The sequence below is a fragment of the Stutzerimonas sp. 21-1 genome (assembly GCF_056336065.1).
Genome location: NZ_CM150500.1, coordinates 280410 through 507309, shown reverse-complemented (window position 1 = coordinate 507309; position 226900 = coordinate 280410). Strand labels below are relative to the sequence as shown.

The 226900-nt window shown below is 65.3% G+C and carries 207 protein-coding genes, 1 pseudogene and 2 riboswitches (2 of these 210 only partly in view); of the genes and pseudogenes, 91 read left to right on the top strand and 117 right to left on the bottom strand.

What is annotated here, in order from left to right:
* A protein-coding gene (locus AC0ZJQ_RS02320) for a hypothetical protein (protein WP_008568297.1) crosses the window boundary here: on the top strand, positions 1-274 show its 3' portion. The gene continues 152 nt to the left of window position 1, outside the view; 274 of the gene's 426 nt are visible here — the last part of the coding sequence; the start codon falls outside the window, past its left edge; its stop codon occupies positions 272-274.
* A 48-nt stretch (positions 275-322) separates the two neighbouring features.
* Here the strand turns inward: AC0ZJQ_RS02320 and AC0ZJQ_RS02315 are convergent, their stop codons facing one another.
* Positions 323-1222 carry a LysR family transcriptional regulator gene (locus AC0ZJQ_RS02315; protein WP_476477280.1) on the bottom strand — a complete coding sequence of 300 codons (900 nt, stop codon included), beginning with the start codon at positions 1220-1222 and terminating at the stop codon, positions 323-325.
* A gap of 147 nt (positions 1223-1369) precedes the next feature.
* On the opposite strand from AC0ZJQ_RS02315, the gene AC0ZJQ_RS02310 reads away from it, so the two are divergent.
* The gene (locus AC0ZJQ_RS02310) at positions 1370-2650 is read left to right on the top strand and encodes an MFS transporter (RefSeq protein ID WP_165594782.1); all 1281 of its coding nucleotides are present in this window, start codon (positions 1370-1372) and stop codon (positions 2648-2650) included.
* Between the two features lie 44 nt (positions 2651-2694).
* Here the strand turns inward: AC0ZJQ_RS02310 and hemE are convergent, their stop codons facing one another.
* The 11 genes from hemE to AC0ZJQ_RS02255 form a co-directional block, all read right to left on the bottom strand.
* Positions 2695-3759 (bottom strand): uroporphyrinogen decarboxylase, encoded by a 1065-nt coding sequence (hemE, locus tag AC0ZJQ_RS02305; protein WP_165594783.1) that lies wholly within the window; start codon positions 3757-3759, stop codon positions 2695-2697.
* Positions 3760-3880: 121 nt separating this feature from the next.
* Positions 3881-5299: an FAD-dependent oxidoreductase gene (locus tag AC0ZJQ_RS02300; RefSeq protein ID WP_008568301.1), complete on the bottom strand. Its 1419-nt coding sequence runs from the start codon at positions 5297-5299 to the stop codon at positions 3881-3883.
* A gap of 111 nt (positions 5300-5410) precedes the next feature.
* Positions 5411-9856 (bottom strand): glutamate synthase large subunit, encoded by a 4446-nt coding sequence (gene gltB / locus AC0ZJQ_RS02295; RefSeq protein WP_476477279.1) that lies wholly within the window; start codon positions 9854-9856, stop codon positions 5411-5413.
* Between the two features lie 179 nt (positions 9857-10035).
* A complete protein-coding gene (locus tag AC0ZJQ_RS02290; RefSeq protein ID WP_476477278.1) occupies positions 10036-11649 on the bottom strand; it encodes an AAA family ATPase in 1614 nt (537 codons plus the stop codon).
* A gap of 9 nt (positions 11650-11658) precedes the next feature.
* The gene (aroB, locus tag AC0ZJQ_RS02285; protein ID WP_476477277.1) at positions 11659-12762 is read right to left on the bottom strand and encodes a 3-dehydroquinate synthase; all 1104 of its coding nucleotides are present in this window, start codon (positions 12760-12762) and stop codon (positions 11659-11661) included.
* A 20-nt stretch (positions 12763-12782) separates the two neighbouring features.
* On the bottom strand, positions 12783-13328 hold the full coding sequence (gene aroK / locus AC0ZJQ_RS02280; RefSeq protein ID WP_054094450.1) for a shikimate kinase AroK: 546 nt from the start codon (positions 13326-13328) through the stop codon (positions 12783-12785).
* A gap of 7 nt (positions 13329-13335) precedes the next feature.
* Positions 13336-15480 (bottom strand): type IV pilus secretin PilQ, encoded by a 2145-nt coding sequence (locus AC0ZJQ_RS02275; RefSeq protein WP_237263927.1) that lies wholly within the window; start codon positions 15478-15480, stop codon positions 13336-13338.
* A gap of 55 nt (positions 15481-15535) precedes the next feature.
* Positions 15536-16063, bottom strand: coding sequence for a type 4a pilus biogenesis lipoprotein PilP (pilP, locus tag AC0ZJQ_RS02270; protein ID WP_008568310.1), 528 nt, complete (start codon positions 16061-16063; stop codon positions 15536-15538).
* A complete protein-coding gene (gene pilO / locus AC0ZJQ_RS02265; protein WP_213662533.1) occupies positions 16060-16683 on the bottom strand; it encodes a type 4a pilus biogenesis protein PilO in 624 nt (207 codons plus the stop codon). Before pilO ends, pilP begins: the two co-directional genes overlap by 4 nt.
* The gene (gene pilN, locus AC0ZJQ_RS02260; protein ID WP_043297920.1) at positions 16680-17252 is read right to left on the bottom strand and encodes a type 4a pilus biogenesis protein PilN; all 573 of its coding nucleotides are present in this window, start codon (positions 17250-17252) and stop codon (positions 16680-16682) included. The genes pilO and pilN overlap by 4 nt, the downstream gene beginning before the upstream one ends.
* On the bottom strand, positions 17252-18316 hold the full coding sequence (locus tag AC0ZJQ_RS02255; protein ID WP_237263925.1) for a pilus assembly protein PilM: 1065 nt from the start codon (positions 18314-18316) through the stop codon (positions 17252-17254). The genes pilN and AC0ZJQ_RS02255 overlap by 1 nt, the downstream gene beginning before the upstream one ends.
* Before the next feature lie 178 nt (positions 18317-18494).
* Between AC0ZJQ_RS02255 and AC0ZJQ_RS02250 the strand changes: the two genes are divergently transcribed.
* Positions 18495-20894, top strand: coding sequence for a penicillin-binding protein 1A (locus AC0ZJQ_RS02250; RefSeq protein ID WP_314020065.1), 2400 nt, complete (start codon positions 18495-18497; stop codon positions 20892-20894).
* Between the two features lie 65 nt (positions 20895-20959).
* On the opposite strand, the gene AC0ZJQ_RS02245 is transcribed toward AC0ZJQ_RS02250, so the two are convergent.
* The 3 genes from AC0ZJQ_RS02245 to rpmE form a co-directional block, all read right to left on the bottom strand.
* Positions 20960-22228 (bottom strand): malic enzyme-like NAD(P)-binding protein, encoded by a 1269-nt coding sequence (locus AC0ZJQ_RS02245; protein WP_008568316.1) that lies wholly within the window; start codon positions 22226-22228, stop codon positions 20960-20962.
* A gap of 157 nt (positions 22229-22385) precedes the next feature.
* Positions 22386-23177, bottom strand: a complete 792-nt coding sequence (locus tag AC0ZJQ_RS02240; protein WP_314020064.1) for a thermonuclease family protein — start codon at positions 23175-23177, stop codon at positions 22386-22388.
* A gap of 19 nt (positions 23178-23196) precedes the next feature.
* Positions 23197-23409, bottom strand: coding sequence for a 50S ribosomal protein L31 (rpmE, locus tag AC0ZJQ_RS02235; protein ID WP_008568318.1), 213 nt, complete (start codon positions 23407-23409; stop codon positions 23197-23199).
* Positions 23410-23583: 174 nt separating this feature from the next.
* On the opposite strand from rpmE, the gene AC0ZJQ_RS02230 reads away from it, so the two are divergent.
* From AC0ZJQ_RS02230 to AC0ZJQ_RS02220, 3 genes are all read left to right on the top strand, one after another.
* Positions 23584-25806 carry a primosomal protein N' gene (locus tag AC0ZJQ_RS02230; protein WP_476477276.1) on the top strand — a complete coding sequence of 741 codons (2223 nt, stop codon included), beginning with the start codon at positions 23584-23586 and terminating at the stop codon, positions 25804-25806.
* Between the two features lie 102 nt (positions 25807-25908).
* The gene (gene argS, locus AC0ZJQ_RS02225) at positions 25909-27648 is read left to right on the top strand and encodes an arginine--tRNA ligase (RefSeq protein ID WP_165594791.1); all 1740 of its coding nucleotides are present in this window, start codon (positions 25909-25911) and stop codon (positions 27646-27648) included.
* On the top strand, positions 27649-28320 hold the full coding sequence (locus AC0ZJQ_RS02220; protein ID WP_237263917.1) for an SPOR domain-containing protein: 672 nt from the start codon (positions 27649-27651) through the stop codon (positions 28318-28320).
* Between the two features lie 57 nt (positions 28321-28377).
* On the opposite strand, the gene AC0ZJQ_RS02215 is transcribed toward AC0ZJQ_RS02220, so the two are convergent.
* From AC0ZJQ_RS02215 to trxA, 4 genes are all read right to left on the bottom strand, one after another.
* Positions 28378-29349: a CDP-6-deoxy-delta-3,4-glucoseen reductase gene (locus AC0ZJQ_RS02215; protein ID WP_237263915.1), complete on the bottom strand. Its 972-nt coding sequence runs from the start codon at positions 29347-29349 to the stop codon at positions 28378-28380.
* Positions 29350-29424: 75 nt separating this feature from the next.
* Positions 29425-30891, bottom strand: coding sequence for a 4-hydroxy-3-polyprenylbenzoate decarboxylase (gene ubiD / locus AC0ZJQ_RS02210; protein ID WP_213662528.1), 1467 nt, complete (start codon positions 30889-30891; stop codon positions 29425-29427).
* 122 nt (positions 30892-31013) lie between these two features.
* On the bottom strand, positions 31014-32273 hold the full coding sequence (gene rho / locus AC0ZJQ_RS02205; protein WP_008568325.1) for a transcription termination factor Rho: 1260 nt from the start codon (positions 32271-32273) through the stop codon (positions 31014-31016).
* 228 nt (positions 32274-32501) lie between these two features.
* Entirely contained in the window at positions 32502-32828 is a 327-nt protein-coding gene (gene trxA, locus AC0ZJQ_RS02200; RefSeq protein ID WP_003283463.1) for a thioredoxin TrxA, read from the bottom strand.
* A 177-nt stretch (positions 32829-33005) separates the two neighbouring features.
* On the opposite strand from trxA, the gene ppx reads away from it, so the two are divergent.
* Positions 33006-34511 (top strand): exopolyphosphatase, encoded by a 1506-nt coding sequence (ppx, locus tag AC0ZJQ_RS02195; protein WP_476477275.1) that lies wholly within the window; start codon positions 33006-33008, stop codon positions 34509-34511.
* A gap of 48 nt (positions 34512-34559) precedes the next feature.
* On the opposite strand, the gene ppk1 is transcribed toward ppx, so the two are convergent.
* Entirely contained in the window at positions 34560-36767 is a 2208-nt protein-coding gene (ppk1, locus tag AC0ZJQ_RS02190; protein WP_476477274.1) for a polyphosphate kinase 1, read from the bottom strand.
* 16 nt (positions 36768-36783) lie between these two features.
* The gene (gene hemB / locus AC0ZJQ_RS02185; protein ID WP_008568330.1) at positions 36784-37797 is read right to left on the bottom strand and encodes a porphobilinogen synthase; all 1014 of its coding nucleotides are present in this window, start codon (positions 37795-37797) and stop codon (positions 36784-36786) included.
* Positions 37798-38090: 293 nt separating this feature from the next.
* Here hemB and elbB point away from each other — a divergent pair, with 293 nt between their 5' ends.
* Positions 38091-38756 carry an isoprenoid biosynthesis glyoxalase ElbB gene (gene elbB, locus AC0ZJQ_RS02180; protein ID WP_008568332.1) on the top strand — a complete coding sequence of 222 codons (666 nt, stop codon included), beginning with the start codon at positions 38091-38093 and terminating at the stop codon, positions 38754-38756.
* Between the two features lie 143 nt (positions 38757-38899).
* Positions 38900-39364, top strand: coding sequence for a thioesterase family protein (locus AC0ZJQ_RS02175; protein WP_008568333.1), 465 nt, complete (start codon positions 38900-38902; stop codon positions 39362-39364).
* Between the two features lie 24 nt (positions 39365-39388).
* Here the strand turns inward: AC0ZJQ_RS02175 and AC0ZJQ_RS02170 are convergent, their stop codons facing one another.
* The 5 genes from AC0ZJQ_RS02170 to AC0ZJQ_RS02150 are packed head-to-tail and all read right to left on the bottom strand — an operon-like array spanning position 39389 to position 43797.
* Positions 39389-39844 carry a YaiI/YqxD family protein gene (locus tag AC0ZJQ_RS02170; protein WP_008568334.1) on the bottom strand — a complete coding sequence of 152 codons (456 nt, stop codon included), beginning with the start codon at positions 39842-39844 and terminating at the stop codon, positions 39389-39391.
* 11 nt (positions 39845-39855) lie between these two features.
* Positions 39856-40488 (bottom strand): LysE family transporter, encoded by a 633-nt coding sequence (locus AC0ZJQ_RS02165; RefSeq protein WP_008568335.1) that lies wholly within the window; start codon positions 40486-40488, stop codon positions 39856-39858.
* Between the two features lie 49 nt (positions 40489-40537).
* Entirely contained in the window at positions 40538-41299 is a 762-nt protein-coding gene (locus AC0ZJQ_RS02160; RefSeq protein WP_043297906.1) for a TerC family protein, read from the bottom strand.
* Between the two features lie 6 nt (positions 41300-41305).
* The gene (locus tag AC0ZJQ_RS02155) at positions 41306-41890 is read right to left on the bottom strand and encodes a mechanosensitive ion channel family protein (protein ID WP_008568337.1); all 585 of its coding nucleotides are present in this window, start codon (positions 41888-41890) and stop codon (positions 41306-41308) included.
* Entirely contained in the window at positions 41887-43797 is a 1911-nt protein-coding gene (locus AC0ZJQ_RS02150; protein ID WP_237263911.1) for an ATP-binding cassette domain-containing protein, read from the bottom strand. Before AC0ZJQ_RS02150 ends, AC0ZJQ_RS02155 begins: the two co-directional genes overlap by 4 nt.
* Before the next feature lie 65 nt (positions 43798-43862).
* Between AC0ZJQ_RS02150 and AC0ZJQ_RS02145 the strand changes: the two genes are divergently transcribed.
* Positions 43863-44342, top strand: coding sequence for a TIGR02444 family protein (locus AC0ZJQ_RS02145; protein ID WP_237263908.1), 480 nt, complete (start codon positions 43863-43865; stop codon positions 44340-44342).
* Here AC0ZJQ_RS02145 and AC0ZJQ_RS02140 read toward each other — a convergent pair.
* The 10 genes from AC0ZJQ_RS02140 to AC0ZJQ_RS02095 form a co-directional block, all read right to left on the bottom strand.
* Positions 44318-45040 carry an AlgP family protein gene (locus tag AC0ZJQ_RS02140; RefSeq protein ID WP_314020062.1) on the bottom strand — a complete coding sequence of 241 codons (723 nt, stop codon included), beginning with the start codon at positions 45038-45040 and terminating at the stop codon, positions 44318-44320. The two genes, AC0ZJQ_RS02145 and AC0ZJQ_RS02140, sit on opposite strands and share 25 nt — an antisense overlap.
* 109 nt (positions 45041-45149) lie before the next feature.
* On the bottom strand, positions 45150-45614 hold the full coding sequence (locus tag AC0ZJQ_RS02135; protein ID WP_008568343.1) for an Rsd/AlgQ family anti-sigma factor: 465 nt from the start codon (positions 45612-45614) through the stop codon (positions 45150-45152).
* A gap of 290 nt (positions 45615-45904) precedes the next feature.
* A complete protein-coding gene (locus tag AC0ZJQ_RS02130; RefSeq protein WP_003286054.1) occupies positions 45905-46396 on the bottom strand; it encodes a disulfide bond formation protein B in 492 nt (163 codons plus the stop codon).
* 117 nt (positions 46397-46513) lie between these two features.
* Positions 46514-47734: a heme biosynthesis HemY N-terminal domain-containing protein gene (locus AC0ZJQ_RS02125; protein ID WP_167136848.1), complete on the bottom strand. Its 1221-nt coding sequence runs from the start codon at positions 47732-47734 to the stop codon at positions 46514-46516.
* Positions 47731-48888, bottom strand: a complete 1158-nt coding sequence (locus tag AC0ZJQ_RS02120; protein ID WP_167136845.1) for a uroporphyrinogen-III C-methyltransferase — start codon at positions 48886-48888, stop codon at positions 47731-47733. The genes AC0ZJQ_RS02125 and AC0ZJQ_RS02120 overlap by 4 nt, the downstream gene beginning before the upstream one ends.
* Positions 48889-48904: 16 nt before the next feature.
* Positions 48905-49675, bottom strand: a complete 771-nt coding sequence (locus tag AC0ZJQ_RS02115) for a uroporphyrinogen-III synthase (RefSeq protein WP_167136842.1) — start codon at positions 49673-49675, stop codon at positions 48905-48907.
* Positions 49672-50610 (bottom strand): hydroxymethylbilane synthase, encoded by a 939-nt coding sequence (gene hemC, locus AC0ZJQ_RS02110; protein ID WP_167136839.1) that lies wholly within the window; start codon positions 50608-50610, stop codon positions 49672-49674. The genes AC0ZJQ_RS02115 and hemC overlap by 4 nt, the downstream gene beginning before the upstream one ends.
* Before the next feature lie 179 nt (positions 50611-50789).
* Positions 50790-51536, bottom strand: a complete 747-nt coding sequence (locus AC0ZJQ_RS02105; protein ID WP_008568350.1) for a LytR/AlgR family response regulator transcription factor — start codon at positions 51534-51536, stop codon at positions 50790-50792.
* A 5-nt stretch (positions 51537-51541) separates the two neighbouring features.
* Complete coding sequence (locus AC0ZJQ_RS02100) at positions 51542-52591, bottom strand: sensor histidine kinase (RefSeq protein WP_476477273.1); 1050 nt, start codon at positions 52589-52591, stop codon at positions 51542-51544.
* Entirely contained in the window at positions 52588-52794 is a 207-nt protein-coding gene (locus AC0ZJQ_RS02095; RefSeq protein ID WP_301620592.1) for a hypothetical protein, read from the bottom strand. Before AC0ZJQ_RS02095 ends, AC0ZJQ_RS02100 begins: the two co-directional genes overlap by 4 nt.
* Here AC0ZJQ_RS02095 and argH point away from each other — a divergent pair.
* The 6 genes from argH to AC0ZJQ_RS02065 all read left to right on the top strand — a co-directional run bounded on the left by argH (position 52787) and on the right by AC0ZJQ_RS02065 (position 59818).
* Positions 52787-54181, top strand: coding sequence for an argininosuccinate lyase (gene argH, locus AC0ZJQ_RS02090; protein ID WP_155551131.1), 1395 nt, complete (start codon positions 52787-52789; stop codon positions 54179-54181). The genes AC0ZJQ_RS02095 and argH overlap by 8 nt on opposite strands.
* Positions 54182-54228: 47 nt before the next feature.
* On the top strand, positions 54229-55380 hold the full coding sequence (locus AC0ZJQ_RS02085) for an NnrS family protein (protein WP_155551132.1): 1152 nt from the start codon (positions 54229-54231) through the stop codon (positions 55378-55380).
* Between the two features lie 83 nt (positions 55381-55463).
* Positions 55464-55991 (top strand): hypothetical protein, encoded by a 528-nt coding sequence (locus tag AC0ZJQ_RS02080; RefSeq protein WP_008568355.1) that lies wholly within the window; start codon positions 55464-55466, stop codon positions 55989-55991.
* Between the two features lie 60 nt (positions 55992-56051).
* Entirely contained in the window at positions 56052-56486 is a 435-nt protein-coding gene (locus AC0ZJQ_RS02075) for a hypothetical protein (RefSeq protein WP_178091666.1), read from the top strand.
* A 113-nt stretch (positions 56487-56599) separates the two neighbouring features.
* Positions 56600-56845, top strand: coding sequence for a TIGR02647 family protein (locus AC0ZJQ_RS02070; protein WP_155551133.1), 246 nt, complete (start codon positions 56600-56602; stop codon positions 56843-56845).
* 129 nt (positions 56846-56974) lie between these two features.
* The gene (locus tag AC0ZJQ_RS02065) at positions 56975-59818 is read left to right on the top strand and encodes a class I adenylate cyclase (RefSeq protein WP_476477272.1); all 2844 of its coding nucleotides are present in this window, start codon (positions 56975-56977) and stop codon (positions 59816-59818) included.
* A gap of 22 nt (positions 59819-59840) precedes the next feature.
* On the opposite strand, the gene rnk is transcribed toward AC0ZJQ_RS02065, so the two are convergent.
* Positions 59841-60248 carry a nucleoside diphosphate kinase regulator gene (gene rnk / locus AC0ZJQ_RS02060; RefSeq protein WP_008568359.1) on the bottom strand — a complete coding sequence of 136 codons (408 nt, stop codon included), beginning with the start codon at positions 60246-60248 and terminating at the stop codon, positions 59841-59843.
* 130 nt (positions 60249-60378) lie between these two features.
* Positions 60379-60711 (bottom strand): iron donor protein CyaY, encoded by a 333-nt coding sequence (gene cyaY / locus AC0ZJQ_RS02055; protein WP_167136825.1) that lies wholly within the window; start codon positions 60709-60711, stop codon positions 60379-60381.
* Positions 60712-60878: 167 nt separating this feature from the next.
* Here cyaY and lptM point away from each other — a divergent pair, with 167 nt between their 5' ends.
* The 6 genes from lptM to AC0ZJQ_RS02025 all read left to right on the top strand — a co-directional run bounded on the left by lptM (position 60879) and on the right by AC0ZJQ_RS02025 (position 65470).
* Positions 60879-61019 carry an LPS translocon maturation chaperone LptM gene (gene lptM, locus AC0ZJQ_RS02050; protein ID WP_037020009.1) on the top strand — a complete coding sequence of 47 codons (141 nt, stop codon included), beginning with the start codon at positions 60879-60881 and terminating at the stop codon, positions 61017-61019.
* A 12-nt stretch (positions 61020-61031) separates the two neighbouring features.
* Positions 61032-62279, top strand: a complete 1248-nt coding sequence (gene lysA, locus AC0ZJQ_RS02045; protein WP_314020057.1) for a diaminopimelate decarboxylase — start codon at positions 61032-61034, stop codon at positions 62277-62279.
* 10 nt (positions 62280-62289) lie between these two features.
* Positions 62290-63120, top strand: coding sequence for a diaminopimelate epimerase (dapF, locus tag AC0ZJQ_RS02040; RefSeq protein WP_314020056.1), 831 nt, complete (start codon positions 62290-62292; stop codon positions 63118-63120).
* Positions 63117-63812, top strand: a complete 696-nt coding sequence (locus AC0ZJQ_RS02035; protein ID WP_314020055.1) for a DUF484 family protein — start codon at positions 63117-63119, stop codon at positions 63810-63812. The genes dapF and AC0ZJQ_RS02035 overlap by 4 nt, the downstream gene beginning before the upstream one ends.
* A gap of 63 nt (positions 63813-63875) precedes the next feature.
* Positions 63876-64775, top strand: coding sequence for a tyrosine recombinase XerC (gene xerC, locus AC0ZJQ_RS02030; RefSeq protein ID WP_314020054.1), 900 nt, complete (start codon positions 63876-63878; stop codon positions 64773-64775).
* Positions 64772-65470, top strand: coding sequence for an HAD family hydrolase (locus AC0ZJQ_RS02025; RefSeq protein WP_314020053.1), 699 nt, complete (start codon positions 64772-64774; stop codon positions 65468-65470). The genes xerC and AC0ZJQ_RS02025 overlap by 4 nt, the downstream gene beginning before the upstream one ends.
* A 64-nt stretch (positions 65471-65534) precedes the next feature.
* Here the strand turns inward: AC0ZJQ_RS02025 and sutA are convergent, their stop codons facing one another.
* The 4 genes from sutA to glnK all read right to left on the bottom strand — a co-directional run bounded on the left by sutA (position 65535) and on the right by glnK (position 68190).
* A complete protein-coding gene (gene sutA, locus AC0ZJQ_RS02020) occupies positions 65535-65870 on the bottom strand; it encodes a transcriptional regulator SutA (protein WP_008568368.1) in 336 nt (111 codons plus the stop codon).
* A gap of 73 nt (positions 65871-65943) precedes the next feature.
* On the bottom strand, positions 65944-66369 hold the full coding sequence (locus AC0ZJQ_RS02015) for a secondary thiamine-phosphate synthase enzyme YjbQ (RefSeq protein ID WP_165594813.1): 426 nt from the start codon (positions 66367-66369) through the stop codon (positions 65944-65946).
* A gap of 126 nt (positions 66370-66495) precedes the next feature.
* The gene (locus AC0ZJQ_RS02010; RefSeq protein ID WP_008568370.1) at positions 66496-67812 is read right to left on the bottom strand and encodes an ammonium transporter; all 1317 of its coding nucleotides are present in this window, start codon (positions 67810-67812) and stop codon (positions 66496-66498) included.
* Between the two features lie 39 nt (positions 67813-67851).
* Positions 67852-68190 (bottom strand): P-II family nitrogen regulator, encoded by a 339-nt coding sequence (gene glnK, locus AC0ZJQ_RS02005; protein WP_003096476.1) that lies wholly within the window; start codon positions 68188-68190, stop codon positions 67852-67854.
* 384 nt (positions 68191-68574) lie between these two features.
* Between glnK and AC0ZJQ_RS02000 the strand changes: the two genes are divergently transcribed.
* The 3 genes from AC0ZJQ_RS02000 to AC0ZJQ_RS01990 all read left to right on the top strand — a co-directional run bounded on the left by AC0ZJQ_RS02000 (position 68575) and on the right by AC0ZJQ_RS01990 (position 72458).
* Positions 68575-68835 (top strand): accessory factor UbiK family protein, encoded by a 261-nt coding sequence (locus tag AC0ZJQ_RS02000; protein WP_008568387.1) that lies wholly within the window; start codon positions 68575-68577, stop codon positions 68833-68835.
* 35 nt (positions 68836-68870) lie between these two features.
* Positions 68871-70367 carry a YifB family Mg chelatase-like AAA ATPase gene (locus tag AC0ZJQ_RS01995; protein ID WP_165594814.1) on the top strand — a complete coding sequence of 499 codons (1497 nt, stop codon included), beginning with the start codon at positions 68871-68873 and terminating at the stop codon, positions 70365-70367.
* Between the two features lie 117 nt (positions 70368-70484).
* Positions 70485-72458 (top strand): BCCT family transporter, encoded by a 1974-nt coding sequence (locus AC0ZJQ_RS01990; protein ID WP_476477271.1) that lies wholly within the window; start codon positions 70485-70487, stop codon positions 72456-72458.
* A gap of 19 nt (positions 72459-72477) precedes the next feature.
* Here the strand turns inward: AC0ZJQ_RS01990 and AC0ZJQ_RS01985 are convergent, their stop codons facing one another.
* Positions 72478-74130 (bottom strand): putative bifunctional diguanylate cyclase/phosphodiesterase, encoded by a 1653-nt coding sequence (locus AC0ZJQ_RS01985; RefSeq protein ID WP_476477270.1) that lies wholly within the window; start codon positions 74128-74130, stop codon positions 72478-72480.
* Between the two features lie 205 nt (positions 74131-74335).
* Here AC0ZJQ_RS01985 and rep point away from each other — a divergent pair, with 205 nt between their 5' ends.
* Positions 74336-76345, top strand: a complete 2010-nt coding sequence (gene rep, locus AC0ZJQ_RS01980) for a DNA helicase Rep (RefSeq protein ID WP_008568391.1) — start codon at positions 74336-74338, stop codon at positions 76343-76345.
* A 175-nt stretch (positions 76346-76520) separates the two neighbouring features.
* Positions 76521-77138, top strand: a complete 618-nt coding sequence (gene trhA / locus AC0ZJQ_RS01975; RefSeq protein ID WP_476477269.1) for a PAQR family membrane homeostasis protein TrhA — start codon at positions 76521-76523, stop codon at positions 77136-77138.
* Between the two features lie 39 nt (positions 77139-77177).
* Here trhA and AC0ZJQ_RS01970 read toward each other — a convergent pair whose 3' ends face one another.
* Both AC0ZJQ_RS01970 and gap read right to left on the bottom strand, forming a co-directional pair.
* On the bottom strand, positions 77178-78344 hold the full coding sequence (locus AC0ZJQ_RS01970; RefSeq protein WP_165594818.1) for an iron-containing alcohol dehydrogenase: 1167 nt from the start codon (positions 78342-78344) through the stop codon (positions 77178-77180).
* A 101-nt stretch (positions 78345-78445) separates the two neighbouring features.
* Positions 78446-79456, bottom strand: a complete 1011-nt coding sequence (gap, locus tag AC0ZJQ_RS01965; RefSeq protein ID WP_102829037.1) for a type I glyceraldehyde-3-phosphate dehydrogenase — start codon at positions 79454-79456, stop codon at positions 78446-78448.
* Between the two features lie 196 nt (positions 79457-79652).
* On the opposite strand from gap, the gene AC0ZJQ_RS01960 reads away from it, so the two are divergent.
* Positions 79653-80225 carry a xanthine phosphoribosyltransferase gene (locus AC0ZJQ_RS01960; protein ID WP_213662504.1) on the top strand — a complete coding sequence of 191 codons (573 nt, stop codon included), beginning with the start codon at positions 79653-79655 and terminating at the stop codon, positions 80223-80225.
* Between the two features lie 63 nt (positions 80226-80288).
* Here the strand turns inward: AC0ZJQ_RS01960 and AC0ZJQ_RS01955 are convergent, their stop codons facing one another.
* From AC0ZJQ_RS01955 to dadA, 5 genes are all read right to left on the bottom strand, one after another.
* Positions 80289-80714, bottom strand: a complete 426-nt coding sequence (locus AC0ZJQ_RS01955; RefSeq protein ID WP_301619663.1) for a c-type cytochrome — start codon at positions 80712-80714, stop codon at positions 80289-80291.
* A gap of 130 nt (positions 80715-80844) precedes the next feature.
* Positions 80845-81393, bottom strand: a complete 549-nt coding sequence (locus AC0ZJQ_RS01950) for a cupin domain-containing protein (RefSeq protein ID WP_008568399.1) — start codon at positions 81391-81393, stop codon at positions 80845-80847.
* Between the two features lie 98 nt (positions 81394-81491).
* Complete coding sequence (locus AC0ZJQ_RS01945) at positions 81492-81863, bottom strand: RidA family protein (RefSeq protein ID WP_043297873.1); 372 nt, start codon at positions 81861-81863, stop codon at positions 81492-81494.
* A gap of 55 nt (positions 81864-81918) precedes the next feature.
* Entirely contained in the window at positions 81919-83013 is a 1095-nt protein-coding gene (locus tag AC0ZJQ_RS01940; protein ID WP_213662502.1) for a YkvI family membrane protein, read from the bottom strand.
* Positions 83014-83198: 185 nt separating this feature from the next.
* A complete protein-coding gene (gene dadA, locus AC0ZJQ_RS01935) occupies positions 83199-84497 on the bottom strand; it encodes a D-amino acid dehydrogenase (RefSeq protein ID WP_476477268.1) in 1299 nt (432 codons plus the stop codon).
* Between the two features lie 148 nt (positions 84498-84645).
* Between dadA and AC0ZJQ_RS01930 the strand changes: the two genes are divergently transcribed.
* The 4 genes from AC0ZJQ_RS01930 to AC0ZJQ_RS01915 all read left to right on the top strand — a co-directional run bounded on the left by AC0ZJQ_RS01930 (position 84646) and on the right by AC0ZJQ_RS01915 (position 89050).
* Complete coding sequence (locus tag AC0ZJQ_RS01930; protein WP_008568403.1) at positions 84646-85134, top strand: Lrp/AsnC ligand binding domain-containing protein; 489 nt, start codon at positions 84646-84648, stop codon at positions 85132-85134.
* Between the two features lie 132 nt (positions 85135-85266).
* The gene (locus AC0ZJQ_RS01925; RefSeq protein ID WP_008568404.1) at positions 85267-86571 is read left to right on the top strand and encodes an NAD(P)/FAD-dependent oxidoreductase; all 1305 of its coding nucleotides are present in this window, start codon (positions 85267-85269) and stop codon (positions 86569-86571) included.
* Between the two features lie 46 nt (positions 86572-86617).
* A complete protein-coding gene (locus AC0ZJQ_RS01920) occupies positions 86618-88159 on the top strand; it encodes a phospholipase D family protein (protein ID WP_476477267.1) in 1542 nt (513 codons plus the stop codon).
* A gap of 153 nt (positions 88160-88312) precedes the next feature.
* Positions 88313-89050 carry a hypothetical protein gene (locus AC0ZJQ_RS01915; protein ID WP_165594823.1) on the top strand — a complete coding sequence of 246 codons (738 nt, stop codon included), beginning with the start codon at positions 88313-88315 and terminating at the stop codon, positions 89048-89050.
* A 7-nt stretch (positions 89051-89057) separates the two neighbouring features.
* On the opposite strand, the gene AC0ZJQ_RS01910 is transcribed toward AC0ZJQ_RS01915, so the two are convergent.
* Entirely contained in the window at positions 89058-90632 is a 1575-nt protein-coding gene (locus AC0ZJQ_RS01910) for a methyl-accepting chemotaxis protein (protein WP_476477266.1), read from the bottom strand.
* 390 nt (positions 90633-91022) lie between these two features.
* Here AC0ZJQ_RS01910 and AC0ZJQ_RS01905 point away from each other — a divergent pair, with 390 nt between their 5' ends.
* Positions 91023-92357 carry a hypothetical protein gene (locus AC0ZJQ_RS01905; protein ID WP_476477265.1) on the top strand — a complete coding sequence of 445 codons (1335 nt, stop codon included), beginning with the start codon at positions 91023-91025 and terminating at the stop codon, positions 92355-92357.
* 6 nt (positions 92358-92363) lie between these two features.
* Here AC0ZJQ_RS01905 and radC read toward each other — a convergent pair whose 3' ends face one another.
* Entirely contained in the window at positions 92364-93038 is a 675-nt protein-coding gene (gene radC, locus AC0ZJQ_RS01900) for a RadC family protein (protein WP_314020043.1), read from the bottom strand.
* 137 nt (positions 93039-93175) lie between these two features.
* Between radC and coaBC the strand changes: the two genes are divergently transcribed.
* Genes coaBC through argB form a run of 4 tightly spaced genes read left to right on the top strand, consistent with a single transcriptional unit; the run spans position 93176 to position 98355 of the window.
* Positions 93176-94384: a bifunctional phosphopantothenoylcysteine decarboxylase/phosphopantothenate--cysteine ligase CoaBC gene (coaBC, locus tag AC0ZJQ_RS01895; protein ID WP_102829044.1), complete on the top strand. Its 1209-nt coding sequence runs from the start codon at positions 93176-93178 to the stop codon at positions 94382-94384.
* Position 94385: 1 nt separating this feature from the next.
* Positions 94386-94841 (top strand): dUTP diphosphatase, encoded by a 456-nt coding sequence (gene dut, locus AC0ZJQ_RS01890; RefSeq protein WP_476477264.1) that lies wholly within the window; start codon positions 94386-94388, stop codon positions 94839-94841.
* A gap of 36 nt (positions 94842-94877) precedes the next feature.
* On the top strand, positions 94878-97436 hold the full coding sequence (locus AC0ZJQ_RS01885) for a phosphomannomutase/phosphoglucomutase (RefSeq protein WP_476477263.1): 2559 nt from the start codon (positions 94878-94880) through the stop codon (positions 97434-97436).
* Between the two features lie 16 nt (positions 97437-97452).
* Entirely contained in the window at positions 97453-98355 is a 903-nt protein-coding gene (argB, locus tag AC0ZJQ_RS01880) for an acetylglutamate kinase (protein WP_043297861.1), read from the top strand.
* Between the two features lie 61 nt (positions 98356-98416).
* On the opposite strand, the gene AC0ZJQ_RS01875 is transcribed toward argB, so the two are convergent.
* The 3 genes from AC0ZJQ_RS01875 to pyrE form a co-directional block, all read right to left on the bottom strand.
* Positions 98417-99892 carry a DUF3360 family protein gene (locus tag AC0ZJQ_RS01875; RefSeq protein WP_081002774.1) on the bottom strand — a complete coding sequence of 492 codons (1476 nt, stop codon included), beginning with the start codon at positions 99890-99892 and terminating at the stop codon, positions 98417-98419.
* Between the two features lie 163 nt (positions 99893-100055).
* Entirely contained in the window at positions 100056-100643 is a 588-nt protein-coding gene (locus tag AC0ZJQ_RS01870; protein WP_008568417.1) for a DUF4124 domain-containing protein, read from the bottom strand.
* Between the two features lie 20 nt (positions 100644-100663).
* Positions 100664-101305 carry an orotate phosphoribosyltransferase gene (gene pyrE, locus AC0ZJQ_RS01865; protein WP_008568418.1) on the bottom strand — a complete coding sequence of 214 codons (642 nt, stop codon included), beginning with the start codon at positions 101303-101305 and terminating at the stop codon, positions 100664-100666.
* An 84-nt stretch (positions 101306-101389) separates the two neighbouring features.
* On the opposite strand from pyrE, the gene AC0ZJQ_RS01860 reads away from it, so the two are divergent.
* Positions 101390-102169: an exodeoxyribonuclease III gene (locus AC0ZJQ_RS01860; RefSeq protein WP_476477262.1), complete on the top strand. Its 780-nt coding sequence runs from the start codon at positions 101390-101392 to the stop codon at positions 102167-102169.
* A gap of 63 nt (positions 102170-102232) precedes the next feature.
* On the opposite strand, the gene AC0ZJQ_RS01855 is transcribed toward AC0ZJQ_RS01860, so the two are convergent.
* Positions 102233-102601 carry a DUF4870 domain-containing protein gene (locus AC0ZJQ_RS01855; protein ID WP_237263857.1) on the bottom strand — a complete coding sequence of 123 codons (369 nt, stop codon included), beginning with the start codon at positions 102599-102601 and terminating at the stop codon, positions 102233-102235.
* A gap of 11 nt (positions 102602-102612) precedes the next feature.
* Positions 102613-103335: a ribonuclease PH gene (gene rph / locus AC0ZJQ_RS01850; RefSeq protein WP_165594829.1), complete on the bottom strand. Its 723-nt coding sequence runs from the start codon at positions 103333-103335 to the stop codon at positions 102613-102615.
* Positions 103336-103479: 144 nt separating this feature from the next.
* Here rph and AC0ZJQ_RS01845 point away from each other — a divergent pair, with 144 nt between their 5' ends.
* Together AC0ZJQ_RS01845 and gmk are read left to right on the top strand one after the other, a co-directional pair.
* Positions 103480-104343: a YicC/YloC family endoribonuclease gene (locus AC0ZJQ_RS01845; RefSeq protein ID WP_476477261.1), complete on the top strand. Its 864-nt coding sequence runs from the start codon at positions 103480-103482 to the stop codon at positions 104341-104343.
* A 68-nt stretch (positions 104344-104411) separates the two neighbouring features.
* Positions 104412-105032 carry a guanylate kinase gene (gene gmk / locus AC0ZJQ_RS01840; RefSeq protein ID WP_476477260.1) on the top strand — a complete coding sequence of 207 codons (621 nt, stop codon included), beginning with the start codon at positions 104412-104414 and terminating at the stop codon, positions 105030-105032.
* A 56-nt stretch (positions 105033-105088) separates the two neighbouring features.
* On the opposite strand, the gene thiC is transcribed toward gmk, so the two are convergent.
* Positions 105089-106972, bottom strand: coding sequence for a phosphomethylpyrimidine synthase ThiC (gene thiC / locus AC0ZJQ_RS01835; protein ID WP_155551153.1), 1884 nt, complete (start codon positions 106970-106972; stop codon positions 105089-105091).
* A gap of 99 nt (positions 106973-107071) precedes the next feature.
* Positions 107072-107178, bottom strand: a riboswitch (TPP riboswitch).
* A 162-nt stretch (positions 107179-107340) separates the two neighbouring features.
* Between thiC and AC0ZJQ_RS01830 the strand changes: the two genes are divergently transcribed.
* A complete protein-coding gene (locus AC0ZJQ_RS01830) occupies positions 107341-108789 on the top strand; it encodes a TolC family outer membrane protein (RefSeq protein ID WP_476477259.1) in 1449 nt (482 codons plus the stop codon).
* 45 nt (positions 108790-108834) lie between these two features.
* Here the strand turns inward: AC0ZJQ_RS01830 and waaA are convergent, their stop codons facing one another.
* On the bottom strand, positions 108835-110127 hold the full coding sequence (waaA, locus tag AC0ZJQ_RS01825; protein ID WP_237263851.1) for a lipid IV(A) 3-deoxy-D-manno-octulosonic acid transferase: 1293 nt from the start codon (positions 110125-110127) through the stop codon (positions 108835-108837).
* Between the two features lie 203 nt (positions 110128-110330).
* Between waaA and AC0ZJQ_RS01820 the strand changes: the two genes are divergently transcribed.
* Positions 110331-111086, top strand: a complete 756-nt coding sequence (locus AC0ZJQ_RS01820; protein ID WP_102829052.1) for an NRDE family protein — start codon at positions 110331-110333, stop codon at positions 111084-111086.
* A 13-nt stretch (positions 111087-111099) separates the two neighbouring features.
* On the opposite strand, the gene ptsP is transcribed toward AC0ZJQ_RS01820, so the two are convergent.
* Both ptsP and AC0ZJQ_RS01810 read right to left on the bottom strand, forming a co-directional pair.
* Positions 111100-113373 (bottom strand): phosphoenolpyruvate--protein phosphotransferase, encoded by a 2274-nt coding sequence (gene ptsP, locus AC0ZJQ_RS01815; protein ID WP_476477258.1) that lies wholly within the window; start codon positions 113371-113373, stop codon positions 111100-111102.
* 25 nt (positions 113374-113398) lie between these two features.
* Positions 113399-113878, bottom strand: a complete 480-nt coding sequence (locus tag AC0ZJQ_RS01810) for an RNA pyrophosphohydrolase (protein WP_003286151.1) — start codon at positions 113876-113878, stop codon at positions 113399-113401.
* A 178-nt stretch (positions 113879-114056) separates the two neighbouring features.
* On the opposite strand from AC0ZJQ_RS01810, the gene AC0ZJQ_RS01805 reads away from it, so the two are divergent.
* Positions 114057-114710 (top strand): histidinol-phosphatase, encoded by a 654-nt coding sequence (locus tag AC0ZJQ_RS01805; RefSeq protein WP_008568430.1) that lies wholly within the window; start codon positions 114057-114059, stop codon positions 114708-114710.
* A 10-nt stretch (positions 114711-114720) separates the two neighbouring features.
* Here the strand turns inward: AC0ZJQ_RS01805 and AC0ZJQ_RS01800 are convergent, their stop codons facing one another.
* Positions 114721-115161 (bottom strand): DUF2269 family protein, encoded by a 441-nt coding sequence (locus tag AC0ZJQ_RS01800; RefSeq protein WP_102829053.1) that lies wholly within the window; start codon positions 115159-115161, stop codon positions 114721-114723.
* 21 nt (positions 115162-115182) lie between these two features.
* Positions 115183-116697 (bottom strand): threonine ammonia-lyase, biosynthetic, encoded by a 1515-nt coding sequence (gene ilvA, locus AC0ZJQ_RS01795; protein ID WP_237263847.1) that lies wholly within the window; start codon positions 116695-116697, stop codon positions 115183-115185.
* Positions 116698-116863: 166 nt separating this feature from the next.
* On the opposite strand from ilvA, the gene rpiA reads away from it, so the two are divergent.
* Positions 116864-117535 (top strand): ribose-5-phosphate isomerase RpiA, encoded by a 672-nt coding sequence (gene rpiA, locus AC0ZJQ_RS01790; protein WP_008568433.1) that lies wholly within the window; start codon positions 116864-116866, stop codon positions 117533-117535.
* Between the two features lie 85 nt (positions 117536-117620).
* Positions 117621-117968: a YegP family protein gene (locus tag AC0ZJQ_RS01785; protein ID WP_008568435.1), complete on the top strand. Its 348-nt coding sequence runs from the start codon at positions 117621-117623 to the stop codon at positions 117966-117968.
* Positions 117969-117978: 10 nt separating this feature from the next.
* Here the strand turns inward: AC0ZJQ_RS01785 and AC0ZJQ_RS01780 are convergent, their stop codons facing one another.
* From AC0ZJQ_RS01780 to AC0ZJQ_RS01765, 4 genes are all read right to left on the bottom strand, one after another.
* Positions 117979-118887, bottom strand: coding sequence for an SdiA-regulated domain-containing protein (locus AC0ZJQ_RS01780; protein ID WP_167136759.1), 909 nt, complete (start codon positions 118885-118887; stop codon positions 117979-117981).
* 71 nt (positions 118888-118958) lie between these two features.
* Positions 118959-119873, bottom strand: coding sequence for an SdiA-regulated domain-containing protein (locus AC0ZJQ_RS01775; RefSeq protein ID WP_314020039.1), 915 nt, complete (start codon positions 119871-119873; stop codon positions 118959-118961).
* Between the two features lie 94 nt (positions 119874-119967).
* Complete coding sequence (locus tag AC0ZJQ_RS01770; protein WP_102829057.1) at positions 119968-120633, bottom strand: fumarylacetoacetate hydrolase family protein; 666 nt, start codon at positions 120631-120633, stop codon at positions 119968-119970.
* Between the two features lie 98 nt (positions 120634-120731).
* Positions 120732-122126: an FAD-binding oxidoreductase gene (locus tag AC0ZJQ_RS01765; protein ID WP_314020037.1), complete on the bottom strand. Its 1395-nt coding sequence runs from the start codon at positions 122124-122126 to the stop codon at positions 120732-120734.
* A 196-nt stretch (positions 122127-122322) separates the two neighbouring features.
* Here AC0ZJQ_RS01765 and serA point away from each other — a divergent pair, with 196 nt between their 5' ends.
* The 3 genes from serA (at position 122323) to AC0ZJQ_RS01750 (ending at position 126431) form a co-directional block, all read left to right on the top strand.
* Positions 122323-123552 (top strand): phosphoglycerate dehydrogenase, encoded by a 1230-nt coding sequence (gene serA / locus AC0ZJQ_RS01760; protein ID WP_008568441.1) that lies wholly within the window; start codon positions 122323-122325, stop codon positions 123550-123552.
* A gap of 229 nt (positions 123553-123781) precedes the next feature.
* On the top strand, positions 123782-125716 hold the full coding sequence (locus tag AC0ZJQ_RS01755) for a putative nucleotidyltransferase substrate binding domain-containing protein (RefSeq protein WP_008568442.1): 1935 nt from the start codon (positions 123782-123784) through the stop codon (positions 125714-125716).
* A 7-nt stretch (positions 125717-125723) separates the two neighbouring features.
* Complete coding sequence (locus AC0ZJQ_RS01750; RefSeq protein WP_301619646.1) at positions 125724-126431, top strand: 3'-5' exonuclease; 708 nt, start codon at positions 125724-125726, stop codon at positions 126429-126431.
* Positions 126432-126545: 114 nt separating this feature from the next.
* Here the strand turns inward: AC0ZJQ_RS01750 and AC0ZJQ_RS01745 are convergent, their stop codons facing one another.
* The 4 genes from AC0ZJQ_RS01745 to rloA2 form a co-directional block, all read right to left on the bottom strand.
* Positions 126546-127061, bottom strand: a complete 516-nt coding sequence (locus AC0ZJQ_RS01745) for a hypothetical protein (RefSeq protein ID WP_301619645.1) — start codon at positions 127059-127061, stop codon at positions 126546-126548.
* A 95-nt stretch (positions 127062-127156) separates the two neighbouring features.
* Positions 127157-128926: a sodium:solute symporter family protein gene (locus AC0ZJQ_RS01740; RefSeq protein WP_476477257.1), complete on the bottom strand. Its 1770-nt coding sequence runs from the start codon at positions 128924-128926 to the stop codon at positions 127157-127159.
* A 3-nt stretch (positions 128927-128929) separates the two neighbouring features.
* On the bottom strand, positions 128930-129193 hold the full coding sequence (locus AC0ZJQ_RS01735) for a DUF4212 domain-containing protein (protein WP_054094398.1): 264 nt from the start codon (positions 129191-129193) through the stop codon (positions 128930-128932).
* 643 nt (positions 129194-129836) lie between these two features.
* The gene (gene rloA2, locus AC0ZJQ_RS01730) at positions 129837-130346 is read right to left on the bottom strand and encodes a retropepsin-like aspartic peptidase RloA2 (RefSeq protein ID WP_476477256.1); all 510 of its coding nucleotides are present in this window, start codon (positions 130344-130346) and stop codon (positions 129837-129839) included.
* Positions 130347-130523: 177 nt separating this feature from the next.
* Here rloA2 and dbpA point away from each other — a divergent pair, with 177 nt between their 5' ends.
* The 3 genes from dbpA to AC0ZJQ_RS01715 all read left to right on the top strand — a co-directional run bounded on the left by dbpA (position 130524) and on the right by AC0ZJQ_RS01715 (position 135495).
* On the top strand, positions 130524-131903 hold the full coding sequence (gene dbpA, locus AC0ZJQ_RS01725; protein WP_476477255.1) for an ATP-dependent RNA helicase DbpA: 1380 nt from the start codon (positions 130524-130526) through the stop codon (positions 131901-131903).
* Positions 131904-132068: 165 nt separating this feature from the next.
* Positions 132069-134264: a YccS family putative transporter gene (gene yccS / locus AC0ZJQ_RS01720; RefSeq protein WP_476477254.1), complete on the top strand. Its 2196-nt coding sequence runs from the start codon at positions 132069-132071 to the stop codon at positions 134262-134264.
* A gap of 49 nt (positions 134265-134313) precedes the next feature.
* On the top strand, positions 134314-135495 hold the full coding sequence (locus tag AC0ZJQ_RS01715; protein WP_178091671.1) for a BaiN/RdsA family NAD(P)/FAD-dependent oxidoreductase: 1182 nt from the start codon (positions 134314-134316) through the stop codon (positions 135493-135495).
* A 10-nt stretch (positions 135496-135505) separates the two neighbouring features.
* Here AC0ZJQ_RS01715 and AC0ZJQ_RS01710 read toward each other — a convergent pair whose 3' ends face one another.
* From AC0ZJQ_RS01710 to AC0ZJQ_RS01690, 5 genes and pseudogenes are all read right to left on the bottom strand, one after another.
* The gene (locus AC0ZJQ_RS01710) at positions 135506-135688 is read right to left on the bottom strand and encodes a hypothetical protein (RefSeq protein ID WP_155551162.1); all 183 of its coding nucleotides are present in this window, start codon (positions 135686-135688) and stop codon (positions 135506-135508) included.
* A gap of 87 nt (positions 135689-135775) precedes the next feature.
* Positions 135776-135997: pseudogene (locus tag AC0ZJQ_RS01705) on the bottom strand (hypothetical protein); the annotation flags it as partial.
* Between the two features lie 213 nt (positions 135998-136210).
* The gene (locus AC0ZJQ_RS01700) at positions 136211-136684 is read right to left on the bottom strand and encodes a hemerythrin domain-containing protein (RefSeq protein ID WP_043297832.1); all 474 of its coding nucleotides are present in this window, start codon (positions 136682-136684) and stop codon (positions 136211-136213) included.
* 93 nt (positions 136685-136777) lie between these two features.
* Complete coding sequence (locus tag AC0ZJQ_RS01695) at positions 136778-137056, bottom strand: DUF3509 domain-containing protein (RefSeq protein ID WP_054094394.1); 279 nt, start codon at positions 137054-137056, stop codon at positions 136778-136780.
* 168 nt (positions 137057-137224) lie between these two features.
* Positions 137225-137860: a class I SAM-dependent methyltransferase gene (locus AC0ZJQ_RS01690; RefSeq protein WP_155551163.1), complete on the bottom strand. Its 636-nt coding sequence runs from the start codon at positions 137858-137860 to the stop codon at positions 137225-137227.
* 208 nt (positions 137861-138068) lie between these two features.
* Here AC0ZJQ_RS01690 and AC0ZJQ_RS01685 point away from each other — a divergent pair, with 208 nt between their 5' ends.
* The gene (locus AC0ZJQ_RS01685) at positions 138069-138449 is read left to right on the top strand and encodes a response regulator (protein ID WP_138300905.1); all 381 of its coding nucleotides are present in this window, start codon (positions 138069-138071) and stop codon (positions 138447-138449) included.
* An 82-nt stretch (positions 138450-138531) separates the two neighbouring features.
* On the opposite strand, the gene fba is transcribed toward AC0ZJQ_RS01685, so the two are convergent.
* From fba to AC0ZJQ_RS01650, 7 genes are all read right to left on the bottom strand, one after another.
* Positions 138532-139596 carry a class II fructose-bisphosphate aldolase gene (fba, locus tag AC0ZJQ_RS01680; protein WP_155551164.1) on the bottom strand — a complete coding sequence of 355 codons (1065 nt, stop codon included), beginning with the start codon at positions 139594-139596 and terminating at the stop codon, positions 138532-138534.
* 156 nt (positions 139597-139752) lie between these two features.
* A complete protein-coding gene (locus AC0ZJQ_RS01675; RefSeq protein ID WP_155551165.1) occupies positions 139753-140085 on the bottom strand; it encodes an MliC family protein in 333 nt (110 codons plus the stop codon).
* Positions 140086-140106: 21 nt separating this feature from the next.
* Positions 140107-140301, bottom strand: coding sequence for a hypothetical protein (locus AC0ZJQ_RS01670; RefSeq protein WP_008568462.1), 195 nt, complete (start codon positions 140299-140301; stop codon positions 140107-140109).
* Positions 140302-140412: 111 nt separating this feature from the next.
* Positions 140413-141576 (bottom strand): phosphoglycerate kinase, encoded by a 1164-nt coding sequence (locus tag AC0ZJQ_RS01665; RefSeq protein ID WP_476477253.1) that lies wholly within the window; start codon positions 141574-141576, stop codon positions 140413-140415.
* 49 nt (positions 141577-141625) lie between these two features.
* A complete protein-coding gene (gene epd, locus AC0ZJQ_RS01660; protein WP_155551167.1) occupies positions 141626-142672 on the bottom strand; it encodes an erythrose-4-phosphate dehydrogenase in 1047 nt (348 codons plus the stop codon).
* A 106-nt stretch (positions 142673-142778) separates the two neighbouring features.
* Positions 142779-144776, bottom strand: a complete 1998-nt coding sequence (tkt, locus tag AC0ZJQ_RS01655; RefSeq protein WP_155551168.1) for a transketolase — start codon at positions 144774-144776, stop codon at positions 142779-142781.
* Positions 144777-144863: 87 nt separating this feature from the next.
* Complete coding sequence (locus AC0ZJQ_RS01650; protein WP_476477252.1) at positions 144864-145784, bottom strand: LysR substrate-binding domain-containing protein; 921 nt, start codon at positions 145782-145784, stop codon at positions 144864-144866.
* Positions 145785-145946: 162 nt separating this feature from the next.
* Between AC0ZJQ_RS01650 and AC0ZJQ_RS01645 the strand changes: the two genes are divergently transcribed.
* From AC0ZJQ_RS01645 to AC0ZJQ_RS01615, 7 genes are all read left to right on the top strand, one after another.
* The gene (locus AC0ZJQ_RS01645) at positions 145947-146843 is read left to right on the top strand and encodes a TauD/TfdA family dioxygenase (protein ID WP_476477251.1); all 897 of its coding nucleotides are present in this window, start codon (positions 145947-145949) and stop codon (positions 146841-146843) included.
* On the top strand, positions 146840-147442 hold the full coding sequence (locus AC0ZJQ_RS01640; RefSeq protein WP_155551171.1) for a LysE family translocator: 603 nt from the start codon (positions 146840-146842) through the stop codon (positions 147440-147442). Before AC0ZJQ_RS01645 ends, AC0ZJQ_RS01640 begins: the two co-directional genes overlap by 4 nt.
* A gap of 82 nt (positions 147443-147524) precedes the next feature.
* Positions 147525-148538 (top strand): ArsR/SmtB family transcription factor, encoded by a 1014-nt coding sequence (locus AC0ZJQ_RS01635; RefSeq protein WP_155551172.1) that lies wholly within the window; start codon positions 147525-147527, stop codon positions 148536-148538.
* Positions 148539-149729, top strand: a complete 1191-nt coding sequence (gene metK, locus AC0ZJQ_RS01630; protein ID WP_102829074.1) for a methionine adenosyltransferase — start codon at positions 148539-148541, stop codon at positions 149727-149729.
* Between the two features lie 286 nt (positions 149730-150015).
* The gene (locus tag AC0ZJQ_RS01625; RefSeq protein WP_054094382.1) at positions 150016-150522 is read left to right on the top strand and encodes a hypothetical protein; all 507 of its coding nucleotides are present in this window, start codon (positions 150016-150018) and stop codon (positions 150520-150522) included.
* Positions 150523-150527: 5 nt separating this feature from the next.
* Entirely contained in the window at positions 150528-151055 is a 528-nt protein-coding gene (locus AC0ZJQ_RS01620) for a DUF5384 family protein (protein WP_155551173.1), read from the top strand.
* A 47-nt stretch (positions 151056-151102) separates the two neighbouring features.
* Positions 151103-151429, top strand: coding sequence for a hypothetical protein (locus AC0ZJQ_RS01615; RefSeq protein WP_155551174.1), 327 nt, complete (start codon positions 151103-151105; stop codon positions 151427-151429).
* Between the two features lie 136 nt (positions 151430-151565).
* Here the strand turns inward: AC0ZJQ_RS01615 and AC0ZJQ_RS01610 are convergent, their stop codons facing one another.
* Both AC0ZJQ_RS01610 and AC0ZJQ_RS01605 read right to left on the bottom strand, forming a co-directional pair.
* The gene (locus tag AC0ZJQ_RS01610) at positions 151566-152327 is read right to left on the bottom strand and encodes an ABC transporter permease (protein ID WP_008568472.1); all 762 of its coding nucleotides are present in this window, start codon (positions 152325-152327) and stop codon (positions 151566-151568) included.
* A gap of 12 nt (positions 152328-152339) precedes the next feature.
* Complete coding sequence (locus AC0ZJQ_RS01605) at positions 152340-153263, bottom strand: ABC transporter ATP-binding protein (protein WP_167136710.1); 924 nt, start codon at positions 153261-153263, stop codon at positions 152340-152342.
* Between the two features lie 157 nt (positions 153264-153420).
* On the opposite strand from AC0ZJQ_RS01605, the gene AC0ZJQ_RS01600 reads away from it, so the two are divergent.
* The 3 genes from AC0ZJQ_RS01600 (at position 153421) to AC0ZJQ_RS01590 (ending at position 156947) form a co-directional block, all read left to right on the top strand.
* Positions 153421-154746, top strand: a complete 1326-nt coding sequence (locus AC0ZJQ_RS01600) for a ferredoxin reductase family protein (RefSeq protein WP_314020029.1) — start codon at positions 153421-153423, stop codon at positions 154744-154746.
* 65 nt (positions 154747-154811) lie between these two features.
* Complete coding sequence (ligB, locus tag AC0ZJQ_RS01595) at positions 154812-156479, top strand: NAD-dependent DNA ligase LigB (protein ID WP_167136704.1); 1668 nt, start codon at positions 154812-154814, stop codon at positions 156477-156479.
* Between the two features lie 69 nt (positions 156480-156548).
* Positions 156549-156947 carry a DUF1090 family protein gene (locus AC0ZJQ_RS01590; RefSeq protein ID WP_155551177.1) on the top strand — a complete coding sequence of 133 codons (399 nt, stop codon included), beginning with the start codon at positions 156549-156551 and terminating at the stop codon, positions 156945-156947.
* Here AC0ZJQ_RS01590 and AC0ZJQ_RS01585 read toward each other — a convergent pair.
* Both AC0ZJQ_RS01585 and AC0ZJQ_RS01580 read right to left on the bottom strand, forming a co-directional pair.
* Positions 156941-157387: a c-type cytochrome gene (locus AC0ZJQ_RS01585; protein ID WP_155551178.1), complete on the bottom strand. Its 447-nt coding sequence runs from the start codon at positions 157385-157387 to the stop codon at positions 156941-156943. The two genes, AC0ZJQ_RS01590 and AC0ZJQ_RS01585, sit on opposite strands and share 7 nt — an antisense overlap.
* 72 nt (positions 157388-157459) lie before the next feature.
* Positions 157460-157900, bottom strand: a complete 441-nt coding sequence (locus AC0ZJQ_RS01580; RefSeq protein WP_102829080.1) for a hypothetical protein — start codon at positions 157898-157900, stop codon at positions 157460-157462.
* A 167-nt stretch (positions 157901-158067) separates the two neighbouring features.
* Positions 158068-158220, top strand: a riboswitch (S-adenosyl-L-homocysteine riboswitch).
* Positions 158221-158244: 24 nt separating this feature from the next.
* On the opposite strand from AC0ZJQ_RS01580, the gene ahcY reads away from it, so the two are divergent.
* The 3 genes from ahcY (at position 158245) to AC0ZJQ_RS01565 (ending at position 162622) form a co-directional block, all read left to right on the top strand.
* Positions 158245-159651 (top strand): adenosylhomocysteinase, encoded by a 1407-nt coding sequence (gene ahcY, locus AC0ZJQ_RS01575; protein WP_237263804.1) that lies wholly within the window; start codon positions 158245-158247, stop codon positions 159649-159651.
* A gap of 106 nt (positions 159652-159757) precedes the next feature.
* A complete protein-coding gene (metF, locus tag AC0ZJQ_RS01570) occupies positions 159758-160609 on the top strand; it encodes a methylenetetrahydrofolate reductase [NAD(P)H] (protein ID WP_314020028.1) in 852 nt (283 codons plus the stop codon).
* Between the two features lie 231 nt (positions 160610-160840).
* Positions 160841-162622: an RNA helicase RhlE2 gene (locus AC0ZJQ_RS01565; RefSeq protein ID WP_165594855.1), complete on the top strand. Its 1782-nt coding sequence runs from the start codon at positions 160841-160843 to the stop codon at positions 162620-162622.
* A gap of 69 nt (positions 162623-162691) precedes the next feature.
* Here AC0ZJQ_RS01565 and AC0ZJQ_RS01560 read toward each other — a convergent pair whose 3' ends face one another.
* From AC0ZJQ_RS01560 to AC0ZJQ_RS01540, 5 genes are all read right to left on the bottom strand, one after another.
* A complete protein-coding gene (locus AC0ZJQ_RS01560; protein ID WP_102829084.1) occupies positions 162692-164113 on the bottom strand; it encodes an AdeC/AdeK/OprM family multidrug efflux complex outer membrane factor in 1422 nt (473 codons plus the stop codon).
* Positions 164110-167247, bottom strand: coding sequence for an efflux RND transporter permease subunit (locus AC0ZJQ_RS01555; protein WP_102829085.1), 3138 nt, complete (start codon positions 167245-167247; stop codon positions 164110-164112). Before AC0ZJQ_RS01555 ends, AC0ZJQ_RS01560 begins: the two co-directional genes overlap by 4 nt.
* Positions 167248-167271: 24 nt before the next feature.
* A complete protein-coding gene (locus tag AC0ZJQ_RS01550) occupies positions 167272-168399 on the bottom strand; it encodes an efflux RND transporter periplasmic adaptor subunit (protein ID WP_102829086.1) in 1128 nt (375 codons plus the stop codon).
* Positions 168400-168684: 285 nt separating this feature from the next.
* Complete coding sequence (locus AC0ZJQ_RS01545) at positions 168685-169260, bottom strand: YceI family protein (protein WP_102829087.1); 576 nt, start codon at positions 169258-169260, stop codon at positions 168685-168687.
* 24 nt (positions 169261-169284) lie between these two features.
* The gene (locus AC0ZJQ_RS01540) at positions 169285-169839 is read right to left on the bottom strand and encodes a cytochrome b (RefSeq protein WP_054094375.1); all 555 of its coding nucleotides are present in this window, start codon (positions 169837-169839) and stop codon (positions 169285-169287) included.
* Between the two features lie 164 nt (positions 169840-170003).
* On the opposite strand from AC0ZJQ_RS01540, the gene AC0ZJQ_RS01535 reads away from it, so the two are divergent.
* Together AC0ZJQ_RS01535 and AC0ZJQ_RS01530 are read left to right on the top strand one after the other, a co-directional pair.
* Complete coding sequence (locus AC0ZJQ_RS01535; RefSeq protein WP_102829088.1) at positions 170004-171410, top strand: adenosylmethionine--8-amino-7-oxononanoate transaminase; 1407 nt, start codon at positions 170004-170006, stop codon at positions 171408-171410.
* 99 nt (positions 171411-171509) lie between these two features.
* The gene (locus tag AC0ZJQ_RS01530) at positions 171510-172226 is read left to right on the top strand and encodes a 16S rRNA (uracil(1498)-N(3))-methyltransferase (RefSeq protein ID WP_054094373.1); all 717 of its coding nucleotides are present in this window, start codon (positions 171510-171512) and stop codon (positions 172224-172226) included.
* 31 nt (positions 172227-172257) lie between these two features.
* Here AC0ZJQ_RS01530 and AC0ZJQ_RS01525 read toward each other — a convergent pair whose 3' ends face one another.
* From AC0ZJQ_RS01525 to pilG, 8 genes are all read right to left on the bottom strand, one after another.
* On the bottom strand, positions 172258-172728 hold the full coding sequence (locus AC0ZJQ_RS01525) for a chemotaxis protein CheW (RefSeq protein WP_008568487.1): 471 nt from the start codon (positions 172726-172728) through the stop codon (positions 172258-172260).
* Positions 172725-173774 carry a chemotaxis protein CheB gene (locus AC0ZJQ_RS01520; RefSeq protein WP_237263794.1) on the bottom strand — a complete coding sequence of 350 codons (1050 nt, stop codon included), beginning with the start codon at positions 173772-173774 and terminating at the stop codon, positions 172725-172727. Before AC0ZJQ_RS01520 ends, AC0ZJQ_RS01525 begins: the two co-directional genes overlap by 4 nt.
* Positions 173767-180852, bottom strand: coding sequence for a hybrid sensor histidine kinase/response regulator (locus tag AC0ZJQ_RS01515; RefSeq protein WP_476477794.1), 7086 nt, complete (start codon positions 180850-180852; stop codon positions 173767-173769). Before AC0ZJQ_RS01515 ends, AC0ZJQ_RS01520 begins: the two co-directional genes overlap by 8 nt.
* Positions 180853-180863: 11 nt before the next feature.
* Positions 180864-181730 carry a CheR family methyltransferase gene (locus AC0ZJQ_RS01510; RefSeq protein ID WP_008568492.1) on the bottom strand — a complete coding sequence of 289 codons (867 nt, stop codon included), beginning with the start codon at positions 181728-181730 and terminating at the stop codon, positions 180864-180866.
* 63 nt (positions 181731-181793) lie between these two features.
* A complete protein-coding gene (locus AC0ZJQ_RS01505; RefSeq protein ID WP_314020105.1) occupies positions 181794-183842 on the bottom strand; it encodes a methyl-accepting chemotaxis protein in 2049 nt (682 codons plus the stop codon).
* A gap of 75 nt (positions 183843-183917) precedes the next feature.
* On the bottom strand, positions 183918-184454 hold the full coding sequence (locus AC0ZJQ_RS01500; protein ID WP_155551185.1) for a chemotaxis protein CheW: 537 nt from the start codon (positions 184452-184454) through the stop codon (positions 183918-183920).
* 63 nt (positions 184455-184517) lie between these two features.
* Positions 184518-184883, bottom strand: coding sequence for a twitching motility response regulator PilH (gene pilH, locus AC0ZJQ_RS01495; protein ID WP_008568495.1), 366 nt, complete (start codon positions 184881-184883; stop codon positions 184518-184520).
* Between the two features lie 41 nt (positions 184884-184924).
* Positions 184925-185332: a twitching motility response regulator PilG gene (gene pilG / locus AC0ZJQ_RS01490; protein ID WP_003286242.1), complete on the bottom strand. Its 408-nt coding sequence runs from the start codon at positions 185330-185332 to the stop codon at positions 184925-184927.
* A 234-nt stretch (positions 185333-185566) separates the two neighbouring features.
* Between pilG and gshB the strand changes: the two genes are divergently transcribed.
* The 7 genes from gshB to AC0ZJQ_RS01455 all read left to right on the top strand — a co-directional run bounded on the left by gshB (position 185567) and on the right by AC0ZJQ_RS01455 (position 191397).
* Positions 185567-186517, top strand: a complete 951-nt coding sequence (gene gshB / locus AC0ZJQ_RS01485) for a glutathione synthase (RefSeq protein ID WP_476477250.1) — start codon at positions 185567-185569, stop codon at positions 186515-186517.
* 86 nt (positions 186518-186603) lie between these two features.
* Positions 186604-187497 (top strand): energy transducer TonB, encoded by an 894-nt coding sequence (locus tag AC0ZJQ_RS01480; RefSeq protein ID WP_476477249.1) that lies wholly within the window; start codon positions 186604-186606, stop codon positions 187495-187497.
* A gap of 73 nt (positions 187498-187570) precedes the next feature.
* Positions 187571-188140, top strand: a complete 570-nt coding sequence (locus tag AC0ZJQ_RS01475) for a YqgE/AlgH family protein (protein ID WP_476477248.1) — start codon at positions 187571-187573, stop codon at positions 188138-188140.
* Complete coding sequence (ruvX, locus tag AC0ZJQ_RS01470) at positions 188137-188565, top strand: Holliday junction resolvase RuvX (RefSeq protein ID WP_476477247.1); 429 nt, start codon at positions 188137-188139, stop codon at positions 188563-188565. Before AC0ZJQ_RS01475 ends, ruvX begins: the two co-directional genes overlap by 4 nt.
* 22 nt (positions 188566-188587) lie before the next feature.
* The gene (gene pyrR, locus AC0ZJQ_RS01465) at positions 188588-189100 is read left to right on the top strand and encodes a bifunctional pyr operon transcriptional regulator/uracil phosphoribosyltransferase PyrR (RefSeq protein WP_008568500.1); all 513 of its coding nucleotides are present in this window, start codon (positions 188588-188590) and stop codon (positions 189098-189100) included.
* Positions 189101-189109: 9 nt separating this feature from the next.
* Complete coding sequence (locus tag AC0ZJQ_RS01460) at positions 189110-190126, top strand: aspartate carbamoyltransferase catalytic subunit (RefSeq protein WP_165594859.1); 1017 nt, start codon at positions 189110-189112, stop codon at positions 190124-190126.
* Entirely contained in the window at positions 190126-191397 is a 1272-nt protein-coding gene (locus tag AC0ZJQ_RS01455) for a dihydroorotase (RefSeq protein WP_165594860.1), read from the top strand. The genes AC0ZJQ_RS01460 and AC0ZJQ_RS01455 overlap by 1 nt, the downstream gene beginning before the upstream one ends.
* 84 nt (positions 191398-191481) lie before the next feature.
* Here AC0ZJQ_RS01455 and AC0ZJQ_RS01450 read toward each other — a convergent pair whose 3' ends face one another.
* The 3 genes from AC0ZJQ_RS01450 to AC0ZJQ_RS01440 form a co-directional block, all read right to left on the bottom strand.
* Positions 191482-191877, bottom strand: a complete 396-nt coding sequence (locus AC0ZJQ_RS01450) for an NINE protein (RefSeq protein WP_165594861.1) — start codon at positions 191875-191877, stop codon at positions 191482-191484.
* 116 nt (positions 191878-191993) lie between these two features.
* The gene (locus AC0ZJQ_RS01445; RefSeq protein WP_008568506.1) at positions 191994-193139 is read right to left on the bottom strand and encodes a PilT/PilU family type 4a pilus ATPase; all 1146 of its coding nucleotides are present in this window, start codon (positions 193137-193139) and stop codon (positions 191994-191996) included.
* Between the two features lie 55 nt (positions 193140-193194).
* The gene (locus AC0ZJQ_RS01440) at positions 193195-194229 is read right to left on the bottom strand and encodes a type IV pilus twitching motility protein PilT (protein WP_008568507.1); all 1035 of its coding nucleotides are present in this window, start codon (positions 194227-194229) and stop codon (positions 193195-193197) included.
* A 66-nt stretch (positions 194230-194295) separates the two neighbouring features.
* Between AC0ZJQ_RS01440 and AC0ZJQ_RS01435 the strand changes: the two genes are divergently transcribed.
* The 10 genes from AC0ZJQ_RS01435 (at position 194296) to AC0ZJQ_RS01390 (ending at position 202904) form a co-directional block, all read left to right on the top strand.
* Complete coding sequence (locus tag AC0ZJQ_RS01435; RefSeq protein WP_165594862.1) at positions 194296-194985, top strand: YggS family pyridoxal phosphate-dependent enzyme; 690 nt, start codon at positions 194296-194298, stop codon at positions 194983-194985.
* Positions 194986-194995: 10 nt separating this feature from the next.
* Complete coding sequence (gene proC, locus AC0ZJQ_RS01430) at positions 194996-195820, top strand: pyrroline-5-carboxylate reductase (protein ID WP_165594863.1); 825 nt, start codon at positions 194996-194998, stop codon at positions 195818-195820.
* A gap of 9 nt (positions 195821-195829) precedes the next feature.
* Positions 195830-196420: a YggT family protein gene (locus tag AC0ZJQ_RS01425; RefSeq protein ID WP_008568510.1), complete on the top strand. Its 591-nt coding sequence runs from the start codon at positions 195830-195832 to the stop codon at positions 196418-196420.
* Between the two features lie 116 nt (positions 196421-196536).
* Positions 196537-198504, top strand: a complete 1968-nt coding sequence (locus tag AC0ZJQ_RS01420; protein ID WP_476477246.1) for a dynamin family protein — start codon at positions 196537-196539, stop codon at positions 198502-198504.
* Between the two features lie 80 nt (positions 198505-198584).
* A complete protein-coding gene (gene metX, locus AC0ZJQ_RS01415) occupies positions 198585-199724 on the top strand; it encodes a homoserine O-succinyltransferase MetX (protein ID WP_008568515.1) in 1140 nt (379 codons plus the stop codon).
* 9 nt (positions 199725-199733) lie between these two features.
* Positions 199734-200333 (top strand): methionine biosynthesis protein MetW, encoded by a 600-nt coding sequence (metW, locus tag AC0ZJQ_RS01410; RefSeq protein WP_008568516.1) that lies wholly within the window; start codon positions 199734-199736, stop codon positions 200331-200333.
* Between the two features lie 26 nt (positions 200334-200359).
* Entirely contained in the window at positions 200360-200782 is a 423-nt protein-coding gene (locus AC0ZJQ_RS01405; protein WP_043299501.1) for a DUF4426 domain-containing protein, read from the top strand.
* On the top strand, positions 200779-201375 hold the full coding sequence (gene rdgB, locus AC0ZJQ_RS01400; RefSeq protein ID WP_155551192.1) for an RdgB/HAM1 family non-canonical purine NTP pyrophosphatase: 597 nt from the start codon (positions 200779-200781) through the stop codon (positions 201373-201375). The genes AC0ZJQ_RS01405 and rdgB overlap by 4 nt, the downstream gene beginning before the upstream one ends.
* Positions 201376-201479: 104 nt before the next feature.
* Positions 201480-202571, top strand: coding sequence for a radical SAM family heme chaperone HemW (hemW, locus tag AC0ZJQ_RS01395; protein ID WP_476477793.1), 1092 nt, complete (start codon positions 201480-201482; stop codon positions 202569-202571).
* Positions 202572-202580: 9 nt separating this feature from the next.
* Positions 202581-202904 carry a DUF3392 domain-containing protein gene (locus tag AC0ZJQ_RS01390; protein ID WP_008568520.1) on the top strand — a complete coding sequence of 108 codons (324 nt, stop codon included), beginning with the start codon at positions 202581-202583 and terminating at the stop codon, positions 202902-202904.
* 62 nt (positions 202905-202966) lie between these two features.
* Here AC0ZJQ_RS01390 and AC0ZJQ_RS01385 read toward each other — a convergent pair whose 3' ends face one another.
* The 5 genes from AC0ZJQ_RS01385 to AC0ZJQ_RS01365 form a co-directional block, all read right to left on the bottom strand.
* Positions 202967-204304: a DUF1329 domain-containing protein gene (locus AC0ZJQ_RS01385; RefSeq protein ID WP_476477245.1), complete on the bottom strand. Its 1338-nt coding sequence runs from the start codon at positions 204302-204304 to the stop codon at positions 202967-202969.
* A 158-nt stretch (positions 204305-204462) separates the two neighbouring features.
* A complete protein-coding gene (gene trmB / locus AC0ZJQ_RS01380; RefSeq protein ID WP_213662441.1) occupies positions 204463-205176 on the bottom strand; it encodes a tRNA (guanosine(46)-N7)-methyltransferase TrmB in 714 nt (237 codons plus the stop codon).
* A gap of 63 nt (positions 205177-205239) precedes the next feature.
* Positions 205240-206034, bottom strand: coding sequence for a thiazole synthase (locus AC0ZJQ_RS01375; RefSeq protein WP_237263775.1), 795 nt, complete (start codon positions 206032-206034; stop codon positions 205240-205242).
* An 82-nt stretch (positions 206035-206116) separates the two neighbouring features.
* The gene (gene thiS / locus AC0ZJQ_RS01370; protein WP_218576499.1) at positions 206117-206332 is read right to left on the bottom strand and encodes a sulfur carrier protein ThiS; all 216 of its coding nucleotides are present in this window, start codon (positions 206330-206332) and stop codon (positions 206117-206119) included.
* A 64-nt stretch (positions 206333-206396) separates the two neighbouring features.
* Positions 206397-206780, bottom strand: coding sequence for a DUF423 domain-containing protein (locus AC0ZJQ_RS01365; RefSeq protein WP_314020019.1), 384 nt, complete (start codon positions 206778-206780; stop codon positions 206397-206399).
* Positions 206781-206850: 70 nt separating this feature from the next.
* On the opposite strand from AC0ZJQ_RS01365, the gene mtgA reads away from it, so the two are divergent.
* From mtgA to AC0ZJQ_RS01350, 3 genes are all read left to right on the top strand, one after another.
* On the top strand, positions 206851-207555 hold the full coding sequence (gene mtgA / locus AC0ZJQ_RS01360) for a monofunctional biosynthetic peptidoglycan transglycosylase (RefSeq protein WP_008568528.1): 705 nt from the start codon (positions 206851-206853) through the stop codon (positions 207553-207555).
* 148 nt (positions 207556-207703) lie between these two features.
* On the top strand, positions 207704-209644 hold the full coding sequence (gene dibA, locus AC0ZJQ_RS01355; protein WP_476477244.1) for a phosphodiesterase DibA: 1941 nt from the start codon (positions 207704-207706) through the stop codon (positions 209642-209644).
* A gap of 137 nt (positions 209645-209781) precedes the next feature.
* Positions 209782-212337: a hybrid sensor histidine kinase/response regulator gene (locus AC0ZJQ_RS01350; RefSeq protein WP_476477243.1), complete on the top strand. Its 2556-nt coding sequence runs from the start codon at positions 209782-209784 to the stop codon at positions 212335-212337.
* Between the two features lie 85 nt (positions 212338-212422).
* On the opposite strand, the gene rpoH is transcribed toward AC0ZJQ_RS01350, so the two are convergent.
* The 4 genes from rpoH to ftsY all read right to left on the bottom strand — a co-directional run bounded on the left by rpoH (position 212423) and on the right by ftsY (position 216368).
* Complete coding sequence (gene rpoH, locus AC0ZJQ_RS01345) at positions 212423-213277, bottom strand: RNA polymerase sigma factor RpoH (protein WP_008568531.1); 855 nt, start codon at positions 213275-213277, stop codon at positions 212423-212425.
* 111 nt (positions 213278-213388) lie between these two features.
* Positions 213389-214405, bottom strand: coding sequence for a permease-like cell division protein FtsX (ftsX, locus tag AC0ZJQ_RS01340; RefSeq protein ID WP_237263765.1), 1017 nt, complete (start codon positions 214403-214405; stop codon positions 213389-213391).
* A complete protein-coding gene (gene ftsE / locus AC0ZJQ_RS01335; RefSeq protein WP_008568533.1) occupies positions 214405-215073 on the bottom strand; it encodes a cell division ATP-binding protein FtsE in 669 nt (222 codons plus the stop codon). The genes ftsX and ftsE overlap by 1 nt, the downstream gene beginning before the upstream one ends.
* Complete coding sequence (gene ftsY, locus AC0ZJQ_RS01330; RefSeq protein WP_008568534.1) at positions 215070-216368, bottom strand: signal recognition particle-docking protein FtsY; 1299 nt, start codon at positions 216366-216368, stop codon at positions 215070-215072. Before ftsY ends, ftsE begins: the two co-directional genes overlap by 4 nt.
* A 211-nt stretch (positions 216369-216579) precedes the next feature.
* Between ftsY and AC0ZJQ_RS01325 the strand changes: the two genes are divergently transcribed.
* From AC0ZJQ_RS01325 to rsmD, 3 genes are read left to right on the top strand one after another with little or no spacing between them, the layout of a single operon-like run.
* The gene (locus tag AC0ZJQ_RS01325; RefSeq protein WP_476477242.1) at positions 216580-217932 is read left to right on the top strand and encodes a M16 family metallopeptidase; all 1353 of its coding nucleotides are present in this window, start codon (positions 216580-216582) and stop codon (positions 217930-217932) included.
* Positions 217925-219436 carry a M16 family metallopeptidase gene (locus AC0ZJQ_RS01320; RefSeq protein ID WP_476477241.1) on the top strand — a complete coding sequence of 504 codons (1512 nt, stop codon included), beginning with the start codon at positions 217925-217927 and terminating at the stop codon, positions 219434-219436. The genes AC0ZJQ_RS01325 and AC0ZJQ_RS01320 overlap by 8 nt, the downstream gene beginning before the upstream one ends.
* Positions 219436-220029 carry a 16S rRNA (guanine(966)-N(2))-methyltransferase RsmD gene (rsmD, locus tag AC0ZJQ_RS01315; RefSeq protein WP_476477240.1) on the top strand — a complete coding sequence of 198 codons (594 nt, stop codon included), beginning with the start codon at positions 219436-219438 and terminating at the stop codon, positions 220027-220029. Before AC0ZJQ_RS01320 ends, rsmD begins: the two co-directional genes overlap by 1 nt.
* Positions 220030-220069: 40 nt before the next feature.
* Here rsmD and AC0ZJQ_RS01310 read toward each other — a convergent pair whose 3' ends face one another.
* Positions 220070-220474: a ribonucleotide reductase subunit alpha gene (locus tag AC0ZJQ_RS01310; protein WP_156716048.1), complete on the bottom strand. Its 405-nt coding sequence runs from the start codon at positions 220472-220474 to the stop codon at positions 220070-220072.
* Between the two features lie 176 nt (positions 220475-220650).
* Between AC0ZJQ_RS01310 and AC0ZJQ_RS01305 the strand changes: the two genes are divergently transcribed.
* Positions 220651-221631: a hydrolase gene (locus tag AC0ZJQ_RS01305; protein WP_156716046.1), complete on the top strand. Its 981-nt coding sequence runs from the start codon at positions 220651-220653 to the stop codon at positions 221629-221631.
* A gap of 6 nt (positions 221632-221637) precedes the next feature.
* On the opposite strand, the gene AC0ZJQ_RS01300 is transcribed toward AC0ZJQ_RS01305, so the two are convergent.
* The 4 genes in view from AC0ZJQ_RS01300 to AC0ZJQ_RS01285 are tightly spaced (at most 9 nt apart) and all read right to left on the bottom strand, a layout consistent with a single transcriptional unit that may run on beyond the window.
* Positions 221638-222654, bottom strand: a complete 1017-nt coding sequence (locus tag AC0ZJQ_RS01300) for an HlyD family secretion protein (protein WP_476477239.1) — start codon at positions 222652-222654, stop codon at positions 221638-221640.
* A 9-nt stretch (positions 222655-222663) separates the two neighbouring features.
* Positions 222664-224748, bottom strand: coding sequence for a TolC family protein (locus tag AC0ZJQ_RS01295; RefSeq protein WP_476477238.1), 2085 nt, complete (start codon positions 224746-224748; stop codon positions 222664-222666).
* A complete protein-coding gene (locus AC0ZJQ_RS01290; RefSeq protein WP_095460275.1) occupies positions 224748-226076 on the bottom strand; it encodes a glycosyltransferase family 2 protein in 1329 nt (442 codons plus the stop codon). The genes AC0ZJQ_RS01295 and AC0ZJQ_RS01290 overlap by 1 nt, the downstream gene beginning before the upstream one ends.
* A 1-nt stretch (position 226077) precedes the next feature.
* Positions 226078-226900: the 3' portion of a TackOD1 domain-containing metal-binding protein gene (locus tag AC0ZJQ_RS01285; RefSeq protein ID WP_476477792.1), read on the bottom strand. 560 nt of this gene lie beyond the right edge of the window; only the last 823 of its 1383 coding nucleotides appear in the window; its start codon lies off the right edge, out of view; its stop codon occupies positions 226078-226080.

The following is a 226900-nucleotide window of genomic DNA, read 5'->3' as shown; positions in this document are numbered from 1 at the left end:
GGGTCTGCTTCCCGGCGGTGGTTCGTTCTACGGTCGTGAGTACGGCCTTGGCGTGGTCAATCTGCTGTTCTGGCCGCTTTCCATTCTGTGGGATCCGGTCAGTGGCCACAGCGCCGCGGAAACCATCAACTACCACGCTACCAAGCATCACGTCAGCAAGTTGGAAAATGGCGAGCTGGACAAGCTGGAAGACCAGCTGGCACAGAACCAGATCGACATGACCCAGTTCACCCTGCAGAAGCGCAAGATCGAAGCGAAGTACCGCTACAACTGACCGAGCGCTCCGTGCCGGCTCTCAGCCGGCACGGACTCTCACCGCACGCTAGCGGGCGGCAAGGGCCTCGCGCGTGACCAGCTCGATGAAGGCGCGCGTCAGCGGTGACTGCTCCTGGCGGCGCTTGACCAGCCAGACGGCGGTGGTCGCGTCCTTGTCCAGCAGGGTACGAAATGCCACGCCGTCGATGCGGATGCGCTGGAACGACGCCGGCAGCACCGAAACCCCCAGTCCTGCAGCGACCAGGCCGATGATGGTCAGCGCCTCGTTCGCCTCCTGGGCAATGCGCGGGTTGAAGCCGGCCTGGCGCGCCAGGTTGAGCAACTGGTCGTAGAGCCCGGTGCCGTAGCTGCGCGGAAAGAACACGAATGGCTCGGCGGTCAACTCGGCCAGGCAGATGCCCTCCTCGCTACCGCTCGCCAACGGATGGCCGGTGTGCATCAGCGCCACCAGCGGCTCGCTGAACAGCTCCGTGGTCTGTAGGCCGGCCGGCAGCGCGAACGGGCGGATCATGCCGACCTGCAGCGTCTCATCCTGCACCGCCTCCACCACCTGCTTGCTGGTCATCTCCTGCAGCGCCAGATGCACGGCCGGAAAGGCTTCGCGGAAAGCCAGAATCGCCCGCGGCAGAATCGAGGTGAACGGCGCCGAGGAGGTGAAACCGATCTGCAGCTCGCCGATCTCGCCCTGATTGGCGCGGCGCACCACATCCACCGACTTGTCGACCTGCGCCAGCGTGCGGCGGGTTTCCTCGAGAAACAGCCGACCGGCATCGGTCAGCGAAACCCTACGGTTGGTGCGATCGAACAGGCGCACCCCCAGCTCGGCTTCCAACGCCTGGATCTGCTGGCTCAGCGGCGGCTGGGAAATGCGCAGCAGCTCGGCGGCACGACCGAAGTGCAGCTCCTCGGCCACAGCGACGAAATACCGCAAATGGCGTAGCTCCATGACGACCTCTTTGATTCGCCGATCATATTGATTGGGTCGAATAATATATTGGATACATTAAACAAAGCTCCCTATCGTTCTCCCTATCAGCCTGCGATCCCGACGCTCAACGAACGTCGTGCGGGTGAACGACAGCGAGAATCGGCGATGAACAGTTTCCAGTGCGCGACCGGCGAGCCAGCTCAACCCGACGCGCAGCCCTCCCCCGACGCCGTGGACCGCGCCGCCTTCACCGAAAAGGGCACACCACGCTTCACCCGCACCGTGCTGGCGCTGTTCGCTGGCGGCTTCGCGACCTTCGCCCTGCTCTACTGCGTGCAACCACTGATGCCCATGCTGTCGCAGGCGTTCGCCATCAACGCGGCGCAAAGCAGCCTGGTGCTGTCGTCCTCGACCATCACCCTGGCAATCGGCCTGCTGATCACCGGGCCAATCTCCGATGCCGTCGGCCGCAAGCCGGTGATGGTCACCGCGTTGCTGGCCGCCGCGCTGTTCACCCTGCTCAGCGCGGTGATGCCCGGCTGGCATGGCGTGCTATTGATGCGTGCCCTCGTCGGGTTGGCGCTGAGCGGGCTGGCGGCGGTGGCGATGACCTACCTGAGCGAGGAGATCGATCCACGGCACCTCGGCCTGGCGATGGGCCTGTACATCGGCGGCAATGCGATCGGCGGCATGAGCGGCCGGCTGATCAGCGGCGTGCTGGTCGATTTCCTGCCGTGGCAGAGCGTACTGGCGGTGATGGGCGGGCTGGCGCTGCTAGCCGCACTGCTGTTCTGGCGCTTTCTGCCCGAATCGCGGCACTTCCGTCCGCGCCCGTTGCGTCCGCGCGGGCTGGTGCAGGGCTACGCCATGCACTTTAGCGATGCCGGGCTGCCGTGGCTGTTCCTGCAGGCATTCCTGCTGATGGGCAGCTTCGTCACGCTGTTCAACTACATCGGCTACCGGTTGATTGCCGCGCCGTTCGAGCTCAGCCAGACGCTGGTCGGTCTGCTGGCGGTGGTCTATCTGTCGGGCATCTACAGCTCGGCGCAGGCCGGTGCGCTGGCCGACCGGATCGGCCGGCGCAAGGTGCTCTGGGCGATGATCGTGCTGATGCTGGGCGGACTGGGGCTGACGCTGTTCGATGTACTGGCTGCCATCCTGCCGGGCATGCTGCTGTTCACCTTCGGCTTCTTCGGTGCGCATTCGGTAGCCAGCAGTTGGATCGGCCGCCGCGCCACCCAGGCGCGGGGCCAGGCGTCGTCGCTGTACCTGTTCGGCTATTACCTGGGCTCCAGCATCGCCGGAACGCTGGGTGGGCTGTTCTGGCATGCCGGCGGCTGGATTGGCGTAGGCCTGTTCATCGCTGCCCTGCTGCTGGTCTCGCTGCTGGTGGCGCTGCATCTGGCACGCTTGCCGGCCACGCCGGAAAACCACGCACGCGGATAGCAAAACGCCCCGCATGAGCGGGGCGTTCGTCGTGCGCTAGGTGCTTAGCGGTGGTACTGCGCCGACAGCTCGTGCACGGCCTCGATGAACGCGCCGGCATGCGCCGGATCGACTTCCGGGGTGATGCCGTGACCGAGGTTGAACACGTGGCCATCACCGTGGCCGAAGCTGGCGAGGATGCGGCCGACTTCGGCACGAATCGCCTCCGGCTTGGCGTACAGCACGCTGGGGTCCATGTTGCCCTGCAACGCGACCTTGTCACCGACCCGCGCACGGGCGCTGCCGATATCGCAGGTCCAGTCCAGCCCGAGCGCCTCGGCACCGGCATCCGCCATCGACTCCAGCCACAACCCGCCGCCCTTGGTGAAGAGGATCACCGGCACGCGGCGGCCATCATGCTCGCGGATCAGCCCGTCGACGATCTTCTGCATGTAAGCCAGGGAGAATTCCTGGTAAGCCGCCGCCGACAGGCTGCCGCCCCAGGAGTCGAAGATCTGCACGGCCTGCGCGCCGGCACGAATCTGGCCGTTGAGGTAGGCGGTGACCGATTGCGCCAGCTTGTCGAGCAGCGCGTGCATCGCCGCCGGATCGCTGTAGAGCATCGCCTTGGATTTGCGGAAATCCTTCGACGAGCCGCCTTCGACCATGTAGGTCGCCAGGGTCCAGGGGCTGCCGGAGAAGCCGATCAGCGGCACGCGGCCGTTGAGTTCGCGGCGGATGGTGCGCACGGCGTCCATCACGTAACCCAGATCCTTTTCCGGATCGGGGATCGGCAGCGCGTCGATGTCGGCGGCGCTGCTGACCACCTTCTTGAAGCGCGGCCCTTCGCCGGTCTCGAAGTACAGCCCAAGGCCCATCGCATCCGGCACGGTGAGGATGTCGGAGAACAGGATCGCGGCATCCAGCGGATAGCGCTCCAGCGGCTGCAGGGTCACCTCGCAGGCCAGCTCCGGATTCATGCACAGGCTCATGAAGTCGCCGGCCTTGGCGCGGCTGGCGCGGTACTCCGGCAGGTAGCGGCCGGCCTGGCGCATCATCCACACCGGGGTGACGTCGACAGGCTGCTTGAGCAGGGCACGAAGGAAGCGATCGTTCTTCAAGGTGGTCATGGCGGGGTCCCGGCAAAAAAGTGCCGTGCATTGTCGCAAAGCGGAAAACAAAAGGCACGGCGAGTGCCGTGCCTTTTCCGCGAGCTTGATTCATGTCAGGCGCGAGGCGTCCGGCGCAGGCTCAGACGCCGAGGTAATCCATGATCCCTTCGGCGGCCTGCCGGCCTTCGTAGATCGCCGTCACCACCAGGTCGGAGCCGCGCACCATATCGCCACCGGCGAAAATCTTCGGGTTGGCGGTCTGGTGCTTGAATTCACCCTGCGCCGGCGCCACGACGCGCCCCTGGTTGTCGAGCTGCACACCCTGGGCCTCGAACCACGGTGCCGGACTCGGGCGGAAGCCGAAGGCGATGACCACCGCATCGGCCGGCAGCACCTGCTCGGAACCGGGGATCGGCTCCGGGCTGCGACGACCGCGGGCATCCGGCGCGCCGAGACGGGTCTCGACCACCTTGACGCCTTCGACCCGGTCCTCGCCGACGATGGCGATGGGCTGGCGGTTGAAGAGGAACTTTACGCCCTCCTCCTTGGCATTCTTCACTTCGCGACGCGAACCCGGCATGTTCGCCGCGTCGCGGCGGTAGGCACAGGTCACGCTCTTGGCGCCCTGGCGGATGGAGGTGCGGTTGCAGTCCATCGCGGTGTCGCCACCGCCGAGCACCACCACCTTCTTGCCCTTCATGTCGATAAAGTCATCGGCGGACTTCTCGAAACCGAGGTTGCGGTTGACGTTGGCGATGAGGAAATCCAGCGCGTCGTGCACGCCGGGCAGGTCCTCGCCGGGGAAGCCACCCTTCATGTACGTGTAGGTGCCCATGCCCATGAACACCGCATCGTATTCGTCGAGCAGCTGCTCGATGCTGACGTCCTTGCCTACCTCGGTATTCAGGCGGAACTCGACGCCCATGCCGCTGAAGATCTCGCGGCGGCGACTGAGCACGGTCTTCTCCAGCTTGAACTCGGGGATGCCGAACGTCAGCAGGCCACCGATTTCCGGATTGCGGTCGAACACCACCGGCGCCACGCCGTTGCGTACCAGCACGTCGGCGCAGCCCAGACCGGCCGGCCCGGCACCGATGATGGCGACGCGCTTGCCGGTCGGCTTGACCTTGGACAGGTCTGGCCGCCAGCCCATCGCGAAGGCGGTATCGGCGATGTACTTCTCCACCGAGCCGATGGTTACCGCACCGAAACCGTCGTTCAGGGTGCAGGCGCCTTCACACAGGCGGTCCTGCGGGCACACGCGGCCGCAGACTTCCGGCAGGGTGTTGGTCTGATGCGCCAGCTCGGCGGCGGCGAGGATGTTGCCCTCGGACACCAGCTTCAGCCAGTTGGGAATGTAGTTGTGGACCGGGCACTTCCACTCGCAATAGGGATTGCCACAGCCCAGGCAGCGATGCGCCTGCTCGCAGGCCTGCTGCGGCTTGAAGGGTTCGTAGATCTCGACGAACTCCTTCTTGCGCTGGCGCAGCAGCTTCTTCTTCGGATCCTTGCGCCCGACCTCGATGAACTGGAAGTCGTTATTCAGACGTTCAGTCATTTCAAAACCTCTCAACAGCAGCGGCCAGCCTCAGGCTGCAAACCGCATGACGATCACGGAGCCGTGCCTCACGCCGCTCGGGTCGTGAGGCTCGCGGCTTTAAGCTGCTTGTTATTGCGGGTTGGCCCGAGTGCTCGACAGCAGCGAGGCCAGGTTGGCCGCCTTCGGCTTCACCAGCCAGAAGCGCCGCAGATAGTCGTCGAGATTTTCCAGCAGCTCAGCACCCCACTCGCTCGCGGTTTCGGCGACATACTCGCGCAGCACGCCGTGCAGGTGGCTGCGATAGGCCTCCATCGCTTCGCCGGTGATGCGCTGCAGGTTCACCAGCTCGTTGTTGACCCGGTCGATGAAGCTGTTGTCCATATCCAGCACGTAGGCGAAGCCGCCGGTCATGCCGGAACCGAAGTTGTGCCCGGTCTTGCCCAGCACGCAGACGAAGCCGCCGGTCATGTACTCGCAGCAATGATCGCCGGTGCCTTCCACCACGGCATGCGCGCCGGAGTTGCGCACCGCGAAGCGTTCACCGGCGGTACCCGCCGCCAGCAGCTTGCCACCGGTGGCGCCATACAGACAGGTATTGCCGATAATGGCGGTGTCCTGCGAGGCATAGGCGCTGTTCTTGGGCGGGGTGACGATCAGCTTGCCGCCGGTCATGCCCTTGCCAACGTAGTCGTTGGCATCGCCTTCGAGATAGAGGTTCAGGCCGCCGGCGTTCCACACGCCGAAGCTCTGCCCCGCCGTGCCCTTGAAACGGAAGGTGATCGGCGCCGTGGCCATGCCCTGGTTGCCGTGCAGACGGGCAATTTCACCGGATACCCGTGCGCCGATGGAGCGATCGCAGTTGCAGATTTCCAGTTCGAATTCACCGCCGCTCTTGGCTTCGATCGCACCCTTGGCGAGTCGCACCATTTCCTCGGCCAGCAGGCCCTGATCGAACGGTGGGTTCTTTTCCACCTCGCAGAACTGTGGTTTATCGGCCGGAATGTTGCTGCTGCCGAGCAACGGCGTCAGGTCGATGTTGCCCTGCTTGGCGGTCTCGCCGGGCAGGATTTCCAGCAGATCGGTGCGCCCGATCAGCTCGCCGAGACTGCGCACGCCGAGCTTGGCCAGCCACTCGCGAGTTTCCTCGGCAACGAACTGGAAGAAGTTGACCACCATTTCCACGGTGCCGATGAAGTGATCCTTGCGCAGCTGCTCGTTCTGCGTGGCGATGCCGGTGGCGCAGTTGTTCAGGTGGCAGATGCGCAGGTACTTGCAGCCCAGCGCGATCATCGGCGCGGTGCCGAAGCCGAAGCTCTCGGCGCCGAGGATCGCCGCCTTGACCACGTCGAGGCCGGTTTTCAGTCCGCCGTCGGTCTGCACCCGCACCTTGCCGCGCAGGTCGTTGCCGCGCAGGGTCTGGTGGGTTTCAGCCAGACCCAGTTCCCACGGCGAGCCGGCGTAGCGGATCGAGGTCAGCGGCGAGGCGCCGGTACCGCCGTCATAACCCGAGATGGTGATCAGATCGGCGTAGGCCTTGGCGACGCCGGCGGCGATGGTGCCGACGCCGGGTTCGGCCACCAGCTTGACCGACACCAGCGCGCGCGGATTGACCTGCTTGAGGTCGAAGATCAGCTGCGCCAGGTCCTCGATGGAATAAATGTCGTGGTGCGGCGGCGGCGAGATCAGCGTCACGCCTGGCACCGCGTAGCGCAGCCGCGCGATCAGGCCGTTGACCTTACCGCCGGGTAGCTGCCCACCTTCTCCAGGCTTGGCGCCCTGAGCCACTTTGATCTGCAGCACCTCGGCGTTGATCAGGTATTCCGGCGTGACGCCGAAGCGGCCGGTGGCGACCTGCTTGATCTTCGAGCTGCGCTCGGTGCCGTAACGGGCCGGATCCTCGCCACCCTCGCCGGAGTTGGAGCGCGCACCGATGCGGTTCATCGCCGCGGCGATCGCCTCGTGCGCCTCGGGCGACAGAGCGCCCAAGGAGATACCGGCGGAATCGAAACGCTTGAGGATCGAATCCAGCGGCTCGACCTCTTCCAGCGCCAGCGGCTGCTCCGCCAGTTTGACGCCCAGCAGGTCTCGCAGCATCGATACCGGACGCTTGTCGACCAGCGCGCTGTATTCCTTGAAACGGGCGTAGTCGCCCGACTGCACGGCCGCCTGCAGGGCGCCGACCACGTCGGGGTTGTAGGCGTGGTACTCGCCACCGTGGACGAACTTCAGCAGACCACCCTGCTGGATAGCCTTGCGGTTGTTCCAGGCCTCGTCGGCCAGCGCCTTCTGTTCTGCCTCGAGATCGACGAAACGCGCGCCCTGGATGCGACTGGCGACGCCGCGGAAGCTGAGCTCAACCACTTCTTCAGCCAGTCCGATCGCCTCGAACAGCTGCGCGCCGCGATAGGACGCGACGGTCGAGATGCCCATCTTCGAAATGATCTTCAGCAGGCCCTTGGAGATGCCCTTGCGGTAGTGCTTGAACACCTCGTACAGATCGCCGAGCACTTCGCCGGTGCGGATCAGGTCGCTGAGCACCTCGTAGGCGAGGAACGGATAGACCGCGGTGGCGCCGAAGCCGATCAGCACCGCGAAATGGTGCGGATCGCGTGCGGTGGCGGTTTCCACGAGGATGTTGCAATCGCAGCGCAGGCCGGTTTCCACCAAACGATGGTGCACCGCGCCAACCGCCAGCGAAGCGTGCATCGGCAACTTGCCCGGTGCGATGTGGCGGTCGCTGAGCACCAGCAGAACCTTGCCCGCGCGCACCGCTTCCTCGGCCTGCTCGGCCAGGTTGCGCACCGCAGCCTCCAGGCCCAGGCTCTCGTCGTAGTTCAGATCGAGGAAATGGCGCTCGAAGCCGGGACGGTCGAGTTCCATGATGGTCCGCCACTTGGCCGGCGAGATCACCGGCGTGGTCAGGATCGCGCGGTTGGCGTGATCGGCGGTTTCCTCGAAGACGTTGCGCTCGGCCCCCAGGCAGGTTTCCAGCGACATGACGATGGCTTCGCGCAGCGGGTCGATCGGCGGGTTGGTGACCTGCGCGAACTGCTGGCGGAAGTAATCGTAGGGCGAACGCACGCGGCGCGACAGCACGGCCATCGGCGTATCGTCGCCCATCGAGCCGACCGCCTCCTGACCTTGCTCGGCCAGCGGGCGCAGCACCTGATCACGCTCCTCGAAGGTGACCTGGAACATCTTCATGTACTGCTTGAGCTGGTCGACGTCGTAAACCGCCGAGCCGTGGTCGTTGTCGTCCAGGGTCGACTGGATACGCAGCGCCGTGCCACGCAGCCACTTCTTGTAGGGATGCTGGGCTTTCAGGCGGTTGTCGATGTCGCTGGTATGCAGGATCTGGCCGGTTTGGGTATCGACGGCGAGAATCTGACCCGGACCGACGCGGCCCTTGGCGATGACATCCTCAGGCTGGTAGTCCCATACACCCACCTCAGACGCCAGGGTGATATAGCCGTTCTTCGTCGTCACCCAGCGAGCCGGGCGCAAGCCGTTACGGTCCAGCAGGCATACCGCGTGGCGACCATCGGTCAGCACCACACCGGCCGGGCCGTCCCAGGGCTCCATGTGCATGGAGTTGTATTCGTAGAATGCGCGCAGATCGGCATCCATCGTTTCGACGTTCTGCCACGCCGGCGGAATGATCATGCGCAGGCTGCGGAACAGGTCCATGCCGCCAGTGACTAGCAACTCGAGCATGTTGTCCATGCTTGAGGAATCCGAGCCGGTGCGGTTGATCAGCGGCGCCAGGCTTTCCAGATCCGGCAACAGTTCGTTGGCGAACTTGAGCCGCCGCGCCTGCGCCCAGTTGCGGTTGCCGGTGATGGTGTTGATTTCACCGTTGTGCGCGAGATAGCGGAACGGTTGGGCCAACGGCCAGCGCGGCAGGGTGTTGGTGGAGAAACGCTGGTGGAACACGCAGATCGCGGTCGCCAGACGCTCATCACCGAGATCCGGATAGAACTGCGCCAGATCGGCCGGCATCATCAGGCCTTTATAGATGATGTCCTTGTCCGACAGACTGCAGACATAGAACTCTCGGTCGGCCAGAGCGACCTCAGCCCGACGGCGGGCGAAGAACAGCTTGATGCCGAAGTCACGCTCGGACAGGCCGGCGCCCGACACGTAGATCTGCTCGATGCGCGGCAGGCGCTCGAGGGCGAGGCGGCCAAGTACGCTGGTGTCCACCGGCACTTCACGCCAGCCGACCAGCGTCAGCCCTTGCGCCGCAACCTCTTCGTTGAGGCGCGCACGCGAGATGTCCGCTTCGCTGGGATCCTGGCTAAGGAAGATCATGCCGACCGCATACTGATCCGGTAGCTCAGTGGCAAAGTGCTCACGGGCCATGGCGCGCAGGAAAGCGTCCGGCTTCTGCATCAGCAAGCCACAGCCGTCACCGGTCTTACCATCGGCATTAATGCCGCCGCGGTGAGTCATGCAAGTGAGCGACGCAATTGCGGTTTTGAGCAGGTGATGGCTTGCCTCGCCCTGCATGTGGGCAATCAGACCGAAGCCGCAGTTATCCTTGAACTCTTCAGGACGAAACAGACCTGCTCTCATAGGCACTCCACCAGCTAAATGCGTTGTAAATCAACCCCTTACTGACGGAGCACAGGAGAGCCCCGTCATTCACGCGGGCGAAAGGGGGAGCAGTTTACAAAGCAACCGTGGAACGACACAATTTTTTTTTGCAAGCCCCAATTCGGTGCATTGCGCACTTTTTTGGGGCATTTTTTCGCTTATTTACGCATCTCCTGCTGAACGCTTCCCAGACTCCGCACCCATGGCTTACCCGCCTGCAGTTCCGCCGGTAATGCCTTGATCGCCGCAGTGGCTGCGGTGCGGCTGGCGAAGCTGCCATAAGTCACTACGTAGAGCGGCTTGCCCTGGTGCTGCTTGATGAAATAACGGTAGCCAGCACCATGCTTGGCTATCACCGCCTGCGCACTCTTCTCGCTGCGCGTTCCGAGAATTTGCAGCAGATAGTTGCCGCCAGGTTGGCTGGCGTACCAATTTCCTCCAGCCGCGTTCGTTGCCGGCTTCGCCGAAGCCGGTTTAGGAGCCGGGGTGGGTGCGGATGCTCTAACTGGAGGAATCACCGTTGGTGCCGGCGCGAGTGCTGGTGCTGGTGCTGGTGCTGGTGCCGGTGCCGGTGCCGGTGCCGGTGCCGGTGCCGGTGCCGGTGCCGGTGCCGGTGCCGGTGCCGGTGCCGAAACAGGCTCGCGCGCCGACTCGGCCGGAGGCAGTGCCGCTGGCTCCATCAGCCCGGGTGAATCGACATCACTCTGCATGCCGCTCGGCCCATCGTCTTGCTCGCCTCCGGCCGCCGCGGCCAACGGCTCACGAATTACCGGCTGGGCATCCGCCGTCAGCGGCAGCGCCGCCGGCCGATCAGCACCATCGAACTCGATTGCGGCCTCACCGGTCGCTGGCGATTCGGCCGAGGCGCCGCCACCCAGCGGAAGCGCCGTGCTGCTCGGTGCCGCCGCATCCTGCTCGCCCGCGCCACGAAACAGCAGCGCCAGCCCAACGACGACCAGCACGGCGAGCACTGCCAGCAGGTGTTTTCTCGGAACAGGCAGGGAAAAACCGCCAGCGCGAGAGCGCTTCCTTTTCACCTGCATACCTTCGATCAGTTCCTCTCGCGCAACCTCGTTGATTGCACCAGGCCATCCACCAGCCAGCTCATGAATGCGCGCGATCTGCTCCCCGCTCAGGCACTCCAGACCAGCGCCCGCACCCTCCAGGCGCTGAGCAAGGTATTCGCGCGTTTCGTCCTCTTCGTAAGGCTGCAGAGCGATGACGTGATAGCGCTCACCGGGTCCGTCGCTGAGCGCCTCCAGCCGCCCAACCAGCGCCGACTCGCCAAACAAAAACACGTGCGGTCGTGCCTCCGGGCTGCCTGCGGCGAAGCGCAACAGCGTCTCGATTGCCGCACCGGTCAGACGCTCGGCATCATCGACCAGCAGGTACACCTCCTGACCAGTGAGCGCCAACTGGACGATCTGCGCCATCACCGCGTCGAAATCGCTCCGCTGCACGTTCAGCGCCTGAGCCACCTGCTGCAGTATGGCGGCAGCATCTGCGGTTTCCTGCGGCGTAATCACTACGCTTTGCACGGACTGCTTGTTGCTGCTGGCGACCAGCGCCTGACGCAGCAGCGTCTTGCCGCTCCCCTGCGGGCCGGTTACCACCAATAGCAGCTGGCTGTATCGTGCAAGATGATGTAGCTGCCCCAGCACCGGCTTGCGCTGAGCGGGAAAGAATTTGAAACCCGGGACACGGGCGGCAAAAGGATCATGACTGAACCCGTAATGGTTCAGAAACGAGTCGTCCGCAGACAAACTAGTCATGGAAATTTCTTACGCTCCTAAATGTTGCGTCAGCGCCCCATAGTCGACGCGCAATGTATCTTCCAGCGCCTCACGGGGAAAATCGCCGGTCACGACGGCCTCACCGAGCTTCTTGAGCAGCACCAGCCGCAGCTTGCCGTCGAGGACCTTCTTGTCGACCGCCATGTGCTGCAGAAAATCCGACGCCGCCATATCCTGCGGCGGCACGACCGGCAAACCTGCGCGCACCAGCAGGCGGATCGCCCGGTCACGCTCGGCGGTTTCGATCCAGCCCAGCTGGCGCGACATCTCCAGCGCCATTACCGTGCCCGCCGAAACCGCCTCACCATGCAGCCAGGCACCATAGCCCTGATGTGTCTCGATGGCGTGCCCGAAGGTATGTCCCAGATTCAAGGTGGCGCGGACCCCCGATTCCCTCTCATCCGCTCCCACCACCCGAGCCTTGGCAGCACAGGAGCGGTAGATGGCCTCGCTCAATGTCTTCGGCTCCAGCGCACGCAGGCTTTCGATATGAGCTTCCAACCATCCGAGGAAAGGCGCATCGCAGATCAGGCCGTACTTGATCACTTCCGCGAGTCCGGCCGAAAGCTCACGAGCCGGCAAAGTACCTAGCGTAGTCGTATCGATGATCACGGCGCGTGGTTGGTAGAACGCACCGATCATGTTCTTACCCAGCGGATGATTGATCCCGGTCTTGCCGCCGACCGAAGAGTCGACCTGCGATAACAAGGTCGTCGGCACTTGGATGAAATCGACGCCCCGCTGGTAGCTGGCCGCGGCATAGCCGGCCATATCACCTATCACACCGCCGCCCAGCGCGATGATCGTGGTGCTGCGATCAAGCCGCGCGCCGAGCAGACCATCGAAGATCAGCTGCAGCGTCTGCCAGTTCTTATGGGCTTCGCCATCGGGAAGGATGATCGGCGTGACCGAGAAAGCGCTCAACGAACGCGTCAGTTGATCCAGATACAACGGCGCAACGGTCTCGTTGGTGACGATCGCCACCTGCCTGCCGCGGATTCGAGCGGATATCAAATCGGCATGATCCAGGAGGTGCTCGCCAATTTGTATCGGATAACTGCGCTCGCCGAGATCGACCTGAAGTGTCTGCATGAGGCCTCCAAAAAAGGAGGCTAGGATAGCGCAGTTCCGTCACGGCTTTCACGGTGCCGGAGCGCCTGGAGCCGCTCGAGAATTTCCATCACCACAAGTCGTGGCGGACGCTCATCGGTTTCCACCACGATGTCGGCGATCTCTCGATAAAGCGGATCGCGAACGGCCATGAGTGTCTCCAACACAGCCCGTGGATCTGCGGCCTGCAGGAGCGGACGATTACGATCCCTGGAGGTTCGCTCCAGCTGCTGCTCCACGGAGGTGCACAAATAAACGACCTGCCCGCCGGAGCGCAATGCGCGACGATTGTCCTCCCGCAACACAGCGCCCCCGCCCGTCGCCAGCACTACCCCGTTCAACAGGCAAAGGTCAGCGATCGCCGCGTGCTCGCGCTCACGGAAGCCGCCCTCACCCTCTACATCGAAGATCAGGGGGATACTGGCGCCAGTGCGCTGCTCGATCTCCTTGTCCGAGTCTTTGAACGGCAAGCGCAACTCTTTGGCAAGCAAACGCCCGATGGTGCTCTTGCCAGCTCCCATCGGGCCTACGAGGATCAGATTCTGCATTCACTGGTTAGCGACTGGCCTGGATCGCCTGATTATTCATGATCCGCGGCGTGATGAACACCAGCAGTTCGGACTTCCGATCTTGAACCAGATCGCGGCGGAACACTCGACCAATAAACGGTAAATCACCGAGGAACGGAACCTTGTCTACCGACTTGCTCTGCGTGTTGGAGAAAACGCCACCAATTACGATGGTTTCACCGTCGCTGACCAGCACCTTGGCGTTCACTTCATTCTTGCGAATTGCTGGGATACCGCCAGTACTCGCCGCTTGCGAGAAGTCCGGCTCATCCTTGGTTACCTTGACTTCCATGATGATGCGATTATCCGGTGTGATCTGCGGAGTGACCTCCAGTGAAAGCGCTGCTTCCTTGAAGGACGTGCTGGTCGCGCCGCTGGAACTGGCTTCCTGATAGGGAACTTCGGAACCTTTCAGGATCTTGGCCGTTTCCTTGTCCGCGGTAACAACCTTCGGCTGCGAGACAACCTCGCCGTTACCAGTCTTTTCCATAGCGGACAACTGGAGATCAAGAATTGCGTTGTCCGTAATGAACCCCAAACCGATACCCGAGGTCGCGCCAATAGCCCCCATATCAACAAACGGGCTATTCATCGGCACTTCCGGGATACCCGGGAAACGTCCGACCTGCCGGGACGGCACATAACCATCATCGCCAGGCTTGCCGCTCGCATCCGGATCATCAGCTACGCCCAGCTGCCCGTTCTTGCCCCAGGCATTCCACTTGTCGCCCGCCCAGAGGTTGCCCCCCCAACGCACACCCAGGCTCTTGTCATAGTCGACGTTGGCTTCGACGATACGCGCCTCGATCATCACCTGGCGTACCGGAATATCCAGTTGCGCGACGATGCGACGCAGCTCGTCTAGTCGCTCCTGCGTCTGGTACGCAATGATGTTGTTGGTGCGGTCATCGACTGCGATCGACCCGCGATCTTCGCTCGCGCCGTCCTTGTCGGTCACGGACTGGAACAGTCGGGCGATATCGGCAGCCTTGGCATAATTAACTTGGACCACCTCACGGCGCAGCGGCGCAAGATCCGCGATCTGCCGCTGCGATTCGAGTTCCTGGCGTTCGCGCGCAGCAATCTCGTCAGCAGGCGCGACCAACAGCACATTACCAACCTGACGCTTGTCCAACCCTTTGGTCTTGAGGACAAGATCAAGAGCCTGGTCCCACGGCACATTCTGCAGGCGCAGGGTGATATTTCCCTGCACCGTATCGCTGGCGACCAGATTGAGATCGGTGAAGTCTGCAATCAATTGCAGTACGGAGCGAACATCGATGTCCTGGAAGTTGAGGGACAACTTCTCGCCCGAATAGGCAAATCGCTCCGCCTTACGTTTCTGCGCCTCATCTTCGGTCAGCGGTTTGATGCTGATCGTCAGCTTGTCGTCGGTCTGATAGGCCAGATAGTCGTAGCGACCTGTAGGCTCAATGGCGATAGCTGCACCACCACCCTGTGCGGTGGCATCAACAAACTTCACTGGAGTAGCGAAATCCTGCACATCCAGACGAACCCGCAGAGACTCGGGCAACTGAGTCTTGGCAAACGAAACGCGGATCTTCCCGCTCTGCTCTTCGATATTCGAACTGATCGAAGGGTCGGAAAGCGTGATGATCACATTCCCAGCGCCATCCTCACCGCGCCGAAAATCGATGTTGTTGATCGCCTTGCTCGTTAGCAGCGGCTTAGAAGGCGCCGGCGTAGCTACAGGAGCGGCGACGGTGGAATTGGATACGGCAACCGGGGCCGAGGATTCGCCGAGCACAACGAAAAGGTTGCTACCCTCGATGCGAGTCGAGTAGGGCACCAGAGTGGTCAGATTGACGATCAGACGGGTACGTCCTTGCGCCTCGACAACCGTGACGCTGCGAGCGTTACCTACCCCCAACTCACGATTCTTCACACCCAGTTTGTTGGACACGCCGGGCAAATCCAGCGCAATGCGCGCCGGCTGCTCAAGCGTATAGCCATGCGGCTTATTCACTGGCTCGTCGAACGCCAGCTTGAGCTCGACACGATCACCGGGAAGCGCCGCAACATCCAAGGCGTTGAGGTTGGCAGCCAGCAGAGCCGGGGCGGCCAGGAATGCCAGCAATGCGACACCAAGACGCGAGACGGTGCTATTCATAGAGTTCTTCCGTTGTGCAGACCGGTATAGGTTTTCCATTCTTATTGCCCCGCGCTCAGGTGCGCTCTTTCAAATTCAAACTGCGCGGGCGCTCTAGCCACCCACCCTCACCATCCGGAACTATCTCCAGCACCTCGACCTCGGCATCGGTGATATCGACGATGCGACCGTGGTTTCGTCCCAAATAATCGCCGACCTTGACGCGATGAACACCGTCCCCTCCCTTAACCAAGGCGAAGCGGCCGTCACCGTTAGCCAATGTTCCAACCATGACGAAATTTTCGATATTGAAACCTTCGAGGAACTGCTTGATCCGGGTTTCGTCTGGACGAATATCCTTGGATCCCTTTTCCCGCTGCGCCAGGTCTATTTTCACCGGCGGCTGGAATGGATGACGCAAGGCGGCTGCGCTATAGGTGAAGGCCTCGTATGGAACAAAGGCTGGAAGAGGCTCGATCGAGCCCTTCGGCCGGGCCCGCACCTCGTCGAGATACTGCTGCAAATCGGAAAAATCGGATCCGCCGCCACAACCTGCCAGCGCCATCAGACCCAAGCCCAATACGGCGAAACGGGCTTTTTTCATTTTTGCAGCCCCTTGTCGTTATAGCGATAAGTCTTGGCCAAAATACTCATGCGCAACTTGTTGGAGGTATCCGCTTTTTCGGTCTTGATCTCAAAGTCATGCAGCGTGACGATACGTGGCAAACTTGCAACACCGCTCACAAACGTCGCCAAATCGTGATAGCCGCCCACTACTTTTATCTGTATGGGGAGTTCTATATAGAACTGCTGAACGACTTCCGGCTGAAGCTTTATCTCCTCGAACTCCAGCCCACTTCCCAATCCGGTGCGAGTGATATCTTCGAGTAAACCGGGAACTTCCGTATCGCTAGGCAGTTGACGCAACAGTGCACCAAAGGAAGTTTCCATTTCAGCCATTTGTTCTCGGTAGGCTTCTAGGTTCGCCGCCTGGAACGCCTTCGTCGAGAACTGCTGCTTCAGCGTTTCCTCTTGAGCCTGCTGCTGTTCAAGATTCGTCTGCAGGTCTTTCAAATGAAAGTAGTAACCCAGCGCAAGTACGACGGACAGCAGGAGTACCGAAGCAATGACCTTAACTGGCCCGGGCCAGGAACCGAGGTTGTTGAGATCCAGCTCTGCCAGATCGACCTTGCGCAGACTTTCCAGCGAATCGGCCAGACTCATGGCTTGCCTCCTTCCATGGCGACGCCAGGTTGCGTCTGTTGCACCGTAAGCTGGAACACGTTTTCCTGATCCACCGCTCCCGCCGTGACCGCCTTGACCTCAGTGAGATTCGGCGCATCGAGCCAATCTGATCCATCGAGGTTGCGCATCAGGTTGGAAACCCGATTATTCGATTCTGCGGCGCCGACGATGGCGATGTTCTTACCGGTCATCTTCAAGCCGGTGAAATAGACGCCATCGGGCAAGGTGCGCACCAACTGGTCGAACACACGGCCGATAACCGGTCGATTGCCTTGTAGATCCTGAATGATCTTCATACGCTCCAGAAGCTGCTGGCGCCGCTCCTTCAGCTCTCTGATCTCCTTGATACGCGCATCGAGCACAGCAATCTCCTTACGCACGAAGTCGTTACGCGCGTTCTGGTACTCGATAGCACCTTGAAAGTAACGATCGCCAAGGAAGACAAGTCCGCCCGCGAGCAGAAGCACACCAGCCAGCGTCGCCAGAAAGCGCTGCTTACGCTCCTCGCGCAGCTGCTCGCGCCAAGGAAGCAGGTTGATCCGTGCCATCAGTCGAAACTCCTCATCGCCAAGCCACACGCAATCATCAGCGCCGGTGCATCACTGGCCAGCGCACCAGCGTTGACCTTGTTACTCAGCGACATATCGGCAAAGGGATTGGCGACTAGAGTCTGCGTACCGATCTTCTGCTGGATCAGACGATCGAGTCCCGGCAGCGACGCCGTACCACCGGCCAGCAAAATGTAATCCACATCATGGAATTGCCCGGCGGCAAAGAAGAATTGCAGCGAACGCGAGACCTGCTGCACCACCGCCTCTTTGAACGGCTGCAACACCTCGCTGTCATAGTCATCTGGAAGACCGCCCTGTTTCTTGGCCAAACCAGCTTCCTCTACGGACAAACCATAACGCCGCTGAATCTCTTCGGTCAGCTGGCGGCCGCCGAATAGCTGTTCGCGCGTATAGATGGTGCGTCCGTTGTGCAACACGCTTAGCGTCGTCATGGTGGCGCCGATATCAACGACAGCCACCGTCAGCTCGCCCTGCGCACCAGCCAGCATCGAAGCAAGCAGGCTATAGGAACGCTCCAGCGCATAGGCCTCGACATCCACGACCTTGGCAGTGAGGCCCGCCAGTGCAAGGGCGGCCTCACGAATTTCGACGTTTTCTTTGCGACAGGCTGCCAGCAGTACCTCTACACGTCCGGGCGTACGCGCGGCAGGCCCCTGTACTTCGAAGTCGATGGCGACCTCTTCAAGGGGGTAAGGGATGTACTGATCCGCCTCGATCTTGAGCTGATTCTCCAACTCATCGTCCGAGAGGCCGGACTCCATCTCGATGCTCTTGGTGATGACTGCCGAGCCAGACACGGCAACCGCCGCCTGCTTGCCATTCACCTTGGCCCTGGCGACAACACGCTGCAGCGCCTGACCGACACCTTCGAGCTCGACGATATTCTTCTCGACGACGGCATTCGGCGGTAACGGCTCAACGGCGTAAGCCTCCACCCGATAGCGATTACCCGAGCGGCTCAATTCGAGGAGCTTGACGGATGTCGAACTAATATCGATCCCAAGTAGCGTGTTCGCTTTCTTCGTGAAGAGCCCTAGCACGACCAATTTCCTATTTTATCCGCGACTTACGGATTAATTATGGTTATCCACATTAGATTACAGCCTTGACAGAAGCGCAAATGGCTAGCCGACAAAAAAACCGCTTATAATGTGACCGGTTTTTCCCTTTCAGCATCGCCTGCGGCGCCCTCCTATATTCCGGATTTCAAGAACCCCGATGCGCTTTCTGAAGTTTCTCTTCTGGTCTTGCTTTGCACTTTTTTGCGCATTTGCGCTCAGCCTCAGCGGTGCCTTTCTCTATCTGAGTCCGAACCTGCCGTCCGTGGATTCGCTACGCAGCATTCAGCTGCAGATCCCGCTGCGGGTCTACAGCGCCGATAACAAGCTCATCGCGGAGTTCGGCGAAATGCGTCGTTCTCCTGTCCGCTTCGAGGAGATTCCCGGCGACTTCATCCAGGCCCTACTGGCCGCCGAAGACGACAATTTCGCAAATCATTATGGCGTCGACGTCACCGGCCTGCTGCGCGCTGCCGCGCAATTATTGAAAAGCGGGCACATTCAGACCGGCGGCAGCACCATCACCATGCAGGTCGCCAAGAACTTTTTCCTGACCAGCGAGCGCAGCTTTTCCCGCAAGATCAATGAAATCCTGCTGGCCCTGCAGATCGAGCGCGAGCTGACCAAGAACGAAATTCTCGAACTCTACGTGAACAAGATCTACCTGGGCCATCGCGCCTACGGTATCGAGGCGGCGGCGCAGGTCTATTACGGCAAGTCGATCGGCGAGCTGACGCTGGCCCAGAAGGCGATGATTGCCGGCCTACCCAAAGCCCCCTCGGCGTTCAATCCACTGGTCAACCCCGCGCGCAGCAAGGAGCGTCGCGACTGGATTCTGGGCCGCATGTATCGATTGGGCTCGATCGATGAGGCCAGCTACCAGCAAGCCATCGCCGAGCCCGAAACCGCACGCTACCACGGCGCTGCGCCGGAGCTGGATGCAGCCTACATCGCCGAAATGGCACGCGCAGAGATGGTCGGCCGCTTCGGCAGCGCAGCCTATACCGATGGCTTTCGTGTCTACACCACCGTCAGCAGCGAACGGCAGCAGGCCGCCAATCTGGCACTGTTCGAAGGTCTGATCGAATACGACCAACGCCACGGCTACCGCGGGCCCGAGGCTCGCCTGGGTGAAAAGTCGCGTGATGCCTGGCTCGAAGAACTGACACAGCATCGCGCACTTTCCGGTCTGCTCCCGGCCATCGTCAGCCAGGTCGACGCTGACGGGATCAAGGTACTGCTGCGCGACGGCAGCGAACACGCGGTGAGCTGGGAAAGCATGAAATGGGCCCGCCCGTTCCTCGCCACCAACAGCCTTGGTCCTCGCCCGCAGCGACCTGCTGAAGTCGTGGCGCGTGGCGACCTGATTCGCATCCGCCTCGATGGCGAGAGCGCCCGCTTCAGTCAGGTTCCGGTCGCGCAGGCAGCACTGGTATCGCTGGATCCCATCGACGGCTCCATCGAAGCACTGGCCGGCGGTTTTTCGTTCGGCCAAAGCAAATACAACCGTGCGATCCAGGCCAAACGCCAACCGGGATCGAGCTTCAAACCCTTCGTCTACAGCGCCGCGCTCGATGCCGGCTACACCGCCGCCACGCTCGTTAACGACTCACCAATCGTCTTCGTCGAAGAAGGAATGGATCGCATCTGGCGACCGAAGAACGACAACAACACCTTCCTCGGCCCTATCCGCATGCGCGAGGCGCTATACAAGTCGCGCAACCTCGTTTCGATCCGCTTGCTGCAGAGCATTGGCATCGATTACACCATCGACTATATCAGCCGTTTCGGCTTCCGCCCGCAGGATCTGCCACGCAACCTTTCGCTGGCGCTCGGCACCGCGACACTCACGCCGATGGAGATCGCCACCGGCTGGACCGTGTTCGCCAATGGCGGCTACAAGATCGAGCCCTATCTCATCGAGCGCGTCGAGGATCGCGAAGGCCAGCAGATTTTCGCCGCCAACCCCACCCGCGTTCCTGATGCGCCGAACGCAGCTACCGTCAGCACCAGCGAAGTCGAACCCGCGGAGGCAGACACGGCCCCGCGCATTGCCGAGCAGATCATCGACGAACGCACCGCCTACATCATGACCAGCATGTTGCAGGACGTAATCACCCGTGGTACCGGCCGGCGTGCGCTGGCGCTCGGCCGCCACGACCTCGCCGGCAAGACCGGCACCACCAACGACTCGATCGACAGCTGGTTCTCCGGCTACAACGCGGATCTGGTGACAACAGTCTGGGCCGGCTTCGATCAGCCACAGAGCCTCGGCCGGCACGAGTACGGCGGCACCGTGGCACTGCCCATCTGGATGAAGTACATGGGAAGCGTGCTCAAGGACCTTCCAGAACATATGCCAGCCGAGCCAGCCGGGCTGCTGACTCTGCGGGTCGATCCGCAGAGCGGCCGCGCAGCGACACCTTCGACACCGAATGCCTATTTCGAGCTATTCAAGAGCGAAGACTCGCCTCCCTCGATGAGCGAACTCGAACCCGGCGCTCCAGTGCCTGGCAGCCCACTGCCAGCCAGCGAAGCGGCGCCGATCGACCTGTTCTAGAATCTCTTCGACCCCAAACAAAAAAGCCCCGCAGAATCTGCGGGGCTTTTTCATTCAGACCGGGATCAGCCGTTGAATACGTCGTTGACCGACTTGAGCGGGTAGTTCGACGGATAAGGCAGCGTCGCCACGCCGCTGTCGATTGCCGCCTTGGCAACCGCATCCGATACCAGCGTGATCAGGCGCGGGTCCATCGGCTTGGGAATGATGTACTCGCGGCCGAACTGCAGGTCGGACACGCCATAGGCAGCCGCCACTTCCGCCGGCACCGGCAGCTTCGCCAGATCACGCAGCGCGAGCGCCGCCGCGATCTTCATTTCCTCGTTGATGCGGGTCGCCCGTACGTCCAGCGCGCCGCGGAAGATGAACGGGAAGCCAAGCACGTTGTTGACCTGGTTCGGATAGTCCGAACGACCGGTGGCCATGATCACGTCGGAACGGGTGGCGTGCGCCAGCTCCGGACTGATCTCCGGATCCGGATTGGAGCAGGCGAAAACGATCGGATCGGCCGCCATGCGCTTGAGGCCCTCGGCGCTCAGCAGATTGGCCCCGGACAGGCCGACGAACACATCGGCGCCGTCCAGCGCGTCGTCCAGCGTGCGCTTGTCGGTTTCGTGGGCGAAGATCGCCTTGTACTGGTTGAGATCGTCGCGGCCGGCGTGAATCACGCCCTTGCGGTCGACCATGAAGATGTTCTCGATCTTCGCGCCGATGCTGACCAGCAGCTTCATGCAGGAAGTCGCGGCAGCGCCGGCGCCGAGGCAGACAATCTTTGCCTCTTCGATGGTCTTGCCAGCGATTTCCAGCGCGTTGAGCATGCCGGCGGCGGTCACGATGGCCGTGCCGTGCTGATCGTCATGGAAGACCGGAATATCGCACTGCTCGATGAGCGCACGCTCGATCTCGAAGCACTCGGGCGCCTTGATGTCTTCCAGGTTGATGCCACCGAAGGTGATCGAGATGCGCTTGACGGTGTCGATGAAGGCCTGCGGGCTTTCGGCGTCCACTTCGATGTCGAACACATCGACGCCAGCGAAGCGCTTGAACAGCACACCCTTGCCTTCCATCACCGGTTTGGAGGCCAGCGGGCCGAGGTTGCCCAGACCGAGAATCGCGGTACCGTCGGAGATCACAGCGACCAGATTGCCCTTGCCGGTATAACGGTAGGCCAACTCCGGATCACGGGCGATTTCTCGTACGGGAGCGGCAACACCTGGACTGTAGGCCAGCGAGAGATCGCGGGCGGTGGCGGTAGGCTTGGTCAGCTCGACACTCAGCTTTCCCGGACGCGGCTGGGAATGGTAGTCGAGAGCGGCGGTTTTCAGGTCAGTCATTGGCATTTCCGCTTGTTTTTACTGGGACAGACAGGCGGTCGAGCATACGCCAAGAGCGCGCGCCGTCACAAGCGAGCCAAGAGGAAAGTGTCAAGCGCTGACGCCTGCGACTTTTAGGGAATAAATGCCACGCAAAACGGCGTTTTGCCCAAGCTAGTTACAGACGAACATCGAGCGCCGCCGGATGCGACAACCGCATCAGCCAGCGCGCCTGATCGCGTCGCGTCCGCGAACCACGATCGACCACCCAGCCGCGCGCCTCAATTCGGGCACCTCGCAGCGACGCCTGCAGCGCAGCGAAGGCTGCGACATCTCGTAGCGGCACGTGCAGCACCAGCGGCCCGTCAAGCTCGATCCACAGACCGCCCCGGTTGCGCTCGACGCGCTCGACGCGCCCCTCGACCAGAGCGAAGCCGCCGGCGCGAATCTCCCGCGCCTGCCGCAGCGGAGGCCGCTTCCAGAGCCCGCGATGCTGTTGGCGCGCCTGCGCCTCGGCGGCGCGATGGCAGTCGACCAGTTCGGTATTGGGCGCTACCGCGACGAAGAAGCCGAGCCCCTGCGCCAGCAATGCTGCCTCCAGATTGTTTCCCCGGACATCGTAGGCATGCGCCAGCACGCGACCGTAGCGATCGCGCGCCTCGCGCCCCATGCGCAGGCCGAGCCGACCGTCACTGGCCTTCACCAATTGCTGCAGATGGTTGCGCGCCGCATCTGCCAGCGGCTCGGCGACACGGCCTTTGCGTCCCAGCTCCGGCGTGTTAAGGCCAATCAGTCGGACGCTGCGGCCATCGGTCAGGCGCAGGGTATCGCCATCGATGACCTGCGCTACCGCGACCTGTGGCAGGCGTTCCGGCGCAGGGCAGAATGCCTGCACCGACAAGCTGCAAACGACGGAAACGAAAAAGGCGCCCACCAGGGACGCCTTTTTCATGTACTCGGAGAACTGCATAAGTTCTCGATACGCCAGCTTACTTCGCGCCGAACACACCGAAACGCTGCTTGAAGCGATCGATACGGCCGCCGGTATCCAGTACCTTCTGCTTGCCGGTGTAGAACGGGTGGCATTCGGAGCACACGTCGATGTTCAGGTTCTTGCCCAGCGTGGAGCGAGTCTTGATGACGTTGCCGCAGCTGCAGGTGGCGTCGATTTCGACGTAATTCGGATGGATATCGGCTTTCATGATGAATCCTCTGGAATTATGTGCCGCCACCCGACCCTATGCCGAGTACCGCACGAATTAGGGCGCGAATGATACCAGAGCGTCCGGGTGATGCAAGCGCGAGCCATCGCCACCAGAGCAGCGGCGCGCGCGGCGATCGTTTACCATCGGCGCCCGCCCCCCAGGGATTGCCGCGTGCCCACGACCATCCTTCGCCTGGCCCTGCCCTCGCCGCTGCGCCGCCTGTTCGATTATCTGCCGCCGGCAGGCTGCGCGACCGCCGCGCTGCAACCGGGCGTGCGTCTGCGCGTGCCCTTCGGCCGGCGCGAGGTGGTGGGCGTGCTGGTCGAACTGGCCGACCACAGCGAAGTACCGGAAGCGAAGCTCAAGCCCGCACTCGAACTGCTCGACCGCCAGCCGCTGCTGCCGGCCGCACTGTTCCGGCTCTGCCTGTGGGCCGCCCAGTATTACCAGCACAGCCTCGGCGACACCTTCAGCTGGGCACTGCCGGTGCTGCTACGCCAGGGCGAACCGGCGGAAGCGCGGCAGGAGCGCTTCTGGCTGTTGGCCGAAGGCGCACGCGCCGACGATCCACGCCTGGCACGCGCGCCACGCCAGCGCGAAGCACTCAAGACCATCGCCCAGCACCCGCACGGCGTACCGCATAGTCTGCTCGGCAAGCTGCAGCTGAACCGCGATAGCCTCGAACTGCTGCTGGAAAAACGCCTGCTGCGCATCGAGAACCGGCGCCTCAGCCAGCCACGCAGCCACAGCGGCAGCTGGCTGCTGCAATCGGAGCTGGCGCTCAACAGTGAACAACGCGCGGCCTTCGAGGCCATACGCGCCGGACTTGGCGGCTTCCAGGCATTTCTACTCGCCGGCGTGACCGGCAGCGGCAAGACCGAGGTCTACCTGCAGCTGATCCATCAGGTGCTTGCCGCCGGTAAACAGGCGCTGGTGCTGATTCCGGAAATCAACCTCGGACCACAGACGCTGGCGCGCTTCGAGCAGCGCTTCAACGCCCGCATCGCCCTGCTGCATTCCAGCGTGAACGACCGCGAGCGCCTGGACGCCTGGCTCGCGGCCCGCGACGGCGAAGCGGATATCGTCATCGGCACACGCTCGGCGCTGTTCACGCCACTGAAGAATCCCGGCCTGATCATCATCGATGAAGAACACGACGCCTCCTATAAACAGCAGGAAGGCCTGCGCTACCACGCCCGCGACCTCGCCCTGCTGCGCGCCCGCCAGGAGAATCTGCCGATCGTGCTCGGCTCAGCCACGCCGTCGCTGGAGAGCCTGCACAACGCCCACGCCGGCCGCTACGCGCTGCTCAAGCTGACCCGTCGCGCCGGTGGCGCCCAGCCACCGCGCTTCCTGCGACTGGACGTCAAGAGCCGCCCGCTCGATTCGGGCATCTCCGGCCCGCTGCAGCAGGCCATTGCGCAGACCCTGGCGGCCGGACAGCAGGTGCTGGTGTTCCTCAACCGCCGCGGCTTCGCCCCGACGCTGCTGTGCCACGACTGCGGCTGGCTCAGCCAGTGCCCGCGCTGCGATGCGCGCATGACCCTGCACCAGCGCCACCACGAATTGCGCTGCCACCACTGCGGGCACGTCGAACGTCCGCCGAGCAACTGCCCACAGTGCGCCAAGGTCGATCTGCGCCCGGTGGGCGCTGGCACCGAACGCGCCGAGGAGCGGCTCGGCATCCTCTTCCCCGATTACCCGGTGCTGCGCATCGATCGCGACAGCACCGCCCGCAAGGGCGCGATGGAGCAGCTGTTCGGCACCATCAACCGCGGCGAGCCGTGCCTGCTGGTCGGCACGCAGATGCTCGCCAAGGGTCACCATTTTCCGCGCGTGACGCTGGTGGCGATCCTGGACGCCGATGGCGGGCTGTTCTCCGCCGACTTCCGCGCCAGCGAACGCATGGCGCAGCTGATCGTCCAGGTCGCCGGACGCGCCGGACGCGCCGAGGAGCCCGGGCGCGTGATCATCCAGACTCATCTGGCCGATCATCCGCTGCTGGTGCAGCTCACCGAACAAGGCTATTTCGCTTTCGCCGAGCAGGCGCTCTCCGAGCGGCGCGCGGCCGGCCTGCCGCCGTTCAGCCATCTCGCACTGCTGCGCGCCGAGGCGCACCGTCCGGGCCAGGCAGAAGAATTTCTCGATCAGGCCTGCGGTCTGGCCGAGCGCCTGCTGGACGAACTGCAGCTCGGCGGCATCGAGCTGCTCGGCCCGGTGCCCGCACCGATGGAACGCCGCGCCGGACGCTACCGCGCCCAGCTGTTGCTGCAAGGTAACAGCCGCGCGCCACTGCACCGACTGATGAGCGCCTGGCTGGTGCAGCTCGAGCAATTACCGGGCGGACGGGCGGTGCGCTGGTCGCTGGATGTCGATTCGATCGATCTTTTCTAGCGGCAGGCGAACGCCGGCGGTGGCTTGCCACCGGTGGCTTGAAGCTTGTCGCTGCTTCTATAATGCCGGGTTTTCGCGCAAGCCCGCCCGACCGAGCCGATCATGAAAGACAGCATTCGCCACCTGATCCAGCAAGCCCTCGACCGCCTGACCGCCGACGGCGTGCTGCCTGCTGGCCTGAGCCCGACGATCCAGGTGGAAAACACCAAGGACAAGAGCCACGGCGATTTCGCCAGCAACATCGCGATGATGCTGGCCAAGCCCGCCGGCCTGAAGCCGCGTGAACTGGCCGAGAAGCTGATCGCCGCACTGCCGCAGGATGCCCAGGTCAGCAAGGTGGAGATCGCCGGCCCGGGCTTTCTCAACTTCTTCCAGAACACCGCTGCCCTTGCCGAACGCCTCGAGGCAGCCCTGGCCGATCCGCAGCTGGCGGTGCGCAAAGTTGGCGCCGCGCAGCGCGTGGTGATCGATCTGTCATCGCCGAACCTGGCCAAGGAAATGCACGTTGGCCACCTGCGCTCGACCATCATCGGCGACGCCGTCGCGCGCGTATTGGCCTTCCTCGGCGACGACGTGATCCGGCAGAACCATGTCGGCGACTGGGGCACCCAGTTCGGCATGCTGCTGGCCTACCTGGAGGAGCAGCCGGCGGCCGCCGAAAGCGAGCTGGCCGATCTCGAGCAGTTCTACCGTGCGGCAAAGAAACGCTTCGACGAATCCGCCGAGTTCGCCGACCGCGCCCGCGAGCTGGTGGTTCGCCTGCAAGCCGGCGATGCCGAGTGCCTGCGCCTGTGGCAGCGTTTCAACGACGTCTCACTGAGCCACTGCCAGGCTGTCTACGACCGCCTCGGCGTCAGCCTGAGTCCGGCCGACGTCAAGGGTGAGAGCGCCTATAACGCCGAGCTGCCGGGCATCGTCGAGGCCCTGCGCGCAAAAGGCCTGCTGACCGAGGACGACGGCGCCCAGTGCGTGTTCCTCGACGAGTTCAAGAACGCCGAGGGCAATCCGCTGCCGGTGATCGTGCAGAAGGCCGGTGGTGGCTACCTCTACGCCACCACCGACCTCGCCGCCATGCGTTATCGCAGCCAGGTGCTACACGCCGATCGCGTGCTGTACTTCGTCGACCAGCGCCAGGCGCTGCATTTCCAGATGGCCTTCGAAGTGGCGCGCCGCGCCGGCTTCGTGCATGACGGCATGCAGCTCGAACACATGGGCTTCGGCACCATGAACGGCGCCGATGGCCGGCCGTTCAAGACCCGCGACGGCGGCACGGTGAAGCTGATCGACCTGCTGGATGAAGCCGAGCAACGCGCCTATAGCCTGGTGAAGGAGAAGAACCCGGAGCTCGACGAAAGTGAGCTGCGCCAGATCGCCCGCGCCGTGGGCATCAGCGCGGTGAAATACGCCGACCTGTCCAAGCACCGCACCAGCGACTACCGCTTCAACTTCGAGCTGATGCTCAGCTTCGAAGGCAACACCGCGCCGTACCTGCTGTATGCCTACACCCGCGTGGCCAGCGTGTTCCGCAAGCTGGGCAAGGGCAGCGACGAAATCACCGGCCACATCCGGCTGGAAGCCGAGCAGGAGCTGGCGCTGGCCGCCCGCCTCGCGCAGTTCGGCGAAGTGCTGAACAACGTTGCCGCCAAGGGCGAACCGCACCAACTGTGCAGCTACCTCTATGATCTGGCCGGGCTGTTCTCCAGTTTCTACGAGCATTGCCCGATCCTCGGCGCCGACCAACCAGAGCAGAAAGACAGCCGCCTGCGCCTGGCGGCTCTGACCGGCAAAACCCTCAAGCAGGGCCTGGAGCTGCTCGGCCTGGAACCGCTGGAGCGGATGTAAGTGGCTGCGCGCAAGAAGGCCGCCCCCAAGCGCGGCGCCAGTCGCTACCAGGCGCCGACGAAGAAAGCCGTCCCCGGCTGGATCTGGCTCGCCTGTGGCTTGGTGATCGGCGGTTTCATCGTCTTCCTGGCCAGCCTGGAACCGGGTGGCGACGAAGTGAAACGCAACAAGGAAGCCCCCAGAGCCGCGATCAAGGAGCAGCCCAAGCGCAGCACGGCGGCAAGCGAGCAGCCGAGCAAGCCCAAGTACGACTTCTACACACTGCTGCCGGAATCGGAAGTGATCCTGCCGCCGGAAACCAAGCAGCCGGAGCCGCCGCCGAGCAAGGCGGTGACGCCGGCCGAAGCGGCCAAGCTCGACGAAGCGCGCGCCCTGGCCGCCCTCAGCGGCCAGGTTCCGCCGCCGCCACCGACCGTGGCCAAGGCGCCGGTAACGCAGTATTTCCTCCAGGCCGGCTCGTTCCGTCAGCAGGCCGAGGCGGAGAAGGTGCGCGCCCAGATCATCCTGCTCGGCCAGGATGTGCGCGTGGAGAACGTCAAGGTGCGTGACGAGCCCTGGTATCGTGTGCTGGTCGGGCCGTACAGCAGCCGTGAACAGCTGGGCGCGGCGCAGAAGACCCTGGCCGCCAGCGGCTACAAGAACCTGCTGCTGCAACAACGCCAGGTTCGCTGAAACGAAAAACGCCGGGCTCGACCCGGCGTTTTTCTGCTTGCGTTGCTTTGCGGCCGCTCAGGTCTCGCGCGGTGCGTAGGCGAAAACGTCGGCGCGCATCTGATGCGGGTCCATGCCAGCCGCTACCAGCGCGTCCAGCGTGCCGTAGACCATCGAGGGCGAGCCGCTGGCGTAGACGTGCAGCTTGCCAAGGTCGCTGAAATCCTCGCGAATCGCCTCGTGCAGCAGCCCGCAGCGCCCCTCCCAGCCACAGACATCGCTGACCACCCGGTGCAGGTGCAGGTTGGCCATGCCCTGCCACTCTTCCCAGTGCGGCAGACGATAGAAGTCTTCCGGTCGCCGCACGCCCCAGTACAGATGCACCGGATGCGCGAAGCCGGCGGCGCGGCAGTATTCGATCAGACTGTGCATCTGTGCCATACCGGTACCGGCGGCGACCAGCACCAGCGGGCCGTCCGGCAACTCGGCCAGATGCGTATCGCCGAACGGCAGCTGTACGCGGGCGAAACCCTGGCAGCGTACATGCGCCAGCAGCTCGATCGCCGAATCCTCGCGCGCCAGCACGTGCAGCTCCAGCTCCCGGCCGCGCCCCGGCGCCGAGGCTAGGGAAAACGCCGACCACTCGCCATCGGCGCGCTGCAGCAGGAGGTACTGCCCGGCGTAGTAACGCGGTTGCTTGCCAGCCGGCAGACGTAGCAGCAGACGCACCACATCGCCACCGACTTCCTCGTAACCGCTCAGCTGGCAACTCAGCTCGCGCACCGGCAGCTCGCCGGGCGCCAGTACGCCGTCCCAGTGCAGCACGCAGTCTTCCAATGGTTCGGCCAGGCAGGCGAGCAGCTCGCCGTGGTCGCGTTCTTCGCCACTCTGGCGCACGCGCCCCTCGACCAGCAGCGAAGCGCAGATATGGCAGTTGCCGTTGCGACAGCTCTGCGGGCACTCGTAGCCCAGACGCCGCGCGGCATCGAGAATGCGTTCGCCGGGGACTACGTCGAGAACGGCCCCGGATGGCTGCAAGGTCACTTTCATGTGCACGTCGTTTCTTCAATGAGCGGGTTGCCCCGCCAAGGCTGCGGGCGGGCTCGAGCCCGCCTCTGTGTTATTTCAATCGATGCCCAGCTGCGACCAGAGTTCGTCGACCCGGCGTTTCACCGCCTCGTCCTGCACGATGGCGCGACCCCATTCGCGACTGGTTTCGCCTGGCCACTTGTGAGTGGCATCCAGGCCCATCTTCGAGCCCAGACCGGAAACCGGCGAGGCGAAGTCCAGGTAGTCGATTGGCGTGTTGTCGATCAGCACCGTGTCGCGCTTGGGGTCCATACGCGTGGTGATCGCCCAGATCACGTCGTTCCAGTCGCGCGCATTGATGTCGTCGTCGGTGACGATGACGAACTTGGTGTACATGAACTGGCGCAGGAAGCTCCACACGCCGAGCATCACCCGCTTGGCATGACCGGGATACTGCTTTTTCATGGTCACCACCGCCATGCGGTAGGAGCAACCTTCCGGCGGCAGGTAGAAGTCGACAATTTCCGGGAACTGCTTCTGCAGGATCGGCACGAACACTTCATTCAGCGCCACGCCGAGGACGGCTGGCTCATCCGGCGGACGGCCGGTATAGGTGCTGTGATAGATCGGGTCGAGGCGATGGGTGATGCGCTCGACGGTGAACACCGGGAAGCGATCGACCTCGTTGTAATAGCCGGTGTGGTCGCCGTACGGCCCTTCGTCGGCCATTTCGCCGGGATAGATGTGCCCCTCGAGGACGATCTCTGCATAGGCCGGCACCTGCAGGTCCGAGCCGATCGCCTTGACCAGTTCGGTGCGCGAGCCGCGCAGCAGGCCGGCGAAGGCGTATTCGGAGAGGGTATCGGGCACCGGGGTCACCGCGCCGAGGATGGTCGCCGGGTCCGCGCCCAGCGCCACGGCCACCGGATACGGGCGGTCCGGGTACTTCTCGCACCACTCACGGAAATCCAGCGCGCCGCCACGATGACTGAGCCAGCGCATGATCACCTTGTTGCGGCCGATGACCTGCTGGCGGTAGATGCCGAGGTTCTGCCGCTCCTTGTTCGGGCCTTTGGTGATGGTCAGCCCCCAGGTGATCAGCGGCGCGGCATCGCCCGGCCAGCAGTGCTGCACCGGAATCTTCGCCAGATCGACGTCGTCGCCTTCGAGCACCACTTCCTGGCAGGGCGCATCCTTCAGCACCTTGGGCGCCATGCTGATGACCTTCTTGAAGATCGGCAGCTTGCTCCAGGCGTCCTTCAGCCCCTTCGGCGGCTCCGGCTCCTTGAGGTAGGCCAGCAGCTTGCCGATCTCGCGCAGCTCACTCACCGCCTCGGCGCCCATGCCCAGCGCAACGCGCTGCGGGGTGCCGAACAGGTTGCCGAGTACCGGCATGTCGAAACCGGTCGGGTTCTCGAACAGCAGCGCCGGGCCCTGTTTGCGTAGGGTACGGTCGCAGATCTCGGTCATTTCCAGAACGGGAGACACGGCCGTCGTGACGCGCTTGAGTTCACCGCGTTGTTCCAGGCCGCTGATAAAGTCGCGCAGATCGCGATACTGCATGCTTGAGCCTCGCATGGGCCGGCAGGTCGGGGCGCAAAGTTTAGCGCTCGCGTCGGATTTTCCAAAACCTGCAGATAGACGAAGGCCGGGTTTCCCCGGCCTTGTTGGCAACGACGTGATGCTTACTTGCGCTTCATGGACATGAAGAATTCGTCGTTGGTCTTGGTGTCCTTGAGCTTGTCGAGCAGGAACTCGATGGCGGCGATCTCGTCCATCGGATGCAGCAGCTTGCGCAGGATCCACATGCGCTGCAGCTCGTCCTCGCTGGTCAGCAGCTCTTCGCGACGGGTACCGGACTTGTTGATGTTGATCGCCGGGAACACGCGCTTCTCGGCGATGCGGCGATCCAGCTGCAGCTCCAGGTTACCGGTGCCCTTGAATTCCTCGTAAATCACTTCGTCCATCTTCGAGCCGGTTTCCACCAGCGCGGTGGCGAGGATGGTCAGGCTGCCGCCCTCCTCGATGTTGCGCGCCGCGCCGAAGAAGCGCTTGGGCTTTTCCAGCGCGTGGGCATCGACACCACCAGTCAGTACCTTGCCGGAGCTCGGGATCACGGTGTTGTAGGCGCGTGCCAGACGGGTGATGGAGTCGAGCAGGATGACCACGTCCTTCTTGTGCTCGACCAGGCGCTTGGCCTTCTCGATCACCATTTCGGCGACCTGCACGTGGCGGGTCGGCGGCTCGTCGAAGGTCGAAGCAACCACTTCGCCGCGCACGGTGCGCTGCATCTCGGTGACTTCTTCCGGACGCTCGTCGATCAGCAGGACGATCAGATGGCAGTCGGGGTTGTTGCGGGTGATGTTGCTGGCAATGTTCTGCAGCATGATGGTCTTGCCCGCTTTCGGCGGGGCGACGATCAGGCCGCGCTGGCCCTTGCCGATAGGTGCGGTCAGATCAATGACGCGACCGGTGAGGTCTTCGGTGGAGCCGTTGCCAGCCTCCATCTTCAGCCGCTCGTTGGGGAACAGCGGTGTGAGGTTCTCGAAGAGGATCTTGTTCTTCGCGTTTTCCGGCCGGTCGTAGTTGATCGAGTCGACCTTGAGCAGGGCGAAATAGCGCTCGCCTTCTTTCGGCGGACGAATCTTGCCGACGATGGTGTCGCCGGTACGCAGATTGAACCGGCGGATCTGGCTGGGCGAGACGTAGATGTCGTCCGGGCCGGCCAGGTACGAAGAATCCGCGGAGCGCAGGAAGCCGAAGCCGTCCTGGAGAATCTCCAGCACGCCGTCACCGGAGATTTCCTCGCCGCCTTTGGCGTGCTTCTTGAGCAGGGAGAAAATCACGTCCTGCTTGCGCGAACGGGCCATGTTTTCGATGCCCATCTGTTCGGCCATTTCCAGCAGTTCGGTGATGGGCTTTTGCTTGAGTTCAGTCAGATTCATAGAAAGAGATCAGGAAGGATGTAGACAGCGATTAGCTTGAGAAGCCGCGCAGCAGGAGACGAACAGGTTCGTGGTGCTTTGAGAGGCTGATGTGCGTCGGCGACGGCATGCAGAGGGCGACCGAAGGAATGATCGCGTGGCCGAATTTAGCACCGCATCAACGTAGCGTCCACCCTGGAATGCAAAAAGCCCCCGCGGATGCGAGGGCTTTGCGTGTGGCGCGAAGGCTCAGATATTGCTATCGAGGAACGCCGCCAGCTGCGATTTCGACAGGGCGCCGACCTTGGTGGCTTCGACGTTGCCGTTCTTGAACAGCATCAGCGTCGGGATACCGCGCACGCCGTACTTGGGCGGGGTTTCCTGGTTTTCATCGATGTTCAGCTTGCAAACCTTGAGGCGGCCTTCGTAATCCTTGGCGATCTCGTCGAGCACCGGGGCAATCATCTTGCACGGCCCGCACCACTCGGCCCAGTAATCGACCAGCACGGGACCATCCGCCTGGAGAACGTCCTGCTCGAAGCTGCTGTCGCTGACATTGTTGATGTATTCGCTCATGGATAGTCTCCAGGGTCTGAACGTAAAGTGGCCGACATGATAGCCCGCCTTCCGGCTGACCGAAAGCCGCAGTCGGCCGCCGGGCACGCCCGGCGTCTGCGGCTGCGTCAGCGCCTCACGTTGGCGGATGAATGTCGATCGTGTCACGATGGCGGAGTTCTGCATCGAGACCAGCCCATGCGCAAGACCGCTCCCGAATCCTATCCCCTGATCGCCGCCCTCGATCTGGGCTCGAACAGTTTCCACATGGTGCTGGCACGTACCAACAATGGTGAGATGCGTATCCTCGAACGCCTCGGCGAGAAGGTGCAGCTAGCTGCGGGCATCGATGAGAAAAGCCGTCTGCTCGACGAAGCCGCCATGCAACGCGGCCTCGACTGCCTGCGGCGCTTTGCGCAACTGGTCAACCACCTGCCGCAAGGCGCCGTGCGTGTGGTCGGTACGAACGCGCTGCGCGAGGCACGCAATCGCGCCGAGTTCATTCGCCGCGCCGAGGAAATCGTCAACCACCAAGTCGAGGTTGTCTCCGGCCGGGAGGAGGCGCGCCTGATCTACCTCGGCGTCTCACATACCTTCCCCGGTCGCGCCGGCCGGCGTCTGGTGGCCGATATCGGCGGCGGCAGCACGGAATTCATCATCGGCGAGCATTTCGAATCGCAGCTGCGCGAAAGCCTGCAGATGGGCTGTGTCAGCTATACCCAGCGTTTCTTCCGCGACGGCAAGATCACCCCGGCGCGCTATGCGCAGGCCTATACCGCCGCGCGCGTGGAGCTGATGGGGATCGAGCACGCGCTGCGCCGGCTGGGCTGGCAGGAATCGATAGGCGCGTCGGGCACGATTCGCGCGGTCGGACAGGCCATCAAGGGTGGCGGTTACAGCAATGGAGAGGTCACGGCCGAAGGCATCGGCTGGCTGAAGCGCCGCCTGTTCAAGCTCGGCGACGTCGAGCGCATCGACATGGACGGCATCAAGCCGGATCGCCGTGGCGTGTTCCCGGCCGGGCTGGCGATCCTCGAAGCGATCTTCGATGCGCTCGAACTGGACAGCATGACCCACTCCGAAGGCGCGTTGCGCGAGGGCGTGCTCTATGACCTGCTCGGCCGCCATCATCGCGAGGACGTGCGCGACCGGACCCTGAGCTTTCTCATGGAGCGCTATCACGTCGACACCGAACATGCCGCGCGCGTGGAAGCCAAGGCGCTGGAGGCCTTCGACCAGGTGGCCGAGAGCTGGGGGCTGGACGACGAATGGCTGCGCGAACTGCTGGGCTGGGCGGCGCGCATCCATGAGGTCGGACTGGACATCGCGCACTATCACTACCACAAGCACGGCGCCTATCTGATCGAGCACTCCGACCTGCCCGGGTTCTCGCGCCAGGACCAGCAGATGCTCGCCCTGCTGGTGCGCGGCCATCGCCGCAACATTCCCAAGCAGAAGTTCGAGGAGTTGTCCGAGGAAGGCGTCAAGCTGACGCGCCTGTGCGTGCTGCTGCGCTTCGCCATCCTCTTCCACCACATCCGCGGCGCGCAGCAGGCGCCGGCCTATCGGTTGAGCGTCGATGGCGACAGCCTGGACGTGGTATTCGCCGATGGCTGGCTGCAGGACAACCCGCTCACCGAGGCCGATTTCGCCCTCGAAGCCGAATGGCTCAAGCGCATCGGCTTCACCCTCAGCGTCCGCTGAGCGGTCACGGCGCCAGCGCAAGCCGGCTGGCGCCGCGCATCCCTCGCACTAGCGTGAGTTAGGGTTGCTCAGCCGCTCGAGCATCGCGTACTGCGCGTTGCGCGGGTTCTGGTTGCCGCTCGGACTGTTGCGCACGTAGCTGCCGTCGGGCTGCAGAATCCAGCTCTGGGTGTTGTCGGTGAGGAAGGCTTCAAGCTCCTTCTTCACCCGCGTGACCAGCTTCTTGCCTTCGACCGGGAAGCAGGTTTCCACCCGCCGATCCAGGTTGCGCTCCATCCAGTCGGCACTGGAGAGATAGAGCTTCTCGTCGCCGTCGTTGTGGAAATAGAACACCCGGCTGTGCTCGAGGAAGCGGCCGATGATCGAGCGCACCTGAATGTTGTGCGAAACCCCGGCGATACCCGGCCGCAGACAGCACATGCCACGCACCACCAGATCGATGCGCACGCCGGTCTGACTGGCTTTGTACAACGCCTTGATCATCCGCGGATCGGTCAGCGAGTTGACCTTGAGGATGATGTGCGCCGGCTTGCCTTCGCTGGCGTGCTGGGTTTCCTGCGCGATGAGGTCGAGCAGCGCCTTCTTCAGGGTGAACGGTGCGTGCAGCAGTTTCTTCATGCGCATGGTCTTGCCCATGCCAATCAGCTGACTGAACAGCTTGGAGACGTCCTCGCAAAGCGCATCGTCCGAGGTCAGCAGGCTGTAATCGGTATACAGACGGGCGTTGCCGGCGTGGTAGTTGCCAGTTCCCAGGTGCGCGTAGCGGCACAGCTCGCCGTTTTCGCGGCGCAGGATCAGCATCATCTTGGCGTGGGTCTTGTAGCCCACCACACCGTAGATCACTACCGCTCCAGCCTGCTGCAGGCGACTGGCGAGCTGCAGGTTGGACTCCTCATCGAAGCGCGCGCGCAGCTCGATCACCGCGGTGACCTCCTTGCCGTTGCGCGCCGCTTCGACCAGGGCGTCGACGATCTCGGAGTTGGCGCCCGAGCGATACAGCGTCTGCTTCACGGCCAGCACCGACGGATCCTTGGCCGCTTCGCGCAGCAGATCGATCACCGGCGTGAACGACTCGAACGGGTGCATCAGCAGAATGTCCTGCTTGCGCACCACGTTGAAAATGTTGCCGCTGTTCTGCAGCAACTTGGGAATCGTCGGGGTGAACGGCGAGTATTGCAGCTCCGGGTGGCTGTCCAGACCGGTGATGCTGAATAGCCGGGTCAGGTTCACCGGGCCGTTGACCCGGTACAACTCGCTCTCGCCGAGGCTGAACTGCTTGAGCAGGAAGTCGGCCAGGTGCTGCGGGCAGGTATCAGCCACCTCCAACCGCACCGCATCGCCGTAGCGACGCGACATCAGCTCGCCGCGCAGCGCCCGAGCGAGATCCTCGACGTCTTCGGTATCCACCGACAGATCGGCGTTGCGGGTCAGGCGGAACTGGTAGCAGCCCTTGACTCGCATGCCGTGGAACAGGTCGTCGGCATGCGCGTGAATCATCGAGGAGAGGAACACGAAGTTGTCACCCGTACCGCCGACGTCTTCCGGCACGCGGATCACCCGCGGCAGCAGACGCGGCGCCGGGATGATCGCCAGGCCCGAATCGCGGCCGAACGCATCGATGCCTTCGAGCTCGACGATGAAGTTCAGACTCTTGTTCACCAGCAGCGGGAACGGGTGCGTCGGATCGAGGCCGATCGGCGTGACGATCGGCGCGATTTCGTCGCGGAAGTAGCGACGCACCCAGGTCTTGATCTTGGTGGTCCAGTGACGGCGGCGAATGAAGCGGATGCCATGCTCGGCCAGCGCCGGCAGCAGCACCTCGTTGAGAATCGCGTACTGCCGATCCACCTGAACGTGCACCAGCTCGGAGATGCGCGCCAGCGCCTGATGGGGCTGCAGGCCGTCAGCACCGGCCTGCTCGCGGGCGAAGGCAACCTGCTTCTTCAGGCCGGCGACGCGGATCTCGAAGAATTCATCCAGATTGCTGGAGAAAATCAGCAGGAACTTCAGCCGCTCCAGCAACGGATTGGACTCGTCCAGCGCCTGTTCCAGCACGCGGATGTTGAACTGCAGCTGCGACAGCTCGCGATGGATATACAGACTGCTGTCGTCGAGGTTCGGCACCGGCACCGTGACCGGCACCGGCAATGGCAGCGGCGCCTCGACCACGGGGACCTCAGCCACCGCCTCGGCCAGCGGCTGAACCTCTTCGGTGGCGGTGTGCAATTCCGTTTCGCTGAGTCCTTGATTGGTCATGCAATGCCTCGCGGGCCTACTGGCCCCGTTTCAATTGTTGTGCGGCCTGTTTGGCGAAGTAGGTGAGAATGCCATCGGCCCCGGCACGCTTGAAGCCGACCAAAGACTCAAGAATGACCGCCTCGCTCAGCCAACCGTTCTGGATCGCTGCCATGTGCATCGCGTACTCGCCACTGACCTGATAGACGAAGGTCGGCGCCTTGAACGCCTCCTTGACCCGCCAGACGATATCCAGATACGGCTGCCCCGGTTTGACCATCACCATGTCGGCGCCTTCGGCCAGATCCGCGCCCACTTCGTGCAACGCCTCGTCGCCGTTGGCCGGGTCCATCTGGTAGGTGTTCTTGCTGCCCTTGCCGAGGTTCGCCGCCGAGCCCACCGCATCGCGGAACGGGCCGTAGTAGGCACTGGCGTACTTCGCCGAGTAGGCCATGATGCGCACGTTGTGATGCTCGGCGACTTCCAGCGCCTCGCGGATCGCCTGGATGCGGCCATCCATCATGTCCGACGGCGCGACGACCTGGGCCCCCGCCTCGGCATGCGACAGCGCCTGCTTGACCAGCGCATCGACGGTCACGTCGTTCTGCACGTAGCCGTCGGCATCCAGGATGCCGTCCTGGCCGTGGGTGGTGAACGGATCGAGCGCCACGTCGGTGATGATCCCCAGCTCCGGGAAGCGCTCACGCAGCGCGCGGGTGGCGCGTTGGGCAATGCCGTCCGGGTTCCAGGCTTCGGCGGCGTCGAGCGACTTCTTCTCCAGCGGCGTCACCGGAAACAGCGCCAACGCCGGGATGCCCAGGGCCACCAGCTCCTCGGCTTCCTTGAGCAGCAGGTCGATGGACAGGCGCTCCACGCCGGGCATCGACGGCACCGCCTCGCGACGGTTCTCGCCATCAAGGACGAACACCGGCAGGATCAGGTCGTCCACCGTCAGCACGTTCTCGCGTACCAGGCGACGGGAAAAGTCGTCGCGACGATTGCGCCGCAGGCGAGTGGCAGGAAACAAGCGATTGGCCGGAACGAGACTCACGGACGAACTCCTGGCCCGCAGAACGGGCGAATATGACGGTTATAGGCCAACCCGATGACAGCTTGATGACAGGCGGACCAAAAAATATCCGGGCCATTGTCGCCAGCCTCGGCGCCGACTGCCAGTGCTTTGCACCGTCGTAAATCGCCGCGCAGGCGCAACGTAGAGCGTACTGAACACTAGGACGGCGCACGCATCAAAGCTGACAGGAGGGCTTACCTGCGATCCGCTCGCGTTTTAGCATCAGCGCATGCGCAGGCCCGCTCGGCCGTGTCTAGACCAGGAGTATCGCTATGAACAAGAAAGTCGCCGTGATCCTTTCCGGCTGTGGCGTCTACGACGGCTCGGAAATCTACGAAAGCGTTATCACCCTGCTGCGCCTCGACCAGCGCGGCGCGCAGGTGCAGTGCTTCGCACCGAACGTGCCGCAGCTCCACGTGATCAACCACCTCACCGGCGAAGAGATGCCCGAGTCGCGCAACGTGCTCACCGAATCGGCGCGACTGGCGCGTGGCCAGATCAAGGACCTGCGCGAGGCCCGCGCCGAAGATTTCGACGCCCTGATCATGCCCGGCGGCTTCGGCGCGGCGAAGAACCTGTCGACCTTTGCTACCGAAGGCGCAGCGGCGAAGGTGCTACCGGAGGTGCTGGCGCTGGCCCAGGCTTTCGCCCAGGCCGGCAAGCCGGTCGGCCTGATGTGTATCGCACCGACGATGGCGGCGCAGATCTTCGGCGCCGGCGTGGTCTGCACGCTGGGCAGCGATGACGCCGACGCCGCCCGTGCGGTGGTCACGATGGGCGCCGAGCACCAGGCATGCGAAGTCGGCGACATCGTCGAAGACCCGCAACACAAGCTCGTCACCACTCCGGCCTACATGCTTGCCGAATCGATCAGCGAGGCCGCCGCCGGCATCTACAAACTGGTCGACCGCGTGCTCGAACTGGCCAGCGAGGACTGACAGGCATCGCCAGAAGAATCCCCGGGGCAACCCGGGATTTTTTTGCGTGAAACTCGCCAAACCCGCGGGTACTCGCGCCGTCGCTCTGTTCAGCCGGGCGTCCGTGAGGCAGCGTTGATACTCGTCCACGCAGGAAACCGATCATGAACGACGACACGCTGCTTGCCGAACAGGCTCAGGCGGTACGCGAGATGTTCGAGCGCATCCCCTTCAACCAGGCACTGGGCATTGAACTGGACGAAATCTCGACCTCACGCGTGGTCATGCACCTGTCGATGAAGCCCGAGCTGGTCGGCAACTTCGTCCACGGCATCCTGCATGGCGGCGTCATTGCCTCGCTGCTAGATGTCGCCGGCGGCGCCACGGCGATGCTCGGCGTATTCGACCGGCACCGGCATCTCACCGAGCATGAACGTGCGACGCGCCTGGCGCGGCTCGGCACCATCGACCTGCGCATCGACTACCTGCGCCCCGGACGTGGAAAGCGCTTCAGCGCCAGCGCGGTGCCGTTGCGCGCAGGCAACAAGGTGGCGGTCGTACGCTCGGAACTGCACAACGAGGAGGGCTTGCTGGTCGCGGTAGGAACCGGAACCTATCTGTGCGGCTGAGGCGCAGGGCGGATGCCGCCCGCCCTACTGGCGCCGCATCAGCTGCGTCAGCAGCCGATCCAGGGCATTGGCGAACGCCTGGCGCTCGCGCTCGCCATAGGCGGCCTGACCGCCGCCGACCTGGCCCTGCTCGCGCAGATCGGTGAACAGGTTGCGCACCGCCAGGCGCTCGCCCATGTTGCGCTCATCGAACTCGCGCCCGCGCGGATCGAGCGCGACCACGCCCTTCTTCACCAGACGATCGGCCAGCGGCACGTCGCTGCAGATCACCAGATCGCCCGGAACGGCATGCTCGACCAGATAGTCGTCAGCCGCATCCGGACCGCTCGGCACCACGACCAGCCGAACACAGGCGAACGCCGGTTTCACCTGGCTCTGCCCAGCCACCAGCCACACCTCGAAGCCGCGCTTCAGGGCGAACTTGACCACCTGATCCTTGGCGGCACGCGGGCAGGCGTCGGCGTCGATCCAGACGCGCATTCGCTGCGTGCTCACGCGGCGGCGCGCCTGACGGTCGCCAGCAACGCGGCCGCACCGGCAAACATGACGGCAAAGCTGCGATTGACCAGCCGCTGCTGGCGCGGCGTGCGCAGCAGGCGCAGCACCCGGGCTGCCAAGCCGGTATAACCGGCCATGACAACGAGATCGACCGCCACCATCGTCGCGGCCATTTCCGTGTACTGCAGCACCAGCGGTCGCTGCGGATCGAGGAACTGCGGCAGCACGGCGAGAATGAACACGATTGCCTTGGGATTACTGGCATTCACCAGAAAGCCGCGCAGCACCAGGCTCAGCGGCCGCCCGATCGGGCGCGGCGCAGCGGAATCGTCCAGCGCTTCGGGTTGCGCCTGCCATTGCTTGAGCGCCAGCCACAGCAGGTAGCCGACGCCAAACCACTTGATCAGGCCGAACGCCAGTTCCGAGGTCGCCAGCACCGCGCCGACACCGGCGGCGACGATGGCGATCTGCAGGACCAGCGCCAGCTGCAGGCCGATAGCGTTCCAGTAGCCGCGCCAGAAGCCGTACTGCAGCCCGCAGGACATCGAGGCGATGGCGCCGGCGCCAGGCGACAGGCTGATCACCCAGCAGGCGACGAAGAAGGCAAGCCAGGTTTCAAGCGTCATGTTCCATCTCCTGGTTGAACGAGGGTCGGGCGCTGCACGAGGCCGGCGATCAGTCCGGCACGTCCTTGCCCAGTTTCACCGGCTCCTTGAGCTTGCGTCCCATCGCCTTGCGCATGCGGATGTTCAGCGCTTCGACGCCCAGCGAGAAGGCCATCGCGAAGTAGACATAGCCCTTGGGCACATGCACGCCGAAGGCCTCGGCAATCAGCAGGGTGCCGACCACGATGAGGAACGACAGCGCGAGGATCTTCAGGGTCGGGTGCTTCTCGATGAAATCGCTGATGGTTCCCGCCGACATCATCATGACCAGCACCGCGATGACGATGGCCGCGACCATCACCGGCACGTTCTGCACCAGCCCCACGGCGGTGATCACCGAGTCCAGCGAGAAGACGATATCGATCACCGCAATCTGCAGGATGATGCCAAGGAAGCCGGCCTTCACCGCGCCACCGGCGCCGTGCTGCTCTTCTTCCTCACCTTCGACGCTGTGCCAGATTTCCATAGTGCTCTTGAACAGCAGGAACAGGCCGCCGAAGAACAGGATCAGATCGCGCCCGGAGACGCCCTGCTCCCAGACGGTGAAGAGGTCGTCGGTCAGGCGCATGACCCACGCAATCGACAACAGCAGCAGGATCCGCGTACCCATCGCCAGCGCCAGACCGAAGAAGCGCGCCTTCGGTTGCTGCGCCTTGGGCAGCCGGCTGACGAGGATCGAGATGAAGATGATGTTGTCGATGCCAAGGACTATTTCCAGGGCGGTCAGGGTTAGAAATGCGACCCAGATTTCCGGGTTGCTCAGCCATTCCATAGGGATTTACTTCTCGTTGGGGGGTTGTGGGGTCAACTGCATGTCGCTGCCGCGCCAGCGGCGCACGGCTTTCTGGAAAAACAAGCTGTTGGGCACCTGAACGATGGCGCCGGTTCCGCTCTCGGCGCTCTCCTCGAGGGTGGTGTAGAGCAGATTGATGTCGATCACGCGGCCTTTGACGATGGGCTTGTCGAACGCCTCGACGATCTCCACCACATCACCGAGCCGAAACGGCCCGACGGTGAGGATCAGCACGGCGCAAAGCAGGTTGGACAGCACGCTCCAGATTGCGAAGAAGGCCACGGCCGCCACCGCGACGAAGCCGGAAATCGCCGTCCACAACACGGTGGCGGATACGCCGAGGCGCTCCAGCACCATGATCAGCGCACCACCCATGATGAACCAGCGGATGCCGCCACGCACCGGCAGCAGCAACTCCGGCGGCAGCGGATAGCGACTGCCCAGACGGGTCAGACCACGCGCCACCAGACGCTGCAGCACGTAGGCCACCAGCAGGATCAACAGCACCTGCAGGCCAAGCAGCAGCGGTTCGCGCCACGGGCCGAAGACGGTCAGCAGGCGCTCGTTCATGCGCTGGCCTCCAGTTGCGCCTGCAGGCTTTCGAGGGTTTCCAGCGCTTCCAGCCAGGCCTCCTCCAGCTCGCCTTCGCGCACCTTCAGTTCGGCCTGACGCGCCAGCAGCTCGCGCAACTCGTCCTTGCGCGCCGCCTCGTAGAGCGCCGTGTCGCTGAGTCGGTCTTCCAGCTCGGCGAGCTTTTCGTGCACGCCACCAAGGTCCTTCTCCAGCTTGTCGGCCTGCCGCTTGTGCGGTGCCAGTTGCTGGCGCAGCGCCGCGGCGGCCTGGCGCTGGGCGCGGCGGTCGGTCTTGTCCGGCGCGCCCTCGTTGACCGTTGCAGGCTGCTGGCGCGCGCGGTAATCCACCAGCCAGCGTGCGTAGTCCTCCAGATCACCATCGAACGACTGCACCTGACCGTCGGCCACCAGCAGAAACTCGTCGGTGGTGCTCTTGAGCAGATGGCGGTCGTGGGAAACCACCAGCACCGCGCCTTCGAAATCCTGCAGAGCCAGGGTCAGCGCCAGACGCATTTCCAGATCGAGATGGTTGGTCGGTTCGTCGAGCAGCAGCAGGTTCGGCTTGCCCCAGGCGATCAGCGCCAGCGCCAGGCGCGCCTTCTCGCCGCCGGAAAAATTCAGCACCGGCTCATCGCAGCGCTCGCCACGAAAATCGAAACCGCCGAGGAAGTCGCGCAGCGTTTGCTCGCGCTCGCCGGAAGCGATGCGTTGCAGATGCAGCAGCGGACTGGCCTTGGGATCGAGCGCATCCAGCTGATGCTGAGCGAAATAGCCGATCACCAGATTCTCGCCACGCTGCAGACGCCCGGCGATAGGACTGAGCTCGTTGGCCAGGGTCTTGATCAGCGTCGACTTGCCCGCACCATTCGGCCCCAGCAGGCCGATCCGTGCGCCGGGCACCAGTTGTAGCTTGACCTTGTCCAGCACGATCTTGTCGCCGTAGCCGAGCCGGCCTTCAGCCAGATCGAGCAGCGGGCTGGAAACCTTGTCGGCCTCGCGAAAGCTGAAGTCGAACGGCGAATCGACATGGGCCGGCGCCAGCTCCTCGAGGCGCTCCAGCGCCTTGATCCGGCTCTGCGCCTGGCGCGCCTTGGTCGCCTTGGCCTTGAAGCGGCGGATGAAGCTCTCCATGTGCGCGCGCTGCGCCTGCTGCTTCTCGTAGGCCTGCTGCTGTTGCGCCAGGCGCTCGGCGCGGGTGCGCTCGAAGGCCGAGTAGCCGCCGCGATAGAGCGTCAGCGTGCGCTGCTCGAGATGAATGACGTGATCGACCACCGCATCGAGGAAGTCGCGGTCGTGGGAAATCAGCAGCAGGGTGCCCGGATAGCTCTTCAGCCAATCCTCCAGCCAGAGGATCGCATCGAGATCGAGGTGGTTGGTCGGCTCGTCCAGCAGCAGCAGCTCGGACGGGCACATCAGCGCCTGCGCCAGGTTGAGGCGCATGCGCCAGCCGCCGGAGAAGCTGCCGACCGGCAGGGCCATCTGCTCGTGGGAAAAGCCCAGCCCGGCGAGCAGCTTGCGCGCGCGCGCATCGGCGCTGTAGCCGTCGGCGTTGTCCAGCTCGGTATGCAGGCGCGCCAGCACGTTGCCGTCGTGCGCCTGCTCTGCCGCGACCAGATCACGCTGGATGCGCCGCAGCTCGACGTCGCCATCGAGCACGTAATCCACCGCCAGCCGATCGAGCGTCTCGATTTCCTGACGCATATGGGCGATGCGCCAGTCTGGCGGCAGCTGGCAGTCGCCGCCATCGGGCACCAGCTCGCCGCGCAACAGCGCGAACAGGGTGGATTTGCCGGCGCCGTTGGCGCCTACCAGACCGGCCTTCTGGCCAGGATGCAGGGTCAGCTCGGCGCCTTCCAGCAGACACTGGGGGCCGCGCTGTAGAGTGAGGTTCTGAAGTCGGATCATAATGGCGGCGGAGTTTATCAGCTCGCCCGAAATGCGGTCGGGCGCCGACAAAAAAAACCGAGCCCATGCCCACCACCGATCTCTGGACCTTCGCTCTCGCCTGCTATGCCCGTCCCGGCGTGGAGTCCGCCTGCCTGGACCTGCAAGCGCAAGGCGCCGACGTCTGCCTGCTGTTGTGTGGCGCCTGGCTGGAAGTGCGCGGCAGCGCATCCGATCCGGTGCGCCTGGGGCAACTCACGGCAATCGCCACACCCTGGCAACAGCATCTCCAACCGCTGCGCCAGCTGCGGCAGCAATGGCGTGCCGCAGCGCAGCAGGATGCCGCGCTGCATCGGCTGCGCGAACAGCTCAAATCGCTGGAGTTACAAGGAGAACGCGTCTTGCTGGAGCGCCTGGAGCGCTGCAGTGAAACCTGGCCGGCGAGCGCACAGCAGGCGCACTGGCTGGAGGCGCTGCTGCCCGTGGACAGCGAAAGCAGTCGCGCAGCCCTGGCGGTGCTGCGCGACGCGGCGCGGCGGACTCAGCTGGAGCTGCGCGGCGCCTGAGTGGTTGCACCGCTGGACTTGGCCGGCTTGCGCGCCGCGGGTTTCTTGGTAGCCGGCTTCGGCGTGGCCGCCGGCGTCGACGTTACCGCCGGCTTGCTCGCGACCGGCCTGCTACGCGCGGGTTTGGCCGCCGGCGCAGCCGCTTCCGGCTCGACCTTGGCGGCAGGTTTGCTCGCCGGCGCCTTCGCCGGGCGCGCCCGGGTGGTGGCCGGCTTGGCGGCGGCAGCCGGCGCACGGCTGCTTCGTGCTGCCGGCTTGCGCGCGCTGGCGCTCGTCGCCGCCGTTTCCGCAGACGAATTGCGCGTCTGCAACGCCTGCGCGGCGGAATCACCCACCTGACGCACGCCCTGCGCCAGATGCAGGCTCTGAGCGATGTCACGCTTGAGTTCGGCAATGTAACCGAGCATCTCGCCCTGGCGCGCCTGCAGCAACGCCATCAGCTCCTCCAGCTCGGCAATGCGCGTGCGCGCCTTGCCCTGAGCCTTGGCGCGACCAGCACGACCGGCTTCATCCAGTCGTGTACGGGCCTTCGCCAGTCGCTCCTGGGCCTTACCGCGCTGCTTCTCCAGCTTGCCCAGCGTACCTTCGGCATCCTGCAGTGCCAGCTGGCAGGCCTTGTCCAGATGGTCGACGAGGGTGTTCGCCAATTGCTCTAGCAGATGCAGCGGGGTGTTAACCGACTTCTTCTTCGCGGGCATGAAGGTGCCTCCTGGCGGGTTCGATGGAGCCATACTAGACGCGCGCCAGGCCGCCCGCCAGAGGGCCTGTGAGGCCCGCGGCGCGGCGAACGGAACGCGATCCAGAGGCTCAGGCCGTGACGGCGACCTGCTTGTGCGCGGTGTGCAGCACTTCGATCAGGCAGTCTTCCAGTTCGAAGCGCTCGTGCAACAGCTGGCCTAGCTGCCGAAGCTCGTCACCCAAGCCAGGGCTACCGAGGCAGTCACCTTTCTCGCAGCGATCGTTGAAGGCGAGCGACACCTGGGTGATGACCTCGATGCGCGGGTAGATCTGCTTGGCCAGTTCGATGCCACGCGCATCGCCGAAGGCCTTGGCCTCGGCAAGCAGCTGTTCGTAAATCTCGAAGTGGCCGGCGGACACGTAGTCGACCAGCAATTGGCAGAATCTCTGCAGGGCTTGGCGCGTTGCGGAATCGCTTTCCACATGCAGCCCGTCGAATGCGTTGACGAGCGCATGACGTTCCTGCAGCCAGCGGTCAATCAGCAGATGCACACCACCCCAGCGTTCCTGGGCGTTCCGACAGCTCTCGAGCATGATGACCTCACTTCCCTAATCGAAATACTTTTTCGCCTTTCCGAGACGTTTTTTGTCTTTCGGCATCGGCCTTGGGTGAGTGGCGGTGCAATCGGCGAATTTCCGTCACCGCACGAGCAGACTATGCTGCCGCGCATCAGGCTTCAAGCAATGCCAGCGTTTTTTCCGCCCGCCTGTCCCCCTGCATTCCGGCTCCCGGATGAGCACCGGAATTACAGTGCCCGAGCCATCATCTGCGCTTTCTCACTGACCCTCGAACGGGAAGCAGGTTCGCTGACGAAGCGCGACGATCAGCCGCGACGCAGCATCTGCCAGATGCAGAATGCTGCCATGCCGATGAACGCCAGCAACGTCCACTCCGGAATGCTCATGCCCAGCAGGGTCCAGCTGACCTCCGCGCACTCGGCGGTGCCGTGCAGCACCAGACGGGCAATTTCCTGGAAGGGCAGCGCTTCCATCATGTATTCCAGGCTCGGCAGGCAGCTCGGCAGCTCTTCAGCCGGCACGCTCTGCAGCCAGATCTGGCGGATCGCCGTGGCGCCTCCGGCAACGGCAAACAGCAACGCGAACGCGGCATACAGGCGCCGACCGGTCAGTGCCGGGTCATGCAGCGCAGCGATCAGACAGACCACGCCGAAGCCGATCACACAGATCCGCTGCACGATGCACAGTGGGCAAGGCGCCAGACCGACCACATGTTCCAGATACAGCGCAGCGCCCATCATCGCGACGCAGGCAAGGAAGGCGAGAAGGAAAAGCGAACGTGGGCTGGCCAGGTTCATGGGAGCTCCGCAGGCAGGAAAAGCCCGCTACGGTAGAGGAAAGCGACGACCGCTTACAAGCTGCGGCGCCTGGCTTGCGAACGGCGACACCCGCGCAACGGCGGGTGTCGCCCACCGTCAGAGCGGTGCCGGCAGATTGCGATCCAGCAGCCCGAGCCCTTCGTGGAACAGCTGGTTGCTGCGCTGCGCATCACCCAGCTGGGCGAGCAGGCGCGCCAGTTCGGCGCAGGTTTGCGGGCGGTGTTCGATGCGCAGACTCGCCTCGAAGTAATCGCGCGCCTTGCCCCACAGCTCGTTACGCAGACTCAGCCGCGCGAGCGCCAATAGCAGCGCAGCATTGTCCGGGTGCGCCTTGAGCCAGCCTTCGGCATGTGCCAGCTGACGAGCCGAATCGCGCCCCTGAACGCAGCCGTAGCGCTCGACCAGGCGATCATCGAACTGACGCTTGAGCGCGGCGTACAGCACTTCCTCGGCCTTCGCCTCGGCGCCGAGCCGGCTAAGGCCGTCGGCGTAGGCGCGCACCAGCAGCGGTTCGTGACGCAACGCAGCGGGTACCGACTGCCAGCGCTGTTCGAGCGCCTGGCGCGCCTCTTCCGCCGTGCCAGCCTCGGTCTGTGCGGCCTGCTCGACAGCGGCGGTCCAGGCCAGCCGCTCCAGTTCGTCCAGACGCGCCGCCGGTAGCACGCGCTGCTTGCGCAGATCCGGCAGCAGCCGGCACAGCGCGGGCCAGTCTTCCAGCTGCACATAGAGCTGCTGCAACTGCACCAGCAGATAGGGATGGCGCGGATGTTCGTCGTGCAGCGCGCTCAGCGTCGCCCGTGCTTCGGCGTACTGGCCGCGCGCGATCTGCAGCTGTGCCTGCGCCAGGCCGATGGCCAGCGCGGCCTGCGGTTCACGTTCCCGCGCCTGACGCAGCAATTCGTCGCTCTGCTCATGTTCGCCCAGTTCGTTGGCAGCGCGGGCCGCGCCCAGGTAATGCACCAGTGGCTGGCGGTCGTGTTCGGCGGCGGTACGCAGATGCCCGAGCGCCGGCTGCCATTGCCCTTCGGCCAGCTCGCGCATGCCGCGCCGCGAAGCGTTCTCGACCCGCCGCGCGCGATGCCGCCGTGACCACGGGTTGACCAGTGCGCCGGACAGCTGCAGCAGCCCCAGCAGGCGATGCAGCAACACCGCAAGCAGCCAAAAGGCGGCGATCAGCCCGAGGAAAACCCAGAAACTGGATTCGTAGCGGAAGCGATCGTAGGTGATCAGCACGTAGCCGGCGCTCTGGCTGATGGCCCAGCCGAGGAAGCCGGCGATCGCCAGGATCAGGATGAGAACGAGAGCCAGGCGTTTCATGTGCGCTGCGCCTCCTGCTCCGTCTCGGCCGCCGGCTGCTCCGGCTCTGGCTCGCTGCTGTCAGGGGTTTCACGCTTCTGCACGTAGACCTGCAACGCCTTGAGCGCCGGCGCCAGGTCGGGCAGCGCCACCGCGACCTGCCGTCCGGCGAGCGCCTCGATGCGCTGGCGCAGCCCGCGGGCGTCGCCGTTATCCTCACTGAAGTGGTCCTGCAGCATGCTGCGCGCCTGCTCCAGCGACTGCTGGTAGACCTCGGTATTGCCGTTGAGCACCGCCCACTGCGCCTGCTCGATGGCCAGCGACAGCGCCAGCTGCACTTGCGCCAGGCTCTGGCCTGCGAGCAGCGGCTTGACGTTGGCGCCGGCGTCGAAGTCGATGCGCACGTAGCGCATCAGCTCGTCGAGCCAGCGCTGCCAGCGGCTTTGCACCGCATCGCCCGGCAGCGCCTCACCGTTGACGAATTCCGGCGCCAGCGCGCTGAGCCGGCTGGTCTGCCCGCGCAGCGCACCGAGCTGCAGGAACAGCCCGGTGCGGTCGAGATCCGGCAGGCTGCGCAGGCCTTCGAGTCCTTCGAGCAGTTTCTGCCGGGTAGCGTAGGCGGCCGGATCGTCCTGCTTCTGCAGGATCAGGTCGGCCTCGTGCACCAGCATCTCGGCGCTCTTCACGTCCTGCATGGCCGACAGGCGCAGCATCGCCATGCGTAGCAGATGTTCGGCTTCGGCCAGCCGCCACTCCTCACGGCTGGCGCCAAGCACCTGCTCGACGCGCCCGGAGAGGCGCTGCTGGTCGCTCTGCAGCGCGGCGAGCAGGCGCCGCTGCTCGTCCAGCTCCGCCGGCGATGGCAGTTGTTCCAGGGGCGTCAGGCGGCTGGCTAGCTGCCGATCGGCCTCGACCAGGCGCTGCGCCTGCGCGTCAGCGGTCTGCAGCGCCTGCGCCTGCCGTGCATCGCGAGCGGCGAACTGCTGCACCTGCCAGACGCTGTAGCCGGCCACGGCAATACCGGCGACGCCGCACAGCAGCGCCAGCAGAGACAGCGCCTTGCCGCCGCCCTGGCGGGCAGGCTTGGCCGGGGCGCTTTTGCGGGCGTCGTTGGCGATGGGATCCGGCGTGCTGGCCGGAGATTGCAGCGGCTCGTTCTTGTCTGTTTCGCTCACATTTCCGTCCTTTGCTTCAGAAGGCAGGCCGCGGTGTGCTGCGTACGGCCGCCAGCAAGGCCGTGGCGGCAGCGCCACGGCAATCCACGATTCGTCTGGCGCCCAGCTGTCGGGCCATCTCGGCGACCCTGGGGCTGGGTACGAACAAGGGTAATTCAAGCAGATCAGGCCAGGCGGCGCCGGCCAGCGCATGCAGCGACTGCAGCCCCTGGCCGCTGCTGACCACCAGCCCGTTGAGCCGCTGCGCCTCTACCAGATCCATCAGCGCATGCGGCGGATACTCAGGCAAGCAACGGCGATAAAGCTCCAGCGTGTCGACCTGCATGCCGCGCGCGCGCAGGGTCTCGGCAAAAAACTCGCGTCCGCCCTCGCCACGCACGATAAGCACCTTCGGCGCCGGTACCGCCAACGCCTCGGCCAGCTGCGGCAGCGCCAGCAGGGCCTCGCTGTCGTCGCCGGTCTGCGGCCAGCTGACATCCAGGCCGTAGTCCGCGAGGATCGCCCCGGTCGCCGCGCCGACGCTGAACCAGCGCTGGCCGAACGGCGGCTGCGGCCAGTAACGATCGAGCAGCTCCAGCGCCAAGCGCGCGGCCGGCTTGCTGACCACGACCACGGCGCAGTAGCGGTCCAGTTCGAGAATGGTCGCGCGCTGCTCGGCGGTTTCCGGCAGCGGCTCGATCACCAGCAGCGGCAGGCTGGCGCTGTCGATTCCGGCCTCGGCCAGCGTCGCCGCCAGCGCGGCGCATTCGTCGGCCGGCCGGGTCAGCAGCAGGCGCCAGCCGCTCACGCGTGACCGGCCTCGCCGTAGACCGCCTGGAGAATCCGCTCGGCGCCCTGTGCCAGCAGGTCTTCGGCGACGCGCACGCCCAGCGCCTCGGCCTCGGCGGCCGGCGCACGACCCTCGGCGCGCAGCAACAGGCTGCCGTCGGGCTGGCCAACCAGGCCGCGCAGCCACAGCTGCTCACCCTCGAGCACCGCGTAGCAGGCGATCGGCACCTGGCAGCCGCCATTCAGCCGCTTGTTCAGCGCACGTTCTGCGGTGACGCGCGTAGCGGTCGCGGAGTCATTCAGGCAGGCGAGCAGCTGGTGCACTTCGCTGTCGGCGCTGCGGCATTCGATGCCGACCGCACCCTGCCCGCCGGCCGGCAGGCTCTCGTCGACGCCGATGCTGGAGCGGATGCGCTCGCCGAAGCCAAGGCGAATCAGCCCGGCGGCGGCGAGGATGATGGCGTCGTACTCGCCGGCATCCAGCTTGGCCAGACGGGTGTTGACGTTGCCGCGCAGGAACTGGATTTTCAGGTCGGGGCGATGCGCCAGCAGCTGGGCCTGGCGACGCAGGCTGGAGGTACCGACCACCGCGCCGGCTGGCAGCGCGTCGAGGCTGTCGTAGGTGTTGGAAACGAAGGCGTCGCGCGGGTCTTCGCGCTCGCAGATGCAGTACAGGCCGAGCCCGGCAGGAAACTCCATCGGCACGTCCTTCATCGAGTGCACGGCGATGTCCGCCTCGTTCTCCAGCAGCGCGGTTTCCAGCTCTTTGACGAACAGCCCCTTGCCGCCGATCTTCGCCAGCGGCGCGTCGAGCAGCTTGTCGCCGCGACTGACCATCGGCACCAGGCTGACGGTCAGGTCGGGGTGCGCCGCCTCCAGGCGGGCCTTGACGTATTCGGCCTGCCACAGGGCCAGGGCACTCTTGCGGGTGGCGATGCGAATTTCGCGAGACATGGGCTAATCCAGAACCAGTGAATTGCCGGCGATGATAACAGGGCCGGCGGCGTCGCTGGGTTGGCAGGAATCAAGGAACACCGCCGCATCGACGACCCGGTAAGGCGCGGCGGCAAACCGGCAACGGGCTGCCACCCGCACCGTGCCGCGCGCAATCAGCGCGGACGACCTTCCTGCGCCTAGAGGTTCTGCATCAGCTTGCGCACGCCGGCGACATGTCGGCGACTGACCGTCAGCGCCTCGCCCTCGAGGCCCTTGAGGTACAGCTGGAAATGCCCCAGCGGCGTGCGCTGCAGGCGCTCGATGCGATCGCGGAACACCAGCGCGTTGCGGTGGATGCGCACGAAGCGCTCTCCGAACTCGTCCTCCAGCGACTTCAACGGCTCGTCCAGCAGCACCTCTCCGCCAGCGTGACGCAGCGTCACGTACTTGTGGTCGGCGATGAAATAGATCACCTCGTCCAGCGGAATCAGCTCGATGCCCTTGCGCGTGCGGGCGCTGATGTGGCTGCGCGGCCCGCCACCGGAAACCGCCGCCGGACGGGTCAGTGCAGCGAGCTGCACGCGGTTGGGACGCTCGGCCTTCTTCAACGCTTCGGCCAGATGCTCGGGGCGCACCGGCTTGACCAGATAGCCAACCGCGCTGACCTGGAAGGCCTCGAGGGCGAATTCGTCATGGGCAGTACAGAAGATCACCGCCGGCGGCGCATCCATCTCGCACAGCCGGGCGGCGACCTGCAGGCCGTCGAGGCCGGGCATGCGGATATCGAGCAGCACGATATCCGGGCGCAGTTCTTCGATCAGCGACAGGGCTTGCTCGCCGTTGCTCGCGGTCGGCTCGAGGACACGATAACCGTCGAGGTCACCTACCAGTCGGCTTAGGCGCTCGCGGGCCAGAGGTTCGTCATCGACAATCAGGACATTCATAGAGGTCAGGCTTCCTGCTTTTGTCTCGCACATGGATAGCGTAGACAGGTGTAGTGGCGGCCATCACGGCGCTCCACGCTGAGACTCGCCTGCGGCCCGAAAAGTGCCGCTAATCGTGCGTCGATATTCAGCAAACCCTGGCGAGTACCGCGCGAAACCTGCGTTTGCGCCGCTTCGTCGAACGGGTTGCTGACCTCCAGGCTGAACACGCCGCCGGCGTATTTCGCCGTCACGCTGACCAGGCCGCCCTCGATGCGCGGCTGGATGCCGTACACCAGCGCATTCTCCAGCAGCGGCTGCAGCGTGAGCTGCGGTATCGGCAGGTCCGCCGGCACCTCGTCGATCTGCCACTGCAGCTGCAGGCGCTCGCCAAGGCGGTACTGCTCGATCGACAGATAGCGGCGCGCCAGTTCCAGCTCATCCTGCCAGGCCACCAGCGTGCCGGGGCGCGCCAGGCTGGCGCGGAACAGGTCGGACAGGTCCAGCACCGCCTGCTCGGCCTTGGCCGGATCGAGCGCCACCAGACTGGCGATGCTGTTCAGGCTGTTGAACAGGAAGTGCGGGCGGATCCGCGCCTGCAACGATTCGATTCGCGCGCGCAGCTCGGCTTGTTCCTGGCGTCGCCACTGGCTCTGCAGGTAGAAGTAGCGTAGCAGCAGCCCGGACATGATCAGGCTGATCAGCGCGTGGCGCAGGTACAGGTTGACCTCGCCGTCGCGCTGCAGCGGCCCTGCGAGCTGGTAGATATCGGCCACCGCGGTGCAGGCCAGGGTCAGGCCGAGCACCAGCACGCAGCACACCAGCCCCGCAAGCGCCGCGCGCAGCTGCGCCAGCAGAGGGCGCAGCAGGCACAGCGTGCCGGCCGAGAGCAGCACGATCCATTGCACGAACAACGAGGTCAGCGCCAGGCGCATCCAGTCGAAGCCCGGCTGCATCGGTTCGGCCAGCACCAGTACCAGCACCAGCAGCTCGGCCAGCAGCACCAGACCGAGCAGCGCCTCCGCGCGGCACAGTTCGGGAATGAAGAAATCGTCGGTTACGCCAGTGGACTTCACTTGATCAGCCTGTTGGTTTGCCCGCCCGGCAGTTTCCGTGCGCCCTCCGGCATCGGCAAGCCGGCCACCGATCGCAAGCGCCGGAAAAGCGTGGATTTGCCAGCCAGCTCACCCTTCCGGCCGTGCCCGATCGCGGCGTCATCCCTGCTATCATCGCGGCCTTTCCTCAGCCTTCGGATTTCAGCGAGCGCATTCATGAGCACCGACAAGACCAACCAGTCCTGGGGCGGCCGTTTCAGCGAGCCCGTCGACGCCTTCGTCGCCCGATTCACCGCCTCCGTCGAGTTCGACAAGCGCCTCTACCGCCACGACATCATGGGCTCCATCGCCCACGCCACCATGCTGGAAAAGGCCGGCGTGCTGAGCGCCGATGAGCGCGACCAGATCATCGCCAATCTGAAAGACATCCAGAGCGAGATCGAGGCCGGCACCTTCGACTGGCGCGTGGACCTGGAAGACGTGCACATGAACATCGAGGCGCGCCTGACCGACCGCATCGGCGTCACTGGCAAGAAGCTGCACACCGGCCGCTCGCGCAACGACCAGGTCGCCACCGACATCCGCCTGTGGCTGCGCGACGAGATCGACACCATCCTCGGCGAGATCACCCGCCTGCAGCAGGGCCTGCTGGCGCTGGCCGAGGCCGAAGCCGACACCATCATGCCGGGCTTCACCCACCTGCAGACCGCGCAGCCGGTGACCTTCGGCCATCACCTCTTGGCCTGGTTCGAGATGCTCTCGCGCGACCACGAGCGCCTGGTCGACTGCCGCAAGCGCACCAACCGCATGCCGCTCGGCTCGGCCGCGCTGGCCGGCACCACCTACCCGATCCAGCGCGAAATCACCTGCGAACTGCTAGGTTTCGAAGCGATCTCCGGCAACTCGCTGGATGGCGTCTCCGATCGCGACTTCGCCATCGAATTCTGCGCCGCCGCCTCGCTGGCGATGATGCACCTGTCGCGCTTCTCCGAAGAGCTGGTGCTGTGGACCAGCGCGCAGTTCCAGTTCATCGACCTGCCGGACCGCTTCTGCACCGGCTCCTCGATCATGCCGCAGAAGAAGAACCCGGACGTGCCCGAGCTGGTGCGCGGCAAGACCGGCCGCGTGTTCGGCGCGCTGGCAGGCCTGCTGGTGCTGATGAAGGGCCAGCCGCTGGCCTACAACAAGGACAACCAGGAGGACAAGGAACCGCTGTTCGACGCCGCCGACACCCTGCGCGATTCGCTGCGCGCCTTCGCCGACATGGTTCCGGCGATCAAGCCCAAGCGCGAAATCATGCGCGAAGCGGCGCTGCGCGGCTTCTCCACCGCGACGGATCTCGCCGACTACCTGGTGCGCAAGGGCCTGCCGTTCCGCGACTGCCACGAGATCGTCGGCCATGCGGTGAAGTATGGTGTGCAGACCGGCAAGGACCTGGCCGAGATGAGCCTCGACGAGCTGCGCCAGTTCAGCGACCAGATCACTGACGACGTGTTCGCCGTGCTGACCCTGGAAGGCTCGGTGAACGCCCGCAACCACATCGGCGGCACCGCGCCGCAGCAAGTGCGGGCCGCCGTGCAGCGTGGCCGCGACCTGCTCGCCAGCCGCTGATACCACCCTCGGAGCGGGCGCCGGCCCGCTCCGACCCGGAGGCGCCCATGCACCCGCGCAAGCCGCGTCTTCCCTTCGCCAACGCCTGGTTCTTTCCCGCCGCCGCGCTGTATGCGGCCGTGCTGCTACCGATCTCGGTACTCGGCCTGCTGGGCCTGCTGCCCGCGCTGCCGGGGCTGGTCACGCCTGCCGGTCATGCGCGGGAAATGCTGTTCGGCTTCGCCCTGGCGGTGGTCGCCGGTTACCTGCTCGGCCCGCAACCGTTGCGGCTGATCCTGTCACTGCTCGGCTTCTGGTTGCTGGCGCGCGTCGGCGCGCTGTTCTGGCCCGGTTCCTGGCTGACGATGGGGGCCACGTTGCTGTTCGCCGCCGGGTTGGCGTGGAAGGTGCTGCCGCGCTTCGTCGGTGCGGCGAAGAAGTGGCGCAACCAGTCCGTCGCGCCGGTGGTCGGCGGACTGGCGCTGCTCAGCGCGGTCACCGCCACCGGTCTCGATTACGGCGTGCTGCGCCTGCTGCAGCACGAGGCGCTACTGCTACTCGCCGCTCTGCTGTTCTTCATGGGCGGACGCGTCATCGCCCCGGCGCTGGCCGGCCATGCGCAGAATGAAGGGCGCCGGCTGGACGCCCGCGTGCAGCCGCAACTGGAAGGCGCGGTGCTGATCCTGCTGGCGCTCGCCCTGCTGCTGGCGCCGCTGCCCTGGCTGCTGCTGCAGCGCCTGGCGGCCGCCATGCTGGTCGCCGCCAGCGTGCTCAGCGGGATTCGCCTGCTGCGCTGGCAGCCCTGGCACTGCCGCACACGTCCGGACCTGCTGGTGCTGCTGCTCGGCTACGCCTGGCTCGTGCTCGGCCTGCTGCTGCTCGGCCTGAGCGCACTGATTCCGACGCTGCCGGCAACCGCCACGCTGCATGCGCTGAGCGTCGGTGCCCTGGGCAGCCTGACCTTCGGCGTGATGGGACGTACGCGGCTGGTGCAACGCTTCCGCGATCCCGAGGCGCGGCGCTGGATTCACCCCTTCGCGCTGCTGCTCAGCCTGGCCGCGCTGGCACGCATCGTTCCGCCCATGCTGGGCCTGCAACCAATGCCCTGGTTGCTGTTGGCGGCGGGCTGCTGGTCGCTGGCCTATCTGGCGCTGGCGGTGCTGCTGTGGCAATGCCGTGATGTCCCTGTCGACCGTCCGCGGGCAACGGCTGACCAGTAATCGTCGAGGAACTCTCACGCAGCGCGCTTGACGTACAAGCAGTCGACGGCGAATCCGTCGTCATCCATTCGCGGAGACATCGCATGGCCAACCTGCGCACGCTGCTGTTGAATCAGGACACCCAGGGCGGCGAGCTCTTCGAGTCGCCGCGCGAACGCCTGCTCTTCTACCGCGCCGAAATCCATTTCGAATCCTCGCTGCTGGCCGAGCGCACCAGCGCCTATCTGGCCTCGCAATCGTTTCTGATGATCGCCTTCGCCTCGGCGATGGCCAACAGCAACCCGGACTGGGGCAACCTGTTCCGCCTGGTGGTGCCGGCGGTGCTGGCGTTGCTCGGGCTGCTGACGTCGCTGCATGCGATGCCAGGCATCCGCTCGAACTTCGAAGTCATCGAGCGCTGGCACCAGAAGCAGGCCGAGTTGCTGCAGCTGGAGGGGCGCGTCGGCATCCTGCCGAACAACGAATCGGCGCTGTTCGGCGAAGGCGACAGTCCCGCGGGCGGCACACGCTACAAGCGCACGTTGCTGTTCTCGCTGCGCACGCCGATCATCTTCTCGCTGGTCTGGGGCCTGTTCGGAGTACTCTGCCTGACGCTCAGCCTGCTGGACTGAAGACGGCCGCTGGCGTCTGGCCCGCTCAAGCGGCGAGCCGCACAATCGAGGAGAAACCGCATGTCCGAGTCCGACCGCCCGCGCTATCGCATCAGCGCAGATCGCCAGGCCGCTCATCGGCGGGTACGCTACATCGAAACCAATCAACCGGACGACGGTAGCTGCACGCTGTGCCAGCTGGACACCGCCAACCCGTCGCCAGCCGAAGAGAATCGCGCAATGTCCAACGAGATCGAGCAAGACGACGAGGCGTTCGCCGAGGCCACGCTGATCCAGGCCATCGAGAACCAGCTGGAGGCCGGCGAGCCGGCCGCCGCCCAGGCAACCCTGAACAAGCTGACGCTGGTCGGCTACGAGCGCGAGGAAAGCGTGCAGATGATGGCGCTGGCGCTGGCCCATGAAATCCGCAGCATGCTCGCCGAGGATCGCCCCTTCGACGGCGCTGCCTACGAAGCCCTGTTGCGCAACCTGCCGGAACTGCCCGAGCAGGCGTAGCGCTCGGCCAGCCAGCAATCGTGCCGAACCCGAACCTGGATCAAGGCAGGGGCGCGGCCAGCAACTACACTCAGCAAGCAAGGGCCGAATGGCCCACCATTCGAGGAGCGAGCATGTCGTACACCCCTGAGTTGGTCGCCGAACTGGAAGTCCTTCGACAGTTCAATCTGGAAAACCTGCAGGAAGGCCTCAAGGTCCATCACGAAGCCAGCCCATCCACCATCGCCGCGTTCGCCCGGCTGCATGCCAAGGGCCTGATCACTCAAGTCGACGGCGGCTACCTCACCAGCCTCGGACGCGATGCCGCCGAACAGGCGCAAAGCTTGCTGACCATTCTCTGCGAACCCGTGAGCGCCTGAACCGCACCATCTACAGCGATCCGGGCGGCAACGCCCGCACTGATGCCCGCTTGAGGCCTGGCCATGTGCCAGCCTCAAGCCTCGCAGCGAGCGGCCGATGAACAGAGGTCGTCCCACCTGCACAATGCAATGACCCGCAGCCTACCCATTCAGCCGATTCTCGAGGAAGGCATCGACCGCAAGGTGCTCGCCACCCTGCGCGCGCGTTTTCTGGCGCTGAGCGCGGCACGCCTGGAGCGCGCGATGCAGGGGCTGTCGACGCGCCAGCAGCAGGCGGTCCAGCTGCTGCCCCTGCTGTTTCACGTCAACCATCCGCTGTTGCCCGGCTATGTCTCGGCGAGCACGCCGGCGGGGCTGTCGGGCTTCGAGCCGGATACCGAACTGCTCGCCGAAGCACAGCGCCTGACCCGCTCGTTCACCTACAAGCCATTGCGCGGCCGCCCGGCCCAGCCGATCTGGGGGCTGTACCTGATGGGCAGCCTCGGTACCGTGGCGCAGGAGGAGCACAGCGATCTCGACGTATGGGTCTGCCACGATTCGGCACTCGACGCCCGCCAGCTCGACGAACTGCGCCGCAAATGCGATCTGCTGACGGCCTGGGCCGCCAGCCTGGGCAGCGAAGCGCATTTCTTCCTGGTCGACCCGCAGCGTTTCGTTCAGGGCCAGCGCGAGACGCAGCTCACCTCCGACGACTGCGGCACCACTCAGCACTACCTGTTGCTCGATGAGTTCTATCGCACGGCGATCTGGCTCGGCGGTCGCACGCCGGTCTGGTGGCTGGTGCCGGCCTACGAGGAACACCGCTACCACAGCTATGTGGATACGCTGCTGGAGCGGCGTTTCGTCCGCGCCGAGGACGTGCTCGATCTCGGCCATCTGCAGCAGATACCGCCCGGCGAGTTCGTCGGCGCCGGGCTCTGGCAGCTATACAAGGCCATCGAGGCACCCTACAAATCGTTATTCAAGCTCCTGCTGGTGGAGGTCTACGCCAGCCAACATCCGCAGGTGCATTGCCTGGCGCTGGCGTTCAAGCAGGCGGTGTACGCCGGCCAACTGAAGATCGAAGAACTCGACCCCTACATCTGCGCCTATCGCGCCATCGAGCAATACCTGCGCGACCGCGACGCACCCGAACGCCTCGAACTGGCCCGGCGCTGCCTGTACCTGAAGGTCAACCGCCCGCTCAGCCGCCCGCCGCGCAACCGCAACAAGAGCTGGCAACGCGTGCTGCTCGAGCAGCTGGTACGCGACTGGCAGTGGGACGAGCGCCTGCTCGCCCGGCTCGACGACCGCAGTCGGTGGAAGGTGCGTCAGGTCATACAGGAGCGCCAGGCGCTGGCCAACGAACTGGCGCTCGGCTACCGCTTCCTCAGCGATTTCACCCGTCTGCAGCAGGTCGCCAGCTCGGTCAGCCGCCGCGATCTGAGTGTGCTCGGCCGTCGCCTGTTCGCCACCATCGAGCGCAAGGTCGGCAAGGTCGAGGTGCTCAATATCGGTATCTCGCCGAACATGGCCGAAGACAGCCTGACGCTGGTGCACGGCGAGGACGCCGCCGGTGATCTGTGCTGGTCGCTGTTCACCGGCAGCCTGAACGCTCAGGAATGGGCGAACTTCGCCCCGCTCAAGCGCACGCGCGAACTGATCCCGCTGCTCGCCTGGTGTCATCGTAACGGCGTGATCGACGCCGGCACCCGCGTCTCGCTGTTCGCCGGCGACAGCGGCGTGAGCGAGCTGGAGCTGTTCAACCTGCTCAGCGAGCTACGCCAGGCACTGCCGCTGCCCCTGCCGCCGGTTGATGCACAGACGCTGCTCGCCACCGCGCAGCCGCGCACGGTGCTGCTGCTGGTCAACGTCGGCCTCGATCCGCTCGATCAGCGCTCCCTGTTGCAGATGCCCGAGGATGGCGCGCACAGCGACCCGCTGGGCTATGCCGCAGCGCGGGAGAATCTGGTGCTGAGCATCGATCAGGTGCAGCTGAGCAGCTGGAACGAGCTGATCGTCAGCCGCTACGAAGGCCCGCATGCACTGCCCGACTGCCTGCGCGACCACCTGCAGAGCCTGCCGGCCGATGCCGTCGACGGACTGCCGCAGCTGCAGGTGCGCTGCTTCTCGCGCAATCGCGGGCAGGCCATCACCCGGCGTGTCGAAGAGCTGCTGCTGGAGGCCCGCCTGCAGCTCGCCAGCGTGCACAGTCGCTACCTGCTGCAGGTGCGCCAGCAGTTCCATCTGCTCGAACGCCGGCCCGACAGCGTCCGCGCCACCAGCCTGAACGACCGCACCGCGCTGCTCGCCCACCTGGGCGAGGCGCATCACGTCTATCGTCCGCTGCGGCTCGATCGGCATGCGCTCAAGGGCGACGACCTGCGCCTGATCCTGCCACTGGCGCGCCCCGATTGCCTGCAGCTGTTCTACCGCGTGCGCGGCGAGACGGCCGAGCTGAGCATTCTCGACGAGTGCAACGCACTGTGGTGCCAGCGCCTGCCGTTTCGCGACGAACAGCAATTGCTGATGCCGCTGCTGCGCTTTCTGAGGTCGGTGGAATATCGGCGCAACGCTCGCGTGTCGCTGCACGGGGATGACGGCGAGGCGGCTTTCGACATTCAGCTCTACCGTCTGCACGGCGACCCGGGCGAACCCTCGGCCAGCGTGGAGCGGCGCCCGTTACCGCAGGGCGGGACGAGCGATGCCTGCTACGAAGTGCAGGCCATTGTCGAACCGGGCGAAACGCGCTCGCAGGTGACGCTGTACTGCAACCACCGGGAGTTTTCCGAACTGGAGTACGGCGCCCGGCTGTGTATCGCGGTCGCCGAACACATTCTGTCGCAGCGCCGCGATGGCGAGCGCTACCCCTGCTACATCACCGATCTGGATCTCTCGGGTATGCATGGCAGCGGCCGCAGCCAGACGGTGCAGCTGCTGCGCTACAAAGCGCGGCTCGAAGCCGCGCTGAACGCCGCGCTGGCGCACCTCTAAGCGCGCCGCGCGGCCGCCGGCATCACAGGCCGGTGTCGCCCGCCGCTTCCGGCTGGTATTCCACTTCCAGCAGCGTGAGCTTGATGACCTTGCCGCCCGGGGTCGGCCAGTCGATGTGCTGGCCGACGCTCATGCCCAGCAGCGCGGTGCCCACCGGTGCCAGTACCGACACGGTGCCCGGCTTGCCGGCATCCTGCGGATAGACCAGGGTCAGGTGGTAGTCCTTGCCGCTGCCTTCCTCGCGGCAATGTACGCGCGAATTCATGGTCACGACGCCAGCGGGCATCTCGCTGCGCGAGACGACCTTCGCCCGCGACAACTCCTGCTCCAGCGCCTCGGCAGCCGGGCCGTACTCGTCCAGGCTGTCGAGCAGCCGTTCGAGCCGCTGCAGATCGAGTTGGGTAAGGATGATCGACGGTGCACTGGTCATGGGTTCTGGCTCGCTCCTGTGAAATCCAAACGCAAAAAAAGCAAAACCCCGCCCGAAGGCGGGGTTTTGTGACCTGCGGCGACCGTATCACAGCCGCTCGAATTAGCAAAGAGAGCCGCGCGGGGCCCGCTCAGAGGTCCTCGAAGGCCAGCGCTTCGCCGCCCTGCTCCTGGGTGACGCGCGCCAGCAGTTCACCCAGGCGCTCCTCGCTGCTGTCGCAGATCCACAGCTCGGCGTCCTCGTCGTAATCGAAGTGGAAACCGCCGGAGCGCGCCGCGACCCACAGCTGGCGCAGCGCCGGCTGGCGGCTGAGGATCAGCTGGCTGCCGTTGGCGAACCGCACGGTCAGCACGCCGCCGGAATTCTCCAGATCGACATCCAGGGCGCTGTCGTCGAACACATCCTCCACCTCTTCCTGGGCGGCGTCGACGAGATCGTGGTAGCGGGCTTCGCTCAGGCTCATGCGGGGGTCCTCAAGGTGACGCGCGACCGGCGGTCGCATCGAGGACGCGAGCTTAGCAGGCCCGTCGCAACCCAGGCGAGCCGGCCCCGCCGCCGCGGCTGCTCGATAGGCAATCCGCCGGGTGCTGGGTATACTCCGGCCATTCGATTTTTCAAGGATTGTCCCCCATGAAGCGTCTGCTGCTTCCCCTTGTCGCGCTCGCCGTTCTCGCCTCCGTTCTCGGCGGCTGCGGCCAGAAAGGCCCGTTGTATCTGCCGGACGACGAGGCCACCGCCAAAGAACGTTCCAAAGACCGTTTCGAACTCTAAAGGAGGCTGATCATGGAGGCCTTCTCGTACCGCGACGGTCAACTCTTCGCGGAGGGCGTGGCGCTGTCCGCGCTCGCGCAGCGCTTCGGCACACCGACCTACGTCTATTCCCGCGAGCACATCGAAGCCCAGTACCGGGCCTATGCCGATGCGCTGGATGGCATGCCGCATCTGGTCTGCTTCGCCGTCAAAGCCAATTCGAATCTGGGCGTGCTGAACGTACTGGCGCGTCTGGGCGCGGGCTTCGACATCGTTTCGCGCGGTGAACTGGAGCGCGTGCTGGCCGCTGGCGGCCAGCCGGACCGTATCGTCTTCTCCGGCGTCGGCAAGACCCGCGACGACATGCGCCGCGCGCTGGAAGTCGGCGTGCACTGCTTCAACGTCGAATCCACCGACGAGCTGGAGCGCCTGCAGCAGGTCGCCGCCGAGCTGGGCGTCAAGGCGCCGGTGTCGCTGCGGGTCAACCCGGACGTCGACGCCGGCACCCATCCGTACATTTCCACCGGCCTCAAGGAAAACAAGTTCGGCATCGCCATCGCCGATGCCGAAGCGGTCTACACCCGCGCCGCCGAGCTGGCGAATCTGCAAGTGGTCGGCGTCGATTGCCATATCGGCTCGCAGCTGACCAGCCTGCCGCCGTTCCTCGATGCGCTGGACCGCCTGCTCGGGCTGATCGACCGCCTGGCCGCACGCGGCATCCACATCCGTCACCTGGACCTGGGCGGCGGTCTCGGCGTGCGCTACCGCGACGAGCAACCACCGCTGGCCGGCGACTACATCCAGGCCGTGCGCCAGCGCATCGAAGGCCGCGGACTGGCGCTGGTATTCGAACCGGGTCGCTCGATCGTCGCCAACGCCGGCGTACTGCTGACCCGCGTGGAATACCTCAAGCACACCGCGCACAAGGATTTCGCCATCGTCGACGCGGCGATGAACGACCTGATCCGCCCGGCGCTGTATCAGGCCTGGATGAACGTCGTCGCGGTGCAGCCGCGCGAGGGCGAAGGCCGCCGCTACGACATCGTCGGGCCGATCTGCGAGACCGGTGACTTCCTCGCCAAGGACCGCACCCTGGAGTTAGCCGAGGGCGACCTGCTGGCTGTCTGCTCGGCCGGCGCCTACGGTTTCGTCATGAGTTCCAACTACAACACCCGCGGCCGCGCCGCCGAGGTGCTGGTGGATGGCGACGAGGCCTTCGAAGTACGCCGTCGCGAAAGCGTGCAGGAACTCTACGCCGGCGAAAGCCTGCTGCCCCGTTGAGGCCAACCCGATGCTTTTGCGCTTTACCAAGATGCACGGGCTGGGCAACGACTTCATGGTCATCGACCTGATCAGCCAGCACGCGCACATCCAGCCCAAGCACGCCAAGCAGTGGGGCGACCGCCACACCGGCATCGGCTTCGATCAGCTGCTGATCGTCGAGCCGCCGCAGAATCCGGACGTCGACTTCCGCTACCGCATCTTCAATGCCGACGGCTCGGAAGTGGAGCAGTGCGGTAACGGCGCGCGCTGCTTCGCCCGCTTCGTGGTCGACAAGCGCCTGACCGTCAAACGCAAGATCAAGGTCGAAACCAAGGGCGGCATCATCGAGCTGGACATCCGCCCCGACGGGCAGATTCGCGTCGACATGGGGCCGCCCCGCCTGAAGCCGACGGACATCCCCTTCCAGGCCGACGCCGAGGCACTGAGCTATCCATTGGATGTCGCCGGCCGCCGCGTCGAGCTCGCCGCCGTGTCGATGGGCAATCCCCATGCAGTGCTGCGCGTCGACAGCGTCGACACTGCGCCCGTGCACGAACTGGGACCGCAGATCGAACACCACCCGCGCTTCCCGCAGCGGGTCAACGTCGGCTTCCTGCAGGTGGTCGACCGTGGCCATGCGCGCCTGCGCGTGTGGGAACGCGGAGCCGGCGAGACCCAGGCCTGCGGCACCGGCGCCTGTGCCGCAGCAGTCGCGGCGATCCGCCAGGGCTGGATGGATTCGCCGGTGCAGATCGACCTGCCCGGCGGCCGTCTGTCCATTGAATGGGCAGGTCCCGGCCAGCCAGTTATGATGACCGGCCCCGCCGTTCGCGTTTTCGAAGGACAGGTTCGCCTATGACCGAGCAGACCCCGGCCACCGCGCCGCTGCCCGACGCCGAAGCCGTCGCCGCCTACCTGCGTGCTCATCCGGAATTCTTCGTCGATCACGACGAGTTGCTCACCGAACTGCGCCTGCCACACCAGCCCGGCGCGGCCGTGTCGCTGGTCGAGCGCCAGGTCAAGCTGCTGCGCGAGCGCAACATCGAGATGCGCCACCGGCTGTCGCAATTGATGGATGTCGCCCGCGACAACGACCGGCTGTTCGACAAGACCCGCCGGCTGGTGCTCGACCTGCTCGACGCCAGCAGCCTGGAAGAGATGGTCAGTGCGGTCGAGGACAGCCTGCGCCACGAATTCCAGGTGCCCTATGTCAGCCTGATCCTGTTCAGCGATGCCGTGCTGCCGGTGGGGCGCAGCGTCAGCCCGGCCGAAGCCCAGCAGAGCATTGGCGGCTTGCTCGCCGGCGGCAAGACCATCTGCGGTGCGCTGCGCGCCCACGAACTGGCCTTCCTGTTCGGCGAGGAGCACAGCGCCAGTGTCGGCTCGGCGGCGGTAGTCATGCTCGATCAGCAACTCGGCGCGCTGGCGATCGGTAGTCCCGATCCGCAGCACTACAAGAGTTCGCTCGGCACGCTGTTCCTCGGTTACATCGCCGAGGTGCTGGCGCGGGTGTTGCCGCGCTTCGCCGTGCCGCTGCGTTCGGTGCGCTGAGCCTCCGGCATTTCGCGGCAGGCGGTCCGGTCGGCGCAGTGTCCGCCATCGTTGGGAGGCCCCGTGCAAACCGATCTCGATCGCTATTTGCAGCATCTGCACAGCGAGCGACAGATGTCGCCGCATACCCTGGACGGCTACCGCCGCGATCTGGCCCGGGTGCTCGCCTTCTGCGAGCGCCAGTCGGTGCAGCAGTGGGCGGCGCTGCGCACCCAGCAGGTGCGCCAGCTGATTGCCGAACTGCATCGCCAGGGCCTTTCCAGCCGCAGCCTGGCGCGCCTGCTGTCGTCGCTGCGCGGACTGTATCGCTACCTCAATCAGGAAGGGATCTGCGCGCATGATCCGGCCAGCGGCGTCAGCGCGCCCAAGGGCGAGAAGCGCCTGCCGCGCCTGCTCGACACCGACCGCGCGATGCAGCTGCTCGACGGCGCCGTCGAGGACGACTTCATCGCCCGTCGCGACCAGGCCATGCTCGAGCTGTTCTATTCCTCCGGGCTGCGCCTGTCCGAGCTGGTCGGTCTGAATCTCGACCAGCTCGACCTGGCCGCCGGGCTGGTGCGAGTCATCGGCAAAGGCAACAAGGAGCGCGAGCTGCCGGTCGGACGTCAGGCGCGCGAGGCGTTGCGCGCCTGGCTGCCGCTGCGCGCGCTGGCCAATCCGGCCGACGGCGCGGTGTTCATCGGCCAGCAGGGCCGCCGCCTCGGCCAGCGCGCGGTGCACAAGCGGGTGCAGGCCGCCGGCGCCCGCGAGCTGGGCCAGCACCTGCATCCGCACATGCTCCGTCACAGCTTCGCCAGCCATCTGCTGGAGTCGTCGCAGGACCTGCGCTCGGTGCAGGAACTGCTCGGCCACGCCGATATCGGCACCACGCAGATCTACACCCACCTGGACTTCCAGCACCTGGCCAAGGTCTACGATCAGGCGCATCCACGGGCCAGACGCAAGCAGGACAGTGAATCTTGAACCTTCGCCTGATCACCTTCGACCTCGACGACACCCTCTGGCAGGCCAAGCCGATCATCCAGGGCGCGGAGCGGGCGCTGCGCGACTGGCTGACGGCCAACGCGCCGCTGCTCGGCGATTTCCCCATCGAGGCGCTGGGCGCGATCCGCCGCATGCTGATCGAGCGCGAACCCGCGCTGCGCCACCGCATCAGCGAGCTGCGCCGGCGGATTCTGTTCCATGCGCTGACAGATGCCGGCTATGAGCAGACGCAGGCGCAGCAGCTCACCGACGCGGGCTTCCGGGTGTTTCTCGACGCCCGCCATGCGATCAAACTGGCGCCGGAGGTTCTGCCAACGCTGGAATGGCTGGCCAATCACTACATCCTCGGCGTGCTCACCAACGGCAATGCCGACGTGCGACGACTGGGGCTGGCCGACTACTTCCAGTTCGCCCTGTGCGCCGAGGACCTGGGCATCGGCAAGCCCGACCCGCGGCCGTTCCGCGAGGCGTTACGGCTGGCCGGTGTGAGTGCGGCGCAAGCCGTGCACATCGGCGACCACCACGAGGACGACATCTTCGGTGCCCAGCAGGCCGGTTTCCGCGCCATCTGGTACAACCCGCAGCGCCTGCCGTGGCAACAGGCACGCCGCCCCGAGGCCGAAATCCACAGCCTCACGGAGCTGCCCGGCGTGCTGCGGCACTGGTCGCGGTGACTCGCCGAGGCCGCTGAAACGAAAGAGCCCGCACGATGGCGGGCTCTTCGCTTGGCGCGCGGACTCAGATGGGCCGGCTGCCGTACTTGCTGTCGGGCTTCTTGGGCGGATCGGCCACCACGTTCGGCTCGACTTCCTGCACCTTGCCGCCACGCGCGAGGAATTCTTCCATCGCCCGGGCCAGTGCATCGCGCTCCTTCTGCTTGGCTTCCAGGCTGGGCAGCTCATCCGGCTCGGCGGCCTTGGCCTTAGCCTTCTTCGGCGTCGGCGTGGCGCGCTCGCTGTCGGTGCCCTCGTCGTCCAGAGCCTCGTCGCCGTCGTCGGCCGCGCTCAGCTCTTCCTCCCCGTCTTCCTCGTCAGTCACGTCCAGATCGTCTTGTTCGAGTTCTTCGTCGCTCATGTTCAACCTCATGGCTCGCCAAAGCGGTAGTTATAGCCCAGCGATGCACAACCTCTGGCATCGCCAAAAAAATTCAACTCTGCATGCCATGCAGGGTCGCCAGCAGTTGCCTGGCGCCTCCCTGCTCGCGGTGCTCGCCGAGATAGATGCCCTGCCAGGTGCCGAGCGCCAGGCGCCCGGCGGTAACCGGAACGCTCAACTGGCAGCCCAGCAGGCTGGCCTTGAAGTGCGCCGGCAGATCGTCCGGCCCCTCGTAATCGTGTTCGTAGCCCGGCTCGCCCTGCGGTGCCAGGCGATCGAAGAAACGCTCGAAATCGCGTCGGACCGCGCCATCGGCGTTCTCATTGACGGTCAGCGACGCCGAGGTATGCCGCAGCCACAGGTGTAACAGACCGACCTCGCAGCGCCGCAGTTCCGGCAACGCGGCCTGCAGCTCGTCGGTGATCAGATGAAAACCGCGCGGACGCGGGCGCAGCGTGATCAGGGTCTGTTGCCACATGCTGGAAACCCGGCTCGGAGGCGAATCGGGCGCATTCTAGCGCGGTCGCGGAAAAAGCAAAGGGCGCCAAAAGGCGCCCTTGCCAACCGCTGCGTGATGGTTGCGCGATCGCCGCGCGGGATGTCGCTAGAGGTTGTAGCCGCGTTCGTTGTGCAGGCTGAGGTCCAGGCCCACGGTTTCCTCTTCGTCGTTCACCCGCAGGCCCATCACCGCATCGATCACCTTGAGGATCACGAAGGTGACGATGGCGGTGTAGACCACGGTGAACAGCACGCCCTTGAACTGGATCCACACCTGCAGCGCGATGTTCTCCACCTCGCCGAAGCCACCAAGCGCCGGCGCCGCAAACACGCCGGTGAGCAGCGCGCCGACGATGCCGCCGACACCGTGCACGCCGAAGGCGTCCAGCGAGTCGTCGTAGCCGAGCTTGCGCTTGAGGCTGGTGGCGCAGAAGAAGCAGATCACGCCCGAGGCCAGACCGATGATCAATGCGCCCATCGGACCGACGGTGCCCGCCGCCGGGGTGATGGCGACCAGACCGGCCACCACGCCCGAGGCGATGCCCAGTGCGCTCGGTTTACCGTGGGTGATCCACTCGGCGAACATCCAGCTCAGCGCCGCCGCGGCCGTGGCGATCTGCGTCACCAGCATGGCCATGCCGGCGGTACCGTTGGCAGCGGCCGCCGAGCCGGCATTGAAGCCGAACCAGCCGATCCACAGCATGGCCGCACCCATCAGCGTCAGACCGAGGTTATGCGGGGCCATCGGCGTGACCGGGAAGCCCTTGCGCTTGCCCAGCACCAGGCAGGCCACCAGACCGGCGATACCGGCGTTGATGTGCACCACGGTGCCGCCGGCGAAGTCCAGCACGCCCCAGTCCCACATCAGGCCGCCGTCGCCGCCCCAGACCATGTGCGCGATCGGCGCGTAGACCAGGGTGAACCAGACGGTCATGAAGATCAGCATCGCCGAGAACTTCATGCGCTCGGCAAAGGCACCGACGATCAGCGCCGGGGTGATGATGGCGAAGGTCATCTGGAAGGTGATGAACACGCTTTCGGGGAAGGCGCCGACCAAACTGTCGACCGTCAGGCCGCTGAGGAAGGCGCGCTCCAGGCCGCCGACGAAGGAGCTGAAGTTGATCACTCCCGCCTCCATGCCGGTGGTGTCGAAGGCCAGGCTATAGCCGTAGACCATCCACAGGACGCTCATCAGGCCGGTGATGGCGAAGCACTGCATCATCACCGAGAGGATGTTCTTCGAGCGGACCATGCCGCCGTAGAACAGTGCCAGGCCAGGGATCGTCATGAACAGCACCAGCGCGGTGGCGGTGAGCATCCATGCCGTATCGCCTGAATCCAGCGTCGCGTCCTGCGCCAGCGCGAGGCCGGGGCTTAGCAGGGACAATAGGGCTCCTAGCCCTGCGAATTTGCGCAGAGTCATGGTGTTACTCCTGGGGCGTGGGGGTTCGTTGGGGGTGCGTTAGATCGCGTCGGTATCGGTTTCGCCGGTACGGATGCGAATGGCCTGTTCCAGGTTGACGACGAAGATCTTGCCGTCGCCGATCTTGCCGGTGTTGGCCGCCTTGGTGATGGCCTCGATTACGCGATCGAGCTGATCGTCGGCGATGGCCACGTCGATCTTCACCTTCGGCAGGAAGTCGACGACGTATTCGGCACCGCGATACAGCTCGGTGTGCCCCTTCTGACGACCGAAGCCCTTGACCTCGGTGACGGTGATGCCCTGGACGCCGATTTCGGACAGCGACTCGCGCACGTCGTCCAGCTTGAACGGCTTGATGATGGCAGTGACTAGTTTCATGAAACTTCTCCCGTTTAGGTGGACTTGCCCCAGAAGTACGAACCCGCAGCAAGTCTAAGCTGGTGTCCGGCTCTTGTAACGCCCGGACTGCTTGCCAGGCGCAGGTCCGACTGCGTGCCCGTCCGTTGTGCGATCCAACCGGGCGCCGCACTGGTGCATGCGTCGAGAGGGTCAAAGCAGAATCGATGCCAGTTTGCCGAAACGCCCGCCCGGCAAGGCGCCAGGCGCTAAGGGCAAGCGCCAGCGAGGAAAAGCCAGCGCAGCGATGCACCACAATGGCGCACGCGAGCCTGTATATCTGCGCAAATCCTGTGCAACCACGGGCACGGTCTGCACAAAAAAGCGCGTGCTACACTGCCGGCCGTTCAAATGCAGGTACCTGTCATGCTGCCACCCAAAGCCTTCCTCGATGCCCTCGGTTCCCAGGCGTCACGCCTGTTCAACGGCGACACCCCGCTGCCGCGCCCCGAGTTCGAAGCCCAGCTCAAAGCCGTGGTGCAGGGCGCGCTGAACAAGCTCGACGTGGTCAGCCGCGACGAATTCGACAGCCAGATGGTGGTACTCGCCCGCACCCGCGCGCGCCTGGAGGCGCTGGAAGCCAAGGTCGCCGAACTGGAAGAAAAGCTCACGCCGCCCGTGTCCTGATCGACCGGGCCGCGACACGATCAAGGAGTGATCGAATGTCCCTGGCCATCGTCCACAGCCGCGCACAGAGCGGCGTTGAAGCGCCACCGGTGACCGTCGAGGCGCATCTGGCCAACGGCCTGCCCTCGCTGGCGCTGGTCGGCCTACCGGAAACCGCGGTGAAGGAAAGCAAGGATCGCGTGCGCAGCGCCATCCTCACCTCCGGTTTCGACTTCCCCGCCCGCCGCATCACCCTCAACCTCGCCCCCGCCGACCTGCCCAAGGACGGCGGCCGCTTCGACCTGGCCATCGCCCTGGGCATCCTAGCGGCCAGCGGTCAGCTGCCAGCCGAGCGCCTGGACGGGCTCGAATGCCTGGGCGAGCTGGCGCTTTCCGGGGCGCTGCGGCCGGTGCAGGGCGTGCTGCCCGCCGCGCTTGCCGCTCGCGCCGCCGGCCGCGCGCTGCTGGTGCCGCGGGCCAATGCCGAGGAAGCCAGCCTGGCGTCCGGCCTGACCGTGTATGCCGCCGAGCACCTGCTGGAAGTCGCCGCGCATTTCAGCGGCACCACGCCGCTGACGCCCTATGTCGCCGAAGGCCTGCTGCGCCAGGTGCTGCCCTACCCCGACCTGGCCGACGTGCAAGGCCAGCTCGCCGCCAAGCGCGGCCTGCTGGTCGCCGCGGCGGGTGCGCACAACCTGTTGTTCTCCGGCCCGCCCGGCACTGGCAAGACACTGCTGGCCAGCCGTCTGCCCGGCCTGCTGCCGCCGCTGGACGAGCAGGAAGCGCTGGAAGTCGCGGCGATCCAGTCGGTAGCCAGCCACGGCCCTCTGGCGCACTGGCCGCAGCGGCCGTTTCGCCAGCCGCACCACAGCGCGTCAGGTCCGGCGCTGGTCGGTGGGGGCAGCCGGCCGCAGCCGGGCGAGATCACCCTGGCGCACCAGGGCGTGCTGTTTCTCGACGAGCTGCCGGAGTTCGATCGCAAGGTGCTGGAGGTGCTGCGCGAGCCGCTGGAATCGGGGCAGATCGTCATTGCCCGGGCACGCGACAAGGTGCGCTTCCCAGCGCGCTTCCAGCTGGTGGCGGCGATGAACCCCTGCCCTTGCGGCTATCTCGGCGATCCCGGCGGACGCTGCCGCTGCACCCCGGAGCAGATCCAGCGCTACCGCGGCAAACTCTCCGGCCCGCTGCTCGATCGCATCGACCTGCACCTGACGGTCGCGCGCGAAACCACCTCGCTGAATGCACCCGCGCAGCATGGCCAGAGCAGCGCGGAAGTGGCCGCTCAGGTGGCGGCCGCACGCCAGCTGCAGCTGCGTCGTCAGGGCTGCGCCAATGCCTTTCTCGACCTCGCCGGCCTGCGCCAGCACTGTCGGCTGGACGGCGTCGACCAGCAATGGCTGGAGCACGCCTGCGAACGCCTCGGCCTGTCGCTGCGCGCCGCGCACCGCCTGCTCAAGGTAGCGCGCACGCTGGCCGACCTGGACGCGACGGCGGAAATCTCCCGTCAGCACCTCGCCGAAGCGCTGCAATACCGCCCCGCCGCCCAGGCCTGACACGCTGCGCGGCGCTGGCAAGCGCGCCGTAGACACCAGGGCCGTTTCGTTGTCTATGTTAGATTGGTGCGCTTTCGCCACAGGCGGCCACTCCCCAGACCCACGAAGGAGCGCAGCATGGAGGCAAGAAAGTCTTCCGCTACAACCATCAATCCGCCGGTCTTCTACAGCTCGGCATTCATCATCCTGGCGCTGGTGATCTACAGCGTCGCCCTGCCGCAACACGCGCAGTCGCTGTTCAGCACGACCCAGGCGTGGATCGTCGCCCACCTCAGCTGGCTGTACATCCTTGCCGTCGCACTGATCCTGCTGATGGTGGTGCTGCTGGCGCTCAGCCGCTACGGCGACATCAAGCTCGGCCCCGACCATAGCGAGCCTGACTATTCGCGTACCACCTGGTTCGCCATGCTGTTTTCCGCCGGCATGGGCATCGGCCTGATGTTCTTCGGCGTTGCCGAGCCGGTGATGCACTTCCTCTCGCCACCGATCGGCGAAGGCGGCAGCGTGCTCGCCGCGCGCGAGGCGATGAAGATCACGTTCTTCCACTGGGGCCTGCATGCCTGGTCGATCTACGCCATCGTGGCGATGATTCTGGCCTACTTCGCCTATCGCCACGGCCTGCCGCTGGCGCTGCGCTCGGCGCTGTATCCGCTGATCGGCGAGCGTATCCACGGGCCCATCGGGCATGCGGTGGATACCTTCGCGATCATCAGCACCGTGCTTGGCGTGGCTACCTCGCTGGGCCTGGGCGTCACCCAGATCAACACCGGCCTGAACCACCTCTACGGCCTGCCGATCTCGCTGCCGGTGCAGATCGGCCTTATCCTGGCGACGAGCGCCTTGGCCACGCTCTCGGTGGTCAGCGGGCTGGACAAGGGCGTACGCCGGCTGTCCGAGCTGAACCTGTCGCTGGCGGTGCTGCTGATGGTGCTGGTGATGATCGTCGGGCCGACGGTGTTCATCCTGCAGACGTTCGTGCAGAACACCGGCAGCTACCTGGCGGACATCGTCAACAAGACCTTCAACCTGTACGCCTACGAGCCGAACGACTGGATCGGCGGCTGGACGCTGTTCTACTGGGGCTGGTGGCTGGCCTGGTCACCCTTCGTCGGCCTGTTCATCGCGCGCATCTCGCGCGGGCGGACGATCCGCGAGTTCGTGGCCGGCGTGCTGCTGGTGCCAACCGCCTTCACCCTGCTGTGGATGACAGTGTTCGGCGACACGGCGATTCACATGATCCTCTGGGAAAACGTCAGCAGCCTCGGCGAAGCCATCGAGCGCGACAGCTCGCTGGCGCTGTTCGCCTTCCTCGAGCACTTTCCCTTCTCCGCGCTGCTGTCGCTGCTGGCGATCGTCATGGTGGTGGTGTTCTTCGTCACCTCGGCGGATTCCGGCGCCATGGTGGTCGACATGCTGGCCTCCGGTGGCAATGACAACACCCCGGCGCGCCAGCGCATCTTCTGGGCCATGCTGATGGCCGGCGTGGCCATTGCGCTGCTGCTGGCCGACGGCCTCACCGCGCTGCAGACGGCCACCATCGCCAGCGCCCTACCCTTCACCCTCGCGCTGCTCTGCTCGATGTGGGGCCTGCTCAAGGCGCTGCGTATCGATGCGACCAAGCAGGGCCTGCGCTACCAGGCGATCACCACCTCGCCAGCCACGCCGCGCGCCTACAGCGACTGGCAGCGCCGCCTGCGCAATCTGACGATGTTTCCGCGGCGCCGCCATGTGGTGCGCTTCATTGCCGAAGTGGTGCGTCCGGCCTGTGAGGCGGTTGCCGAGGAAATTCGCAAGCAGGGCTACGGCGCCACGGTCAGCGAGGGCGAGGACCAGCGCATCCGCATCGAAATCGTCCACGAGGGCGAGCCCGACTTCCTCTACGAGGTGCGGCCACGCGCCTACGTGATGCCCAGCTTCGTGCCGCGCAGCGAGGACGACGAGCCCGGCGAGCGCAAGTACTTCCGCGCCGAGGTGCACCTCAAGGAAGGCGGCCAGGACTACGACGTGATGGGCTGGAGCCGCGAGGGCGTGATCGGCGACATCCTCGACCAGTACGAGAAACACATGCACTTCCTGCACATGGTGCGCTGACGCAAGGCGTCGGGTTGGCTCAGTGCGCCAGCCCGGCGCGGCGCTCGCCGCGCATGAAGACCGCCAGCTCGGCCAGCGGCAGCGGCCGGCTGACCAGATAGCCCTGGATCTGGTGCGCACCGAAGCGCTTGAGCTGCTCCAGCTGCGCGGCGGTTTCCACCCCTTCGGCGACGATTTCCAGCTGCAGGTCGCGGGCGAGGTTGACCATCGCATGCACCAGCCGACGGTTGCCCTCCATGCCGGCGACAAAGCTCTTGTCGATCTTCAACAGCGCGATCGGCAGGCTGGACAGGTGCACGAACGACGAGAAGCCGGTGCCGAAATCGTCCAGGGAAAACCGCACGCCGAGCTTGCGCAAGGTTTCCATGGTGCGCCGGACCTGCTCGCTGCGGCGCATCACCGCCGTTTCGGTCAGCTCGAATTCCAGCCAGTGCGGATCGATGCCGCATTCCTCGATCAGCCGGCTGAGCGTCGCCAGCAGCTGGCTGTCCTGGAACTGGCGGAACGACAGGTTGATCGCCATGTGCAGCGCATCGCCACCCTGCGCACGCAACGCCTGCAGGTCATGCAGGGCGCGGGCGATGACCCAGTAGCCAAGCGGCACGATCAGCCCGCTCTCCTCGGCCAGCGGAATGAACGCTTCGGGCGTCAGCAGGCCGCGCTCCGGGTGTGCCCAGCGCACCAGCGCCTCCAGCCCGAGAATCCGCCCGCTGCTCAGGCACAGGCGCGGCTGGTAGTGCAGCTCCAGCTCGCCACGACGCAGGGCCTTGCGCAGCTCGCTCTCCAGCTCGGCGAGGCTGCGCGCGCCGCGACTGGCCTGCTCGTCGTACAGTTGCCAGGTGCACCCCTGGCGGGACTTGGCCTGGCGCATGGCGCTCTGCGCATGCCACATCAGCGGGTCGGCGCCAATGCCCGGACGCGCCGACGCCAGCCCCAGGCTGCAGCCGAGCATCAGGCTCTCGCCGTCGACCCAGTAGGGTTCGGCGAGCGCTTCGACCAGACGATCGGCCATCTCGGCGGCGCGGCGTGGCCGTTCGCGCACGTCCAGCAGCAGGGCGAACTCGTCGCCGCCCAGCCGTCCCAGGGCATCACCCTCCTCCAGCTGCGCCTGCAGGCGCGCGACGATCTGCAGCATCAGCCGATCCCCGGCCTGGTGGCCGAGCGAATCGTTGACGTGGCGAAAGTCGTCCAGATCCAGATAGCCGAGCACCAGCCCGCGCCCCTGGTGCTCGGCCAGCGCCGCCATCAGCAGGGCCTGGAAGCCCTGGCGATTGACCACGCCGGTGTACGGGTCGTATTCGCTCAGGTGCTGCAGCGAGCCCTGCAGCCGGCAGCGCTCGCGCGCATAGCGCAGGCAGCGGCGCAGCACGTCAGCACTGAACTGGTCGCGCACCAGCCAGTCGAGCACGCCTTCCGGCGCTTCGGCCGGCTCGGCGTCGAGCAGCAGGATCACCGGCCAGGGGCATTCGTGCGCGGGCGGCCGACAGGCTGGCGTCGTCAGCAGCAGGCCGCGGGCGCTATCGTCCAGCGTAGCCCGTGCCGTCGCCCAGTCCGGGGCAACCAGCAGCGCCGGCGCATCCGCCAGCTGCTCCAGGCAGCCACGCAGCTGTGTCGCCCACTCGGGGCGCTCGGCCAGCAGCAACAATGACAGGGGTGCGATGGGCGCGGACAAGCAGCCTCCCGGGGCGTGGTGAGATGGACGCAGGAAACGTCCGCTGTCGAAGCAGCCTGCGCGAGCGGGCTGGCTCGACAAGATAAAGGAATAATCCCATTTACCAAGGCCCGCCAGCCGATTGGGCGCCGACCGGTCGTCAGCGAACCGCTTCCCGGCGCTAGCCTGTTAAACTCGCGCCCCGCCTTCCACAACCCGAACGTCCATGTCCCGACTCAATCCCCGGCAGCAGGAAGCCGTGAACTACGTCGGCGGCCCCATGCTGGTGCTCGCCGGCGCCGGCTCCGGCAAGACCAGCGTGATCACCCGCAAGATCGCCTACCTGATCCAGCAATGCGGTATCCGCGCGCAGTACATCGTCGCCGTGACCTTCACCAACAAGGCCGCCCGCGAGATGAAGGAGCGCGTCAGCAGCCTGCTGCGCGGCGGCGAAGGCAAGGGTCTGACGGTATCGACCTTCCACAACCTGGGCCTGAACATCATCCGCAAGGAATATGTCCATCTGGGGTACAAGCCGGGCTTTTCGATCTTCGACGAGGGCGACATCAAGGCGCTGCTGAGCGACATCATGCAGAAGGAATACGCCGGCGATGACGGCGTGGACGAGATCAAGAACTACATCGGCAGCTGGAAGAACGACCTGGTCACCCCCGAGGAAGCGCTGGCCAGTGCGCGCAATCCCAAGGAGCAGACCGCCGCCGTCGTCTACACCCACTATCAGCGCACGCTCAAGGCGTACAACGCGGTGGACTTCGACGACCTGATCATGCAACCGGTGAAGCTGTTCCAGGACCACCCCGAGGTGCTGGAGAAGTGGCGCAACAAGGTGCGCTACATGCTGGTCGACGAATACCAGGACACCAACGCCAGCCAGTACCTGCTGGTCAAACTGCTGGTGCAGCAGCGCGCGCACTTCACCGTGGTCGGCGACGACGACCAGTCGATCTACGCCTGGCGCGGCGCGCGGCCGGAAAACCTGATGCAGCTGAAGGAAGACTTTCCCTCGCTGAAGGTGGTGATGCTGGAACAGAACTACCGCTCCACCAGCCGCATCCTCAAATGCGCCAACGTGCTGATCTCCAACAACCCGCACGCCTTCGAGAAGCAGCTGTGGTCGGAAATGGGCCATGGCGACCCGATCCGCGTGATTCGCTGCCGCAACGAAGAAGCCGAGGCCGAGCGCGTGGCGATGGAAATCCTCACGCTGCATCTGCGCACTCAGCGGCCCTACAGCGATTTCGCCATCCTCTACCGCGGCAACTACCAGGCCAAGCTGATCGAGCTGAAGCTGCAGCACCACCAGATACCCTATCGGCTGTCCGGCGGCACCAGCTTTTTCAGCCGCCAGGAGGTGAAGGACCTGATGAGCTACTTCCGCCTGCTGGTCAACCCGGACGACGACAACGCCTTCCTGCGGGTGATCAACGTGCCGCGCCGCGAGATCGGTTCGACCACTTTGGAAAAGCTCGGCAACTACGCCACTGCGCGCAAGATTTCCATGTACGCCGCCTGCGACGAAATCGGCCTCGGCGAGCTGATGGACAGCCGTTTCACCGACCGCCTGGCGCGCTTCAAGCGCTACATGGACAACCTGCGCCAGCAGTGCGCGCAGAACGACCCCATCGCCGCCCTGCGCAGCATGGTCATGGACATCGACTACGAGACCTGGGTACGCAGCCAGACCTCCAGCGACAAGGCCGCGGACTTCCGCATGGGCAACGTCTGGTTCCTCATCGACGCGCTGAAGAACACTCTGGAGCGCGACGAGGAAGGCGAGATGACCATCGAGGAGGCGATCGCCAAGCTGGTGCTGCGCGACATGCTCGAACGCCAGCAGGAAGAGGAAGAAGGCGCCGAGGGCGTGCAGATGATGACCCTGCATGCTTCCAAGGGCCTGGAATTCCCCTACGTGTTCATTCTCGGCATGGAAGAGGAAATCCTCCCGCACCGCTCCAGCATCGAAGCCGACACCATCGAGGAAGAACGCCGCCTGGCCTACGTCGGCATCACCCGTGCGCGGCAGAACCTGGCGATGACCTTCGCCGCCAAGCGCAAGCAGTATGGCGAAATCATCGAATGCATGCCCAGTCGCTTCCTCGACGAACTGCCGCCCGAAGACCTGGAATGGGAAGGCCAGGAAGACGCGCCGGTGGAAGTGAAGGCCGCGCGTGGCAACGACGCACTGGCAGCGATGCGGGCGATGCTCAAGCGCTGACGACAGGCGGCGCGGGGTCGGCGCAGCCCCGGGTCGACGGAGCAACGAAGCCCTCGCGCGGGCACAACGCGGCGCCGCGACCACCTTCATTTCGCTGATCGTTCATCGATTTGACTGTATCCGGTCATGCGGACGCGGCATGCTGGGCCTGTCGCATCTGTGCGGAGAGCCCCCGATGTACCACGGCGAACGCTTCAACGCCTGGACGCACCTGGTCGGTGCCTTACTCGCCTGCCTGGGCGCCATCTGGCTGCAGGTGCTGGCCGCGCTCGGCGGATCGCTCGCCGAGATGGTCAGCGTGGCGATCTACGGCATAAGCCTGGTGCTGCTCTACAGCATCTCCACCCTCTACCACAGCCTGCGCGGACGGGCGAAGGTGATCATGCGCAAGCTCGATCACCTGTCGATCTACCTGCTGATCGCCGGCAGCTATACGCCGTTCTGCCTGGTGACACTGGCCGGGCTCTGGGGCTGGACGCTGTTCGGCGTGGTCTGGAGCCTGGCGCTAATCGGCATGCTGCAGGAGATCAAGCCACGCTCGGAAGCACGGATTCTCTCGCTGGTGATCTACGCGGTGATGGGCTGGATCGTGCTGGTGGCGGTCAAGCCGCTGCTCGCCGCGCTTGGCAGCGCGGGCTTCGCCTGGCTGCTGGCCGGCGGCATCTGCTACACGGTGGGCATCGTGTTCTTCGTCTTCGACGAACGTTTCCGCCACTGGCACGGCATCTGGCACCTGTTCGTCATGGGCGGCAGCCTGCTGCACTTCATCGCGGTGCTGTTCTACGTGCTGTGAACGGCGCCGGCGGCCGCGATTGCCGCGCGGCGCCGGCGCTCATGCCTGGTTCCAGACCGTCTCGTACAGCTCGACGATCTCCGCCTGCGTCGGCACGCGCGGGTTGTTGCCCGGCGAACCGGACGCCAGCGCCTGCTGCGCCATCGTCTCGCGCAATTCGAAGAAGCGCTCGCGGGCGATGCCGTACTGGCCGGGGCTCGGCACCTGCAGTTCGCGGTTCAATGCCTGCAACTCGACGAGCAGCCGCTGATTGGCGGTCTCGACGCTGTCGGTCTGTGCCGCAACGCCCATCGCGCGGGCGCAGTCGGCGTAGCGCTCGGGCGCGGCGGGAATCGAGAAGGCGGTGACCGCCGGCAGCAGCATGGCGTTGGACAGCCCGTGCGGCACGTGGAAGAACGCACCGATTGGCCGGCTCATGCCGTGCACCAGCGCCACCGAGGCATTGGAGAAGGCGATACCGGCCAGTGTCGCGCCAAGCATCATCGCCTCGCGCGCGGCACGGTTGCCCGAATCGTGGAAGGCAGTGCGCAGGTTGGGCGCCAGCAGGCGCATGGCCTGCAGCGCCTGGGCATCGCTGTAGCCGCTGGCCTTGCGACTGACATACGCCTCGATGGCATGGGTCAGCGCGTCCAGGCCGGTATCGGCGGTGACCCGCGGCGGCAGCGAAAGGGTCAATTCGTAGTCGATCAGCGCGGCGACCGGCATGAAACCGAGGCCGGCGCAGAGCATTTTCTCGTCGCTAGTCTCATCAGTGATGATGGTGAAGCGCGTCGCTTCCGAGCCGGTGCCGGCGGTGGTGGGGATGGCGATCAGCGGCAGGCCGGGCTCGCACACATCACGCGGGAAACGATAGTCGCGCATCTCGCCGCCGTAGCGGCCGAGGATGCCGATGGCCTTGGCCGAGTCGATCGGGCTGCCGCCGCCGAGGGCGACGATGGAATCGAAGTCACCGTCGCGGACCATTTGCACGCCGGCACGGATCGACGCCGCGGTGGGCTCCGGCAGCGTGTCGGCGAAGCGCTGGCTGGCGATTCCCGCCGCCTGCAGCTGTTCTTCGAGGCGATCGACATAGCCCAGTTCGACCATCATGCGGTCGGTGACGATCAGCGGACGACTGCAGCCCAGGCTGCGCAGCACGACGGCGAGCTGCTGGCTGGCGCCGGCGCCGATTTCCATCAGGCGCGGCAGGACGATGCGATGACTCATGGACTCTCTCCGGCAGTTAATGGCGCTGGGGGTCCAGCGAGTATAGACAGCACCCCCAGCCGCCCGGCGCGATGCCGCGACCGGACGGCGAGCACACCCGCTCAGGCAACCGGTTGCGGGTTCCAGTGCAACAGCACGTCGAGCATGCGGTTGGAGAAGCCCCACTCGTTGTCGTACCAGGCCAGTACCTTGACCAGCTCGCCCTGCACGCGGGTGTGGCTGAGGTCGGCCACGCAGGACGCCGGATAGCCGTTGAAGTCGCAAGACACCAGCGCCTCCTCGGTGCATTCCATGACACCCGCCGGCAGCCGCTGCGCACCCTCGCGCAGGATGCGGTTGATGGCCTCGACGCCCTGCGGCGCACGCTCGGCGACGAAGGTCAGGTCCACCAGCGAGACGTTCGGCGTCGGCACCCGCACCGACAGCCCGTCCAGCCGCCCGGCCAGTTCCGGCAGTACCAGGCCGATGGCCTTGGCCGCGCCGGTGGTCGACGGAATCATCGACAGCGCCGCGGCGCGCGCGCGGTAGAGGTCCTTGTGGGCCTTGTCCAGCAGGTTCTGGTCGTTGGTGTAGGAGTGCACGGTGTTCAGCAGTCCCTGGCGAATACCCACTGCCTCGTGCAGCACCTTGGCCAGCGGCGCTAGGCAGTTGGTGGTGCAGGACGCGTTGGAGATCACCTGCTGGTCGCCCAGCAGCTGGTGGTTGACGCCATAGACAACGGTCAGGTCGGCGCCATCCAGCGGATGCGAGGCGAACACTCGGCGCGCACCGGCCTGCAGGTGCTGCTCGACAAGGGCGCGCTGCTTGAACTTGCCGGTGCATTCGAGCACCACGTCGACGCCCAGCTCGCCCCACGGCAGCCGGCTCGCCTCGCGCTCGGCGAGCAGGCGGATGCTCTGGCCGCCGACGACCATCGCCTCGCCCTGCAGCTCCACCGGCTGCGGAAAGCGACCGAACGTCGAGTCGAAGCGCGTCAGGTGCACCAGCGTGCCGTGCTCGCTGAGATCGTTGATGGCGACGATCTGCACCTGCTCCTGCAGGCCACGCTCGAACAAGGCCCGCACGACCGCGCGACCGATTCGTCCATACCCGTTGATAGCAATACGCAACATGCGTGATTCCCCGCTGGTTGAAATGGCCTTCCAGCTTAGGCGGCTTATCCTTACAGGTGTTCAGTCATTTAGGCGCATGTCGGATTTTTGCACTGCCCGCCAGGATTGCGCGAAAATGCGCGGCTTTCCAGGCTGCGCCGCCCCGCTCGGGAACCCGGCCAGGCCTGCCCGAAGCCCCTTTCGAGGTAGCACGTACGTGGAACTACTGAAACAGAAAATCCGCAGCGAAGGCATCGTTCTGTCCGAGCGCGTGCTCAAGGTCGACGCCTTTCTCAATCACCAGATCGATCCGCGACTGATGCAGCAGATCGGCCAGGAATTCGCCCGCCGCTTTCGCGATGCCGGCGTCACCAAGATCGTCACCCTCGAGGCGTCCGGCATCGCGCCGGCGGTGATGACCGGGCTGGAACTGGGCGTGCCGGTGATCTTCGCGCGCAAGCACCAGTCGCTGACGATGACCGACAACCTGCTGACTGCCTCGGTGTACTCCTTCACCAAGCAGGTGGAGAGCACCATCGCCATCGCCGCCAACCACCTGTCGCCGACCGACCGGGTGCTGGTGATCGATGATTTCCTGGCCAACGGCAAGGCCGCCAAGGGCCTGCTGTCGATCATCGCGCAGGCTGGCGCGACGGTCGTCGGCCTGGGGATCGTCATCGAGAAGTCGTTCCAGAGCGGTCGACGCGAGCTGGAAGAAACCGGCCTGCGCATCGAGTCGCTGGCGCGCATCGCCTCGCTGGAGAACGGCCAGGTGCAGTTCGTCGAGTGACGTGCAGATACGACAAAGCCGCCCGTAGGCGGCTTTGTCGGTGCAGCGGTCAGCGTCTGTCGATCAGAGACCGGACATGTGCTTGATGGCGCCCTTGAGCTCGTCGTCCGAGCAGTCGCCACAGGTGCCTTTCGGCGGCATGGCGTTGAGGCCACTGATGGCGCTCTTGAGCAGACCATCAAGCCCGCCCTTGGCGTCGGCACGTGCGCTCCAGGCCGCGGAGTCACCGCTCTTCGGCGCGTTGAGCAGGCCGGAGCCGTGGCAAGCGGTGCAGAACTTGCCGTAGATTTCTTCGCCGCTGCGTGCCGCACTACCGGCCGCCGCCGCAGCGCCGCCACCGGCCGCCGCACACTCTTGGCCTTGTACGCATACTTCGCCCACCGGCTTCAGACGCTCGGCGATAGCTTCGTCAGTCGCAGCCTGAGCGCTCATTGCCCACAGGGCCACTACGGCAGTCTGTGCTACCAGGATCTTCTTAATCAGGTTCACCTTTCACCCTCATTGTGGCTAGACACGCCCGCGGCCACGGTTCGCGAGCGGGCGGTAGTATAGCGGCAAGCCCCGTAAGCCGAAACAATTGCCATCGCCAGCGACTCTTTGTCGCATTGCGCGGCGTCGCTCAGAAGTTTGCCGGCGTTGTTGCGCTGATCAGCCGAGCCGGCGCGTCGAACGGATTGCGAAAACGATGGGGTTTGCTGCTCTCGAAGTAGTAGCTGTCGCCGGTTTCAAGCACATAGGTCTGCCCGTTGACCGTCAGTTCCAACCGGCCCTCGACCAGCATGCCGGTCTCCTCACCCTGGTGGGCGAGCATGTCCAGGCCGGTGTCCGCACCGGGTGGATAGGTCTCGTCGAGAAAGGCGATGGCCCTGCTCGGATGCGCCTTGCCCACCAGCTTCATGCTCACCGCACCGTCGGAGATGTCGATCAGCTCGCTCGCCTTATAGACCACCTGGGTGTCGCTGTCCTGCTCGAAATCCGGCGAGAAGAACTCCACCAGCGACATCGGAATGCCGCCGAGAACCTTTTTCAACGAACTGATCGAGGGGCTGACGCTGTTCTTCTCGATCATGGAAATGGTGCTGTTGGTGACGCCCGCACGCTTGGCGAGTTCACGCTGAGACAGCCCCTTGAGCTTGCGGATGGTTTGCAGCCGAACGCCGACGTCCAATACGAGCTCTCCTATCAAGAGCGAAACGACAGGCTGTCATGATGGCAACGGCGTTCGGAATTTACAACACGCTGGCGCGCTATCCAATGCACCTGCTGTCAGAGGTTCGGCCCGGACAGGTCCGGCAGCGCGGCCACCACGGTGATTTCCACCCGCACCTGCGGCGAATACATCAGCGCCTGCACCGTGGTACGCGCCGGTGCGGAACCTTTGGGCAGCCACTCATCCCAGACTTCGTTCATGCCGTCGTAGTCGGCCATGTCGCGCAGATGAATCAGCGCCGAAAGCAGGCGCGAGCGGTCGCTGCCGGCCTCGGCCAGCATGCGGTCGATGCTCAGCAGGGTTTCGCGGGTCTGCTGGCGAATGTCGCCCGACAGATCGTCGGCCAGTTGCCCGGACAGGTAGACCGTGCCGCGGTGGATGACTGCCTCGCTGTAGCGGGCGGTAGTGTGCAGACGCTGGATGGGCATTAAATTCTCCTCGAACGAGTGGCGCCGGCCTGCAGTGGGCCGGCGCCGGGCAGTGTCAGGATAGCGGGCTTAGCTCGCGTTTTTGCACTTCGAGGTTCGCGCGGGAGCGGCCGCGCACCCAGCTGAAGACGATGGCGAGGATCAGCGCAAAGCCGACGTAGCCGAGCAGCGGGTACACGGTGCCGACCAGCTTGCTGAAACCGCCCAGGCTCAGCGCCAGGCCGATGCACACCGAAATCGCGCTGAAGCCCTTGAAACGTGCCGACTCGGGCTTGGCGAAACGTGCGCTGAAGGCGAAGAACATGCCGACAGCGGTGCTATAGACCATGCAGATCAGCGCTACCGACATGACCACCGAGAGCAGCGGGGAAATCCGCGATGCCAGCGCCAGGGTCGGCATCTCGAAGCCCTGCAGCTGGTTGATGTTGGCGAACAGACCGACGTTCAGCAGCAGGATCAGCACACCCAGGCCGAGCCCGCCGAGCACGCCACCCAGCCCTGCAGCCTTGGATTGCTTGGTCATCCCGCCGATCACCGCCAGCATCGGGAAACCTACGGCGATGTTGAACGAGGCGTAGAGCAGCGCGCCGACGAACCAGTTGGAGCTGACCGTCTCGTTGTTCTCGCGGGCAATCGCATCGAGGGTCTCGACCGGTGCGTTGTAGTTGAAGATCGAGTAGGTGGTGATGATCAGCACCATCGCCAGCAGGAACGGCATCACCGCGCTGATCAGATCGATGATGCGCTTGACGTTCAGGCACAGCGTGGCGATCACCAGCACGGTCATCAGCACACCGCCGAACAGCGGATGCATGCCGTACTGCTGGGCGAAGATCGATCCGCAGCCGGCCAGCATGACCACGCCGACGCCATAGAGGAAGAATGACAGCACCACGTCGACGGCCAGGCCGACACGCGCGCCGAACAGGCTGTAGAGGACTTCTTTGTGCGAGTTGGCCTGCATCTTCGAACTCATGCGGGCGATCTGCATGCCGAGGAAGGCGAACAGCAGGCCACTGACCAGCGTACCGGCGACGCCGACCAGCCCGTAGCCGGTGAAGAATTGGAGGACTTCCTGGCCGGAGGCGAAGCCGCCACCGATGACCACGGACATATAAGCCAGCGCAATCTGGATCGACTGTTTGTTCATTACATTCATCTCGTTCTTAGATTTGTAGGTACGAGGAACGACTGCAGATGTCAGCTCATTCCGGTAAAACGCTGTCCCAGGCGGGGAACAGATGAGCGGCTCCGGCTCGCTGATAGATCCATGTCACTCGACCGGGCGTCCGCATGGCGGACACCCGGTCGACGGTTATTGCAAAGGGTTGAGGGTCAGTGGGCGGAAGCCGGCCGACCGTGGCCAGATACCTCGCTGCGGCTGCTATAGCGGGAAATATCCAGACCCTGCGCGCTGATCTGCGGACGCTTCTTCGCGATCAGATCGGCAAGCAGGCTACCGGACCCACAGGCCATGGTCCAACCGAGGGTGCCGTGGCCAGTGTTGAGGAACAGGTTGCGATAGCGCGTCGCACCGATGATCGGCGTGCCGTCCGGGGTCGCCGGGCGCAGGCCGGTCCAGAACTCGGCGCGGCTCAGGTCGCCGCCCTGCGGATAGAGGTCGGCGGTGATCATCTCCAGCGTCTCGCGACGACGCGGGTTGAGCGACAGATCGAAGCCGGCGATCTCGGCCATGCCGCCGACGCGGATACGGTCGTCGAAGCGGGTGATGGCGACCTTGTAGGTCTCGTCGAGAATGGTCGAGGTCGGCGCCATCGCTGCATCGGTGATCGGCACGGTCAGCGAATAGCCCTTGAGCGGGTAGATCGGCGCGCGGATACCGAGCGGCTTGAGCAACTGCGGCGAGTAGCTGCCCAGCGCCAGCACGTAATGGTCGGCACGCTCCAGTTGGCCATCGATCCAGACGCCGGCGATGCGTTCGCCATCGCTTTCCAGGCGCTCGATGTTCTGCCCGAAGCGAAACTCCACGCCCAGCTCGCGGGCCATCTCGGCCAAGCGCGAGGTGAGCAGATAGCAGTCGCCGGTCTGGTCATTGGGCAGACGCAGAGCGCCGGCAAGCTTGTCGGAAACCTTGGCCAGCGCCGGTTCGACGCGCGCGATGCCAGCACGGTCGAGCAATTCGTAAGGAACGCCGGCCTGTTCGAGCACGGCGATGTCCTTGGCGGCGGCGTCGACCTGCGCCTGGGTGCGGAACAGCTGGGTGGTGCCGAGCTGACGACCCTCATAGGCGATGCCGGTCTCGGCACGCAGCTCGTCGAGGCAATCGCGGCTGTATTCGGCCAGCCGCACCATGCGTTCCTTGTTCACTGCGTAGCGCGCAGCAGTACAGTTACGCAGCATCTGCGCCATCCACAGGTACTGGTCGAGGCTGCCGGTGAGCTTGATGGCCAGCGGCGCATGGCGCTGCAGCAGCCACTTCATGGCCTTGAGCGGAATGCCCGGAGCGGCCCACGGCGAGGCGTAGCCAGGCGAGACCTGGCCGGCGTTAGCGAAGCTGGTTTCCAGAGCGACGCCGTCCTGGCGATCGACCACTACCACCTCGAACCCGGCACGGGCCAGGTAGTACGCGCTGGCGGTGCCGACCACACCGCTGCCCAGGATCAGAACTCGCATGACTGTCGCCCTCCATCCGGCACGCCCGGATGTTTCCGTTGTTGTTGGGCGGAGTGTAGGACGGCTGACTCAGTGGTATTCACTGTTTATCATGCGATTCTTGACGAAAATTCTCGCCAATATGGCTTTTACTAGAGGGGCATCCCCCATGAATAATCCCAACAAGGCCCGTCGGGAATTGGACCGGATCGACCGTTCCATCCTGCGTATCCTGCAGCAGGAGGGACGGATTTCGTTCACCGAACTGGGCGAGCGGGTCAACCTCTCGACCACCCCGTGCACCGAACGGGTGCGCCGTCTGGAACGCGACGGCGTGATCCTCGGTTACCACGCACGGCTCAATCCGCAGCTGCTGCGCGCCAACCTGCTGGTGTTCGTCGAGATCAGCCTGGACTACAAGTCCGGCGACACCTTCGAGGAGTTCCGCCGCGCCGTGCTGCGGCTGCCGCACGTGCTGGAGTGCCATCTGGTGTCGGGCGACTTCGACTATCTGGTCAAGGCGCGCATTTCGGAGATGGCCTCCTACCGCAAGCTGCTCGGCGACATCCTGCTGAAACTACCGCACGTGCGCGAATCCAAGAGTTACATCGTCATGGAAGAAGTGAAGGAATCGCTCGAGCTGCCGGTGCCGGACTAGAGCGCCGCGTACCCGTTCCGCTCCAGCGAGCCCGCCGCGGCCGCTGGCCGAACGGCGCCGGGCGTGCTTTGCTCGCTGCAGTGCCGAACCGTGACCTCCCCCTGAACCCCGCAGAGAATCCATTCCGAACCGATGACTCAGAACACCACTCGCCAAGACGCTCACGCACCCTCCTACTACGCCGCCAGCGCGAACCGTGCGCTGCGCTTCGCCGCGCTCGCCGGTGAGGCCCGCGCCGACGTCTGCATCGTCGGCGGCGGCTTTACCGGGCTGAATACCGCCATCGAACTCGCCGAGCGAGGACTGTCGGTCATCCTCCTCGAAGCCCGGCGTATCGGCTGGGGGGCCAGCGGTCGCAACGGCGGCCAGCTGATCCGCGGTGTCGGCCACGATGTCGAGCAGTTCCGGCCGATCCTCGGCGAAGAGGGCGTCGACGAGCTCAAGCGCATGGGCTTCGAAGCCGTCGACATCGTCCGCCAGCGCATCGAGCGGCACGCCATCGATTGCGACCTGACCTGGGGCTATTGCGACCTGGCGACCAAACCACGGCATCTGGAAGGCTTCGAGCAGGACTACGCCGACCTGCTGCGTCTGGGCTATGCGCATCCGCTGCAGCGCATCTCGCGCGCCAACCTGCCGACGGTGATCGGCTCGCAGCGCTACATCGGCGGGCTGGTCGACATGGGCTCCGGGCACCTGCATCCACTCAACCTGGCGCTCGGTGAGGCGGCCGTGGCGCAGACCCTGGGCGTGCGCCTGCACGAAGACTCCGCCGTCGAACGCATCGAGTACGGCACGCAGGTCGCGGTCCACACCGCCCACGGCGTGGTGCGCGCCAACCAGCTGGTGCTGGCCTGCAATGCCTACCTCGACGGCCTGCAACCCAAGCTGACGGGCAAGGTGTTACCGGCCGGCAGCTACATCATCGCCACCGAACGTTTGCCGACGGCGCTGTGCCAGGAACTGCTGCCGCAGAACATGGCGGTCTGCGATCAGCGCGTGGCGCTCGACTATTTCCGCCTCTCGGCCGACGGGCGACTGCTGTTCGGCGGTGCCTGCCATTATTCCGGGCGCGATCCCAAAGACATCGTCGCCTACATGCAGCCGAAGATGCTCGCGGTGTTTCCGCAACTGGTTGGCATCGGCATCGAGTACCAGTGGGGCGGCATGATCGGCATCGGCGCCAACCGCCTGCCGCAGATCGGCCGGCTGCCGGAGCAGCCGAACGTCTACTACGCCCAGGCCTACTCCGGCCACGGTCTGAACGCCACTCATCTGGCCGGCCGGCTGCTCGCCGAAGCCATCGCCGAGCGCGAGAGCCGCGGCTTCGATCTGTTCGCCCGCGTGCCGCACCCGACCTTCCCCGGCGGTCCGGCATTGCGCTCGCCGCTGCTGGCGCTGGGCATGCTCTGGTATCGGTTGAAGGATCGCTTCTGACGCCGCGGCGTCTAAGCTGCACGTGACCGGACCGGAAGGGAACACCGTGCGAGCGCTCCTGCTGCTGATCCTACTGCTGTCGCTTGCCGGCTGTGCCAGCCAGCCTGCGCCGACGCCCTCCCACGCCATCGCGCCGGCGGACTCCTCGCTCGGCCGGCAGGTACAGCGGCTGGCGGCCGCGCAGCCGGAAGGTCATTCCGGCCTGCGCCTGCTGCCCGAAAGCAGCGAGGCCTTCGCCGCCCGCGCCGAGTTGTTCCGTGCCGCGCGGCGCAGCCTCGATATCCAGTACTACATCGTGCATGACGGCCTCTCCACGCGCCTGCTGGTCGACGAGCTGCTGCGCGCCGCCGACCGTGGCGTGCGCGTCCGGCTGCTGCTCGACGACACCACCAGCGACGGCCAGGACTACCGCATCGCCACGCTGGCAGCGCATTCGAACGTGCAGATCCGCGTGTTCAACCCGCTGCGCGCCGGCCGCAGCAACCCGGTCACGCGCACGCTCGGGCGACTGCTGCATCTGCCGCAGCAGCACCGGCGCATGCACAACAAGCTGCTGCTGGTCGACAGCAGCCTGGCGATCGTCGGCGGACGCAATCTGGGCGACGAATATTTCGATGCCGATCGCAGCCTGAACTTTACCGACATCGACCTGATCGCCGCCGGTCCGGTGGCGCGGCAGCTCGCCGACAGCTTCGACCAGTACTGGAATCACCAGCTGAGCGTGCCGATCCAGCACTTCTTCTGGCGACCGCCGGCACAGCGCAAGCTGAGCGAGGCACGCGAACAGCTCCAGCAATATCTGCAACAGGCGCGCCGCGACGATGGCCCGCTGTACCGCCGACTGATCCGCTACCAGCGCGAGCCGCAGCTGCAGCGCTGGCTGGACGAGCTGATCTGGGCGCCCGCCGCGGCGCTCTGGGACGATCCCGACAAACTCCTGGCCGATGGCCCGCCCACGCGACTGCTGACCACCCAGCTGGCGCCGGCGCTGACCGCGGTGCAGGACGAGCTGATGCTGGTGTCGGCGTACTTCGTACCCACCGACAGCGGCGTCGACTACCTGGTCGAACGTCGCCGCGACGGCGTGACCATCCGCATCCTCACCAATTCGCTGGAGGCCACCGACGTGCCGGCCGTGCATGGCGGTTATGCGCCGTACCGCCAGCGCATGCTGGAACAGGGCGTGCAGCTGTTCGAACTGCGCCGCCAGCCCGACCAGAAGTCCTCCTACAGCTTCTTCGGCGAGTCGGAATCCAGCCTGCACAGCAAGGCAGCGGTGTTCGACCGGCAGCGGGTGTTCATCGGCTCGCTCAACTTCGACCCGCGCTCGGTGCTGTGGAACAGCGAGGTCGGCATCCTCGCGCAGAGCCCGGCGCTGGCCGGCGAGGTGCACCGGCTAACGCTCGAGGGCATGGCGCCGGCAACCAGCTACGAGGTGAAACTGGCCCGGCGCGGTGATACCCGGCAGCTGGTATGGATCGCCGAGGAGCAGGGTCAGCGCATCATCCTCGAACGCGAACCGGGCGGATTCTGGCGCCGCCTGAACGCCTGGCTGGCGGACGTCGTTGGCCTCGAACGGATGCTCTGAGCGCAGCCCAAGCGGCGCGGCCGACCATCCGGCACCTGCAGCGGCGAATCACACTTTGGGGTGATACCACTTGGCCACTGGTCCGCTAGGCTCTGGAAGCCAACTGCAACAAGCAGGCATCCGCTTCGATAAAAACAACAAAGGAGCACAACAATGCGCCATCGCACATGGATATGGCTGCTCGTCCTGGTCGTCGCCTGGCTGCCCGGCCAGTCCCACAGCCAGACGCTGTCCGCGCTGGAAAAACTGCAGATCCACGCCAGTCGCGCCACCAGCAGCCTGCTGCTGTATCGCGGCGAAGGCTTCCAGAAAGCCCACCTGGCGCGGATGGAAGCCGACATCCTGGCACTCAACGAGGCCCTGCAGGGTGTCGCGAATCCCACCAGCGCGCTACGCGACAGCCACCGCCAGTTACAGGCCAGACTGCGTGAAGGGGCCGGTTTCGGTCGTGGCGAAGACGACATGCCCTGGGGCTGGCCGCTGGAAATGAGCAAGGCACTGCGCGAGTTCCTCACCGCCGTGCGCGGCCAGCAGGGCGTCGAGGCTCACGCCGAGCTGCCGGCAAAAGTCGAATACCTCGCCGTGCAATACCTCAGCCGCGCCTACATCGGCAGTTTCGAGACGGCCCGTGAGCAGCCCGACACCTACCTCGGTCAGGACGAACGGCAGCTGGTGCCGGCCATCGACGCGCAACTGGCACAGCTCAGCGAGCGCGGCGACCCGGCGCTAGCCCAGGTCAAGACGCGCTGGAGCTTTCTCAAGGTGGCGCTGCAGGACATGAACAGCGGCAGCAACAACTTCTCCACCGCCTCGGGCCGGCCGTTCGCGCCGATCATGGTCGACCGCCACACCCGCAGCCTGAGCGATCAGTGGATGGCGCTGGCGCCCTGAGCCGCCGTCAGGCCTGCGCCTCCGGTCGATAGCCCAGGCGCAGCCCGCCCCAGTGACGCCCCTTGACCATGATCGGCACCGAGAGGTCGTGCATCAGCTCGCCGGTGTCGCGGCTGTAGGTCTGCAGCAGCACGTTGCGCTGGTGGCTGCCGCAGCGTCCGCCGGTACGGTCGTTGAACAGCCGCTTGCTGCGACTGCGGCTGCGGTCGATCTCGGGATTGCCCACCGGCGGATGATTGAAGGCGTTGTTGTGGGTCGGCACGTAGCCTTCCGGCGTGGTGGCGATGCCGTAGACGATCGCGTCGTGGCGTGCCAGCAACGGCTCCTGAATCGCCGGCAGCACGCCATCGGCGTACTTATCGAAGCGGGTGTGGTACTTCAACGGATCGGTACCCGGCTGCGCCTGGTAGTTGCGGTCGAACAGGTCGTTGACGGCGATGCGCCCGGCGTCGATATCCGCCTCGAAGCGCGCCGCGATATCCGCGGCCCCTTGGCGCGCGAGGTCGTAGATCGCCTGGTGATAGTCGTCGAGCTGTACCTCGGCGAGGCGCTCGCTGGCACTCTCGGCCTGCGCCACCAGGCGTTCGGCGGCCTGCTCGAGCTGGCGGGTCTGCTGTTCGCTGTCCAGCGCATCGGCACGCAGCTGGTCGAGCGCGACGAACAACGCGGTCAGCCGTTCATGGTTGCTGGCGGTGCCGGAGGTGATTTCGGCGACCTGGGCCTCCACGCCGCCGGCCAGTTCGGTGATGCCGGTCAGCTGCTGGCCAGTACCGGCAATCTGCGCGGCGGCTTCGTCCAGTTCGCTGGCCTGCTGCTGGATATGGCTGACCACGGCGCCGCTCTGCTCGCGAATATCGGCGACCATGCGCCCGACTTCCTCGGTTGCGCTGGAGGTCCGCGCGGCGAGGTTGCGCACCTCGTCGGCCACCACGGCGAAGCCGCGCCCCGCCTCGCCGGCCCGGGCCGCTTCGATGGCGGCATTGAGCGCGAGCAGATTGGTCTGGCTGGCGATGGACTGGATCACGTCGGTGATCTGGCGGATTTCCTCGGTACGCGCCGACAGGCCGTCGATCAGCTCGCGGCTCGACTGGGTCTGCGCACTGAGCTGCTGCATGCGGGCGATAGCCTGCAGCAGTTCGGTCTGCCCGGCATCGCTGCTGCGCCGCACCGCCTGCGCTGCTTCCAGGGTATGGCGGGCGCGCTCGGCGCTGTCCTGGCCAGTGGCGGCCATCGCCTCGGCGCCATTGGCAATCTCGCTGACCGCCTGCAGCTGCGACTGCAGCCGGCCGGCCAGCTGCTCGGCACTGAAGGCCACCTGGGCGGCCGACAGCGCGTTGTGGCAGGTGTGCCGGGAGAGACTCTTGCTCAGTTCGGTAAAGGCCTGCGGTTCGGCCCCAGCCACACTGCTCGTCTCGCCGCCCGCACGCCAGACACCGAACCAGGGCGCCAGCGCCGCCCCCAGGATGAGCGCGGCAAGCAGCGGAAACGGCAGGGTGATTGCGTAGTGGAGCAGCAGCACGGCACAAATGGCCAAGCCGTGCAGCAGGCAGGCGCGCGCGTTAAGGCGAGGGGTAGATCGCATGGACGGCCTCTATTTGTTCTTGTCGATCGGCCAAGCGTTTTACCCATATTTCGCGACGAATGTCAGTAGTGCCTTAGTAGCAAAGTGCCAACAGTCCGTTATGCCCTCGCATACCACGAGGCGTGGCGCACGGGCCAACCGCCTATGGCGCTGCGGTCATGCCGTACCGCAGCCCTCGCACCGTCAATCGGAAAATCGAGGGCGGCGTCGAGTGGCTCTGGTGATGCAAAGGTATTTCGCCGTGCGGAACAACGTTCTGCGCAATTGACCGCGCGTTCGGAGACTGACAGCCTGCCTTCTATTACGCCTCCTGTTCGCACGCCCGTTTCGCCCGCTCTCCGTGCACGCTTCGCCGGGCGAGTTTTACCGATTATCGAGACGCACCGGACCATGACCGCGCTGCTGCCGCTGGCACTGTTCTGCGAACTGCTCGCACTGGCGACTCAGACGCGCCCGCTGAGTGTCGCCAGCGGGGTGCTGCTGAGCCTGTTCTTCATCTGGCACTGGCGTTCACTGATGCCTTACCCGCGCCGACTCGCCCTGGTCACGCTGGGCCTGCTCGGCTACTGGCTGCTGAGCGGCGCAGCCAGCTGGGAACAGGGCCAGCGTCTGCTTGCGGCGGCCGCGTACTACGGCGCCTTCGTCGGCGCGCTGGGTTTGATGCATTGCCTGGCCGAGCGCCTGCGCCCGCTTGGCGAGCTGCATCGGCGGCTGCTGACCGGACCGCCCGCGCTGCTGTATCCGAGCTATCTGCTGAGCACCCTGACGATCAGCTCGATCCTCAGTTTCGGCATGCTCACGCTGGTCTGCGGCTCACTCGAGCGCCACCTGCAACACGGCGGCTACAGCGAGACGCAGCGCCGCGAAGGCCGACGCGGGGTAATGGTTACCGCGCTGCGCGGCTTCGCCCTGGTTCCGCTGCTGGCACCGACCAGTGTCGCGGTGGCCATTCTCACGCGTGAACTGCCGGGACTGAGCTGGCAGGCGCTGCTGCCGTTCGGCCTGCTCGCCGCCATGCTCTTACTGCTGATCGGCTGGCCGCTGGAGAACCGTCGACTGCGGCAGCTGCGTCGCACCGAGTCCGGTGACACACCGGCACCACCACCGCAATCACTGCGCAGCCTGCTGCTCGGCAGCCTGCTGGGTATTGTGCTGATCGCCCTGCTGGCGGCTTTTACGCCGCTGTCCGCCACTCAGGCGGCGATGCTGCTGGTACCGCTGGCGGTGGTCGGCCTGCTACGCGCGCAGGGGGAAGGGTTCGGCGCGACTCATACCCAGGTGCGCGACACCCTGGCCGGCATGCGCAACGAGACCTTCATCTTCGCCTGTTCGGCCGTGCTCGGAGGGCTCGTCGCCGCGCTGGTTCCGGTCGACGCCCTGGTCTTACACGTCGGCACCTCGCCACTGGCGCTGTTCGGCCTCGGCAGTGCCGGCATGCTTGCGGTCATCGCGCTGGCCTTGCTTGGCGTCGCACCGATCATTTCACTGAACCTGTGTGCCGCGCTGCTGGCGCAACTGGCCGCACAGGGCGTGACCGTCATGCAGCCGGCGGTAGCGCTGCTCGCCGGCTTCTCGCTGGCGATGCTGCTGTCGCCCTACGGCCCCTCGGCGCTGATGCTGGCGCGACATGCCGGGCTGTCGCCGTGGCGCATCGCCTTCGGTTGGAACGGCCGCTTCGTGCTGCTGGCGCTCGGGCCGCTGCTGCTGGTGCCGCTGCTGGCGTAACGACGCTCACATCCAGCCCGCTTCGGCCATCGACAGCGGCTCGCCCTCGCCGACGATGAAGTGGTCGAGCACGCGCACGTCGATCAGTGCCAGCGCTTCCTTTAAACGCTGGGTCAGCTGGCGATCGGCCTGACTCGGCTCAGCAACGCCGGAGGGATGATTGTGGGTAAGGATCACCGCCGCCGCATTCTGCGCCAGCGCGCGCTTGACCACCTGCCGCGGGTAAACACTGGCGCCGTCGATGGTGCCATGGAACAGCACTTCGAACGCCAGCACCCGGTGCTTGGAATCGAGAAACAGGCAGGCGAACAGCTCGTGCGGCTCGTGGCGCAGGCGCGCCTTGAGGTAGTCGCGCACCGCTTGCGGCGACTCCAGCGCCGAATCCCGGCGCAGCCGCTCGGCCAGATGCCGGCGCGCCATCTCCAGCACGGCCTGCAACTGCGCGTACTTGGCGGGGCCGAGCCCCAGATGCGTGGTGAACTGATCGAGTTCGGCTTCGAGCAGCGCGCGCAGGCCGCCGAACTCGCCGAGCAGGTGGCGCGCCAGGTCTACCGCGCTTCGGCCGGCAACGCCGGTACGCAGGAAAATCGCCAGCAATTCGGCATCGGAAAGCGCCGCCGCACCCTGTTCCAGAAGCTTTTCCCGCGGCCGCTCCGCCGTCGGCCAGTCACGTATGCTCATGTCTCCTCCCTGTCGAGCAGGCCCGCTTCTCCGTCGCGGGCGCTGTGCTATCTTAGCCCGTCATTTTTCCGGGGTGCCCGCGCGGCTCCGACGCAGTTCTCACTCCGGCAATCCTCTACAAGAAACAAGGCAGGCCTATGCAGCGGCTGTATCGTAAACGCATCGTCCTGGGCGTCGGCGGCGGCATCGCCGCTTACAAAAGTGCCGAGCTGGTGCGTCGTCTGCGCGACCACGGCGCCGAAGTACGAGTGGTGATGACCCAGGGCGGCCGCGAGTTCATCACGCCGCTGACCCTGCAGGCGCTCTCCGGCCACCCGGTGCATCTGGATCTGCTCGACCCCGCAGCCGAAGCGGCGATGGGCCATATCGAACTGGCGCGCTGGGCCGACCTGGTGCTGATCGCACCAGCGACTGCCGACCTCATGGCGCGCCTCGCCCAGGGCATCGCCAACGACCTGCTGACCACCCTGGTGCTGGCGACCAACGCCCCGGTCGCCCTGGCGCCGGCGATGAATCAGGCGATGTGGGCCGACCCGGCGACCCAGGCCAACCGCCAACTGCTCGAACAGCGCGGCATTCGCCTGTTCGGCCCTGGCTCCGGCAGCCAGGCCTGCGGCGATGTCGGCATGGGCCGCATGCTCGAGGCCGAAGAGCTGGCCCAGGCTGCCGCCGATTGTTTCGAGAACGGCCGTCTGAGCGGCCTGCGTCTGCTGATCACCGCCGGACCGACCCAGGAAAACATCGACCCGGTGCGATACATCACCAATCACAGCTCGGGCAAGATGGGTTTTGCCCTCGCCGAGGCGGCCGCCGAAGCTGGCGCGCAGGTCACGCTGGTCACCGGCCCGGTGTTCCTGCCGACGCCTGATCGCGTGCAGCGCATCGACGTGGTCAGCGCGCGCGACATGCTCGCCGCCTGCGAAGCGGCGATGCCCTGCGACCTGCTGATCGCCGCTGCCGCGGTGGCTGACTACCGCCCCGAGGTGGTGGCGCCGCACAAGCTAAAGAAAGACCCCACCACCGGCGACGGCCTGTTGCTGCAGATGGTGCGCAATCCGGACATCCTCGCCACCCTGGCGGCTCGCCCGGATCGCCCGTTCTGCGTCGGCTTCGCCGCCGAAACCGAGAACCTGCTCGACTACGCCATGCGCAAGCTGCGCGACAAGAATCTCGACCTCATCGTCGCCAACGACGTGGCCAACCCGAGCATCGGCTTCAACAGCGAAGAAAACGCGGTCAGCGTGATCGATCGCCAGCAGCACGTAACCCGCTTCGGCCAGGCCAGCAAGGGGCACATCGCCCGCGCGCTGGTGGCCTTCATCGCCGATCGCTACAGGCAGGCCTGACATGCACCAGCTACAAGCCAATATTCTCGACCCCCGCCTGGGCCGGGACTTCCCGCTGCCCGACTACGCCACCTCCGGCTCGGCCGGCCTCGACCTGCGCGCGATGCTGCAGAGCGATACTGTGCTGCAGCCGGGCCAGACGCTGCTGATCCCGACCGGGCTGTCGATCCACATCGCCGACCCGGGACTCGCGGCGCTGGTTCTGCCGCGCTCGGGCCTGGGCCATAAGCACGGCATCGTGCTCGGCAACCTGGTCGGCCTGATCGACTCGGACTACCAGGGCGAGCTGATGGTCTCCTGCTGGAACCGCGGCCTTAGCGACTTCACCATTGCCGTCGGCGAGCGCATCGCACAGCTGGTGCTGGTGCCGGTGGTGCAGGCGCGCTTCGAGCTGGTCGAGCAGTTCGACAGCAGCGACCGCGGTGCCGGCGGCTTCGGACACTCCGGCAGCCATTGATCCAACGCCCCCTTTCAGGATGAATCGAGGAGCCTCATGGCACTCTTCAAGCGTACCGCCAAGGAACCGGACCTGTTAACGCCGGCCAACGCCGACAACAAACGCCCCACCCGCGCTGCTCCCAACCTGCTGCTGAGCGGGCTGCTCCCCGGCCTGCTCGGCCTGGGTGCGGCGGCCGCGCTGCTCTGGTTCGGTTTGCAGGACGCCCAGCGCCAGCAACAGGCCGAGCTTGGCGCAGCCTGGGGCCAGAGCCAGTCGAGCGCACTGCAACAGGCCGTGCGCCAACTCCAGGCCGATACCCAGGCCATCGCCGCCGACCCGCGCCTGCTCGAGGCGCTGCGCAGCGAGCAGCCCGAACAGATCGCCGCGCTCGAGCAGGCTCTGCGCCAGCAGCCGGGCGTCATCGATGCACATCTCAACGCACGCGGCCGCGGCCGCCCGACGCCTGAACGCGCAGGGCCGATGAATTTCGCCGCACTGGACCTGCTGCAGCGCGCCGAGAGCGGCGATGCCCCGCCCGTCGAGGCCTTTCAGGTCGGCAAGCGCTGGCTGCTCTACAGCGCGGCGCCGCTGCGCGCCTCCGCCGAACAGGCCGCGCAGGGTACGCTGCTGCGTGTCATCGAGTTCGACCGTCTGCTCGCCACATTGCCACGTCTGCCGGCCGATGCCGGCCAGCTGCGTCTGACGCAGCAGTTCGATAACTCGCCCGAGAAGGTCCTGCTCCAGCAGGGCAGTGGCAACGGACCGCTGCTGCCGCTGGCCAGCGGCAACCCGCACTGGAAGCTGAGTTTCCAGCCCGCCACGACCGCGACCGGCGCCTCGCCGCTGATATTGCTGGGGGCTGCGCTGCTGGCGCTCATCGGCCTGTTGCTCGGTCTGCAGTTCCTCGCCAGCGCCCAGCAGCGGCGCCTGCGTGACGACGTGCTGCAGATCAACCGCCTCGTGCAGGAACTCTCCAGCGGCCGGGCCATCCAACAACCGTCCCTGAGCCTGCCGGCGCTCGACGCGCTGGCACGGAACATGGCCCGCCTGCCGCTTCGCCCCGTCGGGCCGGCAGTCACGCAAGCCGCGGCGGCGCCTGCCGCCCGCCCGACCAAGGAGTATGTCGATCCGCGCGTGCCGGATACCGACATTCTCGACATCGATATTCTCGACGAGGACCTGGACCTGTTCGGCCTCGATACCAAGGAGCGAGAAACCGCAATGAGCAGCGCCAAAGCCCCGAAACTGCCCGCCAGCATCTTTCGCGCCTACGACATCCGCGGCATTGTCGGCGACAGCCTGACCAACGAGACCGCCTACTGGATCGGCCGCGCCGTAGGCTCGCAGAGCCTCGCCCAGGGCGAGCCGAACGTCTCGGTCGGCCGCGACGGCCGTCTTTCCGGCCCGGAGCTGGTCCAGCATCTGATCCAGGGACTGGTCGACAGCGGCTGCACGGTCAGCGACATCGGCATGGTGCCGACGCCGGTGCTCTACTACGCGGCCAACATCCTCGCCGGCAAATCCGGCGTGATGCTCACCGGCAGCCACAATCCGCCGGATTACAACGGCTTCAAGATCGTCATCGCCGGCGACACTCTGGCCAACGAGCAGATCCAGGCACTGCGCCAGCGCATCGAAACCGGTGACCTGAGTGAAGGCGTCGGCCGCGTCGAGCCGGTCGACGTGCTGGAGCGCTACTTCGAGCAGATCCGCACCGATATCGCCATGGCCAAACCGATGAAGGTGGTGGTCGACTGCGGCAATGGTGTCGCCGGGGTCATCGCCCCGCAGCTGATCGAGGCGCTGGGCTGCAAGGTGATCCCGCTGTACTGCGAGGTCGACGGCAACTTCCCCAACCACCACCCGGACCCGGGCAAGCCGGAGAATCTGGTCGACCTGATCGCCAAGGTCAAAGCCGAGAAGGCCGACCTTGGTCTCGCCTTCGATGGCGACGGCGACCGCGTCGGGGTGGTGACCAATGCTGGCACCATGATCTACCCCGACCGCCTGCTGATGCTCTTCGCCAAGGACGTGGTGGCGCGCAACCCCGGCGCCGACATCATCTTCGACGTCAAGTGCACGCGCCGCCTGACCCCGCTGATCAGCGGCTACGGTGGTCGCCCGGTGATGTGGAAAACCGGCCATTCGCTGATCAAGAAAAAGATGAAGGAATCCGGCGCGCTGCTGGCCGGCGAGATGAGCGGCCACATCTTCTTCAAGGAGCGCTGGTTCGGCTTCGACGACGGCATCTACAGCGCCGCGCGCCTGCTGGAAATCCTCAGTCAGGACAAGCGCGATGCCGAGCAGGTGTTCGCCGCTTTCCCGAGCGATATTTCCACGCCGGAAATTAACATCACGGTGACAGAAGAAAGCAAATTCACCATCATTGACGCCCTGCAACGGGATGCCCAGTGGGGCGAAGCCAACCTGATCACGCTCGACGGCGTGCGGGTCGACTATCCCAAGGGCTGGGGCCTGATCCGCGCCTCCAACACCACGCCGGTGCTGGTGCTGCGTTTCGAGGCCGACAGCGCGCAAGAGCTCGGCCGCATCCAGGACGTCTTCCGCGCGCAGCTGCACAACGTTGCACCCGACCTCAAACTGCCGTTCTGATTTTGCGGAGCCCTGCATGACCCTCAGCCGTGAAGCTGCCACCCAATTCGCCCAGGTCCTCTCCGAGGCGTTGCCGTACATTCGCCGCTTCGTCGGCAAGACGCTGGTGATCAAGTACGGCGGCAACGCGATGGAGAGCGAGGAGCTGAAGACCGGCTTCGCGCGCGACATCGTGCTGATGAAGGCGGTGGGCATCAATCCGGTGGTGGTACACGGCGGCGGCCCGCAGATCGGCGATCTGCTCAAGCGCCTGAACATCGAGAGCCACTTCATCGACGGCATGCGGGTGACCGACAGCCAGACCATGGACGTGGTGGAGATGGTCCTCGGCGGCCAGGTCAACAAGAGCATCGTCAGCCTGATCAACCAGCATGGCGGCAGCGCCATCGGCCTGACCGGCAAAGACGCCGGACTGATCCGCGCGAAGAAACTCAAGGCCACCCGCCAGACGCCGGAGATGACCAAGCCGGAAATCATCGACATCGGCCATGTCGGCGAGGTCACCGGGGTCAACAGCGAGCTGCTGGAGATGCTGGTCAAGGGCAACTTCATCCCGGTGATCGCGCCGATCGGCGTGGGCGACAATGGCGAGTCGTACAACATCAACGCCGACCTGGTCGCCGGCAAAGTGGCCGAAGCGCTGAAGGCCGAGAAGCTGATGCTTCTGACCAACATCGCCGGCCTGATGGACAAGCAAGGCAACGTGCTCACCGGCCTCTCGACCGCCCAGGTCGATGCGCTGATCGCCGACGGCACCATCTATGGCGGCATGCTGCCGAAGATCCGCTGCGCCCTCGAAGCGGTGCAGGGCGGTGTAACCAGCGCGCACATCATCGACGGCCGGGTACCCAACGCGGTGCTGCTGGAAATCTTCACCGACGTCGGTGTCGGTACGCTGATCACCAACAATCAGCGCTGAACAGCGGCGGTCGGACACAAAAAAGGGGAGCCATCGGCTCCCCTTTTTCATGCCCGCGCCGTCAGTGGTCGACGCGGAAGGACTCGAACATGGCCGGGATCCCCGGGAACATACCGACGCCCAGCATCACCGCGCAAAGCAGGATGAACACGATCGTCGGGATCACCCAGCGGTGCATATGGCTCAGGCTCTGGCCGCGTTCCTTGTCACCGATCAGCCCGAGATTGTCGAGCAGCACGGTCAGCGACCACCCGAACACCGGGTTGACCAGTGCCGAGGAGAACACCACGATCGCCGCCGACTGCGAAGTCTTGCCCTCGCGGGTCATCTGCATACCAGCCTCGAGCAGCGGCAGGTACACCCCGACCAGCAGGGCCACGGAAAGCACCGGCGGCCAGATCGCCAGATCCATTGGGTAGCCGAGGATCGCCGCCAGCACGCAGAGCAGACCGGTCAGTACCGCACCCGCCGGAATCGGCCGCTTGGCGATCGCCGCCGGCACCATGTAAGTGCCCCAGGACGAGGCCAGGTTCCCGCCACCTAGGGCCGTGCCCACCGCCTGGCGCGCAGCCGCGATGCACATGGTGTCGTCGATATCCATCAGCACCTTGTCCGTGCGCGGCGGGTAGTTCAGCTGCTGGAACACGCGGTGGCCGAGGAAGTCCGGCGACCACATCGCCACGGCCAGCACCGCGAACGGAGCAACGGCGACGAAGTGGTGCAGCTCCGGCAGGCCGAGCTGCCAGCCGCTGTTTTCACCCCACCAATACGCCGGGTTGAGGTTGGGAATACCCGGCTCGGTGGAAAACTCGAACGGCGCGCCGAGCGCAAAGGCGATCACCGCCGCCAGCACCGAGCCCAGCGGAATCGCCAGCCAGCGCATGCGGATGTGCTCGAGGTAGGCGTACATGACGATGGTCGACAGCACCACCACGAAGGCGATGTAGCCCATGTCGAAGCCGTTGGCCCAGGCGAACAGCTTCTCGATCTGCGACGACACGCCGATGAAGCCCAGGTACAGCAGCAGGCCGCCGCACACCCCGTCGCTGGTCAGCCGCGCCAGCAGACTGCCGCCACGTGCGACGCCGAGGGCGAAGCCGAGCACGCCGACCATCAGGCCGAGCGCCATGGGATGGCCGCCCGAGGCCACGATCAGCGGGATCAGCGGGATCAGTGGGCCATGGGTGCCGGCCAGGTTGGCGGTGGGATTGAGGAAACCGGAGAACAGCACGACGAAGAGGATCGCCGCGATCAGCATCTCGAAGCGCACGTTCTCGATGACGAACTCGTTGGACAGCCCCAGCGGCCCGGCGAACGCCGCCACCACCGCAGCGACCATCACGATCTTACCGATCGTGGCGGCCATGGCCGGCACCCAATCCTCGATCTCGAAGCGGTAATCGCGGAATGGAAGGTTAGGACGCCAGCGCCGCGGCGCCATGATCTGCAACTCATGTTCCAGATAGTTGCTGCGCGAGGCAAACGCGGACCGCGGTCTGTGACGCTCCCGATAACTGCTTAGGTCGCTATCTTTCATGCGATCATCTCACCGTCGAAAATTCGCGGCGAAAGGTACAGGCCCAGAGGCGATTACTCATCCATACCTTAAAAGCATTGATCCAGAGCGGCTTGTTTGTTAGCGCCCGGGGAATAGCTGCACGTGATCAAGATTTCGGCTGTGCCGCAAGTGGACAGACGGCTCAGCGATCGCCGAGCAGTTCGGCGACACGCTCGCGGTCACGCGCGAAGCTCGCGTCCGCCTCGACCTTGGCGCGCTGGTAACGCACTTGGTCACGCTGCAGGCCCGCCTGCTCCTTTTCGAGATTGGCGATCTGCGTCAGCAGATTCTGCGGGACCTCACGACCGGCGCGCTCGTGCTGGGCTGCCTGCGCCCGCAGAGTTTCCTGCTGCGTGCGCAGCGATTGCAGATTGCTCTGGGTAATGCCGATGATGCTGTCGAGTTCCGCCAGCTTGCGCTTGCGGGCGCGATCCACATCGTCCGGGCTGGCATACAGACGCAGCAGCTGCACGTCGGCCGCCGCACGAGCCTTTGCCTGCTGCTGGCGCTGCATCTCCTCGGCCGTCGGCGCCGGCGGCACCACCCGGACGACCCGCCCCTGCTCGTTCAGCACCTCGTAACCACGGCCGATGTGCTGCGGCGGTACGCCATGTCGGTCAAGCACCACCACGCCGCGCTCATCGGTGTAGCGATAAAGCTCGGCGGCGTCAGCCAGCGTCGCGGTCAGCAGTCCCAGCGCAACGAGCGAGCGAATTAGCGGCTGGAGCATGGCGAGATACCTATCCCTGATCAGATTCCGTACTGCGCGCGATAGGCCTGCACCGCGGGCAGATGCTGTTTGAGCTGATTATCTTCTTCCAGATACTCGAGCACCTGCGACAGCGACACAATACTGATCACCGGCATCGCGTAATCGCGCTCGACTTCCTGAATCGCCGACAGCTCACCCTGCCCACGCTCCTGACGGTTGAGCGCAATTAGCACGCCCGCAGCCTGGGCCTGCTGACCCTGGATGATCTGCATGACCTCGCGAATCGCCGTGCCGGCGGTGATCACGTCATCGACGATCAGCACACGCCCGGCCAGCGGTGCGCCAACCAGGGTACCGCCTTCGCCGTGGTCCTTGGCTTCCTTGCGGTTGAAGCACCACGGCAGATCGCGCTCGTGCTGCTCGGCCAGCGCGATCGCCGTCGCGGCGGCAAGCGGAATGCCCTTGTAGGCCGGGCCGAAGATCACGTCGAAATCGATGCCGCTTTCCATCACCGCCGCCGCATAGAAACGGCCCAACTGAGCCAGCGCGCTGCCACTGTTGAACAACCCGGCGTTGAAGAAGTACGGACTGGTACGGCCGGATTTGAGGGTGAATTCACCGAAGCGCAGAACACCACGCTCGATGGCAAAACGAATGAACTCGCGCTGGTACGCCTGCATGAAGAAAATTCCCGGAAGCCACGGATTTAGCCAATTACAGAGAGCTTGGGTTATCATACACGGACGTGTTTTTAGGGGCCATTTATGCGGATCATCAGCGTCAACGTGAATGGCATTCAAGCGGCAGCACAGCGAGGTTTGCTCAGCTGGCTGCAAGCGCAGAATGCCGATGTCATCTGCCTGCAGGATACCCGCGCCTCTGTATTGGAACTCGATGATCCGGCCTACCAGCTGGACGGCTATTTCCTCTATGCCTGCGACGCCGAAATCCCCGAACAGGGCGGTGTGGCGCTGTATTCGCGACTGCAGCCCAAGGCGGTGATCATGGGGCTCGGCTTCGAGACGGCGGATCGCTACGGGCGCTACCTGCAGGCGGACTTCGACAAGGTCAGCATCGCCAGCCTGCTGCTGCCGACCGGCCAGGATGGCGACGCCAGCCTGAACCAGAAATTCAAGTTCATGGACGATTTCGCCCATTACCTGGACAAGCAGCGTCGCAAGCGTCGCGAATACCTGTATTGCGGCTCGCTGTACGTCGCGCACCAGAAGATCGACGTGAAGAACTGGCGCGACTGCCAGCAGAGCCCGGGCTTCCTCGCCCCCGAACGTGCCTGGCTGGACGAGATCTTCGGCAACATGGGTTACGTCGATGCGCTGCGCGAGGTCAATCGCGAGGGCGATCTGTTCAGCTGGTGGCCGGATACCGAGCAGGCAGAGATGCTCAACCTGGGGTGGCGTTTCGACTACCAGATTCTCACCTCGGGCCTGCGTCGCTTCGTGCGTGGTGCCCGCCTGCCACGCCAGCCGCGCTTCTCGCAGCACGCGCCGCTGATCGTCGACTATGACTGGACGCTGAGCGTTTAAAGTCCAGATCAGGAGAGCCTGGCGCTCAGCGCGCCAGGTTCGATCGACTCCTGCGGTTCGCGCCTACTTGATCAATCGCCAGCAGAACGGATAACGGTAGGACTTGCCTTCGTTGGCGCGGATGCCGGCGATGATCACCAGCACCAGCGCCACCACGCTGATCAGCGCCATCAGCGGAAAGCCGATGAGAATCCAGGCGAGCAGCGCACAGACCATCATCACGATGCTGAAGGTGATCTGGAAGTTCAGCGCCTCCTTGCCCTGCTGATCGACGAACGGATCCAGATCCTTCTTCAGCTGCCAGACGATCAGGGGACCGATGACGTTGCCGATCATTGGCGCGAGGAACCAGAAGAACGCCGAATAATGACAGAACATCGCCCATTGGCGCGCTTCGCGGCTGGGCAACGGCATCAGCTCCTGATCGCTCATGGCTGCACCACTCAGTCAGCCAGCGCCGCGCGCTGCAGGTCGAACAGTTCGCGCATGCCGCTCTGGGCCAGCTCGAGCATGGCGGTCAGCTCGTGCGGCTGGAACGGCGCGCCCTCGGCGGTGCCCTGCACCTCGATGAAGCCACCGGCCTCGGTCATCACCACGTTGAGGTCGGTTTCGGCAGCCGAATCCTCGAGGTAATCGAGGTCCAGCACCGGCTGTCCCTGGTACATGCCGACGGAGACCGCGGCCACCATCTGCTTGACCGGATCGCCGCCCTTCAGGCCGCCCCGCTGCTTCAGCACCTTCAGCGCATCGACCAGTGCGACCATGGCACCAGTGATGGAGGCGGTACGAGTGCCGCCATCGGCCTGGATCACATCACAATCGATGAACAGCGTGTTCTCGCCCAGCTTGCTCATGTCCAGCGCCGCACGCAGCGAACGGCCGATCAACCGCTGGATCTCCAGGGTGCGCCCGCCCTGCTTGCCACGCGCGGCCTCACGCTGATTACGCTCGCCGGTGGCGCGCGGCAGCATGCCGTACTCAGCCGTCAGCCAGCCCTGCCCCTGCCCCTTGAGGAAACGCGGTACGCCCGACTCGATACTTGCAGTGCAGATGACCCGGGTGTCGCCGAACTCGACCAGCACCGAACCTTCGGCATGCTTGGTGTAATTGCGCGTGATACGGATCGAGCGCAGCTGATCGGCGGCACGGCCACTGGGACGCTTCATGTAGGTACATCCTGCTTCGGGGTAAGAGTGCCGGGCATTATAGAAGGCTTGTCCGCAAAAGGGGCCGATTGCCGCCGCAACCCCGCTGACGGTTTTTCCTTTACAATCCTCCGCCTTTCGCCATCCGCATCGAGAGGTTTCCCGATGGTCCACAGCATGACGGCCTTCGCCCGCAGCGAGCTGGCCGGCCCCCACGGCACCCTCAGCTGGGAAATCCGCTCGGTCAATCATCGCTACCTGGAACCGCATCTGCGCTTGCCGGAGGCCTTTCGCGACCTTGAGGGCGCGGTGCGCGAAGCCCTGCGCAAAGGGCTGTCGCGCGGCAAGGTCGAATGCACCCTGCGCTTCGCCGAGGATGCCGGCCGCGGCGAGCTGCAGCTCGACCGCGAACGCGCCGGCTGGCTGATCGCCGCGGCCGAAAGCGTAGCCGCGCTGATCAGCCAGCCGGCGCCGATCGACCCTCTGCAGGTGCTCGGCTGGCCCGGCGTTCTGGTTGGCGATGCGATCGACCCGCAGGCGTTGAACAAGAGTGCCCTGCAACTGTTCCACGACGCCCTGGCGCAGCTCCGGGAAGGCCGCCAGCGCGAGGGCGAGGAACTGGCCAAACTGCTCAATGAACGCCTGGACGGCATGCTCGTGGAAGTCGCCACGCTACGCGAGCAGGTGCCGCAAATGCTCGCCGCCCAGCGGCAGAAAGTGCTCGACCGCTGCGCGGAAATGCAGGTCGCACTCGATCCGCAGCGCCTGGAACAGGAAATGGTCCTGCTGGCGCAGAAGAGCGATGTCGCCGAAGAACTCGACCGCCTCGCCACCCATGTCGGTGAAGTGCGCCGGGTACTCAAGGCCGGGGGCGCCGCCGGGCGGCGCCTGGACTTCCTGATGCAGGAACTCAACCGCGAAGCCAACACCCTCGGCTCCAAGGCGTTCGATCCGCGCAGCACCCAGGCGGCGGTCAACCTCAAGGTGCTGATCGAGCAGATGCGCGAGCAGGTGCAGAACATCGAATAGCCGGCGGGCACGCACAACCGCCGGGCTATTGTCACAGTCAGATATTCATCGAGTTCCAGGAAACCGTCATGTCCGCCACAACCGGCACGCTCTATATCGTTTCCGCGCCTTCCGGGGCCGGCAAGACCAGTCTGGTCAAGGCACTGATCGATGCCCAGCCGCAGGTCCGGGTGTCGGTATCGCATACCACCCGCGCCATGCGCCCGGGCGAGGTCGACGGGGTCAACTACCACTTCGTCAGCCGCGAGGACTTTCTCGAACGTCTCGAACGCGACGAATTCCTCGAGCATGCCGAAGTGTTCGGCAACCTCTACGGCACCTCGCAACGCTGGCTGGGACAGACCCTCGCCGAAGGCTACGACCTGATTCTGGAGATCGACTGGCAAGGCGCCCAGCAGGTGCGCCGGCTGATGCCGCAGGCCAAATCGATCTTCATCCTGCCGCCGACCCAGGAGGCCCTGCGCCAGCGCCTGAACAACCGCGGCCAGGACAGCGACGAGATCATCGAGCGGCGCATGCGCGAAGCGGTCAGCGAGATGAGCCATTACGTCGAATACGACTACCTGGTAATCAACGACGATTTCGCCCACGCGCTGATCGACCTGCAGGCGATCTTCCGCGCCAATCAGCTCCGCCAGCCGGCTCAGCAGCAGCGTCATATGCGCCTGCTGAGCGATCTGCTCGCCTAGAAACGCAGAACCCCGGCGCCGTTGCCGACGCCGGGGTTCATTTCGTCACTGCCGGATCACACCTGGCGGTAGATCACCGAGCCTTCGTCCTTGAAGCGCTCGGCCTGCTCGGCGAATCCCGCCTCGATGGCCTTCTGCTCGTCGGTCAGACCGTTCTCGGCAGCGTATTCGCGCACTTCCTGAGTGATCTTCATCGAGCAGAACTTCGGCCCGCACATGGAGCAGAAGTGCGCGACCTTGGCCGAATCCTTGGGCAGCGTCTCGTCGTGGTAGCTGCGCGCGGTGTCCGGGTCCAGGCCCAGGTTGAACTGGTCTTCCCAGCGGAACTCGAAGCGCGCCTTGCTCAAGGCGTTGTCGCGGATCTGCGCGCCCGGGTGCCCCTTGGCAAGGTCGGCGGCATGCGCGGCGATCTTGTAGGTGATGATGCCGGTCTTCACGTCATCCTTGTTCGGCAGGCCGAGGTGCTCCTTGGGCGTGACGTAGCAGAGCATGGCGCAGCCGAACCAGCCGATCATCGCGGCGCCGATGCCGCTGGTGATGTGGTCGTAGCCCGGCGCGATGTCGGTGGTCAGCGGCCCGAGGGTGTAGAACGGCGCCTCGTCACAGCACTCCAGCTGCTTGTCCATGTTCTCCTTGATCATGTGCATCGGCACGTGGCCGGGGCCTTCGATCATGCACTGCACGTCGTGCTTCCAGGCGATCTTGGTCAGTTCGCCGAGGGTTTCCAGCTCGCCAAACTGCGCGGCGTCGTTGGCATCGGCAATCGAGCCCGGACGCAGGCCGTCGCCCAGCGAGAAGCTGACGTCGTAGGCCTTCATGATTTCGCAGATATCGTCGAAGTGGGTGTAGAGGAAGTTTTCCTTGTGATGCGCCAGGCACCACTTGGCCATGATCGAGCCGCCGCGGCTGACGATCCCAGTGACGCGCTTGGCGGTCAGTGGCACGTAGCGCAGCAACACGCCGGCGTGGATGGTGAAGTAGTCCACGCCCTGCTCGGCCTGCTCGATCAGTGTGTCGCGGAACAGCTCCCAGGTCAGGTCCTCGGCGATGCCGTTGACCTTCTCCAGCGCCTGGTAGATCGGCACGGTGCCGATCGGCACCGGCGAGTTGCGGATGATCCACTCGCGGGTCTCGTGGATGTGCTTGCCGGTGGACAGGTCCATGACGGTGTCCGAGCCCCAGCGGATGCCCCAGGTCAGCTTGGCGACTTCTTCCTCGATGGAGGAGCCCAGCGCCGAGTTGCCGATGTTGCCGTTGATCTTCACCAGGAAGTTGCGGCCGATGATCATCGGCTCCAGCTCGGTGTGGTTGATGTTGGCGGGGATGATCGCGCGGCCGCGGGCGACTTCACTGCGGACGAATTCGGCGGTGATTTCCTTCGGAATGCTGGCGCCGAAGCTCTGGCCGGCGTGCTGCTCCTTGAGCAGGCCCGCCTCGCGCGCCTCGGCCAACTTCATGTTCTCGCGGATGGCGACGTATTCCATCTCGGGCGTGATGATGCCCTGCTTGGCGTAGTGCATCTGGGTGACGTTGCGCCCGGCCTTGGCGCGGCGCGGGTTACGCACGTGGGCGAAGCGCATGGCAGTCAGTTCGGCGTCGTCCAGGCGACGCTGGCCGAACTCGGAGGACAGCCCCGGCAGCTTCTCGGTGTCGCCGCGCTCCTCGATCCAGGCGCTACGCACGTCGGCCAGGCCCTTGCGCACGTCGATGGTCACGTTCGGATCGGTGTAGGGGCCGGAGGTGTCGTAGACGGTGACCGGTGCGTTGATCTCGCCACCGAAGGCAGTCGGAGTGACGTCCAGGCTGATCTCGCGCATGGGCACACGAATATCCGGGCGCGAACCCTGCACGTAGACCTTCTGCGAACGCGGGAATGGCTGGATGGATTGCTGATCGACCTGGGCGCTTTCGCTCAGATTCTTGTTGCTTTGCACGCTCATGGGCTTCTCCACGGGAAATGTCGGAGCGAACCTGAGCAACACGGCGGGTCAAGGGCATTGGGGTGCGCCGGAACTGGCGCCGAGAGCCTCGCCGGCAACTGGCGAGTACATCTTGTTCCCTACGCAGGCCTTAACCTGATCAGGTTCAACGGGATCCGGAACTTTCCGATCTCAGCCTTCGCATCAAGGCACCCCGACAAGAACGCCGTCGAGTCTAATCAAGAGCCGCGGGAAAAACCACGCCGGCGCCGCCACAAGCCGACCGTTCGGTCATTTTTCCCCGCCGCACCCCGGACAATCGCTGCGCCTTGACCCTCCCTGGCCCGCCGCTTAGCCTTGCCCATCACTTCAATTCAGGATGAGCCGAGATGCTGCAAAGACTTCCCCTGGCCATCGCCGTGGCAGCCATCTTCGCCGGGACGGCCTGGGCCGAAACCCCGCTCGCCAGCCGCACCGATCTGGTCAGCGTCTACCAGCATGCGGTCGACAACAACGCCGACCTCGCAGCCGCCCGTGCACAGTTCCGTGCGCGCCAGGAGGTGGTGCCGCAGGCACGCGCCGGGCTGCTGCCCAATCTCAGCGCCGGTGCCGAGCTGAGCGACAACGAAACGGATGTCGACACCCATCTGGGCTCGCGCTCGCTGTCGCGCAGCGGCACCGCCTACCAGGCAACGCTGAGCCAGCCGCTGTTCCGAGCCGACCGCTGGTTCCAGCTCAAGGCCGCCGAAGCCATCAGCGAGCAGGCGGCACTGGAATACTCCATCGCCGAACAGGATCTGATCCTGCAGAGCGCGCAAGCCTACTTCGCCGTGCTGCGTGCGCAGGACAACCTCGCCGCATTGAAGGCCGAGGAAGCGGCGTTCAAGCGGCAGCTGGACCAGGCCAACGAACGCTTCGAAGTCGGCCTGTCCGACCGCACCGACGTTCTCGAGGCCCAGGCTGGCTTCGATACCGCACGCGCCAATCGCCTGATTGCCCAGCGGCAGGTCGACGATGCGTTCCAGGCACTGTTCACCCTGACCAACCGCGAGTACCTCGCACTGGAAGGCATCCGCCACAGCCTGCCGGTGCTGGCGCCGACACCGAACGACGCCGGCGCCTGGGTCGAGACCGCCAGCCGGCAGAACCTCAATCTGCTGGCGGTGAACTATGCCGTGACCGCGGCCGAAGAAACCCTGCGCCAGCGCCGCGCCGGCCACGCGCCGACGCTCGATGCGGTGGCGTCATACCGCAAGGGCGACAACGATGCGCTGGGTTTCTCCAACAGCGGCATGAGCGATGCGCTGCCGAACTACCCGCGCTACACCGGCGATGCCGAGCAGCGCAGCATCGGCCTGCAACTGAACATTCCGCTGTACAGCGGCGGCCTGACCCGTTCGCAGAGCCGCGAAGCCTTCCACCTGCTCAGCCAGAGTGAACAGCAGCGTGAGAGCCTGCGCCGCCAGGTCGTCGAAGCCACACGCAACCTGCATCGTGCGGTGAACACCGACATCGAGCAGGTGCAGGCGCGCCGGCAGTCAATCATCTCCAACCAGAGCGCGCTGGAGGCCACGGAAATCGGCTATCAGGTGGGTACGCGCAATATCGTCGACGTGCTCGACACCCAGCGTCGGCTGTACGCCGCGGTGCGCGACTACAACAACGCCCGCTACGACTACATCCTCGACAATCTGCGCCTGAAACAGGCCGCCGGTACGCTGAACCCGGACGACCTGCAGCAGCTGGCCGCCTACCTCAAACCCGACTACGACCCGGACAGCGACTTTCTGCCGACGGACTTGCCGCAGACCATCGGCCAGCCCGTGCGCATCGACTGACAGCACGGTGGCCGCACTCCGCGGACGGCGAGTCGGACACGCCGGTTACCTCGGCGGACGCTCCGCGCGGCCAGCGAGCAGCCCCGCCAAGGCGGCCAGCAAACGCTGCAGCGCGCCCTGATTGGCTTTGAGCACCGTCAGCCCGGCCGCACGCATGCGTTCGGCGCTGACCGGCTCGCGCCACAGCCGGTCGACGCTATCGGTCAGCTCGACGACGTCGGCCACTTCCAGCAGCGCACCGGCCGCACGCAACTGCGCCGATATCTCGAGGAAATTGAACAGATGCGGGCCAGTGAGCACGGGTTTGCCCAGCGCCGCCGGTTCCAGCAGGTTGTGTCCGCCGTTGGGCACCAGGCTGCCGCCGACGAAGGCAATGTCCGCCAGTGCATAAAGAAACAGCAGCTCGCCCATGGTATCGCCGAGCAGCACCTGCGTATGTGCGGTGACGGCCTCACCCTGCGAGCGCCGGACCGTGGCGAAACCCTGCTGACGGCACAGCTCGGCCATCGCCGCAAAGCGTTCCGGATGGCGCGGCACCAGGATAAGCAGCGCCTGCGGATGCCGCTCCAGCAGGCGCCGATGCGCCGCCAGGACGATCTCGTCTTCGCCAGCATGGGTGCTCGCCGCGATCCACACCGGCCGCTGTAGCGCGCCCCACTGCTTGCGCAGTTCGCCCGCGCGCGCCAGTAGCGCCGGGTCGATGGTCAGATCGAACTTGATCGAGCCGGTGACCTCGACACACTCGCTGCGCGCGCCCAACGCGAGAAAACGCTCCGCCTCGGCGGCCGTCTGCACGGCGATCAGGCTCAGTTCGCTCAGCATCGGCGCCGTCAGGCGAGCAAAGCGGGCGTAACCGCGCGCCGAGCGTTCGGATAGCCGCGCATTGGCCAATGCCACCGGAATGCCGCGCTGCGCGCATTGATGGATGTGGTTGGGCCACAGCTCGGTTTCCATCACCACCGCCAGCCGCGGCCGCGTACGCTCGAGAAAGCGTGCCGCTGCCCAGGGTAGGTCGTAGGGTAGGTAGCAGTGCTGCACGCGGTCACCGAATAACGCGCGGATTCGCTCGGAGCCGGTCGGCGTCATGCAGGTGACGGTGATCGGCAAGTCGGGATGGCGCGCCATCAGCTCGCGGATCAGTGGTGCCGCTGCAATGCTCTCGCCTACCGACACTGCGTGCAGCCAGATGCCGCCGGGTTCGAGCGGCGGCAGACCGATGGCGAAGCGCTCGCCGATGCGCCGCGCATAGGCCGGCGCCCGCCACGCGCGCCAGAGCAGGCGCAGGATCACCAGCGGCAGGCCGAGGTGGAACAGCAGGGTATAGAGGGTGCGATTCATGGGGGCGCAGTTTACTCGAAAGCAGCGCTGCCGCCGCGCCCCGGTTGCTCACCAGCGAAGGCCGGCGCCGCCCCGCGAACAGCCGCAAGCATGGCCCCTCAATCGCTCGGATGGCGCGGTACTGGACCGTCTGGACGACCGGCCTTGAGGCTGCCTCGCCTTTTCGTCTAGCCTGCCCATCCACCCGTTCTTTCCGGTGCCTCATGTGCCTGATCGTTTTCGCCTGGCGCCCCGGGCACGCGCTGCCGCTGCTGCTGGCCGCAAACCGTGACGAGTTCCACGCCCGCCCTAGCCTGCCGCTGGCCGCCTGGGAGGATGCTCCTTCCATCATCGGCGGGCGCGATCTGCTGGCAGGCGGCACCTGGTTGGGCGTGCGTCCCGATGGCCGCTTCGCCGCGCTGACCAACATCCGCATCGGCGGTCAGCCAGCCGGCCGACGCAGCCGCGGCGAGCTGGTGGAGCGTTACCTGCGCGGCGAGCTGGCGCCGGCCGATTATCTTGCCGGGCTGAGCGCAGGCATCGAGGACTATGCCGGCTTCAACCTGCTGGTTGGTACCGCGCGAGAGCTCTGGCATTTCAATTCCCAGTCCGCGACGCCGCGACGACTCGAGGCTGGCGTCTATGGCCTGTGCAACGCCGATCTGGATACGCCCTGGCCGAAGTTGCGCCGAGCGCGCACCGCATTGGCCACCCGGCTGGAGCTGGCCGACACCGAGTCGCTGCTGCAACTGCTGGACGACCATGAGCGGGCGCCCGATGCGGAGCTGCCGAGCACCGGCGTGCCGCTGGAATGGGAGCGTCTGTTATCGAGCGTCTTCATCGCCAGCAGCGAATACGGCACGCGCGCCAGTACCGCGCTGCTGCGCTGGCAGAACGGTGCACTGGATATCCATGAACGGCGTTTCGGTCCGGACGGGTTGCTCGGCGATACGCACTATCGCCTGCCGGCGCGCGACTGAGCCAACCGCCGCGTCACACCGCGGCGGAAGGGTTGATCAGGCGATTCAGACCAAGATTGCGCAGCGTCAGCTGCACCGTGGCGTGGATCACCTGCGGGCTGTCGAGCACCATCACCCGCGCCAGCAGTTCGCGGGCGGTCTGCAGGCTGACCTGGCGCAGCAGCCACTTGACCTTGGGCAGGTTGGTGGCGTTCATCGACAGGCTGTCGAAACCCATCGCCAGCAGCAGCATGGCGGCGGCCGGATCGCCGGCCATCTCGCCGCAGATACTCACCGGGCGTCCCTCGGCATGCGCCTCGTGAACCACGCGCTGCAGGGCCTCGAGCACGGCCGGATGCAGATAGTCGTAGAGATCGGCCACGCGCGGATTGTTGCGGTCGACCGCGAGCAGGTACTGGGTCAGATCGTTGGAGCCGACCGAGATGAAGTCCACCAGACGCGCCAGCTCGCGCGTCAGGTAGACCGCCGCGGGCACCTCGATCATCACGCCCACCGGCGGCATCTGCACGTCCAGGCCTTCGTCGCGCACCTCGCCCCAGGCGCGGTGAATCAGGTGCAGCGCCTCTTCCAACTCGCGCAGCCCGGAAATCATCGGCAGCAGGATACGCAGGTTATTCAGCCCGACACTGGCCTTGAGCATCGCACGGGTCTGCAGCAGGAAGATTTCCGGGTGATCCAGCGTGACGCGGATGCCGCGCCAGCCGAGGAACGGATTCTCTTCCTTGATCGGGAAATACGGCAGCGACTTGTCGCCACCAATGTCCAGGCTGCGCATGGTGACAGGCAGCGGATGGAACGCCTCCAGCTGCTCGCGATAGATCGCCATCTGTTCCTTTTCGCTGGGGAAGCGCTCCTTGATCATGAAGGGCACTTCGGTGCGATACAGGCCGACGCCCTCGGCGCCACGCTCCTGCGCGCGCACCACATCGGCGAGCAGGCCGGTGTTGACCCACAGCGGGATACGCCGGCCATCGGTGGTCTCGCAAGGCAGCTCGCGCAGCACGTCGAGCCCTTCGGAGAGCTGGCGTTCCTGCTCGGCGAGCACTGCGTACTGTTCGCGCAGCACCTTGCCGGGGTTGGTGATGATCTCGCCGCGATAGCCGTCGATGATCAGCTCGATGCCGTCGACCTTCGAATACGGCAGATCGACCGCGCCCATCACCGTGGGAATGCCCATCGCCCGCGCCAGAATCGCCACGTGCGAGTTACTCGAGCCGAGCACCGACACCATGCCGCCGAGCTTGCCTTCGGGCACCTCGCCGAGCATCGCCGGTGATAGCTCCTCGCTGACCAGGATGGTCTTGTCCGGGTAGGTAAGCGTCTGCTGGCGGGCCTCCTGCAGGTAGGAGAGCAGGCGGCGGCCGATGTCCTTGACGTCCGAGGCGCGCTCGCGCAGGTAGGCGTCGTCCATCAGTTCGAAACGCCGCACGTGCTCGGTCACCACCTGACGCAGCGCACCCTGCGCCCACTGCCCGGTACGGATGACCTTGGTCACCTCGCCGGCCAGCGCCGAGTCGTCGAGCATCATCAGGTAGACATCGAACAGTGCGCGCTCTTCCTTGCGCATCTGGTTGGCGAGCTTCTCGGACAGCGCGCGCATGTCCGCGCGTACCGCCTCGAGTGCCGTCTCGAACAGCGCCAGCTCGGCACCGATGTCATCGACGGTCTTGTCCGGCACCACGTCCAGATCGGCCGGCGGCAACACCACCACCGCTGTGCCGACACAGGCGCCCGGCGCGCCGGGGATGCCGACGAAACGCGTTTCCTGGATACCCTTGCCCTGGCGGCCGAGGCCGCGGATCGAGCCGGTCGCCTCGGCATGGGCGATGACACCGGCGAGCTGCGCGCTCATGGTGACGAGAAATGCCTCCTCCCCTTCATCGAACTGCCGGCGCTCCCTCTGCTGGATGACCAGCACGCCCATTACCCGTCGATGGTGGATGATCGGTGCACCGAGGAAGGACGCGTAACGCTCCTCGCCGGTTTCGGCGAAGTAGCGATAGCGCGGGTGTTCGGAGGCGTGCTCGAGATTGAGCGGCTCCTCGCGGGTGCCGACCAGGCCGACCAGACCTTCGTTGGGCGCCATGCTGACCTTGCCGATGGCGCGCTTGTTCAGGCCTTCAGTGGCCATCAGCACGAAGCGTTCGGTTTCCGGATCGAGCAGATAGACCGAGCAGACATGGCTGCCCATGGCCTCCTTGACTCTCAGCACGATGATGCCCAATGCCGCCTTGAGGTCCTTGGCGGCGTTCACTTCCTGGACAATCTTGCGCAGCGTGCCGAGCATGCTCAGAGGCTTTCTCCCCGATTTTTCAGTCCCGCACGGGTAGGCGCGGTGCGAGTTCTTTGAGTGCGCGACGGTAGACCTCGCGCTTGAAGGTGACGACCTGGCCCAGCGGATACCAGTAACTGACCCAGCGCCAACCATCGAATTCGGGTTTGCCGGTCAGATCCATACGCACCCGTTCTTCGGCGCCGGTCAGGCGCAGCAGAAACCACTTCTGCTTCTGGCCAATGCACAGCGGCTGGCTGTGCGTACGCACCAGACGCTGCGGCAGACGATAGCGCAACCAGCCACGGGTGCAGGCGAGGATGTTCACATCCCGCTCTTCCAGCCCGACTTCCTCGTTCAGTTCGCGGTACAGCGCTTCTTCGGGCGTCTCGCGCGGGTTGATGCCACCCTGCGGAAACTGCCAGGCGTCCTGGTTGATCCGCCGCGCCCACAGCACCTGTCCGACATCATTGGTGAGGATGATGCCGACATTCGGGCGAAAACCATCGGAATCGATCACGGCTAGCAACCTCGCAAACGCATGTCGCCGCATTGTTCCACAAAACGGCGATCAGCCGAAAGCGCGGCACGCCGCCAGTTTCCGCATCATCGGGCGCCGCCAAGCGCGAGCAGGTCTGGCGCCGCCGCCACATTTGGTTATGCTGGCGCCGCCATTCATCTTGCGAAGGAATCCATCCGTGCGCCTGGCTCTATTCGATCTCGACAATACCCTGCTGGCCGGTGACAGCGATCATGCCTGGGGGGAGTTTCTCTGCCAGCGCGGCCTGGTAGACGTCGACACCTATCGTGCGCGCAATGACGCCTTCTATCAGGACTACCTCGACGGCAAGCTCGACGTGCACGCCTATCAGAATTTCTGCCAGGAAATTCTCGGCCGCACCGACATGCCGCAGCTGGCGCAATGGCACGCGGACTTCATGCGCGAGCATATCGAGCCGATCGTGCTGGCCAAGGGCGAGGCGCTGGTGCGTCAACATCTGGAAGCCGGCGACCGCGTCGCCATCATCACCGCCACCAACCGTTTCATCACCGGCCCGATCGCCGCACGGCTGGGTGTGCAGACCCTCCTGGCCACCGAGTGCGAAATGCAGGACGGCCGCTACACGGGGCGTCTGATCGACATCCCCTGCTTCCAGGAAGGCAAGGTCGAGCGCATCGAGCGCTGGCTCGACGAAAGCGGGCAATCGCTCGAGGGCAGCTACTTCTACAGCGATTCGCGCAACGATCTGCCACTGCTGGAGCGCGTCAGCCATCCGGTCGCGGTCGACCCGGACCCGACCCTGCGCAGCATCGCCGAACAGCGTGGCTGGCAGATCATCTCGCTGCGCTGATGCCGCCGGTTCAGGCCGGCTTAGCGCCCATCAGCGCGCTGATCGCCAGCAGCACCAGCAGGATCAGGCCCGCATAGGACAGGCTGAATCCCAGCAGCCGCGCGGGTGCCGGCGCCTCGCCGAGCGCGACCCAGGCCCGTAGGCGCCCAGCCAGCAGCAGCCCGAGCGGCAGCAGCAGCACGAACAGCAGCGAGCTGACCAGCAGCCACAGCTGGCCCAGCGGCCAGCCGGCCAGATGCACCAGCCACCAGCCGCTCACCGGCAGTGATAGACCGAGCAACGCCAGCAACGGCAGCGACAACCGGCGCGTGCGCCGCAGCTTGCCTTGCAGCACAGCCGCATCGCCGCGACGCCAGCTACGCCAGAGCAACACCAAGTGCGCGGCGATCCCGAGAATCAGCAATACCGCCGAGGCACCGTGGACGATTCGCAGCAGCAGATAGTGGTCCATGCGCTCTCCTTAGACGCCCGCTCAGCCGAGGAATAGCCGATAGGCCGGGTTGTCGCTTTCATCCCAGTAGCGGTAGCCGATCTTTTCCAGCGCCGCCGGCACCAGATGGCGCTCCTCGGCCGGCACCTGCAGGCCGGCGACGACACGGCCATCGGCGGCGCCGTGGTTGCGGTAATGGAACATCGAGATGTTCCAGCGCCCGCCCAGCTTGTTGAGGAAGTTGAACAGCGCGCCGGGGCGCTCGGGGAACTCGAAACGCAGCACCATCTCGTCGCTCACCCCCGCCGCATGGCCGCCGACCATATGGCGGATATGCAGCTTGGCCAGCTCGTTATCGGTCAGATCGAGCACCGGAAAGCCCTTGTCACGCAGCCCTTCGACCAGCGCCGCGCGCGGGTCGTTCTCCGGGTGGGTCTGCACACCGACGAAAATGTGCGCCTCGCCATTGGTGTGATAGCGATAGTTGAATTCGGTGATCTGCCGCTTGCCGATCGCCTCGCAGAAGGCCTTGAAACTGCCCGGCTGCTCGGGAATGGTCACAGCGATGATCGCCTCGCGCTTCTCGCCCAGCTCGGCGCGCTCGGCGACGTGGCGCAGGCGGTCGAAGTTGACGTTGGCGCCCGAATCGATGCCTACCAACACCTGACCGCTGACGCCGTCGCGCTCGACGTACTTCTTGATCCCGGCCACGGCCAGAGCACCGGCCGGCTCGGTGATCGAGCGGGTATCGTCGTAGATATCCTTGATCGCCGCACAGATCTCGTCGGTGCTGACGGTGATCACCTCGTCGACGTAATGCCTGCAGACATCGAAGGTGTGCTGGCCGATCTGCGCTACCGCCACGCCATCGGCAAACAGCCCGACCTGCTCCAGCGTGACGCGCTCCCCGGCCGCCAGCGCCGCCTGCAGGCAGTTGGAGTCGTCCGGCTCGACGCCAATCACCTTGGTCTGCGGATACAGGTATTTCACGTACGCCGCGATGCCTGCCACCAGCCCGCCGCCGCCCACCGGCACGAAGATCGCGTCGATCGGCCCCTGGTGCTGACGCAGAATTTCCATCGCCACGGTGCCCTGGCCGGCGATCACGTCGGGATCGTCGTAGGGGTGGATGTAGACCAGCCCTTTCTCCTCGACCAGCTTCAGCGAATAGGCCAACGCCTCGGGGAACGCATCGCCATGCAGCACCACCTTGCCGCCGCGGGCGCGCACGCCCTGCACTTTCAGCTCCGGCGTGGTCCGCGGCATGACGATGGTGGCCTTGATCCCCAGCTGCTTGGCCGCCAGCGCAACGCCCTGGGCGTGGTTGCCAGCCGATGCAGTGACCACGCCGCGCGCCAGCTCCTCCGGCGACAGCTGCGCCAGTTTGTTATAGGCGCCGCGCACCTTGAAGGAGAACACCGGCTGCAGGTCCTCGCGCTTGAGCAGAATCTGGTTGCCGATACGCTCGGATAGCTGACGGGCGGGTTGCAGCGGAGTTTCGACGGCAACGTCGTAGACGCGCGAGGTGAGGATCTTCTTGACGTAGTGTTCGAGCATTCTGGCTATCTTGGCGGGCATTACGGAGGGATCGGGCGAGTCTACTCCGCGACACCCGCGGCGACCACCGGCAATCGGCCATCCCGGCGCCGGCGCATCCGCTGGGCCAGCCGCCGCCGACTACGGGCTATAATCGACGCCTCGTCAATCCAGCCCCGGACCCTCCATGACCCAGGATCAGCTCAAGCAGGCCGTCGCCCAGGCCGCTGTCGACTACATCGTGCCCAAGCTCAACGACCGCAGCATCGTCGGCGTCGGCACCGGCTCGACCGCCAACTTCTTCATCGACCTGCTGGCCAAGCACAAGGGCTTCTTCGATGGCGCGGTGGCCAGCTCCGAGGCCACCGCCGAGCGCCTGAAGCAGCACGGCATTCCGGTCTACGACCTAAACTCAGTCAGCGAACTGGAGTTCTACGTCGACGGCGCCGACGAGGCCAACAAGCACCTCGAGCTGATCAAGGGCGGCGGCGCCGCGCTGACCCGCGAGAAGATCGTCGCGGCCGTGGCCAAGACCTTCATCTGCATCGCCGATGGCAGCAAGCTGGTCGAACAGCTCGGCACCTTCCCGCTACCGGTAGAGGTCATTCCGATGGCACGCAGTCATGTCGCCCGCGAGCTGGTGAAGCTTGGCGGCGACCCGGTCTATCGCGACGGCGTGGTGACCGATAACGGCAACGTGATCCTCGACGTGCACAACCTGATGATCGGCTTTGCGCCGGAGCTCGAAGGCAAGATCAACGACATCGTCGGCGTGGTCTGCAACGGACTGTTTGCGATGCGCCCGGCCGATCTGCTGCTGCTCGGCACCGCCGGCGGCGTACAGACGCTGACGCGCTGAAGCGAAGCGGCAGTTTCGCTCGACTGCGGCTACGCTTGTGGATACTGCGCCGGCACCGGCGCAGCTCGCCACAGGAGGTGTCGCCATGCCCGGCAAGTTCCAGCTGAAGAAAACCGCCAACGGTCAGTTCCATTTCAACCTGCTGGCCAGCAACGGCCAGGTCATTCTCACCAGCGAGCAATACAAAGCTCACGCTTCGGCCGTCAACGGCATCGATTCGGTACGCAAGAACGCCACACGCGAAGGCGCGTTCGAGATCAAGGAGTCGAGCAGCGGCAAACATTACTTCGTGCTCAAGGCCACCAACGGGCAGATCATCGGCCAGAGCCAGATGTATGCCAGCCTGAGCAGCGCCGAACACGGCTGCGAATCGGTGCGCAATCACGCGCCGGACGCGGCGCTGCAAGATGAAAGTGCCGCACCGGTCGCGTGATCCGCAAAGGCTACTTGCGAAACACGTAGAACAGGTTCGGTTCGCTGACCAAGTACAACGTGCCGTCGGCCGACATGGCGATGCCTTCGGCCTGCGGCACGTCTGCTTCGAGCCCATGCTGACCCGCCGTCAGCCGCAGACTGCTGAGCGGCCGCCCAACCAAATCCAGCTCGACCACCAGCCGCGACTCGTCCGACAGGGCCAGCAGATGACCGCTCGCCTCGTCGTACTGCAGGCTGGAAAGGTCACGCACGAACAGGCCGGCATCGCGCCGGGGATCATCCTGCACGTGCACGGCATAGGGCTCGTTCGGGTCCGAATGCGGGAACCCCTGAATCTCATAGATCCGCAGCGGGTCACGTTCCTTGGCCACAAAAAGTCGTCGACCAAGCGCATCGTAAGCCAACCCTTCGAAACCCTTGTTGCCGTTGCGACCGATCCCAAGCGACAGCTGCCGGGCACCGCGCGAATCAATCACCGACGTTTGCTCGTCGACTTCCACCTGCAGCAGGCGCTGCTCGCGCTCGTCACTTATCACGTAGACGCCACGACTCACATACTCGATGGCCTCGGGATCACCAAATCCCTCCAGGCGGACCGAGCGCAGCAGCCGCCCATCCAGACTCAACTCCAGCAACCGCGGATCGCCATTGGTCACCGCAATCAGACTGTTGCGATCCGGATCGTAGGTGAGCGCGGAAAGGTCATCCTCGACCCCCTCTATCACCTGCGCCTGCACGACCGCTCGGTAATCCGGCAGCCATAACGAACGCTCCCGACGCTGATCTGCATAGTGCCATTGCTGAAATTCGAACCAGGCGCGCTCGGGAAGCTGAAAATGCCAGGCCGTGAGGGCCGAGATGGAGACCAGCAGAGCGGCCAGGATAGAAAACGCAAGAGATCGCGAGGCTACGTGCATAAGCGGCTTGCTTCCAGACTGAAGTCGTCCAGCGTGCCACGCTCAGGCTTACGCCAAGCTGAACGGCATGCTCAGCGAGGGCGCCGGCTGAAGACGTAGAAGCGATTTGGCTCGCCGACCACATAGATATTGCCTTCACCGTCCATCGCCACCCCCTCGGCCTGCTCGATGCCGTGCACCAGCCCGTTGAGCCCGCCGAACAGGCTGATGAAGCTGCGCGGCCGCCCTCGCAGGTCCAGCTCCACCAGCAACCGCGATTCGTCCGAGAGCAGCAGCGTATGGCCGCTGCGCGGATCGATGGTCACCGAGGAAATATCGCGCACCAGCAGCGGTTGACGCGGCAGCGCCTCGAGCACTCCGACACCGCCGTCTTCCCCGGGGAACGGCAGCTCGAACAGGCCCTGCGGGTCGCGCTCCTTGGCCAGCAGCAGGCGTTGCGTACGCGGGTTCCAGGCCAGCCCCTCGAAGCCCTTGTTGCCGGCTTCGGCAAAGCCGAGGTCATGCACCGCCAGATCGTCCAGGTCGACGCTTTCGATACCCGGCTCCGGGCGAACCACCGCCACCAGCCGGCGGCGCTCGTCAACGATCGCCAGCCGCCCGTCGCCCAGCGCTTCGACAGCCTCCGGATCGGAGAAGCCGATCAGGCGTATACGGCGTAGCACCACGCCGCCAGGGGTGAATTCGACCAGCTGAGGATTCTGCCCGGTCACGGTCCACAACGTGCCCGACAGCGGATTCCAGGTCAGACCGGAGATCTCATCCTCTTCCAGTCCTGGCAGGGTCGTTTCCAATGCCAGCTCGTAGTCAGGCAACCATATACTGGCAGCGCGCTGCTCGACGCCGACCGACTGTTCGCGCCAGTAGAGTCGTAACTGGTCATCCCAGTGCAACAGGTGGCCGACAGCCAGCACGGCGATCAACACCAGCAACAGGACGACCTTAATGGTCAGACGCCAGCCAGATGAGCGAGAGGAAGCGGCGGGCATGGAGAGGACTCCAGCGAAAGGGCCCGCATTACAACATGGCGGACATTCGCTGGAAAACGTGGATTACGTTGCAATTGCTCACGGATATGGTCGGTCAGAGCACGCGACTCTCGAAGCGTGACAGCCCAACCAGCTCCAGTACCAGCTGATCACCGGATCGCAGCGGGCCGACGCCGGCGGGCGTGCCGGTCAGCACCACGTCTCCGGGCTGCAGGCTGAAGTGCCCGGCAATGTGCTGCAGCAAAGGCAGGATGGCGTTGAGCATCTGACTGCTGTTGCCGTCCTGCCGTACTTCACCGTTGATGCTCAGGCGGATGCCGATGTCACCTAGATCGCCGACCGCACTGGCGGGGACGAAGGGCGCGAGCACGCAGGCGCCATCGAAGCTCTTGGCGATCTCCCACGGGTGGCCCTTTTCCTTGAGCTTCGCCTGCACGTCACGCAGAGTCAGGTCCAGCGCCGGGGCGAAGCCGGAAATCGCATCGCGTAGCTCCTCCTCACCCGGCTTGCGCGACAGCGGCTTGCCGATCAGTACGGCAATCTCCGCTTCGTAATGCACCGCGCCGCGATCGACCGGGATGCTGAAGCCACCCGCAAGCGGCACCGCGCAGCTGCCCGGCTTGATGAACAGCAGCGGCTCGCTGGGCACCGGGTTGTTCAGCTCCTTGGCATGCTCGGCGTAGTTGCGGCCGATGCAGACAACCTTGCCCAGGGGATAGTGAATCGGCGTACCGTCGGTGTACTGGTGCTGGTAATTCATGGCTGTCCTCGGACTCGGGGTGGAAACCGCGCAACGCTTCCACCAGGGGTGGCGGTCGAGGGTGGGCAAGGACCGATAGTCACTCGCCACCCGGCGGGTCAGAGCGGGAAGATCTTCCCGGGGTTCATGATTCCGTTCGGATCGAACACCGCCTTGACCGCCTTCATGTATTCGATTTCCGCCGGCGAGCGGCTGTATTGCAGGTAGTCGCGCTTGGTCATGCCGACACCGTGCTCGGCGGAAATCGAGCCGTTGTATTTCTCGACGGTCTCGAACACCCACTTGTTCACCGCTGCGCACTTGGCGAAGAACTCCTCCTTCGTCAGCGCCTCGGGCTTGAGAATGTTCAGGTGCAGGTTGCCGTCGCCGATGTGACCGTACCAGAGCACCTCGAAATCCGGGTAGTTCTGGCTGACGATGGCGTCGATGTCAGCCAGGAAGGCCGGCACCTTGCTGACGGTTACCGAAATGTCGTTCTTGTACGGCGTCCAGTGGGAGATGGTTTCGGAGATGTACTCGCGCAACTTCCACAGATTCTGCAACTGTTGCTCGCTCTGGCTCATCACCCCATCGATCACCCAGCCTTCGCTGACGCAGCGCTCGAAGGTCGCCAGCGCCTGCTCGGCGCGCTCCTCGGTGGTGGCCTCGAATTCCAGCAGCGCGTAGAACGGCGCGCGGGTCTCGAACGGCGCCGGCACGTCGCCGCGGGCGAGGATCTTGTCCAGGCACTTGTCGGAGAAGAACTCGAAGGCGGTCAGGTCGAGCTTGTCCTGAAAGGCATGTAGCACCGGCATGATCGAGTCGAAGTCCGGGGTGCCCAGTACCAGCGCGGTGAGGTTGGTCGGCTGGCGCTCCAGGCGCATGGTCGCCTCGACCACGAAACCCAGCGTGCCCTCGGCGCCGATGAACAGTTGGCGCAGGTCGTAGCCGGTGGCGTTCTTGACCAGGTCCTTGTTCAGCTCCAGCAGATCGCCCTTGCCGGTCACGACCTTGAGCCCGGCGACCCAGTTGCGCGTCATGCCATAGCGAATCACCTTGATTCCGCCGGCATTGGTGCCGATGTTGCCGCCGATCTGGCTGGAACCGGCCGACGCGAAGTCCACCGGGTAGTACAGGCCCTTGTCCTCGGCGAATTGCTGCAACTGGGCGGTGATCACGCCAGGCTGGCAGACGACCGTGCGGTCCATCTCGTTGAACGCGACGATCTGGTTCATGTAGTCGAACGCCACCACCACCTCGCCGTGGGCGGCTACCGCCGCGGCCGAAAGCCCGGTACGCCCGCCAGAAGGCACCAGCGCCACCTTGCGCGCATTGGCCCAGCGCACGACTGCCTGCACCTGTTCGACGCTTCTGGGGAACACGATGGCCGACGGCGCCGGCGCGAAATGCTTGGTCCAGTCCTTGCCATAGGCACTCAGCGAGTCAGCATCGGTCAGCACCTTGCCGGGCTCGACCAGGGTTTGCAGTTCAGCAATCAGGGCGGAGTCGGTCATCGCGGGAACACTCATATGATTCATGGTCACCCTGAGTACGCTTCAGCTCGGAAATGGGTGATTCAGAGGGTGCGTATGCTAGCATAAGCACCCCTTCGAAACGTGCCTCGGCAGACTTCCCACACCGCGTGCGCCGGTGCGGCCAGCCTTCGCTGGACACTTGTCTTCACCTCCGGCCTTAAAGGTTTTAATGCAGATGAGCCAGACTTCACTCGACAAGAGCAAGATCAAGTTCCTTCTTCTCGAAGGCGTCCATCAGAACGCCCTCGATACCTTGAAGGCCGCCGGTTACTCGAACATCGAATACCTCAAGACCGCGCTGACCGGCGAGGAGCTGAAGGCAAAGATCGCCGACGCACACTTCATCGGCATTCGCTCGCGCACCCAGCTGACCGAGGAAATCTTCGAGGCCGCCAAGAAGCTGATCGCCGTCGGCTGCTTCTGCATCGGCACCAACCAGGTCGACCTCAATGCCGCCCGCGAGCGTGGCATCGCGGTCTTCAATGCGCCCTACTCCAACACCCGCTCGGTAGCCGAGCTGGTGCTCGCCGAAGCCATCCTGCTACTGCGCGGCATCCCGGAGAAGAACGCCGCGTGCCAGCGTGGGGGCTGGATCAAGTCCGCCGCCAACTCCTTCGAGATCCGCGGCAAGAAGCTCGGCATCATCGGCTACGGTTCCATCGGGACCCAGCTGTCGGTCCTGGCCGAAGCGCTGGGCATGCAGGTGTTCTTCTATGACGTGGTCGCCAAGCTGCCGCTGGGCAATGCCACGCAGATCGGTTCGCTGTACGACCTGCTGGGCATGTGCGACATCGTCTCGCTGCACGTGCCGGAGCTGCCGTCCACTCAGTGGATGATCGGCGAGAAAGAAATCCGCGCCATGAAGAAGGGCAGCATCCTGATCAACGCCGCCCGTGGCACCGTGGTCGAGCTGGATCACCTGGCCGCCGCGATCAAGGACGAACACCTGATCGGCGCCGCCATCGATGTATTCCCGGTCGAGCCCAAGTCCAACGATGAAGAGTTCGTCAGCCCGCTGCGCGGCCTGGATCGCGTGATCCTCACCCCGCACATCGGCGGCTCCACCGCCGAGGCGCAGGCCAATATCGGCCTGGAAGTTGCCGAGAAGCTGGTGCGCTACAGCGACAACGGCACCTCCGTCTCCTCGGTCAACTTCCCCGAAGTGGCGCTGCCGTCGCATCCGGGCAAGCACCGCCTGCTGCACATCCACCAGAACATCCCGGGCGTGATGAGCGAGATCAACAAGGTCTTCGCCGACAACGGCATCAACATCGCCGGCCAGTTCCTGCAGACCAACGAGAAGGTCGGCTACGTGGTGATCGACGTCGACAAGGAATACTCCGACCTCGCGCTGGAGAAACTGCAACAGGTCAACGGCACCATCCGCAGCCGCGTGCTGTTCTGATCCACCGCGGCGGAGAATAAGCTCGCCGCCGACCGATCCAATGCCAGTCAGCCCCGCTGACTGGCATTTTTTTTGCGCCAGCGGACGCGATGCACCGCTGCAGCCGAGGCGGAGTCCCCGCCCCTACGCTGATCCCGATCAGTCCGCCCACACCGTCGGCTGACTAGACTTACGTCCAATGTGCCCGAGTCCGGCCGCAGCCGAACATGAACAAAAACGGAATCCCGCCATGAGCACAGCTGACGCCCTCGCCGCCGCCGGCAAGACCGCCGTCTTGCAGAACATCCACGGCACCATGGAGTTCCTGCGCAAGTTCCCACCGTTCAACCTGATGGAAAAGGCCCACCTCGCCTACTTGGTGGAGAACTGCGAGCTGCGCTTCTACGCCGCCGGCGAGCACATCATCTCGCCCGACGACGGCGTGGTGCAGCACTTCTACATCGTCAAGCAGGGCCGCGTGCACGGACAGCGCCCGCACGGCGCCAAGCGTGGCAGCGAAACCACCTTCGAAGTGATCGTCGGCGAGTGCTTCCCGATGGCCGCCTTGATGGGCGAGCGCGCCACGCGCACCGCGCACCTGGCCGCCGAGGACACCTTCTGTCTTCTGCTGAACAAGCCGGCCTTCGTGCAGCTGATCTCGATCTCCAGTCCCTTCCGCGATTTCGCTATCCGCGGCGTCAGTAGCCTGCTCGACCTGGTCAACCAGCAGGCGCAGATGCGCGCCGTCGAGACCCTGGGCGAGAACTACTCGCTGGAAACCAGCATCGGCGAGCTTGCCGTGCACCATCCGGTCGCCTGCCTGCCGGACCTGCCACTGCGCGAGGCCGTGGCACTGATGCAGCAGAACAACGTCGGCAGCATCGTCATCGTCGACGAACAGCAACGTCCGCTGGGCATCTTCACGCTGCGCGACCTGCGTCGCGTGATCGGCGCCGAGGCCGGCGAGCTGAGCGCGGCGATCTCCTGCTACATGACCCACGAACCGTTCCACCTGCCACCGGAAGCGACCGCTTTCGACGCCGCCATCGCCATGACCGAGCGCCACATCGCCCATGTCTGCGTGGTTGACAACGGCCAGCTAGTGGGCGTGATTTCCGAACGCGACCTGTTCTCCCTGCAGCGCGTCGATCTGGTGCACCTGGCGCAGACCATCGGTCACGCCGACCGGGTCGAAGCGCTGGTGGCGATCCGCGGCCGCATCAAGCAGCTGGTCGACAACATGCTCGCGCATGGCGCTTCCTCGACGCAGATCACCCACATCATCACGCTGCTCAACGACCACACCGTGCGCCGGGTGATCGAGCTGGCCATCCGCGATATGGGCGACCCGGGCGTGCCATTCACCTGGCTGTGCTTCGGCAGCGAAGGTCGCCGCGAGCAGACCCTGCACACTGACCAGGACAACGGCATCCTCTTCGAAGCGACCGACGCCGCCGAGGCCGCTCTTCGGCGCGGACGGCTGCTGCCGCTGGCCGAACGCATCAACCGTGACCTGGACACCTGCGGTTTCACCCTGTGCCGCGGCAACATCATGGCCGGCAACCCTGAGCTGTGCCTGTCACGCCAGGAGTGGGGGCGGCGCTTCAGCGCATTCGTGCGCGAAGCGACGCCGGAAAATCTGCTCAGCAGCACCATCTTCTTCGACCTGCGTGCGGTCTGGGGTCCGCAGGAAGGCTGCGAACAACTGCGTCAGGATCTGCTTGCCGAAGTGGCGGACAATCGCATCTTCCAGCGCATGATGGCCGACAACGCCCTGCGTCACCGCCCGCCGGTGGGCCGCTTCCGCGATTTCGTGCTGGCGCGCAAAGGCGATGGCAAAGACACACTCGACCTCAAGGTCCAGGGATTGACTCCCTTCGTCGACGGCGCCCGGCTTCTGGCGCTGGCCAACGGAATCGGCGAGTGCAACACGCTCGAGCGCCTGCGCCGCCTGGTCGAGAAAGGCATCATCGACGCCAAGGATGGCGCCGCCTACGAAGAGGCCTACCACTTCATCCAGCAGACCCGCATGCAGCATCACCAGCAACAGGCGCGCGACGAGGCGCCCTATTCCAACCGGCTCGACCCGGATACGCTCAACGCACTCGACCGCCGTATCCTGCGCGAATCGTTCCGCCAGGCCCAGCGTCTGCAGACGAGCCTGGCCGTGCGCTATCAGTTGTAGATCCGAGATGAAAATGACCTGGTTCCACCCGCGCGGGCCGAAGCTCACGCTCGATCAGCAGCAACGCCTGGCCAAACTGAAGCGCCCCGCCGCGCCGGACGGAACCCCGCTGCGCGAACAGCGCATGGTGGTGCTCGACCTCGAAACCACCGGTCTGCACCTCAAGCGCGATCTGGTCATTTCCATCGGCGCCGTGACCATCGAAAACGCGGCGATCGATTTCTCCCAGCAGTTCGAGTGCACACTCAACCGGCAGATCAAGTTCAGCGAAAGCGTGCTGATTCACGGCATCGCGCCCAGCGAGCTGGCCAGTGGTCTGCCGCCAGCCGATGCGCTGCTCAGTTTCATGGAGTTCGCCGGTGACAGCGTGATCCTTGCATTTCACGCGCCCTTCGATGAGCGCATGCTGGGTCGTGCGCTAAAAAAAGATCTGGGCTACACCCTGCAAAATACCTTTCTCGACGTGGCCGACCTGGCGCCGATGCTGTTCCCGCACGCGATGATTCACCGTGGCGGACTCGATCACTGGCTGCAGTATTTCCATATCGATATTCCGCAGCGCCACCATGCCTCCGCCGATGCACTGGCCACGGCGCAGATCGCCTTGATCCTGATGAGCCGCGCCCGTCGCCTGGGTATCGAACGCATCGATGAGCTGGCTCGGCGCGTCCGCTGCTGGAAGCGCTCGCAGCAGGTCGCGCGGCACTCTCTCTGATCTCACCTGCGTCCGGGCGACCACGCCGGCTCGCTCGCCAGCCCCCTGCGCCACGCCGATGTACGCACCTCGCCGCAAGCGGCACGGCTGCCGCTCGTGCGAGGACAGGGAAATCTATGGCCGGGTGCAGATGGCCTGGTAAAGCGGGGCGTCCGTTTCCAGTTCGGTCAGGGTTTCCATCTTGGCCTCGCCGGCATCGTTGAGCCGGAACATCGCCTTCTCGTTGCAGAGTAATTGGTATTTGCCGCTTTTCACCGTGGAGATCAGGTGCTGCTTCTCGAAGCGATACAGAACGAACCGGGCCAGGCGTCCCTGCGCGACGTCCTGGATCTGCACGTTGGTACTGTCGAGCACTGTGTAGGCCAGCGGCATAGGGAACAGCAGCGTCCAGGGGCGCCACAGCATGTGGCCCTCCTCGCTGGATATCACCACAGAACCCTGCGGCAGGCGGGCCTGCGACGTCTCGAACCAGGTGTACTCGTAGTAGATCGTGTAGCCGAACATGCCCAGCCCGGCGAACACCGGGATGATCCACATAGGCAACCGCTTGCCGGACAGGGAGCGCAGTACTAACGCAATCCCTGCACCCGCCAGGGCGGCAGCCGCTGCTGCGATGAGATGCCAGAACATAGATCACTTCCTCAAAAAAATCGGGCTTCCAGATGGAAGCCCGATTCTTACTTCAACCTCGCGTCAGCCGCGCTGACGTCCGGCCGCATTATCGTTTAGTGGCCAATCGCTGCGCCAGCACCCTTCGGTGTGCGAACGCTTTCGACCAGATCCTGGATCTCCCGCGGCGGAGCCTCGGTAGCCATCGATACGGCGTAGGCAACGGCGAAGTTCAGGATCGCACCGACGGCACCGAAGGCCTGCGGGGAAATACCGAACATCCACTCAGCCGGCACGTTGGCGAAGGTGTTGGTGCCTGGGATAAAGAACCAGCCCAGATACAGGAAGATGTACACGGCGGTGCTCACCACACCGACCAGCATCCCCGCAACCGCACCTTTGCTGTTCACGCGCTTGGAGAAGATCCCCATCATCAGCGCCGGGAACAGGCTGGATGCCGCTAGACCGAACGCCAGCGCCACCACCTGTGCCGCGAAGCCCGGCGGGTTCAGACCCAGCCAAGTAGCCAGGATGATCGCACCGGTCATCGAGAGGCGAGCGGCAATCATCTCGTTCTTCTCGCTGATTTTCGGATTGATCAACGTCTTGATCAGGTCATGACTGAACGCCGAGGAGATCGCCAGCAGCAGCCCCGCCGCTGTGGACAGCGCAGCAGCGATAGCACCCGCAGCGATCAGACCGACGACCCAGCCCGGCAGGTTGGCGATTTCCGGGTTGGCCAGCACGATGATGTCGTTGTTGACGGTCAGCTCGTTGCCGTTCCAGCCGCGCTCCTGCGCAGTCGGAGCGAAGGCAGCGTTGGCGTCGTTGTACATCTGGATCCGACCATCGCTGTTCTTGTCTTCCCACTTGATCAGACCGGTATCTTCCCAGGTGTTGATCCAGTTCGGGCGCTCTTCATAGAGGATCGCCTGTCCTTTCGGACCATCCGGATAAACGGTATCTACCAGGTTCAGACGAGCCATCGAGGCCACCGCCGGAGCCGTGAGGTACAGCAGGGCGATGAAGATCAGCGTCCAGCCAGCCGACCAGCGCGCATCAGCCACCTTCGGTACGGTGAAGAAGCGGATGATCACGTGCGGCAGACCTGCAGTACCGATCATCAGCGACAGGGTGAACAGGATCATGTTCAGCCGGTTGTCGGTGTCGGCGGTGTAGGCCGCAAAGCCCAGGTCCGTTACCACGGCATCCAGTTTCTGCAGCAGCGGCAGGCCGGTCTCGACGTCATTGCCGATCATGCCCAGCGACGGAATCGGGTTGCCGGTCAGCTGGAAGGCGATGAACACCGCCGGGATGGTATAGGCAATGATCAGCACGACGTACTGCGCCACCTGGGTGTAGGTGATGCCCTTCATGCCGCCGAATACCGCGTAGACGAACACGACCGCTGCAGCGATCCAGATACCGGCTTCGTTGCTCAACTCCAGGAAGCGCGAGAAGGCAATACCAGCACCAGCCATCTGGCCGATTACGTAGGTCAGAGAGATCAGCAGCAGGCAGAGTACCGCTACCAGGCGCGCACCACGGCTGTAGAACCGGTCACCGATGAAATCCGGTACCGTGAACTTGCCGAACTTGCGCAGGTAGGGCGCCAGCAGCATCGCCAGCAGCACATAACCACCGGTCCAGCCCATCAGGTAGACGGAGGTGTTGTAGCCACCGAAGGCGATGATACCCGCCATGGAAATGAAGGATGCCGCGGACATCCAGTCCGCCGCGGTCGCCATACCGTTGGTTACGGGATGGACGCCACCACCGGCGACATAGAACTCCTTGGCGGAACCGGCACGGGCCCAAGCCGCGATACCGAAATAGAGGGCGAATGACGCGCCCACGAACAGCATGTTTATCCAGTACTGGCTCATGGGTTACTCCTCAACGCCGAATTCTTTGTCCAGTTTGTTCATCCGCCACGCGTAGTGAAAGATGATCAAAAGGAACGTGATAATCGAGCCTTGTTGAGCAAACCAGAAGCCTATATCCGCACCCCCGATGTGAATGCCCATTAACATCGGACGCAGGACGATGCCCAGCCCATAGGCCGCGAAAGCCCATGCCACCAAGCTCCATACTATAAGGCGAACATTCGCCTTCCAGTACGCAGCAGCGTTTTCGTTATTGTTGTCAGCCATTGACGCGTTCTCCATCTTATTATTATTGCAAGGGAATGGAATCCACATTGCTGAATCTAACAAAGGAGGCTTCGCCAATGAAAGCCCCGACTTTAGTAGGACGAGCGAAACAGCGCAGACGTAGCGAAGCTCCTTCGCACAGGCAAAAGCAGCAGCCAGGCACACCTGACGTCGCACCTCCCCCCGGAGCCTGACCCCCGGGTTAAAGCCGATGCACACCCCACCGAAACATCTTGAAACATGAACCCACCAGTCACGAAACTGACTCGCCAGTCGCGAAAATCAGGCGTCCAGAGCGTGCAAATTTCAACTCAATAATTTGAAGCTAATAATGGCAAAATACTTTGCCTAATAATCAACGGTTTAACTTGACACCCAGCCATAGATTAATAAAGCCGACATATACTTTTCACAAAACGCAAGCATTCTTCCCTTTTGCTTAAACTCTTTGCAGATAATAAATAGACACCTGTGATTGGCAGCACACGTCGCGCGGGAAAAGAACTTTGCTTGGGCGGGCCATGCCCAACACCGCCCACTGCCGAAAAAAGCAGCGTGAAGCGGTACGTGCACCAGCCAGAGTCGCGCGGACCCGTCCAGCTCCGGCGCGGCGTCCAGCGGTGCGCAAGCTCCGCGTGCCGGATCAGCAGGTTGGGCGACCTGCCGTGTACCGGTCTGCCGGATTGATCGCGGCGCGCAGGTCGCGAATGAGGTCGGTACCGATCAGCAAGGGATAGCTGAAGTGGGTGCGGTCCGTCAGGTTCACCTCGGCCTCGCGCAGCTGATCGCCGATACACAGCTGCATGCCAATGATCGGCCGCTCGGCACGGGGCGGTTCGCGCTCGGGATCGACCGCACTCCCCTCCTCCGCGCGCGTCTTGATCCGGCTGATACCCAACATGCGCTGCTCGTAAAGGGTGTCATCGGCACCATCGACCGCCAGGCGGAAACGTACCCAGTCCTCGCCATCACGCTGAAACTGCTCGATGTCGCGGGCCGACAGGGACGCCGTCATGGCGCCCGTATCCATCTTGGCCGGCAGGGTCTTGCCGAGTTCTTCGATCCTGATGTGCTCATAGCGGCCATACAGGGCTGGCTCGTCTGCCAGGGCTGGCAGTGCAAACAATCCGAGAAAGAACAAAGCGCGGGACAAAACGACCTCCTCAATGTGGAAATGAGCAATTTTCGATCAACAGCACCCTGTGGGGTTCCGCTCGTATAGCTTTCAGAACGTTTCGCCAGCCATATGCGTAACCCGGCCGGCGCGGTGCGGCGCCCGTACCGGCTGCCTGATAGACTGGCGTCCGCCTCCCTTGCGAAGACTCCCGCCGTGCCCAGTACCGACTTTTCCTCACTGCCCCTTTCCGCCGCCACTCTGGCCAACCTCGCCGCGCTCGGCTACACCGAGATGACGCCGATTCAGGCGCAGAGTCTGCCGGACATGCTCAAGGGCCGCGACCTGATCGCCCAGGCCAAGACCGGCAGCGGCAAGACCGCTGCCTTCGGCATCGCCCTGCTGGAGCCGCTCAACCCGCGCTACTTCGGCTGTCAGGCGCTGGTGCTGTGCCCGACCCGCGAGCTGGCCGACCAGGTCGCCAAGGAACTGCGCCGGCTCGCCCGGGCCGCGGACAACATCAAGATCCTCACGCTCTGCGGCGGCGTATCCATCGGCCCGCAGATCGCTTCGCTGGAGCATGGCGCGCACGTCATCGTCGGCACCCCTGGGCGGGTGCAGGAGCATCTGAAGAAGGGCACGCTGAGCCTCGACGGACTCAACACGCTGGTACTCGACGAAGCCGACCGCATGCTCGACATGGGCTTCTACGACGCCATCGCCGAGGTCATCGCGCAGACGCCCGCGCGACGGCAGACCCTGCTGTTCTCGGCCACCTACCCGGCCGGCATCCAGCAGCTGGCGACAACCTTCATGCGCGATCCGCAGTCGGTGAAGGTCGCCGCGCTGCATGACGATGTGCAGATCGAGCAGCGCTTCTACGAGATCGACGCCGAGCAGCGCCTGGAGGCCGTGCTGCGCGTGCTCGCCAGTTTCCGCCCGCAGAGCTGCGTGGCGTTCTGCTTCACCAAGCAGCAGTGCCAGGACGTGGTGGACTACCTCGGCGCGCGCGGCATCTCGGCGATGGCACTGCACGGCGATCTGGAGCAGCGCGACCGCGATCAGGTCCTGGCCATGTTCGCCAACCGCAGCCTGTCGGTGCTGGTCGCCACCGACGTGGCGGCACGCGGGCTGGACATCGACGCGCTGGACATGGTGATCAACGTCGAACTGGCGCGCGATGCGGAGATTCACGTGCATCGCATCGGCCGTACCGGGCGTGCCGGCAATCGCGGCCTGGCGGTCAGTCTGGTGGCGCCGGCCGAAGCGCATCGCGCCCAGGCCATCGAGAAGCTGCAGCAGGCGCCGTTGAACTGGCAGCCGTTCGATAGCCTGAAGGCCAAGGCCGGCGAGCCGCTGCAGCCACCGATGGTGACGCTGTGCATCGCCGCCGGCCGCAAGGACAAGCTGCGCCCAGGTGACATCCTCGGCGCGCTGACCGGCGAAGCGGGCATCGCCGGCAGCCAGGTCGGCAAGATCGCGCTGTTCGACTTCCAGGCCTTCGTCGCGGTCGAGCGCGGGGTGGCCAGGCAGGCACTCAAGCGTCTGAACGAAGGACGCATCAAGGGACGTTCGCTGAAGGTCAGGCTGCTCTAGAACCGGTTACCGATCCCGGCGGTAGATCGCTCGGTGCGACGGTAAACAGAAAGATGCCTGCGCGGTGGTACGTGACCGGCGCGGCGGTATAACTTTGCGTTGCGAACGGCCGCCCGCACCGGGCGGCGATTCGATGCCCAATCTTCCATCAAGGCCGACCTTTACATGCCGACCGCCTCGCTCCGTCATTCGCTGCGTCGCCTCTGGGCGCTGGAGAAGTTCGGCTACAGCCTGCGGGTGCTGATCGCGCTGGCCGGGAGCATGGGCCTGAGCAGCTGGCTCGGGCAGCCGGCGCTGGTGATCCCGCTGTTCCTCGGCATCATCGCCAGCGCCTTGGCGGAAACCGACGACAGCTGGCGCGGACGCCTGGGCGCGCTGCTGGCCACCCTGTTGTGCTTCAGCGTGGCATCGGTCTCGGTGGAACTGCTGTTTCCCTACCCCTGGCTGTTCGCGCTCGGGCTGGCGGTCTCGACGTTCGTGCTGGTGATGCTCGGCGCGCTCGGCGAACGCTACGCAACCATCGCCCAGGCCACGCTGATCCTGTCGATCTACAGCATGATCGCCGCCGACCAGCGTGACGGTGCCAGCCTCAACTTCTGGCGCGATCCGCTGCTGCTGCTCGCCGGCGCCGCCTGGTACGGTCTGCTCTCGGTGCTCTGGGATGCGCTGTTCACCCACCAGCCGGTACAGCAGAGCCTGGCGCGGCTGTATCGCGAGCTGGGACAGTACTTCAAGCTCAAGGCCGCGCTGTTCGAGCCAATTCGCTCGCTCGACGTGGAAGAGCGGCGGCTGCAGCTGGCACAGCAGAACGGCCGGGTGGTCAGCGCGCTCAACGCCGCCAAGGAAACCCTGCTGCACCGCCTGGGCGGCGGCCGCCCGGGCACGCGGATCAGCCACTACCTGAAGCTGTATTTCCTCGCCCAGGACCTGCACGAGCGCGTCAGCTCCTCGCACTATCCCTATCAGGCGCTCGCCGAGGCGTTCTTCCACAGTGACGTGCTGTTCCGCTGCCAGCGCCTGCTGCGCCTGCAGGCCAGCGCCTGCGCCGAACTCGGCACCGCTATCCAGCTGCGTCAGGCGTTCCACTACAGTGAAGCCAACGCCCAGGCGCTCGACGACCTGCAGGCGTCGCTGGATCATCTGCGCGCGCAGCAGAACCCAGCCTGGCGCGGGCTGCTGCGCTCGCTGCGCGCGCTGTCCGGCAACCTCTCGACCATGCAGCGCCAGCTCGCCAGCGCCAGCAATCCCGACTCCCTGGCCGGCGAGCAGGACAGCAGCCTGCTCGACCGCCAGCCGCAGACACTGGGCGAAGCACTCAGCCGCGTGCGCCTGCAGCTGACGCCCACCTCGCTGCTGTTCCGCCATGCGCTGCGCATGAGCATCGCGCTGGTCTGCGGCTATGCGGTACTGCACGCGATTCACCCCGAGCAGGGCTACTGGGTGTTGCTGACCACCGTGTTCGTCTGCCAGCCCAACTACGGCGCGACGCGCATCAAGCTAGTACAGCGGGTCAGCGGCACGGTGCTCGGCCTGCTGGCGGGCTGGGCGCTGTTCGATCTGTTTCCCGGCACCCAGATGCAGGCACTGTTTGCGGTCATCGCCGGCGTGGTGTTCTTCGCCACCCGTAGCACGCGCTACACCCTGGCGACCGCGGCGATCACCCTCCTGGTGCTGTTCTGCTTCAACCAGATCGGCGACGGCTACGGCCTGATCTGGCCGCGGCTGTTCGACACCCTGCTGGGCAGCGCCATCGCGGCGGCGGCGGTGTTCCTGATCCTGCCGGACTGGCAGGGCCGTCGGCTGAACCAGATGGTGGCCAACACGCTGAGCTGCAACGCCGACTACCTACGGCAGATCATGCGCCAGTACGAAAGCGGCAAGCGCGACGACCTGGCCTACCGGCTGGCGCGGCGTAACGCGCACAACGCCGACGCGGCGCTATCCACCACCCTGTCGAACATGCTGCTGGAGCCGGGGCACTTTCGCCGCGACGCCGAGAGCGGCTTCCGCTTCCTGGTGCTCTCGCACACCCTGCTCAGCTACCTGTCCGGCCTCGGCGCGCATCGCGAAACGCTGCCGGACGACGCCAGCGACGCGCTGCTCGAAGACGCCGCCGAGCGTCTGGCACAGAGCCTCGACGAGCTGGCCGCGGCGCTGCGCGACGGCCGCGCACCGACCATCCACAGCGACGCGGAAGAAGCGCTGGCGCAGCAACTCGAACAGCTACCGGAAGATATCGACGACGGCCATCGTCTGGTGCAGACCCAGCTCGGCCTGATCAGCCGGCAGCTGGCGCCGCTGCGCAGCATGGCGGTGCACCTGCTCAAGCTGGGCAGCGCCCCGCCCGCCGGGCAGCCGTAACGCCGCCGGCACGGTAAGATGCGCGCCTTTTCGCGAACGAGGGCAAGCCGTGCGAACTACTGAGGTCATCATCATCGGCGCCGGCGCCGCCGGCCTGATGTGCGCATTCAGCGCCGCGCGGCGCGGCCGCCAGGTGCTGCTGCTCGATCACGCCAACAAGGCCGGCAAGAAGATCCTCATGTCCGGCGGCGGACGTTGCAACTTCACCAACCTGTACACCGAGCCGGCGAACTTCCTCTCCAACAATCCGCACTTCTGCAAATCGGCGCTGGCGCGCTACACACAGTGGGATTTTCTCGAGCTGGTCGCACGCCACGGCGTGCCATACCACGAGAAGAAACTCGGCCAGCTGTTCTGCGATAACAAGTCCAGCGACATTCTCGAGATGCTGCTCGCCGAGTGCAGCGATGCCGGTGTCGAGCTGCACCTGAACACGGCGGTGCAGGCGATCGAGAAAACCGCACAGGGCTATGCGCTGGAAACCGGCCTCGGCGCGCTGCACTGCCAGTCGCTGGTGATCGCCACCGGTGGCCTGTCGATCCCGACGCTGGGCGCCAGCGGGTTCGGCTATCAGGTTGCCCGCCAGTTCGGCCACACCGTGCTGCCGACGCGTGCCGGCCTGGTGCCTTTCACCATCACCGAGCCGGCGCTCAAGGCGCTGTGCGGCGAGCTGTCGGGGACGTCGGTCGATTGCCGGGTAAGCTGCAATGGGCAGAGCTTTCACGAGAACCTGCTGTTCACCCACCGCGGCCTGAGCGGCCCGGCGATGCTGCAGATCTCTTCCTACTGGCAGGCCGGCGAGGCGCTGGCGATCGACCTGCTACCCGAGCGCGATGCCGAGCAGTGGTTGCTCGACGAGCAGACGGCACGACCGAATATCGAGTTGAAGACGCTGCTGGGCGAGGTGTTCACCCGCAAGATGGCGACGCTGCTCTGCGAGCTGTGGTTCGCTTCCAAACCGCTCAAGCAGTACACACCTGCCGAACTGAAAAGCGTGGCGGCGCGGCTGGGCGACTGGCAACTGGTGCCGGCGGGCACCGAGGGCTATCGCACCGCCGAAGTCACGCTGGGTGGCGTCGACACGCGCGAGGTGTCATCCAAGACGATGGAATCGCAGAAGTCGGCGGGGTTGTATTTCGTCGGCGAAGTGCTGGACGTAACCGGCCACCTCGGTGGCTTCAACTTCCAGTGGGCCTGGGCCTCCGGCCACGCAGCCGGACAGTGCGTCTGAGGCGAGGCGTTTATTCGGCTGGCGGCGTCGATGGCGGCGACACCTCGCCGGGGCCGGCGGGATCGGTCGCGGTGTTGTGATACTCCTGCGCGTTTTCCTCGACGTTATCCAGCGCGGAGTCCTGCTCGTCTTCCGGCGAACAACCGAGCAGCAGACCGAGGGCACAGCACAGCAGTAGCGTTGTTGGCTTCATCGTGATCTCCGTGGCATCGCATCGCATTGGTTGCGGGAGCCTGCGCTCCCGCAACCAATCGGCTCACTGCGAGCTGGTGCTGCCACCGGCCGGCGGCGTAGTGGTGTCGCCAGTGGTGCCGGTGCCCGTCCCGGTTTCCGGAGCAGGGGTCGGAGCCGGAGTCGGCTCTGGAGTCGGAGCCGGCGCAGTCGAAGGCGCGGCAGGCTGCTCGGTGGTCGCCGGCGGCGGAGTGGGTTCGGACTGCTTGTCTTCGCCACAGCCAACCAGCAGCAGACCGAGCAGCGGGGGCAATAGATAGGTGAGACGCATGGATAACCTCCTTCGGGTGAACCGGCGGCGGGCCGGCAAGTTCTGGAATCGTCAGATTCACGGGAGATAGACCGCCGTTGCGGCCAAGAGTGCCGCTGCCATGGCAGTTTCCACAGCGGCAACCGCGCGCGCCGATTGCCAGCGCGCCAGCAGTACGGACAGCGTGCTCCGTCAGCCTCATGAGCGGGCGGAGCACGGCGCTCTGACGAGACCTCAGGCCGCCTGCTTGGCGGCGAACTCCTTCTTCATGCGCGAACGCAGCGCCTCCATTTGCTTGCCCATGTCTTCCAGCTGGGCCGCGTCGAACATTTCACGCGCCTGCGGGAACATCTCCGATTCCTCTTCCTCGAGGTGATGTTCGAGCAGCTCCTTGCACACCTTGGCGCGCCCGGAGAACTCCACGCTTGCCGGATCGGTGGCCTTGAGGTCAGGCAGCACCAGCGAATCCACCGCGCGATGCTCCTCCTTGGCCTCGTAATACATCTTCAACTCTTCCTTCGCGCCGGCATCCTTGTAGGCGGGGTAGAGAATCTGTTCTTCCAGCTGGGTATGGATGGTGACTTCCATTTCCAGCTTGTGCAGCAGCTCGGTACGGGTCTTGACCGCACGCTCGGTGGATTCGGTCAGGCGCGTCAGGATGTCCTTCACGCGCTCGTGATCCTGGATCAGCAGGTCGATGGCATTCATCAGGCTTTCCTCTCGTGACGGTGATACGACGCCCGGCTCTGCGGCGCGGTCGGTGCCGGGCGGCGCCGCTTGCGGAACCGGCCCGGCGCGTCCTCAGGCGTATTCGTAGGTCGGCAGCGCCGTGCGGCTCTGGCTCTGCAGATGGGCGATGGCCGGAGACATTCCCGCTTCCAGTGCGAGATCACGGCGGATCGAGCTGACCACCCACTGCAACTGGATATCCGCCTGGGTCTGTCCCTTGGAAAGGGCGCGCTTGATGATGGTCCGATCGTCGTTGCGTAGGGTCAGCAGCAAGCCACCATCCGGGCGGGGAGCGGTGAGCACTTCGAATTCGGGAAACGCGGCAGTAAGAAAACGTTGGGCTGCATTCATTGTTCTGCTCCGGTAAAAAGTTCCAGCACCCGAAACACGAGCAGTGTTCATGCCAACCCACAAACAGCGATTTATTTTTTTAAAATCAGATACTTATATAAATACACCGAATACAGTGATCTTGCATTACGCATGATCGCCTGGCTTGCAGCTTGCATTCTGCGTGACTCATCGGTCGGCCGCAGGCTTGCGCCAGACGCTCGCCAGCCACGGCTGCTGCGCACGCGGCAAGCCGCTGGGGCGGTAGAAATGCTCCAGTTCCTCGAAGCCCGCCGCGCACAGCTGCGCACGCCAGGTCGGCCAGTCGTACCAGCAACCGTAACGGCCGCCGCTCCAGCCCTCCTCGTTGTTCCCCCGTGGATTGGAGCAGAACAACACCCCGCCCGGCTTAAGCGTCGCGTACAGCTGGCGCAGCACCCGCGGTAGTTCGCGACTGGGCAGGTGGAACAGCACGGCATTGGCGAAGATGCCGTCGAATGCCGCATCCGGCAGCTCCAGGCGCAGCAGATCCTGATGCCAGACTTCACAACCGCTGTCGGCCCGCGCCATCGCGACGAAGGGCTCGGCACCGTCCAGCCCCACGGCGACATGCCCAAGCGCGGCGAAGGTCTTCAGATCGCGCCCGGGGCCGCAGCCGAGATCGAGGATGCGCAGCGGCGACGGCGCATGGATATGTTTCAGCAAGGCGGCGATGTTCTGGCTGACATCATGGTCGCGCGTGCCGGCGCGGAACGCCTCGGCGCTCTGCCGGTAGTGATCGAGGGTGCGCTCGGCAATGGTTTGCAGCGGTTCGGGTTCGCTCATCGCAGCTCTCCGCAAAAGCCTGAGCCTAGCCGCGTCGGCACCTCGCGGCCAGACCTCGCACCGGCAGGGGGCACCAAGGTAGCGGTTGACGACCGTACGCTGATCGCTGAACTTGCCAGGGCGGTCCTGCTCCAAGCTCATGGCGCTGCGTTAGCCAGACACCGCGCCGATATCGCAACTGTCATGAAAAACTCCGAGAATTGCGCCGATGCAACCTGTCCCCAGCAACGTCGTCCTGCTCGTCGAAGACGAGCCGCACATTCTCTTTCTGTTGTCCGAGTACCTGGCCGGCGAGGGCTATCAGGTGCTGCAGGCCGATAGCGCCGCCCGCGCCTTCGAGATTCTGGCGACCAAGCCGCGCCTCGACCTGCTGATCAGCGATTACCGGCTGCCGGACGGCGTGTCCGGAGTGATGATCGCTGAGCCCGCGCTGAAGCTGCGCCCGGACCTGAAAGTGATCTTCATCAGCGGCTATCCGATCGAGATCTATGAGTCCGGTAGCGACCTGGCGCGCGCCGCGCCGGTGCTGGCCAAACCGTTTTCGCTGGATTCGCTGCGCAGCCAGATCCAGCAGTTGCTGGCCAGCTGAGCGCGCCCGCAGCGCGTAACCCGCCGAACACCAGACATGAAAAAGCCCGCACTTGTGCGGGCTTTTTTCTTGGCCGAATCGATCAGATGATCTTCGGGTCCAGCTCACCGCTGGCGTAGCGCTGGAACATGCCTTCCAGCGAGATCGGCTTGATCTTGCTGGCGTTGCCGGCAGTGCCGAAGGCTTCGTAACGGGCGATGCAGATGTCGCGCATGGCCGCCACGGTCTTGGCAAAGTACTTGCGCGGGTCGAATTCGGCCGGATTCTTCGCCATGAATTCGCGGATCGCGCCGGTGGACGCCAGGCGCAGGTCGGTGTCGATATTGACCTTGCGCACGCCGTACTTGATGCCCTGGACGATTTCCTCAACCGGCACGCCGTAGGTTTCGCCGATCTCGCCACCGTACTGGTTGATGATCTTCAGCCACTCCTGCGGCACCGAGGAGGAACCGTGCATCACCAGATGGGTGTCGGGAATACGCGCGTGGATTTCCTTGATGCGCTGGATCGACAGGGTGTCGCCGGTCGGCGGCTTGGTGAACTTGTAGGCGCCGTGGCTGGTGCCGATGGCGATGGCCAGCGCGTCGACCTTGGTGGCTTTGACGAACTGCGCAGCTTCTTCCGGATCGGTCAGCAGCTGGCTGTGATCGAGCACGCCCTCGGCGCCGACGCCGTCTTCCTCGCCGGCCATGCCGGTTTCCAAGCTGCCCAGGCAACCCAGCTCGCCTTCCACGGAGACGCCGCAGGCATGCGCGAAGGCCACGGTCTGCTGGGTCACGCGCACGTTGTAGTCATAGTCGGCGGGGGTCTTGCCGTCTTCCTTCAGCGAGCCGTCCATCATCACCGAGGAGAAACCGAGCTGGATCGAGCGCTGGCAGACGTCCGGGCTGGTGCCATGGTCCTGGTGCATGCACACCGGGATGTGCGGGAATTCTTCGATGGCGGCGAGGATCAGATGACGCAGGAACGGGGCACCCGCGTATTTGCGCGCACCGGCGGAAGCCTGGACGATCACCGGGGAATCGGTCTTGTCGGCCGCTTCCATGATGGCGCGCATCTGCTCGAGGTTGTTGACGTTGAAGGCCGGCACGCCGTAGCCGAACTCGGCGGCGTGGTCGAGCATCTGGCGCATGCTGATGAGTGCCATGTTTTCCTTTCTCCCGGTCAGGGTCGTTTAATCGTGTAAGCCTGCCGCAGTGGCCGGCGCTGTTCAAGCACGGCACGCTGGGCGCGGCATTGTAGTGGCGGGCACGCCAATTACCAGCGCCGGTCGCGGCTTTCGCATCGAAGGCGCCGCGCTCGGCTAGAGGTTGATCAGCGAGGCGCTGCAGCCGTGGGCCAGCAGCTCGTCATCGGCCACGCGGTAGACCAGCGCCTCGTTGCCCTTGTCGTGGAACGCAATCACGCCGTCGCTATAGAAACTGCCGTAGGTGGCAGGTTCCCGCTTGAGCGTATGAATGCGTTCGTTGTTGCCGATCTTCAGGTCGATGGCGGTCTTCCCGCTGTCGGCGTAGCGCCAGCCGATGTGCTGCTGGCCTTTGCACTTCCAGCGCACGAATGGCGCGTCCGGGCCGGACTGCCAGTGGCTACAACCGGCCAGCAGCAGCGCCAGGGCGAGAATCGACAGGCCTTTCATTTCGGCTCCTTGGCAATGAAATCAGGGGCAATCCTGCAGATCGGTGCGGGTGGTCACCGTCGGGTCACCGGTGGCCTGCATCTCAACACGCTGGTCGCGTTCGGCCGTGGGACCGCTCGCTGCCGGCGGCTCGAACACTTCACAGGCGGTATCCGGTGGGTCGCCGGCGCAACCGGCCAGCCCCAGACAGCAAACAGCCAGAACGGCATAGCGCATGGTGCATCCCCTTTCCTTGTGTCTGACACAACACAGACCACAGGCGCCGGCCGGGGTTGCCACGCCGTTGCCTGCCGGGCAAGCCGCAGCCCGCCCGACAGATCGCCGAGATTACTCGGCGCCGCGCTGTTCCAGCACTTCCACGGCCGGCAGCACCTTGCCCTCGACGAACTCGAGGAAGGCGCCACCGCCGGTGGAGATATAGGAGATCTGCTCGGCCACGCCGTACTTGTCGATCGCCGCCAGGGTGTCGCCGCCGCCAGCGATGGAGAACGCCGGGCTCTGGGCGATGGCCTGGGCCAAGACCTTGGTGCCGTTGCCGAACTGGTCGAATTCGAACACGCCGACCGGGCCGTTCCAGAGGATGGTCTGCGAAGCCTTGAGCATTTCGCCGAACATCGCCGCGGTCTTCGGCCCGATGTCGAGGATCATGTCGTCGTCGGCGACGTCGGCAATGGCCTTGACCGTGGCCTCGGCGCTTTCGGCGAACTCCTTGGCGACCACCACGTCCACCGGCAGCGGCACGGCGACCTTGGCGGCGATGGCCTTGGCGGTGTCGAGCAGATCGGCTTCATGCAGCGACTTGCCAACCTTGTAGCCGGCCGCGGCGAGGAAGGTGTTGGCGATGCCGCCGCCGACGATCAGCTGGTCGCAGATGTCGGCCAGCGATGTCAGCACGTCGAGCTTGGTCGACACCTTGGAACCGGCGACGATGGCGACCATCGGCCGCGCCGGCTTGTCCAGCGCCTTGCCCAGCGCGTCCAGCTCGGCGGCCAGCAGCGGGCCAGCGCAGGCGACCTTGGCGAACTTGGCCACGCCATGGGTCGAACCCTGGGCGCGGTGCGCGGTGCCGAAGGCGTCCATGACGAAGACGTCGCACAGCGCGGCGTATTTCTGTGCCAGCTCGTCGGTGTTCTTCTTCTCGCCCTTGTTGAAGCGTACGTTCTCCAGCAGCACCAGCTCGCCCGGCTTGACCTCGACGCCGTCGAGGTAGTCCTTGACCAGCGGAACCTCACGGCCGAGCGCCTTGCTCAGGTAGTCGGCGACCGGCTTGAGGCTGTCTTCCTCGCTGTAGACACCCTCTTCCGGGCGGCCCAGGTGCGAGCAGACCAGCACCGCGGCGCCCTTCTCCAGCGCCAGCTTGATGGTCGGCAGCGACGCCAGGATGCGTGCGTCGCTCTTCACCGCGCCATCCTTCACCGGCACGTTGAGGTCTTCGCGGATCAGCACGCGCTTACCGGCGAGGTCGAGGTCGGTCATCTTCAAAACGGTCATGTTGATCTTCCTTAAGGTCGATAGGCAGCGATGTTGCAGGCGCGGCTCGCTAGGCGCGATGAGCCACGCGCAAATAATGTTCGGTGACGTCCAGCATGCGATTGGCGAAGCCCCATTCGTTGTCGAACCAGGCCAGCAGGTTCACCAGCCGCGGCCCGGATACCCGCGTCAGGCTGCCGTCGACGATCGCCGAGTGCGGGTCGTGATTGAAATCGCAACTGGCATGCGGCAGTTCGGTGTAGGCCAGCAACCCCTTGAGCGGGCCGGCTTCGGCCGCCTGGCGCAGCACCCGGTTGATCGTCTGCGCATCGGTATCGCTTGCGGTCTGCAGGGTGATATCCAGGCAGGAGACGTTCACCGTCGGCACTCGCACCGCTTTGGCCTGAATCCGCCCAGAGAGTTCCGGCAGCAGGCGCTCGATCCCGCGCGCCAGGCCGGTGGACACCGGAATCACCGACTGGAAGGCCGAGCGCGTGCGGCGCAGGTCCTCGTGGTGGTAAGCGTCGATCACCGGCTGGTCGTTCATCGCCGAATGGATGGTGGTGATCGAGGCGAACTCGATCCCGATTGCATCGTTGAGCAGCTTGAGCAGCGGCACCCCGCAGTTGGTGGTGCACGAGGCGTTGGATACCAGCCGTTCGGCGCCACTCAGCTGCTGCTGATTGATGCCCATCACCACGGTGGCATCGATGTCGGCGGCACTGGCCATCGGCTGCGAGAACAGCACCCGCGGCACGCCGGCGGCGAGAAAGCGCTCGCCATCGGTGCGTGTGGTGTAGGCGCCGGAGCACTCCAGTACCAGATCGACATCCAGCGCCCGCCAGTCGATGGCCTCCGGCGTCGACTCGCGCAGCACCTTCACGCAGTGGCCGTTGAGATGCAGGCAATCGCCAACCACGCTTACCTCGCCGGGAAAGCGACCGTGGGTGGAGTCGAAACGGGTGAGGTATTCCAGGCTGGCCATGTCGGCCAGGTCGTTGAGCGCAACGAACTGGAAGTCGAAGGCCGCGCCGCGCTCATAGAAGGCACGCAGCACGCAACGGCCGATGCGGCCGTAGCCGTTGAGGGCGACGCGATAGGGACGGGCGTTGGCCATCGGATTCGTCGATCCTGTCGGTGGAAAACCGCTGCGCGGGTTTTGCACCCGACACAAGGTGATTTACGTAGGGTGGATGGCCGAAGCCATCCACCACCGCGCGATATCAGTCTTCCAGCAGTTCTTCGGCCACCGCGAGGATGTTGTCGACGGTGAAGCCGAACTCCTCGAACAGCTGGCCGGCCGGGGCCGACTCGCCGTAAGTGGTCATGCCGATGATGCGGCCATCCAGACCGGCGTACTTGTACCAGTAGTCCGCATGCGCCGCCTCGATGGCGATGCGCGCACCAACTTCCACCGGCAGTACCTGCTGCTTGTAGGCCGCGTCCTGGGCGTCGAACACGCTGGTGCAGGGCATCGACACGACGCGCACCTTGCGGCCCTGTTCGCTCAGCTTATCGGCAGCCTGAACCGCCAGGCTGACTTCCGAACCGGTGGCGATAAGGATCAGCTCCGGCTCGCCGACGCAGTTCTTCAGGATGTAGCCGCCGCGGGCGATAGCCGCTTCGGTCTCGTTGTCACGCACGTGGAACGGCAGGTTCTGCCGCGAGAAGATCAGCGCGCTCGGGCCGTCCTTGCGCTCGAGCGCGTACTTCCAGGCCACCGCCGATTCGACGGTATCGGCCGGGCGCCAGGTGTCCAGGTTCGGCGTGGTACGCAGGCTGATCAGCTGCTCGATCGGCTGGTGGGTCGGGCCGTCTTCGCCGAGGCCGATGGAGTCGTGGGTGAACACGTAGAGCACACGCTGCTTCATCAGCGCCGACATGCGCACCGCGTTGCGCGCGTATTCCATGAACATCAGGAAGGTCGCGCCGTAGGGAATCAGGCCACCGTGCAGGGCGACGCCGTTCATGATCGCGCTCATACCGAACTCGCGCACGCCGTAATACATGTAGTTGCCCGAGGCATCCTCGGCCACCACCGGCTTGCAGCCCTTCCACAGGGTCAGGTTGGAGCCGGCGAGGTCGGCCGAGCCACCGAGCAGTTCCGGCAGCAGCGGGCCGAAGGCGTTCAGGCAGTTCTGGCTGGCCTTGCGGCTGGCGATGGTTTCGCCCTTGTCGGCGACCTCGCGGATGAAGGCCGACGCCTTCTCGGCGAAATCGGCCGGCAGCTCACCGGCCATGCGCCGCTTGAACTCGGCAGCCAGTTCCGGGAACTCGGCGGCGTAGGCGGCAAAGCGCTGGTTCCACTCGTTCTCGGCGTCGGCGCCCTTCTGCTTGGCGTCCCACTCGGCGTAGATGTCGGCGGGAATCTCGAACGGCGGGTGGTTCCAGCCCAGCGCCTCACGGGTCAGGGCGATCTCGGCGTCACCCAGCGCAGCGCCGTGGGATTCCTCCTTGCCCTGCTTGTTCGGCGAGCCGAAGCCGATGATGGTCTTGCAGCAGATCAGCGTCGGTCGGTCGCTCTTGCGTGCGGTTTCGATGGCGATCTGGATCTCGTCGGCGTCGTGGCCGTTGACGTTGCGGATCACCTGCCAGCCGTAAGCCTCGAAGCGGCGCGGGGTGTCGTCGGTGAACCAGCCGTGCACCTCGCCGTCGATGGAGATGCCGTTGTCATCGTAGAACGCGGTGAGCTTGTTCAGCCCGAGCGTACCGGCCAGCGAGCAGACCTCGTGGCTGATGCCTTCCATCATGCAGCCATCGCCGAGGAACACGTAGGTGTTGTGATCGACGATCTCGTGGCCCGGACGGTTGAACTGCGCGGCCATGATCTTCTCGGCCAGGGCGAAGCCCACGGCGTTGGCGATGCCCTGGCCCAGCGGGCCGGTGGTGGTCTCGACGCCGGCGGTGTAGCCGAACTCGGGGTGGCCCGGGGTCTTGCTGTGCAGCTGGCGAAAGTTCTTCAGGTCGTCGATGGACAAGTCGTAACCGGTCAGGTGCAGCAGCGAGTAGATCAGCATCGAGCCGTGGCCGTTGGACAGCACGAAGCGGTCGCGGTCGGCCCACTGCGGGTTGGTCGGGCTGTGCTTGAGGTGGTCGCGCCAGAGCACTTCGGCGATGTCCGCCATGCCCATCGGGGCACCTGGGTGGCCGCTGTTGGCTTTCTGCACGGCATCCATGCTGAGTGCGCGGATGGCATTGGCTCGCTCACGACGGCTGGGCATCGCTGATCTCCTGCGGGGTGTACGTAGAAAAAGGCGGCCATTTTCCCCTTTCGCGGGAGAGGGGGCAATGACTGAATGGCCGCGGCTTCAGTCGAGCAGGCGCACACCCTGGGCCTGCACATCGGGCAGATGGGCGAGCAGGTAATCCTTCATCTGCGCCAGCACCGGATGCGCCGCACCGTGGGCAGGCCAGACCAGGTAGTAGCTGTCGCCGGAGCGCACCGCGGCGTCGAACGGCAGCGCCAGCGTGCCGCGCGCCAGCTCGGCACCAACCAGCGCCAGATCGCCGATCGACACGCCGTGGCCCTGCGCCGCCGCGGAAATACCCAACTCCAGGGTGTCGAACAGCTTGCCCTGCTGCCAGGGCACGGCGTCGGCCAGGCCGACCCGCGCCAGCCAGCGCCGCCAGTCGCGGCGGTCACGCGAGGGGTGGATCAGCTCCGCCGCCGCCAGGCGCGCGGCGTCCCACGGCTGATCGCCGAGCAACGTCGGTGCGCAAACCGGCACCAGCCACTCATCGAACAGCTTCAGGCAGTGGCCATCGGCGGCCAGCGCGGCGTCGCCGAGGAGGATCGCGCAATCGAACGGCTCGCTGCTGAAGTCCACCGCATCGAGGTCCATCCAGGCGCTGGTCAGCTGCACGCGCTGCTGCGGATAGGCCAGCTGGAAGGCCTCCAGCGTGTTCAGCAGCCAGCGCATGGTCAGCGTCGAGGGAGCCTTCAGGCGCAACGCGCCACGCTGGCGGGTCACCGCGACACAGGCGTTCTCGATGGTGCCGAACCCGACTTTCAGCTCCTGCGCCAGCCGGCGCCCGGTGTCGGTCAGCGCCAGTCGCGAGCCGCGCCGCTCGAACAGCTGGCAGCCGAGCTGCTGTTCCAGCGTCTTCACGTGCCGGCTGATGGCGCTCTGGGTGATGCACAGGCTCTGCGCCGCCTCGGTGAAGGAGCCGAAGCGCGCCGCCACCTCGAAGGCGCGCAAGGCATACAGCGGTGGCAGCCGGATCGTCACCGGGCACCTCCGCAGCATGAGTAAAAGTCATCCCAGCAGGTCGTTTTTTCCATTTTTCACCGCCTCGCTCCGTTCCGATACTGCGACGCCACGGGCCTTCTCGGAACGGCATCGTCCGAGCGAGTGCACCGCCCGATCAAGAAAAACTCAGGGAAGGATGACATGTCCGCGAATAATTTCGACCACCTCCTGGCTGCCAGCATCGAGCGCGGCGGACTGGACCGGCAGCAGATCGCGCAGATCCTCAACTTCAAGCTGTTCGGCAACCCGACCGGCTTCCTGCACCTGAGGCACCTGCCGATCGGCGAGATTCCGCCGACCCCGGCCAGCCGCGAGGCGCTGCACAAGCACGACGACAGCAGCGAACGGCTGCTGCTGCAGGCGACCGTGCTGCTCGGCGAGCCGGTCGGCTACCTGCAGGAATCCGGCGGCGCGATCGTCAACAACTTCTTCCCGCAGCGCGGACAGTCGCGCGCGGCGACCTCCGACAGTTTCGACACCGAACTGGACCTGCACACCGAGAACGCCTTCCACGCCATCCAGCCGGACTACCTGCTGCTGCTCTGCCTGCGCCAGGACCCGGAGGCGGAAGCGATCACCTATGTCGCCTCGGCGGAACGCATCCTCGCCAGACTGAGCTACGAGGAGCAGCTGTTCTTCCTCAACGAGCCGTACAACTTCCTTTCCGACTACGGCCCGAGCGAAAAGAACCAGCGCATCGACATCGACAAGCACCAGACGGTGCTCTACGGCGACCCCGACGCGCCGTTCCTGCGCTTCGACCCGCAGTTCATGCTCGCCTTCAGCAATCGCGCCCAGACCCTGCTGGAACGTTTGCGCGCCATCGCCTGGTCGGTGGTCGAGCCGATCCGGCTGTGCCCGGGCGATCTGCTGATCATCGACAATCGCCGCACGGTGCACGCGCGCAGTCGCTTCGATGCGCGGTTCGACGGCAGCGACCGCTGGATCCAGCGCGCCTTCGCCATCTGCAACCCGCGCTTCTATGCCGAGCGACTGGGCAAGCAGCAGCGGGTGTTCGGCCTGGTGACCGAGCTATGAACGCCACCTATCTCGCCTTCGCCTCGGCGGTCGCCCTGCTGATCGCCTCCCCCGGGCCGGTGGTCGCACTGGTGGTCGCCGATGCGCGGCGCGTCTGGCCGCTGTGGACGATTCTCGGCGGCGTGTTGTCGGCGCAGGTGCTGATGATCGGCGCGCTGCTGGCGATCTACCTGGCGCTGGATTTCGAGCCAGTGGTGCTCGAGTGGGGTCAGGTACTCGGCGGGCTGTACCTGATCTGGCTCGGCGCCGACAGCCTGTGCGGCGGCGGCAGCGACCACCGGCAATCCGCCAGGAGCCAGACGCATCACTTCTGGCGGGCAATGGCGGTCGGCCTGTCGAACCCCAAGGACATCCTGTTCTTCCTCGCCTTCCTGCCCGGTTTCATCCTGCCCACGCAGCCGTTCGCACCGCAGGCGCTGACGCTGATCGCGATCTGGGCGGTCATCGATCTGTGCGTGCTGCTCGCCTACAGCCTGCTTTCGCGTCGACTGGCCGGCACGGGGCTGGTGCAACGGCTGCTGGATATCCTGCCGGGCTACTTCCTGGTCGCCCTCGGTCTGGTGTCCTGCTCGCTCGGCGTGCTGCGCATGCTCGAGTGACCCTACGCCGCGCAGGGCAATATCAAAACTTTTTGATATTGCCCTTGCTGTACGAAAAATGACCGACTAGACTGCGCGACCTATGAGCCTGCGCATACCCCAGATCCGTTTCGACGCCAGCGATTCGCTCGCCGCCCTGTGCAAGGCCGGCGGCGATCCGCTGCGCCTGAACGTGCTGCGGGCGCTGGCCAGCGACTCGTTCGGCGTACTGGAACTGGCGCAGATCTTCGCCATCGGCCAGTCCGGCATGAGTCACCATCTGAAGGTGCTGACCCAGGCCGGATTGCTGGCCACCCGCCGCGAAGGCAACGCGATCTTCTACCGGCGCAACCTGCCGCAGGGCGACAGCCTCGGCGGCAAACTGCACGCGGCGCTGCTCGAAGAAGTCGATCAGCTGGAGCTGACCACCGAGGTGCAGGCCCGCATCGCCGCCGTCCACGCGCAGCGCAGCGCCGCCAGCGAGGACTTCTTCGCGCGCATGGCCGGCAGCTTCCAGGCCCGCCAGGACCTGCTCGCCGGCCTGCCGCAGTACCGCGACAGCGTGCTGACGCTGCTCGATGCGCTGAACTTCGAACCCACCGCCACCGCGCTGGAAGTCGGCCCCGGCGACGGCAGCTTCCTGCCGGAACTGGCCAGTCGTTTCCGTCACGTGGTGGCGCTGGACAACAGCGCGGCGATGCTCGAACTGGCGCGCGCCCGCTGCGAACAGGCCGGTCTGGACAACGTCGAGCTGAAGCTGGCCGACGCGCTGCACGACGAATGCCCGGCAGCCGACTGCGTGGTGCTGAACATGGTGCTGCATCACCTGGCGGCGCCCGGCGAGGCACTCAAACAACTGGCACGGCTGGTGAAAGCGGGCGGCAGCCTGCTGATCACCGAGTTGTGCAGCCACAACCAGAGCTGGGCCAGGGAGGCCTGCGGCGATCTCTGGCTGGGCTTCGAACAGGACGATCTGGCCCGTTGGGCCGATGCCGCGGGGCTCACGCCCGGCGAGAGTCTCTACATTGGCTTGAAGAACGGTTTTCAGATCCAGGCCCGGCACTTTTCCCGGCCCGCCGCTGACGACCGACTCACACCCGGTAATAGGAACCGATAGATGAGCGAATACTCGATTTTCACCTCCGAGTCCGTGTCCGAAGGGCACCCGGACAAGATCGCCGACCAGATCTCCGATGCAGTGCTGGACGCCATCATCGCCGAGGACAAGCACGCCCGCGTGGCCTGCGAAACCCTGGTCAAGACCGGTGTGGCGATCGTCGCCGGCGAAGTGACCACCTCGGCCTGGGTCGACCTGGAACAGCTGGTGCGCGACGTCATCGTCGACATCGGCTACAACAGCTCGGAAGTCGGTTTCGACGGTGCCACCTGCGGCATCATCAACATCATCGGCAAGCAGTCGGTGGACATCGCCCAGGGCGTCGACCGCTCCAAGCCGGAAGACCAGGGTGCCGGCGATCAGGGCCTGATGTTCGGCTACGCCAGCAACGAGACCGACGTGCTGATGCCGGCACCGATCCGCTTCTCCCACGCGCTGGTCGAGCGCCAGGCCGAGGCGCGCAAGAACGGCCTGCTGCCGTGGCTGCGCCCGGATGCCAAGAGCCAGGTCACCTGCCGCTACGAGAACGGCAAGGTGGTCGGTATCGATGCCGTGGTGCTGTCGACCCAGCACAACCCGGAGGTCAAGCAGAGCGACCTGCGCGAAGCGGTGATGGAGCTGATCATCAAGCACAGCCTGCCGGCCGAACTGCTGCACAAGGACACCCAGTACCACATCAACCCGACCGGCCAGTTCGTCATCGGTGGCCCGGTGGGCGACTGCGGTCTGACCGGCCGCAAGATCATCGTCGACACCTACGGCGGCATGGCCCGTCACGGCGGCGGCGCCTTCTCCGGCAAGGACCCGTCCAAGGTCGACCGCTCGGCCGCCTACGCTGGCCGCTACGTGGCGAAGAACATCGTCGCCGCCGGTCTGGCCGAGCGCTGCGAGATCCAGGTGTCGTACGCCATCGGCGTGGCCCAGCCGACGTCGATCTCGCTGAACACCTTCGGCACCGGCAAGCTCGGCGACGACAAGATCATCGCCCTGGTGCGCGAGCACTTCGACCTGCGTCCGTACGCGATCACCCGCATGCTCGACCTGCTGCACCCGATGTACCAGGCCACTGCGGCCTACGGCCACTTCGGCCGTAACCCCTACGAGATGACGGTGGGCAACGACACCTTCACCGCCTTCACCTGGGAGCGTACCGACAAGGCCGACGCCCTGCGCGCCGCTGCCGGACTGTAAGGCGTCACCCGCTGTATGCGAGCCCCGCCGGCGCAAGCCGCGCGGGGCTTTTTTCTTTGCGCAATCGATAGACCCGCAATCATGCCGCCAGCAGTGCGGCAACCCGTCGCAGCAAAGCGACGACCGCCAGCAATACCGCCGTCTGAGCCGCCGCAGGGAAGCGCATTGCGGCCGGTCGGCGGGTTTACCCCGATTTCCGCTCCCGCCTAGAATGATGGCAAAGCGCCATGCATGTATCGCCGCGCTAAGGATTTCACCAAAACGATCAGGGATAAGGAAAACGATCATGATCAAACGCTGCTGCCTATCGCTCGCCATCGCCACACTGATCACCGGTTGCCAGAGCACCGGCGAGCAATATCAGGCCGATGTCTTCGATGCCACGCAGGTCAATACGCAGCAGGAGGCCAAGACGGTGCAGATCGTCACCGTCTCCCCCACCAAGATCAAGGTCAGCAACGAGAAGAACAAGAAGGCAGCGATGATGGTCGGCGGTCTGCTCGGTGCCATCGGTGGTGCGGCACTCGGCAACCAGAACAACACCGATACCGCCATCGTCGGCGGTGTCGCCGGTGGTGCGGCCGGTGCCATGGCTGGCTCGCTGGTCAGCGACACCACGCTGGTACCCGGTGTCCTCATCGGCTATTCGGAGAATGGCAAGATCTTCACCTCGGCGCAGGTCGGTCGTCCGTGCGAATTCAAGGCCGGCGAAATCTCGCTGATGGTGATGACCATGAACAACGAAACGCGCATCCAGCCGAACGCCACCTGCCCCGAACCGCAGAAAGGGTGATGCCGATGAAACTCGCCCTGATTGCCGCCAGCGCCCTGCTCATCGCCCTTCCTGCTGCGGCCAACCAGTTCGATCAGTTGCACCAGATCGAACAGCAGACCAAGCAGGCCGAAGCCGCTGCGCAGGCCAAGCGCATGCGCGAAGCCGCCGCTGCGCAAGCGCGCGCCGACGCCCGCGAGGAAGCGGCGCGACGCGAGCGTGCGGCGGCGCAACAGGTCGCCCAGCAACGCGCCAACGAAAAAAGAGCGGTGCAGGAAGCCGAGCAGAAGCGCCTTCGCAACCGCGAGGAATCCTTCGAGGACGAGCTGCGCGCGCTGGAACTCGAAGAACGCCGTCTGGCGCTGCAGGCGAAGCGGGCCCGTGCCGCGCGCGCCAATGACTACATCGACGCCGAGCTGCGCCAGCAGGCGGCGCAGACCGACGTCATTCAGTCCGAGGCCGACTCGGCGCGCAACGTGACCTCCGGCGCCAAGGCATTGCTGGAAGATGCCGGCGAGGCCGAAGTCAACCGTTCCAAGCGCCTGTTCGACTGACCTCCATAGCCCCGGCCGTCGGCTGGGGCCTGCCAAGGAATCTGCATATGTTTCGTATCGCACTGCTGACTGCGGCCGGCCTGTTGCTGGCTGCCTGCTCGAAAGAGGAACCGGTGGCCAGCGTGCCCGCTGTCGACCTGCACGGACGCCTGGAGGTGGACGAGCAGAAGACCGCCGAACGCCAGGCCCAAGGTATCGAAGGGCAATACTACCGTCGCGTACTCACCGTCGAAGGCACCGACCTAAGCCTGGACGACTTCCTCAAGCGCTACTGCCCGGCCGAAACCCGCGACGAAACCTGCCACAAAGCCGCGCGGATCAAGAAACTCGACGACGTCGCCGGCGCCACGCGCTTCCTTCCCAACGGGCTCTAAGGCAGCACGCCAGTGCTCCCGGGCGTGCGGCGGGAATGTCGACCACCGCCATCATCGGTAAGCCGGACCAGGCGCACCGATGATGGAACGCAGCCTGCCATGGCTGGGGCCGGCCGGTGCAATCGCGCTGATTTGACTAGTTCTTCAGCCGATAGCCGGTCTTGAAGATCCACCACACCGCTACGAGGCACAGCGCGAGAAAGCCGAGGATCATCGCCAGGCTGATGCCGACGCTGATGTCCGAGACGCCGTAGAAGCTCCAGCGGAAGCCGCTGATCAGGTACACCACCGGGTTGAACAGGGTGATCTTCTGCCACAGCGGCGGCAGCATCTCGATCGAATAGAAGCTGCCGCCGAGGAAGGCCAGCGGCGTGACGATCAGCGCCGGGACGATCTGCAGCTTCTCCCAGCCATCGGCCCAAATGCCGATGATGAAGCCGAACAGGCAGAAGGTCACCGCCGTCAGCACCAGGAACAGCGCCATCATCAGCGGATGCTGGATCTCGTAGTCGACGAACAGCCGCGCGGTGATGAGGATGATCACGCCGAGGATCAGCGACTTGGTCGCCGCCGCGCCGACGTAGCCGATGACGATCTCGACATAGGACACCGGCGCCGACAGCACCTCGTAGATGGTCCCCGAGTAGCGCGGCATGTAGATGCCGAACGAGGCGTTGGAGATGCTTTCGGAAAGCAGCGCCATCATGATCAGGCCCGGGATGATGAACGCGCCGTAGGGGATGCCGTGCATCGCCTCCATGCGCGCGCCGATGGCCGAGCCGAACACCACGAAGTACAGCGAGGTGGAGATCACTGGCGTGGCGATGCTCTGCAGCAGCGTGCGCCAGGTGCGCGCCAGTTCGAACAGGTAGATCGCGCGGATCGCGTAGACGTTCATGCGGTTTATTCCTCAGCGACCGTGGACCAGATTGACGAAGATTTCCTCCAGCGAACTCTGGCTCGATTGCAGGTCCTTGAAGTCGATGCCGTGCTCGCCCAGGCGCTTGAGCAGCTCGGCGATGCCGGTGTGCTCGTGCTGGGCGTCGAAGGTGTAGACCAGCTGATTGCCCTCGTCGGCCAGCGCCAGCGGATAGTCGGCGAACTCGCGCGGGATCGCCGTCAGCGGGCGCTGCAGCTGCAGGGTCAGCTGCTTCTTGCCGAGCTTGTGCATCAGCACCGCCTTGTCCTCGACCAGAATGATCTCGCCCTTGCTGATCACGCCGATGCGGTCGGCCATTTCCTCGGCCTCTTCGATGTAGTGCGTGGTGAGGATGATGGTCACGCCGCGCTCGCGCAGGCCGCGCACCATCGCCCACATGTCGCGGCGCAGCTCAACGTCGACGCCGGCGGTGGGCTCGTCGAGGAACAGGATCGATGGCTCGTGGGACAGCGCCTTGGCGATCATCACGCGGCGCTTCATGCCGCCGGAGAGTTCAAGAATCCGGGCATTGCGCTTGTCCCACAGCGACAAATCGCGCAACAGTTTTTCCAGGAACGAATCGTCGGGCGCCTTGCCAAACAGCCCGCGCGAAAAACGCACCGTCGCCCAGACACTCTCAAAACCTTCGTTGTACAGCTCCTGCGGCACCAGCCCGATCTTCGAACGTGCGGCGCGGTAGTCCTGGACGATGTCGTGCCCGTCGACCAGCACTCGCCCGCTGCCAGGGTTGACGATGCCGCAGATGATGCTGATCAGGGTGGTCTTGCCGGCTCCGTTGGGGCCGAGCAGGGCGAAGATCTCGCCCTTGCGGATGTGCAGGTCGATGTGTTTGAGCGCGGGATGACCCGAGGCGTAGGTCTTGCTGAGCTGCTCGATGGCGATCACGGAGTGCACAGGCGCCTCTCTTGGAAATCGGTGGGCGGAAGATTGTAGAGAAATCGCGGCGACACGGGGCGCGTCCTGTCACTGACCGTCGTCATTTCACCCCTCACGCGAAAACGGCATGCTACGCGCCGCGAGTACATGGACAGCGAAAACTCGAGGATCAGACATGAAACCCATCAAATTGACTTTCCTCGGCCTGTTCGCCGGCCTGACCCTGTTGTGGTTGCTGGTCGACAGCTTTCTCATGGAGCAGTACCAGATCTGGGCGATACGCACGGTCCTGGTGCATTACAGCGGCGTGCTGGCCATCGGTGCGATGAGCGTCGCGGTAATCCTGGCCGCGCGACCGAAACGCTTCGAGCGCTTCTTCGACGGCCTGGACAAGACCTACCGCCTGCACAAGTGGCTGGGCATCGCCGCACTGGTGATCAGCACTGTGCACTGGGCCTGGGGCCAGGTGCCGAAATGGCTGGTCGGTGCCGGCTGGCTGGAAAAACCGGTGCGCCACGCCGGGCCGCCACCGGAGGGCATCTTCGGCCTGTTCCGGCGCTTTCGCGGGTTGGCCGAGGACGTCGGCGAGTGGGCGTTCTACGCCGCGGCGATTCTCATCGTGCTGGCGCTGATCAAGACCTTCCCCTATCGCTGGTTCTTCAAGACCCACCGCTGGCTGGCGGTGGCCTACCTGGCGCTGGTGGCGCATTCGGTGGTGCTGACGCCGCCGGACTACTGGAGCTCGCCGCTGGGCCTGGCACTGGCGCTGATGATGGGCGCCGGCTCGGTCGCCGCCTGCATCTCGCTGCTGCGCCGCATCGGCCGCAAGCACAAAGTGGTCGGCCGCATCGACGAACTGACCCATCACCCGGATAACCGCGTGCTGCGCGTCGGCCTGCAGCTCGAAGGCGCCTGGCAGGGACATGAAGCCGGGCAGTTCGCCTTCGTCACCTTCGACGAGAAGGAAGGCCCGCACCCGTTCAGCCTCTCCTCGGCCTGGTGCAACGACGGCAAGCTGGCATTCTCCATCAAGGGGCTGGGCGACTACACCAGCACGCTGCCGCATACCTTGAAAGTGGGCGACGCGGTCACCGTCGAAGGCCCGTACGGCTGCTTCGACTTCCGCGGACGCAAGGACGGGCAGATCTGGGTGGCCGGCGGCATCGGCATCGCGCCGTTCATCGGCCGCCTGCAGGCGCTGGCAACCACCGGCGGCGGCGGCAATGTCGAGCTGTTCTACAGCACCAGCGCGCCTGATCAGGCGTTCATCGACAAGGTGCAGCAGCTGGCCGAGCAGGCCCGCGTCCGCCTGCACGTGCTGGTCACTCAGCGCGATGGTCGCCTGACGCCCGAGCGCCTGCGGCAACTGGCGCCCTCCTGGAAGGGCAGCGACGTTTGGTTCTGCGGCCCGGCCGCGTTTGGCCAATGCCTGCGTGACGACCTGATCGCGCGCGGTCTGGCGCCGCAGGACTTCCATCAGGAACTGTTCAACATGCGCTAGCGCACGGCGCCCCCAACACCGGCCGCGGGACAATCGCGGTCTCTCCCCGAGCAAGGACGCTCGCCATGCAACGCCTCGTCGCGTCACTCCTGCTGCTTGTCTCACCGATCTGCCTGGCCGCCTGCCCGCCGTGGGGCGCCGAGCGCGCGCGCAGCGAAATCGGCGAACTGACGCAGCGACTGGCGGTGTGGGACGACGCCTATCACCGCCGCGGCCTCGCGCCGATCGACGACGAACTCTACGACCAGGCCCGCGCGCGACTGCAACAGTGGCAGCAGTGCTTTCCGGCCCAGAGCGCCGCCTCGCCGTCACCGCTGGCCCACGCTGACGGCCCGCTACCCCATCCGGTCGCGCAGACCGGCCTGGCCAAGCTGGCCGACGTCGCCGAACTGCGCGCCTGGATGGCGGCACGCGACGACCTGTGGATTCAGCCCAAAGTCGACGGCGTGGCGGTGACGCTGGTTTATCGCGATGGCCGCCTGCACCAGGCGATCAGCCGTGGCGACGGGCGCAGCGGTCAGGACTGGACGGCGCGGGCCCGCCAGCTGCCGGCGATCCCCGCGCAGCTGCCGCGCCGCGACGAGGTGGTTCTGCAGGGTGAGCTGTACTGGCGGCAGGACGCGCACGTGCAGGCCCGCGCCGGCAGCGATGGCGCGCGCGGGCGGGTCGCCGGCGCCCTGCAGGGCAAGACCAGCGCCGCCGACAGCACGGCGCGCATCGGCCTGTTCGTCTGGGACTGGCCCAACGGACCGGCCGGCATGACCGAACGCCTGGCGGGGCTGGCGACGATGGGCTTCGCCGACAGCGTGCGCTTCAGCCAACCACTGAGCGATCCCGAGCAGGCACGCCAGTGGCGCGAGCGCTGGTATCACCAGCCGCTGCCCTTCGCCAGCGACGGCGTGGTGCTGCGCCAGGGCCGGCGGCCACCGGCCGAACGCTGGCAGGCGTCGCCGCCGCATTGGGCCGTGGCCTGGAAGTACCCGCCGCGCTCGGCGCTGGCGCAGGTGCGCCGGGTCGAATTCCGCATTGGCCGGCGCGGCCGCATCACGCCATTGCTGCAGCTCGAACCCGTGCACCTGGACGACCGCCGCATCGCCCGCGTCAGCCTCGGTTCGCTCAAACGCTGGCAGGCGCTGGACATCCGCCCGGGCGACCAGGTCGGCATCCGCCTCGCCGGGTTGACCATTCCGCAGCTGGACGACGTCGTTTGGCGCAGTCCGCAACGCGCGGCGGTGCAGATGCCGGATCCGCGCCGCTATCACGCGCTGAGCTGCTGGCAGGCAACGCCCGGCTGCGAGCAGCAGTTCCTCGCCCGCCTCGCCTGGCTGAGCGGCAAGCACGGCCTAGCGATTCCCGGTACCGGCCCCGGCACCTGGCGCGCGTTACTGGACGCCGGCCTGCTGCCTGACCTGCTCGCCTGGCTCGAGCTGGATGCCGCGCGCCTGCAGCAGGTGCCAGGCTTCGGGGCGGCGCGCGCCACCAGCCTGGCGCGCAATCTCGCCGCGGCATGCCAGCGGCCGTTCACGCATTGGCTGGCGGCGCTGGGCCTGCCGGACGGTGCGGCGCTCGCACCGGACGACGACTGGCAGCGGCTCGCCGCGCGCAGCGAAGCCGACTGGCGCGCCGCTGGCACTGGCGCAGCCCGCGCGCGACAGCTGTGGCAGTTCTTCCAGGCCGACGCGCCGCAGGCCCTGCGCGCGCGTCTGCAACAGGCAGGTGTCCACGGTTTCTGATGCCATCCGCACGGCACTTTGCGCCCTCCGCGGAAGTCGAAACGGATCGACCCCCTGTCTGGAGCGTGCATGTCTGCTCGGTTACTTGCGATGGTACTGGTCGGCAGCTGCCTGCCCGCTACGCTGGCGATGGCCGCGCCGGGCGAAGTCGATTCGTCGTGCGCGACGCAACGCCACTGGCTCAGCGAACAGTTGCAGCAGGCCCGCCTGCAGGGCCATCAAGCACGCCAAACGCAGCTGAACGAGCAGCTGCAGGCGCTCACCCGCCGCTGCGGCGGTCTGATCGAGTTGGGCAAGCGCGACTCCTTTGCCGCTGAGCAGGCCAGCCAGCGTGTGGCGCGTCGCGAAGTTCTGCTGCGCCAGGCGCTGGCGACCGGCGATGCTCAGCTCATCGAGCTGCGCAAGGATGAGCTGGCCAAGGCACGCGAACAGCTGGAAAGCAGCCGCCGCGCGACCGACCGTCAGTAGGCGCGGAATGCCTTGTGGCAGGTTTCGCAGGCGTCCTCGACGCGCTGGAACGCCGGCGCAACGTCCTGCGGTTGCAGCGGCTGTGCGCTGGTCGCGGCAACCAGTGCCGCGGTCTCGGCCTCCAGCGCACGGGCCAGCTCGTTGAAGCGCGTCTGCTGCTGCCAGACGTCGTCGCGCGCGTCGCTCTGCTCTTCCTTCACCGGCGGATAGTGCTGCCAGGGCTGGCGGGACAGCTCGTCGAGCTTCACCGCGCCGCTGGCGAACGCTACGCCATCGAAGGCCAGCCGTCCGCGCAGCATGCCACCCAGATCTTCCTTGATGTCGAGCATCTGCTGGTAGATCGCCTTGCGCTTGCCGAGCGGTGAATTCGGATCGATACGGTCGCAGCCGGCCAGCGCCAGCAACGTCATCAGGGAAATGCTCAACACTCGCAGCTTCATGTTTACCCGCTCACGCCATGCAAAGCGCGGGATTATCCGCGCTTGTGCGCGGGTGAACAAATCGCTCGGGTATCAGCGCGACCACTGGCCGCCCGCGCTCTCGCAATCCACCTTGGCCTGCGCGCGATCGCTCGCGTGATAGTGGTAGGTGACGATCTGCGCGCCTTCGGGCACCGTGGTCGGCAGCGTGCCGTTGGTCGCCTGGCTGCCGCCGGCCTGCTCGTTGGCTAGGGTTTCCGGCGTCACTGCGGCCACGCAGACGCCGAAATGACCGTCAGGGCAGCTCTGACGGGGCTCGCGTCGGGCGCTCTTGACGCCCTCTTCGTTGCGACAGAGCCAGTCCATCGAATCGTCCTCGGGCTGCATGCCACGCAGCTCGAAGCATTTCTCCGTGACCACCGGCGCGGGCACCGCGCCAGAGGTCTCGCTGTGCACGTAACAGGACTGCGCCGCCGCGGGCAGGCTGACGACCGCCGCGAGCAGGGCCAGGGTGAGGCGAAGCGTGGGATTCATCGGAGTCTCCTTGAGCATTCGCGCCCGACACGGCGCGCCAGGCCCTACAAGTACGACCCGTGCGCCGCCGGCGGAGTTCGCCCGGCGCGGGCTTGGGATTGCCGGCAGGCGCGGCTATAATCGCCGGGTTTTTTCGCGGCCGACTCCGCTTCGGCCGTGCCCGCCACCCATCCGAGGGGCGCTGCAGCAGGGCGAATGCCTGTTTTGAATCTCGCAAGCCACGCGGCTTACCAGTCGCGCAGCAGCAGATCCAAGTCCGGTTTCACCTGTCAGGCTCGGATGGGGCGTTTCCTAGAACGCATCAACGGCGCCCATTCGCATCTATACGAATGGAGAACTCTTCGATGAGTGCTGTCATGACGCCTGCCGGTTTCACCGACTTCAAAGTCGCCGACATTTCCCTGGCCGCCTGGGGCCGCCGCGAGATCATCATCGCCGAATCGGAAATGCCCGCGCTGATGGGCCTGCGCCGCAAATACGCCGCCGAGCAGCCGCTCAAGGGGGCGAAGATCCTCGGCTGCATCCACATGACCATCCAGACCGCCGTGCTGATCGAGACGCTGATCGCCCTCGGCGCCGAAGTGCGCTGGTCGTCCTGCAACATCTTCTCCACCCAGGACCAGGCCGCTGCGGCCATCGCCGCCGCCGGCATCCCGGTGTTCGCCTGGAAGGGCGAGACCGAAGCGGAGTACGAGTGGTGTATCGAGCAGACCATTCTCAAGGACGGCCAGCCGTGGGACGCCAACATGGTGCTGGACGACGGCGGTGACCTGACCCAGATCCTCCACGACAAGTACCCGCAGGTGCTCGAGCGCGTGCACGGCATCACCGAGGAAACCACCACCGGCGTGCACCGCCTGCTCGACATGCTCAAGGCCGGCACGCTGAAAGTCCCGGCGATCAACGTCAACGACTCGGTGACCAAGAGCAAGAACGACAACAAGTACGGCTGCCGCCACAGCCTCAACGACGCCATCAAGCGCGGCACCGACCACCTGCTGTCCGGCAAGCAGGCGCTGGTGATCGGCTACGGCGACGTGGGCAAGGGCTCGGCGCAGTCGCTGCGCCAGGAAGGCATGATCGTCAAGGTTTCGGAAGTCGACCCGATCTGCGCCATGCAGGCCTGCATGGACGGCTTCGAGCTGGTTTCCCCCTACAAGAACGGCATCAACGATGGCACCGAGGCCAGCGTCGACGCGGCCCTGCTGGGCAAGATCGACCTGATCGTCACCACCACCGGCAACGTCAACGTCTGCGACGCCAACATGCTCAAGGCGCTGAAGAAGCGCGCCGTGGTGTGCAACATCGGTCACTTCGACAACGAGATCGACACCGCCTTCATGCGCGCCAACTGGGGCTGGGAAGAGGTCAAGCCGCAGGTGCACAAGATCCATCGCACCGGCAAGACCGTCGATCCGGCCAACGACGACTACCTGATCCTGCTCGCCGAAGGCCGCCTGGTGAACCTGGGCAATGCCACCGGCCACCCGAGCCGCATCATGGACGGCTCCTTCGCCAACCAGGTGCTGGCGCAGATCCACCTGTACAACGAGAAGTTCGGCGATCTACCAGTAGCCGAGAAGACCAAGAACGTCACCGTCATGGTCCTGCCAAAGAAGCTCGACGAGGAAGTGGCGCTGGAGATGGTCAAGGGCTTCGGCGGTGTCGTGACCCAACTGACGCCCAAGCAGGCCGAGTACATCGGCGTGACCGTCGAAGGTCCGTTCAAGCCCGACAGCTACCGCTACTGATCGCCGTAGGGTGGAAAACGGCCGGAGGCTTTTTCCACCCGCCGCTCCAAGGCGGTGGAAACGCGCTGCGCGCGTTTTTCACCCTGCGCCATAAAGGACTTCTGCAATGTCTCAGGAACGCCGCTACAGCTTCGAGTTCTTCCCCACGAAGACCGAAGCCGGGCATGAAAAACTGCTGAACGTGGCCCGCCAGCTGGCCGGCTACCACCCCGATTTCTTCTCCTGCACCTACGGTGCCGGCGGCTCGACCCGCGACCGTACGCTGAACACCGTGCTGCAGCTCGATGGCGAGGTGAAGGTGCCGACCGCACCGCACCTGTCCTGCGTTGGCGACAGCAAGGCCGAGCTGCGCGAACTGCTGGATATCTACCGCAAGGCCGGCATCCGCCGCATCGTCGCATTGCGCGGCGACCTGCCGTCCGGCATGGGGCTGGCCAGCGGCGAGCTGCGCCACGCCAACGAGCTGGTGGAGTTCATCCGCAGCGAAACCGGTCATCACTTCCATATCGAGGTCGCCGCCTACCCGGAGATGCATCCTCAGGCACGCAACTTCGAGGACGACCTGACGAACTTCGTACGCAAGGCCCAGGCCGGTGCCGACAGCGCCATCACCCAGTACTTCTTCAACGCCGACTGCTACTTCTACTTCGTCGAGCGCGTGCGCAAGCTGGGCGTGGAGATTCCGATTGTCCCGGGCGTCATGCCGATCACCAACTACAGCAAGCTGGCGCGCTTCTCAGATGCCTGCGGAGCGGAGATTCCGCGCTGGGTACGCAAGCAACTGGAAGCCTACGGCGACGATATCGACAGCATTCAGGCCTTCGGCGAGCAGGTCATCAGCGAGATGTGTGAGAAACTGCTGGCCGGCGGCGCGCCGGGCCTGCACTTCTACACGCTGAACCAGGCCGAGCCGAGCCTGGCGATCTGGAACAACCTCGGCCTGCCGCGCCAGGCTTGAGACCACCGGCTTCGCTGCCCAAGCGAAGCCGGCAAATGAACCCGTGACCTGCGACACTGTCAGAGCAGTGCGGAGCGAACAGGCTCTGTTATACTCCGCGCTTCCGCCAGACTTACGTCCGGATGCCGCATCAGCAAATCGCGGCAGGACCGGACGGGATCGCACGCCAGTCGCGATTCGAGCCAGGCACGATCATCCCAGGGCCACGCCCTCTACAAGACAGGATTACTCATGTCCTTTGCTTCCCTCGGTCTCTCCGAGGCTTTAGCCGGTGCCGTCGAGGCCGCCGGTTATACCCAGCCTACTCCCGTGCAACAGCGGGCTATTCCCGCCGTGTTGCAAGGCCGCGACCTGATGGTTGCCGCCCAGACCGGTACCGGCAAGACCGGCGGCTTCGCCCTGCCGGTACTCGAACTGCTGTTCCCCGGTGGCCACCCGGACCGCGAGCATCGCCACGGCGCGAAACAGCCGCGCGTGCTGGTGCTGACGCCGACCCGCGAACTCGCCGCCCAGGTCCATGACAGCTTCAAGGTCTACGCCCGCGATCTGCCGCTGAAAAGCGCCGTGATCTTCGGTGGCGTCGGCATGAACCCGCAGATCCAGGCCGTGGCCAAGGGCCTCGACGTGCTCGTCGCCTGCCCCGGTCGCCTGCTCGATCTGGCCAACCAGAAGGCCATCGATCTGTCGCACGTGGAAATCCTCGTGCTCGACGAAGCCGACCGCATGCTCGACATGGGCTTCATCCACGACGTCAAGAAGGTGCTGGCCAAGCTGCCAGCCAAGCGCCAGAACCTGCTGTTCTCGGCCACCTTCTCCAAGGACATCACCGATCTGGCCGGCAAGCTGCTGCACGACCCCGAGCGCATCGAGGTCACACCGCCGAACACCACCGTCGAACGCATCGAGCAGCGGGTGTTCCACATCGCCTCCAGTCACAAGCGTGCCCTGCTCGCGCACCTGATCACCCAGGGCGCCTGGGAACAGGTCCTGGTGTTCACCCGTACCAAGCACGGCGCCAACCGCCTGGCCGAGTACCTGGAGAAGCACGGCCTGCCGGCCGCCGCGATCCACGGCAACAAGAGCCAGAACGCCCGCACCAAGGCGCTGGCCGATTTCAAGGCCAACCAGGTGCGCATCCTGGTGGCGACCGATATCGCCGCCCGCGGCCTGGACATCGACCAGCTGCCGCACGTGGTCAACTTCGAGCTGCCCAACGTCGAGGAAGACTACGTGCACCGCATCGGCCGCACCGGCCGTGCCGGACGCAGCGGCGAGGCCATCTCGCTGGTCGCGCCGGACGAGGAAAAGCTGCTCAAGGGCATCGAACGCCTGACCAAGCAGCGCATTCCCGACGGTGACCTAATGGGCTTCGACGCCAGCACCATCGAGGCGGAAAAGCCCGAAGTGCGCGAACCGCGCCAGCCACGCCCGCAGCGCGGCGAACGCAAGGCCCGTAGCGAGGACAAGCCGGCGGAAAACGCCGAGCAGAAGGAACGTAACCGGCGCAACCGCAACAAGGCCAAGCCAGCCCGCAGCGCCAGCGAGGCCGCGCAACCGGTCAGTCGCCCTCCGCGCGTGCCGGCCGATCGCGACCCGGAAGAATTCCTCGATGACGAGGTGGACAACTTCGGCAACCGCGTCGATTACGTCAGCCCGTACCAGAACAAGCAGGGCCGCGGTCGTCGCCCCGGCGCGCCGGCCCAGCCGGGCAGCGCTCAGCCACGTCCAGCCGGTGCCGGTGCCGGTGGCGCACAGGGCCGCGGCAAGCGTTCAGGCCAGAGCCAAGGCCAAGGCGGGCAAGGCCGCAATGGTCAGCCTCGGCGCAAAAGCGAAGGACGGCGCATCGAGGAGCCGGCGGTGTCGCGTCAGGATGTCGCCAAGCCGCGCGAGAAGCAGCCGGTGATCATCCACAAGGAGTCCAAGGCTGATCGCCTGCCGAGCATGGAGCAGCTTGAGCAGTTGCCGACCCGTCCGCGGGGCGAGAAGCCCGCGCTGCTGACGCGCAACCGCTGAGTTGCCGCACCAACGAAAACGCCGCCCCTTGGGGCGGCGTTTTCGTATTCACAGCAGACTGCCGCGCGCTCAACCCTCTTCAGGCGAGGGCGCAGCAGCGGCTTGCCAGCCGCCACCAAGCGCCTTGAACAGGTTGACTTCGCTGACCAGCTGCGCCAGACGGTCACCGATCAGCTGTTGCTGAGCGCTGAACAGCTGGCGCTGCGCATCAAGCAGGGTCAGGTAGCTGTCCACACCGGTGCGGTAGCGCCGTTCGGCGAGGTTGTAGTAGTCCTCGCTGGTCTGCAGCAGATCACGCTGCGCCTGGACTTGGCGGGTGTAGGTGGCCTGCGCCGCCAGACCATCGGCCACCTCGCGGAAGGCGGTCTGGATCGCCTTCTCGTACTCGGCCACCTGAATGTTGCGGCTGATCGTGGCGTAGTCGAGATTGGCGCGCAGCTGGCCGGCATTGAAGATCGGCATGCTGATGCTCGGTGTGAAGGTCCAGTAACCGGAACCGCCGTCGAACAGGCCGGACAGCTCGCGGCTGGCCGTCCCGGCCGCGCCGGTCAGGCTGATACGCGGGAAGAACGCCGCGCGCGCCGCACCGATGCTGGCGTTCACCGCCTTGAGCTGGTGTTCGGCCTGGAGGATGTCCGGGCGCTGCTGCAACAGGTCCGACGGTAAGCCGACCGGCAACTCGGCCAGCTGTTCACGCACCAGCTCGCCGGAGACCCGCAGGTTCGCCGGCATGCCCTGGCCGAGCAGCAGCGTCAGCGCGTTACGGTCCTGCGCCACCTGGCGGGTGTACTGCTCGATGCTCACCCGCGCACTTTCCACCGCGCTGCGCGCCTGGCGCAGCTCCAGCGCCGAGGCCACGCCGACGTCGAAGCTGCGCTGGGTCAAGCCGAAACTTTCCTCGTAGGTCTTGAGCGTGTCTCGCGTGACCTCCAGCAGCGCCTGATCGGCCTGCAGGGTCAGCCAGGCGTTGGCGACGCTGGCGATCAGGCTGATCTGTGTGCTGCGCTGGGCGGCCTCGCTGGCGAAGTACTCCTCCAGCGCCTGATCGCGCAGGCTGCGCAGCCTGCCGAACAGATCCAGCTCCCAGGACACGCCGAGGGTGGCGCTGTACTGGCTGCTGATCGTCGGCTCGCCGCTCATGCTCAGATCGCCCGGAGTACGAGTGCGCGTGCCGCCGCCATCGGCCGTGACGGCCGGCAACAGGTCGGCGCGCTGGACGCGATACAGTGCGCGATAGGCATCGACGTTCAGCGCCGCCACGCGCAGGTCGCGGTTGTTTTCCAGCGCCACCTCGATCAGCTGCTGCAGCGCGGGATCGCGGAAGAATTCGCGCCAGCCCGGCACGGCGGCTGCCTGCTCGCCGTCGGCCGCGTAGGCCTCACCCTGTGGCCAGCTGGCCGCCACCGGCGCTTCCGGCCGCTGGTAGTCGGGAATCAACGAACAGCCGCTCAATGCGGCGAGCAAGGCGATGCTCAACAACGACCTGTTCATTGCACGTCTCCCTTCTCGTTCGCGGCTGCAGCCTTGCGGCCGCCGGCGAGCGAGGTCACCAGAACGAAGAATAGCGGCACCCAGAAGATCACCAGCAGGGTCGCCGTGACCATGCCGCCAATCACGCCGGTGCCGATGGCATGCGAGCTGCCTGCCCCGGCGCCGCTGGCCAGCGCCAGCGGCACCACGCCGAGGGTGAACGCCAGCGAGGTCATGATGATCGGCCGCAGGCGCATCCGGCAGGCCTCGACGGCGGCGTCGAACAAGCTCTTGCCTTCGCCATGCAGGTCCTTGGCGAATTCGACGATCAGGATCGCGTTCTTCGCGGTCAGGCCGATCGTCGTCAGCAGGCCGACCTGGAAGAACACGTCGTTGCTCAGACCACGTCCCATCGTCGCCAGCAGCGCGCCGATGACGCCGAGCGGCACCACCAGCATCACGGCGAACGGAATCGACCAGCTTTCATACAACGCCGCCAGGCAGAGGAACACCACCAAAAGCGAGAGTGCGTAGAGCGCCGGAGCCTGCCCACCCGACAAACGTTCCTCGAACGACAGTCCGGTCCAGGACACCCCGACGCCCGCCGGCAGCTGCTGCGCCAGCCGCTCGACCTCGGCCATTGCATCGCCGGTGCTGTAGCCGGGCGCTGCCTCGCCGAGGATTTCCATCGACGAAACGCCGTTGTAGCGTGACAGCTTGGGCGAGCCGTAGATCCACTGGCCGCTGCCGAAGGCACTGAACGGCACCATCTCCCCGGCATCGTTACGCACGAACCACTTGTCCAGGTCTTCCGGACCCATGCGCGACGGCGCAGCGCCCTGCAGGTAGACCTTCTTCACCCGACCGCGGTCGATGAAGTCGTTGACGTAACTCGAGCCCCAGCCGATCGACAGCGCGCTGTTGATCGCGTCCAGGGAAACCCCGAGCGTGCGCGCCTTTTCATCGTCGATCAGCAGCTGGTACTGCGGCTCGTCGTTCAGCCCGTTCGGCCGCACCGCCTGCAGCACCGAACTCTGCGCCGCCATCCCGAGGAACTGGTTGCGCGCCGCCATCAGCGCATCGTGGCCGAGCCCGCCACGGTCTTGCAGATAGAAGTTGAAACCGGTCGCGGTGCCCAGCTCCATCACCGCGGGCGGCGCGAAGGCGAACACCATGGCGTCGCGGAAGCCGGCGAAGCGTTGCTGTGCGCGCTTGGCCAGCGCGAACACAGAGTCCTCGGCATCCGGACGCTGATCCCACGGCTTGAGGCCGACAAAGCCCAGCGCCGAGTTCTGTCCACGGCCGGCGAAGTTGAAGCCGGTGACAGTAAACACCGAATTGACAACGTCACCCTCCTCCTTCAACAGATACTCGCGCATGGCGTCCACGGTCTGCTGAGTGCGCTCGGCGGTCGAGCCCACCGGCGTCTGCACCTGGACGAACAGCACGCCCTGATCCTCGTCCGGCAGGAACGCGCTGGGCAGACGGCTGAACAGCACCGCCAGCGCGGCGACGATAACCAGGTAGATGATGATGAACGGCAGTTTGCGCCGCAGCACCGCGACCACGCCCTGCTCGTAGCGGCGCACGCCGCGATCAAACGTGCGGTTGAACCAGCCGAAGAAACCGCGCTTCTCGTGGTGATGACCCTTCTCGATAGGCTTGAGCAGCGTCGCGCACAGCGCCGGGGTGAAGACCAGCGCCACCAGTACCGAGAGTGTCATCGCCGAAGCGATGGTGATCGAGAACTGCCGGTAGATCACGCCGGTGGAGCCGCCGAAGAAGGCCATCGGCAGGAATACCGCAGACAGCACCAGGCCGATGCCGACCAGCGCGCCCTGAATCTGCCCCATCGACTTGCGCGTCGCCTCCAGCGGCGACAGCCCTTCCTCCGCCATCACCCGCTCAACGTTCTCCACCACGACGATGGCGTCGTCCACCAGCAGACCGATGGCCAGCACCATCGCGAACATGGTGAGCGTGTTGACGCTGAAACCGAACACCGCCAGCAGACCGAAGGTCCCCAGCAGCACCACCGGCACCGCCAGCGTCGGAATCAGCGTGGCACGGAAGTTCTGCAGGAACAGGTACATCACCAGGAACACCAGGACGATGGCCTCGAACAGGGTGTGCACCACGTTGGTGATCGACGCCGAAACCACCGGCGAGGTGTCGTACGGGTAGACGATCTCCATCCCCGCCGGGAAGAACGGCTGCAGCTCGCTGATGGTCTGGCGCACCGCCTTGGCGGTATCCAAAGCGTTGGCGCCGGTCGCCAGCTTGATGCCGATACCGGCGGCCGGCTTGCCGTTGTATTGCGCGGTAATCGCCGCCCGCTCGGCGGCCAGCTCGACGCGCGCGACGTCCTTGAGGCGCACCTGCGAACCGTCGCCATTGACCTTGAGCAGGATCTCGCGGAACTGCTCGGGCGTCTGCAGGCGCGTCTTGCCGATGATGGTGGCGCTCAGCTGCTGCCCCGGCACCGCCGGCAGACCGCCGAACTGGCCGGCGGAAACCTGTACGTTCTGTACGCGGATGGCGTTGCCCACGTCGGTGGGCGTGAGCTGGAAATTGTTCAGCCGCGCCGGATCGAGCCAGATGCGCATGGCGTACTGCGAGCCGAACACCTGGAAGTCGCCAACCCCGGGCGTACGCGACAGCGGGTCCTGGATGTTGGAGACGATGTAGTCGGCCAGGTCGCTCTGCGTCATGCTGCCATCCGCCGAGACGACGCCGACCACCATGAGGAAGTTGCGCACCGACTTGGTCACGCGGATGCCCTGTTGCTGCACTTCCTGCGGCAGCAGCGGCGTCGCCAGCTGCAGCTTGTTCTGCACCTGCACCTGGGCGATATCCGGATCGGTGCCCTGGTTGAAGGTCACCGTGATCTCCATGCTGCCGTCGGAGTTGCTCGCCGAGGAGATGTAGCGCAGCCCGTCGATCCCGTTCATCTGCTGCTCGATGACCTGCACCACCGTGTCCTGCACGGTTTGCGCGGAGGCACCCGGGTAGCTCACGGAGATGCCGACCGCGGGCGGCGCGATGCTGGGATATTGGTTGACTGGCAGGCCGAGAATGGCGAGCCCGCCGGCGAGCATGATCACCAGTGCGATCACCCAGGCGAAAATCGGGCGATCAATGAAGAACTTGGACATCGTGATTGATCCTCGGCCTCAGCCTCAGTTGGCTTGCGGCTGGGCAGCCGTGACATTGCTCGCGGGAGCCGGCTCCACCTGGTCACCCGGGCGGATGAACTGCAGGCCCTCGGTAATCAGGCGGTCGCCGGCCTCGAGTCCTTCGGCGATCAGCCAGCGGTTGCCGACGGCACGATCGGTCTTGACCTGGCGCAGCTCGACCTTGTTCTCGGCGTCGATCACCAGCGCGGTGGCCTCGCCCTTGGGATTGCGCGTCACGCCCTGCTGCGGCGCCAGGATCGCTTCGCTCTTGAGCCCGGCGACCAGTTGCGCATGCACGAACATACCCGGCAGCAGGATGCGATCCGGGTTGGGGAAGACCGCACGCAGGGTCACCGACCCGGTGGTGGAGTCGACGGACACCTCGGAGAACTCCAGTTTGCCCTCGTGCGCATAGCGGGTGCCGTCCTCCAGCGTCAGCGTCACTTTGGCCGCATCATCGCCGGCCTTCTGCAGACGGCCTTCGGCCAGGTCGCGTCGCAGAGCGAGTAGATCGCGCGCCGGCTGGGTAACATCGACATAGATCGGATCGAGCTGCTGGATGGTCGCCAGTTCCTGCGCCTGGCCATTGCTGACCAGCGCGCCCTCGGTTACCGCCGAGCGACCGATACGCCCGGAGATTGGCGCCAGCACCTTGGTGTAACGCAGGTTGATGCGCGCCTGCTCGAGATTCGCCTCGGCCTGCAGGCTCGCCGCGCGCGCCTCGTCATAGGCTTGCTTACTCACCGCCTGCTCCTCGACCAGCAGCCCGTAGCGGTCGGACAGCGACTTGGCCGACGCCAGGCTGGCCTGCGCGCTCTTCAGCGTGGCCTCGTACACCGACGCATCGATCTGGTAGAGCTGCTGCCCGGCCTTCACTTCGCTGCCTTCGGTGAACAGCCGCTTCTGGATGATGCCGTTGACCTGCGGACGCACCTCGGCGACCCGGTGCGCGCGAGCACGTCCCGGCAGCTCGGTGGTCAGTGCGAACGGCTCGGCCTGCAGCGTGACGAAGCCGACCTTGGGCGTCGGTTTCGCCGCCGGCGCCGCCGATTCCTCCTGGCAGCCGCCCAGCATTAATGCCGCGGCAACGAGTGAAACCAGGGCGGCGGCATTGGCTGACTTACGTGACATGGAAAGAACCTCTTGAGGACGGACAGGCCAAGGCAGCGGACACCCGGCAGACTCGAATGGCAGGGTCCGGAATATACTTACGTTCAAAGATGTTTGTAAACACAAAAAACCGCCTGCCGGACAACGCTACAGGGTGGCGCAAAACCGGCCGTACGAGTAGGCGTAGACCATTGCAAGCATTTCGATTCGTTACGCTTCGATCACTCTGCCGCCGCGCGCCGAACGAGCCACCACAACGCAGAACGCCGGCAGAGAGCCGGCGTTCGGGTCAATCTCGTCGCGCGTTTACTGACGCACGCCCTCGACCGAAATGATCAGATCCACGGTCTGCGAAGCCGGGCCGAGATCCATCTTGATGTCGAAATCTTTCAGCTTGAGCGTCGTGCTGCCCTCGAAGCCGGCGCGGTAGCCACCCCAGGGGTCATCGCCCTCGCCGATGAACTTGGCGGCGATCACCACCGGCTTGGTCACGCCGTTGAGGGTGAGGTTGCCGGTGATATCGGCAGTACCTTCGCCGGTCGACTTGACCGAGGTGGACTCGAAAGTCGCCGTCGGGTGCTTGGCCACGTTGAGGAAGTCCTCGCTACGCAGGTGCTTGTCGCGCTCGGCGTGGTTGCTGTCGAGGCTGGCGGTCTTCAGCGTGACGCTGACCTTGCTCGCTTCCGGCTGGGCGGCATCGAAGCTGAAGGTGCCGTCGAAGTCCTTGAAGGTGCCCCACAGCCAGCTGTAACCCAGGTGGCTGATCTTGAAGTTGACGAAGGCATGCTGACCTTGCTTGTCGATGACATAGTCAGCGGCCATTGCCTGGCCGGCGAGCAGCGCAGAACTCAGGGCGAGTGCGGTGAGCGTTTTCTTCAGCATCATGTGTCTCCTTGGTGAGTCGAGTCAGGCATCGGCGCGGCCGAACATGCGCAGCAGGGTCGGATCGCGGTCGATGAAGTGGTGTTTAAGGGCTGCCAGGCCATGCAGGCCGGCCAGAATGACCAGTCCCCAGGCGAGGTATTCATGAACCAGGCCGGCAACATCCTCTTGGTTGGGAATCGAGGTCAGCAGCGCCGGCACCTCGAACCAGCCGAAGACGCTGATCGGCCGGCCGTCGGCGGTGGAAATCAGATAGCCAGACAGCATGACCGCGAAGAGGCCCAGATAGAGCACCCCGTGGCCCAGACGGGTCATCAGCCGAGTCGCCGCGCCGTGCGAAGCCAGGGGCGTCGGACCGGCGCTGAGGAAGCGCCACAGCAGCCGCACCAGCATCAGCAAGAACAGCAGGATGCCGATGCTCTTGTGGATATTCGGGGCGGTACGGTACCAGCTGCTGTAGTAGTTCAGCCCAACCATCCACAGGCCCAGACCGAACAGACCGAAGACCGCCAGCGCGCCGATCCAGTGCAGCAGGATGCTGGTCAGACCGTAATTGCGGGAAGTGTTGCGCCACTGCATCGTCAAGCTCCCAGTTGAAAGTGGAACAAGCCTACCGGCTTACCTATCGGAAAAGCGCGCATAAATTCGCTCTAAACAATTCAGATATTCGATAACCAGAACACCGCGTCGGCTTGCCCGATGCAGCCATCTGTTAGGCTGCGCGCAGATCAGAGGAGGACCCCATGAGCCTGAACGATAGTTGGATGCGCCGCGACCTGGCCGTGCTCTGGCATCCATGTACGCAGATGAAGGACCACGAGCAGCTGCCGCTGATTCCGATCCGTCGCGGCGAGGGCGTCTGGCTGGAGGATTTCGACGGCAAGCGCTACCTCGATGCGGTCAGCTCCTGGTGGGTCAACGTGTTCGGCCATGCCAATCCGCGCATCAACCAGCGCATCAAGGACCAGCTCGACCAGTTGGAGCATGTAATGCTCGCCGGCTTCAGCCACCAGCCGGTAGTAGAGCTGTCCGAGCGTCTGGTGGCGCTCACCCCTCCGGGCCTGGAGCGAGTGTTCTACACCGACAACGGCTCCACCGGCATCGAAGTCGCGCTGAAGATGAGCTTTCACTACTGGCGCAACAGCGGGCGGCTACGCAAGCAGCGCTTCGTCACCCTGACCAACAGCTACCACGGCGAAACGGTCGCGGCGATGTCGGTGGGCGATGTCGCGCTGTTCACCGACACCTACAAACCGCTGCTGCTCGACACGCTCAAGGTGCCTAGCCCGGACTGCTACCTGCGGCCAGAAGGCATGAGCTGGGAAGACCACTCGCGCAACATGTTCGCGCACATGGAGCAGACCCTCGCCGAGCACCACGAGGAGGTCGCCGCGGTGATTGTCGAGCCGCTGATCCAGGGCGCCGGCGGCATGCGCATGTACCACCCGATCTACCTCAAGCTGCTGCGCGAAGCCTGCGACCGCTACGAGGTGCACCTGATTCACGACGAGATCGCCGTCGGTTTCGGCCGCACCGGCACGATGTTCGCGTGCGAGCAGGCCGGCATCAGCCCGGATTTCCTCTGCCTGTCCAAGGCGCTCACCGGCGGCTACCTGCCGATGGCCGCAGTGCTTACCACCGACCGGCTCTACCAGGCGTTCTACGACGACTACTCGACCCTGCGCGCCTTCCTCCATTCGCACACCTACACCGGCAACCCGCTGGCCTGCGCCGCGGCCCTGGCGACGCTGGATATCTTTGCCGAGGACAACGTCATTGAGGCGAACAAGGCGCTGGCCGCGCGCATGGCCAGCGCCACGGCGCACCTCGCCGAGCATCCGCACGTTGCTGAGGTGCGTCAGACCGGCATGGCGCTGGCCATCGAGATGGTGCAGGACAAGGCCAGCAAGACCGCCTACCCATGGCAGGAGCGCCGCGGCCTGCAGGTCTACCAGCACGCGCTGGAACGCGGCGCGCTGCTGCGGCCGCTGGGCAGCGTGGTGTATTTCCTGCCGCCCTACACCATCACGCCGGAACAGATCGACTTCCTCGCCGAGGTCGCCAGCGAAGGCATCGATATCGCCACCCGCGCGGCGGTCAGCGTGGCGCTGCAACCCGGCGCCCCGAGCAACTTCCACGATCCGGGCTAGCCCTCTGGCGGTGGCAGGTTTCCAGCAACGCAGCACTGCGAGTCAGACCAGCGATGCTTTAGACTTGCCGCTTCCAACTTGCCGCTTGCAGCTGCCCTTATGCGCCTATCCCGCTTCTTCATCGACGCCCCGCTCGCCCTCGGCTCGCACGCACTGCCCGAAACCGCTGCGCACTACATCGGTCGCGTGTTGCGTCTGACCAGCGGCAGCGCCGTGCAGTTGTTCGACGGTTGCGGCCAGGAATATCTCGGCGAGCTGGTCGAGGTAGGCAAGAAGCAGGTTCGCGTCGAGTTGCGCCAACAGCTCGCCGGCCTGCCCGAGTCGCCGCTGCAGATCCACCTCGGCCAGGGCCTGTCGCGCGGCGAGCGCATGGATTGGGCGATCCAGAAGGCCACCGAGCTCGGCGTGGCGCAGATCACCCCGCTGATCAGCGAGCGCTGCGAAGTCCGGCTGAACGACGAACGCGCCGACAAGCGTCTGGCCCACTGGCGCCAGATCGCCATCAGCGCGTGCGAGCAGTGCGGGCGTTCGGTGGTGCCGACGATTCATCCACCGCAGCAGCTCGGCGACTGGCTGCCGGTCGAGGCCGAGCTGAAGCTGGTCCTGCATCCGGTGGCCGCGCCGCTGACCAGCCATGCGCAACCGCGTACGCTGGCGTTTCTCATCGGCCCGGAAGGTGGGCTCAGCGAGCACGAAGTGGAGCAGGCGCAGCAGGCCGGCTTCCAGGCCGCACGGCTCGGCCCCCGAGTGCTGCGCACCGAGACGGCACCGGTTGTGGCACTGAGCGTGGCTCAGCAGCTGTGGGGCGATTTCTGAACGGTGCCGACGGCACCGGCTGCACCGCGCTTCAGATCAACCCGGCATCCGCCAGACACTGCTCGAGCCCGACCAGATCGGGAATGCGCGCCTGCACATCCCCCAGCTCCACCGCATCCAGCTCAAGCGGCGCCAGCGCCAGCTCGGCGCGCGCCAGGTCTGCATCGACCTTGATCGAACGCGGGATACCCTGCACCAGCAGCGCGATGAAACGCACATGCTCCCGACCGCCGAGCGCATTGAGCACCACGATCCGCGCACCAGCGCCGACCTGCGCCGTACCATCAGACGCCGCCTCGAACGACAGCAGCGGCAGGTTGAGGTCGCGCCACTGCACCTGGCCGAGGAACCACGCCGGCGCACCCGGCACCGCCTGCGGCGTGCGATAGGGAATCAGCTCGGCCACTGCGACGTTCGGCACCAGCAGGGTGCGATCCGCAAGCGGCACCAGCAGGCCGGTGAGGCTGACGGGGCTTTCCTGGGAGACGACCGCTTGACTCATGACAGATCCCTTTCGATGGACGTAGCGGCCAGGCGTGCCTGCTCCGCAAGATGGTTGACCAAGGCTTGCGCGAGTTCGCGCGGATCGCCCGTGAACGAGCTGTAGCCACCCTCGCGCAGGTTGTCCGGCATGCTCGAGCAGGCACAGGAGTCGGCGCGCTGGGTCCAGATCCGGCCACCCTGGCGCAGCAGATAGGCCGCCGCGGCACTGCCGTCGCTACCCATGCCGCTGAAGACGATGGCACCGCAGCGGTCGCCGTAGTGCTGGGCAAGATTGAGCATCATCTGATCGATCGACGGGCTGTACGGCTCCGGCCAGCAGCGGCCGCTGCTGCGCATCAGCCCATCGGGATCAAAGCCCAGCTCCTGCGCGATCGGCGCGATGACCACTTCCCCGCAGCGAATGTGATCACCGACCCTGCTCTGCCGGACCGCCCAGCTGCTGTGCCTGCCGACCGCCTGGGATAACGCCGCCTCGAAGCTTGCCTCGATGTGCTGGGCGTAGACGAACCCGACCGGCAGCCCCTCCGGCAGCGCATCGAGGAACGCCTTGACCGCCTCTGGCCCGCCCAGCGAGGCCGCCAGCAGCCACACCCGCGGCGCCACCTCGCCGGCAGTCGCCGGATGGTCGGCCAGCGCGCCGGGCAAGGTCAGCTGTCCACTGCGCGCTGAATCGCTGTCGAGCGCGCCCAGACGCGGACCGACCGCTACCGCCGGATCGCCGACCAACCGCTTGAGCTTGCCGAACAGCCGGCGTTCCCAGCGCGGGTAGTTCTCCGAGCTGCGCTCCGGCGCATGCCCCTCACCGAACAGCACCAGCGTGCTGTCGCGTTCGAGCAGCGCATCGACCAGCGGCGAATCCTCGGTTTGCGCCAGGTCCACCAGCCAGAGATCGGCCTCGGTGACGTCCAGATCGGCCAGTTCCATCCGCGCCGGATCGTTATTGAGGACCACGCGATAGCCACTGGCACCCAGCGCCTGCTGCAGCACATGGCGCTGCAGCGAGGTATCGGCCAGGACGGCGATGCGGGCGACGGCGTCAGACATCGGCATGTACCAGTCGCTGGATATGCTCCAGCAACACCGACTCCTGGTACGGCTTGCCCAGGTACTCGTTGACGCCGATCGCCAGGGCGCGATCGCGGTGCTTCTCGCCAGTACGCGAGGTGATCATGATGATCGGCAAGTCCTTGAGACGTTCGTCGTGGCGCACCAGCGCCGCCACCTCGAAGCCGTCCATGCGCGGCATCTCGATATCCAGCAGCATGATGTCGGGCCGCCGCTCCTGCAGCTGGGTGATGGCATCGACACCGTCCTTGGCGGTCAGCACGTTCATGCCGTTGCGCTCCAGCAGGCGACTGGTGACCTTGCGCACGGTGACCGAGTCGTCGACCACCATGACCAGCAGCGGGCGCTCGGCCTCGACTTCCGCTATCTCCGGCAACTGCGGCAGCTGCTGTGGCCGCTGCTGGGTCAGCAGGTGCGCATGAAGTACGCGAATGGTCGCCAGCAGGTCGAGAATCACGACCACCCGACCATCACCGAGGATGGTCGCGCCAGAAATGCCGTGCACGCCCGCGAACTGCGGTCCCAGGCTTTTCACCACGATCTCGCGCGAGCCGGCCAGGCTGTCCACCTGCACCGCGACGCTGTGCTCCTTCGAACGTACCAAGATCACCGGCAGCGGCAGACTCTGGCCGACCAGCTTGGGCCGCTGCCCGTTGTTCAGCAACTCGCCGAGATAGCGCAGCTCATAGGTCTGCCCGGCATACTCGAAACGCGGCGCATCCGGCTGGTAGTAGGCCTCCAGCTCGTAGGGCGAAACACGCACGATACCTTCAATGGTGTTCAGCGGGATCGCATAGAGATCCTCGCCGGAATAAACCATCAGTGCCCGATTGACCGACACGGTGAACGGCAGGCGGATCAGAAAGCGCGTGCCCTGCCCCTGCGTCGACTCGATGCTCATCGAGCCGCCGAGCTGCTTCACTTCGGAGTGCACCACGTCCATGCCGACGCCGCGACCGGAAATCTGCGTCACCTGCTCGGCCGTGGAAAAGCCGGCTTCGAGGATGAACTGCAGGATCTCGTGGTCGGTGAGATCGTTCTGCGGCGCCAGCAAGCCGCGTTCGATGGCCTTGCGGCGCACGGCCGCCAAGTTGATGCCGGCGCCGTCATCGCTCAGCGTCAGAACGATGTCGCCGCCTTCGCGGGCCAGGTCGAGGCGAATGGTGCCCTGCTCAGGTTTGCCCGCCGCGCGGCGCGCCTGCTGCGACTCGATGCCGTGGTCGACGGCGTTGCGCAGCATGTGTTCGAGCGGCGCCACGATCCGCTCGAGAACGCTGCGGTCCATCTCACCGGTGGCGTTGCCGACGAGGAACTCCACCTGCTTGCCCAGCTCACCGGCAACCTGCCGGACGATACGCCGCAAGCGCGGTACCAGGCGCTCGAACGGCACCATGCGGGTGCGCATGAGGCCTTCCTGCAGCTCGGTGTTGACCCGCGCCTGCTGCAGCAGCAGGGTCTCGGCGTCGCGGTTGCGTGCAGCCAGAGTTTCCTTCAGGTCCAGCAGGTCGGACGCCGACTCGAACAGCGCGCGCGACAATTGCTGCAGCTGCGAGTGGCGGTCCATCTCCAGCGGGTCGAAATCATCGTAGCCGGCACGCTCCGCCTCGGCTTGGTAGCGACTGAGAATCTGCGCCTGGGTTTCGGTGTCCAGACGACGCAACTGGTCACGCACACGCTCGATGGTCGCTTCCATCTCGCTCAGGGTGAAGCTGACATCGCTGACCTGCTGCTCGACCCGGCCGCGGAAAATCGAGGTCTCGCCCGCCAGGTTGACCAGCCCCTCGAGCAGTTCCGCCGGGACCTTGACCAGCTCCTGGGGAGCGCGCCGCGCCGCGGCATCCTGCGCCGCTTGCCGCGCGCGCTGGACGAACGGCAGGACCTTCGCTGGCGCAACATTGGCCACGGGACGCACGCTGGCCGCGACGATGGGTTGCGCCAGAGGCAACGGGGTCACGACATCCACCGCTTCTTCCATGATCTCCTGGGCCACCGGGTCCGACGGTATCTCTGCAGCGAGCAGCGCTCTGAGCTGTTCGACCTCCTTGAGCAGGCCGTCGTAGCCTTGCTGCACCTCGAGGAACAGACTGTCCGGCCACGGCGCGCCCAGCTGCCGGGCCTCGCTCAAGTGCTGCTCTAGGTCATGCGCCATGTTGCCCAGGCGCGCCTGCCCAGCCAGCCGTGCACCGCCCTTGAGCGTATGCAGCACGCGCAGCATGTCCGCCAACGGAGCAGCGTCGTCGCGCTGCGCGTCCCAGCGGCCAAGCGCTGCCTCCATTTCCTCGAGCAGGTCATCGGCCTCCTCGACGAAGATGTCGAGAATCTCCGAAGCGTCGGATTCAGGCACCGTTGTTTCTTCAGCGGCCTTCAGGGTAATGCTGCTGGGCGCATTCAACTGCTGCTGCGGGTTGTTGCGAAAGACGCGGATCGCCTCGATCAGCGCCGTGCCATCCGGCTGCGGGCGTCTGGAGCGCAGCGCGTCGAGCATCTCGGCCAGACGGTCATGACAAGCCTGCAACAGCGCGAACAATTGCGCGGTAGCCCGATACTTGCCAGCGCACAGCCCCTCGTAGAGGTATTCCAGCTCATGCGCCAGATCGCCGATCGCGCGACTGTCGGCCATCCGTGCGCCACCCTTCAGGGTGTGCAGGTCGCGCTGCAGCGCCTCCAGCTCGAAGCTGTTGTCGACGTCGTCCATCCAACGCTGCAAGCCGGCGGTAACGCTTTCCATGATGTCGAAGCCTTCGTCGAGGAAGATCTCGACCAGCTCCGGATCGGGTTCGTCGTGAAGGTCCTCAGTGATCACCGGCAGGGCTTCGTCCGACACCTCGACCGCATCTGGAGCTTGTAGGTCTCCCAGGTCGGCTTCGGCTTCGGCTTCGGCTTCGGCTTCGGCTTCGGCTTCGGCTTCGGCTTCGGCTTCGGCTTCGAGGGTATTCGACATCGCGGTATCGCCGGCGTCGATATCGAGCTGCAGATCGTCGTGGTGATCGCCCGCGCGCAGCTCCTCGCTCGCAGCATCCGCATCGGCCACAGACTCGCTGGCATGTTCCTGCGGCATGACCGACACGCCAACTGAATCGTCAGCGGCGACGCCGGACAGGTCACCCTGCCGATAGGCACGGATCGTCCGCACCAGCTCCTCGGCGGCGCTCATAGGCGTGCCTGATTGCAGCTGCTCTAGCTGCAGCGCCAGCTGATCGTGACTGCGTTGAAGCAATGCGGCCAAGTCCGGCGCATAGGCATAGCGGCCGTCGGACAATCCTTCGTAGAGCGATTCCAGTTCGTGCGCCAGATCACCGACCGGACGCACTCCGGCCATACGGGCGCCGCCCTTGAGCGTGTGCAGGTCACGCAGTAGCGCCGACAACGCCAACTGGTTGGCTGGCTCGCTCAGCCAGCGCTCCAGCGCCTCGCCGGCACTCTCCAACAGGTCAACCGCCTCGTCGAGGAAGATGTCCACCATCTCCTGGTCGAAACTGTCTTCGGCGGCGACGGCCTCGTCACATTCGTTCGCGAGCGCGGGGTGTCCGTCAACCATCGGCTGGACGGCAGGGAGTAACGCCTCCTCGGGTGCGACTAGCGTATCGATGGCCTGCGTCGCCAGCGCTGCGAGCCGCTCGACCAGCTCCGGCTGTGCGGTCACCTGCAGCGCGGCAGCGACCTGATCCATCATGCCGACCAGCGCCTCGTGTCCCTCCTCGACGGTATCGAAGAAATGCGCATCGACCACCAGGCGGTCTTCCTGCACCACGCCGTACAGCTTGAGCAGCGCCTGGCAGAGCGCATCGACCTGCGGCAGGTCGGCCATCCGCGCACTGTGGCCCAGACTGCTCAACTCCTGCAGCAGTGCCGATAGCTCCTGGCGCTCGGTGGGATGCTCGCGCCAGCGCTGCAGCAGATCCGCGGCATCGAGCAGGATATTCATCCCCTCGGACAGGAACGCCGCGATCAGACTCGGATCACGCGCCTCGCCCTTGGCACTCTCGCGCCGCACGCCAGCCTCGGTGAGGCGGGCCTGATGCAGCGCCTGCACGCGCGCAAGAAATTCCGGCGCACCGTCGATCGGTGCAAGCGGCCGCTCCTGCAGATTGTCCAGGCCCTGGCGCAGCAGCTGCTCGGCATCGTGCAACAGCTGGGCGTCGGCGAGTTCAATCTGGATCAGGTTGTTCTTGAACTCCTTGACCAACTTTTCCAGCGGTGTGGCGATCTCCGCCATCGGCAGGATACCCGCCATGTGCGCGCTGCCCTTGAGCGTGTGCAGTGCACGCTGCAGTGCGTCGGTCACCGGTTGTGGAAGGCGCTGGGCGCAGTCGGCTAGATAGTCGACCAGCGTGGTCAGGTGAGCCTCGGCCTCGTTGCGAAAGATCTCGAGCAACTGTGGATCCAACCCGTCCGCGGCCGGCTCATGTTCGCCAGCCACGTCTACGCTCGGTTCCGGCTGCTCTACCGCAGCGATGGGTACTAGGTTAGGGAGCGGCTCGCCCTTGGCCAGGGCATGCGCGCGGGCGGCCAGCTGATCGACATCGCTGCGCTGGCGCTGCGCATGAGCGGCGAACTCTTCGACCAGTGCCGGCAACAAGTCAACAACACCAACAACCACCTGCTTGACCGCTTCGGTCGTCTCGATGCTGCGATCCAGCACGCGATTGAGCAGGTTCTCGATGGACCAGGCCAGCTCGCCGACGATCAGCGCGCGCACCATGCGCCCGCTGCCTTTGAGCGTATGGAAGGCGCGTCGCACTTCACCGAGCGCAGTCTTGTCGTCGGGCTCGGCCAGCCACGCGGGCAGCTGCTCGCGGATCGTCTCCAGAACCTCTGCCGCCTCTTCGATGAAGACCTCGGCCAATTCGTCGTCGACCGGCTCCTCCCCGTCCGGCGGCGGGAGCAGGCTCGGCGGTACATCCTGGGCCGGCGGATTGATCGCCAGCACCGGGGCGGCCATGATCTGCTCCAGATCCGGCGCCGGTTCCGGCGTATCGAGGTTCTCGTTCAAGGGCGGCAGGGTGATCTCAGGCAGCCCGAGATCGGCGATCTCGACCTCGCTCCAACTGGTGGCCGGGGCACCCTCATCCAGAATCTCGAACTCCAGCGTCGGCAATTCCGACGCCGAGTCATCAAGCTCAGCATCAAGGGGCAGGTATTCCACCGCGACGACGCCGTCGTTCGCTGGCAAGGCCGCCGCTGGCGGTTCGTCCTCCCCGAGCGTTACGTCGCCAGACCCTTTCTTCTCAGAATATTCTGACTGGTGCGACGCCACCTCCGCCGGCTCAGGATCAACTTCGGGCAGCAGGAACTCGATTTCGTCCAGCGGATCGCCGGACAGGGCCGGTTCCGGTTGCGATTGCTCTTTTTCAGATACAGATGGGTTAGTAGAAGCCAGCGGATAGCCCAGATGCTGCAGACTTTCCTCTGCGACATCGAGAATCAGGTCGCCCTGGCTACCGCAATCCTCGCTGAGCCGCTCCAGGTAATATTCAACGCTGGTGATCGCATCGGCCAGCGTATCCAGACTCTGCCAATCCGGCACCGCGCGCAGCGCCAGCAGCTGCTCTTGGATATAGCGATTGCAGGCATCGAGCAGCGCGGCGGCGCGTTGCAGCGGGATCATCGCCAGCCCACCGCGCGCCTGGGTCAACAACTCCGGAACGCGGGCCAGATGATCATGATTCCACTGCGATGCGATGAATTCGATGATCGCATCCTTGGCCTGTTCAAGCGCCGTGCGCGCCTCTTTGATCACCAGTTGGTGGATCTGCGCAACATCGGTCGTGGGCAGATGACGTGCCTCGTCCTGCTCCTCGGTGGTTGTTCCCACCATGCCGGCCAGGGTCGCCTCGACGTAAAGCAACGCGCCGGCGATATCCATCAGCGTGGCATCGTCAGGCTGACGCAGACCCGAGGTCAGCGCCTGGATCAGCCCAGTCTGGTCGACGATGATCTTGCGCGGCTGGGCGAAGCCCAGCACCGCGAGGGTGTCGGCAATTTGCTTCAACGGGGCATGCAGACTGGCCAGATCGTCCAGCGCGCGGCGATCGCTACGCACGAACAGATCGAGACTGTCCTTCACCCGCACCAGCTCCTCGCACAATGCCGCAACCACCGAGCGCATGGCGCCGCGATCGGGGCCGGAGAGCTGTGCGCGCTCCTGATCGACAATCGTCATGTCGGGCAGCGCATCGTCGAGCCGATAGAGCTCTCGCAGCGCGCGCAGGCGCGGCGTATCGGCCGGAGCCTTGGCCACGTAGAACAGCAGATTCTTGATCAGATCATCGGGGGCCGGCTGGTTCAGCCCGTCGGCGCCCTGCTCGACCAGCCGCTTGAATTCCTTGTCCACCTGGCGCAACAGCGTACGCACGGACGCTCCGTTGCTGACCGCACCGCTGGCGAGCCCTTCGATCATTCCCGAGGTGATCTGCCAGAGCGCGCCGAGCGGCGCGTCCTTGCACAGCGACTCGAGTCGCGTGAATACCCGAGCCATGTAGCCGAGATTGGTCGGCAGGTCCTGATTGCGAATCACGCCAACCAGCGCGACCTGCAGCATCTGCCGCATCTTGCGCAGCAGCACCGGCAGCTCTTCAGTCCGCAGGCGCTCAACGGATTCGCTCGGCAGTACCGGCGTACGCTCAGACAGATCGGGTGCGAACAGGCTGGTTTCCGACAGCAGCTTTTCACCCCGCGCAGCCCGCAGGTCGTTGAGCAGCGGCAACACCACCATCGGCAGATCGCGACGGGCGCTCTGGATGCGATCGAGGTAGACCGGCATCTGCAGAATGGCCTGCATCAGGACCTCGAGCGCCTCGGCTCGATTGGCGACCCGCTCCTCCAGCAGCGCGCGCGCGAGCTGTTCCATTTCCTCGGCCAGCAAGGCCGCGCCGAAGAACTCGACCATCTGCAAGGTGCCATGCACCTGATGCACATAGGTCATGCAGAAGCGCATCCGCGTCGAATCCTGCGGAGCCTCGACATAGGCTTCCAAGGCTTGACGTGCCTGCTTGAGGGTCTCGGCGATCTCGCCTTTCACCCATTCCAGGGCGACATAATCGTGCCGATCACCCATAGCGACTCCGCTCATAAACTCTTCCGGGTAAAGGCCAGAACCTGATCATCGGCCACCGGCACCAGGTCCGGATGCTGCCAACCCACCACCTCGCCGACACCGACCACCAGCAATCCACCCGGCGCGAGTCGCTCGGCCAGGCGGTTGAGGATCTCGCGGCGGCGCCAGCGACGAAAATAGATCAGCAGGTTCTGACAGAAAATGACGTCCAATCCTGCAAGCGGCGCACTGGCCAGCTCCAGAACGTTTAGCTTGGCAAAGCAAACCCGCGCCGCCAGCTCAGGCGCGACCTGTGCGCGGCTGTGCGACATGCTGACGAAATAACGCTCGCGCAAGACCGCCGCCACCTGCTCCAGGCGACGCTCGTCGTAAATCGCGTTGCGCCCTTTCTCCAGAGCGCTGAGGCTGATATCGGTACCGGTCACGCCGAAACGATCGACAGCGGCGCAATCGCGCAGAACTTCGGCGGCGCTGATAGCCAACGAGTAAGTCTCCTCACCGCTGGCACAACCGACGCTCCAGAGACTCCAGGGTCGCTCGATGCCCTCGCGGTACAGGCGCTGCGCCAGATAACGCTCAAGCAGCGCGAACGACTCGGGATGCCGAAAGAACCGAGTTTCCTGCACCGTCAGCCGATCCATGAGCAGCGACCATTCCACCGCACCACGCGGGCCAGCCGTGACCTGGCGGTAGTAACTCGAATAGTCGGCGGCGCCAATTTCGCGCATGCGAGCACTGAGATTGGCCTGCAGAAAGACGCGACGCCCCTCGGAAACCACCATGCCCGAACGCTCTTCGAGCAGGGCCTGCCAGACATGGAATTCCGCTGCCGACATCTCGGCAATCGGCTCCAAAGCCCAGTCCAGTCGTGACTGCATGCTGCCCTGCCCCTTGCTCATGATCATGCGCGGCGACCGTCAACGGCCGCCGCTGCGGTCGAATCAGGCCCGATCCTGAGCGTCCGGCAGGGTGAAACCGGAAACCGACTGGCGCATCTCGTTGGCCATCTTGGCAAGGTTACCAATGCTTCTGGCAGTGGCACTGGTACCGGACGAGGTCTGCGAGGTGATCTCCTGAATCACGTTCATGGTGTTGGAGATGTGACCGGCAGAGGAGGCCTGCTGGCGCGCTGCGTTGGAAATATTCTGGATAAGCGCCGCAAGGGTCTTGGATACCTTCTCGATCTCCTCCAGCGCCACACCGGCATCCTGCGCCAGACGTGCACCGCGGACCACTTCAGACGTGGTCTGCTCCATCGAGATAACGGCCTCGTTGGTATCGGTCTGAATCGTCTTGACCAGCGCCTCAATCTGCTTAGTCGCAGCAGACGAGCGTTCCGCCAGGCGCTGTACCTCGTCCGCAACCACCGCGAAGCCACGACCCGCGTCGCCAGCCATCGATGCCTGGATCGCGGCGTTCAACGCGAGGATGTTGGTCTGGTCGGCGATGTCGTTGATCAGGCTGACGATGTCACCGATCTCCTGCGAGGATTCACCCAGGCGCTTGATCCGCTTGGAGGTGTCCTGGATCTGCTCGCGGATGTTATCCATGCCGGTGATGGTGTTGTGCACCACTTCGTTGCCCTTGTTGGCAATCGCTACCGAACGCTCTGCTACCGCGGACGATTCAGCGGCGTTGGCGGATACCTGGTCAATGGAAACGGCCATCTCGTTGATTGCCGCCGAAGCCCCGGCGATTTCCTGTGCCTGATGCTCGGACGCCTCGGCCAGGTGCATGGCGGTCGCCTGGGTTTCCTGCGCCGCGCCAGAAACCTGTACCGCGGTCTGGTTGATGGTTTCCACCAGCTCGCGCAGCTGGTCGATGGAGTAGTTGATGGAGTCGGCGATGGCGCCGGTGAAGTCCTCGGTTACAGTCGCCGCCACCGTGAGGTCACCATCGGCGAGGTCGCCGATTTCATCGAGCAGACGCAGAATCGCCGCCTGGTTGCGCTCGTTTTTCTCAGCCGTTTCACTCAGGCGCCGACGTGCCTCCTGCACCATCACCAGACCGATCAGAATGATCGACGCCAGGGCCAAGGCGCCCAGCACGTAGCCGGCGATAGTATTGAGATAGCGGGCATCGGCACGGTTCTGCAGGCCCTCGCCAAGCGCGGACGTCTTATCGAGCAGCGTCTGCGACACCTCGAAAATGCTGTTGGCCGACTCGCGTACCTGGAACAGTTCGGGCGAGGTTTCCAGAATCTCGTCCACCGAACCCGAGACAAACTGGAACAGTTCGGCGATCTCGACCAGGCGATCAAGCGCCTCGGCATCCGTCGCGCGACTGATCCCCATTGCCACGTTGCCTTCGATCATCGCATTTAGAACGCGGCCGAAGAGGCTGGCATCACGGCCGAACATGTCTGCCGCCTGCACCGAATCCTGATCGCCGGAAAGCACCTTGTTCACCGAGCCAAGGATACGTTCCGCCAGCAGAGACTGGCGCTGCGCGACCGAAACCTGGGCGGCGGGCGCCCCGCTTTCCAACAGGATGTCGACGACCTCTTCGTACTCGACCTGCAACTGTGGAATGGTTTCAGCCAGAGTGGTCGCCACCTGATGCAGCGACAGCACCGTCTGCTCGCTGGCTAGGATCGCGTCGGTGTTACGGCGCAGAGTGTTCCAGTCCTGCAGCACGGCATCGATCTCGGCCTGCAGGCTCTGCGGTACGGCGGGCAGACCGATGCTTTCGTCTCCCTTGGACAAATAGCCCCAGCGTCGGTCGAAGTCGTTGCGGGCCGCCTTCAACGAGGCGAAGGCTTCCTTCGTACCGGCCGCAGCTTCCACCGCGTTTTTTGCGATGTGCTGTGACAGTACGCGCAATTCACCGGCGTGCGCGATGTACTCGTTATCATGGTCGGCCTGTCGATTGACGTACGCGAAATTCGCGAACAACAGCACGATCGAAACGATCAGAACAACGAACAGCCCAGTGATGAGCGTATTGCTACGCAGGCCATTCAACAAAGCAATCGCTTTCATTTTTTTCATTATCCGGCCCCCGCCTGGACCCCCGTGCGCTTCCATCAAAAACCAAAAGGCCGGCACCTTGCCGGCCCACCAACATCAGAAAGCGACATCCATGAAAGTCGGATGCGCCGCTAGCGCGTGCGGGCTGAATACCAGCCAAGGCTGTTCCCGCTGGAATACGCCGTGAATAAAAGGCTGAATTGCCGCCTCTACCGGCGGCACCTGCTCCGAGAACGTCTCCACAGGAAAGTGCTGCATGCCGAAGACCTCGTCGACCGTCAGCCCTGCGAAAACGTCCTGATGATCAACAACCAGCAGCCGACGCTGTTTGCGTAACGGCGATAGCTCGTAGCCCAGGTAGCCGCACAGATCCATTACCGGCAACAATCGGCCGCGCACGTTGGCAACCCCTTTAACCCAGCTCTTGACGCCAGGCAGCAAGGTATAGCGCGGTTCATGCAGGATCTCGCCGACCTCCCCCATCGGCGCGACGAACAACCGCCCGCCCATACGAAAACCGATCCCACCCCAGGTCTGCACCACCTCTTGCTGAGAGGGCAGCCCTGCCGCCAGCTGGCGGCAGCGACCATCAATCTCCAGCAATCGCTGAAATGGCGTCTGCTTATCCGACATTTCCGACCACTCCCTTTGCCCTGTCAGGTCGTTGAAACCACCTGCAATCGGGATGATCCGGTGTCAGCCAGCCAGAACGGCGTTCAAGGTCTGCAGCAGCGTCGCCTCGTCCACTGGTTTGGTCAGGTAATCCTTGGCCCCCTGGCGCTTGCCCCAGACCTTATCGGTTTCCTGATCCTTGGTGGTGACGATGATCACCGGAATGTGACTGGTTTCCGAATCTTTGGTCAGCTGTCGCGTCGCCTGGAATCCGTTCAGTCCCGGCATAACGATATCCATCAATACCGCGTCCGGCTTTTCCTGCCGAGCCAGCGCCACGCCGTCAGCGCCATTCTCGGCCTTGAGCACGACGTGTCCGTGCTTCTCCAGCATGGCAGCCAGCTTGTACATTTCGGTCGGCGAGTCATCAACAATCAGAACGCGAGCCATGTTTTCTCCATTAGAAGGCTTCAACAGCACACAACACGGAATCAGGATGCCTGCTCGACGGGTACGAAATCAGGAACGTGAGCCTTGATGGCACCGAGCAGCTCTTCCTTACTGAAAGGTTTGGTGAGGTATTGATCGGAGCCGACGATGCGCCCTTTCGCCTTGTCGAACAAGCCATCCTTGGAGGACAGCATGATCACCGGCGTCGATTTGAACGAGCTATTGTTCTTGATCAAGGCGCAGGTCTGATAACCGTCGAGTCGAGGCATCATGATATCGACAAAGATGATACGCGGATGAGTGTCGGCGATCTTGGCGAGCGCATCGAAACCATCCACCGCCGTGATGACGTCACAACCTACTTTCTTCAGCAGGGTTTCAGCGGTGCGACGAATCGTTTTCGAATCATCGATCACCATGACCTTCAAGCCCTCGGAGTGCTGTTCCATTTCGCCCTACCATCGCCTCGATGAGTCGTAATTTTTCGTTAAGCCAGAGTGCCGCAAGGCCCTGAAACCGATAGGCCCCGCCCATCGCGCGACCTTTGTAGCACACTCATTCTGCACAGGCTATCGACGGGAAAATCACTCGGATTTTCCTTGACCCAGCGCACAACCGCCGCCAATCTGCGTCGGCATTTCATGCCTCGGCCACCTCGACCACCACACTGCGGAGAACCGGATATGACCGTTCGCGTCGGGATCATCATGGACCCTATTTCGCAGATCTCCTTCAAGAAGGACAGCTCGCTGGCCATGCTGCTGGCCGCCCAGGCCCGCGGCTGGGAGTTGCACTATATGGAGCAGCGCGACCTCTACCAGCAGGGCAGCCAGGCCCGCGCGCGAACACGCCCGCTGAAGGTCTTCAATGACCCGGCACGCTGGTTCGAAGCCGGAGAGGAGCGCGACACCGCACTGGCCGAGCTGGATGTGATCCTCATGCGCAAGGATCCGCCATTCAACAGCGAATACGTCTACGCCACCTACCTGCTGGAACTGGCCGAACAGGCCGGCACCCTGGTAGTTAATCGCCCCCAGAGCCTGCGCGACTGCAACGAGAAATTCTTCGCGACGCAGTTTCCGCAATGCACTCCGCCAACGCTGGTCAGCCGCCGGCCGGACATTCTCCGTGAGTTCGCCCGCGAGCAGCGTGACATTATTCTCAAACCCCTGGATGAAATGGGCGGCGCCTCGATATTCCGCCACCGCGAAGGCGATCCGAACCTCTCGGTGATTCTGGAGGTGCTAACCGAGCACGGCAGTCGCCAGATCATGGCGCAGCGCTATATTCCAGCCATCAAGGATGGCGACAAGCGCATTCTGATGATCGACGGGGAGCCGGTGCCGTATTGTCTGGCACGTATCCCGGCCGCTGGCGAGACGCGCGGCAACCTCGCCGCCGGCGGCCGCGGCGTCGCCCAACCGCTATCGAAGCGCGACCGCGAGATCGCCGCCATCGTCGGCCCGGAGCTGCGCAAGCGCGGCCTGCTGTTCGTCGGACTGGATGTCATCGGCGACTACCTCACGGAAATCAACATCACCAGCCCGACCTGCATCCGCGAGATCGACAGCGCCTTCGACACGCGTATCGCCGAGCGCCTGATGGGGGCCATCGCCGCCAAGCTGCAAGCTTGAACCAGCTAACAGCTTTGAGCTTGAAGCTTGCGGCTTGAAGCTCAAAGCCGGCAGACTGCGCGGCACTTCGAGCCGACCGAAACGCGATGAACGCAGCAATCCGCCAGCCCTCCCCAGTAACGCCTCGTGTCCGCCCGGCCGATCGACTAGGTTTCACCCTGTTTCTCGCCGCCGTATTGCACGTCGCCTTGATCCTCGGCCTGGGCTTTTCGATTGCCGAGCCACAGCAGATCAGCAAGACCCTGGAAATCACCCTGTCCACCTTCAAGAGCAAGGAAAAGCCCAAGGAAGCGGACTTCCTGGCCCAGGACAACCAGCAGGGAAGCGGTACGCTCGAGCACAAGGCATCGCCCAAGACCAACGTGCAGGCACCGTTTCAGGACACCGAGGTACACAAGGTTTCCCCACCACCCAGCCGCCCGCAGGCAACTCGCCAGGAAGCACCGAAGGCAGCGATCGCCACACGCAGCCCGCAACCCGACAAGACTCCGACCAAGCAACAGCGCCAACCGCAGCCCAAACCGCAAACGGCGCCCGCATTCGACAGCTCCCAGCTAAGCGCTGAGATCGCCAGCCTGGAAGCCGAACTGGCGCAGGACGTCGAGCGCTACGCCAAGCGCCCGCGCGTCAACCGTCAAAACAGCGCGGCAACCATGCGTGACATCAGCGCCTGGTATCGCGATGAATGGCGCAAGAAGGTCGAGCGCATCGGCAACCTCAACTATCCGGACGAGGCTCGCCGCCAGCGCATCTACGGCAGTCTGCGGATGCTGGTAACAATCAATCGCGACGGCACGGTGCAGGAGTTGCGCGTGCTCGAATCATCCGGCCAGCCTGTACTGGACGAAGCAGCACTCCGCATCGTTCGCCTAGCGGCCCCCTTCGCGCCGTTCACCGGCGAGCTGGGGCAGAAGTTCGATCAGGTCGAGATCATCCGCACCTGGCGCTTCGAGCGTGGCGACCGATTGTCCAGTCGCTGAGCCGGAGCGACAGACCGCCTCAACGCGAGCATGCCAGTAGCCTGCCGCCCCGGCAGGCCTTAAGCTAGTCGCCATGAAAAGCACCGCGCCCAGCTACCTCAAGCATCATTTCCTGATTGCCATGCCACACATGGCCGATCCGAATTTCGCCCAGGCGCTGATCTACCTGATCGAGCATGGCCCGCAGGGCGCGATGGGGTTGGTAATCAACCGTCCCAGCGGCCTCACTCTGGCCGATGTGCTCGAGCAGCTGCGTCCCGAAGAACCTATCGCGCCAGCCTGCCATGAGCTCACCGTTTACAGCGGCGGTCCGGTCCAGAGCGACCGTGGCTTCGTCCTGCATCCATCGGAGGAGCAGTTCCAGGCGACCCTCGCGCTCGGCGAGCTGGGCATGTCCACCTCGCAGGATGTGCTGTTCGCCATTGCCGATGGCCACGGGCCACAGCAACATTTCATTGCCCTCGGCTACGCTGGTTGGGACGCCGGACAGCTGGAGGCCGAGCTGGCAGACAACGCTTGGTTGAGCTGTCCGGCGGATCCCCGCATCCTGTTCGAATTGCCTGCCGAGCAGCGATTGCAGGCCGCCGCGGCCAGTCTTGGCATTGACCTGCGACTGTTGAGTAGCCAGGTGGGCCACGCATGAGCGCACCGCGCCTGCTGCTCGGCTTCGATTTCGGCACCAAGCAGATCGGCGTGGCGGTCGGACAGGTCATCACCGGACAGGCACGCGAACTTTGCGTGCTGAAGGCACAGAACGGCACACCTGACTGGAACCGGATCGAGGCGCTGCTGCGCGAATGGCAACCCGACGCGCTGGTGGTGGGCCTGCCGTTGAACATGGACGGCAGCCCGAGCGAGATGAGCGCCCGCGCGGAAAAATTCGCCCGGCGCCTCGCGGGGCGTTTCAACCTGCCGGTACACACCCACGACGAACGCCTGACCACCTTCGAGGCCAAGGGCGAACGTCTGCGCCAGGGCCAGCACGGCGGCTATCGCGAACGCCCGGTCGATGCGCTGGCCGCGGCACTTTTACTGGAGGGCTGGCTGAGCGAACACGCCACGGCCTGACCCGCACGAGCGAGGAGAATCCATGACCCTGCCCAATCCCGAGCAGCTGCTACCCGAGATGGCGGATGCCCTGCGCCAGCACTTGCACAGCCGCGCCATCGCTGCGCCGCGCTTCATCGGTATCCGCACTGGCGGTGTTTGGGTCGCCCAGGCGCTGCTCGATGAAGGCAACTGGGACGAGCCGCTGGGCATCCTCGACGTGTCCTTCTATCGCGACGACTTCACTCAGAGCGGCTTGCACCCGCAGGTGCGGCCGTCGGAGCTGCCGTTCGAGATCGAAGGACAGCACCTGGTGCTGATCGATGACGTGCTGATGACCGGCCGCACCATACGCGCGGCGCTCAACGAACTGTTCGACTATGGCCGCCCGGCCAGCGTGACGCTGGTCTGTCTGCTCGACCTGAACGCCCGCGAGCTGCCGATCCGCCCGGATGTGGTCGGCGCCACGTTGTCGCTGACACCCCAGCAGCGCATAAAATTGCTCGGCCCCGCACCGCTCGCCCTCGAGCTGCAGACCCTCGATTCCGCCAACTGAGACCTTGCGATGACGCAACCCGACGTTAAGCGCCCGCTGCAGCTGAACGACAACGGCCAGCTGCGCCACTTCCTCTCGCTGGACGGTCTGTCCCGCGAGCTGCTCACCGAAATCCTCGACACCGCCGACTCCTTCCTCGAGGTAGGCGCGCGGGCAGTGAAGAAGGTCCCACTGCTGCGCGGCCGGACGGTGTGCAACGTGTTCTTCGAAAACTCCACGCGCACGCGCACCACCTTCGAGCTGGCCGCCCAGCGGCTGTCGGCAGACGTGATCACCCTCAACGTGTCGACCTCCTCGACCAGCAAGGGCGAGACGCTGACCGACACCCTGCGCAACCTCGAGGCGATGGCCGCCGACATGTTCGTGGTGCGCCATGCCGATTCCGGCGCGGCGCATTTCATTGCCGAACACGTCTGCCCCAACGTGGCGGTGATCAACGGCGGCGACGGCCGCCATGCGCACCCGACCCAGGGCATGCTCGACATGCTGACCATCCGCCGCCACAAGGGCAGCTTCGAGAACCTCTCGGTGGCGATCGTCGGCGACATCCTGCACTCGCGGGTGGCGCGCTCGAACATGCTCGCGCTGAAGACCCTGGGCTGCCCGGACATCCGCGTGATTGGCCCGAAGACCCTGCTGCCCAGCGGGCTCGAGCAGTATGGCGTGCGCGTGTTCCATGACATGAACGAAGGCATCCGCGATGTCGACGTGGTGATCATGCTGCGCCTGCAGCGCGAACGCATGCAGGGTGGTCTGCTGCCCAGCGAGGGCGAGTTCTACAAGCTCTATGGCCTGACCGCGCAGCGCCTGCGCCTCGCCAAGCCGGACGCCATCGTCATGCATCCAGGGCCGATCAACCGCGGGGTGGAGATCGAATCGGCGGTCGCCGACGGTCCGCAATCGGTGATTCTCAACCAGGTCACCTACGGCATCGCCATCCGCATGGCGGTGCTGTCAATGGCCATGAGCGGGCAGGCGACACAGCGCCAGCTCGAGTCCGAATCCGTCTCCGAGGAGCAGAACTGATGCTTACCCACATCCTCGGCGCACGCGTGATCGACCCAGTCAGCGGACGGGACGAAGTCGCCGACATCTATATCGATGCCGGCAGGATCATCGCGATCGGCGCCCAGCCCGCTGGCTTCGTCGCGCAGCAGAGTATCGACGCCAACGGCCTGATCGCGGCTCCAGGGCTGGTCGACCTGTCCGTGGCCCTGCGCGAGCCCGGCTACAGCCGCAAGGGCAGCATTGCCAGCGAAACCCTCGCCGCGGCGGCGGGCGGCACCACCACGCTGTGCTGCCCACCGCTGACCAAGCCGGTGCTGGATACCGCGGCGGTGACCGAACTGATCCTCGATCGCGCCCGCGAATCCGGCCACACCAAGGTCTATCCGATCGGCGCGCTGACCCGCAATCTCGCCGGCGAGCAACTGTCCGAGCTGGTCGCGCTGCGCGAAGCCGGCTGCGTCGCTTTCGGCAACGGCCTGGCCGACTTTGCCAGCAACCGCAACCTGCGACGCGCGCTGGAATACGCCGCGACCTTCGACCTGACCATCGTCCTGCACTCGCAGGACCGCGACCTGGCCGAGGGCGGCCTTGCTCACGAAGGCCCGGCGGCCAGCTTCCTCGGTCTGTCGGGTATTCCCGAGAGCGCCGAGACCGTGGCCCTCGCGCGCAACCTGCTGCTGGTGGAGCAGGCCGGCGTCCGTGCGCATTTCAGCCAGCTGACCAGTGCGCGCGGCGCGCAGATGATCGCCGACGCCCAGGCACGCGGCCTGCCGGTGACCGCCGACGTGGCGTTGTATCAGTTGATTCTCACCGACGAGGCGCTGCACGGTTTCTCCAGCCTGTATCACGTGCAGCCGCCGCTGCGCAGCCGTGCCGATCGCGACGGTCTGCGCGAGGCACTGAAGGCGGGTGTCATCTCGGCGATTGCCAGCCATCATCAGCCGCATGAAGTCGATGCCAAGCTGGCACCGTTCGGCGAGACCGAACCGGGCATCAGCAGCGCGGAAATCCTCCTGCCACTGGCCATGACCCTGGTGGAAGATGGCGTGCTTGATCTACCGACACTGCTGGCGCGCCTGTCCAGCGGCCCGGCCGCCGCCCTGCGCCTGCCGGCGGGCCGCCTCGCGGTCGACCAGGCGGCGGATCTGGTGCTGTTCGATCCCCGCAGTTCGACGCTGGTCGGCGAAACCTGGCTTTCCAAGGGACGCAATTGCCCGTTCATGGGCCACTGCCTACCGAGCGCAGTGCGCTACACCATCGTCGACGGCCACATCAGCTTCCAGGGCTGAAAGCACAGCGCGGCCGGTGCGAAAACCCGCCCGGCCGCGCGCTCACCTCAGACTGACGTCAGCAGCCACCGCTGCTTTCGCGCCTCAGCGCTGCTGCGCGTTGCGCAGGGAAATCTGATCGTTCAGCGTCCAGAAGTCATAGAGCACACCGAGGAAGAACAGCCCGCCGGTGCACAGGTAGATGATCCCGCTGATCCACTTGCCCTGATACATGCGATGTACGCCGAACACGCCGAGGAAGGTCAGCAGAATCCAGACGACGTTGTAGTCAATGGAACCGGATTGGAAGCGCAGATCGGCCTCGCGGTCCATCGACGGGATCAGGAACAGGTCGATGATCCAGCCGATGAAGAACAGGCCGAGCGTGAAGAACCAGATGGTTCCGGTGACTGGCCGACCGTAGTAGAAACGGTGCGACCCGAGAAAACCGAATATCCACAGAAGATATCCGATCACCTTGCTGTGTGTGTCCTGCTGCACGTTTGCCCCCTTGGCTGCGATGGATCAGCGTCTCGACTGTATCGCCGCGCCGGCATCCGGCACAACCACAGAGCTGCCGTTCCGTTCGCTGCGCGGCGAAGAAGGCGGAGGCAGCGCTAGCGGAAGCTACGCCCCGGATCGTCGTCGCTGACTTCCAGGCTCAGGCCCTGCGACACACTGGTCAGATGCTCGCCGTCGGTTTCCGAACCCAGCTTGATCAGCAGACGCAGGTCGTTGGCCGAGTCGGCATGAGCCAGCGCGTCTTCGTAGGTGATCTCGCCCTGGACGTAGAGGTTGTACAGCGCCTGGTCGAAGGTCTGCATGCCCAGTTCGGTGGAGCGCTTCATCAGATTCTTCAGCTCGTGCACCTCACCCTTGCGGATCAGGTCGGCGGCCAGCGGAGTATTGATCAGCACCTCGATGACCGCACGGCGACCCTTGCCATCCGGCGTCGGCACCAGCTGCTGGGCGACGATGGCCTTGAGGTTCAGCGACAGATCCATCCACACCTGCTGCTGCCGGTCGGCGGGGAAGAAGTTGATGATGCGGTCCAGCGCCTGGTTGGCGTTGTTGGCGTGCAGGGTGGCCAGGCACAGGTGGCCGGTCTCGGCGAAGGCCACGGCGTAGTCCATCGTCTCGCGGGTCCGCACCTCGCCGATGAGGATCACGTCCGGCGCCTGGCGCAGGGTGTTCTTCAGCGCCACATCGAACGATTCGGTGTCGATGCCGACCTCGCGCTGAGTGACGATGCAGCTCTGATGCTGGTGGATGAACTCGATCGGGTCCTCGATGGAAATGATGTGACCGCTCGAGTTCTTGTTGCGGTAGCCGATCATCGCCGCCAGCGAGGTGGACTTGCCGGTACCCGTGGCGCCGACGAACAGCACCAGACCGCGCTTGGTCATCGCCAGCTTCTTCAGCACATCGGGCAGCTTTAGGTCTTCGATGGTCGGGATGTTGGTTTCGATGCGACGCAGCACCATGCCGGCCAGGTTGCGCTGGTAGAAGGCACTGACGCGGAAACGCCCGATACCGCGGGCGCTGATGGCGAAGTTGCACTCGTGGTTTTCGGTGAACTCGCGACGCTGCTGTTCGTTCATCACGCCGTGCACCGTTTCGCGGGTCATCTCCGGCGACATCGGCGTTTTGCTCACCGGCATGATCTTGCCGTTGATCTTCATCGACGGCGGTACACCGGCCGTGATGAACAGATCGGAGCCGCCTTTTTCCACCATCAGGCGCAACAGTTTCTCGAATTCCATCGTCGTACTCGCAAGCGTGGCGCCGCTGTATCCAGGCGGGCGCGACGGGTGATTGTCAGAAGTTTTCCGGCTGCTTGGCCTTTTCCTTGGCGCTGTCGCGGCTGATCAGCCCCTTGGCGAGCAGGCCCTTGAGGCACGCATCGAGGGTCTGCATGCCCAGCGCGCCACCGGTCTGGATCGACGAGTACATCTGCGCGACCTTGTCCTCGCGGATCAGGTTACGGATCGCCGGGGTGCCGATCATGATCTCGTGCGCCGCCACCCGTCCGCCGCCGACCTTCTTCAGCAGGGTCTGGGAAACCACCGCCTGCAGCGACTCGGACAGCATGGAGCGCACCATCGACTTTTCCTCGGCTGGGAACACGTCGACCACGCGGTCGATGGTCTTGGCGGCCGAGGTGGTGTGCAGCGTGCCGAATACCAGGTGACCGGTTTCCGCGGCGGTCAGCGCCAGGCGGATGGTTTCCAGGTCGCGCATCTCGCCGACCAGGATGATGTCCGGGTCTTCACGCAGCGCCGAACGCAGCGCTTCGGCGAAGCCCAGCGTGTCGCGGTGCACTTCGCGCTGGTTGACCAGGCACTTCTTCGATTCGTGAACGAATTCGATCGGGTCCTCGATGGTGAGGATGTGGTGGTACTTGGTGTTGTTCAGGTAATCAAGCATCGCCGCCAGGGTGGTCGACTTGCCCGAGCCGGTCGGACCGGTGACCAGCACCAGACCGCGCGGTACGTCGGTGATCTTGCGGAAGACCTCGCCCATGCCGAGGTCTTCCATCGTCAGCACCTTGGAGGGAATGGTCCGGAACACCGCACCGGCGCCGCGGTTCTGGTTGAACGCGTTGACCCGGAAGCGCGCGACGCCGGGCACCTCGAAGGAGAAGTCGGTCTCGAGGAATTCTTCGTAATCCTTGCGCTGCTTGTCGTTCATGATGTCGTAGATAAGCGCGTGCACCTGCTTGTGGTCCATCGCCGGCAGGTTGATCCGCCGCACGTCGCCGTCGACGCGGATCATCGGCGGCAGGCCGGAGGAAAGGTGCAGGTCGGACGCGCCCTGCTTGGCGCTGAAGGCCAGCAGTTCTGTGATATCCATGGGACTCCCCAATTACAGGCAAGCGGGTAGAATGCCGCGCAGACCCTCAGGCGGCGGGCGCAGGTAATGTCCACGATAGCGAACAATATTGCAAAGGTCGCAGCGCGCATCCGTGAGGCGGCGCAAGCTGCGGGGCGCGAGCCTTCCACGGTCGGTCTGCTGGCCGTCAGCAAGACCCAGCCGGCCGGCGCCGTGCGCGAAGCATTCGCCGCTGGCCTGGGCGATTTTGGCGAGAACTATCTGCAGGAAGCGCTGGAAAAGCAGGCGCTGCTCGCCGACCTTCCGCTGAATTGGCACTTCATCGGCCCCATCCAGTCGAACAAGACCAAGGCGATCGCCGAGCATTTCGACTGGGTGCATTCGGTAGACCGTCTGAAGATCGCCCAGCGTCTGTCCGACCAGCGTCCCGCGCATCTGCCGCCGCTGAACGTGTGCCTGCAGGTCAATGTCAGCGACGAGCAGAGCAAATCCGGCTGCAGTGAAAGCGAGGCTCGGGAACTGGTCGCCGCGATCTCCGCTTTGCAGCGCCTGCACCTGCGCGGGCTGATGTGCATTCCCGCGCCGAGCGACGATCCCGCCGCGCAGCGCGCCGCCTTCGCCCGCCTGCGCCGTCTGCGCGACGAACTGGATCCCCGCATGGACACGCTATCGATGGGCATGAGCCAGGATCTCGAAGCCGCCATCGCCGAAGGCGCCACCTGGGTGCGCATCGGCACCGCCCTGTTCGGCGCCCGTGATTACGGCCGCCCTCAATAAAGGAATCGCTATGACTTCTCCCCGCATCGCCTTCATCGGCGCCGGCAACATGGCCGCCAGCCTGATCGGCGGCCTGCGCGCCCAGGGTGTCGCCGCCGACGCCATCCGCGCCAGCGATCCTGGCACCGAGCAGCGCGCGCGAATCAGCGCCGAGCACGGCATCCAGACCTTCGCCGACAACCGCGACGCGCTGATGAATGCCGATGTGGTGGTACTGGCGGTCAAGCCGCAGGTGATGCAGGCCGTCTGCCGCGACCTGGCCGCGCTGCTCGCACCGACCACGCTGATCGTTTCCATCGCCGCCGGCATCACCTGCGACAGCCTGCAGCGCTGGCTCGGCCCGCAGCCGCGGGCCATCGTGCGCTGCATGCCGAACACCCCGGCGCTGCTGCGTCAGGGCGTCAGCGGCCTGTTCGCCAACGCACAGGTCAGCGCTATGCAGAAGCAGCAGGCCGAACAGCTGCTCTCGGCGGTCGGCGTGGCCCTGTGGCTGGACGAAGAGCAGCTGATCGATGCGGTCACCGCCGTATCCGGCAGCGGCCCGGCCTACTTCTTCCTGCTCATCGAAGCGATGACCGCGGCCGGCGAACAACTCGGCCTGCCGCGCGCAACCGCCGCGCAGCTGACGCTGCAGACCGCCCTGGGCGCGGCGCGCATGGCCTGCGAAAGCGACGTCGACGCCGCCGAACTGCGGCGCCGCGTCACCTCGCCGAACGGAACCACCGAAGCGGCGATCAAAGCCTTCCAGGCTGGCGGCTTCGAGCAACTGGTGCAGCAGGCGCTGAACGCCGCCGCGCACCGCTCGGCCGAGCTGGCCGAACAACTGGGCCAATAAGGAGCTTTCATGTCCCAACTTTCGCAAGCCCTGATCCTGATCATCCAGACGCTCGGCAGCCTCTACCTGCTGATCGTGCTGCTGCGCTTCATCCTGCAGCTGGTGCGCGCCGACTTCTACAACCCGCTCAGCCAGTTCATCGTCAAGGCCACCCACCCGCTGCTGCGGCCGATGCGCCGGGTGATTCCGAGCATGGGCACGCTGGACCTGTCGTCGCTGCTGCTCGCGCTGATCGTGCAGATCGTGCTGATGGCGCTGATCCTGCTGGTCGCCTACGGCACCACCGGCAACCCGATTCTGCTGCTGATCTGGGCACTGATCGGCATCACCGGGCTGTTCCTCAACATCTTCTTCTGGGCGCTGATCATCAGCGTGATCCTCTCCTGGGTCGCGCCGGGCAGCCACAACCCGGGCGCGCAGCTGGTCAGCCAGCTGTGTGAGCCGGTGCTGGCGCCGTTCCGCCGCCTGCTGCCGAATCTCGGCGGGCTCGACATCTCGCCGATCTTCGCCTTCCTGGCGATCAAGCTGCTGGACATGCTGGTGGTCAACAACCTGGCGACCATGACGCACATGCCCAACATCCTGCGCATGCTGATCTGAGTCTGACGACCGTCCGGAGGCTTCACAGGCCCACCGGGCGGCCAACCGGCGGTCGCGGATTGACCGTCGGTCAGCGAATCGGATAAATCGCCGTACTACTTCCCCAGGGACCCGGGATGAGCATGGAACGACTCGATCGACAGGTGGACGCCTACGTCACCTGGAAACGCGACCTGATCCGCGAGATCACCCGCTATCGCAGCTGGCTGCTGCACAACCGCCTCGGCAGTGAGGCGGTCGATGCCCGTCTCGAGCGCGCGCTGCGCATCCTGCGCACCGATCAGATCACCCTGGCGTTCGTCGGCGAGTATTCGCGCGGCAAGACCGAGCTGATCAACAGCCTGCTGTTTTCCAGCTACGGCCAGCGCATCCTGCCGTCGCGCGCCGGGCGCACCACCATGTGCCCGACCGAGCTGTTCTTCGACCCGCGGGCCGAGCGCTGCTACATTCGTCTGCTGCCCATCGAGTCACGCCTGGAAGACACCAGCATCGCGCAGTTCAAGCACACTCCGCGGCACTGGCTGAACATCCCGCTGTACCCGCACGATCCGCAAAGCATGGTCGAGGCCTTCACCCAGGTCGCCCGCACCAAGGCCGTGTCGGTCCAGCAGGCAATCGAACTGGGCTTCCAGGCCGAGACGCTGGAGCGCGCCGAAGGCACCGAGCAGGTGCTGGTGCCGGCCTGGCGCCATGCGCTGGTCAGTTTCGATCATCCGCTGCTGCGCCAGGGCCTGCGCATTCTCGACACGCCGGGCCTGAACGCGCTGGGCAGCGAACCGGAGCTGACCCTGTCGATGCTGCCCAACGCCCAGGCCGTGCTGTTCATGCTGTCCGCCGACGCCGGCGTCACTGCCAGCGACATGGACATCTGGCGCCAACACGTCTGCCAGCTCGACAGCGATACCCGCGGCAACCTGTTCGCCGTGCTGAACAAGATCGACGTGCTGTGGGACGACCCTGCCGGCGAGGAGTTCGTCAGCGAAGCGATTCGCCAGATGCGCGCCAGCACTGCCCAGCAACTGGGCATCGACAGCGCCCAGGTACTACCGCTGTCGGCCAAGCAGGCCCTGCTGGGCAAGGTCCGCGGCGATCAGGCGCTGCTCGAGCGCAGCCAGCTCGAAGCGCTGGAGCAGCTGCTGGCCGCGCGCATCCTGGCGCAGAAAGAGCGCCTGCTCGAAGAACAGGTGGTACGCCAGGTGCTCGCCCTGCTGCACAACAGCCAGCAGGTGCTGCAGCTGCGCCGCGAAAAGGTCAACGAGCAGCGCGCGTTGCTGGAGAATCACCAGGAAGGCAACGGGCAGATGCTGCTGGAACTGACCGCGCGCACCCGCCACGACCACAATCGCCACCACAAACGCCTGCTCGAACTGCGCACCAATCAGCACCTGCTGCAACGCCAGGGCGAGCTGCTCGGCGCGGCCATACGCGCCGAGCGCCTGGAGGAGCATCTGGCCCGTCTGCGCCGTAGCCTCACCGGCAGCCTGACGACGCTGGGCATCAACCTGGCCATCCTGCATTTCTTCCGCTGCGTCGAGCAGGACCTGCACGCGCTGGAACTCGAAGCCGCACGCGCCAACAAGGTGGTCGTCGCCATCTACCAGCGGCACAACGAGGAAAACCCGCTGCAGGGCCTCGATGCGCCGCTGTTCGAGCTCCAGCCGTTCCAGCACGAGCTACGCAGCCTGCAGGGCAAGGCCGACCAGTTCCGCCTGCAGCTCAAGACTCTGCTCACCGAACAGAGCGCGCTCACCCGGCGCTTCTTTGCCACGCTGGTACAGGAGGTGATCGGCCTGCACCAGCGCCTGCGTCAGGAGGCCAAGAGCTGGGCTGGCGACGCGCTGACGCCCTTGCTGCAGCATGCGCTGGAGAACAAGCAGCAGCTGGAAACCCACATGCTGCGCCTCAAGACACTGGCGCAGACCAGCCAGCAGGACAGCCAGCGCGGCCAGTTGCTGGCCCGTTACAGCGGCGAGCTGGACCAGCAGCTGGCACAGGCTGCAGAAATGCTGCGCGTGCTGCGCCTGCCCGCGCCGCTGCGGCGCCAGGCCAAGGTGGTCAGCCTGACGGATGCGGCCCGGTGCTGATCGGCCGCAGCGATTGCAGATGAATTGCGGCGCGCTTCCCTTTAGACTTTGCCGCCTTCTTTTCGCAAGAGCCAGGGTCGATGCCCACTGCCATTCCAGCCGATTCCGTTGGCCTGGTGAGTCCGAAGGTCGCGCATTTCGCCGAACCGCTGGCACTCGCCTGTGGCCGCACGCTGGCTGACTACCAGCTGATCTACGAAACCTACGGCCAACTGAACGCCGCACGCAGCAATGCCGTGCTGATCTGCCATGCGCTGTCCGGCCATCACCATGCCGCCGGCTACCACAGCCCGGATGATCGCAAGCCGGGCTGGTGGGACAGCTGCATCGGGCCGGGCAAGGCGATTGACACGGAGCGCTTCTTCGTCGTCAGCCTGAACAACCTCGGCGGCTGCAACGGCTCGACCGGCCCGAGCAGCCTCAATCCGGCGACCGGCAAGGTCTATGGCGCCGACTTCCCGGTGGTCACCGTGGAGGACTGGGTGCACAGCCAGGCACTTCTGGCCGACCAGCTCGGCATCGCACAATGGGCCGCCGTGGTCGGCGGCAGCCTGGGCGGCATGCAGGCGCTGCAATGGACCATCAGCTACCCCGAACGCGTGCGCCACTGCCTGGCCATTGCCTCGGCGCCCAAATTGTCGGCGCAGAACATCGCCTTCAACGAAGTCGCGCGCCAGGCGATCCTCTCCGACCCGGAATTCCACGGCGGACACTTCCAGGACCTGGGCGTGATTCCCAAGCGCGGCCTGATGCTGGCACGCATGGTCGGCCACATCACCTACCTGTCCAACGATGCAATGGGCACCAAGTTCGGTCGTGGCCTGCGCAGCGAGAAGCTCAACTACGACTTCAACAGCGTGGAATTTCAGGTCGAGAGCTACCTGCGCTACCAGGGCGAGGAATTCTCCAGCCGCTTCGACGCCAACACCTACCTGCTGATGACCAAGGCGCTGGACTACTTCGACCCGGCCGCGGCACACGATGACGACCTGGCCAAGACCTTCGCCGACGCCAAGGCCGATTTCTGCGTGATGTCGTTCACCACCGACTGGCGCTTCTCGCCGGAGCGCTCGCGAGAAATCGTCGACGCGCTGCTCGCCGCGCGCAAGAACGTCTGCTACCTGGAGATCGACGCGCCGCAGGGCCACGATGCCTTCCTGATCCCCAATCCCCGCTACCTGCAGGCCTTTCGCGGTTATATGAACCGCATCGCCGTATAAGGAACCTCAATGCGCGCCGACCTGGACATCATCCAAGACTGGATTCCGAGCGGCAGCCGGGTGCTCGACCTCGGCTGCGGCAACGGCGAGCTGCTGGCCTGGCTGCGCGACCACAAGCAGGTCAGCGGCTATGGCCTGGAGATCGACCCGGACAACATCGCCGCCTGCATCGAAAAGGGCGTCAACGTCATCGAACAGGACCTGGACAAGGGCCTGGGCAACTTCGCCAGCGACAGCTTCGACATGGTGGTGATGACCCAGGCGCTGCAGGCCGTGCACTACCCCGACCTGCTGATGAAGGAAATGCTGCGCGTCGGTCGCCAGTGCATCATCACCTTCCCCAACTTCGGCCACTGGCGCTGTCGCTGGTACCTGGCGAGCAAGGGCCGCATGCCTGTTTCCGAGTTCCTCCCCTACACTTGGTACAACACGCCGAACATTCACTTCTGCACCTTCGAGGACTTCGAACGGCTCTGCCATGAACGTGGCGCGCGGGTGCTGGAGCGACTGGCGGTGGATCGCGATCACCGGCACGGCTGGGGCAGTCGCCTGTGGCCCAACCTGCTGGGCGAGATCGGCATCTACCGCGTTACCGGACCGGCCCGATGACCGGCTGCACTGCTGGAGGAGAGACCATGAAACGTGCCCTGATCTGCCTGCTGGTCGCGCTGTTCGCGCTGCCGGCGTTCGCCGAGCGCAAGCACAGCGCCGGCGAGTACGACATTCACTACATCGCCTTCAATTCCGGCTTCCTGCAGCCGGACGTCGCCGCCGCGGCCGGCCTGGTGCGCAGCAAGACGCAGGGCGTGGTCAACGTCTCCGTGCTCAAGCAGGGCAAGGCGGTGCCGGCGCAGGTCAGCGGCACGGTGAAGAACCTGCTTGGGCAGGACCGGCCATTGACCTTCAAGCAGCTCAAGGAAGGCGATGCGGCGCTGTACTACCTGGCGCAGTTCCCCATCGACTCCCAGGAAACCCTGCGCTTCAGCCTGACGGTCAAGCCGCAGGACGGCGAGGCGGTGACCTTCGACTTCAACCAGGAAATCTTCCCCGACGAATGATGCCTTTCAACGAACTGGTACTCGCCAGCCACAACGCCGGCAAGCTCAAGGAACTCCAGGCCATGCTCGGCGATACCGTGCGCGTACGCTCGGTCGCCGAGTTCAGCACCATCGAGCCGGAAGAGACCGGCCTGTCGTTCATCGAGAACGCCATTCTCAAGGCGCGTAACGCCGCGCGGCTCTCCGGACTGCCGGCGCTGGCCGACGACTCCGGTCTGGCGGTCGATGTGCTCGGCGGCGCGCCTGGCATCTATTCGGCGCGCTATGCCGACGGCCAGGGCGACGCGGCGAACAACGCCAAGCTGCTGCAGGTCCTGCGGGACGTGCCGGACGCCGAACGCGACGCCCAGTTTGTCTGCGCGCTGGCGCTGGTGCGGCACGCCGAGGACCCGCTGCCGATCATCTGCGAAGGCCTGTGGCACGGGCGCATCCTGCATGCGCCGCGCGGCGAGCACGGGTTCGGCTACGATCCGCTGTTCTGGGTGCCCGAATGCGACTGCTCCAGCGCCGAGCTGCCGGCAGCCGAAAAGAACCAGCTCAGCCACCGCGCGCGTGCCATGTCACTGCTCAAGCAGCGCCTGGGCATCGCGTGATCATTGCCACGGACACGGCAGCCAGAGCGGTATCCGGGCAACACCAAACGGCGCCGCTCGACCCGTTGCCGCCATTGGCGGCGTACGTGCACATCCCCTGGTGCGTGCGCAAATGCCCGTACTGCGACTTCAATTCCCACGCCGCCGGCGCCGAGTTGCCGGAAGCCACCTATGTCGACGCGCTGCTGGCCGACCTGGACGAGGATCTCGAACAGGTGCAGCGGCGCCGACTGACCTCGATCTTCTTCGGCGGCGGCACGCCGAGCCTGTTCTCCGCCCAGGCACTGGAACGAATCCTCGCCGGGCTGGAGCGACGGGTCGGCTTCGCCGATGACATCGAGATCACCCTGGAAGCCAATCCGGGTACCTTCGAGCAGGCCAAGTTCCGCGACTATCGCCAGCTCGGCATCAATCGCCTGTCGATCGGCGTGCAGAGTTTTCAGGCCGACAAGCTCAAGGCACTGGGGCGCATCCACGATGGCGACGAGGCCATCCGCGCCGCCGACATGGCGCGTGCCGCCGGCTTCGACAACTTCAATCTGGACCTGATGCACGGCCTGCCGCAGCAGAGCCTGGAGGACGCGCTGGCAGACCTGCGCACCGCCATCACCCAGCAGCCGACGCACCTGTCCTGGTACCAGCTGACCGTCGAGCCGAACACCGAGTTCTGGAGCCGGCCGCCGCAGCTGCCGGACGACGACATCCTCTGGGACATTCAGGAAGCCGGACAGGTGCTGCTCGCCGAACACGGCTATCGCCAGTACGAAACATCCGCCTATGCGCAGCCCGGGCGGCAGGCGCGACACAACCTGAATTACTGGACCTTCGGCGACTTCCTCGGCATCGGCGCCGGCGCCCACGCCAAGCTCACCCAGGCCGACGGGCGCATCCTGCGCAGCTGGAAGACCCGCACACCGAAGGACTACCTCGACCCGGGCAAACCCTTTCGCGCCGGCGAAAAGCAGCTGCAGGCGGACGAGCTGCCGTTCGAATTCCTGATGAATGTGCTGCGCCTCACCGACGGCGTGCCGGCGCTGCTGTTCACTCAGCGCACCGGCCTGCCGCTCGATCTGCTCGCTGCCGGGCGCCGTGAAGCCGAGGCGCGCGGCCTGCTGGTCAGCGATCCGCAGCGGCTGGTGGCGACCACCAAGGGCCAGCTGTTTCTCAATGACCTGCTCCGACTCTTCCTGCCCTAAGGACCCCGCATGGATTTGCTACTCGACCTGATCGCCAGCCTGTCGCGCTGGAGCCGCAGTCACCTGTCGGATATCTCGCTGGCGATCATGGCCACACTGTTCGTCCTGTTCGGCCCGGCGCTCAATGCCTGGGTGCAGAAGAACATCGGCGGGCTGAATTTCGTGCTGCGCACCCTGCTGTTCGTGATCTTCTGCGCGATCGTCTACGGGCTCGGGATCATCTACCTGAGCCCCTGGCTGGCGAAGGGGCTGGCGCAGTTCAACAACTACACGCTGGCGCCGGTGCTGCTGGTGGTGCTGTTCATCATTGGGGTGATCGCCGACCGCAACTGAACGCGGCATTCTCCGCACATGAAAACGCCGCCCGAGGGCGGCGTTTTCATTAGGCATTTGGCTCAGTTGGCGCCGCGGCGTAGCGCCTGTGGCGAGAAGTCGTGGGGGCTCAGGCGCACGCCGAAGTCGTACATCGACTCGCCGTTGTCCAGCCCGTCGACGAAGTAGTTGCCGTCCTTGAGGTGATACAGCGTCTCCAGGGTGCTGTTGAACATCGGCACCTCGTAATAGCTGATCGGATGGCTTTCCTGCAGGCCGATCAGCTGGCCGCCGTCATCGAACAGGTCCACGGCGAGAATCTGCCAGCTGTCCTCATCGAGGTAGAAGCGCCGCTTGGCATAAGGATGGGTGAAGCCGGTACGCAGGGTCGCCTCGACCACCCACACGCGATGCAGCTCGTAACGCAGCAGCTCAGGGTTGAGCGTGCGCGGCAGCACGATGTCGTCGTAGGGAATGCCCTGCTGGTGCACTGCATAGCTGTTGTAGGGCATCAGCATTTCGCGCTTGCCCAGCAGCTGCCAGTCGTAGCGATCCGGGGCACCGTTGAACGAGTCCACCACGTCGGCGGTGGCCAGGCCGCTGGTGTCCGGCTGCACCGAATCGTAGGCCAGCGACGGCAGGCGTCGTACCCGGCGGTCACCCGGGCTGTAGCGCCAGGCCTTGCGCGTGGTCAGCACCTGATCCATCGGGTCCTGTACCACCAGCGAGGTGCCGGCCAGCTTGGCCGGCGCGGTGACACGGTACTTGTAGTACAGCAGGGTGTTGTTCAGATCACTCTGCTCCATGCCCTCGCGGTTGTAGACGTAATACACGTGACGATCGCGCTTGATGTAATTGGCGCGGCCGCCGATCACCACCGCCTGGTGGTTGATCATGTGGGTCTGATCGCCCTTGTAGTGCAGCACGTGGTTCCAGATCGCTTCCATGCCGTTCTGCGGCAGCGGGAAGGGAATGCCGGCCGCCGCGCCCTGTATGCCATTACCGTTGGCAATCAGCTCGGCGGATTGGGCATTGGCCCGGGTAGCCTCGTAGATACGCTGCGGCGCTGCAGCGCTGCGACGGGTCGGGAAGACGCGCAGGTGGAAGTCGGGATAGCGCTCGAGCAGCGCCGCCAGCCCCTCGGGCAGCCGCGCGGCATGCTCGGCGAGGTTGTTCTTGTCGACGCGATAGAGCGGCGCATCATCGGCGAACGGATCGGGATGGTGCATGCCCGGCTGGTAGCTCGCCGGCGGGGTGACGCCGCCGGTCCATGCCGGGATGGTGCCTTCCGCATTGCCGGCCCGCTCGGCGCCGAGCGGCGTGAGGTCCTGTCCCAGGCGCGCCGCCTGGCTCGCATCCACCGCGGCGAGTACCGGCCAACTGGCACAGGCCGTCAGCAGCACTGCAATCTTCACGTACATCGTCTACTTCCCCCTTGTGGCGGACGACGACGGCCGTGCATGTGCAGGCTCGCGGCCATCCGCTGGCATTGTTGTTCGGTTCGGGCAGGCGAGCCGTCCTGGCGTTGTGCATCCTGCGGCCGCTTGGCTGCGGCTCTTGTGGGGCGGTGCGTGCCGGCTCAGTCGACGCGCTGGAACTTCAGGTCCCAGACGCCGTGGCCGAGCCGCTCACCGCGACGCTCGAACTTGGTCACCGGGCGTTCTGCCGGCCGCGGCACGTATGCGCCGTCAGTCGCGAGATTGCGGTAGCCCGGCGCGGCGCTCAGCACCTCGAGCATGTGCTCGGCATACGGCTGCCAGTCGGTCGCCATGTGCAGCACGCCACCGACGCGGAGCTTCTGCCGGATCAGCTCGGCGAAAGCCGGTTGCACGATACGGCGTTTATGGTGACGGCTTTTGTGCCAAGGATCGGGGAAAAACAGCAGAACCCGATCGAGGCTGGCGTCGGCGACGCATTCACGCAGGACCTCGAGCGCGTCGCAACTGTAGACGCGAACATTCTGCAGGTTTTGTGACAGAAGTCCGCTGAGCAGCGCACCCACCCCCGGCTTGTGCACTTCAACGCCGATGAAGTCCTGTTCGGGCGCTGCGGCGGCCATTTCCAGCGTCGAATGGCCCATGCCGAAGCCGATCTCGAAGGTACGCGGCGCCTGGCGGCCGAACACCTGGTCGAAGTCGCGTTGGCCGTCGCTCAGCTCCAGGCCGAACTTCGGCCAGCCCAGTTCGATGCCGCGCTGCTGGCCGAGGGTGGTGCGGCCGGCGCGCATCACGAAGCTCTTGATGGTGCGCCGATGTTCGAGCGGCTGCTCGGGCGTGGAGGTCGGTTCAGTCATGGGATACCTGCGAAAACAAAAAAGCCGGCCCCGACTCGACATCGGGACCGGCCACGAGAGGAATCAGCGGATCAGCCCGTCCAGGGGCGACGAGGCGCTGGCGTAAAGCTTCTTCGGCATGCGTCCGGCGAGATAGGCCAGACGCCCGGCCTCGATGGCGTACTTCATCGCCTCGGCCATCAGCACCGGATTCTGCGCATGGGCGATGGCACTGTTCATCAGCACCGCCTCGCAGCCCAGCTCCATCGCGATGGTGGCGTCGGACGCGGTACCCACGCCGGCATCCACCAGCACCGGCACGGTGGCCTCCTCGAGGATGATGCGCAGGTTATACGGGTTGCAGATGCCCAGGCCCGTGCCGATCAGGCCGGCCAGCGGCATCACCGCGATGCAGCCCATCTCGGCCAGCTGGCGGGCGATGATCGGGTCGTCGCTGGTGTAGACCATCACGTCGAAGCCGTCCTTGACCAGCACTTCGGCGGCCTTGAGGGTTTCGATAACGTTGGGGAACAGGGTTTTCTGGTCGGCCAGCACTTCCAGCTTGACCAGCTTGTGGCCGTCGAGCAGCTCGCGCGCCAGGCGGCAGGTGCGCACCGCATCCTCGGCGGTGTAGCAGCCGGCGGTGTTCGGCAGGATGGTGTAGCGCTCGGGGCTGATCACGTCGAGCAGGTTCGGCTCGCCGGGGTTCTGGCCGATGTTGGTACGGCGCACGGCGACGGTGACGATATCCGCGCCGGAGGCCTCGATGGCGTCGCGCGTCTCGTCGAGGTCCTTGTATTTGCCGGTGCCTACCAGCAGCCGTGATTGATAGGTGCGGCCAGCCAGGATGAAGGGCTTGTCGTTCGGAACTGCGCGCATGGGTAATCCTCGTTCGGAGGTTGAACAGCACAACGACCGCCGTCACGGCAGCGGACGCTTCGAATCTGGGTGGCTGGGAGCGCTAGCCGCCGCCGATGGCGTGCACCACCTCGACGTGATCGCCCTCGCTGAGCACCGTCGTGGCATGCGCGCTGCGTGGCACGATGTCGCGATTGAGTTCGACCGCCAGGCGCCGCCCGCTCAATTCCAGGCGCACGAGCAGATCGGCGACCGTCTGGCCGGCGGGCAGCTGGTAGGGTTCGCCATTCAACTGAATCAGCATGGGGTTCGCCGCCATTGCGAAAGGGGGTCGGCATTCTAGCCCGAACCACCCGGCACACCAAGGCGCCGGCGGCAGCCGTTCATCCCGCTCGACGAGGCAGGCGCCAGCCGGCCAGCCCCAGGCACAGCCAGCCGGCGAGGAAGGCGGTACCGCCCAGCGGCGTGACGATACCGAGCTTGCCGATGCCGGTGAGGGTCAGCAGGTAGAGGCTGCCGCTGAACAGCACGATGCCGATGCCGAACAACGCCGCGGCCGCCTGCAACAGCCGGCCCGGCGCGTGCAGGCTCAGCAATGCGACACCGAAAAATGCCAGGGCATGGATCAGCTGGTACTGCACGGCGGTCTGGAAAATGGCCAGGTACTCGGCGCTCAGGCTGGCTTTCAGGCCATGCGCGGCGAAGGCGCCGAGCGCAACGCCGGTGAGGCCGAAGCCGGCGGCGAGCGGCAGGTATGCACGAATCATCGGGTCGTCCGGGTGGTGGCTGCATAACGGCCGCTATAATGCCGGCTCTTTTCGCCTGCGACCACGTCACATGCTCCGCTCCCTGCTGCGCCGCTCGTTCAAGTTGCTGCTCTGGATAGCCGCCCTGTCGGCCGTGCTGGTCCTGCTGCTGCGCTGGGTGCCGCCGCCATTCACCGCGCTGATGGTAGAGCGCAAGATCGAATCCTGGGTCGACGGCGAGCCCATCGACCTGCAGCGCGAATGGCGCCCGTGGCAGGAGCTGCCGGACGACCTGAAGATGGCGGTGATCGCGGCCGAAGATCAGAAGTTCGCCGAGCACTGGGGGTTCGATGTCGCCGCGATCCGCGCGGCCTTCAGCCACAACGCCAGCGGCGGTTCGCTGCGCGGCGCCTCCACGCTGAGCCAGCAGGTGGCCAAGAACCTGTTCCTGTGGTCCGGCCGCAGCTGGCTGCGCAAAGGCGTCGAAGCCTGGTTCACCGCACTGATCGAACTGCTGTGGCCGAAGCAGCGCATCCTCGAGGTCTACCTCAACAGTGTCGAATGGGGCAGCGGCATCTTTGGTGCGCAGGCGGCCGCGCGGCAGCACTTCGGCGTGGGTGCGCCGTACCTGTCGACCCGCCAGGCCTGCCTGCTCGCCGCGGTGCTGCCCAACCCGCGCGAGTGGAGCGCCGGCCGCCCCAGCGCCTACGTGAGCAATCGGGCCAACTGGATCCGCCGGCAGATGCGTCAGCTGGGCGGCAGCCACTATCTGCAGCGCCTGCAGGTCGAGCGCTGAGCGACCGGCAACACCGCGCCCCGCGTGACATCCGCGACTCGACCGACGTCTAGCAGTACGGCGATAATCATCGGCCGCGCCGCTACCCTGGCACCACAGCGCACTGTGGCTTTCTTCGAGCAGTACCTCTACGGATCCGAAGCAGGACATGAATACGCCTCTCCTCCGGCTGTGCCTGGGTTATTTCCTGCTGGCCATGACCTGGCTACTGATCAGCGATCCGCTGCTGCTCGCCTTCACCGATGGCCGGCAGCCCGGCTGGCAGAGCCTCAAGGGCGCGCTGTTCGTGCTGGTCACCAGCGCGCTGCTGTATCTGCTCGGGCACCAGCATATCCGCCGGGCCGCCGCGCAGCAGCAGACCCAGCGCCAGCAGGAAACCAGCCTGCGGCAGGCCGCCGCGGTGTTCGACAGCACCCAGGAAGGCGTGCTGGTTACCGACCCCGAACAGCGCATCGTGCACGTCAATCCGGCGTTCAGCCGCATCACCGGCTACGCCATCGACGAGGTGCTCGGCCAGACCCCCAAGCTGTTCGCCTCCGGCCAGCATGACCGGCACTTCTATCGCGACATGTGGCGCTCCCTGCGCAACACCGGCGCCTGGAGCGGCGAGATCTGGAACCGCCGCAAGAGTGGCGAGGTGTACCCGCAATGGCAGAACCTGCGCGCCATCCATGACGAGCACGGGCAGCTCAGCCATTACGTCGCGGTCTTCTCCGACCTCACCGCGCTCAAACGCTCGCGCGAAGAGCTGGAACAGCTGGCGCACTATGATCCGCTGGTGCAACTGCCCAACCGCCTGCTGTTCAGCGAACGCGCCAAGCAGGACATCGAGCGCGCCCGTGCGCACAAGCGTGGCGGGGCGATGCTGCTGATCGACCTTGATCACTTCAAGGACATCAACGAAAGCCTCGGCCCCAGTCTCGGCGATGCGCTGTTGCAGGCCGTCGCGCGGCGGCTGGGGGAGCTGGTACGCGAGGGCATGACCCTGGCCCGCCTGGGCGGCGACGAGTTCGCCCTGCTCTGCGAGAACTGTGGCGCCGACCAGGCCGCGTCACTCGCGCTACGCATCCTCGGCGCACTGAATCAGCCGTTCCGCCTCGGCGAGGTCGAGCTGTTCAGCAGTGCCAGCATCGGCATCGTGCTGTATCCCTTGCCGACCAACGTGCAGAACGTCGAGCAGCTGATGCGCAATGCCGATTCCGCGTTGTTCAAGGCCAAGCACGACGGTCGTGGCAGTTATGCCTTCTACTCCGAGGAGCTGACCCGTCAGGCCCGCCAGCGCGTCGAACTGGTCACCGCCCTGCGCCAGGCGCTGGAGCAGCAACAGCTGCAGGTGCACTACCAGGCGATCTACGACCTGCCCGGCGGCACGATCGTCGGCTTCGAGGCGCTGGTGCGCTGGACGCATCCGCAGCAGGGGCCGATCTCGCCAGCCGTTTTCATCCCCCTCGCCGAGGACAGCGGGCTGATCGGCGCCATCGATCACTGGGTGATGACCCAGGCGTGCGGGCAGATGCGAGACTGGCTGAATGCCGGCCGGGCGCTGCACTTCATGGCGGTTAACGTCTCCAGCCGCATGTTCAGCTACGGCGAACTGGATGCGCAGGTCGCCGGCATCCTCGGCGAAACCGGCCTGGCGGCTCAGTATCTGGAGCTGGAAATCACCGAAAGCGCGATGATGCAGGACCCGGACGCCGCCAGCGAGCAACTGCGGCGGCTACGCGAACTCGGCGTGCGTCTGGCGATCGACGATTTCGGCACCGGCTATTCGTCGCTGCTGCGCCTCAAGCGGATGAACGTGCACAAGCTCAAGCTCGATCAGGGCTTCGTCCGTGGCCTGCCGCAAAGCCTGGAAGACGCGGCGATCACCCGCTCGGTCATCAGCCTGGCGCACAACCTCGGGCTGCAGGTCGTCGCCGAAGGCATCGAACAGGCTCATCAGGCGGCCTTCCTGCTGGAGCACGGCTGCGATTATGGCCAGGGCTACGGCTTCGCCCGCCCGCGTGCCGCGCAGGAGATCGACTGGCAGATCACCCGCATGGAGTACGGCCAGTCGCAGGTCATTGCCGGGCGCCATATGTCAGTCTGACATCATCCATGGGTAGGCTTTCTCGCGCCGGTGCACTACCCTGCGGCGAAGGCAGGGCTGCGCACGGCTGAGCCGAAACGCCCGGCAACCCATTGAATCCGTCTCCATTCGCGTCTGGTGGCGCCTTGCAGTCAATTATGGGCGATCCCGCAATCGACAATGATTCCTCGACCGGCTGGCGCCAACTGATCGGCTGGCGCAACGGCATTGCCTGGCTGGTCCTGCTGTTCACGCTGCTGGTGCAGCTGGTGGTGTTCCAACACCTGCGCAGCAACGAGGAGCAGGCGGCCAACCAGCAGTTCGACCTGCTCAGCGAAAAGGTCATCGAGGCCATCCAGCGTCGCCTGCATAACCACGAGCAGATCCTGCTCGGCGGCGCCGGTCTGTTCGACGCCAGCGGCTTGGTCAGCCGCGAGCAGTGGCACACCTATACGCAGCGTCTGCACCTCGACGAGCGTTATCCGGGCATCCAGGGCGTCGGCTTCGCCCAGGCGATCCGGCCCGCCGAGCGCGCGGCGCACGAGGCGGCGATACGTGCCGAAGGTTTTCCCGACTACGTCATTCGCCCCGAGGGCCAGCGCCCGCTGTATACCTCGATCATCTTCCTGGAGCCGTTCGATGCGCGCAACCGCGCAGCCTTCGGCTATGACATGTACTCCGAACCGGCGCGCCACCAGGCAATGCTGCGGGCGGCGCGGGAGGGCAAGACCAGCATCACCGGCAAGGTCACCCTGATGCAGGAGATCGATGGCAACGTGCAGGCCGGCGTGCTGCTCTACGTGCCGGTGTACCGCCCAGGGCTACCGCTGGACACCGCCGAGCAACGCATGACGGCGCTGCGCGGCTTCGTCTACAGCCCTTACCGGCTGGGTGATCTGATGCAGGGCATTCTCGGCGATGTCGACCTGCCGCTGGATCTGAGCGTCTATGCCAGCGACCGCGAACAGTCCGAGCACCTGCTGTTCACCACCCACCAGGCGCCCGACAATGCCCACCAGCCCGTCTACAGCCGTCTGCAACAGCTGCAGCTGTACGGTCAGACCTGGACCCTGCGCCTGAACAGCCTGCCGGAATTCGAGGCGCGCTTTCACACCAACGACGCACTGGTGGTCGGCCTGGGGTTGGGCCTGAGCCTGCTGCTGTTCTTCCTCACCGCCTCGCTGGCGCTGCGCCACCAGCGCGCCCAGGCGCTCGCCGAACAGATGACCCGGCACATCCGCCGCAACAAGCAGGCCCTGCGGCTGAGCGAGGAGCGTCTGTCGCTCGCGCTCAAGGGCAGCAATGACGGCCTCTGGGACCTCGACCTCGAAGCCGGCACGCTGTACGCCTCGCCACGCGCCTGGGAGATGCTCGGTTATCGCCCCGGCGAACTGCCTTCCGATCTCAAGCTGTGGGAACGGGTAATGGTCGCCGAAGACCTCGCGCGCGAACGTGCCCGTCTGGCCCGGACGATGCTGTCGGACGTCGACCACTTCACCACCGAACTGCGCCTGCAGCACAAGCACGGCGAGGTGGTGCCGGTCCTGCTGCGCGGTTACATCCAGCGCGACGCGAACGGCCAGGCGCAACGCATCAGCGGCACCCTGATGGACCTGACCGAACGCAAGCGCATCGAGCAGATGAAGAACGAGTTCGTCTCCACCGTCAGCCATGAACTGCGCACGCCGCTGACCTCGATCAGCGGCGCGCTCGGGCTGATCACCGGCGGCGCTCTAGGCGAAGCTCCAGCGGCGATGCAGCAGATGCTCGAGATCGCCTACCGCAACAGCCAGCGCCTCGGTCACCTGATCAACGACCTGCTCGACATGGAGAAGATGGCCGCCGGCAAGATGACCTTCGAGCTGCGCGAACACGACCTGGCGCGCCTGCTGGAGGATGCCGTGGCGAGCAACCGGGGCTTCGCCGAGCAGCACGGCGTACGCTGCGTGCTCGAAGCGCCGCCGCGGGTCAACGTCTGGGTCGACGGCCTGCGCCTGCAACAGGTGCTGAACAACTTCCTCTCCAACGCCATCAAGTTCACCCCCGAGCACGGCGAAGTGCGCGTACACGCCAGCATGCGCGGCAATCAGGTACGCGTCTGCGTCAGTGATCAGGGTCCGGGCATCCCGCAGGCGTTCCGTCAGCACGTGTTCGAGAAGTTCGCTCAGGCCGATGCATCGGACAGCCGCAAGATCGCCGGGACCGGCCTGGGACTGGCGATCAGCAAGGAACTGATCGAGCGCATGGGCGGCAGCGTCGGCTTCGAGTGCGTGGATGGCCAGGGCACCACGTTCTGGTGCCAGCTGCCGGTGCAGACCTCGCTATACGGCGACAGCAGCGAGGATGACGGGCGTCCGCGCCTGCTGGTAGTCGAGGACGAACCGGACACCGGCCGTCTGCTGCACCTGATGCTGCGCGAGGGCGGTTATGCGGTGGATCGCGTGCAGAGCCTGTACCAGGCGCGGGAACGGCTGGCAGCCGGCGGCTATCAGGCGATGACCCTGGACCTGCACCTGCCCGATGGCAGCGGCCGCCAACTGATCGAGGAGATCCGCCGCGATCCGGCGCTGCGCAGCCTGCCGGTGATCGTCATTTCCGCCGCCAACCAGCTCGACCCCGGCATTGCCGACGAGCATACCATCTGGCTGCACAAGCCGATCACCAGCACTCAGCTACTGACCTCCGTGCAGCATGCACTCGCACCGTCGCGCTGAGCGGCGCTGACCGAGCGCCCATGAAAAACGCGGGAGGGTCGTCAGACCACTCCCGCGTTCAACAGAACCTTCGCCGCGTTGTGCGTCAGGCCTGGATAGAGCCTTTGAGCTTGTTCATCGCATTCTTTTCCAGCTGGCGAATGCGCTCCGCGGAGACGTTGTACTTGGCAGCCAGGTCATGCAGCGTCGCCTTGTCCTCGCTCAGCCAGCGCTGCTGGAGAATGTCGCGGCTACGCTCGTCGAGGCCTTCCAGCGCTTCGTGCAGGCTGGAGGTGGAACTGTCGCTCCAGTCGGCATCTTCCAGCTGACGGGCCGGGTCGTAGCGATGGTCTTCCAGATAGTGCGCCGGCGACTGGAACGCGCTGTCGTCGTCGGCATCGGCAGCCGGATCGAACGCCATGTCGTGGCCGGTCAGACGACTTTCCATCTCGCGGACCTCGTGCGGCTCGACGCCTAGGCTGTCCGCCACGCGGTTGACTTCCTCGTTGTTCAGCCAGGCCAGACGCTTCTTCTGGCTGCGCAGGTTGAAGAACAGCTTGCGCTGCGCCTTGGTCGTGGCGACCTTGACGATGCGCCAGTTGCGCAGGATGAATTCGTGGATTTCCGCCTTGATCCAGTGCACGGCGAAGGACACCAGCCGTACACCCATTTCCGGGTTGAAGCGCTTGACCGCCTTCATCAGACCGACGTTACCTTCCTGGATCAGGTCGGCCTGGGCCAGGCCATAGCCGGAATAGCTGCGGGCGATGTGCACGACGAAGCGCAGATGCGCCAGAACCATCTGCCGCGCGGCCTCGAGATCCTGCTGGTAGAACAGCCGCTCAGCCAGTTCGCGCTCCTGCTCGACGGTAAGCAGCGGCAGGCTGTTTACGGTGTGCACGTAGGCCTCGAGATTGGCTCCCGGGACCAGCGCGTGAACAGGTTGCAGAGTCGTGGTCATGCAGTTCCTCCGATAGTGAAGCTGCAGCAGTTTAGCACTGCCGCATGAGACTTCAAGCATACCGAAAAGTTCACTTACGTTACCGATAAGCTCTTATATATCAACAAGTTATCAGCGCGGCGCCAATTCGCTCAAATGCCTCGCCACGGCCAGCCAGGCCCCGATATAGCCCAGCAGCACGGCACCGATCACCAGCGACAGGGCATCGCCCGAAGGCACGCCGGCCAGGCCGAAATCGCTGCCGTAGAGCCCCGCCAGCCGCGTTACCGCCTCGTTCAGCCAGCCCAGACCGTAGGCCAGCAGCAGCCAGGCGATGAGGCCGGCGCCCAGACCGTAGAGCGCGCCCATGTAGAGGAACGGACGCCGCACGTAGCCGTCCGTGCCACCGACCAGCTTGACCACCTCGATCTCGGTGCGACGGTTCTCGATATGCAGGCGGATGGTGTTGCCGATCACCAGCAGCAGCGTGGCGATCAGCAGCAGGCTGAGGCCGAAGACGAAGCGGTCGCCGAGCTTGAGGATCGCCGTCAGCCGCTCCACCCACAGCAAGTCGAGCTGCGCCTGCTCGACGCCGGGCAGCGCCGCCAGCCGCGTACGCAGGGCTTCGAGCTTGTCCTTGTCGACCTCCTCGGGCGTGACCAGCACCACGCCGGGCAGCGGGTTTTCCGGTAGTTCCTTGAGTGCTTCGCCGAGCCCGGACAGTTGCTGGAATTCCTCCAGCGCCGCCTCGCGGCTGATCCACGCCGCCTCGGCGACATCGGGCAGCGCCGCCACTTCGTCGCGCAGCTTCTCGCCGCGTACCGCATCGACGTCCAGCTTGAGGAACAGCGAGATCTGCGCCGCACGCTGCCAGGAGCCGCCGAGGCGTTCGACGTTGTCCAGCAGCAGCGCCAGCCCCATTGGCAGGCTCAGCGCCACCGCCATCACCAGACAGGTGAAGAAACTGCCGATCGGCTGCTTGAACAACCGGCTGACGCTGTCCACCAGACTGGCGCGATGGCTTTCCAGCCAGGCATGCAGCAGCGTCTGGAAATCCGGCTCGTCGCTCTTGTGCTCGGCTTTCTTCACCGAGCCGCCGACGCGCTCGGCCGCGCTGGTATTGGATTTGGCTTTGCGTTCGTCGCTCATCAGCTGGCCTCCCCGTCGCCGATCAGGCGACCACGCTGCAGCGTCAGCATGCGATGGCGCATGCGCGCGATCAGCGCCAGATCGTGACTGGCGATCAATACCGTGGTGCCGAGGCGGTTGATGTCCTCGAACACGCCCATGATTTCGGCCGCGAGCCGCGGGTCGAGGTTACCGGTGGGTTCGTCGGCCAGCAGCAGCGCCGGCCGATGCACCACCGCGCGGGCGATGCCGACGCGCTGCTGCTGACCGGTGGACAGGTCCGCCGGGTACTGCAGCGCCTTGTCCTTGAGGCTGACGCGCTCCAGCGCGGTCATCACCCGCTGGCCGATCTCGCGCTTGTTCAGCCCGAGGATCTGCAGCGGCAGCGCGACGTTGTCGAATACCGTGCGATCGAACAGCAGCTGATGGTTCTGGAACACCACGCCGATCTGCCGGCGCAGGAACGGGATCTGCGCCGTGGTGATGCGCGACAGATCCTGTCCGGCCAGCAGCAGCTTGCCGCTGGTCGGCCGCTCCATCGCCAGCAGCAGGCGCAGCAGCGTGCTCTTGCCGGCGCCGGAGTGGCCGGTGACGAAGAGAAACTCGCCGCGCTGCACGTGAAAGGACAGCTCGTGCAGCCCGACGTGGCCGTTGGGGTAGCGTTTGCCGACCTGCTCGAAACGGATCATTTGCCGTCCTGCTGGCCGAACAGCGCCCGCACGAAGGCATCCGCCTCGAAGGTGCGCAGGTCATCGATACCCTCGCCAACGCCGATGTAGCGGATCGGCGTGCCGAACTGCTTGGCCAGGGCGAAGATCACCCCGCCCTTGGCGGTGCCGTCGAGCTTGGTCAGCGCCAGCCCGGTGAGTTCGACCGCCTGGTTGAACTGGCGAGTCTGATTGATCGCGTTCTGCCCGGTGCCGGCGTCGAGCACCAGTAGCACCTCGTGCGGCGCCGTCTCGTCGAGCTTGCCGATCACCCGACGGACCTTCTTGAGCTCCTCCATCAGGTTGTCCTTGGTGTGCAGACGGCCGGCGGTGTCGGCGATCAGCACGTCAATGCCGCGCGCCTTGGCGGCCTGCACCGCATCGAAGATCACCGAGGCCGAATCGGCACCGGTGTGCTGGGCGATCACCGCGATGTTGTTGCGCTCGCCCCACACCTGCAGCTGCTCGACAGCGGCGGCGCGGAAGGTGTCGCCGGCAGCGAGCATGACCTTCTTGCCCTCCTGCTGCAGCTTGCGCGCAAGCTTGCCGATGGTGGTGGTCTTGCCGACGCCGTTCACGCCGACCACGAGAATCACGTAGGGCCGCGCCTGGCTGTCGATGATCAGCGGCTGCTCGACCGGTTGCAGCAGGCTCGCCAGCTCTTCCTGCAGCGCCTTGTACAGCGCACCGCTGTCGGCCAGTTCCTTGCGCGACACCCGCCGGGTGAGGTTCTGCATGATCACACCGGTGGCTTCGACGCCGACATCGGCGGTCAGCAGGCGGGTTTCCAGCTCTTCGAGCAGGTCGTCGTCGATGGCCTTCTTGCCGAGGAACAGGCTGGCCATGCCCTCGCCGATGCTGGCGCTGGTCTTCGACAGGCCCTGGCGCAGGCGGGCGAAGAAGCCCAGCTTGGCCGGAGCCTCGGACGCCGGCGCGGCAGCGGCCGGCTGCGGTTCGGGCTGCGCTTCGAGCGGAGGCTCGACTTCTGGCTCGACTTCTAGCTGGGGCTCTTCAGGAACGGGTTCTGCGAGAACGGGTGCTGCGGAGGCAATGGGCTGCTCCGGCTCGGCAGTGCGCTCGGATTGTGCGGCCAGCGCCTCGGCCGTCTCGGCAGCCTGGATATCCGCGTGTTCGGCCAGTGGCTGGCTGTCTTCCGGCGGCTCGCTGGCGGGCGGTTCGGCGGCCGGCGCCTGCGGCTTCTTGCGCAGCCAGCCGAACAGGCCCTTCTTCTCGCCGGGCTCGGCCGGCGTCTTCTTGTCGTCGTTGGAACCAAACATGGAGAAGATATTCTCAAGGATGCGAAACGCCGGCAGCCACGCGGCCGGCTGGACGGGCGCTATCCTAGCACCTCCCCGCCGGGGTGCGCTAAGCACGGGCGCAGGCCCCACGGCACTGCACGCTTTGCCTGTTCCGCCCTCGCCAGTACCATGTTCGGCGCTTTGCCCGCCCTGCCAGCCGCTTCGGCGCCATTGACCCGGGAAACCTGCTATGCACCTGACGTTACGCCGCGCTGCGGCCCTGTTGCTCGGCGCGCTGTACCTGCCGCTGGTCGCCGCGACCGACAGCCAGCCGACCCACGAATTCTTCCTCGATAACGGCCTGAAGGTGATCGTGCGCGAGGACCACCGCGCGCCGGTGGTGGTCTCCCAGCTCTGGTACAAGGTCGGCTCCAGTTACGAGACGCCCGGCCAGACCGGCCTTTCGCACGCGCTCGAACACATGATGTTCAAGGGCAGCCGCAAGCTCGGTCCCGGCGAAGCCTCGCGCATCCTGCGCGAGCTGGGTGCCGAGGAAAACGCCTTCACCAGCGACGACTACACCGCCTATTACCAGGTGTTGGCGCGCGATCGCCTGGCGGTGGCCTTCGAGCTGGAAGCCGATCGCCTGGCCAGCCTCAAGCTGCCGGTCGAGGAATTCACCCGCGAGATCGAGGTGATCAAGGAAGAGCGCCGCCTGCGCACCGACGACAAGCCCAACGCGTTGGCCTTCGAGCGCTTCAAGACCGTCACCTACCCGGCCAGCGGCTACCGCAACCCGACTATCGGCTGGATGGCCGATCTCGAACGCATGCAGGCCGACGAGCTGCGCGCCTGGTACGAGCAGTGGTACGCGCCGAACAACGCCACCCTGGTGGTGGTCGGCGACGTGACCCAGGACGAGGTGCGCAGCCTGGCCGAGCGCTACTTCGGTCCGATCGCCAAGCGCCCGCTGCCGTCGGCCAAGGCGCCGCTGGAACTGGACGAACCCGGCGAGCGGCGCCTGCAGCTGCACGTCAACACACAGCTGCCGACTCTGCTGATGGCGTTCAACGTGCCGAGCCTGTCGACCAAGGCGGACGCCCGTCAGATCCACGCCCTGCGCCTGATCGCCGCGCTGCTCGACGGCGGCTACAGCGCGCGCCTGCCGGAACGCCTGGAACGCGGCGAGGAGCTGGTGACCAGCGCCTCCGCCTGGTACAACGCCTACGCCCGCGGCGACAGCCTGTTCATGCTCTCGGCGGTGCCCAACGTGCAGAAGGGCCGCAGCCTGACCGATGTCGAAAGCCGCCTGTGGGCCGAGCTGGACCTGCTCAAGCAGCATGCGCCGAGCCGCGAGGAACTGGAGCGCGTACGTGCCCAGGTGATCGCCGGACTGGTCTACGAGCGCGACTCGATCACCCAGCAGGCCACCACCATCGGCCAGCTGGAAACCGTCGGCCTGTCCTGGCGACTGATGGACGACGAACTGGCCGCGCTGGAGGCCGTCACCCCCGAGGACATCCAGCAGGCGGCGCGCACCTACTTCACCCCCACGCGCCTGAGCGTCGCCCACGTGCTGCCCGAGGAGAGCGCCGATGAATGATTCCCGCACCCTGCGCCGCAGCCTGCCCGGCCTGCTGCTGGCCGCCTGCCTGGCCCTGACCGGCTGCGATCAGGACGCCCCTGTCCCGCCACCCCAGGCGGCGCCGGCAACCACCGAGATCCGTCCGGCGGCGACCGGCGGCGACGCACCGCGCCTGGAATCGTTGGCCAGCCTCGACGAGCAGCCACTGGCGCGACGCAAGCTGGACATCCAGACCTGGCAGACCGCCGAAGGCGCCAAGGTGCTGTTCGTCGAGGCTCACGAGCTGCCGATGTTCGACCTGCGCCTGACCTTCGCCGCCGGCAGCAGCCAGGACGCCGGCACGCCAGGCCTGGCGCTGCTGACCAACGCGATGCTCAACGAAGGCGTCGCCGGCAAGGATGTCACCGCCATTGCTCAGGGCTTCGAGGGGCTCGGCGCCGACTTCAGCAACGGCTCCTACCGCGACATGGCGGTGGCCAGCCTGCGCAGCCTGAGCGCCGCGGACAAGCGCACGGCGGCGCTTGAACTGTTCAGCGAAGTGGTCGGCCGTCCGACCTTCCCCGAGGATTCGCTGCAGCGGATCAAGAACCAGCTGCTGGCCGGCTTCGAATTCCAGAAGCAGAACCCCGGCAAGCTGGCCAGCCTCGAACTGTTCGAGCAGCTCTATGGTGCGCATCCGTACGCGCACTCCAGCGAAGGCACCGCCGAGTCGGTGCCGGGCATCAGCGTGCAGCAGCTGCGCGAGTTCCATGCGCGCGCCTATGCCGCCGGCAATCTGGTGATCGCGCTGGTCGGCGACCTCGACCGTACCCAGGCCGAGGCCGTCGCCGCGCAGGTATCCGCCGCGCTGCCGCAGGGCCCGGCTTTGCCGGCGACCCCGGCACCCGAAGCACCGCCGGCCGGCAAGCACCACATCGAATACCCGTCCAACCAGACCCACCTGCTGCTGGCCCAGCTCGGCATCCCGCGCGGCCATCCGGACTACGCGGCGCTATACCTGGGCAACCAGATTCTCGGCGGCGGCGGTTTCGGCACCCGGTTGATGGAAGAGGTGCGCGAGAAGCGCGGCCTGACCTACGGCATCTACTCCGGCTTCAGCCCGATGCGCGCCGCCGGGCCGTTCATGATCAGCATGCAGACCCGCGCCGAACTGACCGACGGCTCACTGCAGCTGGTACAGCAGCTGGTACGCGACTACCTCGCCGAAGGTCCGACCGAGGCCGAGCTGGAGCGCAGCAAGCGCGAGATCGCCGGCAGCTTCCCGCTCTCGACTGCGAGCAACGCCGACATCGTCGGCCAGCTCGGCAGCATCGGCTTCTACGACCTGCCGCTGACCTATCTGGAAGATTTCATGGGCGAAATCCAGACGCTGACGGTCGAACAGGTCAAGGCGGCGATGAACAAGCACCTGCAACCGGACGGTTTCGTCATCGTCACCGCCGGCCCCAGTGTCGAGCAGCAACCGCTGCCGCCGCCCACCGAACGACCTGTCGAACAGCCCAGCGCGGTTCCGGAGCATTGATGGCCAACCCACCGATTCGACCCAGCGCCCATGGCGGCCAGGGCCAGCTACGCATCATCGGCGGCGACTGGCGCTCGCGCCGCTTCAGCTTCCCCGATGCCGAAGGGCTGCGGCCGACGCCCGACCGCGTGCGCGAAACGCTGTTCAACTGGCTGATGCCCTACCTCTCCGGCGCGCGGGTGCTCGACCCGTTCGCCGGCAGCGGCGCGCTCTATCTCGAGGCGCTGTCGCGCGGCGCCGGCATGGCGCTGGCGCTGGACCTCAACGCCAATGCGATTGCCAGCCTGCGCAAGCATCTGGACACGCTGAACTGCGGCAACGGCCAGCTGCTGCAGAGCGATGCCCTGCGCTACCTGGAAACCCAGACACCGTCGCCGTTCGATCTGGTGTTCCTCGATCCGCCGTTCAACAAGAACCTGCTGCAACCGGCGTGCGCGCTGCTTGAAGAAAGGGGCTGGCTGGCCGAACGCGCCTGGATCTACACCGAAAGCGAAGCGGCGCCGTCGAGCCTGGGGCTGCCGGGCAACTGGCGTCTGCATCGCGAGAAGAAGGCCGGCAAGGTGTTTTACGCGCTGTGGGAGCGCACGGCCTGAGCGAATCAGGTGCCGCGGCTGACGCGCGGCACCCTGCGGCTCAGTAGAAGTCGACCGTCTGCCCGTCGCGGTCGAAAGCCAGGAAGCGACCGATATTGCCGGTCTCGATGGCACCGACCATCATCTTCAGCGGCTCCTCGGCGTCGTCCGCGCCGGGCGTGATGCCCGCCTGGCCCGGCAGGGCGGCGGCGAAGAACAGGTCCCAAGCCACGCCGGTACGCTGCGATTCCTCGCGCAGCGCGGCGAAGCTGCTCAGTTCCTCGGGTAGTTTGTCGACGCAGAGCACCGGCTTGAGCGAGCCGCCGGCATTCTCCTCGAAGCGCTGGCGCTCCTCCTCGGTGGCGTCGTCGGGCAGTTCCGCCGTGACGAAAACGAACAGCAGCCGCTGCGGCTCGCGTTCCTGCCGCGCGGCATTCAGGAGTTCATCGAACGGGGTGGTGGTCATGGCTTGGTTTCCAGGCTGCGAATTCACCGTGCACTGTTTACCCGCGGCGGCGCGCTGGCCATATCTCCAAAGGTGTACGTCCGCCGAAAGGCCGGCACCATTCAAGCCGCACATGGTGCTGTTCATCGACCATTGCAGGCACTAACGTCGAGCCAACCCAAGCGCTACGAGCAACCGTGACCGACCTCTTCCAACCCGCCTGGTGGCTGCCGGGGCCGCATCTGCAGACCCTGTGGAATCCATTCTTCCGCACCACGCCGACACTCGCGCGCCGGCGCGAACGGCTGTGGCTGGCCGATGGCGACTTCATCGACCTCGACTGGCACGGCCCGCACGACGCCACGGTGCCGCTGGTGCTGGTGCTGCACGGGCTCACCGGCTCGTCCAGCTCGCTGTACGTGCTCGGCCTGCAGCAGCAGCTGGCCGCACGCGGCTGGGCCAGCGTGGCGATCAACTGGCGCGGCTGTTCGGGCGAGCCCAACCTGCTGCCGCGCGCCTACCATTCCGGCGCCAGCGACGACCTCGGCGAAGTCATCACCCACCTGCAGGCCAGCCGCCCGCTGGCGCCGCTGCACGCAGTCGGCTATTCGCTGGGCGGCAACGTGCTGCTCAAGTACCTCGGCGAAACCGCCAGCAGCTGCCCGATGCGCAAGGCCGTCGCGGTGTCGGTGCCGTTTCGCCTGGACCAGTGCGCCGACCGCATCGGCCTGGGTTTCTCGCGGGTCTATCAGGCGCACTTCATGAAGGCGATGGTCGCCTACGTGAAGGACAAGCAACGGCTGTTCCGCGAACGCGACCTGCAGCAGCACCTGGCCACCCTCAGCGGCCTGGGCACGCTCGACGGCATGCGCACCTTCTGGGACTTCGACGGCCGCATCACCGCCCCACTGCATGGCTACAAGGATGCCCAGGATTACTACCGGCGCGCGTCGAGCCGCTATTTCCTGCCCGACATCGCGATCCCGACGCTGCTGATCCAGGCCGCCGACGACCCCTTCGTGTTCCGCCACAGCGTGCCGGAAACCAGCGAACTGTCAGCGACCACCACGCTAGAACTGCACGCCCACGGCGGGCACGTCGGCTTCATCGAGGGCACACCACGCCGTCCGCGCTACTACCTGGAGCGGCGCATTCCGCAGTGGCTGGCGGGTGCCTGAGCGATCTCAGCTGCCGAATGGCAGCCACGCGTGCGGGAATCGTGCCTTGAGGCCGAGCCGGTCGATGCGCCACTCGGGCGGCAGCCCATCCTGCACCCGTGCTATCACCCGCAGGCTGCGCGTCGGTGCGCTGAACGGCGGGCGCAGTTCGACCGGGACCGGCGCTGCGTCGTCCACCGCCTGGATCACCACCGCCTGACGCTGGCTGTGGTCCGGGAAGATCAGCATCAGCGACTTGCCGGGCATGGCCTCGGCGGCATGCCGCGGGTCGAGATAGACCCACACCTGCGGCTCGCCGTCGCTTTCCACGCGCAGCAGCGGCGTACCCGGCCCGACGTTCTCGCCCGGCGCGACGAGGATTTCGCCGACGCGGCCATCGTTCTCGGCGCGCAGTTCCAGCCCCTGCAAACGGCTGTCCAGCCAGGCCAGCTCCAGATCACGCTGGCGCTGCTCGGGGCCGGCCTCCGGCTGGCGCCGCTGCTCCAGCTGATACAGCTCGCGCAGCCGCGCATCACGCAGATCGGTCGCCGCCAGCAACTCGCCACGGGTCGCCGCGCCGGCATCGAGCAGTCGCCGGACCTGCCGCACGCGCGCTTCGGCGCCCGCCAGCGACTCCTGCAGCAGCGCCCGTTCGGCTGCCAGGCTGGCGGCATTCGGGCTTTCCATCGGCGTGCTCGCCGCCTCCAGCAGGAAGCGCCGCGCACGCCATTCCGGGTTGTCCAGACGTACCAGCAGCTCGCCGGCCGTGACCCGCTGCCCCGGCTGTACCAGCAGCTGCTGGACCTGCGCGGCGTCACGGGCGCGCAGCTCGCTGCCCGGCAGATGCAGCTGAGCCGGCGCCTCGATCAGCCACAGCGTGAGCACCCAGCGGCCGATCAGCCAAAGCAGCGGACTGAGTACCGCCAGCAGAATGAGGTACCAGCGCACTCGAAAGGCCAGGCGCTTGCCCGGCGCATAGAGCACCTGCAGGCCCTGCTCCTGGGTGGGTTGTTGCTCCTTGGCGCTGGAGAATTTGATCTTCATGCGATGTGCTCAATGGGGATAGTGAGACCAGTCCTGCCAGTCGATGCCGGCAACGGCCTGTGGCTGCAACTGCTGGCGCCAGCGCTCGGTCTGCGCCTGCAATTGCGCGCGCGGGGCGGCGCTCCAGCTTTCATCCGCCGCCAGCTGCGGCTCCACGCTCTGCGCCAGGCGGAACGACAGTCCCGGCCAGCGGCGCGCAATATCCGCCGCCAGCTCCGCGCTGCGTACGGCGTTGCGGGTGTAGATCATCAGGCTGACCTGGCGCACACCGCGCTGGCGCAGCTCGCAGGGCACGCAGTACTCGCCGGCGCGCGGTGCGGCGAACCAGCGGTGATGGCTGGACAGTTCGAGCGGCCAAGGGCTGACACCGGCGACCGCCGTCAGCGTGTCCATCCAGTCGCGCAGCCGCGCCTCGGGCACCGGCCAGCCGAGCTGCTCGACCTCCAGATCCAGATGCAGACCGGCGAACGGCAGCGCGCTCAGCTCGCCGAGCAGATCGAGCAGTCCCTGGCGGCCGTCGGCCTGCAGCCAGTGCGGATCGCCGAGCAGCAGCAGCACCTCGAAGCCCTGCGCGCGCGCGGCCTCCAGCAACCCGCGCAACTGACCGCGCAGGCGCTCTGGCTCGGCCACCTGGGCGGCGTCGAGGCCGAGATAGAGACGCTGCATGCCGGCCGCGCGCAGTTGCGCCAATGCCTCGGCGCGGCGCTGTTCATCGAGCAGCGCGTGGCTGTCCCAGAGGTAGACGCCCTGCTGCCATTGCGCGGCCTGGCGACCCGCCGCCGTGCGTGCGGCCGCCACCGGTGCCTGCCAGTCGAGCGTGGCCGGCCCGAGCAACGGCGCGTGCGCAACATCGTCGTCCACGAACAGGCGCAGAGCCGCTTCCCGCAGCCACAACCCGTGCCAGGCGGCGATCAGGCGCAATCCGGCGTAGCCATGCTCCAGCTCGGCCGCCAAGCTGCCCAGCCAAGCCTGATCGACATCGCCAGCGCGCCGCAGACGCTGCTCGCGCATGGCCAGCGCCGCCGTTTCCAGCTGCTGACGCGCCTGCAACAGGTCTTCGGCGGCCGCGCGCTGCGCGCGCAGCGCCTGGCCGAGCCCCTGCTGCAGACCCTCACGCTCGGCATCCAGCTGCGCCAGTGCCATCTCGTGGCGTGCCACGCCCTCGTCAGTGCGCGCCCGCCCATAGGCCAGCGGATCGAAGGGCGCCGACAGACTGATGCTGGCCACCAACCCATTGCCCGGCTCGTTGCCGCCGCTGCGGTCTTCGTAGCTCTGCGCGACGCTGAAGCTCGAATCGACCGCCGCGTACCACGGACTCTGCCGATTGCGCTCGGCCTGACGCAGCTGCTCGCGGCGCTCCTGCAGCCGCGGATGCCGCTCGAGCTGTTGCAGCCAGGTACCCAGCGGCTGCGCAGCGCTCGCCAGCGCCTCGGCACGGGCCTGCTGGCCCACCTCGATCGACTGTCCACTCAGCGACTGCAGGCTGTAGCGGGTTTCTTCCAGCAGCGGCCCGGCGGCGGCGCAACGGCGCTCCAGCGCCTGCCAGCGGCCATCCTGCAGACGCGCCTCGGAAGCCAGCAACCAGCCTTCGCGCAGGCGCGCCGCCAGCTGCTCGCGCGCGCGCCGTGCAGGCTCGGCGATGCCGTCGCACCAGCGCAGTTCCTCCTGCGCTCGCCACCAGTCGGCATAGGCGCTGCGCAGTGCCAGGCGCTGCTCGAGGCGCGCCAGCTGCAGTCGCGCCTGCTGTTGCTGGCGCTGGTCTTCGACGCTGCGCAACGCATCCTGCTGGCGCTTCAGGCTGCCCAGCAGTGGATGACGCAAGCCGAGCGCCAGATCGCGACCGTAGTAGTCGTCGCGCACCTCTTCGGTCACCAGCTCCCGATAGCGCCCGGTCCCTGCCGAGGCGAACCATTGCCAGCCGGCTTCGGCCTCGTGCTGGCGCTGCAATGCCTCGAGCGCCGCACCTTCGGCCTCGGCCGCGCGCAGCAGCGGCGTGCTGTCGGCGCCATCGAGCAGCGCCGGTAGCGGCAATACCTCGGCCAGACAGGATGAAGCCAGACCCAGCAGACCCAGCAATAGGAATACTCGCCGCATCAGAACCTCTTCGCCTTGCGCAGCACCCACCAGGGCGCCATCGAGGTTTCCTCATGGCCACGCCGGATCATTTCGTTGAGGATCGCCACTGCGCTCCAGCAGCGCATGACGAACATGAACAGCGGAAACAGCGGCACCACCCAGCAAAGCCACAGGTCCTGCCGCGGCCGCTCGGACACCATGCACACCGCTACCACGTAGGCCAGCAGGGTGTTGGCCAAGTACACCAGATAGACCAGCCAGGCGAGCACCAGGAAGGTCGACAGCGTCAGCGAGTACAGTCCGACGATGAAGTAGCCGAGGATGATGAACGGCAGCACCAGCTGGAAGAAGAACCCGCTGACCAGCACCACCAGAAAGTTCGGCCAGCCGAGCAGGCGCGGCGTGAAACTGTGGCGATGCTTGCGCACATAGAGGAAGAACAGATCGCCATCCCAGCGCAGGCGCTGCATGAGGAACTGGCGGAACGTCACCGGGGCGTCAGTGTGGCCGATGGCGCACGGCTCGAAGGGTATGCGCAGCGGCCGGCGGCCGAAGTAGTTCTTGATGCGCAGGGTGATATCCAGATCCTCGGCGGTATGGGTGTCCCAGCCACCGATTTTCTGCAGAAAGCTGCGACGAAAGGCGCCGAACGCGCCGGATACGTTATTCACCACGTTCCACTCGCTGAGCCCGATCTTGGCCAGCTGGATCGACAGCAGGTATTCCAGCGCCTGCATCGCCGTGGTCAGCGAGGCGCGCGCGTTGCGCACCCGCAGGCTGCCCGCCACCGCCGGCACGTCCGGGTCCTGGAAATGGCGCACCACGTTGACCACCATGTCGTTGTCGAACGAGGTATCGCCATCCAGCGCCATGACGATCTCACCGGTGCTGTATTCCAGCCCGGCGTTCAGTGAGGACACCCGTCCGCCACGCTGCCACTTGGCGATCGGCCGCAGAAAGCGCCGCGGATACAGCTGCGCATCGAGGCGAAAATCCCGCACGGCCTGCATCGTCGCGTGATTGGCCGTCGCGCCGTCGACCACCGGAATCATCTCGATCTCGCCGCGATAGGTCTGCTCGCACAGGCTGAGCAGCGTGGTCTGCACATCCCGACCTTCGCTATAGCAGGTGATCACGCAGGACACGCGCGGCTGGTAACTGTTGCCTTCCGGCAGCTCGAAGGGTTTGCGCACGAACCAGCGCAGCACGCCGAGCAGGATCACCAGGCTGAGCGGCACCTCCAGCAACAGAAACGCCGGAAACAGCATCACCAGCAGATAGCCCAGGCCGTCGGGCTTGTCGATTTCGCCGAGAATCCCCAGCCACTGCAGCCAGAAACCCTCCATCTCAGCCCAGCTCCCCGTTCAGGCGCGCCAGCAGCAACGCGGCATCTTCCTGTTCGAGCAGGTCGGCCGGTGCGGTGAAGCCGATCTGACGCAGCTGCAGCTGGCCGATCTGCTCGCTGGCCAGCCGCTCGGCACCTTCCTGCAGGCGTTTACGCACCACTGCCAGGCCGGCCGCATCGGTGTGCGGCATCATGATCCAGAGAATCTCTTCACTGACCCGGCTGCAGCGATCGGTGTCGCGCACGGCTTCCTGCAGCCGCTCCACCAGGCTGTCCACCAGCGCATGGCCGCGCAGCTCGCCGAGTGCGCTGATGGTCGCCGCCAGGTTGACGAACCGCAGCCCCAGCAGGGAGAACGCCGGCTGCTTGTAGCGCCGCACCAGCTGCAGCTGCCAGTTGAGCAGCTCGTGGAAGGACTTCTGGTTGAGCAGGTTGAGCGCACCGAACTGATCGGTCTCGGCGACACTGGCCGAGTAGCCCTGCCGACAGCGCAGCCGCCCGGCCTCGGCGAGGCGGAAGTGACGCACCTCGCGCACGCGCAGCTTGTCCGGCGCATGGGCCTGGCCACAGTCCAGGCAGCGCGACTCGACTTCGGCATCGACGAAGAACGCCTGGCAGCTGCGGCAGCGATAGTTTTCCAGCGGCCGGTCGTAATCGCTGCCGATGTGACGCAGGCGCGAGAAGCAGTTCGGGCAGAGCAGCAGGCCATCCTTGAGGAAGTGCTCCTGGGCGCCGACGTGGCCGCAGGTGAAGCAGTGCAGCGACGGCTGACGGGCGATTTCCAGCGTCTGGCACTCGGGGCAGACGTCCACGTAGTTCAGCCGG

Coding starts and splice junctions, on each gene's coding strand:
- AC0ZJQ_RS01290 (WP_095460275.1), bottom strand. CDS start 226,076: ATGGAGGGTTTCTGGCTGCAGTGGCTGGGGATTCTCGGCGAAATCGAC.
- AC0ZJQ_RS02130 (WP_003286054.1), bottom strand. CDS start 46,396: ATGAACCTGGCCAGCCCACGTTCGCTTTTCCTTCTCGCCTTCCTTGCC.
- fba (WP_155551164.1), bottom strand. CDS start 139,596: ATGGCACTCATCAGCATGCGCCAGATGCTCGACCACGCCGCCGAGTTC.
- yccS (WP_476477254.1), top strand. CDS start 132,069: ATGCCGACCGCCTCGCTCCGTCATTCGCTGCGTCGCCTCTGGGCGCTG.
- AC0ZJQ_RS01945 (WP_043297873.1), bottom strand. CDS start 81,863: ATGCCCATCCAGCGTCTGCACACTACCGCCCGCTACAGCGAGGCAGTC.
- cyaY (WP_167136825.1), bottom strand. CDS start 60,711: ATGAGCCTGAGCGAAGCCCGCTACCACGATCTCGTCGACGCCGCCCAG.
- AC0ZJQ_RS01590 (WP_155551177.1), top strand. CDS start 156,549: ATGTCTGCTCGGTTACTTGCGATGGTACTGGTCGGCAGCTGCCTGCCC.
- AC0ZJQ_RS01510 (WP_008568492.1), bottom strand. CDS start 181,730: ATGCAGTCACGACTGGACTGGGCTTTGGAGCCGATTGCCGAGATGTCG.
- coaBC (WP_102829044.1), top strand. CDS start 93,176: ATGCAGCGGCTGTATCGTAAACGCATCGTCCTGGGCGTCGGCGGCGGC.
- AC0ZJQ_RS01390 (WP_008568520.1), top strand. CDS start 202,581: ATGGATTTGCTACTCGACCTGATCGCCAGCCTGTCGCGCTGGAGCCGC.
- AC0ZJQ_RS02015 (WP_165594813.1), bottom strand. CDS start 66,369: ATGTGGCAACAGACCCTGATCACGCTGCGCCCGCGTCCGCGCGGTTTT.
- AC0ZJQ_RS01830 (WP_476477259.1), top strand. CDS start 107,341: ATGCTGCAAAGACTTCCCCTGGCCATCGCCGTGGCAGCCATCTTCGCC.
- thiC (WP_155551153.1), bottom strand. CDS start 106,972: ATGAGCGTGCAAAGCAACAAGAATCTGAGCGAAAGCGCCCAGGTCGAT.
- AC0ZJQ_RS02065 (WP_476477272.1), top strand. CDS start 56,975: ATGACCCGCAGCCTACCCATTCAGCCGATTCTCGAGGAAGGCATCGAC.
- AC0ZJQ_RS01775 (WP_314020039.1), bottom strand. CDS start 119,873: ATGCCCGCCGCTTCCTCTCGCTCATCTGGCTGGCGTCTGACCATTAAG.
- AC0ZJQ_RS01550 (WP_102829086.1), bottom strand. CDS start 168,399: ATGTCACGTAAGTCAGCCAATGCCGCCGCCCTGGTTTCACTCGTTGCC.
- AC0ZJQ_RS01710 (WP_155551162.1), bottom strand. CDS start 135,688: ATGAAGCCAACAACGCTACTGCTGTGCTGTGCCCTCGGTCTGCTGCTC.
- trxA (WP_003283463.1), bottom strand. CDS start 32,828: ATGAGCGAATACATCAACAATGTCAGCGACAGCAGCTTCGAGCAGGAC.
- AC0ZJQ_RS02245 (WP_008568316.1), bottom strand. CDS start 22,228: ATGACTGACCTGAAAACCGCCGCTCTCGACTACCATTCCCAGCCGCGT.
- ruvX (WP_476477247.1), top strand. CDS start 188,137: ATGAGCGCACCGCGCCTGCTGCTCGGCTTCGATTTCGGCACCAAGCAG.
- AC0ZJQ_RS01520 (WP_237263794.1), bottom strand. CDS start 173,774: ATGTCTGACGCCGTCGCCCGCATCGCCGTCCTGGCCGATACCTCGCTG.
- rph (WP_165594829.1), bottom strand. CDS start 103,335: ATGAAGCGTCCCAGTGGCCGTGCCGCCGATCAGCTGCGCTCGATCCGT.
- AC0ZJQ_RS01475 (WP_476477248.1), top strand. CDS start 187,571: ATGAAAAGCACCGCGCCCAGCTACCTCAAGCATCATTTCCTGATTGCC.
- ftsY (WP_008568534.1), bottom strand. CDS start 216,368: ATGTTTGGTTCCAACGACGACAAGAAGACGCCGGCCGAGCCCGGCGAG.
- AC0ZJQ_RS01610 (WP_008568472.1), bottom strand. CDS start 152,327: ATGAACGTCTACGCGATCCGCGCGATCTACCTGTTCGAACTGGCGCGC.
- AC0ZJQ_RS01325 (WP_476477242.1), top strand. CDS start 216,580: ATGCACCTGACGTTACGCCGCGCTGCGGCCCTGTTGCTCGGCGCGCTG.
- ftsX (WP_237263765.1), bottom strand. CDS start 214,405: ATGAGCGACGAACGCAAAGCCAAATCCAATACCAGCGCGGCCGAGCGC.
- AC0ZJQ_RS01665 (WP_476477253.1), bottom strand. CDS start 141,576: ATGACCGTTTTGAAGATGACCGACCTCGACCTCGCCGGTAAGCGCGTG.
- pilH (WP_008568495.1), bottom strand. CDS start 184,883: ATGGCTCGCGTTCTGATTGTTGATGACTCGCCGACCGAAATGTACAAG.
- AC0ZJQ_RS01635 (WP_155551172.1), top strand. CDS start 147,525: ATGAGCCTGCGCATACCCCAGATCCGTTTCGACGCCAGCGATTCGCTC.
- hemC (WP_167136839.1), bottom strand. CDS start 50,610: ATGTCTCGCGAAATTCGCATCGCCACCCGCAAGAGTGCCCTGGCCCTG.
- lysA (WP_314020057.1), top strand. CDS start 61,032: ATGGAGGCCTTCTCGTACCGCGACGGTCAACTCTTCGCGGAGGGCGTG.
- AC0ZJQ_RS01545 (WP_102829087.1), bottom strand. CDS start 169,260: ATGCTGAAGAAAACGCTCACCGCACTCGCCCTGAGTTCTGCGCTGCTC.
- pyrR (WP_008568500.1), top strand. CDS start 188,588: ATGACCCTGCCCAATCCCGAGCAGCTGCTACCCGAGATGGCGGATGCC.
- metX (WP_008568515.1), top strand. CDS start 198,585: ATGCCCACTGCCATTCCAGCCGATTCCGTTGGCCTGGTGAGTCCGAAG.
- AC0ZJQ_RS02140 (WP_314020062.1), bottom strand. CDS start 45,040: ATGCCCGCGAAGAAGAAGTCGGTTAACACCCCGCTGCATCTGCTAGAG.
- AC0ZJQ_RS01735 (WP_054094398.1), bottom strand. CDS start 129,193: ATGGCTGACAACAATAACGAAAACGCTGCTGCGTACTGGAAGGCGAAT.
- AC0ZJQ_RS01820 (WP_102829052.1), top strand. CDS start 110,331: ATGTGCCTGATCGTTTTCGCCTGGCGCCCCGGGCACGCGCTGCCGCTG.
- AC0ZJQ_RS01640 (WP_155551171.1), top strand. CDS start 146,840: ATGAACGCCACCTATCTCGCCTTCGCCTCGGCGGTCGCCCTGCTGATC.
- AC0ZJQ_RS01525 (WP_008568487.1), bottom strand. CDS start 172,728: ATGAGTCAAGCGGTCGTCTCCCAGGAAAGCCCCGTCAGCCTCACCGGC.
- aroK (WP_054094450.1), bottom strand. CDS start 13,328: ATGCAGAATCTGATCCTCGTAGGCCCGATGGGAGCTGGCAAGAGCACC.
- rpmE (WP_008568318.1), bottom strand. CDS start 23,409: ATGAAAGCCGATATCCATCCGAATTACGTCGAAATCGACGCCACCTGC.
- dadA (WP_476477268.1), bottom strand. CDS start 84,497: ATGCGAGTTCTGATCCTGGGCAGCGGTGTGGTCGGCACCGCCAGCGCG.
- rho (WP_008568325.1), bottom strand. CDS start 32,273: ATGAATCTGACTGAACTCAAGCAAAAGCCCATCACCGAACTGCTGGAA.
- AC0ZJQ_RS01405 (WP_043299501.1), top strand. CDS start 200,360: ATGAAACGTGCCCTGATCTGCCTGCTGGTCGCGCTGTTCGCGCTGCCG.
- AC0ZJQ_RS01580 (WP_102829080.1), bottom strand. CDS start 157,900: ATGAATCCCACGCTTCGCCTCACCCTGGCCCTGCTCGCGGCGGTCGTC.
- aroB (WP_476477277.1), bottom strand. CDS start 12,762: ATGCAGACACTTCAGGTCGATCTCGGCGAGCGCAGTTATCCGATACAA.
- AC0ZJQ_RS01905 (WP_476477265.1), top strand. CDS start 91,023: ATGACCGCGCTGCTGCCGCTGGCACTGTTCTGCGAACTGCTCGCACTG.
- thiS (WP_218576499.1), bottom strand. CDS start 206,332: ATGGCGGCGAACCCCATGCTGATTCAGTTGAATGGCGAACCCTACCAG.
- AC0ZJQ_RS02155 (WP_008568337.1), bottom strand. CDS start 41,890: ATGAACGAGCGCCTGCTGACCGTCTTCGGCCCGTGGCGCGAACCGCTG.
- epd (WP_155551167.1), bottom strand. CDS start 142,672: ATGGCCAACGCCCGTCCCTATCGCGTCGCCCTCAACGGCTACGGCCGC.
- AC0ZJQ_RS01435 (WP_165594862.1), top strand. CDS start 194,296: ATGTCCACGATAGCGAACAATATTGCAAAGGTCGCAGCGCGCATCCGT.
- AC0ZJQ_RS02135 (WP_008568343.1), bottom strand. CDS start 45,614: ATGCTCGAGAGCTGTCGGAACGCCCAGGAACGCTGGGGTGGTGTGCAT.
- AC0ZJQ_RS01690 (WP_155551163.1), bottom strand. CDS start 137,860: ATGAGCGAACCCGAACCGCTGCAAACCATTGCCGAGCGCACCCTCGAT.
- trhA (WP_476477269.1), top strand. CDS start 76,521: ATGTACCACGGCGAACGCTTCAACGCCTGGACGCACCTGGTCGGTGCC.
- AC0ZJQ_RS01645 (WP_476477251.1), top strand. CDS start 145,947: ATGTCCGCGAATAATTTCGACCACCTCCTGGCTGCCAGCATCGAGCGC.
- waaA (WP_237263851.1), bottom strand. CDS start 110,127: ATGAATCGCACCCTCTATACCCTGCTGTTCCACCTCGGCCTGCCGCTG.
- AC0ZJQ_RS01350 (WP_476477243.1), top strand. CDS start 209,782: ATGGGCGATCCCGCAATCGACAATGATTCCTCGACCGGCTGGCGCCAA.
- pilN (WP_043297920.1), bottom strand. CDS start 17,252: ATGGCACGGATCAACCTGCTTCCTTGGCGCGAGCAGCTGCGCGAGGAG.
- AC0ZJQ_RS01780 (WP_167136759.1), bottom strand. CDS start 118,887: ATGCACGTAGCCTCGCGATCTCTTGCGTTTTCTATCCTGGCCGCTCTG.
- AC0ZJQ_RS01930 (WP_008568403.1), top strand. CDS start 84,646: ATGAATAATCCCAACAAGGCCCGTCGGGAATTGGACCGGATCGACCGT.
- AC0ZJQ_RS02035 (WP_314020055.1), top strand. CDS start 63,117: ATGACCGAGCAGACCCCGGCCACCGCGCCGCTGCCCGACGCCGAAGCC.
- AC0ZJQ_RS02310 (WP_165594782.1), top strand. CDS start 1,370: ATGAACAGTTTCCAGTGCGCGACCGGCGAGCCAGCTCAACCCGACGCG.
- AC0ZJQ_RS01675 (WP_155551165.1), bottom strand. CDS start 140,085: ATGAAAGGCCTGTCGATTCTCGCCCTGGCGCTGCTGCTGGCCGGTTGT.
- AC0ZJQ_RS01600 (WP_314020029.1), top strand. CDS start 153,421: ATGAAACCCATCAAATTGACTTTCCTCGGCCTGTTCGCCGGCCTGACC.
- AC0ZJQ_RS02250 (WP_314020065.1), top strand. CDS start 18,495: ATGCGCTTTCTGAAGTTTCTCTTCTGGTCTTGCTTTGCACTTTTTTGC.
- elbB (WP_008568332.1), top strand. CDS start 38,091: ATGAACAAGAAAGTCGCCGTGATCCTTTCCGGCTGTGGCGTCTACGAC.
- gltB (WP_476477279.1), bottom strand. CDS start 9,856: ATGAGAGCAGGTCTGTTTCGTCCTGAAGAGTTCAAGGATAACTGCGGC.
- gshB (WP_476477250.1), top strand. CDS start 185,567: ATGACCGTTCGCGTCGGGATCATCATGGACCCTATTTCGCAGATCTCC.
- argB (WP_043297861.1), top strand. CDS start 97,453: ATGACCCTCAGCCGTGAAGCTGCCACCCAATTCGCCCAGGTCCTCTCC.
- AC0ZJQ_RS02170 (WP_008568334.1), bottom strand. CDS start 39,844: ATGCGCGTCTGGATCGACGCCGACGCCTGCCCGCGTGCCGCCAAGGAT.
- AC0ZJQ_RS01365 (WP_314020019.1), bottom strand. CDS start 206,780: ATGATTCGTGCATACCTGCCGCTCGCCGCCGGCTTCGGCCTCACCGGC.
- glnK (WP_003096476.1), bottom strand. CDS start 68,190: ATGAAACTAGTCACTGCCATCATCAAGCCGTTCAAGCTGGACGACGTG.
- AC0ZJQ_RS01480 (WP_476477249.1), top strand. CDS start 186,604: ATGAACGCAGCAATCCGCCAGCCCTCCCCAGTAACGCCTCGTGTCCGC.
- mtgA (WP_008568528.1), top strand. CDS start 206,851: ATGCTCCGCTCCCTGCTGCGCCGCTCGTTCAAGTTGCTGCTCTGGATA.
- AC0ZJQ_RS01515 (WP_476477794.1), bottom strand. CDS start 180,852: ATGGGTGATCGGCACGATTATGTCGCCCTGGAATGGGTGAAAGGCGAG.
- AC0ZJQ_RS01540 (WP_054094375.1), bottom strand. CDS start 169,839: ATGCAGTGGCGCAACACTTCCCGCAATTACGGTCTGACCAGCATCCTG.
- AC0ZJQ_RS01620 (WP_155551173.1), top strand. CDS start 150,528: ATGAAACTCGCCCTGATTGCCGCCAGCGCCCTGCTCATCGCCCTTCCT.
- AC0ZJQ_RS02000 (WP_008568387.1), top strand. CDS start 68,575: ATGCTGCCACCCAAAGCCTTCCTCGATGCCCTCGGTTCCCAGGCGTCA.
- AC0ZJQ_RS02125 (WP_167136848.1), bottom strand. CDS start 47,734: ATGAAACGCCTGGCTCTCGTTCTCATCCTGATCCTGGCGATCGCCGGC.
- AC0ZJQ_RS01940 (WP_213662502.1), bottom strand. CDS start 83,013: ATGAACAAACAGTCGATCCAGATTGCGCTGGCTTATATGTCCGTGGTC.
- lptM (WP_037020009.1), top strand. CDS start 60,879: ATGAAGCGTCTGCTGCTTCCCCTTGTCGCGCTCGCCGTTCTCGCCTCC.
- argH (WP_155551131.1), top strand. CDS start 52,787: ATGAGCACCGACAAGACCAACCAGTCCTGGGGCGGCCGTTTCAGCGAG.
- ligB (WP_167136704.1), top strand. CDS start 154,812: ATGCAACGCCTCGTCGCGTCACTCCTGCTGCTTGTCTCACCGATCTGC.
- AC0ZJQ_RS01860 (WP_476477262.1), top strand. CDS start 101,390: ATGCGGATCATCAGCGTCAACGTGAATGGCATTCAAGCGGCAGCACAG.
- AC0ZJQ_RS02215 (WP_237263915.1), bottom strand. CDS start 29,349: ATGAAAGTGACCTTGCAGCCATCCGGGGCCGTTCTCGACGTAGTCCCC.
- AC0ZJQ_RS01845 (WP_476477261.1), top strand. CDS start 103,480: ATGGTCCACAGCATGACGGCCTTCGCCCGCAGCGAGCTGGCCGGCCCC.
- AC0ZJQ_RS02150 (WP_237263911.1), bottom strand. CDS start 43,797: ATGATCCGACTTCAGAACCTCACTCTACAGCGCGGCCCCCAGTGTCTG.
- AC0ZJQ_RS01375 (WP_237263775.1), bottom strand. CDS start 206,034: ATGCGCGCAGTTCCGAACGACAAGCCCTTCATCCTGGCTGGCCGCACC.
- rsmD (WP_476477240.1), top strand. CDS start 219,436: ATGGCCAACCCACCGATTCGACCCAGCGCCCATGGCGGCCAGGGCCAG.
- metF (WP_314020028.1), top strand. CDS start 159,758: ATGTCTCAGGAACGCCGCTACAGCTTCGAGTTCTTCCCCACGAAGACC.
- ppx (WP_476477275.1), top strand. CDS start 33,006: ATGCGCAAGACCGCTCCCGAATCCTATCCCCTGATCGCCGCCCTCGAT.
- AC0ZJQ_RS01560 (WP_102829084.1), bottom strand. CDS start 164,113: ATGAACAGGTCGTTGTTGAGCATCGCCTTGCTCGCCGCATTGAGCGGC.
- sutA (WP_008568368.1), bottom strand. CDS start 65,870: ATGAGCGACGAAGAACTCGAACAAGACGATCTGGACGTGACTGACGAG.
- AC0ZJQ_RS01870 (WP_008568417.1), bottom strand. CDS start 100,643: ATGCTCCAGCCGCTAATTCGCTCGCTCGTTGCGCTGGGACTGCTGACC.
- AC0ZJQ_RS01750 (WP_301619646.1), top strand. CDS start 125,724: ATGAAAATGACCTGGTTCCACCCGCGCGGGCCGAAGCTCACGCTCGAT.
- AC0ZJQ_RS01785 (WP_008568435.1), top strand. CDS start 117,621: ATGCCCGGCAAGTTCCAGCTGAAGAAAACCGCCAACGGTCAGTTCCAT.
- AC0ZJQ_RS02165 (WP_008568335.1), bottom strand. CDS start 40,488: ATGACGCTTGAAACCTGGCTTGCCTTCTTCGTCGCCTGCTGGGTGATC.
- ahcY (WP_237263804.1), top strand. CDS start 158,245: ATGAGTGCTGTCATGACGCCTGCCGGTTTCACCGACTTCAAAGTCGCC.
- ppk1 (WP_476477274.1), bottom strand. CDS start 36,767: ATGACCAATCAAGGACTCAGCGAAACGGAATTGCACACCGCCACCGAA.
- AC0ZJQ_RS01695 (WP_054094394.1), bottom strand. CDS start 137,056: ATGAATGCAGCCCAACGTTTTCTTACTGCCGCGTTTCCCGAATTCGAA.
- pilP (WP_008568310.1), bottom strand. CDS start 16,063: ATGAAAAAAGCCCGTTTCGCCGTATTGGGCTTGGGTCTGATGGCGCTG.
- AC0ZJQ_RS02075 (WP_178091666.1), top strand. CDS start 56,052: ATGTCCGAGTCCGACCGCCCGCGCTATCGCATCAGCGCAGATCGCCAG.
- AC0ZJQ_RS01310 (WP_156716048.1), bottom strand. CDS start 220,474: ATGACCACCACCCCGTTCGATGAACTCCTGAATGCCGCGCGGCAGGAA.
- AC0ZJQ_RS01755 (WP_008568442.1), top strand. CDS start 123,782: ATGAGCACAGCTGACGCCCTCGCCGCCGCCGGCAAGACCGCCGTCTTG.
- AC0ZJQ_RS01740 (WP_476477257.1), bottom strand. CDS start 128,926: ATGAGCCAGTACTGGATAAACATGCTGTTCGTGGGCGCGTCATTCGCC.
- AC0ZJQ_RS02145 (WP_237263908.1), top strand. CDS start 43,863: ATGCCCACCACCGATCTCTGGACCTTCGCTCTCGCCTGCTATGCCCGT.
- AC0ZJQ_RS02290 (WP_476477278.1), bottom strand. CDS start 11,649: ATGACTAGTTTGTCTGCGGACGACTCGTTTCTGAACCATTACGGGTTC.
- AC0ZJQ_RS01765 (WP_314020037.1), bottom strand. CDS start 122,126: ATGACCGACTCCGCCCTGATTGCTGAACTGCAAACCCTGGTCGAGCCC.
- ubiD (WP_213662528.1), bottom strand. CDS start 30,891: ATGCAGTATCGCGATCTGCGCGACTTTATCAGCGGCCTGGAACAACGC.
- AC0ZJQ_RS01855 (WP_237263857.1), bottom strand. CDS start 102,601: ATGAGCGATCAGGAGCTGATGCCGTTGCCCAGCCGCGAAGCGCGCCAA.
- AC0ZJQ_RS01875 (WP_081002774.1), bottom strand. CDS start 99,892: ATGAAAGATAGCGACCTAAGCAGTTATCGGGAGCGTCACAGACCGCGG.
- rpoH (WP_008568531.1), bottom strand. CDS start 213,277: ATGACCACGACTCTGCAACCTGTTCACGCGCTGGTCCCGGGAGCCAAT.
- AC0ZJQ_RS02010 (WP_008568370.1), bottom strand. CDS start 67,812: ATGACTCTGCGCAAATTCGCAGGGCTAGGAGCCCTATTGTCCCTGCTA.
- hemE (WP_165594783.1), bottom strand. CDS start 3,759: ATGACCACCTTGAAGAACGATCGCTTCCTTCGTGCCCTGCTCAAGCAG.
- AC0ZJQ_RS01385 (WP_476477245.1), bottom strand. CDS start 204,304: ATGTACGTGAAGATTGCAGTGCTGCTGACGGCCTGTGCCAGTTGGCCG.
- AC0ZJQ_RS01425 (WP_008568510.1), top strand. CDS start 195,830: ATGTCCCAACTTTCGCAAGCCCTGATCCTGATCATCCAGACGCTCGGC.
- AC0ZJQ_RS01295 (WP_476477238.1), bottom strand. CDS start 224,748: ATGCGGCGAGTATTCCTATTGCTGGGTCTGCTGGGTCTGGCTTCATCC.
- AC0ZJQ_RS01970 (WP_165594818.1), bottom strand. CDS start 78,344: ATGAGTCATCGCATCGTCCTGCCGCGCCTGATGGAAATCGGCGCCGGC.
- AC0ZJQ_RS01670 (WP_008568462.1), bottom strand. CDS start 140,301: ATGCGCTATGCCGTTCTGGCTGTTTGCTGTCTGGGGCTGGCCGGTTGC.
- AC0ZJQ_RS01700 (WP_043297832.1), bottom strand. CDS start 136,684: ATGAATGCCATCGACCTGCTGATCCAGGATCACGAGCGCGTGAAGGAC.
- AC0ZJQ_RS01565 (WP_165594855.1), top strand. CDS start 160,841: ATGTCCTTTGCTTCCCTCGGTCTCTCCGAGGCTTTAGCCGGTGCCGTC.
- AC0ZJQ_RS01800 (WP_102829053.1), bottom strand. CDS start 115,161: ATGGACCACTATCTGCTGCTGCGAATCGTCCACGGTGCCTCGGCGGTA.
- AC0ZJQ_RS01885 (WP_476477263.1), top strand. CDS start 94,878: ATGGCACTCTTCAAGCGTACCGCCAAGGAACCGGACCTGTTAACGCCG.
- tkt (WP_155551168.1), bottom strand. CDS start 144,776: ATGCCCAGCCGTCGTGAGCGAGCCAATGCCATCCGCGCACTCAGCATG.
- AC0ZJQ_RS02275 (WP_237263927.1), bottom strand. CDS start 15,480: ATGAATAGCACCGTCTCGCGTCTTGGTGTCGCATTGCTGGCATTCCTG.
- proC (WP_165594863.1), top strand. CDS start 194,996: ATGACTTCTCCCCGCATCGCCTTCATCGGCGCCGGCAACATGGCCGCC.
- AC0ZJQ_RS01995 (WP_165594814.1), top strand. CDS start 68,871: ATGTCCCTGGCCATCGTCCACAGCCGCGCACAGAGCGGCGTTGAAGCG.
- dut (WP_476477264.1), top strand. CDS start 94,386: ATGCACCAGCTACAAGCCAATATTCTCGACCCCCGCCTGGGCCGGGAC.
- AC0ZJQ_RS01915 (WP_165594823.1), top strand. CDS start 88,313: ATGCGCCATCGCACATGGATATGGCTGCTCGTCCTGGTCGTCGCCTGG.
- serA (WP_008568441.1), top strand. CDS start 122,323: ATGAGCCAGACTTCACTCGACAAGAGCAAGATCAAGTTCCTTCTTCTC.
- ilvA (WP_237263847.1), bottom strand. CDS start 116,697: ATGCTCGAACACTACGTCAAGAAGATCCTCACCTCGCGCGTCTACGAC.
- AC0ZJQ_RS01440 (WP_008568507.1), bottom strand. CDS start 194,229: ATGGATATCACAGAACTGCTGGCCTTCAGCGCCAAGCAGGGCGCGTCC.
- dapF (WP_314020056.1), top strand. CDS start 62,290: ATGCTTTTGCGCTTTACCAAGATGCACGGGCTGGGCAACGACTTCATG.
- rep (WP_008568391.1), top strand. CDS start 74,336: ATGTCCCGACTCAATCCCCGGCAGCAGGAAGCCGTGAACTACGTCGGC.
- AC0ZJQ_RS02070 (WP_155551133.1), top strand. CDS start 56,600: ATGTCGTACACCCCTGAGTTGGTCGCCGAACTGGAAGTCCTTCGACAG.
- rdgB (WP_155551192.1), top strand. CDS start 200,779: ATGATGCCTTTCAACGAACTGGTACTCGCCAGCCACAACGCCGGCAAG.
- AC0ZJQ_RS02315 (WP_476477280.1), bottom strand. CDS start 1,222: ATGGAGCTACGCCATTTGCGGTATTTCGTCGCTGTGGCCGAGGAGCTG.
- metW (WP_008568516.1), top strand. CDS start 199,734: ATGCGCGCCGACCTGGACATCATCCAAGACTGGATTCCGAGCGGCAGC.
- gap (WP_102829037.1), bottom strand. CDS start 79,456: ATGTTGCGTATTGCTATCAACGGGTATGGACGAATCGGTCGCGCGGTC.
- rnk (WP_008568359.1), bottom strand. CDS start 60,248: ATGACCAGTGCACCGTCGATCATCCTTACCCAACTCGATCTGCAGCGG.
- AC0ZJQ_RS01745 (WP_301619645.1), bottom strand. CDS start 127,061: ATGTTCTGGCATCTCATCGCAGCAGCGGCTGCCGCCCTGGCGGGTGCA.
- AC0ZJQ_RS01530 (WP_054094373.1), top strand. CDS start 171,510: ATGCGCCTATCCCGCTTCTTCATCGACGCCCCGCTCGCCCTCGGCTCG.
- AC0ZJQ_RS02160 (WP_043297906.1), bottom strand. CDS start 41,299: ATGGAATGGCTGAGCAACCCGGAAATCTGGGTCGCATTTCTAACCCTG.
- radC (WP_314020043.1), bottom strand. CDS start 93,038: ATGAGCATACGTGACTGGCCGACGGCGGAGCGGCCGCGGGAAAAGCTT.
- AC0ZJQ_RS01300 (WP_476477239.1), bottom strand. CDS start 222,654: ATGAAGATCAAATTCTCCAGCGCCAAGGAGCAACAACCCACCCAGGAG.
- trmB (WP_213662441.1), bottom strand. CDS start 205,176: ATGACTGAACCGACCTCCACGCCCGAGCAGCCGCTCGAACATCGGCGC.
- AC0ZJQ_RS01625 (WP_054094382.1), top strand. CDS start 150,016: ATGATCAAACGCTGCTGCCTATCGCTCGCCATCGCCACACTGATCACC.
- pyrE (WP_008568418.1), bottom strand. CDS start 101,305: ATGCAGGCGTACCAGCGCGAGTTCATTCGTTTTGCCATCGAGCGTGGT.
- AC0ZJQ_RS01770 (WP_102829057.1), bottom strand. CDS start 120,633: ATGAATTACCAGCACCAGTACACCGACGGTACGCCGATTCACTATCCC.
- pilO (WP_213662533.1), bottom strand. CDS start 16,683: ATGAGTCTGGCCGATTCGCTGGAAAGTCTGCGCAAGGTCGATCTGGCA.
- rpiA (WP_008568433.1), top strand. CDS start 116,864: ATGACCCAGGATCAGCTCAAGCAGGCCGTCGCCCAGGCCGCTGTCGAC.
- ftsE (WP_008568533.1), bottom strand. CDS start 215,073: ATGATCCGTTTCGAGCAGGTCGGCAAACGCTACCCCAACGGCCACGTC.
- metK (WP_102829074.1), top strand. CDS start 148,539: ATGAGCGAATACTCGATTTTCACCTCCGAGTCCGTGTCCGAAGGGCAC.
- gmk (WP_476477260.1), top strand. CDS start 104,412: ATGTCCGCCACAACCGGCACGCTCTATATCGTTTCCGCGCCTTCCGGG.
- AC0ZJQ_RS02085 (WP_155551132.1), top strand. CDS start 54,229: ATGCACCCGCGCAAGCCGCGTCTTCCCTTCGCCAACGCCTGGTTCTTT.
- AC0ZJQ_RS02105 (WP_008568350.1), bottom strand. CDS start 51,536: ATGAATGTCCTGATTGTCGATGACGAACCTCTGGCCCGCGAGCGCCTA.
- AC0ZJQ_RS01555 (WP_102829085.1), bottom strand. CDS start 167,247: ATGTCCAAGTTCTTCATTGATCGCCCGATTTTCGCCTGGGTGATCGCA.
- ptsP (WP_476477258.1), bottom strand. CDS start 113,373: ATGCTCGGCACGCTGCGCAAGATTGTCCAGGAAGTGAACGCCGCCAAG.
- AC0ZJQ_RS01445 (WP_008568506.1), bottom strand. CDS start 193,139: ATGGAATTCGAGAAACTGTTGCGCCTGATGGTGGAAAAAGGCGGCTCC.
- AC0ZJQ_RS01320 (WP_476477241.1), top strand. CDS start 217,925: ATGAATGATTCCCGCACCCTGCGCCGCAGCCTGCCCGGCCTGCTGCTG.
- AC0ZJQ_RS01500 (WP_155551185.1), bottom strand. CDS start 184,454: ATGTCGGATAAGCAGACGCCATTTCAGCGATTGCTGGAGATTGATGGT.
- AC0ZJQ_RS01615 (WP_155551174.1), top strand. CDS start 151,103: ATGTTTCGTATCGCACTGCTGACTGCGGCCGGCCTGTTGCTGGCTGCC.
- AC0ZJQ_RS02080 (WP_008568355.1), top strand. CDS start 55,464: ATGGCCAACCTGCGCACGCTGCTGTTGAATCAGGACACCCAGGGCGGC.
- AC0ZJQ_RS01910 (WP_476477266.1), bottom strand. CDS start 90,632: ATGCGATCTACCCCTCGCCTTAACGCGCGCGCCTGCCTGCTGCACGGC.
- AC0ZJQ_RS01420 (WP_476477246.1), top strand. CDS start 196,537: ATGAGCATGGAACGACTCGATCGACAGGTGGACGCCTACGTCACCTGG.
- argS (WP_165594791.1), top strand. CDS start 25,909: ATGAAAGACAGCATTCGCCACCTGATCCAGCAAGCCCTCGACCGCCTG.
- AC0ZJQ_RS01460 (WP_165594859.1), top strand. CDS start 189,110: ATGACGCAACCCGACGTTAAGCGCCCGCTGCAGCTGAACGACAACGGC.
- AC0ZJQ_RS01535 (WP_102829088.1), top strand. CDS start 170,004: ATGAGCCTGAACGATAGTTGGATGCGCCGCGACCTGGCCGTGCTCTGG.
- AC0ZJQ_RS02175 (WP_008568333.1), top strand. CDS start 38,900: ATGAACGACGACACGCTGCTTGCCGAACAGGCTCAGGCGGTACGCGAG.
- AC0ZJQ_RS02240 (WP_314020064.1), bottom strand. CDS start 23,177: ATGCAGTTCTCCGAGTACATGAAAAAGGCGTCCCTGGTGGGCGCCTTT.
- AC0ZJQ_RS01925 (WP_008568404.1), top strand. CDS start 85,267: ATGACTCAGAACACCACTCGCCAAGACGCTCACGCACCCTCCTACTAC.
- dibA (WP_476477244.1), top strand. CDS start 207,704: ATGAATACGCCTCTCCTCCGGCTGTGCCTGGGTTATTTCCTGCTGGCC.
- AC0ZJQ_RS01585 (WP_155551178.1), bottom strand. CDS start 157,387: ATGAAGCTGCGAGTGTTGAGCATTTCCCTGATGACGTTGCTGGCGCTG.
- AC0ZJQ_RS01505 (WP_314020105.1), bottom strand. CDS start 183,842: ATGAAAAAAATGAAAGCGATTGCTTTGTTGAATGGCCTGCGTAGCAAT.
- AC0ZJQ_RS01455 (WP_165594860.1), top strand. CDS start 190,126: ATGCTTACCCACATCCTCGGCGCACGCGTGATCGACCCAGTCAGCGGA.
- AC0ZJQ_RS01685 (WP_138300905.1), top strand. CDS start 138,069: ATGCAACCTGTCCCCAGCAACGTCGTCCTGCTCGTCGAAGACGAGCCG.
- AC0ZJQ_RS02300 (WP_008568301.1), bottom strand. CDS start 5,299: ATGACTGAACGTCTGAATAACGACTTCCAGTTCATCGAGGTCGGGCGC.
- AC0ZJQ_RS01990 (WP_476477271.1), top strand. CDS start 70,485: ATGGAGGCAAGAAAGTCTTCCGCTACAACCATCAATCCGCCGGTCTTC.
- pilG (WP_003286242.1), bottom strand. CDS start 185,332: ATGGAACAGCACTCCGAGGGCTTGAAGGTCATGGTGATCGATGATTCG.